202 protein-coding genes, 1 tRNA gene, 2 pseudogenes and 1 other annotated feature (2 of these 206 only partly in view) are annotated in these 230,686 nt (G+C 42.0%); of the genes and pseudogenes, 129 read left to right on the top strand and 76 right to left on the bottom strand.

The annotated features are described in order from the left end of the window. The 16 genes from galT to EDD70_RS09865 form a co-directional block, all read left to right on the top strand. Window positions 1–405 carry the 3' end of a galactose-1-phosphate uridylyltransferase gene (galT, locus tag EDD70_RS09940; protein ID WP_092750443.1) on the top strand. It extends 570 nt beyond the left edge of the window, so only the last 405 of its 975 coding nucleotides appear in the window; its start codon lies off the left edge, out of view; its stop codon occupies window positions 403–405. A gap of 196 nt (window positions 406–601) precedes the next feature. After that, entirely contained in the window at window positions 602–967 is a 366-nt protein-coding gene (locus EDD70_RS09935; protein ID WP_092750445.1) for an OadG family protein, read from the top strand. Between the two features lie 30 nt (window positions 968–997). Continuing rightward, window positions 998–2,182, top strand: coding sequence for a sodium ion-translocating decarboxylase subunit beta (locus tag EDD70_RS09930; RefSeq protein ID WP_162840745.1), 1,185 nt, complete (start codon window positions 998–1,000; stop codon window positions 2,180–2,182). Window positions 2,183–2,313: 131 nt separating this feature from the next. Further along, the gene (locus EDD70_RS09925; RefSeq protein WP_092750447.1) at window positions 2,314–4,686 is read left to right on the top strand and encodes an ATP-dependent helicase; all 2,373 of its coding nucleotides are present in this window, start codon (window positions 2,314–2,316) and stop codon (window positions 4,684–4,686) included. A gap of 34 nt (window positions 4,687–4,720) precedes the next feature. Then, window positions 4,721–6,499: a zinc ribbon domain-containing protein gene (locus EDD70_RS09920; RefSeq protein ID WP_092750449.1), complete on the top strand. Its 1,779-nt coding sequence runs from the start codon at window positions 4,721–4,723 to the stop codon at window positions 6,497–6,499. 104 nt (window positions 6,500–6,603) lie between these two features. Further along, window positions 6,604–7,395, top strand: a complete 792-nt coding sequence (locus EDD70_RS09915) for a hypothetical protein (protein WP_243116508.1) — start codon at window positions 6,604–6,606, stop codon at window positions 7,393–7,395. Between the two features lie 127 nt (window positions 7,396–7,522). Next, the gene (gene thyX / locus EDD70_RS09910) at window positions 7,523–8,299 is read left to right on the top strand and encodes an FAD-dependent thymidylate synthase (protein ID WP_092754346.1); all 777 of its coding nucleotides are present in this window, start codon (window positions 7,523–7,525) and stop codon (window positions 8,297–8,299) included. Then, complete coding sequence (locus EDD70_RS09905; RefSeq protein WP_092750553.1) at window positions 8,296–8,949, top strand: dTMP kinase; 654 nt, start codon at window positions 8,296–8,298, stop codon at window positions 8,947–8,949. The genes thyX and EDD70_RS09905 overlap by 4 nt, the downstream gene beginning before the upstream one ends. A 65-nt stretch (window positions 8,950–9,014) precedes the next feature. Next, the gene (locus tag EDD70_RS09900; protein ID WP_092750555.1) at window positions 9,015–9,914 is read left to right on the top strand and encodes a DUF2156 domain-containing protein; all 900 of its coding nucleotides are present in this window, start codon (window positions 9,015–9,017) and stop codon (window positions 9,912–9,914) included. Window positions 9,915–9,944: 30 nt separating this feature from the next. Further along, window positions 9,945–10,778, top strand: a complete 834-nt coding sequence (locus EDD70_RS09895) for a GNAT family N-acetyltransferase (protein WP_092750557.1) — start codon at window positions 9,945–9,947, stop codon at window positions 10,776–10,778. 76 nt (window positions 10,779–10,854) lie between these two features. Further along, the gene (locus tag EDD70_RS09890; protein ID WP_092750559.1) at window positions 10,855–11,394 is read left to right on the top strand and encodes a DJ-1 family glyoxalase III; all 540 of its coding nucleotides are present in this window, start codon (window positions 10,855–10,857) and stop codon (window positions 11,392–11,394) included. Further along, window positions 11,385–11,996, top strand: coding sequence for a 5-formyltetrahydrofolate cyclo-ligase (locus EDD70_RS09885; protein ID WP_092750561.1), 612 nt, complete (start codon window positions 11,385–11,387; stop codon window positions 11,994–11,996). The genes EDD70_RS09890 and EDD70_RS09885 overlap by 10 nt, the downstream gene beginning before the upstream one ends. 267 nt (window positions 11,997–12,263) lie before the next feature. Next, window positions 12,264–13,496 carry an endolytic transglycosylase MltG gene (mltG, locus tag EDD70_RS09880; protein ID WP_162840749.1) on the top strand — a complete coding sequence of 411 codons (1,233 nt, stop codon included), beginning with the start codon at window positions 12,264–12,266 and terminating at the stop codon, window positions 13,494–13,496. 50 nt (window positions 13,497–13,546) lie between these two features. After that, the gene (locus EDD70_RS09875) at window positions 13,547–14,770 is read left to right on the top strand and encodes a peptidase U32 family protein (protein WP_092750564.1); all 1,224 of its coding nucleotides are present in this window, start codon (window positions 13,547–13,549) and stop codon (window positions 14,768–14,770) included. 305 nt (window positions 14,771–15,075) lie between these two features. Continuing rightward, window positions 15,076–16,005 carry a magnesium transporter CorA family protein gene (locus tag EDD70_RS09870; RefSeq protein ID WP_092750566.1) on the top strand — a complete coding sequence of 310 codons (930 nt, stop codon included), beginning with the start codon at window positions 15,076–15,078 and terminating at the stop codon, window positions 16,003–16,005. 126 nt (window positions 16,006–16,131) lie between these two features. Beyond that, window positions 16,132–16,932: a coiled-coil domain-containing protein gene (locus EDD70_RS09865; RefSeq protein WP_092750568.1), complete on the top strand. Its 801-nt coding sequence runs from the start codon at window positions 16,132–16,134 to the stop codon at window positions 16,930–16,932. Window positions 16,933–17,103: 171 nt separating this feature from the next. Here EDD70_RS09865 and EDD70_RS09860 read toward each other — a convergent pair whose 3' ends face one another. The 3 genes from EDD70_RS09860 to EDD70_RS09850 form a co-directional block, all read right to left on the bottom strand. Next, window positions 17,104–17,721 carry a carbohydrate-binding family 9-like protein gene (locus EDD70_RS09860; protein WP_162840750.1) on the bottom strand — a complete coding sequence of 206 codons (618 nt, stop codon included), beginning with the start codon at window positions 17,719–17,721 and terminating at the stop codon, window positions 17,104–17,106. Window positions 17,722–17,855: 134 nt separating this feature from the next. After that, window positions 17,856–18,050, bottom strand: coding sequence for an alpha/beta-type small acid-soluble spore protein (locus EDD70_RS09855; protein WP_092750572.1), 195 nt, complete (start codon window positions 18,048–18,050; stop codon window positions 17,856–17,858). A 138-nt stretch (window positions 18,051–18,188) separates the two neighbouring features. After that, window positions 18,189–18,746 carry a hypothetical protein gene (locus EDD70_RS09850; RefSeq protein ID WP_092750574.1) on the bottom strand — a complete coding sequence of 186 codons (558 nt, stop codon included), beginning with the start codon at window positions 18,744–18,746 and terminating at the stop codon, window positions 18,189–18,191. Between the two features lie 188 nt (window positions 18,747–18,934). Here EDD70_RS09850 and EDD70_RS09845 point away from each other — a divergent pair, with 188 nt between their 5' ends. After that, the gene (locus EDD70_RS09845; protein WP_092750576.1) at window positions 18,935–19,144 is read left to right on the top strand and encodes an LPXTG cell wall anchor domain-containing protein; all 210 of its coding nucleotides are present in this window, start codon (window positions 18,935–18,937) and stop codon (window positions 19,142–19,144) included. A gap of 45 nt (window positions 19,145–19,189) precedes the next feature. Here the strand turns inward: EDD70_RS09845 and pduL are convergent, their stop codons facing one another. Continuing rightward, on the bottom strand, window positions 19,190–19,765 hold the full coding sequence (gene pduL / locus EDD70_RS09840; protein ID WP_092750578.1) for a phosphate propanoyltransferase: 576 nt from the start codon (window positions 19,763–19,765) through the stop codon (window positions 19,190–19,192). A 405-nt stretch (window positions 19,766–20,170) separates the two neighbouring features. On the opposite strand from pduL, the gene EDD70_RS09835 reads away from it, so the two are divergent. Continuing rightward, entirely contained in the window at window positions 20,171–20,746 is a 576-nt protein-coding gene (locus EDD70_RS09835; RefSeq protein WP_092750580.1) for a uracil-DNA glycosylase, read from the top strand. A gap of 71 nt (window positions 20,747–20,817) precedes the next feature. On the opposite strand, the gene EDD70_RS09830 is transcribed toward EDD70_RS09835, so the two are convergent. Both EDD70_RS09830 and EDD70_RS09825 read right to left on the bottom strand, forming a co-directional pair. After that, entirely contained in the window at window positions 20,818–22,155 is a 1,338-nt protein-coding gene (locus EDD70_RS09830; protein ID WP_170162798.1) for a sodium-dependent transporter, read from the bottom strand. Between the two features lie 129 nt (window positions 22,156–22,284). Next, window positions 22,285–22,728, bottom strand: coding sequence for a metal-dependent transcriptional regulator (locus EDD70_RS09825; RefSeq protein WP_092750582.1), 444 nt, complete (start codon window positions 22,726–22,728; stop codon window positions 22,285–22,287). Between the two features lie 105 nt (window positions 22,729–22,833). Between EDD70_RS09825 and EDD70_RS09820 the strand changes: the two genes are divergently transcribed. Both EDD70_RS09820 and EDD70_RS09815 read left to right on the top strand, forming a co-directional pair. Further along, on the top strand, window positions 22,834–23,073 hold the full coding sequence (locus tag EDD70_RS09820) for a FeoA family protein (protein WP_092750584.1): 240 nt from the start codon (window positions 22,834–22,836) through the stop codon (window positions 23,071–23,073). Window positions 23,074–23,183: 110 nt separating this feature from the next. Next, window positions 23,184–24,488 (top strand): annotated as a pseudogene (locus EDD70_RS09815) (FeoB small GTPase domain-containing protein); the annotation flags it as partial. A 78-nt stretch (window positions 24,489–24,566) separates the two neighbouring features. On the opposite strand, the gene dhaM reads toward EDD70_RS09815, so the two are convergent. The 8 genes from dhaM to glpK (EDD70_RS09775) form a co-directional block, all read right to left on the bottom strand. Further along, window positions 24,567–24,944, bottom strand: coding sequence for a dihydroxyacetone kinase phosphoryl donor subunit DhaM (gene dhaM / locus EDD70_RS09810; protein WP_092750588.1), 378 nt, complete (start codon window positions 24,942–24,944; stop codon window positions 24,567–24,569). A gap of 13 nt (window positions 24,945–24,957) precedes the next feature. Further along, complete coding sequence (gene dhaL, locus EDD70_RS09805) at window positions 24,958–25,581, bottom strand: dihydroxyacetone kinase subunit DhaL (RefSeq protein ID WP_092750590.1); 624 nt, start codon at window positions 25,579–25,581, stop codon at window positions 24,958–24,960. 14 nt (window positions 25,582–25,595) lie between these two features. Further along, on the bottom strand, window positions 25,596–26,582 hold the full coding sequence (gene dhaK / locus EDD70_RS09800; RefSeq protein WP_092750592.1) for a dihydroxyacetone kinase subunit DhaK: 987 nt from the start codon (window positions 26,580–26,582) through the stop codon (window positions 25,596–25,598). Window positions 26,583–26,712: 130 nt separating this feature from the next. Continuing rightward, window positions 26,713–27,066: a DUF1667 domain-containing protein gene (locus EDD70_RS09795; protein WP_092750594.1), complete on the bottom strand. Its 354-nt coding sequence runs from the start codon at window positions 27,064–27,066 to the stop codon at window positions 26,713–26,715. Continuing rightward, window positions 27,063–28,331: an NAD(P)/FAD-dependent oxidoreductase gene (locus EDD70_RS09790; RefSeq protein ID WP_092750596.1), complete on the bottom strand. Its 1,269-nt coding sequence runs from the start codon at window positions 28,329–28,331 to the stop codon at window positions 27,063–27,065. The genes EDD70_RS09795 and EDD70_RS09790 overlap by 4 nt, the downstream gene beginning before the upstream one ends. After that, window positions 28,324–29,778, bottom strand: coding sequence for an NAD(P)/FAD-dependent oxidoreductase (locus EDD70_RS09785; RefSeq protein WP_092750598.1), 1,455 nt, complete (start codon window positions 29,776–29,778; stop codon window positions 28,324–28,326). The genes EDD70_RS09790 and EDD70_RS09785 overlap by 8 nt, the downstream gene beginning before the upstream one ends. A 151-nt stretch (window positions 29,779–29,929) precedes the next feature. Continuing rightward, the gene (locus EDD70_RS09780; protein WP_092750600.1) at window positions 29,930–30,637 is read right to left on the bottom strand and encodes an MIP/aquaporin family protein; all 708 of its coding nucleotides are present in this window, start codon (window positions 30,635–30,637) and stop codon (window positions 29,930–29,932) included. Window positions 30,638–30,713: 76 nt separating this feature from the next. After that, window positions 30,714–32,204 carry a glycerol kinase GlpK gene (gene glpK, locus EDD70_RS09775; RefSeq protein WP_092750602.1) on the bottom strand — a complete coding sequence of 497 codons (1,491 nt, stop codon included), beginning with the start codon at window positions 32,202–32,204 and terminating at the stop codon, window positions 30,714–30,716. Window positions 32,205–32,843: 639 nt separating this feature from the next. On the opposite strand from glpK (EDD70_RS09775), the gene EDD70_RS09770 reads away from it, so the two are divergent. The 4 genes and pseudogenes from EDD70_RS09770 (at window position 32,844) to EDD70_RS09755 (ending at window position 37,361) form a co-directional block, all read left to right on the top strand. Continuing rightward, window positions 32,844–34,469: a recombinase family protein gene (locus EDD70_RS09770; protein WP_092750604.1), complete on the top strand. Its 1,626-nt coding sequence runs from the start codon at window positions 32,844–32,846 to the stop codon at window positions 34,467–34,469. Between the two features lie 25 nt (window positions 34,470–34,494). Then, window positions 34,495–35,349 (top strand): annotated as a pseudogene (locus EDD70_RS09765) (nucleoside recognition domain-containing protein); the annotation flags it as partial. Window positions 35,350–35,428: 79 nt separating this feature from the next. Then, window positions 35,429–35,752 (top strand): hypothetical protein, encoded by a 324-nt coding sequence (locus EDD70_RS09760; RefSeq protein WP_092750608.1) that lies wholly within the window; start codon window positions 35,429–35,431, stop codon window positions 35,750–35,752. Between the two features lie 55 nt (window positions 35,753–35,807). Further along, window positions 35,808–37,361, top strand: a complete 1,554-nt coding sequence (locus tag EDD70_RS09755) for an ABC-F family ATP-binding cassette domain-containing protein (protein WP_092750610.1) — start codon at window positions 35,808–35,810, stop codon at window positions 37,359–37,361. 47 nt (window positions 37,362–37,408) lie between these two features. Here EDD70_RS09755 and EDD70_RS09750 read toward each other — a convergent pair whose 3' ends face one another. Beyond that, window positions 37,409–38,689 carry a LysM peptidoglycan-binding domain-containing protein gene (locus EDD70_RS09750; protein WP_092750612.1) on the bottom strand — a complete coding sequence of 427 codons (1,281 nt, stop codon included), beginning with the start codon at window positions 38,687–38,689 and terminating at the stop codon, window positions 37,409–37,411. Between the two features lie 142 nt (window positions 38,690–38,831). Here EDD70_RS09750 and EDD70_RS15220 point away from each other — a divergent pair, with 142 nt between their 5' ends. Together EDD70_RS15220 and EDD70_RS09745 are read left to right on the top strand one after the other, a co-directional pair. Continuing rightward, a complete protein-coding gene (locus EDD70_RS15220) occupies window positions 38,832–38,957 on the top strand; it encodes a hypothetical protein (RefSeq protein ID WP_278320578.1) in 126 nt (41 codons plus the stop codon). A gap of 24 nt (window positions 38,958–38,981) precedes the next feature. Next, window positions 38,982–40,553, top strand: coding sequence for a recombinase family protein (locus tag EDD70_RS09745; protein ID WP_092750614.1), 1,572 nt, complete (start codon window positions 38,982–38,984; stop codon window positions 40,551–40,553). An 87-nt stretch (window positions 40,554–40,640) separates the two neighbouring features. Here EDD70_RS09745 and EDD70_RS09740 read toward each other — a convergent pair whose 3' ends face one another. From EDD70_RS09740 to EDD70_RS09730, 3 genes are read right to left on the bottom strand one after another with little or no spacing between them, the layout of a single operon-like run. Next, window positions 40,641–41,648: an ABC transporter substrate-binding protein gene (locus EDD70_RS09740; RefSeq protein WP_092750616.1), complete on the bottom strand. Its 1,008-nt coding sequence runs from the start codon at window positions 41,646–41,648 to the stop codon at window positions 40,641–40,643. Window positions 41,649–41,678: 30 nt separating this feature from the next. Further along, window positions 41,679–42,485: an ABC transporter permease gene (locus EDD70_RS09735; protein ID WP_092750618.1), complete on the bottom strand. Its 807-nt coding sequence runs from the start codon at window positions 42,483–42,485 to the stop codon at window positions 41,679–41,681. Then, window positions 42,478–43,242: an ABC transporter ATP-binding protein gene (locus tag EDD70_RS09730; protein WP_423230110.1), complete on the bottom strand. Its 765-nt coding sequence runs from the start codon at window positions 43,240–43,242 to the stop codon at window positions 42,478–42,480. The genes EDD70_RS09735 and EDD70_RS09730 overlap by 8 nt, the downstream gene beginning before the upstream one ends. A 321-nt stretch (window positions 43,243–43,563) precedes the next feature. Here EDD70_RS09730 and EDD70_RS09725 point away from each other — a divergent pair, with 321 nt between their 5' ends. The 4 genes from EDD70_RS09725 to EDD70_RS09710 all read left to right on the top strand — a co-directional run bounded on the left by EDD70_RS09725 (window position 43,564) and on the right by EDD70_RS09710 (window position 47,119). Continuing rightward, the gene (locus tag EDD70_RS09725) at window positions 43,564–45,189 is read left to right on the top strand and encodes a hypothetical protein (protein ID WP_092750620.1); all 1,626 of its coding nucleotides are present in this window, start codon (window positions 43,564–43,566) and stop codon (window positions 45,187–45,189) included. A 186-nt stretch (window positions 45,190–45,375) separates the two neighbouring features. Continuing rightward, window positions 45,376–45,933, top strand: coding sequence for an RNA polymerase sigma factor (locus EDD70_RS09720; protein WP_092750622.1), 558 nt, complete (start codon window positions 45,376–45,378; stop codon window positions 45,931–45,933). Next, window positions 45,926–46,657: a DUF4367 domain-containing protein gene (locus EDD70_RS09715; RefSeq protein WP_092750624.1), complete on the top strand. Its 732-nt coding sequence runs from the start codon at window positions 45,926–45,928 to the stop codon at window positions 46,655–46,657. The genes EDD70_RS09720 and EDD70_RS09715 overlap by 8 nt, the downstream gene beginning before the upstream one ends. A gap of 72 nt (window positions 46,658–46,729) precedes the next feature. Continuing rightward, entirely contained in the window at window positions 46,730–47,119 is a 390-nt protein-coding gene (locus tag EDD70_RS09710) for a hypothetical protein (RefSeq protein ID WP_092750626.1), read from the top strand. Between the two features lie 129 nt (window positions 47,120–47,248). On the opposite strand, the gene EDD70_RS09705 is transcribed toward EDD70_RS09710, so the two are convergent. From EDD70_RS09705 to EDD70_RS09640, 14 genes are all read right to left on the bottom strand, one after another. Further along, entirely contained in the window at window positions 47,249–49,009 is a 1,761-nt protein-coding gene (locus EDD70_RS09705; RefSeq protein WP_092750628.1) for a methyl-accepting chemotaxis protein, read from the bottom strand. 272 nt (window positions 49,010–49,281) lie between these two features. Further along, complete coding sequence (locus tag EDD70_RS09700; RefSeq protein WP_092750630.1) at window positions 49,282–49,713, bottom strand: RbsD/FucU family protein; 432 nt, start codon at window positions 49,711–49,713, stop codon at window positions 49,282–49,284. Window positions 49,714–49,725: 12 nt separating this feature from the next. Then, window positions 49,726–50,739, bottom strand: coding sequence for an aldo/keto reductase (locus EDD70_RS09695; protein WP_092750633.1), 1,014 nt, complete (start codon window positions 50,737–50,739; stop codon window positions 49,726–49,728). A gap of 18 nt (window positions 50,740–50,757) precedes the next feature. Then, window positions 50,758–51,693: a 1-phosphofructokinase gene (pfkB, locus tag EDD70_RS09690; RefSeq protein WP_092750635.1), complete on the bottom strand. Its 936-nt coding sequence runs from the start codon at window positions 51,691–51,693 to the stop codon at window positions 50,758–50,760. 11 nt (window positions 51,694–51,704) lie between these two features. Beyond that, window positions 51,705–52,751: a galactitol-1-phosphate 5-dehydrogenase gene (locus EDD70_RS09685; protein ID WP_092750637.1), complete on the bottom strand. Its 1,047-nt coding sequence runs from the start codon at window positions 52,749–52,751 to the stop codon at window positions 51,705–51,707. An 11-nt stretch (window positions 52,752–52,762) separates the two neighbouring features. Further along, a complete protein-coding gene (gene xylB, locus EDD70_RS09680; RefSeq protein WP_092750639.1) occupies window positions 52,763–54,271 on the bottom strand; it encodes a xylulokinase in 1,509 nt (502 codons plus the stop codon). Window positions 54,272–54,339: 68 nt separating this feature from the next. Further along, complete coding sequence (locus EDD70_RS09675) at window positions 54,340–55,353, bottom strand: LacI family DNA-binding transcriptional regulator (protein WP_092750641.1); 1,014 nt, start codon at window positions 55,351–55,353, stop codon at window positions 54,340–54,342. An 18-nt stretch (window positions 55,354–55,371) separates the two neighbouring features. Next, the gene (locus tag EDD70_RS09670) at window positions 55,372–56,223 is read right to left on the bottom strand and encodes a class II fructose-bisphosphate aldolase (protein WP_092750643.1); all 852 of its coding nucleotides are present in this window, start codon (window positions 56,221–56,223) and stop codon (window positions 55,372–55,374) included. A gap of 230 nt (window positions 56,224–56,453) precedes the next feature. Beyond that, window positions 56,454–58,058 carry a response regulator gene (locus EDD70_RS09665; RefSeq protein WP_092750645.1) on the bottom strand — a complete coding sequence of 535 codons (1,605 nt, stop codon included), beginning with the start codon at window positions 58,056–58,058 and terminating at the stop codon, window positions 56,454–56,456. 147 nt (window positions 58,059–58,205) lie between these two features. After that, complete coding sequence (locus tag EDD70_RS09660) at window positions 58,206–59,222, bottom strand: ABC transporter substrate-binding protein (protein WP_092750647.1); 1,017 nt, start codon at window positions 59,220–59,222, stop codon at window positions 58,206–58,208. A 63-nt stretch (window positions 59,223–59,285) separates the two neighbouring features. Continuing rightward, a complete protein-coding gene (locus tag EDD70_RS09655) occupies window positions 59,286–60,302 on the bottom strand; it encodes an ABC transporter permease (RefSeq protein WP_092750649.1) in 1,017 nt (338 codons plus the stop codon). A gap of 1 nt (window position 60,303) precedes the next feature. Then, on the bottom strand, window positions 60,304–61,806 hold the full coding sequence (locus tag EDD70_RS09650) for a sugar ABC transporter ATP-binding protein (RefSeq protein ID WP_162840751.1): 1,503 nt from the start codon (window positions 61,804–61,806) through the stop codon (window positions 60,304–60,306). 200 nt (window positions 61,807–62,006) lie between these two features. Then, window positions 62,007–62,957, bottom strand: a complete 951-nt coding sequence (locus EDD70_RS09645) for a substrate-binding domain-containing protein (protein WP_092750655.1) — start codon at window positions 62,955–62,957, stop codon at window positions 62,007–62,009. Between the two features lie 15 nt (window positions 62,958–62,972). Further along, on the bottom strand, window positions 62,973–64,724 hold the full coding sequence (locus EDD70_RS09640; RefSeq protein ID WP_162840752.1) for a cache domain-containing sensor histidine kinase: 1,752 nt from the start codon (window positions 64,722–64,724) through the stop codon (window positions 62,973–62,975). A gap of 158 nt (window positions 64,725–64,882) precedes the next feature. Between EDD70_RS09640 and EDD70_RS09635 the strand changes: the two genes are divergently transcribed. Continuing rightward, window positions 64,883–65,725 carry a hypothetical protein gene (locus EDD70_RS09635; RefSeq protein WP_092750659.1) on the top strand — a complete coding sequence of 281 codons (843 nt, stop codon included), beginning with the start codon at window positions 64,883–64,885 and terminating at the stop codon, window positions 65,723–65,725. 45 nt (window positions 65,726–65,770) lie between these two features. On the opposite strand, the gene EDD70_RS09630 is transcribed toward EDD70_RS09635, so the two are convergent. Continuing rightward, on the bottom strand, window positions 65,771–66,169 hold the full coding sequence (locus tag EDD70_RS09630) for a hypothetical protein (RefSeq protein WP_092750661.1): 399 nt from the start codon (window positions 66,167–66,169) through the stop codon (window positions 65,771–65,773). A 350-nt stretch (window positions 66,170–66,519) separates the two neighbouring features. Between EDD70_RS09630 and EDD70_RS09625 the strand changes: the two genes are divergently transcribed. Then, a complete protein-coding gene (locus EDD70_RS09625; protein ID WP_092750663.1) occupies window positions 66,520–68,319 on the top strand; it encodes an LTA synthase family protein in 1,800 nt (599 codons plus the stop codon). Window positions 68,320–68,602: 283 nt separating this feature from the next. Continuing rightward, window positions 68,603–71,224: a bifunctional acetaldehyde-CoA/alcohol dehydrogenase gene (gene adhE, locus EDD70_RS09620; RefSeq protein ID WP_092750665.1), complete on the top strand. Its 2,622-nt coding sequence runs from the start codon at window positions 68,603–68,605 to the stop codon at window positions 71,222–71,224. An 85-nt stretch (window positions 71,225–71,309) separates the two neighbouring features. On the opposite strand, the gene EDD70_RS09615 is transcribed toward adhE, so the two are convergent. Continuing rightward, window positions 71,310–71,954, bottom strand: a complete 645-nt coding sequence (locus EDD70_RS09615; RefSeq protein ID WP_123811033.1) for a TVP38/TMEM64 family protein — start codon at window positions 71,952–71,954, stop codon at window positions 71,310–71,312. Between the two features lie 201 nt (window positions 71,955–72,155). Between EDD70_RS09615 and EDD70_RS09610 the strand changes: the two genes are divergently transcribed. Further along, window positions 72,156–72,231, top strand: a tRNA-Ala gene (locus tag EDD70_RS09610). 338 nt (window positions 72,232–72,569) lie between these two features. Here EDD70_RS09610 and EDD70_RS09605 read toward each other — a convergent pair. The 3 genes from EDD70_RS09605 to EDD70_RS09595 all read right to left on the bottom strand — a co-directional run bounded on the left by EDD70_RS09605 (window position 72,570) and on the right by EDD70_RS09595 (window position 74,866). Then, on the bottom strand, window positions 72,570–73,430 hold the full coding sequence (locus EDD70_RS09605) for an SDR family oxidoreductase (protein WP_092750669.1): 861 nt from the start codon (window positions 73,428–73,430) through the stop codon (window positions 72,570–72,572). 119 nt (window positions 73,431–73,549) lie between these two features. Further along, on the bottom strand, window positions 73,550–73,744 hold the full coding sequence (locus tag EDD70_RS09600) for a hypothetical protein (protein WP_092750671.1): 195 nt from the start codon (window positions 73,742–73,744) through the stop codon (window positions 73,550–73,552). Window positions 73,745–74,083: 339 nt separating this feature from the next. Continuing rightward, window positions 74,084–74,866 (bottom strand): bactofilin family protein, encoded by a 783-nt coding sequence (locus tag EDD70_RS09595; RefSeq protein ID WP_162840753.1) that lies wholly within the window; start codon window positions 74,864–74,866, stop codon window positions 74,084–74,086. 221 nt (window positions 74,867–75,087) lie between these two features. On the opposite strand from EDD70_RS09595, the gene EDD70_RS09590 reads away from it, so the two are divergent. The 3 genes from EDD70_RS09590 (at window position 75,088) to EDD70_RS09585 (ending at window position 76,998) form a co-directional block, all read left to right on the top strand. Continuing rightward, entirely contained in the window at window positions 75,088–75,408 is a 321-nt protein-coding gene (locus EDD70_RS09590; protein WP_092750675.1) for a putative heavy metal-binding protein, read from the top strand. A gap of 70 nt (window positions 75,409–75,478) precedes the next feature. Further along, the gene (locus tag EDD70_RS14925; RefSeq protein WP_162840754.1) at window positions 75,479–75,631 is read left to right on the top strand and encodes a hypothetical protein; all 153 of its coding nucleotides are present in this window, start codon (window positions 75,479–75,481) and stop codon (window positions 75,629–75,631) included. 260 nt (window positions 75,632–75,891) lie between these two features. Beyond that, entirely contained in the window at window positions 75,892–76,998 is a 1,107-nt protein-coding gene (locus EDD70_RS09585) for an HD-GYP domain-containing protein (protein ID WP_092750679.1), read from the top strand. A 95-nt stretch (window positions 76,999–77,093) separates the two neighbouring features. On the opposite strand, the gene EDD70_RS09580 is transcribed toward EDD70_RS09585, so the two are convergent. Next, window positions 77,094–77,369, bottom strand: coding sequence for a zinc-ribbon domain containing protein (locus EDD70_RS09580; protein ID WP_092750681.1), 276 nt, complete (start codon window positions 77,367–77,369; stop codon window positions 77,094–77,096). A gap of 159 nt (window positions 77,370–77,528) precedes the next feature. On the opposite strand from EDD70_RS09580, the gene EDD70_RS09575 reads away from it, so the two are divergent. Continuing rightward, on the top strand, window positions 77,529–78,212 hold the full coding sequence (locus tag EDD70_RS09575; protein WP_092750683.1) for a DUF3298 and DUF4163 domain-containing protein: 684 nt from the start codon (window positions 77,529–77,531) through the stop codon (window positions 78,210–78,212). A 45-nt stretch (window positions 78,213–78,257) separates the two neighbouring features. Here EDD70_RS09575 and EDD70_RS09570 read toward each other — a convergent pair whose 3' ends face one another. From EDD70_RS09570 to EDD70_RS09545, 6 genes are all read right to left on the bottom strand, one after another. Further along, a complete protein-coding gene (locus EDD70_RS09570) occupies window positions 78,258–78,962 on the bottom strand; it encodes an ABC transporter ATP-binding protein (RefSeq protein ID WP_092750685.1) in 705 nt (234 codons plus the stop codon). A 21-nt stretch (window positions 78,963–78,983) separates the two neighbouring features. After that, window positions 78,984–79,757 (bottom strand): ABC transporter ATP-binding protein, encoded by a 774-nt coding sequence (locus EDD70_RS09565; protein ID WP_092750687.1) that lies wholly within the window; start codon window positions 79,755–79,757, stop codon window positions 78,984–78,986. Further along, on the bottom strand, window positions 79,754–80,839 hold the full coding sequence (locus EDD70_RS09560; RefSeq protein ID WP_092750689.1) for a branched-chain amino acid ABC transporter permease: 1,086 nt from the start codon (window positions 80,837–80,839) through the stop codon (window positions 79,754–79,756). Before EDD70_RS09560 ends, EDD70_RS09565 begins: the two co-directional genes overlap by 4 nt. A gap of 10 nt (window positions 80,840–80,849) precedes the next feature. Continuing rightward, window positions 80,850–81,746 (bottom strand): branched-chain amino acid ABC transporter permease, encoded by an 897-nt coding sequence (locus EDD70_RS09555; protein ID WP_092750691.1) that lies wholly within the window; start codon window positions 81,744–81,746, stop codon window positions 80,850–80,852. A gap of 214 nt (window positions 81,747–81,960) precedes the next feature. Then, complete coding sequence (locus tag EDD70_RS09550) at window positions 81,961–83,142, bottom strand: ABC transporter substrate-binding protein (RefSeq protein WP_092750693.1); 1,182 nt, start codon at window positions 83,140–83,142, stop codon at window positions 81,961–81,963. 309 nt (window positions 83,143–83,451) lie between these two features. Next, entirely contained in the window at window positions 83,452–84,087 is a 636-nt protein-coding gene (locus tag EDD70_RS09545; RefSeq protein ID WP_092750695.1) for a cytidylate kinase-like family protein, read from the bottom strand. Window positions 84,088–84,301: 214 nt separating this feature from the next. On the opposite strand from EDD70_RS09545, the gene glpK (EDD70_RS09540) reads away from it, so the two are divergent. From glpK (EDD70_RS09540) to EDD70_RS09530, 3 genes are all read left to right on the top strand, one after another. Beyond that, the gene (gene glpK, locus EDD70_RS09540) at window positions 84,302–85,789 is read left to right on the top strand and encodes a glycerol kinase GlpK (protein WP_092750697.1); all 1,488 of its coding nucleotides are present in this window, start codon (window positions 84,302–84,304) and stop codon (window positions 85,787–85,789) included. 124 nt (window positions 85,790–85,913) lie between these two features. Then, window positions 85,914–86,300: a desulfoferrodoxin family protein gene (locus EDD70_RS09535; protein WP_092750699.1), complete on the top strand. Its 387-nt coding sequence runs from the start codon at window positions 85,914–85,916 to the stop codon at window positions 86,298–86,300. Window positions 86,301–86,409: 109 nt separating this feature from the next. After that, on the top strand, window positions 86,410–86,634 hold the full coding sequence (locus EDD70_RS09530; RefSeq protein ID WP_092750701.1) for a DUF896 domain-containing protein: 225 nt from the start codon (window positions 86,410–86,412) through the stop codon (window positions 86,632–86,634). A gap of 45 nt (window positions 86,635–86,679) precedes the next feature. Here EDD70_RS09530 and EDD70_RS09525 read toward each other — a convergent pair whose 3' ends face one another. After that, window positions 86,680–87,222 carry a DUF1836 domain-containing protein gene (locus EDD70_RS09525; protein WP_092750703.1) on the bottom strand — a complete coding sequence of 181 codons (543 nt, stop codon included), beginning with the start codon at window positions 87,220–87,222 and terminating at the stop codon, window positions 86,680–86,682. Window positions 87,223–87,393: 171 nt separating this feature from the next. On the opposite strand from EDD70_RS09525, the gene trhA reads away from it, so the two are divergent. Next, window positions 87,394–88,047, top strand: coding sequence for a PAQR family membrane homeostasis protein TrhA (gene trhA, locus EDD70_RS09520; protein WP_092750705.1), 654 nt, complete (start codon window positions 87,394–87,396; stop codon window positions 88,045–88,047). A gap of 35 nt (window positions 88,048–88,082) precedes the next feature. On the opposite strand, the gene EDD70_RS09515 is transcribed toward trhA, so the two are convergent. Genes EDD70_RS09515 through EDD70_RS09505 form a run of 3 tightly spaced genes read right to left on the bottom strand, consistent with a single transcriptional unit; the run spans window position 88,083 to window position 90,579 of the window. Then, the gene (locus tag EDD70_RS09515; protein WP_092750707.1) at window positions 88,083–89,246 is read right to left on the bottom strand and encodes an iron-containing alcohol dehydrogenase; all 1,164 of its coding nucleotides are present in this window, start codon (window positions 89,244–89,246) and stop codon (window positions 88,083–88,085) included. Between the two features lie 26 nt (window positions 89,247–89,272). Next, window positions 89,273–89,956, bottom strand: coding sequence for a lysoplasmalogenase family protein (locus tag EDD70_RS09510; protein ID WP_092750709.1), 684 nt, complete (start codon window positions 89,954–89,956; stop codon window positions 89,273–89,275). A gap of 2 nt (window positions 89,957–89,958) precedes the next feature. Beyond that, the gene (locus tag EDD70_RS09505) at window positions 89,959–90,579 is read right to left on the bottom strand and encodes a trimeric intracellular cation channel family protein (RefSeq protein WP_092750711.1); all 621 of its coding nucleotides are present in this window, start codon (window positions 90,577–90,579) and stop codon (window positions 89,959–89,961) included. 360 nt (window positions 90,580–90,939) lie between these two features. Here EDD70_RS09505 and EDD70_RS09500 point away from each other — a divergent pair, with 360 nt between their 5' ends. The 3 genes from EDD70_RS09500 to EDD70_RS09490 all read left to right on the top strand — a co-directional run bounded on the left by EDD70_RS09500 (window position 90,940) and on the right by EDD70_RS09490 (window position 93,530). After that, window positions 90,940–91,224 (top strand): co-chaperone GroES, encoded by a 285-nt coding sequence (locus EDD70_RS09500; protein WP_092750713.1) that lies wholly within the window; start codon window positions 90,940–90,942, stop codon window positions 91,222–91,224. Window positions 91,225–91,323: 99 nt separating this feature from the next. Further along, on the top strand, window positions 91,324–92,952 hold the full coding sequence (groL, locus tag EDD70_RS09495) for a chaperonin GroEL (RefSeq protein WP_092750715.1): 1,629 nt from the start codon (window positions 91,324–91,326) through the stop codon (window positions 92,950–92,952). A gap of 137 nt (window positions 92,953–93,089) precedes the next feature. Continuing rightward, on the top strand, window positions 93,090–93,530 hold the full coding sequence (locus EDD70_RS09490; RefSeq protein WP_205408570.1) for a YaiI/YqxD family protein: 441 nt from the start codon (window positions 93,090–93,092) through the stop codon (window positions 93,528–93,530). On the opposite strand, the gene EDD70_RS09485 is transcribed toward EDD70_RS09490, so the two are convergent. Continuing rightward, window positions 93,487–94,266, bottom strand: coding sequence for an SDR family NAD(P)-dependent oxidoreductase (locus EDD70_RS09485; protein ID WP_092750719.1), 780 nt, complete (start codon window positions 94,264–94,266; stop codon window positions 93,487–93,489). The genes EDD70_RS09490 and EDD70_RS09485 overlap by 44 nt on opposite strands. 352 nt (window positions 94,267–94,618) lie before the next feature. Between EDD70_RS09485 and EDD70_RS09480 the strand changes: the two genes are divergently transcribed. From EDD70_RS09480 to EDD70_RS09460, 5 genes are all read left to right on the top strand, one after another. Beyond that, on the top strand, window positions 94,619–94,924 hold the full coding sequence (locus tag EDD70_RS09480; protein ID WP_092750721.1) for a DUF3784 domain-containing protein: 306 nt from the start codon (window positions 94,619–94,621) through the stop codon (window positions 94,922–94,924). 445 nt (window positions 94,925–95,369) lie between these two features. Continuing rightward, window positions 95,370–98,333 carry an acyl-CoA dehydratase activase gene (locus EDD70_RS09475; protein ID WP_092754352.1) on the top strand — a complete coding sequence of 988 codons (2,964 nt, stop codon included), beginning with the start codon at window positions 95,370–95,372 and terminating at the stop codon, window positions 98,331–98,333. Beyond that, window positions 98,317–99,591, top strand: coding sequence for a 2-hydroxyacyl-CoA dehydratase (locus tag EDD70_RS09470; protein WP_092750723.1), 1,275 nt, complete (start codon window positions 98,317–98,319; stop codon window positions 99,589–99,591). Before EDD70_RS09475 ends, EDD70_RS09470 begins: the two co-directional genes overlap by 17 nt. Window positions 99,592–99,630: 39 nt before the next feature. After that, window positions 99,631–100,488, top strand: coding sequence for a putative ABC transporter permease (locus tag EDD70_RS09465; RefSeq protein ID WP_092750725.1), 858 nt, complete (start codon window positions 99,631–99,633; stop codon window positions 100,486–100,488). A gap of 39 nt (window positions 100,489–100,527) precedes the next feature. Then, window positions 100,528–100,794, top strand: coding sequence for a DUF1294 domain-containing protein (locus EDD70_RS09460; RefSeq protein WP_092750727.1), 267 nt, complete (start codon window positions 100,528–100,530; stop codon window positions 100,792–100,794). A 42-nt stretch (window positions 100,795–100,836) separates the two neighbouring features. Here EDD70_RS09460 and EDD70_RS09455 read toward each other — a convergent pair whose 3' ends face one another. Beyond that, the gene (locus EDD70_RS09455) at window positions 100,837–101,235 is read right to left on the bottom strand and encodes a DUF1284 domain-containing protein (protein WP_092750729.1); all 399 of its coding nucleotides are present in this window, start codon (window positions 101,233–101,235) and stop codon (window positions 100,837–100,839) included. Window positions 101,236–101,247: 12 nt separating this feature from the next. Continuing rightward, complete coding sequence (locus EDD70_RS09450; protein ID WP_092750731.1) at window positions 101,248–101,772, bottom strand: biotin transporter BioY; 525 nt, start codon at window positions 101,770–101,772, stop codon at window positions 101,248–101,250. Between the two features lie 166 nt (window positions 101,773–101,938). On the opposite strand from EDD70_RS09450, the gene EDD70_RS09445 reads away from it, so the two are divergent. Together EDD70_RS09445 and EDD70_RS09440 are read left to right on the top strand one after the other, a co-directional pair. Next, window positions 101,939–102,385: a cell wall hydrolase gene (locus EDD70_RS09445; protein ID WP_092750733.1), complete on the top strand. Its 447-nt coding sequence runs from the start codon at window positions 101,939–101,941 to the stop codon at window positions 102,383–102,385. A 22-nt stretch (window positions 102,386–102,407) separates the two neighbouring features. Further along, window positions 102,408–103,019, top strand: coding sequence for a hypothetical protein (locus EDD70_RS09440; RefSeq protein WP_242943050.1), 612 nt, complete (start codon window positions 102,408–102,410; stop codon window positions 103,017–103,019). Between the two features lie 51 nt (window positions 103,020–103,070). Here the strand turns inward: EDD70_RS09440 and EDD70_RS09435 are convergent, their stop codons facing one another. Both EDD70_RS09435 and EDD70_RS09430 read right to left on the bottom strand, forming a co-directional pair. After that, on the bottom strand, window positions 103,071–104,741 hold the full coding sequence (locus EDD70_RS09435) for an AMP-binding protein (RefSeq protein WP_205408571.1): 1,671 nt from the start codon (window positions 104,739–104,741) through the stop codon (window positions 103,071–103,073). A 90-nt stretch (window positions 104,742–104,831) separates the two neighbouring features. Continuing rightward, window positions 104,832–105,383 carry a helix-turn-helix domain-containing protein gene (locus tag EDD70_RS09430; protein ID WP_092750737.1) on the bottom strand — a complete coding sequence of 184 codons (552 nt, stop codon included), beginning with the start codon at window positions 105,381–105,383 and terminating at the stop codon, window positions 104,832–104,834. A gap of 45 nt (window positions 105,384–105,428) precedes the next feature. Next, window positions 105,429–105,676, bottom strand: a binding site (T-box leader). A gap of 128 nt (window positions 105,677–105,804) precedes the next feature. Here EDD70_RS09430 and EDD70_RS09425 point away from each other — a divergent pair. The 6 genes from EDD70_RS09425 (at window position 105,805) to EDD70_RS09400 (ending at window position 112,082) form a co-directional block, all read left to right on the top strand. Continuing rightward, entirely contained in the window at window positions 105,805–106,332 is a 528-nt protein-coding gene (locus EDD70_RS09425; protein WP_341465095.1) for an amidase domain-containing protein, read from the top strand. A gap of 82 nt (window positions 106,333–106,414) precedes the next feature. Next, a complete protein-coding gene (locus EDD70_RS09420) occupies window positions 106,415–107,047 on the top strand; it encodes an ABC transporter ATP-binding protein (protein WP_092750739.1) in 633 nt (210 codons plus the stop codon). Then, window positions 107,044–107,826, top strand: a complete 783-nt coding sequence (locus tag EDD70_RS09415) for an ABC transporter permease (protein WP_092750741.1) — start codon at window positions 107,044–107,046, stop codon at window positions 107,824–107,826. Before EDD70_RS09420 ends, EDD70_RS09415 begins: the two co-directional genes overlap by 4 nt. 122 nt (window positions 107,827–107,948) lie before the next feature. Further along, the gene (gene malQ / locus EDD70_RS09410) at window positions 107,949–109,421 is read left to right on the top strand and encodes a 4-alpha-glucanotransferase (RefSeq protein ID WP_092750743.1); all 1,473 of its coding nucleotides are present in this window, start codon (window positions 107,949–107,951) and stop codon (window positions 109,419–109,421) included. Between the two features lie 201 nt (window positions 109,422–109,622). Beyond that, on the top strand, window positions 109,623–110,582 hold the full coding sequence (locus tag EDD70_RS09405; protein ID WP_092750745.1) for a diacylglycerol/lipid kinase family protein: 960 nt from the start codon (window positions 109,623–109,625) through the stop codon (window positions 110,580–110,582). 243 nt (window positions 110,583–110,825) lie between these two features. After that, window positions 110,826–112,082: a uracil-xanthine permease family protein gene (locus EDD70_RS09400; protein WP_092750747.1), complete on the top strand. Its 1,257-nt coding sequence runs from the start codon at window positions 110,826–110,828 to the stop codon at window positions 112,080–112,082. A gap of 324 nt (window positions 112,083–112,406) precedes the next feature. Here the strand turns inward: EDD70_RS09400 and EDD70_RS09395 are convergent, their stop codons facing one another. Beyond that, entirely contained in the window at window positions 112,407–113,780 is a 1,374-nt protein-coding gene (locus EDD70_RS09395) for an MATE family efflux transporter (RefSeq protein WP_242943051.1), read from the bottom strand. Window positions 113,781–113,901: 121 nt separating this feature from the next. Between EDD70_RS09395 and EDD70_RS09390 the strand changes: the two genes are divergently transcribed. The 5 genes from EDD70_RS09390 to EDD70_RS09370 all read left to right on the top strand — a co-directional run bounded on the left by EDD70_RS09390 (window position 113,902) and on the right by EDD70_RS09370 (window position 120,556). Then, window positions 113,902–114,783, top strand: a complete 882-nt coding sequence (locus tag EDD70_RS09390; RefSeq protein ID WP_092750750.1) for a LysR family transcriptional regulator — start codon at window positions 113,902–113,904, stop codon at window positions 114,781–114,783. A 141-nt stretch (window positions 114,784–114,924) separates the two neighbouring features. Beyond that, a complete protein-coding gene (locus EDD70_RS09385) occupies window positions 114,925–117,546 on the top strand; it encodes a calcium-translocating P-type ATPase, PMCA-type (RefSeq protein WP_092750752.1) in 2,622 nt (873 codons plus the stop codon). Window positions 117,547–117,624: 78 nt separating this feature from the next. Beyond that, window positions 117,625–117,921, top strand: coding sequence for a Dabb family protein (locus EDD70_RS09380; RefSeq protein WP_092750754.1), 297 nt, complete (start codon window positions 117,625–117,627; stop codon window positions 117,919–117,921). Window positions 117,922–118,058: 137 nt separating this feature from the next. After that, window positions 118,059–119,672, top strand: coding sequence for a citramalate synthase (gene cimA, locus EDD70_RS09375; RefSeq protein WP_092750756.1), 1,614 nt, complete (start codon window positions 118,059–118,061; stop codon window positions 119,670–119,672). Window positions 119,673–119,992: 320 nt separating this feature from the next. Next, window positions 119,993–120,556, top strand: coding sequence for a polysaccharide deacetylase family protein (locus tag EDD70_RS09370; protein ID WP_162840755.1), 564 nt, complete (start codon window positions 119,993–119,995; stop codon window positions 120,554–120,556). 79 nt (window positions 120,557–120,635) lie between these two features. Here EDD70_RS09370 and EDD70_RS09365 read toward each other — a convergent pair whose 3' ends face one another. Together EDD70_RS09365 and EDD70_RS09360 are read right to left on the bottom strand one after the other, a co-directional pair. Then, window positions 120,636–122,099, bottom strand: coding sequence for a recombinase family protein (locus tag EDD70_RS09365; protein ID WP_123811032.1), 1,464 nt, complete (start codon window positions 122,097–122,099; stop codon window positions 120,636–120,638). Between the two features lie 51 nt (window positions 122,100–122,150). After that, entirely contained in the window at window positions 122,151–122,339 is a 189-nt protein-coding gene (locus EDD70_RS09360) for a hypothetical protein (RefSeq protein WP_092750762.1), read from the bottom strand. Between the two features lie 273 nt (window positions 122,340–122,612). On the opposite strand from EDD70_RS09360, the gene EDD70_RS09355 reads away from it, so the two are divergent. Further along, window positions 122,613–123,542, top strand: a complete 930-nt coding sequence (locus tag EDD70_RS09355) for a transglutaminase domain-containing protein (protein ID WP_092750764.1) — start codon at window positions 122,613–122,615, stop codon at window positions 123,540–123,542. Window positions 123,543–123,607: 65 nt separating this feature from the next. Here the strand turns inward: EDD70_RS09355 and amrB are convergent, their stop codons facing one another. Both amrB and EDD70_RS09345 read right to left on the bottom strand, forming a co-directional pair. Continuing rightward, complete coding sequence (amrB, locus tag EDD70_RS09350; RefSeq protein ID WP_092750766.1) at window positions 123,608–124,537, bottom strand: AmmeMemoRadiSam system protein B; 930 nt, start codon at window positions 124,535–124,537, stop codon at window positions 123,608–123,610. Further along, complete coding sequence (locus tag EDD70_RS09345; RefSeq protein WP_092750768.1) at window positions 124,530–129,470, bottom strand: Ig-like domain-containing alpha-2-macroglobulin family protein; 4,941 nt, start codon at window positions 129,468–129,470, stop codon at window positions 124,530–124,532. The genes amrB and EDD70_RS09345 overlap by 8 nt, the downstream gene beginning before the upstream one ends. A gap of 319 nt (window positions 129,471–129,789) precedes the next feature. Between EDD70_RS09345 and EDD70_RS09340 the strand changes: the two genes are divergently transcribed. The 20 genes from EDD70_RS09340 (at window position 129,790) to EDD70_RS09245 (ending at window position 157,747) form a co-directional block, all read left to right on the top strand. Beyond that, window positions 129,790–130,035: a TM1266 family iron-only hydrogenase system putative regulator gene (locus EDD70_RS09340; RefSeq protein ID WP_092750770.1), complete on the top strand. Its 246-nt coding sequence runs from the start codon at window positions 129,790–129,792 to the stop codon at window positions 130,033–130,035. 13 nt (window positions 130,036–130,048) lie between these two features. Continuing rightward, a complete protein-coding gene (gene hydE, locus EDD70_RS09335; protein WP_092750772.1) occupies window positions 130,049–131,092 on the top strand; it encodes a [FeFe] hydrogenase H-cluster radical SAM maturase HydE in 1,044 nt (347 codons plus the stop codon). A 62-nt stretch (window positions 131,093–131,154) separates the two neighbouring features. Further along, window positions 131,155–132,573 (top strand): [FeFe] hydrogenase H-cluster radical SAM maturase HydG, encoded by a 1,419-nt coding sequence (gene hydG / locus EDD70_RS09330; RefSeq protein ID WP_092750774.1) that lies wholly within the window; start codon window positions 131,155–131,157, stop codon window positions 132,571–132,573. 11 nt (window positions 132,574–132,584) lie between these two features. Then, window positions 132,585–133,784: a [FeFe] hydrogenase H-cluster maturation GTPase HydF gene (hydF, locus tag EDD70_RS09325; RefSeq protein ID WP_092750776.1), complete on the top strand. Its 1,200-nt coding sequence runs from the start codon at window positions 132,585–132,587 to the stop codon at window positions 133,782–133,784. A 448-nt stretch (window positions 133,785–134,232) separates the two neighbouring features. Next, window positions 134,233–135,435 carry a threonine ammonia-lyase gene (ilvA, locus tag EDD70_RS09320; protein WP_092750778.1) on the top strand — a complete coding sequence of 401 codons (1,203 nt, stop codon included), beginning with the start codon at window positions 134,233–134,235 and terminating at the stop codon, window positions 135,433–135,435. Window positions 135,436–135,450: 15 nt separating this feature from the next. Then, window positions 135,451–137,118, top strand: coding sequence for a biosynthetic-type acetolactate synthase large subunit (gene ilvB / locus EDD70_RS09315; RefSeq protein WP_092750781.1), 1,668 nt, complete (start codon window positions 135,451–135,453; stop codon window positions 137,116–137,118). 15 nt (window positions 137,119–137,133) lie between these two features. After that, window positions 137,134–137,652: an acetolactate synthase small subunit gene (ilvN, locus tag EDD70_RS09310; RefSeq protein WP_162840756.1), complete on the top strand. Its 519-nt coding sequence runs from the start codon at window positions 137,134–137,136 to the stop codon at window positions 137,650–137,652. Window positions 137,653–137,678: 26 nt separating this feature from the next. Further along, entirely contained in the window at window positions 137,679–138,674 is a 996-nt protein-coding gene (gene ilvC / locus EDD70_RS09305; protein WP_092750785.1) for a ketol-acid reductoisomerase, read from the top strand. 11 nt (window positions 138,675–138,685) lie between these two features. Further along, complete coding sequence (ilvD, locus tag EDD70_RS09300; RefSeq protein WP_092750787.1) at window positions 138,686–140,356, top strand: dihydroxy-acid dehydratase; 1,671 nt, start codon at window positions 138,686–138,688, stop codon at window positions 140,354–140,356. Window positions 140,357–140,783: 427 nt separating this feature from the next. Beyond that, complete coding sequence (locus EDD70_RS09295; RefSeq protein WP_092750789.1) at window positions 140,784–141,335, top strand: hypothetical protein; 552 nt, start codon at window positions 140,784–140,786, stop codon at window positions 141,333–141,335. Between the two features lie 14 nt (window positions 141,336–141,349). Further along, entirely contained in the window at window positions 141,350–142,984 is a 1,635-nt protein-coding gene (locus tag EDD70_RS09290; protein WP_092750791.1) for a GH3 domain-containing protein, read from the top strand. Beyond that, window positions 142,984–145,551, top strand: a complete 2,568-nt coding sequence (locus EDD70_RS09285; protein WP_092750793.1) for a histidine kinase N-terminal 7TM domain-containing diguanylate cyclase/phosphohydrolase — start codon at window positions 142,984–142,986, stop codon at window positions 145,549–145,551. The genes EDD70_RS09290 and EDD70_RS09285 overlap by 1 nt, the downstream gene beginning before the upstream one ends. Window positions 145,552–145,590: 39 nt before the next feature. Continuing rightward, on the top strand, window positions 145,591–146,694 hold the full coding sequence (locus EDD70_RS09280) for a GGDEF domain-containing protein (RefSeq protein WP_162840757.1): 1,104 nt from the start codon (window positions 145,591–145,593) through the stop codon (window positions 146,692–146,694). 238 nt (window positions 146,695–146,932) lie between these two features. Beyond that, on the top strand, window positions 146,933–148,462 hold the full coding sequence (locus tag EDD70_RS09275) for a response regulator (RefSeq protein WP_092750797.1): 1,530 nt from the start codon (window positions 146,933–146,935) through the stop codon (window positions 148,460–148,462). A 31-nt stretch (window positions 148,463–148,493) separates the two neighbouring features. Further along, window positions 148,494–150,260 (top strand): sensor histidine kinase, encoded by a 1,767-nt coding sequence (locus EDD70_RS09270; protein WP_092750799.1) that lies wholly within the window; start codon window positions 148,494–148,496, stop codon window positions 150,258–150,260. Between the two features lie 280 nt (window positions 150,261–150,540). Beyond that, window positions 150,541–151,869 carry an ABC transporter substrate-binding protein gene (locus tag EDD70_RS09265; RefSeq protein ID WP_092750801.1) on the top strand — a complete coding sequence of 443 codons (1,329 nt, stop codon included), beginning with the start codon at window positions 150,541–150,543 and terminating at the stop codon, window positions 151,867–151,869. A gap of 90 nt (window positions 151,870–151,959) precedes the next feature. Continuing rightward, a complete protein-coding gene (locus EDD70_RS09260) occupies window positions 151,960–152,829 on the top strand; it encodes a carbohydrate ABC transporter permease (protein ID WP_092750803.1) in 870 nt (289 codons plus the stop codon). Further along, complete coding sequence (locus tag EDD70_RS09255) at window positions 152,822–153,631, top strand: carbohydrate ABC transporter permease (protein WP_092750805.1); 810 nt, start codon at window positions 152,822–152,824, stop codon at window positions 153,629–153,631. Before EDD70_RS09260 ends, EDD70_RS09255 begins: the two co-directional genes overlap by 8 nt. 17 nt (window positions 153,632–153,648) lie before the next feature. Next, complete coding sequence (gene lacZ / locus EDD70_RS09250; protein WP_092750807.1) at window positions 153,649–156,657, top strand: beta-galactosidase, LacZ type; 3,009 nt, start codon at window positions 153,649–153,651, stop codon at window positions 156,655–156,657. A gap of 160 nt (window positions 156,658–156,817) precedes the next feature. Then, window positions 156,818–157,747, top strand: coding sequence for a DUF7916 family protein (locus EDD70_RS09245; protein WP_092750809.1), 930 nt, complete (start codon window positions 156,818–156,820; stop codon window positions 157,745–157,747). Window positions 157,748–157,800: 53 nt separating this feature from the next. On the opposite strand, the gene EDD70_RS09240 is transcribed toward EDD70_RS09245, so the two are convergent. Then, on the bottom strand, window positions 157,801–158,703 hold the full coding sequence (locus EDD70_RS09240) for a LysR family transcriptional regulator (RefSeq protein WP_092750811.1): 903 nt from the start codon (window positions 158,701–158,703) through the stop codon (window positions 157,801–157,803). Between the two features lie 108 nt (window positions 158,704–158,811). Here EDD70_RS09240 and EDD70_RS09235 point away from each other — a divergent pair, with 108 nt between their 5' ends. The 17 genes from EDD70_RS09235 (at window position 158,812) to EDD70_RS09155 (ending at window position 176,393) form a co-directional block, all read left to right on the top strand. Beyond that, complete coding sequence (locus EDD70_RS09235) at window positions 158,812–159,384, top strand: chromate transporter (RefSeq protein WP_092750813.1); 573 nt, start codon at window positions 158,812–158,814, stop codon at window positions 159,382–159,384. 3 nt (window positions 159,385–159,387) lie between these two features. Then, window positions 159,388–159,951 (top strand): chromate transporter, encoded by a 564-nt coding sequence (locus tag EDD70_RS09230; protein ID WP_092750815.1) that lies wholly within the window; start codon window positions 159,388–159,390, stop codon window positions 159,949–159,951. Between the two features lie 17 nt (window positions 159,952–159,968). Then, entirely contained in the window at window positions 159,969–160,502 is a 534-nt protein-coding gene (locus tag EDD70_RS09225; RefSeq protein ID WP_092750817.1) for a hypothetical protein, read from the top strand. Between the two features lie 193 nt (window positions 160,503–160,695). After that, complete coding sequence (locus EDD70_RS09220) at window positions 160,696–161,862, top strand: diphosphate--fructose-6-phosphate 1-phosphotransferase (protein WP_092750819.1); 1,167 nt, start codon at window positions 160,696–160,698, stop codon at window positions 161,860–161,862. Between the two features lie 18 nt (window positions 161,863–161,880). After that, complete coding sequence (locus EDD70_RS09215; RefSeq protein WP_092750821.1) at window positions 161,881–162,717, top strand: triose-phosphate isomerase family protein; 837 nt, start codon at window positions 161,881–161,883, stop codon at window positions 162,715–162,717. A 57-nt stretch (window positions 162,718–162,774) separates the two neighbouring features. Then, window positions 162,775–164,253 carry a lactate racemase domain-containing protein gene (locus tag EDD70_RS09210; RefSeq protein WP_092750823.1) on the top strand — a complete coding sequence of 493 codons (1,479 nt, stop codon included), beginning with the start codon at window positions 162,775–162,777 and terminating at the stop codon, window positions 164,251–164,253. Window positions 164,254–164,473: 220 nt separating this feature from the next. Continuing rightward, window positions 164,474–165,484, top strand: coding sequence for a LacI family DNA-binding transcriptional regulator (locus EDD70_RS09205; RefSeq protein WP_092750825.1), 1,011 nt, complete (start codon window positions 164,474–164,476; stop codon window positions 165,482–165,484). A gap of 100 nt (window positions 165,485–165,584) precedes the next feature. Next, the gene (locus EDD70_RS09200) at window positions 165,585–166,907 is read left to right on the top strand and encodes an ABC transporter substrate-binding protein (protein ID WP_205408573.1); all 1,323 of its coding nucleotides are present in this window, start codon (window positions 165,585–165,587) and stop codon (window positions 166,905–166,907) included. Between the two features lie 130 nt (window positions 166,908–167,037). Beyond that, window positions 167,038–167,982, top strand: coding sequence for a carbohydrate ABC transporter permease (locus EDD70_RS09195; protein WP_092750827.1), 945 nt, complete (start codon window positions 167,038–167,040; stop codon window positions 167,980–167,982). A gap of 12 nt (window positions 167,983–167,994) precedes the next feature. Further along, window positions 167,995–168,834, top strand: a complete 840-nt coding sequence (locus tag EDD70_RS09190) for a carbohydrate ABC transporter permease (RefSeq protein WP_092750829.1) — start codon at window positions 167,995–167,997, stop codon at window positions 168,832–168,834. A 52-nt stretch (window positions 168,835–168,886) separates the two neighbouring features. Continuing rightward, window positions 168,887–170,146 carry a uroporphyrinogen decarboxylase family protein gene (locus EDD70_RS09185; RefSeq protein WP_092750831.1) on the top strand — a complete coding sequence of 420 codons (1,260 nt, stop codon included), beginning with the start codon at window positions 168,887–168,889 and terminating at the stop codon, window positions 170,144–170,146. An 84-nt stretch (window positions 170,147–170,230) separates the two neighbouring features. Beyond that, window positions 170,231–171,082, top strand: a complete 852-nt coding sequence (locus tag EDD70_RS09180; protein WP_092750834.1) for a class II fructose-bisphosphate aldolase — start codon at window positions 170,231–170,233, stop codon at window positions 171,080–171,082. 77 nt (window positions 171,083–171,159) lie between these two features. After that, complete coding sequence (locus EDD70_RS09175) at window positions 171,160–172,506, top strand: L-fucose/L-arabinose isomerase family protein (RefSeq protein ID WP_092750836.1); 1,347 nt, start codon at window positions 171,160–171,162, stop codon at window positions 172,504–172,506. A 26-nt stretch (window positions 172,507–172,532) separates the two neighbouring features. Further along, a complete protein-coding gene (locus tag EDD70_RS09170) occupies window positions 172,533–173,411 on the top strand; it encodes an aldose 1-epimerase family protein (RefSeq protein ID WP_092750839.1) in 879 nt (292 codons plus the stop codon). Next, window positions 173,408–174,568, top strand: coding sequence for an N-acetylglucosamine-6-phosphate deacetylase (nagA, locus tag EDD70_RS09165; RefSeq protein WP_092750841.1), 1,161 nt, complete (start codon window positions 173,408–173,410; stop codon window positions 174,566–174,568). The genes EDD70_RS09170 and nagA overlap by 4 nt, the downstream gene beginning before the upstream one ends. Window positions 174,569–174,585: 17 nt before the next feature. After that, window positions 174,586–175,305 (top strand): sulfite exporter TauE/SafE family protein, encoded by a 720-nt coding sequence (locus tag EDD70_RS09160; protein WP_092750843.1) that lies wholly within the window; start codon window positions 174,586–174,588, stop codon window positions 175,303–175,305. Window positions 175,306–175,331: 26 nt separating this feature from the next. Continuing rightward, on the top strand, window positions 175,332–176,393 hold the full coding sequence (locus EDD70_RS09155; protein ID WP_092750845.1) for an SIS domain-containing protein: 1,062 nt from the start codon (window positions 175,332–175,334) through the stop codon (window positions 176,391–176,393). A 95-nt stretch (window positions 176,394–176,488) separates the two neighbouring features. On the opposite strand, the gene EDD70_RS09150 is transcribed toward EDD70_RS09155, so the two are convergent. The 6 genes from EDD70_RS09150 to EDD70_RS09125 form a co-directional block, all read right to left on the bottom strand. After that, window positions 176,489–177,286 carry an ATP-binding cassette domain-containing protein gene (locus EDD70_RS09150; RefSeq protein WP_092754369.1) on the bottom strand — a complete coding sequence of 266 codons (798 nt, stop codon included), beginning with the start codon at window positions 177,284–177,286 and terminating at the stop codon, window positions 176,489–176,491. Next, complete coding sequence (locus EDD70_RS09145) at window positions 177,279–178,316, bottom strand: ABC transporter ATP-binding protein (protein ID WP_341465097.1); 1,038 nt, start codon at window positions 178,314–178,316, stop codon at window positions 177,279–177,281. Before EDD70_RS09145 ends, EDD70_RS09150 begins: the two co-directional genes overlap by 8 nt. A 29-nt stretch (window positions 178,317–178,345) precedes the next feature. After that, on the bottom strand, window positions 178,346–179,902 hold the full coding sequence (locus tag EDD70_RS09140) for an ABC transporter substrate-binding protein (protein WP_092750847.1): 1,557 nt from the start codon (window positions 179,900–179,902) through the stop codon (window positions 178,346–178,348). Between the two features lie 30 nt (window positions 179,903–179,932). Next, on the bottom strand, window positions 179,933–180,823 hold the full coding sequence (locus EDD70_RS09135; RefSeq protein ID WP_092750849.1) for an ABC transporter permease: 891 nt from the start codon (window positions 180,821–180,823) through the stop codon (window positions 179,933–179,935). Further along, window positions 180,810–181,805 carry an ABC transporter permease gene (locus tag EDD70_RS09130; protein WP_092750851.1) on the bottom strand — a complete coding sequence of 332 codons (996 nt, stop codon included), beginning with the start codon at window positions 181,803–181,805 and terminating at the stop codon, window positions 180,810–180,812. Before EDD70_RS09130 ends, EDD70_RS09135 begins: the two co-directional genes overlap by 14 nt. Before the next feature lie 240 nt (window positions 181,806–182,045). Beyond that, a complete protein-coding gene (locus EDD70_RS09125) occupies window positions 182,046–182,456 on the bottom strand; it encodes a DUF3842 family protein (protein WP_092750853.1) in 411 nt (136 codons plus the stop codon). Between the two features lie 418 nt (window positions 182,457–182,874). On the opposite strand from EDD70_RS09125, the gene larE reads away from it, so the two are divergent. Genes larE through larC (EDD70_RS09110) form a run of 3 tightly spaced genes read left to right on the top strand, consistent with a single transcriptional unit; the run spans window position 182,875 to window position 185,708 of the window. Next, window positions 182,875–183,627, top strand: a complete 753-nt coding sequence (larE, locus tag EDD70_RS09120) for an ATP-dependent sacrificial sulfur transferase LarE (RefSeq protein ID WP_092750855.1) — start codon at window positions 182,875–182,877, stop codon at window positions 183,625–183,627. 39 nt (window positions 183,628–183,666) lie between these two features. Continuing rightward, window positions 183,667–184,425 carry a nickel pincer cofactor biosynthesis protein LarB gene (gene larB, locus EDD70_RS09115; RefSeq protein WP_092750857.1) on the top strand — a complete coding sequence of 253 codons (759 nt, stop codon included), beginning with the start codon at window positions 183,667–183,669 and terminating at the stop codon, window positions 184,423–184,425. Beyond that, window positions 184,422–185,708, top strand: a complete 1,287-nt coding sequence (gene larC / locus EDD70_RS09110) for a nickel pincer cofactor biosynthesis protein LarC (protein WP_092750859.1) — start codon at window positions 184,422–184,424, stop codon at window positions 185,706–185,708. Before larB ends, larC (EDD70_RS09110) begins: the two co-directional genes overlap by 4 nt. Before the next feature lie 106 nt (window positions 185,709–185,814). Here larC (EDD70_RS09110) and EDD70_RS09105 read toward each other — a convergent pair whose 3' ends face one another. Together EDD70_RS09105 and larC (EDD70_RS09100) are read right to left on the bottom strand one after the other, a co-directional pair. Then, the gene (locus EDD70_RS09105; RefSeq protein ID WP_092754375.1) at window positions 185,815–186,258 is read right to left on the bottom strand and encodes a helix-turn-helix domain-containing protein; all 444 of its coding nucleotides are present in this window, start codon (window positions 186,256–186,258) and stop codon (window positions 185,815–185,817) included. A gap of 145 nt (window positions 186,259–186,403) precedes the next feature. Beyond that, window positions 186,404–187,159, bottom strand: coding sequence for a nickel pincer cofactor biosynthesis protein LarC (larC, locus tag EDD70_RS09100; RefSeq protein ID WP_092750861.1), 756 nt, complete (start codon window positions 187,157–187,159; stop codon window positions 186,404–186,406). A 164-nt stretch (window positions 187,160–187,323) separates the two neighbouring features. On the opposite strand from larC (EDD70_RS09100), the gene EDD70_RS09095 reads away from it, so the two are divergent. Together EDD70_RS09095 and EDD70_RS09090 are read left to right on the top strand one after the other, a co-directional pair. Then, window positions 187,324–188,346 (top strand): LacI family DNA-binding transcriptional regulator, encoded by a 1,023-nt coding sequence (locus EDD70_RS09095; protein ID WP_092750863.1) that lies wholly within the window; start codon window positions 187,324–187,326, stop codon window positions 188,344–188,346. A 135-nt stretch (window positions 188,347–188,481) separates the two neighbouring features. After that, a complete protein-coding gene (locus tag EDD70_RS09090; protein ID WP_092750865.1) occupies window positions 188,482–189,297 on the top strand; it encodes a sugar phosphate isomerase family in 816 nt (271 codons plus the stop codon). A gap of 38 nt (window positions 189,298–189,335) precedes the next feature. Here EDD70_RS09090 and EDD70_RS09085 read toward each other — a convergent pair whose 3' ends face one another. The 4 genes from EDD70_RS09085 to EDD70_RS09070 all read right to left on the bottom strand — a co-directional run bounded on the left by EDD70_RS09085 (window position 189,336) and on the right by EDD70_RS09070 (window position 192,880). Next, window positions 189,336–190,010, bottom strand: coding sequence for a response regulator transcription factor (locus EDD70_RS09085; RefSeq protein WP_092750867.1), 675 nt, complete (start codon window positions 190,008–190,010; stop codon window positions 189,336–189,338). Between the two features lie 145 nt (window positions 190,011–190,155). Beyond that, entirely contained in the window at window positions 190,156–191,226 is a 1,071-nt protein-coding gene (locus EDD70_RS09080) for an aliphatic sulfonate ABC transporter substrate-binding protein (protein WP_162840758.1), read from the bottom strand. 68 nt (window positions 191,227–191,294) lie between these two features. Further along, window positions 191,295–192,119 carry an ABC transporter ATP-binding protein gene (locus EDD70_RS09075; protein WP_092750871.1) on the bottom strand — a complete coding sequence of 275 codons (825 nt, stop codon included), beginning with the start codon at window positions 192,117–192,119 and terminating at the stop codon, window positions 191,295–191,297. Continuing rightward, window positions 192,095–192,880, bottom strand: a complete 786-nt coding sequence (locus EDD70_RS09070; protein WP_242943052.1) for an ABC transporter permease — start codon at window positions 192,878–192,880, stop codon at window positions 192,095–192,097. The genes EDD70_RS09075 and EDD70_RS09070 overlap by 25 nt, the downstream gene beginning before the upstream one ends. A gap of 270 nt (window positions 192,881–193,150) precedes the next feature. On the opposite strand from EDD70_RS09070, the gene EDD70_RS09065 reads away from it, so the two are divergent. From EDD70_RS09065 to EDD70_RS08975, 19 genes are all read left to right on the top strand, one after another. Further along, complete coding sequence (locus EDD70_RS09065; protein WP_092750873.1) at window positions 193,151–194,644, top strand: CehA/McbA family metallohydrolase domain-containing protein; 1,494 nt, start codon at window positions 193,151–193,153, stop codon at window positions 194,642–194,644. Window positions 194,645–194,694: 50 nt separating this feature from the next. Further along, on the top strand, window positions 194,695–196,203 hold the full coding sequence (locus tag EDD70_RS09060; RefSeq protein ID WP_092750875.1) for a sensor histidine kinase: 1,509 nt from the start codon (window positions 194,695–194,697) through the stop codon (window positions 196,201–196,203). A gap of 183 nt (window positions 196,204–196,386) precedes the next feature. Further along, window positions 196,387–197,820 carry a sulfatase-like hydrolase/transferase gene (locus tag EDD70_RS09055; RefSeq protein WP_092750877.1) on the top strand — a complete coding sequence of 478 codons (1,434 nt, stop codon included), beginning with the start codon at window positions 196,387–196,389 and terminating at the stop codon, window positions 197,818–197,820. 20 nt (window positions 197,821–197,840) lie between these two features. Beyond that, entirely contained in the window at window positions 197,841–198,995 is a 1,155-nt protein-coding gene (locus EDD70_RS09050) for a class II fructose-bisphosphate aldolase (protein ID WP_092750879.1), read from the top strand. 163 nt (window positions 198,996–199,158) lie between these two features. Then, window positions 199,159–199,944 carry a sulfite exporter TauE/SafE family protein gene (locus EDD70_RS09045; RefSeq protein WP_092750881.1) on the top strand — a complete coding sequence of 262 codons (786 nt, stop codon included), beginning with the start codon at window positions 199,159–199,161 and terminating at the stop codon, window positions 199,942–199,944. A gap of 161 nt (window positions 199,945–200,105) precedes the next feature. Beyond that, complete coding sequence (locus tag EDD70_RS09040; protein WP_092750883.1) at window positions 200,106–201,575, top strand: sulfatase family protein; 1,470 nt, start codon at window positions 200,106–200,108, stop codon at window positions 201,573–201,575. A gap of 51 nt (window positions 201,576–201,626) precedes the next feature. Beyond that, window positions 201,627–201,872, top strand: coding sequence for a polysaccharide deacetylase family protein (locus tag EDD70_RS09035; RefSeq protein WP_123811031.1), 246 nt, complete (start codon window positions 201,627–201,629; stop codon window positions 201,870–201,872). A 405-nt stretch (window positions 201,873–202,277) separates the two neighbouring features. Then, complete coding sequence (locus tag EDD70_RS09030) at window positions 202,278–203,012, top strand: MBL fold metallo-hydrolase (RefSeq protein WP_092750887.1); 735 nt, start codon at window positions 202,278–202,280, stop codon at window positions 203,010–203,012. Window positions 203,013–203,024: 12 nt separating this feature from the next. Next, window positions 203,025–206,534, top strand: coding sequence for an outer membrane protein assembly factor BamB family protein (locus EDD70_RS09025; RefSeq protein ID WP_092750889.1), 3,510 nt, complete (start codon window positions 203,025–203,027; stop codon window positions 206,532–206,534). Between the two features lie 28 nt (window positions 206,535–206,562). Beyond that, window positions 206,563–207,249, top strand: coding sequence for an MgtC/SapB family protein (locus EDD70_RS09020; protein ID WP_092750891.1), 687 nt, complete (start codon window positions 206,563–206,565; stop codon window positions 207,247–207,249). A 108-nt stretch (window positions 207,250–207,357) separates the two neighbouring features. Continuing rightward, entirely contained in the window at window positions 207,358–208,068 is a 711-nt protein-coding gene (locus EDD70_RS09015) for a GntR family transcriptional regulator (RefSeq protein WP_092750893.1), read from the top strand. Window positions 208,069–208,149: 81 nt separating this feature from the next. Beyond that, window positions 208,150–209,091 carry a carbohydrate ABC transporter permease gene (locus EDD70_RS09010; RefSeq protein ID WP_242943053.1) on the top strand — a complete coding sequence of 314 codons (942 nt, stop codon included), beginning with the start codon at window positions 208,150–208,152 and terminating at the stop codon, window positions 209,089–209,091. 2 nt (window positions 209,092–209,093) lie between these two features. Then, a complete protein-coding gene (locus tag EDD70_RS09005) occupies window positions 209,094–209,939 on the top strand; it encodes a carbohydrate ABC transporter permease (protein WP_242943054.1) in 846 nt (281 codons plus the stop codon). A gap of 56 nt (window positions 209,940–209,995) precedes the next feature. After that, entirely contained in the window at window positions 209,996–211,291 is a 1,296-nt protein-coding gene (locus tag EDD70_RS09000; protein ID WP_092750895.1) for an ABC transporter substrate-binding protein, read from the top strand. Between the two features lie 76 nt (window positions 211,292–211,367). Next, window positions 211,368–212,120: a sugar isomerase domain-containing protein gene (locus EDD70_RS08995; RefSeq protein ID WP_092750897.1), complete on the top strand. Its 753-nt coding sequence runs from the start codon at window positions 211,368–211,370 to the stop codon at window positions 212,118–212,120. A gap of 11 nt (window positions 212,121–212,131) precedes the next feature. Further along, the gene (locus tag EDD70_RS08990; protein WP_162840759.1) at window positions 212,132–213,091 is read left to right on the top strand and encodes an N-acetylglucosamine kinase; all 960 of its coding nucleotides are present in this window, start codon (window positions 212,132–212,134) and stop codon (window positions 213,089–213,091) included. Beyond that, window positions 213,085–213,825, top strand: a complete 741-nt coding sequence (locus EDD70_RS08985) for a sugar isomerase domain-containing protein (protein ID WP_092750902.1) — start codon at window positions 213,085–213,087, stop codon at window positions 213,823–213,825. Before EDD70_RS08990 ends, EDD70_RS08985 begins: the two co-directional genes overlap by 7 nt. A gap of 30 nt (window positions 213,826–213,855) precedes the next feature. Then, window positions 213,856–215,883, top strand: a complete 2,028-nt coding sequence (locus EDD70_RS08980; protein ID WP_092750904.1) for a DUF6259 domain-containing protein — start codon at window positions 213,856–213,858, stop codon at window positions 215,881–215,883. Window positions 215,884–216,205: 322 nt separating this feature from the next. Then, the gene (locus tag EDD70_RS08975; protein WP_092750906.1) at window positions 216,206–218,680 is read left to right on the top strand and encodes a methyl-accepting chemotaxis protein; all 2,475 of its coding nucleotides are present in this window, start codon (window positions 216,206–216,208) and stop codon (window positions 218,678–218,680) included. Between the two features lie 299 nt (window positions 218,681–218,979). Here the strand turns inward: EDD70_RS08975 and EDD70_RS08970 are convergent, their stop codons facing one another. After that, window positions 218,980–219,231: a LacI family DNA-binding transcriptional regulator gene (locus tag EDD70_RS08970; RefSeq protein WP_092750908.1), complete on the bottom strand. Its 252-nt coding sequence runs from the start codon at window positions 219,229–219,231 to the stop codon at window positions 218,980–218,982. 328 nt (window positions 219,232–219,559) lie between these two features. On the opposite strand from EDD70_RS08970, the gene EDD70_RS08965 reads away from it, so the two are divergent. Beyond that, window positions 219,560–221,650: a methyl-accepting chemotaxis protein gene (locus tag EDD70_RS08965; RefSeq protein ID WP_242943056.1), complete on the top strand. Its 2,091-nt coding sequence runs from the start codon at window positions 219,560–219,562 to the stop codon at window positions 221,648–221,650. A 138-nt stretch (window positions 221,651–221,788) separates the two neighbouring features. Here the strand turns inward: EDD70_RS08965 and EDD70_RS08960 are convergent, their stop codons facing one another. From EDD70_RS08960 to EDD70_RS08950, 3 genes are all read right to left on the bottom strand, one after another. Then, window positions 221,789–222,937: an ABC transporter substrate-binding protein gene (locus tag EDD70_RS08960; RefSeq protein ID WP_092750910.1), complete on the bottom strand. Its 1,149-nt coding sequence runs from the start codon at window positions 222,935–222,937 to the stop codon at window positions 221,789–221,791. A gap of 68 nt (window positions 222,938–223,005) precedes the next feature. Then, entirely contained in the window at window positions 223,006–224,004 is a 999-nt protein-coding gene (locus tag EDD70_RS08955; protein ID WP_242943057.1) for an ABC transporter permease, read from the bottom strand. A 14-nt stretch (window positions 224,005–224,018) separates the two neighbouring features. Next, on the bottom strand, window positions 224,019–225,485 hold the full coding sequence (locus tag EDD70_RS08950; protein WP_092754393.1) for a sugar ABC transporter ATP-binding protein: 1,467 nt from the start codon (window positions 225,483–225,485) through the stop codon (window positions 224,019–224,021). A 292-nt stretch (window positions 225,486–225,777) separates the two neighbouring features. Between EDD70_RS08950 and EDD70_RS08945 the strand changes: the two genes are divergently transcribed. Genes EDD70_RS08945 through EDD70_RS08935 form a run of 3 tightly spaced genes read left to right on the top strand, consistent with a single transcriptional unit; the run spans window position 225,778 to window position 230,193 of the window. Further along, complete coding sequence (locus EDD70_RS08945; RefSeq protein ID WP_092750912.1) at window positions 225,778–227,361, top strand: helix-turn-helix domain-containing protein; 1,584 nt, start codon at window positions 225,778–225,780, stop codon at window positions 227,359–227,361. Window positions 227,362–227,381: 20 nt separating this feature from the next. Then, the gene (locus EDD70_RS08940) at window positions 227,382–229,199 is read left to right on the top strand and encodes a sensor histidine kinase (protein ID WP_092750914.1); all 1,818 of its coding nucleotides are present in this window, start codon (window positions 227,382–227,384) and stop codon (window positions 229,197–229,199) included. Further along, window positions 229,192–230,193: a substrate-binding domain-containing protein gene (locus EDD70_RS08935; RefSeq protein ID WP_092750916.1), complete on the top strand. Its 1,002-nt coding sequence runs from the start codon at window positions 229,192–229,194 to the stop codon at window positions 230,191–230,193. The genes EDD70_RS08940 and EDD70_RS08935 overlap by 8 nt, the downstream gene beginning before the upstream one ends. A gap of 19 nt (window positions 230,194–230,212) precedes the next feature. Here EDD70_RS08935 and EDD70_RS08930 read toward each other — a convergent pair whose 3' ends face one another. Continuing rightward, a protein-coding gene (locus EDD70_RS08930; protein WP_092750918.1) for a DeoR/GlpR family DNA-binding transcription regulator crosses the window boundary here: on the bottom strand, window positions 230,213–230,686 show its 3' portion. It continues 273 nt past the right edge of the window; the window shows 474 of its 747 coding nt (coding positions 274–747); its start codon lies off the right edge, out of view; its stop codon occupies window positions 230,213–230,215.

The raw sequence follows: 230,686 nt of genomic DNA, 5'->3' as shown, positions 1-230,686 counted from the left end.
CAAACCGAGCATTTCACGGTGTTCCTGCCGTTTTTTACCGAATATCCTTACGGCGTATATATTTTCAGCAATCGCCATGTGGACGATATTACACAGCTTTCCGCTGATGAGAAAAAAGATTTAGCTGTTTGTTTGAAGCAGACCGTGGGTATGCTGGACAATTTGTTTGGTTACCGCTTCCCGTACATGATGTGTATGCACAATGCACCTGTGAATGGTGATGACACAAGCGAGTATTGGCATTTTCACATCGAGTTCTTCCCGCCGATGCGTGCAGCAGATAAGCAAAAATTCAACGCATCCAGCGAAACCGGCGTGTGGGCGCACTGCAACCCAACTTGCCCGGAAGATACCAGTGAAGAGCTGCGTCAGGCACATAAACGTTATATAGACAGTACAAAATAATTGCAAAACACATAAGGGACGGTAACATCGCCGTCCCTTTAATATTTGAACGTGATATAAACTTTGTTAAATTTTTTTCAATTATTTCATTGCAAATAGAGACCGAATATTGTATAATATATGCAGTTTCGGCTTTTCTTAAGGTAGAAAAGAAAAGCAATTGATAGTGTAAATTTTTGGTAAGGAGATAGATACTATGGACTACACATTGGCAGGCACCGTTGTACTTTCCGGCTTAAGTATTGTTTTTATTGTGCTGATTTTGCTCACCCTCATGATGATGGCGTTTGGCAAAATTATGGACAGAACCTCCGGCTCAAAAAAAAACGATGACGGGCAGGCTCCCGCAGTAAAAGAAGCTGTTCCTTCTCCCGCAGCAAAGGCAGCCCCTATGCAGATTGAAGAAGGTATTTCGGATGAAATTATTGCCGTGATATCCGCTTCGGTTTCAGCTATGATGGGCGGGACGAAAAACTTTGTCATCAAAAGCGTTAAAAGCGCGCAGAATGGACGTTCTGTATGGAGCATGGCGGGTATGCAGCAAAACACCAACCCGTTTTAGCAATAACAACCTTAGGAAAGGACAATTGATATGATTCAAGGATTTTTTGAAGCAATCCAGGGGATCTGGGCAAACTCTGCTTTTGTAAATATTACTTGGCAGCAAGGCATCATGTTGGTTATTTCGTGCGTTCTGCTTTATTTGGCAATTGCAAAGGGCTTTGAGCCGCTGCTTTTGCTGCCCATTGCATTTGGTATGTTACTTTCAAATCTGCCTATGGCAGGTTTATACCACCCAGAATTTTTTCAAATACAGGCGGACGGCTCGGTAATGAATGCCGCCGAGATTATGAACCACGGTGGTTTGTTCGATTTACTGTATTTGGGTGTTAAATTGGGTATTTATCCTCCGCTTATCTTCCTCGGTATCGGCGCGATGACCGACTTCGGCCCGCTGATTGCTAACCCCAAAAGCTTTTTGCTCGGTGCAGCGGCGCAGTTGGGTATTTTCTTAACCTTCTTTGGTGCTTTGGCACTCGGCTTTACCGGTCCCGAAGCAGGTGCTATCGGTATTATCGGCGGTGCAGACGGCCCGACCGCTATTTTTGTTACAAAAACGCTGGCACCGCATCTGCTCGGCTCTATTGCGGTTGCAGCATACTCCTATATGGCGTTGGTTCCCCTGATTCAACCGCCGATTATGAAAGCGCTCACCACCAAAAAAGAGCGTATGGTTGTTATGGAGCAGCTGCGTCCTGTTTCAAAAGTTGAAAAGATTGTATTCCCCATTTTGGTTACGATTGTTGTTTCATTTATCGTTCCCGACGCTGCGCCACTGGTTGGTATGCTGATGCTCGGTAACCTGATGAAAGAATCCGGCTGCGTGGATAGACTTTGTAAAACCGCTCAGAACGAGCTGATGAACATTGTTACAATCTTCCTCGGTGTTACGGTTGGTGCAACCGCAACCGCAGATAACTTCCTGTCCGGTAAAACCTTGGGTATTGTCTTACTCGGCTTGATTGCATTCAGCTTTGGTACTGCCGGCGGTGTGCTGTTTGGTAAAGTGATGTATTTGGTTTCGGGCGGCAAGGTCAACCCGTTGATCGGTTCTGCCGGTGTGTCCGCAGTTCCTATGGCAGCACGTGTATCTCAAAAAGTTGGTCAGCAAGAGAACCCATCCAACTTCTTACTTATGCACGCTATGGGGCCCAACGTTGCAGGTGTTATTGGTTCTGCTGTTGCGGCAGGTGTACTGTTGGCAATTCTTAAATAATTTACTGCAAATATTGCTTTTAAGACCATCTGTTTCTACAGATGGTCTTACTTTTTGCCATTTTAAAGTAATGTGCTTTGTGGTATAATAGAATACGAATTTAATTGGCGTTTTGCCATTGGAGGACTTACATGAACCAAACTATTTCAGTCAACGAATATACATCTTTAAAACAAAACGCCCTAAAACAAGCTTTTTACAAAATGAATGCGAAACAGCAAGAAGCGGTTTTGCAAACCGATGGTCCTGTACTCATCCTTGCGGGTGCCGGCAGCGGAAAAACTACAGTTTTGGTTAATCGGGTTGCCAATATCATTCGTTTTGGCAGGGCGGCGGTTTCGTCTGATGTACCGCAGTGGCTTACGGATGATGACCTGAGGTTTTTAAAAGATTTTGCAGCAGGAACTGAGAACGATCAAAATCGTCTTTCCGAAGTGATCGGGGTTGATGTCCCAAAGCCGTGGAATATTCTTGCTATCACTTTTACCAATAAAGCTGCCGGTGAGCTGAAGGAGCGCCTTACCAATATGCTTGGCGAGTGTGCCAACGACATTATGGCAGCAACCTTCCACAGCGCTTGTGTTCGTATTCTGCGCCGTGAGATAGAGGCACTGGGGTACGGCAAGAGCTTTACAATTTACGATACCGATGATAGCTTGCGAGTAATTAAAGACGCGATGAAAACGCTCAATGTCAACGATAAAAACTTCCCGCCTAAATCGGTGCTTTCAGCCATTGGCAGGGCAAAAGATGAGATGCTCACTCCCGAGCAGTTGGAGCACAATAACAGCGGTGATTTTAGAATGGGCGTCATCGCTAAAATATATAAATCGTATCAGCAAACACTTAAAAGCTCCAATGCGGTAGATTTCGATGATATCATTGTATTGACAGTTCGTTTGTTTGAAGAACACCCCGATGTACTGGAGCATTATCAAAATCGTTACAAATATATTATGGTAGATGAATATCAGGACACCAATCATGCCCAATATAAGCTTGTAAGCATGCTTGCGGGGAAACACAGAAATCTTTGTGTGGTAGGCGACGACGACCAAAGTATTTACAAATTCCGCGGTGCAACCATCGAAAATATTTTGAGCTTCGAAAACCAGTTCTCAGGCGCAAAGGTGATTCGTCTTGAACAAAACTATCGTTGTACGCAGCGTATTTTGGATGCGGCAAATGCCGTAATTGCAAATAACACCGAACGAAAAGGCAAAACCCTATGGACAGACAACGGCGAAGGGGAACAAGTAAAGCTTTACCGTGCCTGCGACGAACAGGGCGAGGCGCGCTTTATTGTTGACACGGTGTTAACCAATGTTGAAGAAGGCGGTACATACAAAGACCACGCGGTGCTTTATCGCATGAATGCGCAGTCCAACATGATTGAACGTGCATTTGTAAAAGCAGGAATTCCATATAAAATTATAGGCGGCCTGCGTTTCTTCGAGCGCAAAGAAATTCGCGATATGATTGCGTACCTGAGTGTTATCAACAACCCCAACGATGCCGTTCGCCTTAAGCGTATCATCAATGAGCCTAAGCGCGGTATTGGCGACAGTACGGTTGCTTCGGTAGATGAAATTGCGCAGAACTTGGGTATTTCTATGTTTGAGGTCATTACAAATGCAGACAGTTATGCCCCAATTCAAAAAAAAGCAAAGCCTTTGCAAGAGTTTTCGCAAATGATTCTTGAGTTGGCAAAAATTGCTCAAACCGAGCCGTTGGGTGACTTGTTGGATGCATTGCTTGAGAAAACCGGCTACTCCATCTTTTTGCTTACGCAGGGATTTGAAGGGCAAACCCGAATGGAAAACATCGAAGAATTGAAATCTACAATGATAAAATTTGTTGAAGAAAATGAAGACGGAGATCTGTCACAGTTCCTTGAAGAGGTTGCACTCTACACGGATATGGACCGCACGGATTTGGATGATGATGTGGTTGTTATGATGACCCTGCACTCCGCCAAGGGGTTGGAGTTCCCGTATGTATTCATCTCAGGATTTGAAGAGGGAATCTTTCCGGGAAGGATGTCGATGTCTTCACCTGCCGAAATCGAAGAGGAGCGCCGGCTTGCCTACGTAGGCATTACTCGCGCGAAGAAGCAGTTATACCTTACCACGGCCGCACAGAGGCTGCTTTTTGGACAAACCACGCGCAATCGTTTATCCCGTTTTGCAGGTGAGATACCCAAAGATTTGGTGGACGTTCAGGATGCAACAGTGCGTGTCAACCATACACCAGCCGTAGTGGATACCGTTAACCCTCATACTATCAGCACAGGCGGGCTTTCGTCCGTTTCAGCTTACAAAGCCCCGCAGACAAAGATTGATATTAAGCCGGGCGACCTTGTAAGCCATAAAGTGTTTGGTGAGGGGATGGTGCTGTCGGTTACACCAATGGCAAACGATTTATTGGTAGAGGCAGCATTTGATAAAGGCGGAACGAAAAAGATAATGGCTAATTTTGCTAAATTGAAAAAGATATCAATGTAATATCATTTTTAGATAAACATGACCGTAAGGAGTGATGATGATGAAATTTTGTCCCTTCTGTGGTGAGCTGCTGCCCACCCCCGAGGCGAAATTTTGCCCTGAATGCGGGGAGCGTTTGGTGTTGCCGGTAACACCTGCGCAACCTCAGCCTACCCAACCCCAACCGCTAGAACAGATACCCAAAGACGAGACAAAACGTCCGACTCCCGAGGAATTGTGGCAGCAGGCCATCAGCGAAGACGAAGAAATGATGCACCAGCCTTTGCAACCCGAGCCTGCACAGCAGCGCGCATCGGTGCAAAAAGTGCAGGTAAACGTTGCCTTAGATGAAGATTCATCTTTTACCGAAGTTGAGAAAGATGATTTGTATCCAGACGATGATTATGCCCCCGAAGTTGAGCATGAGTTCATTGACGAAAACTTTGAAGATGAGCTTGATGAGTATGCACCACAAGAGCAGCCAATACAAAATCAGGGCAATCAATTTTTTGGCAGCTCGAAACCATCTAAAATTAAAAAACACAGTAGCGGCATAACCAAAGTTTGGCTCATTATTCTTTTTGTAATTATCATTTTAGCAGGAGTTGCAGGTTTTGCAGGTTTAAAGATAAAAGCAAAAAATGCCCCCGAAAAAGCGGTGAATGCATTTGTTGATGCGGTTTCTTCCGGCGATACAAAATACGTACTGGCGAATATTGAGACAAGCGGCAGCGGTTTAACCTCGGCAGATGACGCCAAAAAAATGTTGTCCTCTATGGCAGAAAACCTGGATATGAAAAAACTCAAAGGGCATTTGCTTGCATCGCAAGGCGATTGGGTGGGCGGAAACGACGAAAAATACAATTGCTTTTCACTCAAACAAACGAAAGATAGTTTATTCAGCCAAAAGTTTATTGTAAAAATCAGCCCTGTGCAGCTAACGGTGCAAACAGATATTAAAGATTTAACACTCTATGTAGATGATAAAAAAGTAGATGCTCAACCGACAGATGGCGGTGTGGTGCTCAAGCTTGCTCCCGGTTCTCATAAAATCCGCGCAACTTATCAAAAATATGGCCCTGAGTATGAACTGGGTAAAACCGAAATTACAAGCTTTTCTTCTACCGAAAATCCGACAGTTTCTATGACCAAAAATTTAGCCACTGCAGAAATAGAACTTGCGGGTATAGAAACAGGGTTGCAGATTCTGGTGAACGGTTCAAAAACAGATATCAAACCGGATGATGGTTTCGTTGTTATAAATCCTGCATTTACCGGGATGAAAATTACTGTAAAATGCGATCAATACAGTCAGGATTTTGATCTCGCAGCGGATGACCAAACCTACTCTGTTGATTACATCAAAGAGTTGGAAACAAAATACCCCAATGCAGAAAACCCCTCTGAAATGACAAACCGCCAGCTGATTGTCAGCCTTGCCCCGCGTTTTTATGCGTTTTACCAATCTTACCTTGAGGCGATTAACCGTTGGGATAAAAAGTTAATTAAAAATGTAAGCGAAGCATATTATGCAGACCTTGTTACAAAGATGGAAGCTTACAATCAAGGCTTATTGTTTGATTTTCACGGGCTTACATTTGACCGCCGCAGCATTTCGCGCACGATAAAGGAAGGTGAACTGTACGTTACTTTTGATGTACAGGCAGATTTTAATTATGCCGAAAAAACCGACAGCGGAAAATGGTTTGCCGGAGGGAATTTTCAAACGGTAACCATGCACTACAATGCTTCTTCTCAGAATTGGGAAGTATCCGGTACTGTAATAAAAGATAAGATTTCTTTCTCTTCAGATACATTTACAATCAAGCCATGATGAAAAAGGACGCAAATGCGTCCTTTTTCTTTCACCAAAATTGCCGAACCTCATATTATGTTATTGAAGTGTATTCTTTAATAGAAAGTAATAGGAGGATTACTATGGCAGAACCAAAAGTAACTACCAGCAATATCAATTGCAGCGGCGGTAATAATTTGTTCAAAGAGGCCGTGTGCATCGATACCAAGCGGATTTACGACAGTTGCAGTGCCAAAGATTGTCTTGAGGACCTTCAAGTTTATTTTGTACCCGAAGATCAAACCATCGTTGACAATTGCAACAGCATCAAAGCAAAAAGCGCTGAAATTCTCAACGTTTTTCTGGACGTAGAGCCTGTGCCATTCAACAAAGGCTTTTATTCGGTGGATATCACCTTTTTCTTCTGTGTGAAGCTACAGGTATACACCGCCTCGTGTACAGCACCAACTGTTGTCAAAGGTCTCGCAATTTTCACTAAAAAGGTAATTCTGTTTGGCAGCGAAGGTAATGTTCGTGTCTATAGCTCAGAAAGTGTAACCCCAACCGAGTACAGCAGTAACATGCCCATTGCAACCGTATCGGTTGTTGACCCCATTGTATTGTCTGCTCGCGTTTGCCCCTGTCACGACCACTGCCCATGCCATATCGAAGTACCGCAAGACATTTGCAGCAGATTTAAAGGAGAATTTTCGGGCTGCAGACCTGAAAAATGTGTTTACGTCACGATCGGTATGTTTACCATCGTACAGTTAGAGCGTAACGTCCAGATGTTAATCCCAGCTTATGATTTCTGTGTTCCTGATAAGGAATGCGTAACCACTACGGATGATCCTTGTGAGGTATTTAAGGCGATTAAATTCCCAACAAGCGATTTCTTCCCGCCTCGAGAGCAGGATTGTCACTGTAAGGACTAATTTCTGATTTACAATTGTACTTATCGTCAAAAATCCACAAAAACCGTCTGTCTTAATTGATAGGCGGTTTTCTTTGTGGTATAATGTTATCCGTATGATTGTTTTAGAATATTCGGAGGATAAACATATGCCAAAGGTTACCTTATTAAGCTACACCCCTAACCCAGAAAAAACAGTTGCTGCGGCGGCTAAGCTTTGTTACAGCCGTGTGGGTGTCGATGATTTGCTTGCCGGTTTAACGGATGAAAAAGCAGAAAACTTTGTGCAGATGTTGTCGGATATCGGGCACGAAAGCCCGATTGAACACGCAAGTTTCACATTTGGTATCGAAGGGGTATCACGCGCATTTTTGGCGCAGATAACACGTCATCGTATTGCATCTTACAGTGTTCAAAGCCAGCGTTATGTAAACAAAGCTCTTTTTGAATATGTTATTCCGCCTGAAATTGAAGCAGATGAGCAAGCAAAATCGTTGTTTTTAAACGCGATGAGTGAGACGGCGGAATATTATGACAAGCTTTCAGCGATACTAAAAGAAAAGCATACTGCAGCATTTATTGCAGAAGGTAAACCCCAAGCGGAAGCAGAAAAACTTGCTGCAAAAAAGGCAATTGAAGATGCGCGATATGTTTTGCCAAATGCATGCGATACAAAAATGGTTGTTACGATGAACGCACGCAGCTTGCTTAACTTTTTTCGTGAACGCTGCTGCAATCGCGCTCAATGGGAGATTCGTATAGTTGCAGAGCAGATGCTTGCGTTGGTATATGAGGTTGCGCCCACGCTGTTTGCAAAGGCAGGCCCCCCTTGCTTGCGCGGTGCTTGCCCCGAAGGCAAAATGAGCTGTGCGAAGCAAACAGAGGTACGGGCACATTATGCCGGCCTGAAAGGAAAAGGCAAATGAAATTCATTGAAATAGAAGGGCTGGACGGAAGCGGTAAAGAAACGCAATCGAAGCTGTTAGCGCAGCATTTTAATGAGTTGGGTATTCCGGCTTTGCGCATCACCTTTCCCGATTACGAGCACTCATGGTCTGTTTTTGTTAAGATGTACCTCGGCGGCGAGTTTGGTAGCAATGTAAACGATGTTAATGCCTATACAGCAACATCGTTTTATGCACTGGATCGTTATGCAAGTTACAAAAAAAACTGGGAGCAGATCTATAAGAGCGGTACGGTTATTATTGCCGACCGTTACGTCGGCTCAAACTTGATTCATCAGATGAGTAAACTGCCACGCGAAGAATGGTCTGCTTTTTTTGAGTGGCAGCAAGATTTTGAGTTTGGTAAGCTTGGCTTACCCCGCCCCCATGAGGTTTTGTACCTGAAAATGGACCCCAATACCTCAAAACGCTTAATGGAAAAACGCTACCAGGGCGACGAAACCAAAAAAGATTTGCATGAACGCAATCTGAGCTATTTATTAAAATGCCGCGAAACTGCACAATATGCGGTAGACCGCAGCGAATGGAAAGTAATTCGTTGCTGTGACGGAGAAAATCCATATACGATAGAAGCAATCCACCATAAAATTTTAGAGGCACTTGGTTTATAATAAGATTTATTCGGTTGTGAGAATTGATATAGATGCGGGAATTGCCTGCAGGAAGGATGGATAGTTTGTTACCTTTTAAAGATGTAGAACTACAAGACAGAGCTTGGATTGAAGAACGCCTAAAGCAATCTGATTTTAAAAGCTGTGATTATTCTTTTGCTAATAATTTTATATGGCGTAAGCCCAATCGGATTGAATGGGCAGATGTAAACGGGTTTTATTGCCTGAAGAGCGGGGCAGAAGGGCAAATTGCCTATACTTATCCCGCAGGCAGCGGCGACATTAAACCTGTAATATTGGCATTGATGGAAGATGCTGCCGAGCGTGGTATGGGGTTTCGTTTGCGTGGCATGAACCTCGAAACAGTAAAATTGATGCAAACGCTGTTTCCGGATCAGTTCGATTACAGCAACCACCGCGATTACTGCGATTATATATACAGTGTAGAGCGCCTTACCACGCTGCGGGGGAAAAAGCTCCACAGCAAGCGCAACCATATTGCGCGTTTTAAGGATAACCCGGACTGGGCATATGAAGACATCAACGCTGAAAATATCAACGATTGCTGGGATATGAACACCGAATGGTGTAAAATATACAAGTGTTATGATGATGAAAGCCTAAACCACGAGGCGTGCGCTGTAAAACAGGCGTTTAAATATTTTTTTGAACTGGGTTTGCGCGGCGGTTTGTTGCGCCTCAACGGCAAGGTAATCGCCTATACCATGGGTGAACCGCTTTCGTCCGATACCTATGTCATGCACATAGAAAAGGCTTTTCCAGAAATTCAGGGCGCTTACCCGATGATTAACCAACAATTTTTAATCCACAATTGTCAGGATTTTATTTATGTCAACCGCGAGGAAGATTTGGGAGACGAGGGCTTGCGTAAAGCAAAATCGTCTTATTATCCTGACTTTTTGCTTGAAAAATATGAAGCTACACTAAAAAATCCCCAAGCGTAAAGTGAATGGGGTTATCGGCAGAGGTGTTTTATGATTACTTTTGCAAAACCCGAAATGCTCCTTGCGCTCAAAGCTATTTGGAAAGAGTGCTTTGGTGATACGGATGAATACATTGATTTTTACTATGCCAATCGTTTTCGCTGTGAAAATACTCTTGTATGGCTAGATAATGGCACGCCTGTGGCAATGCTTACTCTTTTGCCTGCAAAGTTAAAACAAGGCGGAGTTTTTGTAGACGTACAATATATCTATGCTGTTGCAACCCTTACAGCGTGGCAGGGCAAAGGCATCAGCAGTAAATTATTGGAGTATGCAAACCAACTAATAAAAAATCGCGGTGAAGCTTTATCCTTGCTTGTCCCTGCTGAGGCGGAACTGTTTGCGTTTTATAAAAAACGTGGCTATGCATCCGCTTTTTTTCTTAAAACATCTCGTTTTTCTGTCAACTTATCAGAAAACAACAATACTCACTTTGCTTTTGCCGATATTTCGCCAAGTGAATACAAACAGATGCGTGATAAAGTGTTTGATCGCGAAGGATATCTTTGCTGGGACGAAACGTCGATTGCTTATGCACTGGATGAAAACAAATTTAATGGCGGCTTTGCATGCAAAATTCAATCAGAATATGGGCAAGCGGCAGCGTTATGCTATAAAGCGGGGCAAATGCTGTTTGTGCGAGAAACAACCCTACAAGATAACACCTTGCACTCAGCGCTGATGCAGCTTGCACAATGTCATGGGTGCAACAGTATCACGGTGCGCTTGCCATCAGACAGTACGCTGGAAGGCGAGGTTCACCCTTTTGGGATGACAAGTATGGCACAGCCTGCAAACGGTTATTTAAACTTGGTACTCGATTAATATAAATTGAAACCAAAAAACAAACACCAAGGGGTTGTCTGTTTTTTGGGCAGCGACGGTCGAAGGAGGAAATAACATGATTTATATATTTTTAGCAGACGGCTTTGAAGAAATCGAGGCACTCACAGCGGTGGATATACTGCGGCGTGCCGAGCTTAATGTGCAAACAGTGGGGATTTCCTCCAAAACGGTACGCGGTGCCCATGGTATTTCGCTTGTTTGCGATATTATGGATACGCAAACCGACCCCAAAAATCTTGAAATGATTGTTCTACCTGGGGGGATGCCCGGTACACTGAATCTTGAAAAATCACCGGTTGTACAAACATTTATTGAATATGCAATGCAAAAGAACCTGCCGATCGGCGCCATTTGCGCTGCTCCGTCTATTTTGGGGCATCTTGGGCTGTTGGACCATAAAACCATTACCTGCTACCCCGGGTTTGAATCGCAAATGCCGCTGGCAAACTATACGGGCAATGCATGCGAGCAAGACGGTAACATCATTACGGGCAGCGGTGCAGGTACTGCCATGGAGTTTGCACTAAAACTCGTAGAACAGCTGAAAGGCAGAGAGCGGGCAGAACTGTTAAAGGCGGCAGTTTTATGCAAATAACCGATATCCGTATTTATAAAACCACTCTGCGCAACAAATATAAGCAAATGCGACGGGACATGCCCCCTTCTGTAAAAGTACAGCACGATGACAGCATCCGCAGGCGTGTGCAGAGTCTATACCAATATAAAAATGCAAAAACGCTGCTTACGTTTGTGTCTACCGATATTGAAGTGGATACCCGTATTCTGATTGCCGATGCCCTCAAAAATGGCAAACGTGTGGCGGTGCCACGCTGCATAGACGGTACCCGGGAGATGGAGTTTTACCTCATAAAATCACTCGATGACCTGGCACCTCGTACCTTTGGTGTGTTGGAACCTGACCCTGAGCGCAGCGAGTTGCTTACCGATTTCTCAGACAGCATATGCATTGTTCCGGGGCTTGCGTTTGATTTTGCAGGTTACAGGTTAGGCTACGGCAAGGGCTACTACGACCGGTTTTTATCCCGCTACCCGCAAACGAAGGTAGGCATTGTTTACTCGTCTTGTATGACACAAAGGTTGCAGCATGGCAGATATGATGTTGCAGTTGACCTTTTGGTAACTGAAAGATATCTTCGCAAGGTTAATTCACCCAGCCGCTTTTCTCAGCGAAGATAAAGCCCCCATCTTTCGACAGGGGCTATGTTTGTGGTAAAATACTAGTTGCAGCAGCACAAGATGATGATAACCAAGATAATAATCCACCAGCAATTGTTGCCACCAATAAAGGAGTTGCAGCAGTTGTTATCACAGCAATTATTATTACAGCAGCTCACACGTATTCACCTCCCTGGCAATGCCAATTTTATCTGCCTTGCAGATGTTATATACTATGAAAATCGGCAGAACGGCGTTACAAGGGAAGTTATGTTTGGAGGAACTCTTATGGATATCAACGATAAAGAAAATGACGGAATAAACGGGTTTGAGGCGAGTATACCACCGGTACCCCCGCCTCACCGCCCTGTAAAACACAGAGTGCCGCAGCAGCCTTCAGGGGCGCGAAACAATCGCCCCCAAAGAGCCAAGCAGCCCAAACCAAAAAAGAAATATCGTGTTATGCGTGCGCTCCTCATCACGGTCGGTCTGGTTGCACTGGGTGCATTTTTGGCATTTTTTGCGTTGGAGAGTGCAAGCGACATGCTGGGGCTTGCTCAAGACGATAAAACCATAACCGTCAAAATCCCGGAGGGCTCCGGTACGGGCGATATTGCAAAAATTTTAAAACAAAGCGGCGTCATAGAAACTCCCTTGACTTTCCGCCTTTATTCCAAATTTAAAAAAGCAGACGGAAAATACCAGTTTGGTGAATATATTCTTAATTCCAATATGAGCTATAGCCAGATTATTATTGCGCTAAAGAGCGGCAATGATAGGCAGGACGTTGTCAAAATTTCGTTCCCCGAAGGGCTGACCATTTGGGAAATAGGTAAAAAACTGGAAGAAAACAATGTTTGCACCGCACAAGAGTTTGCAGATACACTTCAAAAAGAACCCTTTGAATACGATTTTATGAAGGATATCCCTGCAAACAATCCTTCGCGCTTTTATAAATACGAGGGTTATATTTTCCCCAACACTTACGATTTCTTTGTGGGCGAAAACCCTGTATCGGTAGCTAAAAAATTCTTTAACAGCTTTAACGAAAATATTACTGCCGAAATGTACGACCGTATGAAAGAACTTGGTTTGACGTTGGACGAGACGATTACACTTGCATCCATCATTCAAAAAGAGGCAAGCTACCCGCAGGATATGAATGCGGTATCGGGTGTATTCCACAACCGTTTTGCACAAGAGGATACCTATCCGCAAATGCAGTCTGACGTTACGATTTTCTATGTTGAAAAGTTTATTAAACCACGGCTTACCACGGCAAATCAAGCGATGTACGATGCATACAACACCTATAAATGCACCGGGTTGCCCGCAGGCCCCATTGCAAACCCCGGAGTTGATGCAATTAAAGCAGCGCTCTATCCCGATTCCAATGAATACTATTATTTCCTTACCGACAAAGAAGGCAAGTTCTATTATGCAAAAACCATGGCGGAGCATGAAAAAAATATTTATGCGGCAAGCAAAGTTGGCGATGTAAACGGAATTGCCACTGATTAATAATCGGTTGGCTATGCATATGGGCGCGGTAATAGCAAAAAGGAGAAACAATGGCTGATTTAATTAGACCCGAGGTGCTTGCGCCAGCGGGGGACAGAGAACGACTCAATGCTGCGGTGCTGTTTGGCGCGGACGCGGTTTACGTTGGCGGTAAAGAATTTGGTATGCGTTCGTCACCTATGAACTTTTCGCTGGACGAGCTGAAACAGGCGGTGGAGTATGCCCACCAAAACGGTGTGCGCGTTTACCTTACCTGCAATACGGTGCCCACCAATGATGAAATGGACAGGCTGCCGCAATATTTGCAGGATGCCGCTGCCTGCGGCATTGATGCACTCATCGTAGCGGATATGGGCGTAATGATGACGGCAAAACGGGTGGTACCCGATTTGGAACTGCATATGTCCACACAGGTGGGCATCGTAAACTATGTAACTGCACGTGAACTGCACCAAATGGGGGCAAAACGTGTGGTGCTTGCGCGAGAATTGAGCTTTGATGATATCCGCCGCATTCGCGATAAAGTGCCCGAAAGCCTTGAAATTGAATGCTTTGTGCATGGTGCGATGTGTATGTCGTTTTCGGGGCGCTGCCTGCTGTCGCATTATATGGTGGGCAGGGACGCCAACCGAGGTGAATGTGCACAGCCATGCCGTTGGGGGTATCACCTGATGGAGGAGAAACGCCCCAATGAATTTTACCCTGTGTATGAGGATGAAAACGGCTCTTATATTTTAAATGCCAAAGACCTGTGTATGATTGAACACATCGATAAGCTTGCGGATGCAGGCATTAACAGCTTTAAGATAGAAGGCAGAGCTAAATCTGCTTATTATGTGGCAGTGGTTACAAATGCTTACCGCAACGCGGTAGACAGCTATCTGCGTGACCCGCGGCATTTTCAACTCGAAGCATGGATTGAGGAAGAAACACGCAAGGTAAGCCACCGTGAGTATTCTTCAGGATTTTATTTCGGCGCACCCGAAAACGGGCAATGTTACAAAAATGGAGGTTACGTACGAAGCTACGATGTAGTTGCAACGGTTGATGAATGCCGCGACGGCAGGATGTATATTACCCAACGTAACCGCTTTTTTGCAGGGGATGAATTAGAAGTACTCATGCCTAAGGCAGGGTTTGTCCCGTTTGTTGCACGTGAAATTTTTAATGAGTTTGACGAACCGATGCAAAGTGCCTGCCATGCCATGCAAAAGCTGTATATCCCTACTCACAAGATATTCCCGCCGGGCAGTATTCTTCGCAAATTAAAATAGAATTAAACATATTATTCAGCAGAATTCATTCATATTCAGCCGTATTAGACTGATTTGGGCGATATTCTGCTGATTTTTCTGTTTTCTGCTTAAAATCTAGCGATATCTCTTGCAAACATCACATCATGTGGTATAATAGTTAAGTTGATACTTATGCCCAATGTGGCAAATCGGCGGTAATTATTACAGGAGGTGACGTTGTGAATCCGGACCCTAGCCCTCGAAGTACAGGTTTGAATCAGAAAATCAAATATTCGGCAGAAGCAGCGTTGCTGATTTCTGCCCCATAGAAATGGGGATATACTATGATAAACTACTACAAAACCATCGATAATCGCATTACTCAAATTGAAGCTATTGAAGAAGGCTGTTGGGTAAGCGCTATTTGCCCTACTGAAAGTGAAGTTGTATTCCTCACTGAAAGCCTGGGGATTGACCAGGGCTTTATTAAATCGTCTCTTGACGAAGAAGAGACTTCGCGCATTGAGCAGGAGGAAGACCAAACTTTGTTGATTGTGGACTTACCTCTTGCAGAAAAACAGACTGAAAACACCATTTTATATACTACAATGCCGATTGGTATTGTGATGCTGCCGAAACAGTTGGTTACCATTACCCTCAAAAACAATCCGCTCATCAACGAATTCGCGGATGGTATGGTAAAAAATGTGCAGACAAAGTTAAAAAATCAGTTTTTGTTCACCATGCTTTTGCGTATTGCGGCACGTTACCTTCAGTTTTTAAAACAGATTGATAAATTGTCAATGCGTATGGAGCATCAGCTGCACAAATCGATGAAAAATAAAGAACTTATTCAGCTGTTGGGTTTGGAAAAATCACTTGTTTACTTTTCAACATCGCTTAAAGCGAACGAATTGACCATGGAGAAAATTCTGCGTGGGCGTATTATTAAGCTGTATGAAGAAGACCAAGATTTGCTAGAGGATGTACTAATTGAAACCAAGCAGGCAATTGAAATGTGTAACATTTACGCCAGCATTCTTTCCGGTACGATGGATGCGTTTGCATCGGTCATTTCCAACAACCTGAACATTGTCATGAAAGTTCTTACATCAATCACTATTTTAATGGCAATCCCAACGATGGTATCCAGTTTTTACGGTATGAATGTCACTGGGCTGCCCATGCCGTACTTCTGGTTCCCTTGTGTGCTGGCTGCAGTGTTAACTGTAATTGTCGCGGTGATTCTTGTCAAAAAGAATATGTTTTATTAACAAACCCTTAATTTTAGCCATCTGCTGTATGCAGGTGGCTAAGTTTTTTGTGTAATTACATTGTTTTACAGTAAAATCAATGTTATAATGAAAAATAAAGCTATATTGTACGGGGGGAATATAAGCGTGGAACGACAGACCACTTTTAAAACGAGTATGTTCGGCGGATTTCATAAAAAATCTGTTTTAAAATACATAGATGAACTTTGTGAACAAAATCAAACTGCAATCGATGATTTGAACAAAAAAATTGCAGAGTTGGAAGAGCAAAATCAAGGTTTAACCGAAAATATAAATCAGTTGGGTGAGCAGATTCAAGGTATGGAAGATGATGCAGCCAAACAGCTTGAACATGTAAAAAGTCTAGAGACGAATATTGCCGATTTAAACCTGGAAGTTCTTCGCCGTCAGCAAGCTTTGGATGACAAAGACCGCGAAATCAAAGCATATCAAGAGAAGTGCCGCCAGCTTACTTTACGTGCTGAGAGTTTGGAATACAAAGGCAAAAAATACGATGAAGCTATGGTGAAGATTGGCAATGCATTTATGGACGCTCGCCAGAGTGCAGATGATATTATTAAGGCTGCCGAGCAGAAGGCGAGCCGCATTACTGCCACCACAATCGAGAGTATACAAAGTTTAGCACAGCAGATCAGCACGTTTAAGGGCGATGTTACTACGCTGCGTGTAACTTTGCAGTCATCCATCGAAGAACTGGAGCAACGGTTGGATGCGATTGACAGCTCGATTGAAACGATTGATGCTGCCATGAAGTCGGTTGAGTTTTGCGACGAAATCACAAATGAGACTGAGTCTTCAGAAAAAAAAGAAATAATCGAAGAACAGCAAGAAGATAAAAAACAACCTTTTCAAGCCCAGCCTAAGGGTGCAAAACCCAAGGCGCAACCGACTGAATTTTTTTGGTGAGCCGCAGCCTTTCTGCAGCCCGCATACTGCAAAAAGCATAAGCGGCATTTCAATGCGCAGCTATAATGACTTTGCCCGCCGTAATTTTTGGGGTAGGCGCGCGGCAGAGGGCATTCTGCGATGGCTGAACAATAAAATATAAAAAAAGAACCTCGTATGAGGTTCTTTTTGTTATTTATTTGTTGGTTTAGTAAGTATAAAATTGCTGAAAAAGTTTGGTAGATGAAAATCAGGTTTTTCGGATGTAATGGGCATAAAACTTGCAAAATGCAAATTCACATCGTTTTCACCTACTTTAAAAAAGTTGCCGCGAAGCACCTGCGCCTCTTCAAAATCACATCTGCCGTAAACAGCTTTTATAAATGTAAGCGGAATCATCAGCTCCAATTCCCAAAAAGAGGCTTCCAGTTTCACTTTGGGCACAGGCGGTGTAATTCCGACATCGGTTATGTATTGACGGTTATGGCGAGATTCTCCGTATGCACACAATAATGCGCCGTTGGCGTTCATCTCAAAGTTGATATAACCGCTTTTTTCCGATCCCGGATAAAATGATAAAAACGCTTCCATGCAACTGTCGGTATAGACAGGATCGTTTGCTTTGGTATAACGGCGCAGAGGGTCTGATTCATCGCATCTCATATGCAGAAAAAAACCTTCTTCTTTTATAAAAACAAGAGATCCTATGGTTTTTGGGCGATAAGTTCCGCCCCAGTTGTAGCAAGACACTTCAAAAGTATGCCCCAGTTTCAATTGAGATTTATCATCTAAAATCGCTATTTGATACAATTTGACTCCTCCCATTAATCTATTTTCTTATATTGTAACGGTTTGCTCCAAAAAAAGATAGTATAAATTTGTAGGCAACAGAAAAGGAACCTCATAAAGAGGTCCCTTTTCCTAGTAAATGCCTTTTAGGACATTTATTTGATAGAGTTCTCGTAAGCTTCGATCATTTTCTTAACCATCTGACCGCCGACAGAACCAGCCTGTTTCGAGGTAAGGTCGCCGTTGTAACCTTGTTTCAAGTTAACGCCTACTTCGTTAGCAGACTCCATTTTGAACTTATTAAGAGCCTCTCTTGCCTGAGGAACTACAAGTTTGTTACTGTTTGCCATAATTGATACACTCCTTAATTCATTGTTCAGTTTTTTTCTATTTACTGTTGCGTTTGTGGTATTATTATAGGCTTATCCGTCAAATTAATACTTGGTAAATTCTTTAAAAAGTATTAGAATAATCTGCAAATCGACATTTTACAAAAAAAGCGTATCCAATATATCTGCTTTATCGGCAAGAAGTACGATTGAAACAATGCACATAAGCGCGTAGCTATCGATGGGACGGGACAGTTTTATAGGGATTTCGAAGGGCTCAATTATAGTTCCGTATAAGGTTGGGATACATCGTTGCAGGCAAACTACTGCATCATCGGGGCCGATGCTGGAAAGAGTAAGTGTGTCGGTTATAGACATTCCGCATGAAATTACCGGTATCTTCCACCTGCTCAAAGTTTCGGCGGCCGGCAGGTTGTCCGATTGAACAACACCAATCGTATTGTTTTCACCAATATGTTTAAAGCTGCTGTATTTGGTTTTTTTAGAAAAATTATTTTTGCATAAAAAAATTGTGTGTCCTTTGTTTTCGTAAGAAAGTTGTTTGCAATCTAGGATTAAAAAATCGAGGGTTTTGCAGTGATTGTTTGTACCTGTTGTACAATTACAGGCAACTTGAAAATCTTTTGCAAGTACATGATAAGTGGTGCCGGCAAGTGCGCTGTCACATGAATCGCCTAGAAAGATCAAGTTTATCAAATTTTTCACCTCAACTTATTTTTGAAAAAAGCCGCATGTATAAATCCTAATAACTAATCTCTGTAAAAAAACTGTAATTATGTACTTTTTTTAAATTAAAATCAGCCAACTTGACAGGTATAAAAAATCACCCTATAATTATTAGTTGGAGACCTTGTTGATGACAAATATCGGGAGGAATATTCTAAATGATTAAAAAATATGCAAAATTTTTTGCATCTGTTTCGGTTTTATTAATTACTATAATTACAACAGCTGTAACTGCTTTTGCAATAAACCCCAACACTGGTGATAATTCAAATGTGCCGCTTGTTATGGGTATTGCCGGCGGTGCACTGCTGCTTATTATAATTGCTTTGGCTGTTACCGGTAAAAAAGGGAAGAATAAAAAGAAATAAAAAAAAGCGGTAAGATTAAATAATCTTACCGCTTTTTTAAATAATTTATTTTATGATTTCACCATAGAATTCGCCAAATGCAGCTGCAGCATTTGCTTCGTCGGTATCGATGTGCATTGCAGGCGAGAACTTCGGAGAAACTCTCACGACAACATCACCAAAAGTAAGTGCTCTGTCTTTGCCTGCGCATTTAACAGAAACAATTTCCTTATCAGAAACACCAAATTCGGTAGCAGCTTCCGGAGTAAGATGGATGTGACGTTTAGCAACGATAACACCCTCAGTAAGCTCAACTTCGCCACAAGGGCCAACCAATTTGCAGCCTGCACTGCCCGCTACATCGCCCGACTCTCTGACGGGAGCAGACAGACCAAGAGTTCTTGCATCGGTGTAAGAAACTTCTATTTGGGTAGCAGGTCTTGTCGGGCCAAGGATTGAAACGTTTGGAATCGTCTTTTTAGGTCCTACAACATCCAGTCTCTCTACACAAGCGTATTGCCCCGGCTGAGATAAATCTTTTTTCGGTGTAAGTTTAGCACCTTTGCCAAACAGTGTTTCAAGGTCTGCCTCAGTCAAATGAATGTGACGTGCAGAAGTTTCGATTAATATTTTTTTTGCCATAACAGAATACCTCCATAGAATCTTTTTTGCACAGGCAATTTTTTGCCGATAGTGCTGAAACGCTACCCTTTATTATACAAAAATTACGACTGAGCCGCAAGGGAAATCGACAAGAATCTTTAAAACTCTTGCAAAATCTATCGGAATTGTTGTTAAAATATGATATAATAACGGCAGTGTATGAAAAATTAGAGTTTTAATGGGAACCAAATGTCTGCTATATTAATGTAAAGTATTATATTTATTCTAATATGCGGTGCGAAATTTGCCTTGCGGCAAAGCCGCACATCGCCAATTATATCAAAGCACTTCATGTTTATGATATAATGATGATATGTTGTTTCTTTTACACCTAAATGTAAACATATTTTTTAAAATTAATACAGTGAGAGGTTGTGGCAGTTGATGCTAAATTCTTGGGAGACATTGCGTGAAACGGTTATGCAATGCGAAAAATGTGAGCTTTGTAAAACCAGAACCAATGTAGTGTTTGGCGTTGGTGTGCCTCATGCAAAGATTATGTTGATTGGTGAGGGCCCCGGTGAAAACGAGGACTTGCAAGGTGAACCGTTTGTAGGACGGGGCGGCCAGTTGCTGGATAAAATGCTGAAAGCGGTAGACCTTTACCGTGATAAAAACATTTACATAGCCAATATGGTAAAATGCCGTCCACCCCAAAATCGAGACCCAAAACAGGAAGAAACCGAGGCATGTATTGGTTTTCTCCGTAACCAAGTCGCTTTGATTAAGCCAAAAATAATTGTGTGTTTAGGCAGAGTAAGCGCCATGAAAATTATAAGCCCCAATTTTAAAGTAACAAAAGAGCATGGGCTTTGGTTTGAACGAAACGGAGTTCTGATGATGGGAACATTTCATCCGGCTGCTTTGCTGCGCAACCCCAACAATAAACCCGATGGGCTGGAAGATTTTATTAAAGTAAAAGCAAAAGCAATGGAGCTTTGCCCCGAAATTTTTGATTGATTTATAAAAATAAAAACCGTACTCCTGGTACAAATGTATCAGGAGTACGGTTTTTTAATATGATTTTGTTATTATCCGATGCCGCCGTATACAATGCCTAAAATAAATACTGCAGCGGCAAGAATGATATAAACGTATTTGCCAAAAAAGTTGAACACTTTACCAATCGGTTTTTTACGGCCGAGATTTAATTCTTGGTTGATTTTTTGCGTACCCAACACCCAATAAATCATAATTGCGCCCAGCAGCGCGCCAAACGGCACAACATACACGGTGATTGCATCCATCCATGCCCCCATGTAAGGCTCATATTCTATGAACACACCCACCGCAAATACCAAAGCACCAACCAGCAGCACGGCAGGAGTACGGCGCAGTTTTAATTTTTTTTGCGCTGCTTCGGCACATACTTCAAACATATTTACTAAAGAAGTAATACCGGCAAATAGTACCGAAATAAAAAACAGGGTTGCAAATAATTTACCCATAGGCATTTGCGAAAATACTTTTGGCAGAGTAATAAACATCAGCGGAGGTCCGCTTTTAGGGTCCATACCAAACGCAAACACTGCGGGGATGATGGCAAAACCGGAAAGGAGTGCGGCACAGGTATCTAAAAATGCGGTCATACCTGCAGAGAAGGGGATATCCTCTTTTTTGCTTAAGTAACTGCCATAAATAATCATGCCCGAACCGGTAATTGATAGCGAGAAAAAGGCTTGTCCCATTGCCATAATCCATGTCATGGGCTTCAGTAAAAATTCCCACTTGGGTACAAGCAGATACTGATATCCTTCAATAGAGCCGGGCAGAAAAGCGACGCGTACAGCAATAATCAAAAATAAAATAAAAAAGGTAGGCATCATAATTTTATTTACTTTTTCAATGCCTTGCAAAACACCGCCGAGTAATATAATTACCGTAAGTGCAATAACTGCAAAGTGCCATGGTACGCTGCCGAACGCACCTGTCATTTGCGAAAAATACTCGGCAGAATCGGTAGTAAAAAGGCTGCCCGATAGGGAGCCCCAAATAGTACGAAGTACCCACCCAACGATGATGGCATAACCAATTGCAATGCCAAGGCTGCCGAACAAAGGGATTGCGCCGAAAAACGCCCCGCCTTTTTTACCGCGCGTTTTCATGGCGTAATCGTAAGAGCCAATGGGCCCCGTTCCGGTTAAGCGGCCAAGCCCAAACTCACCTGAAAGGCCTACAATACCAAATAAAATAACAAAAAGAAAATAGGGGATTAAAAACGCTGCGCCGCCGTAAGAACCCAAACGGTAGGGGAACATCCAAATATTACCCATACCCACTGCCGACCCAACGGATGCCAGTATAAAGCCAATTTTGCTGTTAAAGTTGCTGTTTTCAAGCTTTGGCTTTAGATTTTTGTTTTGACCCAATGCCTACACCTCAATCTTAATAATCATTTTGCTTAATATTTACTTTAAAGCGTTACGATTTAAAGCAAAAAACAAAATCAAATCCTATTGTATAACAGATTAAGGTTTTTGACAACCCATTTCAAATACTTAAGGTAATGAAGGATAGAAAGAAGAGTTTTTCAGCTGATTTACCAGCTGTTCTAAATTTTCTATGGTTTTTTCATCAAAAAAATGTTCGATTTGTTCCACTTGCTCAATTTCATCTTTGGTGTGGTTAATCAAGCACAAAAACTCGTGCAAAACATCATGGCGGTATAAAAGGTAGTTGCCCAGTTCCCAACCCTTTTGGGTAAGTTTTATAATGCCGTACGGCTCGGCATCTACATACCCTAATTCTTTTAGATTACCCACCATTTTGGATGCCGAAGAAGGCCTTACGCTTAGCATAGAGGCAATATGGTTGATGCGGGCATATCCATCCTGTTTTGCGTAACGGCAAATCATTTCAAGATAATCTTCCATCGCGTCGGTTATTTTACGGTTATTTTTAAGCTTGTATCCCTTAAGTGTCCGATATTCATTGTTTTCCATGGAATCATCTCCAAAAAAGTTGTAGCACATGTGCAGTTTACGGAATAAATTAGTACAGGGAAACAAAATTGCCCAATACTAAAATATTAACAGGAGACAACGATTATGAATGAAAATGTATCGACTTTATATACAATTCCTGAAGGAAAAACTGCAAAAGTGAATTATTTGCTTGCCACAGGCAGCATGCGCAGGCGGTTGCAGGATATTGGATTGATTGAGGGCACCGATGTTGAGTGCCTGCAAAAAAGCCCCTCGGGTGACCCGGTTGCCTACTTAATCAGAGGTGCGGTAATTGCACTGAGATCGGAAGATTCTTCTAAAATTTTAGTTACTTGTAACTGAATTAACGGCTGCAAAGCCTAAATACATAGCGGGTGGGGCGCTTTATGAGTGCATTCTCACCCGCCGTGTATATATAATTTTATAAAAACAATTATTGGAGGATATGAGCAATGGGTTTAACAGCAGACTCAACTGGAATAAAGGCTGTGGATAGCGGGCTTATCATACAAAAAGAACCCGGAGATAAGGTAATAGCCTTGGCAGGAAACCCAAATGTAGGCAAATCAACCGTATTCAATGAACTTACCGGATTAAAACAGCATACCGGAAACTGGCCGGGCAAAACAGTTACTAACGCGCAGGGCAGATATGTACATAACGGCAACGGTTTTATTTTGGTGGATATTCCCGGTACTTATTCTTTGATGGCACACTCGGCTGAGGAAGAAGTTGCACGCGATTTTATCTGTTTTGGCGAACCCGATGCCGTGGTTGTGGTTTGCGATGCAACTTGCTTGGAGCGGAATATGAACTTGGTTTTGCAAACCATTGAAATCACCCCAAATGTGGTGGTATGCGTCAACTTGATGGATGAAGCAAAGAAAAAAAACATTCGCATTGATTTTAAACAGTTGGAACAAAATTTGGGCGTTCCCGTAGTAGGGACGAGTGCACGCAGCCGCAAAGGGCTGGATGTACTGATGAACCGAGTTTCTCAGCTCACTGCGTATCATCACATAACCGATCCCATCCACATTCGATATAACACCCCCATAGAAGCAGCGATTGCCGTTGTAGAGCCCGTTATCAAACAGCAGCTGAATGGGCGCTTAAACTCACGCTGGGTGGCGCTGAAGCTGATTGACTACGACGAAACGCTGTCAAATACATTAGCAGAATATCTAGGCTTTCATTTGCTGGATGACCCGTTGGTGGTACAAAGCATTCAGCAAGCGCGCGAGCTGCTTGCCGAGCAAGGATTGGTGGAAGACAAACTGCGCGACAGCATTGTTTCTTGCATTGTGCTTACGGCAGAAAGCGTTTGCGGTGATGCGGTGTTTTTTGAAAACAGCAACTACAACGCGCGCGACCGCAGGCTCGACCGTATTTTTACAAGCAAATGGACGGGAATTCCTGTGATGCTCGCTTTGCTGGCAGGTACGTTTTGGATTACAATAACAGGTGCCAACTATCCGTCTCAGCTGCTTTCAAACGGGCTGTTCTGGCTGCAAGACCGATTAACCGAGTTTTTTTTATGGCTGGGCACACCGGAATGGGTACACGGTGCATTGGTTTTGGGGGTATACCGAGTACTGGCATGGGTGGTTGCCGTAATGCTGCCGCCAATGGCAATTTTCTTCCCGCTGTTTACGCTGTTAGAAGATTCGGGTTATCTGCCGCGTGTTGCATTTAACCTCGATAAAAGCTTTAAAAAATGCAGTGCCTGCGGTAAACAGGCGCTAACCATGTGCTTAGTTGGTAAAAGGATTTTTCAGCCTGCATAGAATTAGAAAAGACGCCGTCTAACAGCAGATAAACGGCGCCTTGTTAATTTACAGCTTATCTTCGCTTTTACTTAAAATTGCGGCGAGTTCTACCTGGGCAATCGGGCAGCCGATGGATGACTGGATTGCAGCAAGAATGGCACCTTCTACCAGCGGGCTGTCTGCAATGCGGATATTGCCGCCATGCCTTTCAATCGCCATTTCGGCGGTCATTACGGCGCTGCCCATATCTACCAATACCAGTACCCCATCTTCGCTGTAAACCGATTCAATTGCACGGTAAACACGTTCAAAACAGGTGCCAAGGCTCCCGTCGGGCATACCGCCTGCTGCGGCAATCGGCGCATCTTTTGCCATCTCATGCGCCAGTTCTACTACACCTTGTGCCAGCTTTTCGCTATGCGATACAATAACCAACCCTACCATTTGCACAACCCCTTTACAAAGAATTTAGAATGGCGCGAAGCAGCAGCATTGCCGATGTTGCGCCGGGGTCCTGATGCGTTAAACTGCGCTCGCCAAGATAACTTGCCCTGCCTTTGGTTGCGATGATATGCTTGGTATATTCCACCCCCGCGGCGGCAGAGGTTATCGCCTTTTCCATTGCAGATACAAAGTCTTTGCTTCGCTTATATTCATCCGCGAGTGTTTCATAGGCGGGAATCAGTGAATCCAGCATTGTTTTTTCGCCGCGATGAGCTTTACCGCGGTATTGTATCCCATCAATGGCTTCTTTCAGCATGTTAATAAAGTTTTGTGCATCAATATTTGTCTGCCCCTTTACTACCGTTGCAGCTTTTAAAAATGCAGTGCCATACAACGGGCCCGAGGCTCCGCCAACGGTAGAGATGAGCGTCATACCGATGGCCTTTAGAATATCATCCACATTGCTGCTTTCAAGAGACTTTAGTTTTTCGCTTACCGCCTGAAAGCCGCGGTCCAGGTTAATGCCGTGGTCACTGTCCCCAATGGCGCTGTCCAGTTCGGTTAAAAACTCTTTATTTTCATGCATCACCTGTGCAATGGTTTCTATCACTGAAATAAGCTTTTTAGAATCTGTCATGTCATTCCCTCCGGTTAGCGGAATGCGGGTGTATCAGCCGGTGCATCAAGCAACTCTTTGAGCTCATCATCCAGCCGCAGCAGAGAGATGGAAAACCCGCACATTTCAATCGACGTCATATAATTGCCGACAAGTGTTTTATAAATGCGGATTCCTTTTTTTGTAAGCACATCATGTACGTGGTTGTTAATCACAAACAGCTCCATTAAGGGGGTACCGCCCGAGCCGTTGATTAGTACAGCAACTTCTTTGCCGCTGTAATCAATATCTGCCAATATTTTTTCAAGCAGATGCTCCGCTATTTCGTTCGCCTTTTTCAGCGGTTCGCGATGAGTTCCGGGCTCACCGTGGATTCCGATGCCAATTTCCATTTCATCTTCACCCAGCTCAAAACCCGGTTTGCCTGCTGCAGGAACAATGCAAGGGGTAATTGCCATTCCCATTGTGCGCACATTGTCAATCACTTTTTGTGCGGTTTGCTTCACTTCCGCCAAAGTTGCGCCCTGTTCTGCTTTTGCACCTGCAATTTTATGTACCAAAACGGTGCCGGCTACGCCCCGTCTGCCAGTGGTGTACAAGCTGTCTTTTACGGCTACATCATCGTTTACCACTACGTAATCTACCGCAATGTCGTCCATTTGAGCCATTTCGCTTGCCATTTCAAAGTTCATCACATCGCCGGTATAGTTTTTTACAATCATCAGCACGCCTTGACCTGTTGCAACGGCTTTGATGCCTTCGTAAACTTGGTCGGGGGTAGGGGAGGTGAAGATCGCTCCTGCTACGGCGGCATCCAGCATACCGTACCCCACGTACCCGCCATGTGCGGGCTCATGTCCGCTGCCCCCTCCGCTGATGAGAGCCACTTTTCCTTTCTTTTTTTCAGTACGTACTACCACACCCGTGTCTGCCAAACGGCGGACATATTGCGGATAGGCTTTGCACAGGCCGTCGATCATTTCGGTCTCTGTGTTTGCAATATTGTTAAGAAGTTTTTTCATATTAATCCCTCCATATTAGTGCGGTTGAACTTTTTATTCGGCTGCCTAAAACTCCTTTGTCAAACGTATACAGCAAAGAAACTGCTTTGAGCGTCCGAACAATTTCTTCAATTGCTGTAAATTCAACAAACTACCAAACTTCTTTGGTTGCCACTACATCTATGCCTGTTTCACATATGTTCGGTACAATCACATCGCCAATGCGGATGGGCGGCATAACACGAACGCTTGCAATTTCTTTTAGGCTGTCAAAAACTTTGCTTTTATCAATGGGTTTTGCGGTTTTTACCGAGAGTGGCAGTTCTCTTCCGTAAACCTTTACCAGCGAAGTGACCATGCGGGTGGGCAAGGTTAGTTCTTCGCGTGCATATTTTTCGCCGATTTTGCATTGCCACCCTTTGATGGAAAGGATAGTTCCGTCTTGTATTTCTGCGCTGATACGGCACCCCTTAGGGCAGCCGATGCAGGTCAGTTCCTTTTTCATTTTGCCACCTCCACCCGAACGGTTATCTTATCGCCGTTTTTCGCGTACATCAAATATTCGGGTTTCAAATCGATGCTTACCATCTCACCCGGAGCTAAAATACGTTCCCGCTTGGAGAACACTATTTTATCGCCTATATCAATGCAGACACGGCTGTTTTGGTAAATCCCTCTCGGGCGGAACATCATCGTAATTGATTCTTTCATATCCCGCTGGATAAGCTGTGGGACAGTACCGCTAACGCCAAAGCCGTCGACAACTTCAAATAAAGCCGATTTATTGCAAACACCACTATCAGCGGCATACCGGGCGGCATTTCGCCCCGCTTTTTGTGCTTCTTCCGAAACAAAATCCACCAAATCGTGTACGTGCAGAACATTGCCGCAAGAGAAAATACCATCGACAGAGGTTTCTAACGTTTCTTTTACCACAGCGCCGTTGGTTGATGTGCAAAGCTCCACACCAGCCATGTTCGAAAGCTCATTTTCCGGTATTAAACCTACCGAGAGCAGCAGGGTGTCGCAGGCAAAATCGCGCTCTGTACCGGAAATGGGCTTTAAGGTTTGTGGGTCAACTTCTGCAACCGTCACACCTTCCAAGTGTTCTTTGCCTTTAATATCAACAACGGTGTGGCTGAGCAGCAAAGGGATATCATAATCATCCAAACACTGTACAATATTCCGTTTTAAACCGGACGAATAGGGTAAAAGTTCAACACAAGCTTCTACTTTTGCGCCCATAAAGGTCATACGGCGCGCCATAATCAAGCCAATATCGCCCGAGCCCAAAACAACAACCCTCTTGCCGGGCATAAGCCCTTTCATGTTTACAAATTTTTGTGCAGTGCCTGCGGTATAAATTCCTGCACAGCGCCACCCGGGTATGCCCAACGCACCGCGCGGGCGTTCCCTGCACCCCATAGCCAAAACAATTGCTTTTGCCTTAAATTGCTGCAATCCGCACGAACGGCTGACGGCGGTTACGCACTTTTGCGGGGTAATTTCAATTACCATAGTGTCGCACTGGTAAGGGATACCGTAGTCAATCAGTTTTTTGATGTAGCGGTCTGCGTACTCGGGGCCGGTGAGCTCTTCACCGAACATATGCAAACCAAACCCGTTGTGGATGCACTGTTTTAAAATACCGCCCAAGCTGTTTTCGCGCTCCAACAACAGTATGCTGCGGCACCCGCTCTCATAGGCTTCGATAGCAGCTGCAAGCCCCGCAGGGCCTCCTCCGATAATGAGTACATCCACATCAATCACAGCGGGCACCTTCTTTCTCAAACAGTGCATGGTCAAGCAGATAAGAGTTCCCTCCGAATTTGCTTGCTTCCATCGGAGATATTCCAAGTTCTTCGCAAAGGATATCCACTACCAGAGAGGTGCAAAAACCTGCTTGGCAGCGCCCCATACCCGCTCTTGTACGCCGTTTGATACCGTCTAACGTGCGTGCACCCACAGGGCGGCGGATGGCTTCGCGAATCTCCGCCTCGGTGATAGTTTCGCAGCGGCAGATGATTTTTGCATAATCGGGGTTGGAGCAGATGGCGGCAGCACGCTCTGCATTGGTCATCTCTCTGAATTTGGGTATGGGCTTGCGGATGGGGTTGAAAAACGGTTTTTTATCTGCATTCAGCTTTTGTGCAATATCTTGTGCTAGGTGGCAGGCGATAGCAGGAGCCGAAGTAAGCCCGGGAGATTCAATGCCCAAAGCATTAAAAAAGCACGAGACGTCTGGTGCTTCGCCAATTACAAAATCGTTGCAATCGCAATGTGCACGGATGCCGGAAAAGGTAGTGATAAAGCTGCGGTTGGGGATATTCTCCCATGTGAGAGAGCCAACGCGAAGTGCTTTGTCCAGCCCCTCACGCGTAGAGCGGGTATCATCTTTATCGTCAATATCCTCGGCGGTTGGGCCAATCAGCAAAGTGCCGTCCACAGTCGGCGCAATAAGGATTCCTTTGCCCATTTTGGTGGGGAGCTGAAAAACAGCCGAGTTGAATTTGCCGGCAAGAGCCTTATCAACAATGTAATACTCGCCTCGCCTCGGGTAAATGGTGTATTTCTTTTCAGACACCATGTTATTGATATTGTCTGCGTACAAGCCTGCCGCGTTTACCACCGCTTTTGTGCGGAACAAACCCGAATTTGTAAATACAGTAAACCCGTCGTCGTCTTTTTGCAGCCCGGTGACCTCGGTGTTGCGGCGGAACTGAACACCGTTTTGTGCGGCATTTTCTGCATAGCCTACGGTTAGTTCATAGGGGCACACGATACCGCCTGCCTCTACCACCAAAGCTTCGTAAGCGTCTTTTCCGATATTGGGCTCGCGGCGCCTCAGCTCGTCCTCTTCAATCAGATAAAGCCCGCCTGAAACCCCGTTGGTAACCCCTTGCTGCAACAACTCTTGCAGTTTTGGCCTGCCTTCTTTCGAAAAAGAAACCACCAGCGATTGGTTGTTTTGATAAGGAACGCCCAGTTCGGTACAAACTGCCTTCATCATTTGGTTGCCCAATACATTGTATTTTGCTTTTAATGTTCCCGGTGTTGCATCGTATCCGCCATGTACAATGGCGGTATTGGCTTTGCTTTGTCCGTTGCATATATCAGCGGTTTTCTCCAACAGCATAATGTCCAGTTGGTACCTTGCCAATTCTCTTGCAATAGAACAGCCGATGACGCCGCCGCCTATCACTAAAACATCAAGCATATTACTTCGTCCTTTCACCATTTACCGGCTTTTATTGAGAAATATGAAAAAGCAGGTAAAAACTTTAGTAACACTATTTAAGTGATTTTTTAGAGCTGAAGCGGAACTGCAACAGTTCCGCTTCAAATTCTATATGATTCTGTTTAAATGTTTAGAATACCAAGCCGTAAACCACAGCAGCGAGTGCACCGCCTATGATTGGCCCAATTACAGGTACCCAAGCATATTGCCAGTTTGAGTCGCCTTTGTTCTTCATTGGAATAACGGCATGGGCGATACGAGGGCCAAGGTCACGCGCGGGGTTGATTGCATAGCCTGTGGTTCCGCCCAACGACATACCAATGGCTGTGATGACGCCGAAAGTATAAAGGTTGCCAACGCCCGAAGCACCTGCGCCTTCCACATTACCAAAACCGAGTACGGAGAATACGAGTACAAATGTGCCTACTGCTTCGCAGAATACGTTAATGGGTTTATGATCCACTGCGGGAGCTGTGGCAAAACAGCCGAGTTTGGTTCTGCCGTCTTCCGTTGCATCAAATTGGTCTTTAAAGAACAGGTAGACAAGAATAGCACCGAAGAATGCACCCAGCATTTGAGCAGCTATGTAACCGGGAACCAATGCCCAATTCAGGTTGCCCTTAATTGCCATTGCTATGGTCATGGCAGGGTTCATATGAGCACCCGAAGCTGCGCCGAAAATGCAGGCAGGTAACAGCACCGCAAGGCCCCAAGCGATTGTAATTTGAATGGACCCTGCACCCTTCATACCGGATTTGTTTAAGCTGACGTTTGCTACAACGCCATCGCCCATTAGTATCAGCATGGTTGTTGCTAAAAATTCCGCTAAGTATACCATAACTACACTCCTCTACATCATTTTGACAAAGGCTGTAAAACAAGCCTTAATCATGTTCAGGTTTGAAATAAGCGTTCTATTTTGCCCAGCCAAACGAGTACTTTACAGCTTTTTGCCAGCCTGCAATTAATTCATCACGAACAGCCGCATCCAGACTGGGGGTAAAGGTGCGCGAAATCTGCCAGTTTTCCACAACATCCTCTTTGTTCTTCCAGTAGCCCACAGCCAAGCCGGCGAGGTAAGCCGCGCCCAGTGCTGTGGTTTCGATACAGATTGGCCGGTCAACAGGTGCGCCGATAATATCGGATTGGAACTGCATGAGGAAATTATTGGCACAGGCACCTCCGTCTACCTTTAACGATTTCAGTGTGATTCCCGAATCTTCTTGCATCGCTTTGAGTACATCGTTGGTTTGATAGGCGAGCGATTCGAGCGTTGCGCGAATAACATGGTACTTGTTGGCTCCTCTGGTCAGCCCTACAATGGTTCCGCGCGCATACTGGTCCCAGTGGGGGGCACCCAAACCTACAAATGCAGGTACAACGTAAACGCCGTTGGTATCCTTCACCTTGCTTGCCATGTACTCCGAATCAGGTGCTGTATCAATGAGTTTCATTTCGTCGCGCAGCCACTGGATTGCGGCACCGGCTACGAAAATCGAGCCCTCCAGTGCGTAATTTACTTTGCCGTCAATGCCCCAAGCAATGGTGGTGAGCAGCCCGTTTTTTGAATATACCGGAGTTTCACCTGTATTCATCAGCATAAAGCAGCCGGTACCATAGGTGTTTTTGGCAGTACCCTCGGTAAAGCAGGTTTGCCCAAACAAAGCAGCCTGTTGGTCGCCTGCAGCACCTGCAATGGGGATTGCACCGCCAAACAGCTCGGGGTCAGTCTCGCCGTAGATGCAGCTGGATGGTTTTGCCTCGGGGAGCATACACTTGGGAATGTTCATTTCCGCGAGAATTTCCTCGTCCCATTTCAGCTCTTTAATGTTAAACAGAAGTGTTCTGGATGCATTGGAATAATCGGTTACATGCACTCTGCCTTTTGTAAGCTTCCAAATCAGCCAGGTGTCCATAGTACCAAACAGCAGTTCGCCGTTTTCAGCCCTTTCGCGCACTCCCGGTACATTTTCCAAAATCCAGCGAACTTTGGTGCCCGAAAAATAAGCGTCAATCATTAGCCCTGTTTTTTCGCGGAAGCTATCAACCAACCCCTTTGCCTTTAGGCTGTCGCAATATTCGGCTGTACGCCTGCACTGCCATACAATGGCATGGTAAACCGGCTCGCCGGTTGTTTTGTCCCACACAACGGTGGTTTCGCGCTGGTTTGTAATACCGATTGCGGCAATATCCTTTGCCGTTGCGCCTGCTTTTTCCATGGCCTCATGTGCTACACCAATTTGCGTTGCCCAAATCTCGGTTGCATCATGTTCAACCCATCCCGTGTGCGGATAATACTGTGTAAACTCTTTTTGAGCCACACTCACCATATCCCCCTTTTCGTTGAACAAAATGCAGCGCGAACTGGTGGTTCCCTGATCCAGTGCCATGATATACTTACTCATTTTAAATACCTCCTTAATATTTGTATTTGACCCCCCGGACTTAACATCCTGCTAATGTATATGAGGACAACTCTTGAAATGATTACTTATTATTCATATAAAAAAGTATTATTGATAAAATATTTCTTATAAAATTTGTTGATTAGAGACAATTCTTTCACTATCCGTTGGTTTTCGAAAAGCTGATGTAGGAGCCAAAACAAATTAGAACCATTTATTTATGCTGTTTACCGGCTGATGAACAGGCTTTTGCATAACAAATCAAGTACAAACAATAAAAGCAGATGAAAGTATAAATCATCTGCTTTTTTATGGGATTATTTATAGGTGATGCCGAATATTTGCCCCCATGATAAATTTACATATTGTACAAGTATGATTTCATAAGATGAATCGACGGTTTCTGCCGTTTATAATACAAAGCAAGGCGGCGAAGTAGTGTTACAGTTTACAGAAGAAACAAAGGTAGATGCCAAAGGTGATAACTATACGGTAACCAGCATTTATCACGATGAAAGACCTATAAATGAGCTTTTAAAAGAGTATTTGCTTAGTACAGTAAATACTCAGTATCCCCCGAGGTTTCAACATTTTTAAGAGAATACCAATCTAATCTAACTGTACAAAGGGGAGAGTTTCTTGAAAAGCGGTACAACCCGTTATACGGCGGGGCTTTACCTGCGCCTTTCAAAAGATGATGACAGCTTAAAAGAAAGTGCAAGTATTGCAACCCAGCGCAAAATGCTGTACTCGTTTGCAAAAGAGCATGGGTACAACGTTTACGGCGAATATGTAGACGATGGATACAGCGGTACAAATTTTGACCGACCTGCCTTTCAGCGGATGATACGGGATGTGGAAGACGGCAAAATCAATATGGTTATTACCAAAGATTTATCTCGTTTGGGGCGAGACTATATTACAGCGGGGCAGTATACAGAGCTGTTTTTTCCATCGAAAAACATACGTTATATCGCTATCAACGATGGTTACGACAGTGCAAGCCCCTATAATGACATTGCGCCTTTTAAGCATGTCATCAATGAAATGTATGCAAGGGATACCTCAAAGAAGATACGTTCTGCCATTTTAACTAAAATGCAAGCGGGCAGTTTTATCGGAAACTTTGCCCCTTATGGATATCTAAAAGACCCCGAAGATAAAAACCACCTTATTATTGATGAAAACACTGCACCCGTTGTACAGCACATATTTAAAATGGCACAGTGTGGATGCCGCCCCATAGATATTGCCCGAGACCTTAACGCAAAAAACACACCAACTCCTGCTATGTATCGGTGCCAGACGCATCCTTATCTGGATGTGACCAATTACTCGAAACGCTTGGAATGGACTTCTGCTACCATCTGCAAAATGCTGCGCAATGTTGTTTATCTCGGGCATATGGCGCAGGGCAAGTCAGGTAAGATATCTTTTAAAAGCAAAGCTGTTATCGGTAAACCGCCCGAAGATTGGATTGTAATAGAAAATACCCATGAGCCGCTTGTTTCGCAAGAAACTTACAATTTGGTGCGGCAACGCACACAGTCGCGTACTTACCGCAGTACCGGCGATTTTCAGAATATGTTTTCAGGTATTGCTAAGTGTATGGATTGCGGGCGGAATATGTCTGCAACGGGAAGTATGAATCAAGGTACACCCTATCGGCTTGCTTGCGGGGGATATAAACTCTATGGAAAAAAAGAATGCACAAATCATTTTGTTGATTATCAAACACTTTACGATATTGTATTACAGCAGCTGCGTAAGCATATTTGTTTGGACGAAGGGGAACGTTTAGAATTAGTAGAACAGCTCACCGATGAAAAATCGGCACCCAAAGAAGTTCAAACAGATAAAAAAGTGATAGCTGCGTTGGAACGCCGCAAAAAAGAACTGGATGAAATCATTCGGCATCTTTACGAAGATAACCTGTCGGCAAAAATAAGTGATGAGCGATTTGAAAAAATGCTTGCTAATTATGAACAAGAACAGCAACAGGCAGATGAAAAAATAAACGAATTGCGAGCATGCCTCTTAAATAAGGATGAGCAGGAGGAACTAACGCAAAAAATATATAAGTATTTTTCACAACGGTTATATGAGTGCGAAAATATGAGCCAACTACCCCCGCAACTGCTGTACCACCTGATTGACCATATCGAAATAGGGCAGGGGTATTACGAAAAAACAGCGGCAGGGCGTATAAAGCATCAAGAAATTAAAATACACTATCGGTTCGGCATGCCATCGGCTCACGCATAGGTACAAAACAGCATTTTATTAACCAACCATGTGTATGGGGTTTGGCTGCAACGCTGCAGGCATTGTAGGGGCGCGAATCATCGATTCGCCGCGTGAGCGCCTCATTGCTATCATAACCAACAACTTTGTACCCTGTAACGGGCGGTTCCCAACACTGATTGCTATCATCACCATGTTTTTTGTTGGTACAGCGGGCACAGTGGGGCAGTCACTGCTGTCTACACTGCTGCTTACCTGTGTGATTGTATTGGGCGTAGTGATGACTTTTTTTATCTCTCATCTGCTCTCAAAAACAATTCTAAAGGGTGTACCGTCTTCGTTTACGCTCGAGCTGCCGCCTTACCGCCGCCCGCAAATCGGCAAAGTAATTGTACGCTCCATCTTCGACAGAACCTTGTTTGTACTGGGCAGAGCGGTTGCCGTAGCTGCGCCCGCCGGGCTTGTTATTTGGATTATGGCAAACGTCATGGTTGGGGATGCAAGCCTGCTTTCACACTGTGCCGGATTTTTGGACCCGTTTGCCCGCTTGCTTGGATTAGATGGAGTTATCTTAATGGCATTTATACTTGGTTTTCCCGCTAACGAAATTGTCATCCCCATTATCATTATGGCTTATATGGCAACGGGCAGCATACTGGAACTCGAAAGTTTGTCAGAGCTAAAAGCACTGCTGGTGAATAACGGATGGACTTGGCTTACAGCTGTTTGCACAATGCTGTTTTCGCTGATGCACTGGCCTTGTTCCACTACCTGCATTACAATAAAAAAAGAAACGCAAAGCCTAAAATGGACTGCGGTATCGTTTTTGGTGCCAACGATTACAGGAATGCTTATTTGTTTTGTATTTGCGGGTACAATGCGTTTATTAGGGGTTGCATAGCGTCTTTTGTGTCAAACAGCGCCGTTTTTACATAGGATAAAGCGGAAAGATATTAATATTTTGCAGGAGGAATTGTCTTATGGAAAACGGCAAAAACGCGGTGGAGTTCTTTTTAGGAGCAAACACACCGCAAGGCTTTGTTTCTAGATTCGACCAACTGGCAGATCCTGCCGACGGCTGGCGCCAATTCATTATTAAAGGCGGACCCGGTACCGGAAAAAGCGGACTGATGAAAAAGCTTGCAGCAGAGCTTTCACACTGCTGTAATCATTTGGAGCTGATACATTGTTCATCTGATGTTAATTCACTGGATGCGGTGATTGCGCGGGACATAAAAACTTCGATAGCGGATGGTACCGCGCCACATGAGAGGAGGGCGGATACACACAAAAGCATAGCGTGACAAAACCTCCTGTTTTCGATATAATAGAACCTACGATTTCATTTTGGAGGTTTCCATGAGCATATTAAATGTAGAAAATGTAACGCACGGTTTTGGTGCGAGAAGAATTTTAGAAGATGCGTCGTTCCGCCTGTTAAAAGGGGAACATGTGGGATTAGTGGGTGCAAACGGTGAGGGTAAATCCACATTTCTCAACATTATAACAGGCAAGCTGATGCCCGATGAGGGCAAAGTAAGCTGGTGCAATCATATCACCACCGGCTACCTCGACCAAAGCAGCACCCTTACCAAAGGCAAAACCATCCGCGATGTACTGCGGGAGGCTTTTGCGCATATGTACCAAATGGAGCAGGAAATGCTGGGCATGTACGAGAAAATGTCCGATTGTACCGATGAAGAAATGGCACAGTTGATGGAGGATGTAGGCGAGATACAGGATATGCTGGAACACAGCGGATTTTATGTGCTGGATTCGCGCATTGAAGAATACTCCAACGGTTTGGGATTGGGTGAAATTGGTTTGGATAGAGACGTGGGAGAACTCAGCGGCGGGCAGCGCACCAAAGTACTGCTTACAAAGTTATTGCTTGAAAACCCCATGATTTTAATATTGGACGAGCCTACCAACTTTTTGGATGAAAACCACATTACCTGGCTTAAAAACTTTTTACAAAACTACGAAAATGCTTTTATTCTGGTGTCACATGATATTCCTTTTCTCAATTCGGTTGTCAACGTGGTATATCATATAGAGGATGCAATATTAACGCGCTACAAAGGCAATTACGATGATTTTACAGCGATGTATGAACTGAAAAAACGCCAGCTGGAGCAGGCTTACGAAAAACAGCAAAAAGAAATTGCACATCTTGAAGATTTTATTGCCCGCAATAAAGCACGGGTAGCCACAACCAATATGGCAAAAAGCCGCCAAAAAAAATTAGATAAGATGGAAATTATAGAACTCGGCAGAGAAAAGCCAAAACCAATTTTTGCTTTTACGCCTGCCCGTTCAACCGGCAGAGTGGTTATAGAGACAAAAGACCTTGTACTTGGCTACGATGAGCCGCTTACCGCCCCCCTGAACCTGCTGCTTGAAAAAGGGCAGAAGGTTGCAATTAAAGGTGTTAACGGTTTGGGTAAATCTACTTTACTTAAAACGCTGCTTGGTATCCAACCACCTATATCGGGCACAGTAGAGCTTGACCCTTACGTAGAAACCGGCTATTTCGAGCAAGAACATGCAGCAGGTAGCCACACTGCACTAGATGAAATTTGGCGGGAGTACCCCGGTATGACCAATGCTCAGGTGCGCGGAGCACTCGCTAAATGCGGGCTGACCACCGAGCATATCGAGAGCCAGCTCAAGGTGCTAAGCGGTGGTGAAAACGCCAAGGTAAGGCTGTGTAAGCTGATGCTGCAAAGCATTAATCTGCTGGTACTTGATGAGCCGACCAATCACCTTGATACCGATGCCAAAGAGGCACTGAAAAGTGCTGTGGCAGATTTTAAGGGCACTGTTTTGCTCGTAAGCCATGAGCCGGAGTTTTATTCGGATATTGTATCGGATGTATGGAACTTAGATGAATGGACTACGAAAATTGTATGATTAAAAGCGGCAGAGAAATTTCTCTGCCGCTTTTGTACGGAATACCATTACAGAACCTTATTTACATTGTACATCGATTCCAGCACCTGCCAGTTTTGCGGGTAAAGAGTGTTGATATTCCAGTAGCTTACACCGCCGAGATTGTATTTATCCGCAAGGCTCAAACGTGCAGCTGTGCTGCGCACATCATCAAACCATACAACATGCTGTTTGCCGTTGCTGTCGTAGTAGGTAAAAAACGGCGCCTGCACGCGGGTATCGTACTGAATTTGGGCGCCTACACGTGAGGCAAGTTCAACAGCCTCCAAGATAGAGAGTGAGCGCGCTGCACTGCCTTGAACAAACGGCAATGTCCAGTCGTAACCATAGTTCGGCATGCCCATCAGTATCTTTTTACTCGGTATAACAGTAACCGCATATTTGAGCACGCGCTCCACCTGGTCGATGGGTGCTACCGCCATAGCAGGGCCGTATGTATAGCCCCATTCGTAGGTCATGAGAATGACGTGGTCTACAATTTTGCCGTGTGCGGCATAATCATGTGCCTCATACAGCAAACCTTGTTGTGTTTCGCTCAATTTTGGAGCAACGGCGGTGGATACCGTGTATCCAAGCTCATGCAGGCGGTTGGTTACTTTTAAAAGGAACTGATTGTAGGCTTCGCGGTCGTTGGCGTAGATGTATTCAAAATCAATATCCAGCCCATAGTACCCTTTTTCTTCAAGCACTTTTATAACATTTTCAAGCAGCACATCCTGTACTTTCTTGTCGTTGAGAATGGTATTTGCAATGTCACTGTTAAATCCCCCTGCCTCCTTAATGTTTGTAATTACCATTAGGGGGGCGACTTTTTTTTGCTTGGCAGCCGTAATAATCGGTTCATCCGGTATAGCAATCAAGCTGCCGTCGGGCTTTACCTGGTAGCTGAAAATACTGATATAAGTAAGATGAGGCAGGGTTGCTTCAAGTACGTCGCTGCCAATACCGGGTAAGGCATAGCCGTTTACATCAATACTCCCCAGCTTTTGCGATGGAAGGGGAATGATGAGAACCTGACCAAGACGAAGCTTTGAAGGGTCGGTAATAGCGGGGTTTGCCACTAAAATTCTCTGTATGGTTGTACCGTAGCTTTTGGCGATGGAATACAGCGTCTGCCCAAGTGTAACAACATGGCGAGCGCTTTCTGCGGGAATAATCAAAGACTGTCCAATCATCAGCCGCTGCACATTTTTCAACTGATTGTCATCAATAATCTGTTGAGGAGATACCCCAAACTGACGTGCAATCGAATAAACGCTGTCCCCTGGCTTTATTGAGTATAATACCAAAAAAATCACACCTTTGCACAGAATTAGTCCTTACAGTATATGAATTACAAAAAGCTTTTGTTACCTAAAATAAAGTACAACCCCCAAAACATAGAAATAGATTATATCAGCAGTTTTATTACTATTTTTGTGGGGGACTGTCATGAAACAAGCAAAATTGATTGTAAATGAAACCTTTCATTCCAAAGATGAAGAAGAAAAAAAAGCTTTGCTGCAAAAAAAGATAGAACGCTACCTTAAAAATAAGCTGAAAGCAGCTGAAAAATAATAAAGTTTTGGAGGAACTTGACGCATGCTTGCTGCAATTTATTGCCGTTTAAGCAAAGAGGATATGATACCCTTTGGACACGGAGAAAAAGTGCAGGAAAGCGAAAGTATACAAAACCAAAAATCGTTATTGACAGAATATGCAACCGAGCACGGGTGGAACATTTATGAAATTTACTGCGATGAAGATTATTCGGGTATCGACAGTGAACGCCCCGCTTTTTGCAGATTGCTTGAGGATGCCGAGCAGCGTAAGTTTGAGATTGTGCTTTGCAAAACACAATCTCGCTTCACCCGCGATATGGAACTGGTGGAGCGTTATATTCACAATCGGTTTGTGCTGTGGGGCATCCGTTTTATTGCCGTTGTCGATCATGTTGACACAGAGATAAAGGGTAATAAAAAAGCACGGCAAATCAACGGGCTGATTAACGAGTGGTACCTCGAAGATTTGTCGGAGAACATCAAAGCAGTTTTTCGCCATAAGCGCAGTACCGGGCAATACATCGGTGGTTTTCCCGTATATGGGTATCAAAAATCACAAAGTGACAAAAACAAGCTGGTTATTGATGAACAAGCAGCTGCTGTTGTGCGCAGGATTTTTGCTCTGTATCTTGCAGGAAACGGCAAGCAGCAGATTGCATCGTTGCTGAATGCAGAGGGGATCGCGAACCCTACCAAATACAAGCAGCAAAAAGGCTGGAACTATGTAAACGGTGCTCAGCGTAATCATTTAGGTTTATGGAACAAAACGTCGGTAGGGCGAATTCTCAAAAATCAAATGTATATCGGCGATTTGGTACAAGGTACACGCAAAAAAGTTAATTATAAATCGAAAGAACTGGTTGCTGTGCCCAAAGAAGATTGGGTGATTGTACCCAATACGCACGAAGCAATTATCGATCGTGAAGTGTTTGCATCGGTAGCCAAACTGCTTGGCGAACACACTAAAAGCAGTGGTAACGGAAAAACCCATTTGCTTGCAGGCAAGGTACGATGTATGGATTGCGGCAGCGCGATGCTGAAAGTTTCAAACAGTTCTGCCAATTATGCTCGGTGCTACTTGCGGTGCAAACTGTACGCTACCGACAAAAGCTGTTGCTCCAATCACTCTATACGGCTCGATCGGTTGGAGAAAGAGGTGAGCGACCGACTAAAAAAATACATACAGCTTTACTACACCCCTTGCTGGGGTAATTTGCTTTCAGATACAGATGGGGAGGAGAAACACATTGCAAGCCTGCAAAAACAGATTGCCTGCCTGCAAGCAGATGTACTGCGCCATGAAAAAGCATTGCAAGATTTATATCTTGATAAATCGGCAGGGGTAATTGAGGCAGAACAGTTTGCTCAGCTGAACCGTGCTTATCTAAAAGATTCTCAAAGGTTGAAAAGCCGGATTTTTGTGCTTGCCCAAGAATTAGACAAAACAAAAAGCAATACAGACAAAACTGCATTGCAGGGTAAGGTGCTGCAGTGGCTTGATTTTGATACTGCCCCGCGAGAACTGATTAACGTTTTTATTGAGAGCGTTGAAATCGGAAAACGAAATTTGCAGACAAACGAACAAAATATCCTCATTCATTGGCAGATTTGATAAAAGCAATTTTACCTTATAATACACCAACGGTAAAGATGCCATCTCTCTTAAAACAGAGATGGCATCTTTACCGTATTGCAAAGTTTATTTTGCGGCGGCAACAACCTTTTCTGCAAAGCTGTTGTTTACAATTTTATCGTGTGGGGCGGTTTTAGCAAGCTCACCTGCTTCGGTCATCACTTTTTGTAAAAGGTCAAACGACTCGGCAGTCAATACAGGGGTGCTGCTCCAAACCTCAATCTCTTTGTAGCGCTGTATAACGGTGGTAAGCAGTTTTATGTCGGTATCGGGGAAGGATGGCGCAACAACTTTTGCAATTTCTTCTGCACTGTGTTTTGCTACCCACTGTTGGCCTTTGTAAATTGCTCTGGTAAAGCGTTCGATTAAATCGGCATTTTTTTCGATGTAGCTTTTCTTTGCAAAATAAGCGGTGTAAGGCAGCTCTCCGCATTCTTTACCGATAGAAGATACTATGTATCCTTTTCCTTCGGCTTCCAGCATGGATGCTGTGGGTTCAAATAAAGTTACATAATCACCTGTACCGCTGGTAAATGCACCTGCCATCAGCGCAAATTGAATGCTGTTATCCAGTGTAACGTCTTTATAAGGGTCTAAGTTGTGTTTGCGTATTACATACTCCAAAGCCATATACGGCACACCGCCTTTGCGCCCTGGTATAACTACTTTTTCGCGCAGTTTATCCCATGTAAAGTTGGGGTCTGGTTCGCGGGCTACTAAAAAAGAACCATCACGCTGTGTTAATTGTGCAAACACTTGAGTGTAATCGTCTTTGCCCTCGTTGTAAACATAGATGGATGCTTCGGGCCCCGCAAAACCGATGTCGATGTTGTTGGACAAGACGGCAGACATCACCTTGTCGGCACCCTGACCGTTTGAAAGTTCAATTTCTATGCCTTCTTCTTCAAAAAAACCAAGATTAATTGCGGCATACTGCGGTGCGTAAAATATGGAATGGGTTACTTCGCATACGGTAACTTTTTCTTTTGCATTTTTTTTTGCACAGCCTGCAAACAAAGTGAGTACCATGACAACACTTAGTGCAGCAGCAATGAACTTTATGTGTTTTTTCATACTCGTTGCCCCTTTCAAAAATTGTTTTATTCAATGACCATACCATTTTAAGACGAATTTTTGCAGCAGTACGACAGCTTCGTACATCAGTGCCGCAACGATAGAAAGTATGATGACACTTGCCATCACAAGATCAAGTTTAAATACCTGCCCGCCGTAAACAATCAAATAACCCAGCCCCGCCTTTGATACCAAAAATTCACCTGCAATTACGCCGACCAAAGAAAGCCCAATGTTGATTTTAAGCGAATTAAATAAGGTTGAGATATTATAGGGGAACACTATTTTAGTGAAAATTTGGCGTTTTGTAGCACCAAACGTGGCTGCCATTTTCATGTATTCTTTATCGGTATTGTGAAAGCCGTTGAGCATTTCCAATACAGTAACAATAAGAGAAATAGCAAGAGCCATAAAAATAATTGCTTCGGTTCCCGCGCCTACAATAATTATGATTACAGGGCCGAGTGCGATTTTTGGCAGGCTGTTAAGAACCACCAAATACGGTTCGCTTACTTTGGATATAAAACTGCTCCACCATAGGATGACGGCGAGCAGCGTACCCAATAGAACACCCAGCACAAAGCCTACCAAGGTTTCGTATACCGTTACCCCAATATGCATCAGTAAATCGTTTTGTGCCATGCTGACGTATGTGTGCAATATACGCGACGGTTGGCTTAATATAAAGCTGTCGATGAAACCAAGTCTCGCTGAAATCTCCCAAACAGAGAGAAATAAAACCAATATACCAATTTGACATGTAGCAATCATTCTTTTACGCTGTTTTTTCTTTTTTAAGTATAGTAGTCGTTCTTGTGAAATTTGTAAATTACTCATTCATCCCCAGTTCTTTCCATATATGATCAAAATATTTGCCGAATTTTGGGCTGTTTCTGCAGGATAGTGGTGTTCTGTCTTTATCTTCAAAGTCAATCTCCAAAATTTCCTTTATAGTTGCCGGTCTGGCACTCAGAACCATGATTCGGTCGCCCATGCTGATACTTTCGGGAATATCGTGGGTAACCATAATGGTAGTAACTTGCTCCTGCTTTAATATGCGGTAAACATCATTGGTTACATTGAGTCTGGTCTGATAATCCAAAGCGGAAAAAGCTTCGTCTAAAAGCAAAATATCCGGGTTGATTGCCAGAGTTCGAATCAGCGCGACTCTCTGTCTCATTCCGCCGGACAACTGTGAGGGGTACTTATCTTTAAATTCGTATAAACCATATGTTTTTAAAAGATGAATTGCCCTCTGCACGTTTTCAGGGGTCATCCTATGCCTTATTTCCAATCCAAACATCACATTGTTGTAAATGGTGCGCCAATCCAAAAGATTATCCTTTTGCAGCATATAGCCGATGTGTGTAGATACGCCTGTTACCTTTTCGCCGTTTACAAAAACTTCGCCTGCTGTTGGCTTAAGCAACCCTGCAATGATAGACAGCAGAGTGGATTTTCCGCATCCGCTGGGGCCGACAATGCTCATAAATTCGCCTTTTTTCATAGAGAAGCTGATATTTTCCAGTGCTTTTATCTCTCCGTTTTGAGCCTGATATTTTTCTTCTATATCCTGTACTCTAAGTACGTCCAACAGTATCACCTCTTCGTTCGCTAATTCCTTTTTGCAATTTTTTCTATTCTTCTGCAATAGCAAAGGGGGCTAAATAACCGCGTCTTTTGATATGCAATGGCTGTTATTATAATTATAGTATGTTAGCCAGCTTTTGTTGGTGAGAGCGCCAAAAGAGCTTTCACCCATAATATATGTTACTTTACACTTGATTGCTTATAGTAAAGCAAACCTTTTGGTAACAACCATATAAAAACTGCTCGTTCATTTGATGAGCAGTTTTTTTGTTAAGGCATAAAATATAACGGATACTAGTATCCGTTACGAACAGGAGGTACGAAAATGATTGATGATTATGATGCACTAATGAAGGCTAGAGGTTACACTAAAGACCCAAGATCCGGCCCGAATGTTAGAGTTTATTATATTAAATCCACTGGTAGCCCTCAATACGAGATGGGGGCAGCAAATTCCAATTCTATGCAAATGGTGAATAACGAGAATATTGAAAATTACCCTTGCTGTTACAATACAAAAAAACAATATGATATAGACACCGAAAAAATTATATCGCCGCAATATGGGCAAGTGCCGGTACAAAATATTATTTCTTCCGGTAGCCCTTATAAAGTTGAAAAACAAACTGAAACCCAAAAGACGGTTGTGAAAGTAAACCCGTATACAGAAAAAGAAAAGAGTATCCCAGAAGAAAATGTGGATACAGAAATTACCGATGCAAAAGAATTCTTCGGCAAAATGGATATTTACCCGCGCCCTGATATTTTCAATGAGAATTTTTTCGATTCGGTTTCAACGATGGAAGATCAAAACAATATAACTGAAGAAGTTTCTGCAGCTGAAAAACAAGCTGAAAATGAGAATGCAGTTAATCAAACAAAACTTGGTACAGAAAAAGAAAAGAGTATCGCGCAAAAAAATATAGATACAGATATTACCGATGCAGAAGAATTCTTCAGCAAAAAGGATATCTATCCGCGCCCTGATATTTTCAATGAGAATTTTTTCGAACCGGTTTCAACAATGGAAGATCAAAACAATATAACTGAAGAAGTTTCTGCAGCTGAAAAACAAGCTGAAAATGAGAATGCAGTTAATCAAACAAAACTTGGTACAGAAAAAGAAAAGAGTATCGCGCAAAAAAATGTGGATACAGATATTACCGATGCGGAAGAATTCTTCAGCAAAAAGGATATCTATCCGCACCCTGAAAATTTCAATAACGATCCGCTTCCAACGATGGAAGATCAAAACAATAATAAAAGTAAAAAACTTTCAGATATTTCTGCCCGCCAAGAAACAGATTCGAACAGTACCATTAATGCTGCTGTTCCCAAGCAGGAAAAAATAGTTGCACCCACAGAAGCTATTAAAAGTGAAGAAAAACAGAATATCCCGATGATTAAGAATTTTGAAGATACTACCAAGCCGAACAATTTTAAACCCGAATATAGCAAAGAACTTACTGAGCCTTTGTGCCCTTCAACAGGTGAGCTGATTATAAACGGTACGATGGAGAACTTCTCAAAGAATGTCCCTATCGGATGGACTACAACAACGCCGTTTGCAGTATCAATACAAAAAAGCCAGGGGAGAGTGCATTCGGGTTACGCCTCTGTTAATTTAGCAAATGATGCCGCTTTGGTACAGGTAATACAGGATGTAAAAAGCGGATGCTTTTATGAATTATCGTTTTTTGTTCATGGAGAAGGATCACATGTAGGCTTTGAGGTATTTGTAATTTTTGAAACAGATATCGGAGATTTTTTGGGTGGGTATCTCGCTGTGAGAAAACAGGATATGGTAGATAACAGCCGAAACTTTGCCTATCATAAATTAATTACAAGCATTACACCCAACAATATCAAACAGGTTAGAGTACAATTTGTTGTTTCAGCAAATGAAGGTCAATCAATGGATTTGGATGATGTAACGTTTAGGGTGCTTTGATGCAATGAATAAAAGAGCTGCTCATTTTTGAGCGGCTCTTTTTGTGATATTTTGCATCAATTTTTATTGTTAAATTAAGGATAGAAAGCTAAAGTTTAAATTTGTGTTTATTTGACGAAATATGAAATTTAAGGTATATTAGATACATAATTTTCCACTGAAAAAATTGCATTCGGGGGATCAAATATGCTGCAATTGACTTCGGAATTGTTCACTGACGATGAGAAATCCACTTACGAGAAGCTTTACAACCGCTATAAAAGAATTATGCTCAATTATGCTTATTCAATATTAAAAGATAGGAGCTTGGCAGAAGACGCAGTGCATGAGGCTTTTATTAAGCTGGGAAACAATTTACAAAAAGTTCACAATTTAGAGTGTAATAAAACACTCAACTATTTGGTTACTATTGTGAAGAACACATCCCTTACCATTTTAAAAAAACAAAATAAAAACAAAACAATGGATTTTGACAGTTTGGAATATGAAATTATCGACGACAAAATAGATATCCAAGACGACATAGTCAGTTCGGAGAAATACAACCTTATCATGGAAATAATTGATGAATTGAAAGACGAACTGAAAACACCATTTTTGCTCAAAATGGGACAGGGATATTCAAACAAAGAAATTGCCGAGATGTTAAATATATCCGACAATAATGTAGCAGTAAGAATTTACAGGGCAAAGAAAAAAATTGTAAAGCTGCTAGAATGTAAGAGGGTGAAGGTGAATGAGTAAACAGAATATTAATGTAGAACTGTTTGACTTAATGCTAAAACGGGCAGCCGAAGACTATATTGAGCAGGAAGGAGAAAAAATCAAGCAGGAATACGATACTGTTGATGAATTTGAGCCGTCAGCCGAGTTTGAAAGAAAAATGCGTAAGCTTATAAAAAAACATGAAAAGAAAAAGCGCAGGTTACCCAAACCTTTGAGAACAGTGGCGGCAATATTTGCGGTTATCATTGTTGGCTCTAGTACATTGATTTTATCGGTTGATGCTATTCGTACAGAGTTCTTCAACTATGTATTGTCTTTGCGCGATAATTACGGCGTGGTTTTAAACGACAAAGTTACTTACGCCGATTTAACCTACGACATTTCAGAGATGCCGCAAAATTGGGATTATATTTATGTTCCCACCCGTCTGCCAAAGGGCTTTACCAACATTACAATGAAATGGCAACAAGGATCTTTAAGAATCTCGTATATTACGAAAGATGGAGAAAGAATATCTTTTCTTGAAGAGAAAATAACGAATAAGCAAACATTTTTTGATACAGAGAATGTAGATTATAAAAAAATAGCTGTGGGCGATAACATTGCATTTTTAAACAGCAAAGATGGAAGACATACTTTGGTACTTGAAATTGATGGTTATAAATTTGTTTTAAAAGGAAACGACCCTCTTACAAGCAATGCTTTAATTAAAATTGCAGCAAGTATCGAAAAATATAAATAAATTTTTATAGTGTAACATTTTGTGGTGTTTTGTAGTTCCATATATGACACATAATTTTAAGGAGGAAGTAAAATGAAAAAGTTTCTTTGCATCGTTCTCGCAGTCGTTCTCTCTTTAGGGATGGCTACAACCGCTTGGGCACGTTTGTCTTATCTTGATATTGGGTCATACGGGTTAATTATTGAAGACGGTGAAGCAAAGGTTGAGGGAAGTCTTTTTGTCAACAACACGAATTCCTGCGGCATCAAAGTAGTCCTCAAAGAAAGAGCAGATATGACAAAATCCTGGAAATCGGTTAAAACATTTGAAATAAAAGAACATGATTATTCAACAGGTATTAGTCGTACATATACTGCTAAACCAGGTTATTTCTACAAGGCTACCTTTACGTTTTATGCGTATGACAGTTCTTACAATGTCCTTGAAAGTATAACCGAAGACACTACGATAGAAAGGGCATAATCCCCCCCTTTTTATAAATCCCCAAAAAGGCTATGGTACCACCCCCTTAAGGTACCATAGCCTTTTCTCCTGCATTTTTTTAGTTTTATAATTGCTATTTCTAAGCCATTAGCGCAAATTCAGCATACCTTAGTATTTTGCTGTATCATATTCATTGGCAACTTTTTGCTCCTTATACTCATCAGAGGCTAAAGAATGAAATATTTTAGCATCCTTTTTGAGTTTAAAGTTGCTCACCAATTCTTTAAGCATCTGCGCCTGAGAAGACAACTCCTCTGACGATGCGGCACTTTCTTCTGCGGTTGCAGAATTCATCTGAACTACAGCGGATATTTGCTCAACACCCTGCGTTACTTGTGTAATGGAGCTTGCCTGTTGGTCTGTTGCGCGTGCAATGCTTTCCATCAATTCGGTGGACTGCTTGGAGCTTAGCATTACTTCCGACAAAGTATTGGCAGTATTTTGAGCAATGGTCGTGCCGTTTTTAATGGACAGTATTGCATTTTCAATTAGGTTTGTGGTGTTTTTTGCCGCATCTGCAGATTTACTTGCAAGATTTCTGACTTCATCGGCAACTACTGCAAAGCCTTTTCCGGCAGCACCTGCTCTTGCTGCTTCTACTGCTGCGTTTAGAGCCAAAATATTCGTTTGAAATGCAATATCGTCGATTACCTTAATTATTTTTCCGATTTCTTTTGATGAATTGCTGATTTGCTCCATAGCGACAATCATTTGCTTCATTTTCTCATTGCTATCCATCAGTTGTGCAGCCGCTTGTGTAGTTATAGTATTTGCCTGATTTGTGTTTTGTGCATTCATTTTTACTTGTTGAGAGATTTCAGTAATAGTAGCAGACAGTTCTTGTACCGAGCTAGCCTGTTCGGTTGCACCTTGGCTTAGTGCCTGTGCACCGCCGGATACTTGCTCAGAACCTCCTGCTACTTGATCGGCAGATTGGCTTATTTGGAAAAGGGTCTCGTTTAAAGATTCAATAATTTCAACCATTGACTCTCTGATAGGTTTAAAATCACCAATGTAGTCCATGTCAACTTCCGCTGTTATATCGCCATGTGCCAATAATTTGAGCTTTTCAGAAATATCACTGATGTACTTTTTGATTTCATCTTTGGTGGAGATAATAGAAGCCACCAGCATTCCAATTTCAGAAGTATCCGGCTCTAAAGCAAAATAAGATGAGAGGTTCCCGTTGGCTATTTCCATCATTTCACTCTGTACCGCAATAATGGGCTTTATTACTTTTTTACGAATGACTACAAATGATAGAATTTGAATTAGTACAACAAAAACGATAAATACGATAGATAATAATTCCAATATATTATTTGTTACAACAAGGTTATCAATTTTATCCTTAGATCTTTTATCAAGCATGCTGATAAAATTTGTTTTCAACTCAGAAATTTTTACATTACCGCTTTCATAATCCTTACCAAAAACAGATTGAATTGCATCTGCTTTTTTTCCTGCTTTCACATCTTTCATCGCTTGGTCTTCGAGCGTTACAAGATTGTTGGAGATGGTAGCCATCTCATCAATCATCGCCTGCTCTTCTTGTGTAATACCGATGCTTTTCATATTTTCAACACCGATATCACGATTTTTAAGGTTGTTTACTTCGTTCCAGTAGTTGTCGTAATGAACGTTATCTCCTGTAGCTGCATATGCACGGACTTCAGATGTTAAATAGTCTGATGCACTTAAAAATCGGTTTGCGTTGAAAGCCAAATCATAACGATCTGTGTTGGCTTTATCAATTTGCTGATTAAATCTAACATTTATAAAAAATGTTGTCATCACGCCGATAACCAATATAATCGAGACTGTGTTTAAAAGAAAGACCAGCGTAGATTGCTTAATTGCTTTTTTCATTTCGTTTCTCCTCCATAAATTTTTTCTTGTGAAGCCGCAATAGTAGAGCTAGATACCATCAAGGGGATTGTACTTGCCAGTGAGCAGAGTTGCTTATCTAACAATTTACCATTATATCGACATTAATCGACAAAATATTTAGAGATAACACAGAATATATTTATTTTTTAAAAGGATTCTACTATTGTAACAAAAAACAAGTAAGCAGTTGCAATTTTTATGTGCAGCTACTTACTTGTTTTAACGTTAACTTATTTTACTGTATAAAAAGTTTATTCGGTGATTACACCTTTTTTCAAAATAATATTGGCATACAACGCCGTTTCACTGGTAGTGACCACTGCATATGCTTTTTTTGCTCGGTCGTAAAAATCAAACTTATTGATGGTTATGTCGCGCAAGCCCTTTTTTTCGTATTTATTACCGATTTCTTGATATACAGGCCAAATTTCGGGAACGTAAGGGTCATCGGGCAATACCGCCATAAAAACTGTGGGGTGGTCGACGTAAGGGTCTAGCGGCATAAATTTCAGCACAGCATCCAGTATTTCCGGTATGTCATGACCATCCAAGCGGACTACCCGTTCGGGATGCGCAAAACGGGGGAAGTTGCCGTCTGCAATTACCAGTTCATCGCCGTGCCCCATTTCCATCAGTATTTTCAGCAATTCTGGGGTGAGAATACTCGGTATTCCTTTTAACATACAGCAAGCCTCCTATTTTGTAATCACGCCGTCCAAATCCCATAAATCTTCCCAACCTTTTGCGCCTTCCCACAAGAAAACCTGGCCTTTTATGAGGCGGCAGTTTTTATCTACCGTTTTCAGGATTTCCATTTCTTTATCAGTTAATGGGTCTTCTATGGTGCAGCGCAAATTGCTGACATATTCCTTTTCATGGATAGAGAACGGAATGGGAATTTGCCCGCGCTGTACAGCCCACTTTAGGCAAATAACGGCGGGATGAACGTTGTGTGCTTTTGCAATTTCCACAACCTCAGGCACTTCAATATCTGCAACGTCTGTTTCGGTTTTATCACGGTCGGGGCGGGTGGGGGAGCCGATGGGGCAGAACCCAATGGGCTGAATTCCGCGAGCAACACAGTAATCGTACAGCTCGGGCTGCTGGAAGCAGGGGTGAAGTTCCATTTCGATAAGGGCGGGTTTGATGCGGCAAAGGGGCAATACAGCTTCTAACTTAGGGATTGTCATGCTCGACATACCTATGGTTTTTGCAAGCCCCATATCAACCAATTTTTCCATCTGCCGCCAGGTTGCCATAAACCGGTCAACCGAGAAAGGCTTTGAGTCAGGGTTCCTTGCATCGCCGTCACAGCCTGGTGCATGGTAGTTAGGGAACGGCCAGTGAACAAAATAAGCATCAATATAATCCAGTTGCAAATCTTTGAGCGTTTTTGCGCATGAAAGAAGAACATCGCCTTTGCCATGCATGTCGTTCCAAACTTTTGAGGTTATAAACAGCTCCTCGCGTTTTACTGTACCTTCGGCAAAGGCTTGTGCGAACACCTTGCCAATTAAATCTTCGTTGCCGTAAACAGAGGCACAGTCAAACAGACGATACCCCACTTTGATGGCGCCTGCCACCGCTTGCGATACCTGGTCCGGAGTAAAGCGGTCGGAACCAAAAGTACCCATGCCAATGCAAGGAATTTGCGTACCGTTATAAAGTGCTTTTTGGGGGACTTTTTTTGGATCTACGAAATTTGTCATCGAATTGCCTTCTTTCTATCATTTATTATATTTTTTTACTTCGACCTGAGTAAGCAGCCAATCCAAATCTTCCTGACGAAAACTGCCAGTCTCCATGGTGAGTGCATTTGCAGTAGATACTGCCATGGCAAACCGAATGGTTTCTTCCATCGTGTATTTGCGCGATAACCCCACTGCAAAACCCGCTACCATGCTGTCACCGCATCCAACGGTATTTACTACGGGGATATCGGGAGTAATTCCCTGATAAACTCCCTCTTTGCAAACAATCAGCGCGCCGTCTTTGCCAAGCGAAACCACAACAATGGCAATTCCGCTGTTGTGCAGGCGTTGTGCTGCGTCTATAAGCTCCTCACGTGAGTGAATATCTACATCTAGCAGTTGGCGGATTTCATCGGTGTTTGGTTTAATCATGGTAGGTTTTGCTTTTATTGCTTCTTTCAGTGTCTGCCCGCTGGTATCGAGGATTACGTGTTTGCCATTGTCTTTTGCAAGGGCAATCAGCCTTTTATAAAAATCGGTTGGTACGCCTTTAGGCTTACTGCCTGAAATGGTAACCACATCCGCATTTTCAATGGCTTTTATATAATCTTTTGTAAATTGCTCTAGTTCTGACTCACTAACAGAACAGCCCGGCTCTAAAAATTCGGTGCTGTGATTTGTTGCGGTGTCTCGTATATTAATGCAGCAGCGAGTTTCGCCTTGAATTTTGGTAAAAGAGGTTGTAATGTTTGGCTGTGTGATGAGCGACTCGAAAAGCTGCCCGTTATAACCACCTGTAAAACCCGTAGCAATCACCTGTTCGCCTGCTAAAGCCGCCACACGCGATACATTCAGCCCTTTCCCGCCTGCTGTATTGTTTACCTCGTTTACGCGCATAACTTCATATGGCAATAGGCTATGGACTATGTATAGTTTATCAATCGCGGTATTTAAAGTAACGGTTGTAATCATTCTGCCACCGCCTATTCGTTTATCAGCAAAATTTTACCATGCACTTGCGATGGGTTTTTATACAATGCAAACGCTTCGTCAACTTTTGCCATCGGGAATTTTCTAAAGATAAATTCAGGGTCGAACTTCAGCTGCCCAGTGGCAAAATAGTGCGCGGTGAGCTCCCATTCTCTGCCAGGGAACGGTGCACTGTAGCTCATCCACGAACCGGTAAGCTTAAACTCTTTGCGGTTCATGTTTTCCCATTGTTTGGGGGTAAAGGTCATATCCACATGCGGTGTACCAATAAAGCAGACATGTGCCTTATTAGCGGCTACTTCAAATGCCATGTGCATGGTTGCGGTGTTGCCTGCCGCCTCAAATACATAGCCGTAACCCTTGCCTTCGGTAATCTCCATCGCTTCGTGCAGGTAATTTTCTTTGGTGGTGTTGATGACTGCATCTGCGCCCAAACGTTTTGCCAAAGCCAGCCGTCCTTCATCAATATCGAATACAACAATCTTTTTAGAGCCGAAGATTTTAGCCCATTGCATAGTAAAAATGCCGATGGTTCCGCCCCCTAATACTGCGACGTACTCACCGCCCTGGTAATCGTTGCACATTACCCCGTGCAATGCTACGGTAGAGGGCTCAAACATGGCAGCCTGTTCGTAAGGGATGGATGCATCGTACTTTACCGCGTTGATGGCAGGCATTACCACATACTCTGCAAAGCTGCCCTGCTCGCGTGAACCAATAAAACTGTAGTGCTTGCACAGCGAATAGTTGCCGTTTTGGCAGTCGCTGCACTTTAGGCAGGGCACAAGCGGTGCACCCGACACCGTATCGCCCACCTTCACGTTGGTAACCCCTTCGCCTATTTCCACCACATCGCCAGAAAATTCGTGCCCCAGTACAACGGGGTAGAAGTGGGCACCGTTATGTAACACACGCGGTACATCGCTGCCGCAAATTCCGGTTGCACGTACTTTTACTTTTACGGTGCCCGGTTTCACCTCGGGGGTAGGGTATTCATCGTATCGGATATCCTCATTGCCGTATAAAACTGCTGCTTTCATTGCAATACCTCCTATTGATGCATGATATCTTTTAACTTTTCGTACAAGGCAAGATAAGTTTTATAAACCTTTTGATAAATAGCATGATTTTGCGGGTTGGGCAGATGTTCACGCTTGACAGCAACTGTTTTGCTTACAGCTTCGTCGAAGTTTTTGTAAATACCCGTGCCCACGCCTGCCAAAATAGCTGCGCCTAGAGTGGTTGCGGTATCCGAAGAGGGAACAACAATTTTTTTATTGGTGACATCCGCCTTGATTTGCGTCCACAGCCTGCTGTTGGCTGCTCCACCCATTGCGCGTAAAACATCGGCGCGAACGCCTGCACTTTCTGCAATATCTAAATTATGTTTCAGCGAAAATGCAACGCCCTCCATACTGGCACGGATGAAATGTGCGCGTGTTTTTGCAAAATCAATACCGTAGTAAACACCTTTTGCCTTACTGTCCCAAATAGGGGAACGTTCCCCCGCCATATAAGGCAGAAAAACCAAACCGTCGCTGCCCGCGGGGATGGAGGAAGCTGCTTGATCCATTTCATAAAACGAGTTGGTGTGATTGATGGAAGAAACGTTTCGCTCTTCGGCGCAGAATTCCTGCTCAAACCAGCGAACCACCCCACCGCCGCCAACCGTTCCGCCCTGCAGCAACCACAGGTTAGGCACCACATGGCAGCCGAGTATTAAGCGTTTATCGGCATGGTAAGTGCCCATACAGATACTCATTCCGCCTGCCTGCCCGCCTTGTTCCTGCGTTTCTCCTGCATGGATTACCCCTGCACCCAGTGTGCCGCATGCGGCATCCAAGCCGCCTGCCACAACGGGAGTTCCCTCGGCAAGCCCCGTTGCCAGTGCTGCCTGTTGTGTAACGCTGCCAATTACCTGGTGACAAGGTACTATTTCGGGCAGCATTGCCGCGTCGATGCCGAGTTCGTTGCAGATGTCAAGGTTCCAGCAGCCGTTTCGCATATCAAAACAGTGTAAGCCGTAGCCCTGCGAAACATCCTGCGTAATTGCCCCTGTCAGCCGATAAGCAATAAAGCTGTTGGATTGAAGAATTTTATATGTATTGTTGTACACTTCAGGCTGATGCTTTTTGTACCATAAAATTTTCGGCAGGGTATAAGAGGGTTGAAGTGGGTTCCCGCAAAGTGCAAAGAGCTTTTCTTCGCCCACAGTAGCTTTTAACTCCTCGCAGATGTCTGCTGCTCGTGTGTCCATCCAAATAGGGGTATTGTAAAGCACATTCCCATTTGCATCTATGGGGATTGCAGACCAACTTTGCCCGTCAATGCCAATTCCTGCAATAGCGGAGGGGTCGATGCTGTTTTCTGCAAGCATTGTGCGGATGGCATTGCATACCGCTTGCCACCATTCCTCAGGGTTTTGCTCTGCCCAACCCTGTTGCGGGTAATACACCTTGTAGTCACCGCTGCCTTGTGCAGCTACCTCACCGTTGTGGGTAAACAATGCAACTTTGCAAGCAGAGGTACCAATGTCGATTCCCAATAATAAGTGTTTCATATTTCACCTCATAACGTAACGTTTCGCTATCGGCTTAAAAGAGATGGCGCAACGCGCCGTGCTCTTAACTATTTGTTTGGCATATTCACCGATTCGCCAAGCTGTAATTGCGTAGAAAGTGTGATAATATCGGGTTGATAATCACCGTTGCTTAAAAGTCGTGACAGCATTACTTTTGCAACTTGCTCGCCGATTTCTTCAAGCGGCTGCGTAATGATGGTAAGTTTCGGCTTAACCACCTGAGAAAGCTGCATGTTGTCAAAACCGATGACAGACAGCTCCTGAGGTAGTTTGATACCAAGCTCATTGATTGCGATAATTGCACCAAGCGTCATTTCGTAGTTGGTTACGAACACTGCAGTTAAATCGCTGTGGCGCGCAAGCATCAACTTCATACTTTCGTAGCCGCCCTGTACGGTGTAGTCGCTGTATTCTACCAGCCCATTGTCGGGGATCAGCCCATTTTTGATAAATGCCTGATTGTAGCCCAGCAGGCGCTGCTGCGAAGTGAATATCTCGCGCGGACCGATGACGATGCCGATTTTTTGATGCCCGTTTTCTATCAGATGACAAGTTGCCTTTTCAGAAGCACTTACGTTATCCACAACAACTGCATCCACACGAGCTTTCAAATTATTAATCATACGGTCGATAAGCACAACGGGGATGTTTTTTGCAAGCGCGGGCTCCAAATGTTCGCCGTCTTTGCAAACCGGCATATTAATGATTCCATCCACCATTTTATTTACTAAAAACTGTACGGATTCTCTTTCAAGAGTTTCATCGGTGCGGCAGTCGCACACAATCACACCGTAACCTTTTTTTCTCAAAATATCTTCAATGATCGTAATGATGTTGGTTACGAAAATATTGCTGAGTTCTGGGATTATCACACCAACTGTTTTGGATTTGCTGGTTTTTAGCCCGCGTGCAAATTCATTTACGGTAAAATCTAGTTTTTCAATTGCCTGTTCAATAGCAACCTTGTTTTTTTCAAGTACATTGCCCCCGTTAAAGTATTTTGAGATGGTTGCCAAGCCAAGACCAGTGTAATTGGCAATGTCTTTCATTGTGGCTGCCATAGATATCAACTCCGAAGTTTAGTATTTACCCGTACATCCGCATACCGTCATCCGGTTCTTAACCAGTTCTTTTACACGTTCTCTGCCGGCTTTTCCGTATGCTTTCGGGTCAAAGGTATCAGGTTTTTCGCTCAGTACACTTTTTACACCGTCGCTGAATGCAATACGCAGTTCGGTTGCAAAGTTCACCTTACAAATTCCTTCAGAAATACATTCTACCACATCTTTATCCAAAAGTCCTGATGCACCGTGTAAAACGAGGGGAATTTCCACAATTTTTCGAATCGCTTTCAGTCGTTCTACATCTAGTTTGGGGATACCTGAATAAATACCATGCGCGGTACCAATGGCAACCGCAAGCGATGAAATACCTGTACGCTCGGCAAACTCCTTTGCCTTTTCAGGGTCGGTATAGCCTCCGCCATCGCCACCGTCCAAATCATCTTCTTTACCCCCGATTTTGCCTAGTTCGGCTTCCACCGGTATTTCGTTGGGTGCGGCAACCGCTACAACGCGCTTGGTAAGCTCAATGTTTTCTTCAAAACTACCATGAGAACCATCGATCATAACCGAGGTGTAGCCTGCACGGATAGCACGCACAACAAGGTCGAAACTTTCTCCATGATCAAGATGCACAGCAATGGGAACCGTTGCTTTTTTTGCCAATGCGGCAATACTTGCATAATAAACTTCTAAACCTGCATAGCGCACGGTAGATGGGGTAGTTTGCAGCAATACGGGTGCTCGCATTTCTTCTGCAGCTTCAATAACAGCCTGCACCATCTCCATATTTTCAACATTAAAAGCACCTACGGCGTAACCTTCTTTTTGGGCACGCAGCATTATTTTTTCGGAAGTTACCAGTGGCATATGTATCCCTCTTTCCCCGAAACGTTTCGGATTTTGTGATATGAAAAAGCAGTTTTACTGCCGTTTACACAATATGTTGTTCGATAAAATAGTTTGAATCGATACTGTTGCTATTTTAAAAATATAACTTCAATATCGCTTAAGCGAAACGTTTCGCTTTAATAAAATAATACCACGCTAAATCTAAAGTGTCAATATAAAAAACCGATGTTAAACATGTGTTTTTTAACTTAGTTTAAGCTTTCGCGCATCTCATTTGGTGCTATTTTAAAATGTTTTTTAAAGCAATAGCTAAAGTAATGGGGGTCAGCGTATCCTACCGCCTCTGAAATCTCATAGTTTTTCAATGCGGTTGTACAAATGAGGTCTTTGGCTTTTTCCATACGTTGCTCTGTCAGGTAGTTACCAAAGGTAGCTCCAACTTCTTTTTTAAATACAGCGCGAAAATAACTGGAACTCATGTGCAGGTGTTTTGCAACCATATCTACCGAGAGTGTATCGTTTGCAAGTTGTTCGTGAATAAACTGAATTGCTTGTGTAACAGCGGCAGAACAGCTGTTTTTACGGTTTTGTGAAATGCACTTCATCATGCAATTGCAAACCTGCAGCAAAATTTTTCGCATTTCCTCAACCTGTTCGCATTCCAAAACCTTGCGGATATCACCGAGCTCGAGCAGTTGCTTTGTATCAAGGCGGATGTTATCTGCTTCGCGAATGACACAAAAAATAATTGTAATAATATAAGCACGCAGCGATTCGATACTCATATATTTACTGGCTTCAAGCAGTAGATTGTCAACTGCTTTTTCCAGTTTTTGTGGGTTGTTTATCTTCATACAATCCAACAGAAGCTGTTCCTTTTCTTTATCAAAAACAAGTGTGCTGTGGCGCTGCGGTTCAATATCTGCAATAAAAATTACTTTGTTGGTACCAATTGCCCAACGGTAACCCAACGCAGAAATAGCCTCATCGTAAGATACATGGATAGAACGGTATTCACTGCAGGTGTTTCCCACCCCGATGGTAATGGTAAACTTCAAATGTTTTTCAATTGCTTCCCGTATCTCCTGCAAAGCGAAAACTGTTTTTTCTTGCCAATGTTCTGTGTCAATGGCTGTACTTTTGCTTAAAATTGCAATGACAGCGCTGCCATTGAATATAGCTGTGCCAATATTTTCGCGTTCCAATATCTCTTTTGCAATGTTGTAAACAGCAAAGTTCATCAAATCTACCGAGTCATCTGTCCATTGTTCGCTGCGCATTCCGTCTTCTATTAATACAGCAACTTGAAACAGGTCTCCCTTAAGGTAATTTAGCCCCAAAAGCTCTGCTTTTTTCTTTGCCTCGGTATTTGAAATGCCCGTTGTAACCAAAGCATATAAAAAAACCATTTGCATAATCGATTCATTCTGCCGGTAAAAATCTTCGAGCCTGGAGCGATCGTAGTTCTGCTGGTACTCCGCATCAAGCATCTGTTTTACCTCTTGCAGGCACTCTGAAAGGCTCTGCGCACTTACCGGTTTTAAAATATACTTTAAAACGTTAAGGTCAATCGCCTGTTGCGCATAATTAAAATCGTTGTAGCCTGTTAAAAAAATTATCTTTACAGTGGGGAAATCGCGCCTCAGTTCTCGCGCTACGTCAATCCCGCTTACGAAAGGCATATTAATATCGGTAATTAACAAATCAGGCGGGTCTTTTTCCACTAAATCCAACACTTCGTGGCCATTGGCACAGCATCCAATCAATTCAAAACCAAATTTTTCCCAAGGTATCAATTTTGCTATGTTTCTGCGAACCGGTGCTTCATCATCGGCAAAAATCAGTTTGTACATCTTGTCCGCCTCCTTTTAATCTTATTTAGATTATAGCTGATTTTTGTAGAAAAATCACCGGATTTTGGTAAGATAAACAGAACAAAGTCTGCGGCAATTTGCCGCAGACTTTACGTTCTGAAAAGAAAAGAAACAAAAATGAAGATTTTACTGGTTGAGAATAACGTCCATAGCCGGTCTTGTATAGTTTTCAAAGGTTACCATAGTAACACCGGTGTCAACATCTTTTTCAGCGGGAGCTTTTCCGCCAAGAATATCTACTACAATCTGCACGCCCATCGAGCCCATCATGGTAGGCATCTGTACAGCGGTACCTTTGATGGTGCCGGACTTTAACCCTGCTTTGATGTCATCGGAGTTATCGAAACCGACTACCATAATGCTGTCGCCTTTGCCTTTTTCGGTTACAGCCTGGGCAACACCAACGGCGGATTGGTCATTTGCGCCCCAAATACCTTTAATATCAGGATTGGCGGTAATAAAGTCGGTTGCTTGGTTTGCTGCTTTTGTCGGGTCGGAATCGCAGTATTGCACGCCGACAATTTCAACATCTTTATGGTTGTTTTTAATTTCTTCGGTAAATCCTGTTTCACGGTCAATAGCAGTTTGGGTGCCTGCTGCAAAGTTTACAATTGCAACTTTACCTTTGTTGCCAATCAAATCTGACATTAGCTTAGCACATTCTGCACCAGCCTGTACGTTGTTGGTAGCAAGGAAAGCATCATATACAGGTTCCGAAATGCCCGAGTCAATCATAACAACCGGGATACCTGCGTCTTTTGCCTTTTGTACAGGGGCAATCAGAGCATCTTTGTCGCAAGCTGCGAGAATGATTCCGTCGTAATCGTCATTGATGCAGGTCTCGATAATCTGTACTTGCTTATCAATGTCGGCTTCGGTGGGTGGGCCAAGATGGGTAACTTCAACATTGCCCAACTCTTTTGCTTTTTCTTCTGCTGCTCTTTTTACGGTTTGCCAGTAGGGGGAATCCACCATTTTGGTTACAAGAGCAATTTTTATAGTCTCTTTTGCTGTAGCTTCAGAGGGTGCTGCTGAAGATGAATCTGCCGGTGCTGCTGAGCTAGGGGCGGGTTTGCTGCCGCACCCGGCGAACATAGAAACCACGAGAACCAGTGCCAAGAGGATACCAATTGACTTTTTCATAAATACAGCTCCTTTTTATTTGATTTTTACATATAATGTACCGCTATTTGCGGTTTGCCACGATTAAAAACCTTGTTTTTTTCTTCGTTTGGTGTCGTACCATACGCCAATGACTATAATTGTGCCTATAATCACCATCTGCACAAAGGCATCTACCTTTAGCAGATTGAGCCCGTTACGCAAAACACCCATTACAAATGCGCCGATAACAGTACCCAAAATGCCGCCTTCACCGCCCATTACAGAGGTGCCGCCAATCACTGCGGCCGCAATACCCTCAAGCTCGTAGCCGGTGCCTGCATTGGATTGTGCAGAGGCAAGGCGTGCAGCCAAAAGAATACCTGCCGTAGCAGCGGTTGCACCGCAGATAATATACGCTGTAAGTTTTGTACGAATCGTGTTTACACCCGAAAGTTTTGCAGCCTCTTCATTAGAACCGGTGGCATACAATCTTCGCCCAAAACCTGTTTTTGAAAGAATAATACCAAGCACGATTGCGGCAATAAGCATAATAATTGTAGGGAAGGGGATGTTGCCGAAAATGGTGCCTCCGCCGATAAATTTAAAAGATGCTACAATCTCTTTATTTTCCAGTGCCTGCACAGAAACAGGCTTGCCTTGGCCAACCAATTGTGTCAGCCCGCGAAATGCGTATTGCGTGCCCAGTGTGGCAATAAACGGAGTAACGTTTAGTTTTGTAACAAACAAGCCGTTGATTAAGCCTGCAAGTGAACCTGCCAACAAACCCGCGACAATGGCAAGAGGGATACCCATACCCATTGACAATACTTTGGCGCACACAATACCGCCGAATCCTACTACCGAACCGGCTGACAAATCCGTTCCGCCGGTAATCAGTACAAAAGTTAGCCCAAATCCCAGTACTGCATAGGGTGTTACTTGCAGCGCAATGGTAAGTAAGTTGTCAAGTTTTAAGAAGTTTCCTTTGGTGAGAACTCCAAACAGAGCAGCAAGAACGATTAAAACGCCAAATACTAAAAACTTTTGCAAAAACTCACTTTTATTTTTTTGCAGCCCTGTTTCTGTTTTGGAAGACGAATATTTTAACTGAGCAGACATATCAAGCACCCTTCCTATCTTCAATTTGCAGCCCCGCGGCATAGCGCAGTATTTTTTCTTGTGTTGCTTCTTCACGGCTGAGTTCGCCGTTTATTTTGCCGCCGTGCATAACCAAAATGCGGTCGCTCATACCGAGGATTTCCGGCAGATCGGATGAAATCATAATAACGGCAACGCCATTGTCGCTTAGCCGGTTCATCAGTTCATAAACCTCATATTTTGCGGCTACGTCAATGCCGCGCGTAGGTTCGTCAAAAATAAGCACTTTAATGTCGTTGCACAGCCATTTGGCTAAAACAATTTTCTGCTGATTTCCGCCCGAAAGGTTGGTTACTTTCTGGCGCATGCTGGGGGTTTTAATGCGCAGGCTGTCGATATACTCCAGCGCGTTTTTATCCGCCTCCGCTGCATCAACAAAGCCATTTTTACACAAGTTGGGGATATGCGCCAAGTTGATGTTGCGCTCTACTGTCATATTCAGAGCCAAACCGTCTTTTTTGCGGTCTTCCGTGATATAACCGATCCCGTTTTTGATGGCTGCGGTAATCGAATTGACTGTAACAGATTTTCCTTCAATAAAAATCTCTTTGCTCAATGTTTTATCCGCGCCAAAAATTGCCCTTGCAAGCTCAGTGCGCCCTGCACCCATCAACCCTGCAATGCCTACGATTTCGCCGGCTTTTACCTTAATATTTTCAACATTTACTTTGTTGTTTACAATGTTGCGGCCTTCAAACAGTACATCGCCTATGGTACGCTGATAAACAGGGAACTTAGCACTCAATTCGCGTCCCACCATCATTTGCACAAGGCGGTCAATTGTAACATCTGCATAGTTTTCTGTACCGATATACTGCCCGTCACGTATTACCGAGACACGGTCTGTAATCCGCGAAAGCTCCTCAAGGCGGTGAGAAATATAAATCATTCCCACACCCTTTGCTTTGAGCTTATGGATAATTGAAAACAAGCGCTCTATCTCCGATTCGGTAAGCGCTGCGGTAGGTTCATCTAAAACTAAGATTTTAGAGTTGAACGAAATGGCTTTTGCAATTTCTACCATTTGCTGCTCTGCTACGCTAAGTGTGCGGATACGAGCTTTGGGGTTGATAGAAAGCCCCAATTCGTTTAAAATCTCCTGCGTTTTTTCCATCAGTTTTTTATCGTTTATAAATGCCCCTTTTTTGGGCTGACGGTCCAACCAGATGTTATCGGCTACCGTTAAATGCGAGCAGAGGTTAAACTCCTGAAAAATGATGCTGATGCCCAGCTGCTGGGCTTTTTTTGTATTTTCGATTGTTACTTTTTCACCATTGATGTAGATTTCGCCTTCATCTGCCTGGTATACACCTGAAAGCACTTTCATCAAAGTAGATTTACCGGCGCCGTTTTCGCCGCACAGTGCGTGAACTTCGCCGGGATATAAAGTCAGGCTGACATCACTTAAAGCCTTAACACCCGGGAAAGACTTTGAGATACCGCACATCTTAAGTAGTTCTGTCATCACTCTCACCCCTTCTGTAGTTATGCGAAACGTTTCGCTTTATGTATATATCATAGCAAAGTCTTACAGCAAGTAGAATGTAAAAAATAACTGTCATGAGGTAAAATATGATTTTTAGTTCGACAATTTTTACGGTTTGCTGAATAACAGCAATAAAGGCGCACTTTTGCAGTGCGCCTAAAACGTGTCTTTGCATTTAATTAATAGAACGGAAAAATCAGTTGCTGCACCTCTTCAGAAAACATATTTTCTTTATCAACCACACAAACGTCTGTTGCAATGTTTTTCTCTACCAGTTCTTTTTTTAGCACCTTATAAGTGGTTTGTACGCTGAAATAGCCCATTAAGTAAGGGTTTTGCAAAACAGCAACCTTTAAAATGTCCTGTTCCATATAGGCAGCCTGCTCCACTGTGCAGTCAATCGCAGCCAAAAAAACATCTTTGCGCCCAAGCTCTGCAAGTGCACGGGCAGCACCAGTTGCAGCCTGCGCGTTTAGCCCGACAATAACGGTTATATCGGGGGAGTTTTTTATCATTTCCAGCGTAAGTTTGCGAGCCAAATCGATATCAGAATCACAATAAACAGTGCTTGCAATGCTCATACGTGTATTTTGCGTGATATAATTTGTAAAGCCGGAATAGCGTTCTTGGGAAGGCGAGGAGTTTTTTACAAAACTAATTACTCCGATTTTGGCATCGCTTTTATCTACCCGCTTTGCCACCTCGGCAGCAAGAACAGCACCGGCGTTGGTGTTGTCGGTGGATACAAAAGATTTCCATCGATCGCTATCAACAGCAGAATCAAGCATAATAACAGGAATTCCCGCATCAACTGCATTTTCCATCGGCTTTGTCATTATAGAATAATCTGCTGCAGCCAAAATAATTGCGTCCGGTTTGCGTGCTGCACTTTGCTCTATAATGCGTACTTGATTGCGGTAATTCTTTTCTTCGTCCGGGCCCAGGAAGCGCAGATTGATATTGTATTTTGCTCCGGCAGCTTTCGCACCGTCATACACACTGCCCCAAAAATCGGAGTCGGTTGATTTTACAATCAGATCAACCTGATACTCTTTTTTTACCGTGCTGCAAGAAACAAGTACAATCACCAGCAGCACCGTCATAAGTGTAGCTGTGATACGTCGAACCATTTTGCGAATCCCCCTTTACGTCTCAATCAACGGCAGCACAATGCGTACCTCGGTACCCTCATCAAGTTCACTTTTAAATTGCAGACCAAAGTCATTGCCGTACATAAGCTGAATGCGCTGATGAACATTTTTTACACCTACCCGCGATTTCGATGAGGAGTTACTATCCAAAATATGTTCTAGTTTTTCGGGTTTCATGCCAAAGCCGTTATCACGTACGGTATAAACTAATTTACCATTCTCAATTTCAGCAAAGATATCGATTGCACCGGGATAAGGCAGATTGCCCACTCCGTGAATAATGGCATTTTCGACGATAGGCTGAAGCATTATTTTTAGAGTTTTGCAGTTTTTTACCTTATCGTCCGCTGTAATGGTATAAGAAAACTGGTCATCGTAGCGCATTTTCTGTATTACCAGGTAATTTTCAACATGGCTCAGTTCATCTGCAACCGAGATGGTGTGGCTGCCGCCGCTAAGCGAAAGGCGAAAAAACTGTGCTAAAGCAGTAATCATCTTTACTACGCTTTGTTGGTCTCCGCTTTCCGCCATCCAAACAATAGAATCTAGGGTATTGTACAAAAAGTGTGGGTTAATTTGCGCATGCAGCGTATTCATTTCGCTTTTGCGCAGCTGTTTTTGTTCTTGAATTACCTGTTCCATCAGCTGTTTAATCTTATAAACCATTTGGTTAAATGATGTGGAAAGTTGGTTGACTTCGTAAACGCTGCGTATGGTAGAGAAAGTACTCAATTCACCAGCCTCCACACGTCCCATTAAGTACATTAAACGGCGAAGAGGGTTGCTGATTAAAAACGATACCGATACAGACAGTACAATAATTACAATAGCGGCGCAAACAACAACCAACGTAATAAAATTACGCAGTTCGCCGTCAAAGGTAAGCAACCCGTTCATCGAGCAAACGCCTACAATTTTCCAGTCGGTACTTTTCAGTTTCTTTACAGTCACAAGTAATCTGCCTCCGTCATCCTGCGGAACAATGATGCTGCCCTCGGTGAGGTTACATGCGATTGGTACAGAGCTGTCTGTAATGCCTGCGTAAATCATCTGCTGCCTGGGGTGGTAGATTAGTTTATTGTTTGCACCTACAATATAAAGGTAGCCGTTTTCGCCAATCTCTTTGGAGCAAAGCTCTTTCATATTGTTAAAATTCATATCTACAAGCATTACACCGCGATGCTTGCCATTTTCATCTTCCCATTCGATGCCTTTGCTTAAAGAAATAACCCAACGATATTCTTGCTCGTAAAGCCGCTGTACGTGGGGTTCGGTCAGTGTGTATATCCGGCTGCCGGGTGCTACGCTGCGAAACCATGCCTGCTGCTTTACATCTACGTGCTGTTTTAAAGGTCGCTGGTCTGTCTTCATAACAAGTTTACCCTGCTCGTCAAATACAGCAATTGTATCAATGTCATCGCGCAGCATAAAATGGTAATTTTGAAATACGCTGTTGACGTTATTGCCGCCAAGCAGTTTGGATATCGTATCGGATACGGAAATCATTTCTGCTAGGTAGCTGTCGATACTGGTTGCCACGTTGTCTGTAATTTGCATGTTGTTTTGCTGTAAGGTACGGTCAATCGATGCATCGAACCGATGGTTCATTACATATACAATCAACAGCATAGCAATTACTGCGATCACGGTGGTGGTTGCAGCAATTAAAATAAACAGGCTGTTCCATTTTAAGCGGGGCAGCATAAAACCGGTTGTCTGTTTCCATTTATTCCAAAATTTTTTCAAGTGCTCCGCCCCTCCTTTTACAATACCTTCAGTATAAGAGAATGAACTGTAATTGTCCATACAATATACGCTTCTCATAGGGTAAAAACGGTACATGCTGTTTTAAAAACCAGTTATCAGATGAACATCCGCCGCTTTACTGTTTGCAAAATTGCAGTTTGTTGTTAATTGAAACCCCGCCCCATGTTATCGAGCCTAAATACCCCGGAGCATTTGAATCATTGGTGTGTCTCAATGATTGCTGGGATGAGGAGGCGCTCCAAAAAGAACGTAACAAAATTATGGAGCTTTCAAAACAGAATGCACGCTGTCATGAGCGCTGCTGCCGCTTTCTTGCCGCAGCCGGCTCACTGCTGAACGATAGCTACCGCATTACAGCAGAGTATGTAGATGCAGGCAAAATTGCACGCTATGCCACTCGCTTGGCAGGCAAAGAGTTCCGCGCGCGCAAGCAGGGCAGGGGAACCGAAACCGTGCGTTTTCTCAGTGCGGTAACGGCGCAGGGCATTACTACATACAAAAACACTCCCCAGGCACTTTGTGAACGCATTTATTTGGTGGAAGATGAATATGGTGCGGTTTCGCGCTTACTGATGAATGCAATCCGTTCGCACGCGCTTGCAGCAGGGCTTGATATTATCTCTTGCTACTGCATTTCGTCTCCTTTTGAAAAGCTAGAGCATGTTCTTATCCCAGAAATCGGTGTAGGTTTCTTAACTGCCAACCGTTATCATCCGTTTGATATCGAATGTTACCGTCACATTCATGCAAAACGTTTTATGGATGCAGAAGGTTTGCGCAGCAAAAAGCAGCGCTTGTCGTTTAACCGCAAAGCTATCGGCGAGCTGCTTGGTGAAGCAAGCAGGCTGCTTGCAGAAGCAAAAGAAGTTCATGATGAGCTGGAAACCTGTTACACAACACATATGGATTTTGATAAAGTGAACGAGAAGTCGACACAACTGCTCAACGTGTTTAAGAGCATTTATCAGTCAAAAAAATAACGCAAAAAGCCCTCACAGAATTATCCGTGAGGGCTTTGTTTAGTGTTAAATCTTACAGGCTTTTTTCCCTTTGGCAGTTAGTTTGGCTTCGCCACGTTTGATGGCAGGAGTGTCAAATAAATATCCCGGTTTGTTTTTACCTTCTTGTACCAAATTGCACAGCAGTGCATAAACAGTGCTTTCGTAGTAAATTTTATAATCAGAGGCTGCGGTTACTGCCAGTGTATAGTTTACCGAAATCAGTTTTTCTTGTAAAAGACGCTGCAAAGCATCGCTGCGTAATTTTACAAGTTCCATCGAATCATTGGCATCTGTAATCCACACATAATTCAGCGCGGTAGAAATAATATCGCGCTCTTTTGAATTTCTAAGCTCAAAACGAGCAATTGGTAATTTGCCATTTGTATTCAAGGTTTTTAAGATTTCTTGTTCCAATTCGGGCATAAGTTGGTTCTCACTTTCTGTTTGATTTGTTAACTATTCCAGTTTAGCATACCCATATGAAATGCGCAATTGTCTTAAATACATAAATTAGTTGAATTTGCTAAAAAGTCAAATAATTTCTATTGATTTTCAATAGATTCATGTTAAAATCGAATTAGGTATTGTGTAACGACGGAGGTGCTTTCATCAGTTTAATGGTAATAAAATCAAATTATGTTAAAAAACATACAAAAAATATTAATTGAAATTTGATTGTAATAAATTCTTAAGAATTTTTTGAGGTAATTTTTAAGATTGGCTCGTTATAATAAGTGACAGATAAAGAACTTAGATTCGCGCAGGAGGTAAATATGAGTTTAGTACAACGTATTTACAACAGAATAAAAGCAGACCGTAACTTGGATAGAACATTAACGATACTTACCGTTGCTATTTTTCCGTTGATGTTGATTTTGGTAGTAGAAAATACCCATTTGCAAAGCTTGCCTGCTTTGCTTCGTTTTATGGTAGGTTCGGTAGGGGTGCTGATATATGATTACTTTTTTGTAGCCATTATTTTTGCGGCACTTTCGTTGATTTTAAGGCAAATTTGGCTTGCAATGTTTATAGAGGGCGGCGTGTTATATGTACTTTCACTGGTAGAGTACTTTAAGTTTGATGCCAACGGTACGCATTTTACACTTGCTGACCTTGTCATGGCAGGCAAAGTATCGGATATCGCCCGATTTACCAAAATTGATATTAATTATGTTATGGTTCTTAACTTAGCCATATTGATTATATATGTGCTGTGGGCTGCATTTTTGCGTATTCGTATTACGATACCGCCTATAAAATCGTGCGCGCTGGGGGCAAGTGCAATTGTATTTCTCGCAGCAATTATTTCTGTGCCCACGCTTTATACCAACATCTATAAGTTGTGCGGTATCGATTATCAACCATCATATAACCCTTACAGCAGCGATGAAGTATTCCAGAAAAACATGCAAATTGCTTTTTTAAGCCAAAACATGTCCGAGCGGATTACACAGAAACTTGATAAGCCGCAAAATTACTCACAAGAGGCAATTCAGGCACTTCTGCCTACGCAAAGCAAGCCCCAATCGGGTGATTTCCAGTCTCCCGATGTAGTCCTCATTATGTCCGAGGCGTATACCGATTTTCGACGTTTTGGCGGCTTACCCATATCGAAAGACACCTATGCCAACTTCGACCGCATTTCACGTGAAGGTTATAAAGGAAAAGCCTTGGTGCCTACTTTTGGGGGGTATACCTGTAAAACAGAATTTGAACTTCTGTTTGGGCTACCTGTAAAAGGCATTGGCAACGAAAACATTCCTCATCAGCTGTTTACCGATGGTAACCCCCGTCCCACTTTTGCATCGTATCTTCAAGAGCAGGGGTATGCTACCAGCTTTATTCACCCGTTTTCAGCCAGCTTTTACAACCGAGACAAGGCATATCGTAGCTATGGTTTTGATAATTTATATTTTGAAGACGATTTTACCGTAAATCAAACCCGCTTGGGCGGTTATATTGATGACAGTACACTTGTGCGCCAAATTCGGACAACATTGGAGCAGAAATCTGACAAACCCAATTTCATTTATGCGGTATCAATGCAAAATCACGGCCCTTACACCGATACAACCAAATACACAGTGAAAGACAACCGTCTTACTGCCGAAGAGCAGGCAGAAGTCGGGCGGTATCTGTACGGTATCAGCCAAACGGATAAAGCCTTGGATGAACTTACGTCTTATTTGAAGACGCGCAGTAAGCCTACTGTATTAATGTTTATTGGCGACCATTACCCTTATTTGGGCAAGCAAGGTGCGCTTTACAAAAAACTTGCTAAATCTATCAACGGTTATAGCCTCTACCAGCAGCCGTATCTGTTGTGGAGCAATTATAGCCATAACTATGCTTTACCGCAAGAGCGGGTTTCGGCATTTTACTTGCCGCACATTTTGGGCGATTATATCAATCTGCCGAAAGACCGTTTTATGACCGATATGCAGCGAATGATGAAGACAACACCCCAATACAGCTTTGATTTAGGGGAGAACAACGCCGATGCAGTGGCATTGCAAGAGTATTCGTATGACCGTACACAAGGCAAAGCCTATTCGGATGATATAAATAAATAATAACGAACGTTTAGAAAAAAAGCAGGCATTCGCCTGCTTTTTTTTATGGTTTCTGTACATAATAATGAACAAGCACAGATATAGCAAATTATACAAAATTTAAGAGATTGTTGTAGTAAACATCGTGATAAACATTGTTAAAAAAATATCAAAAATCTATTGACGAAATAAAAATTGCAAGATATAATATTGTTAAAGAATTAACAAAAAGTTGATTCATAAAAATACCGACCCAGTTCTTTAAAGATATGGAGCCCTTAATTAGTGCTAGGAGGAAAATACTATGGCAGAGAAAAAGGTTCAGGCCCCAATAGAAAAACCCGTTGAGACCAAAGAAATGATTGATACTTTGGTTGCAAAAGCCAATGTTGCACTGCACGAGTATATGCAGCTTGACCAAAAACAGGTGGATAACATTGTTCACGAAATGTCTCTTGCAGGATTAGATGCACACGAGCTGCTTGCAAAAATGGCTGTGGAAGAAACCGGAAGAGGCGTATACGAAGATAAGGTTATTAAAAATATGTTTGCGACCGAATACATTTGGCACAGCATTAAACATCAGCAGACAGTTGGCGTTGTTGATGAAAATGAGATGGAAGGCTATGTGGAAGTTGCCGAGCCTGTAGGCGTTATTTGCGGTGTTACACCTACCACAAACCCTACGTCTACCACATTGTTTAAAAGCATTATTGCAGCAAAAACCCGTAACCCAATTATCTTTGGTTTCCATCCCTCTGCACAAAAATGCTCCGCCGAAGCGGCACGCATTGTTTATGAGGTTGCTGTAAAAGCAGGTGCACCCAAAGACTGCATTCAATGGATTGAATTCCCCTCTATTGAAGCTACCAACTTGCTGATGAATCATCCCGGTGTAGCAACTATTTTGGCAACCGGCGGCCCGGGCATGGTAAAGGCTGCTTACTCTGCAGGTAAACCCGCATTGGGCGTAGGCCCCGGCAACGTGCCCTGCTACATTGAAAAAACCGCAGATATCGAAAGAGCATGTACCGACTTGATGATGTCCAAAACATTTGATAATGGTATGATCTGCGCATCCGAGCAGGCTGTAATTGTTGATAAAGAACTCAAAGATAAATTTGAAGCATACATGAAAGCGAACAACTGCTACTTTTTGAACAAAGAAGAAACCGAAAAGGTTTCAAACTACGTCATAAATAAAGACAAAATGGCTGTTAATGCTGCAGTTGTTGGTAAATCCGCTTACTGGATTGCAGAGCAGGCAGGTGTTAAGGTACCGGAAAAAACAAAAATCCTTATCGCTCCGCTGCCACAGCCTAGTCTCGATTATCCGCTGAGCCTTGAAAAATTAAGCCCCGTTCTTGCTTACTTTATTTCAAACAGTACCGAGCAAGGCTTTGCATATGCTGCTAAAATGTTGGAGTTGGGCGGCTTGGGTCACTCCGCTGTAATCCATACATCCGACAATGCTTTGGCTGAAAAATACGGTACCGAAATGAAGGTTGGTCGTGTTATTGTAAACTCACCGTCTTCTCAGGGTGCAATCGGTGATATCTACAACACCAACACCCCGTCGCTCACCCTTGGCTGCGGTTCTTATGGTAAAAACTCTGTTTCGCAAAACGTTTCTACCATAAATCTCGTAAACAAAAAGCGCATCGCCAAGAGGAGAGTTAATATGCAGTGGTTTAAAATTCCGCCGAAGATTTACTTTGAGGAAGATTCCATCCAGTACCTCGAGAAAATGCCTGACATCAGCAGAGCGTTTATCGTAACCGACCCGATGATGGTGAAACTCGGAAACGTTGATAAAATTCTGTACTACCTCAGAAAGCGCAAGGAATACTGCCACAGCGAGATCTACTCTGATGTTGAACCCGACCCATCTGTAGAGTGCATTATGCGGGGTGTTGACGCGATGGACGCGTTCCAGCCCGATGTAATTATTGCAATCGGCGGCGGTTCTGCAATCGACGCTGCAAAGGGTATGTGGCTGTTCTACGAGCACCCCGACACCTCTTTTGACGGATTGAGGCTGCGCTTCCTTGACATCAGAAAGAGAACGTTCCAGTTCCCCAAACTGGGTAAACGCACACAGCTCGTTGCCATCCCCACAACCTCCGGTACAGGCTCTGAGGTTACCAGTTTCTCGGTTATCACAGATAAGCAAAACGGCAACATTAAGTACCCTCTCGCAGACTACGAACTCACTCCGGATGTTGCAATCATTGACCCGCAGTTCTGTATGTCAATGCCTAAATCCATTACAGCCGATACCGGTTTGGACGTTTTAACTCACGCAATTGAGGCGTATGTATCCGTTATGGCATCCGACTATACGGACGGTCTTGCAATCAAAGCAATTGAACTTGTATTCGAAAACCTTCGCCGCGCATACAACAACGGCAGCGAAGACCGAGAAGCAAGAGAGAAAATGCATAATGCTTCTGCCATTGCCGGTATGGCATTTACCAACGCATTCCTTGGTTTAAACCACTCTATGGCTCATAAGCTGGGAGGCGAGTATCATATCCCTCACGGACGCGCTAATGCTATCCTGTTGCCATATGTGATTGAATACAACGCACAAAAACCCACCAAATTTGCGTCTTTCCCAAAATACAAAAAATTCGTTGCAGATGAGAGATATGCTAAAATTTCAAGATACCTTGGTTTGCCTGCAAAAACCACAGAAGAGGGAGTTGCGTCTCTCGTTAAAGCAATCCGTGAGCTGATGAAAGACCTCGACAGACCAACCTCCATCAAAGAGTGCGGTGTTGATGAGGCAGTGTTTAACAGCAAACTGGAAGAGTTATCTTATAAAGCATTTGAAGACCAATGCACCACTGCAAATCCGAGATATCCTTTGGTGAGCGAGATTCAAGAAATCTACAAAAAGGCTTATTACGGAGAAGCAAAATAATTTACGCCATACCTCTGCTAATATACCCTAACACACAACAGAAAGCGGCATCGACTAAAATCGATGCCGCTTTCTGTTGCCTATATCATTTTTTGCTGTTTTTATCCATAATAGAGTTATTTACCAAAATACCCGCAATACCTATGATGCCCATAAGAAGAAACATTCCAAGCGTTTTCCACCATTCACCATCTATAATCGTTTGTCCGGCATAAGTGGATGTGATGATTGACGGTATACGGGCACAAATGGATATGATAAAAAAATCGCGTGGCCGTATTTTAGTAAGAGGTGCCACATAAGTAAGAATGTCCTTTGGCGTACCGGGTATAAAAAAGAGGATAAAGGTGATCATCTCCAACTTTTTGTTGTCGTTTAAAAACGACAGCTTTTGCACTTTTTCTTTACTGAACATCCATTCAACAAACCCCCTGCCCAATGCACGTACCGAATAAAATATGATACAAGTACCAATGGTTAAACCCACCATACACAACAGCAACCCGCCCCACGTGCCGTAAATTATGCCTGCAAGTAATTCGACAGGTTCACCGGGAAATACGGCAATTACTACTTGCAATATTTGTATGCCCAGCATAACGAAGGCGCCTTTCCATCCCAATGATGAAATGTATGTTTTAAATTCATTACGCACTACAGGATTGGCAAGAGAAATAAACCATGGCATCAGTTTAAAAATCAAAATACCAAATATGATTATAACAACCAAAATTCCTGTTATCTTAAGTATTTTCTTCGATTTTTTGGTCAATTTTTCAACATTCCGTTTCTTGTTTTTGTTTTCATTATATCACCAAAAATAAAATTTTCATGGTTATCGTCAAAAATTAGCATTCTGTTTACAATACAGTAAAAAACATATTGAAATAGTAAAAACAATATGTTATAATATCTTCGTCGGAAAAAATTTGGGGGCGTAGCTCACCTGGGAGAGCGCTTGAATGGCATTCAAGAGGTAGAGAGTTCGATCCTCTTCGTCTCCACCAAGAAAAAGACCAAGAAACTGGCTTGTAAAGCGGGTTCTCGGTCTTTTTTGTTTTTATGAATAAACTCGTAAAAACTTAATAAAATTTGCGCTATTACGTATCGTATTACGTAGTGGTCTACAGGGTTTTATTTTTAGCGCTTTCAATTTTCTCTATGCAATTTTAGCTAAAAAACGCTTGATGATGTGGCAGTAAAAATCCTGTAATGAACAGCTTAAAATCAGCCGTCGTACTTGTTTAAAAGTAAAGCGAGAGACGAGCCAAAAAAGAAGCAGCTTTATCTATCATCAACTATAGTGCAGATAAAGCTGCTCCGTACACAACGACGTACTGTCACATTAATTAATTACAGTACCGCTGTTTATGTGGAATACCTGTCCTGTAATATCGGAAGAATCTTCGCAAGCTAAAAACACATACAGCGGTGCCATCTCAAAAGGTTGTGCTGCACGCTGCATTGGTGTGGTAGAGCCAAAGGTTTGTACCTTTTCGCGGGAAAAGCTTGAAACGATTAATGGCGTCCAAACAGGGCCGGGCGCAACTGCATTAACACGCACACCTTGGTTTACAAGAGACAATGCCATAGAGCGGGTAAAAGATACTATTGCCCCTTTGGTAGCCGAATAATCTATCAAGGTTGGGTTACCTTCAAATGCTGTAACAGATGTAGTATTGATGATAGCAGAGCCGGTGGATAAATGGGGGAGAGCTGCTTTGGTAAGATAAAAAGCAGAAAAAAAGTTGCTTTCAAATGTATGCAAAAGCTGGTCTTTTGTAATATCGCTAATGCTGTTTTGCGGGTATTGAACGCCGGCATTATTTATTAAGATATCCAGGTGACCAAGCTCATTGACAGCTTGTGTAAGAGCATCGGTTACTGTTTGCTCGCATTTTAAGTCAGCAGCTATTTTTATGCATTTTCGGTCGAGTTTTGTTACATCTGCCACCGTTTGGTCTGCATCGCTGTTTTCGTTTAGATAAATGATAGCAACATCGGCACCCTCTTTTGCAAATGCAACAGCAACAGCGCGGCCAATGCCGCTGTCTCCTCCGGTGATAACAGCGGTTTTACCTTGCAGTTTTCCGGCTGCTTTATAATTGGGGTTGTCGTATTGCGGTGCCGGATTCATTTCGGATTCTTTGCCGGGATGTTGATTTTGATGTTGTGGCGGAAACACATTTTTTTCTTGTGGCTGCATCGAATAAACTCCTTACATAATATAATTGGTTATTATTATTGCCACAAAAAAGATTATGATGTAAATAGTGTAATTACAAAAGCCAATCCTATATTTATCAAGATTGGCTTTTGGCACATTTATTTATCCTCCGTGGATGTATCTTCAGATAAGGCATGAATTGCATTGTAAGATTCTGTTATAATGTTTTTTATCATCGGACCATTCATTGGCTGAACTACATTGGTTTTTGAAAACCATGCCGAAACATAAGCAGATGCAAATTGCACTGCAAGCTCCTTATCTGACTGCAGCATCTTGTCGGACTTTAACATACAATCACCTCCTATTATAGTTTGCTACAACATTAACATCAATTAAAATCAAAGTACGGTAACCGACTTATTGTATCATAAACACGAAGTGTTTTGATATAATTGGCAATGTGCGGCTTTGCCGGTAGGCAAATTTCGCACCCCATGTGAGAATAAATATAATAACCGTACACGAATACATCTGCTTTTTGCTAAAACTCTAATTTTTTGTACTCTGCGGTTATTATATACATAATTGGTTGTATTAGGGCAATTTATTCTAAATTATGTTCGACATATTCTTTATTAAAAAATAATGCCCGCAGTTTGTAAATTTCAAACTGCGGGCTGAAAAAGAATTTATTTGGAATCTGTTCCTGTAGGAGCATTTTGAATGCCGGTGTTTGCCTCAGATGGGAACTCAAGCTTTGTAACACCTTTCTTTTTCGCCTTTTTATCGGTTGTTTCGAAAGATGATGGCTCATCGCGTTTAGGGAACTTGCATGTAGCGTTATTATGTTGGAGTTTGTCCATCATAATTTTTCCTTCCACTACAGCCCCTTTGGCAACTTCAAACACCGGTGTTGAAATATCACCAGTTATAACAGCTGTATTTGTAATCGTAATCGATTCTGCTGCGGTCAAATTACCGTCTACTTTTCCGCTTACGTTGATTAATGGAGAGGTGATGTTGCCACTTACAACCACATTATCTCCGATAATAGCAGAGGTAACGCAAGAGATGTCGCCTGTAATGGTTGCTCCGTTTGCAACCAAAGTTTTGCACTGTATATCTCCAAGAATAGTACCGTAAGCCTTAACTACACACTCACTTGAAATTGTTCCGTTTACATCACCGAATATATCAAGATTGTCTTTGGTTATAATTGAGCCGTTAATGGTGGTGTTTCTGGATATAGAGGCTACAAGATCAGAGTCATAAATAACGGGTTCGATTTTCTGTTGTTCTGTTTCTACATCATCATCTTTCTGAGCCTCAGCAGGGGTGACATCTTCCGCCGGTTCCTCTACAATCGATTCTACGGTTGAATTTTCAATACTGTCATCTGTAGTTTCTTCAACCCGGTCTGTGTTAAAGATAAATTTTTTCTCATTTAATTCATTTTTGGTCTTAAAAAACACTGCAAAACATCCTTTCTGTTCAGCGATGTAAATAGCATCTATCTATAATATCGGCACTGTTATCAAAGAGTTTAGTTTCAATGTCAGTAATCGCTTTTCAGGCAGTTAATTCTCAGTATAGATGTACTTAATTTGCAAATACTTTCGTAAAGCTTTTCGCTTTTCTTTCATGCTCGGTTGTGATACAATATTCTAAAATATTAAGATATGGGGGCTTAGCTATGATTTTAACCACTACTCCAACCATTCAGGGGAAAGAAATTATTGAATACAAGAGTATTGTTTTTGGCGAAATTATTTCGGGCGTAGATTTCGTGAGAGATTTTGCCGCAGGTTTGACTAATATTTTTGGGGGACGTTCCAACTCTTACGAAGAAGAATTGATTAATGCTCGTCAGCAGGCATTACAAGAGATGGAGCGCCGTGCTGCAAATTTAGGTGCAAATGCGGTAGTTGGTATTGATGTGGATTACGAAGTTCTGGGTTCGAACAATGGTATGCTTATGGTAACTGCTTCCGGTACGGCGGTGTTATATAAATAGTTTTGTTTAAGTCTGATACTCTACTTTTTTCTTTCTCACACCTATGCTATAATATAAGCGAGGTGACTTTATGATTTATATCTGTTCAAAATGCTTGTTTACCTTTAAACGTAAAGACGAGCCCGATCATTGCCCAAATTGTGGCAGTATAAATATACGTGAGGCAGCAGAAGAAGAAAAATCCAAGTTGAAAGACAATACAAAAGGCGGAGAAACTCAATAGCCCCGTTTTGTGCGCTTGGTTATAGCTAAGTAAGTTGTAGGCGCTTTTTATTACAAGTTTTTATTCCCTCAGTTTACCTGGGTATTCTGAGGGTTTTTGTTTGTTTTTTATACTGGTATTACGACAAGAAAAAACAATTTTTACAAATATTTGACTTCTTTTTTATTTCATAGTAATATTATAAAGTATGTTATAATTTCTTATAATGGTAAAATGTAACTAATTTGCCGTTAAATATATTTACAGTTGGGATTAAAGAAATGATATATGTTCCATTAAAACATTTAAAACCGGGTATGATCCTTGCGCGGGATGTTACCTGCGGATCATGTTTTTTTTCTCTGCTAGTTGCGGGGCAAAAACTATCGTCTTCCATTATAGCTAAACTCGCTAAAAATAATATTCAAGGTGTATATATTCAAAGCCAATTCTGCGGCGATTTAGAAGTGACTGAAGTTGTTGATTCTGAACTGAAACAGACAGTAATTACGGAATTGAAGCATTTTTACAATGATTATGCAAGCCATGCAACCATATCTCTCTCCTCAATCAAAGCTATTTCCAATACCGTTAATGATTTGGTTAATCATATTCTTTCGAAAGAAGAATGTTTAATTAATATTGTCGACATTAAAGATTACGATACCTATACCTACACCCACAGCATGTACGTGTGTATATTATGCATACTTATTGGCATCCAACAATGCTACCCGAAATCGACATTAACAGAGTTAGGTATCTGTGGCCTTTTGCACGATATTGGTAAATTGGATGTTCCGCTGGAGATTATCAATAAAAAAAGCGTACTTACAAATGAAGAATTTAAGGTTATGCAGTCTCACCCCGATAAAGCGGTTGTTCGCCTTAGCCCTTGCCATCAAATATCTTCAGCAGTGCTGAAAGGGATTTTAACCCACCACGAAAAATATAATGGAACCGGTTACCCTCAAGGTCTTATGGGGAAAAACATCCCTTTGTATGGAAGAATTACTGCTTTGGCAGATGTTTATGATGCATTAACTTCGCAAAGGTCTTATCGAAAGGCTTGGTCTTCCAGTGATGCAATCGAGTACATGATGGGCTGTGCCGATACTCATTTTGACTTTGAGCTTTTGCAGTCATTTTTAAAAACAGTTGCTATCTATCCGGTGGGAACGGTTGTAGAGTTGAGCAATGGGTTTATTGCAGTAGTAATACAAAACTCTGCGCAAAATATCTTGCGCCCCAAAATACGCTTGTTGCTTCCCCAAGAGCATACTGGTGAAGAAATAGACCTTGCTGATACCAACAACGAATACTTAAATGTTACAATTAAAGGTGTAGCCGATGATGAAATGGCTTTTCCTGAAATATTGTTTGTTTAGAGAAGAATATAATAAAAGGCGGAGCATTTCTCCGCCTTTTTTACATAAAAAATACACCCCGAAGGGTGTATTCATGTCCTTATTTTAAGCAGAAATTATCTCTGTTTGGAGAAGCAGTCGCTGCAATAAATCGGACGGTCTTCTCTCGGCTGGAAAGGAACTCTTGCCTCACAACCACAAGATGCACATGTAGCAGTGAACATTTCTCTCTGAGAAGAGTTGCCATTGGAATTCTTGCGAGAATTACGGCAAGCTTTGCATCTCTGAGGCTCATTGGTGAAGCCTTTTTCAGCATAAAAATCTTGCTCACCGGCAGTGAAGATAAATTCTGCGCCACAATCTTTACAGATAAGGGTTTTGTCTTGATTCATTAAATGGTATACCTCGTTTTTAAAATATATGCTGAATATATAACATTCAACATTATCTTTAAGTATATACGCAAATACAGCTAATGTCAAGCAAAATAAAAATATAAACGAGCAAACTTTTTATATGCGGCATATGTTGCATATAGGAGGGATTGTAAAATGTTTTACGATAGTGTTTTAATTAAAAGCATTACTATCCAAAGAAAAATGTACTATAAAGAAAATCTTTTGCTGAGTTACAAAATTGAGTACCCGCAATTTGTGTCTGCAAAGTTTCAGTCAGCCGTTATCCGGATGAATGTTCATTACAAAAGAAAAGCACTGGAGTTTCAAAAATACTGTGAAAACAAACTATTTAAAATGGCAGTGGAACAATATGAATATTCTGTAGAAAACGGCTTTCCTGTCAGGGCATTTGAGGCAATTTTAAATTATACGGTTACCTATAATCATGACTGTACGGTGAGTATGTACTTTCAGCAGTATGAGTATACCGGCGGTGCACATGGTAACACCATTCAATACTCAGATACATGGAATTTGCAAGATGCACGCCGCATGAAATTGTGGCAATTTTTCTCTCGTTCTGTAAATTATCGTCACTATATTCTTACGCAAATCAATTTGCAAATCGCAAAGCAAATTGCGAACGGAGAAAATATCTATTTTGATAATTACGAACAAAATGTCGCAAATTATTTTAATCAAGAAAGTTTTTATCTAACACCAAAAGGGGTGGTTGTTTACTTTCAGCAATACGAAATTGCCCCGTACGCAAGCGGAATACCCGAATTTACCATACCATATTTAAAGGGTGTTGTTCTGCGCCCCAGATGCCACTGACACAAGTAATACATGAAAAGAGGGCGGTAACCGCCCTCTTTGTACTTATGCACCCAAATACGCTTTGCGCACTTTGTCGTTTTGCAGCATTTCTTTTGCATCACCGCTCATAACCATATTGCCTGTCTCCAATACATAGGCACGGTTGGCAATTGAGAGCGCCATTTTAGCATTTTGTTCTACCAGCAAAATGGTCATCCCTTTTTTGTTGAGCTCCTTAATAATAGCAAAAATTTCTTTTACCAACAGGGGAGAAAGCCCCATAGATGGTTCATCCATCAAAAGGATTCTGGGTTTACTCATCAGTGCGCGGCCGATAGCCAGCATTTGTTGTTCGCCGCCCGAAAGTGTACCCGCAAGCTGCTTTGCACGCTCTTTTAAGCGGGGGAAATATCCGTAGATATCATCCATATCTTTTTCTATTCCGTCGTTATCATTTCGAATAAACGCACCCATTTCAAGGTTTTCCGCCACTGTCATCTGCGAAAAAATGCGACGACCTTCGGGCACATGCGCCATTCCGAGTTTGACAATTTTTGGGGGCTCAATGGCGAACAGGTCGTTTTCATCTAACACAGCCGAACCGGAGGTGGATTTTATCAGCCCGGTAATTGTTTGCAAAACAGTGGTTTTGCCTGCACCATTTGCCCCGATCAGCGAGACAATCTCACCTTCGTGTACCTCAAGGCTAACCCCATGGATTGCATGAATTGCGCCATAATGCACATTTAAATCTTCAACTTTCAGCATACGATATCACCGCTCCTTTCGTTATTCTTCATCAGCGCCTAGATATGCCCCGATGACCTTAGGATTATTTGCAATTTCAAACGGTGTACCCGCTGCAATAATATGGCCGTAATCAATTACCACAATGCGCTCACACACGCTCATAACAAGGCTCATATCGTGCTCAATCAGTAAAATTGAGATTTGGAATTTTTCACGGATTGTTTGGATCGCATCCATCAGCTCTACGGTTTCGGTTGGATTCATGCCTGCCGCGGGTTCGTCTAGCAGCAATATTTTTGCACCGGTTGCCAGTGCGCGGGCAATCTCTAATTTACGCTGCTGGCCATAGGGCAGGTTTGCGGCAACGTGGTCGGCATAGTCTTCCATTTTAAACACACGTAACAGCTGACGTGCTTTTTCATCAATGGCAAGTTCTTCTTTCCAATAAGCAGAAGTGCGGAAAATGCCCTGTAAAACAGAATATTTCATATTCTGATTAAATGCAACTTTTACATTATCCAACACAGTTAATTCTTTAAACAAGCGGATATTTTGAAAGGTTCTCGCAATGCCTGCAGCAACCATCTGATGAGGCTTTTTGCCTGTCATGGGTTTACCATCGAGATAAATAGCGCCTTCGGTAGGCTGATATACTCCGGTAAGCAGATTGAATACAGTGGTTTTGCCCGCGCCGTTGGGCCCGATTAAACCAACCAGTTCGCTTTTGCCGATTTCAACATGAAAGTCTTCAACTGCTTTCAAACCGCCAAAGGTGATGCCCAGATGTTCCACTTTTAAAACAGGTTCTTTCATGCCTCGGCACCGTCCTTTCCGTCTTTCTTTTGCTTGGGTTGAGTTTTTTGAGTGAGATGTTTCAGCAGTTTGGTAAGTGAAAACTCATAACTGCCAAACAAACCGGAGGGCTTAAAGATCATAACAACGATAAGTGCCAGCGAGTACACCAGCATGCGGTACTGCGAAAAGCTGCGCAATGCCTCGGGCAATACGGTAAGCCCCAATGCCGCTACAATCGAACCTGTGACCGAGCCCAAACCGCCTAAAACCACAATTACAAGAATATCGATAGACTTTAAAAAGTTAAACGTTTTTGCGCCCAAAACCGCCATCTGCTGGGCGTAGATAGCACCGGCGATGCCTGCAAAGAATGCCGACATAGTGAAAGCCATAACCTTGTAATAGGTGTTTGAAACGCCGCATGCCTCCGATGCAATGTCGTCTTCACGGATTGCTTTGATGGCTCTGCCGTGCCGTGAATGCGCAAAAGCAAATATAATTGCAATAATAGCCGCCGTTACCCAGTAAACGCTGCCAAAGCTTGCAAGGCGGGGGATGCTGCGCAGACCTTGTGCGCCGCCTGTAAACGAAACATTTTCGATGACAACGCGAATGATTTCACCAAAACCCAATGTGATAATCGCAAGGTAGTCGCCCTTTAGGCGCAGAGCGGGGATGCCGACGATTAAGCCGAAAACAGAAGCGACCAAACCGCCAATGAACAGAGACAGCAAGAAAAAACCGTACCCTGCGGCGGTGGGCACCTTGGTTGCTTTATCTATTAAAACTATTCCCGTACTCTGTACATATTTTACAAATAGTGCAGCGGAATATGCACCCACAGACATAAAGCCTGCATGCCCCAAAGCAATCTGCCCCAGCAGACCGGTGGCTATAATAAGCGATACTGCCAATATAATGTTAATCATCACAAGCATGATGACACCTGTGATATATTTATCAATAATACCTGTCGAAATCAATAAGGTTAAAACAGCAAATAACGCAGCCACTGCTGCCAGATTTACCAAATAGGATTGATAAGTTTGTTTTTGTGATAAAGACTGCCCCAAAGCAGGCTTTTCAGATTTTGTTTTCATGGTATGTCACCTACACTTTCTCTCCAACATTTTTGCCCAGAATTCCGGTTGGCTTAACCAAAAGCACAATAATCAGAATACTGAATACGACAGCATCTGCCAGTTGGGAGGATATGTATGCTTTCGTCATACTCTCTACAAGACCGATGACAAACCCGCCGAGCATAGCGCCCGGGATGATGCCGATACCACCGAGAACCGCTGCAATAAATGCCTTTAGACCAAGCATAGAGCCCATGTAAGGGTCTGCAAGGGGATAAGCAGAGCAATACATGACTGCTGCAATCGCAGCAAGACCTGAGCCGATAGCAAAGGTAACAGAAATTGTGGTATTGGAGTTGATACCCATTAATATAGAAGCACCGCTGTCTTCGGATACCGCACGCATTGCCTTGCCCATTTTTGTGTTTTTTACAAACATCTGCAAAGCAAGCATGGTAATAACCGATACAACAATCGTAAATACGGTTACACCGCTGAACTGAACCCCGCCCCAATTAAACTGGTTTTTGTCAAACACCGCGGGGAATGGCTTTGGTGACGAAGAGAATACAAGCATAAATAAGTTTTCTAACAGCAAGCTCACCGCAATTGCGGTAATCAGCGCAGTTATTCGCGGAGAGTTACGCAAGGGTTTGTAGGCCACGCGCTCGGTTAAAACGCCCAGTAACGAGCATGCTACCACGGCAAACACAACGCAAAGCCATGCAGGCAGCCCCATACTTAGCAGTAACGGGATGGAGAACAGAGAAACATAGGCACCTACCATAATAAAATCTCCATGCGCAAAGTTTATTAGCTTTACAATGCCGTATACCATCGTATAGCCCAATGCGACGAGAGCGTAGATGCTGCCAACCTGTACTCCGTTGATGATTTGGTTGATAAATAGAATTAAATCGTCCATTTGGCACCTTACCTTTCCATGCGGGGATTTAAAATTGTTGTTACGACAAACAAATGTATTAAAACTTATTTTACACTAATATAAGCAAAAATACTATAAAACGTTGAATAAATATATGTTGTTTTAATATAAATTTTTTAATTTTGTCGCTATAATAAACACAAGATGGGGCAGAGCATGTTTGCTCTGCCCCACCTGCTTTTTGTCAAAATGATTATTCGGCAGTTACTTTGGAATCAAAGTTTGCCTCGCCATCCATAAGCTTGAGAATGGTAGCATCTTTAATGGGGTTGTTGTTTTCATCAAACGTAATATTACCGGTAACGCCTTTGAACTGGATTGCTTTCATAGCATCGACAATGGCTTGAGCGTCGGTACTACCTGCAGTAGTAATTGCCTGCGTCATCATATAAGCTGCATCGTAGCCGAGTGCTGCAAAAGCATTGGGCGTTTCGCCGTATTTTTCAGTGTAAGCTTTTACAAAACCGGCAACTTTTTCGTCGGTATCCTGTGCAGAGTAGTGATTGGAAATGTAGGAGCCGTTGACCACAGATTTGTTTGCATCATCCAAAGTGCCCAATACACCATCCCAGCCATCGGCACCCAGCATCGGGCCGGTAAAACCAACTTCGCGAGCTTGTGAAGCAATTAGGGCAACCTTGGTGTAGTAATCGGGTACAAACAAAGCATCAGGTTTAGTAGACGCAATTTTTGTGAGCTGTGATTTAAAATCCTTATCATCAGCACCGTAAGCTTCCTTAATTGCAATATTAACACCTTTTGAGGCTGCCATTTCTTCAAACGCCGCTACCAAACCTGTAGAATAGTCGTCAGAAGTATTGTAGATAATAGCGATATTTTTTGCCTTCAGGTTTTCAGCCGCGAACTTTGCCATAATTCTGCCCTGAAATGGGTCTGTAAAGCAGGTTCTGAAAACGTTTGGGCCGTAGGTGGTGATAGGGAGTGCTGTACCGGTTGCGGTAATCATCGGCAGCCCGTCGGCAGCGGCAAGCTCTGCTACCGCCATAGTGGGTTTTGAGGTAACATCGCCGAGCAATGCAACCATGCCTTTGCTCATCAGTTTGTTATAACCGTTTACAGCCTCGGATACATCGCCTTTTTCGTCCTCTATCATAAGCTCAATTTGGCTGCCCAAAATGCCGCCTGCTTTATTAATTTCTTCTATAGCCAGTTCAATACCATTTTTTGCTGCAACACCGTAAACCGAAACCTCGCCGGTAAGGGGAGCAAGCACACCTAATTTGAGTGCCTCACCAGAAGCAGGGGCAGAAGATCCGGTAGCGGAACCATCACTGCTGTTGGATTTGGAAGCACAACCGGTAACCATTCCTGCTGCAATAACAGTGGCAAGAGCCATTGCAAGTAACTTTTTCATGTCTGATTTTCCTCCTTATTGGGTTTTATTGAAGTAGACCGCATTAGCACTTTCGCAAGTTAAACTTTAACAGTTGCTCACATTACAGTGGTAAAGTGTTACTTGTTTGTATTATAGAGCAATTGTAATGAGAATACAATATCTTATTTATATAATCATATACTGTTTTAATCGGAGTTTTTTAGACATATTCATAAATTGTACAAAAAAATAGGTGAATATTTTAACAATACACAATGTTCTTACTGTTTTTAAACAAAAAATCAGACAGTCTTTTAGACTGTCTGACGAAAGAACTTCTTATTTGAATTAGGAATCTTTACTTGCACGATGTTCTGCAAACGCGGCGATTACTTCGGCTGCGTTGTCTAATCCAATAAAATCGCTGTTCAAAGCAAGATGGTAATTTTCTGCACGTCCCCACTTATAGCTGGCATAATAATCGTGGTAGGTGGCGCGGCGTTTATCGGTTTTCAGCACAAGCTGCTCGGCTTTTTCAGCCGGAATATTGTAACGCTCAATGACACGTTTTAACCGGCTGCGCATATCGGAGTGAACAAATACGTGGATTGCATCGGGATTATCGGCAAGAATATAATCGGCACAGCGGCCTACAATTACGCACGAGCCTTTTGCCGCTATATCGCGGATAACCTTAGACTGGAACACATAAATACGATCATTCAGTGTCATACCGCTCAATCCGTCCGCCCGCCCTGCTGCAGAAGAATACATACCAAGCGAAAGCGAATAGAGCAAGCTGCTGGATGCCGATTCGTCTGCATTTTTAAATACATCCTCGTCAAAGCCGCTCTCTTTTGCTGCAAGCGAAATAAGTTCCTTGTCATAGAAGGGGATATTAAGACGTTCTGCAAGCATTTTGCCAATCGTTCTCCCTCCGCTGCCAAATTGTCTGCTGATGGTAATGATGGTGTTGCGCTTCATAAAAGTCCCGCCCTTCCATTAAATTAAACTTATCTATATTGTACCTTATTACGGTAAAAAAGCAAGGCTTGGGGTGCAATCAATCGTACGATAACTTAATTTGTTGACAAAATTTTCATACAAGAGTATCATTTAATTGTAAAAATTACCGGCATCGGGCAAATCCATACGAAAAGGTGCCTGTTGCCTTTTTAATTAATGCGGGGTGTTACAGATGAAAAAATATGTAATCTCACTCGACCAAGGGACAACCAGTTCGAGGGCGATTATTTTTGATAATCAGCAAAATGTAATAGGTATGGCGCAAAAAGAATTTACACAAATCTATCCCGAGGGTGGATTTGTAGAACATGACCCTATGGAAATTTATGCGTCACAGTATGGCGTTATGAATGAGGTGCTTGCCAAAAGCGGCATTGATGTGCGCGAAATTGCGGCAATCGGTATCACCAATCAACGAGAAACCACGATTGTATGGGATAAAAACACCGGAAAGCCCGTTTACAATGCCATCGTCTGGCAGTGCAGGCGCACAGCCCCAATCTGTGAGCAGTTACGCCAAGCGGGGTTGGCTGACTATGTAAAAGAGAACACAGGGTTGATTATTGATGCCTATTTTTCCGGTACAAAAATAAAATGGATTTTAGATAACGTAGAGGGAGCACGCGAGCGGGCGCAGCGCGGCGAACTGCTGTTTGGTACGGTTGACAGTTGGCTGATTTGGAAACTTACGGGCGGCGCGATCCATATTACCGACTATACCAACGCTTCTCGAACGATGATTTATAATATTAAGCAGCTTTGTTGGGATAAAACCTTGTGCGATGCATTGGATATTCCTATGTGTATGCTGCCCGAAGTACATAGCAGCAGCGAAGTTTACGGCAGTGTGAATATTCAAGGTGTTCAAGTACCTATTGCGGGTGCTGTTGGCGACCAGCAGGCGGCTTTGTTCGGTCAGGCTTGTTTTGAAAAGGGTGAGGCGAAAAACACCTATGGTACAGGCTGCTTTTTGCTGATGAACATCGGTGAAGAATTTTACCCGAGTAAAAATGGTTTGCTTACCACCATTGCCATAAGCTTAAACGGCAAGGTGCAGTATGCGTTGGAGGGCAGCGTGTTTGTAGGCGGAGCAGTGATACAGTGGCTGCGCGATGAGCTGCGGTTTATCGTAGAATCTGCCGATTCTGAATATTTTGCATCCAAAGTAAAAGATAACGGCGGGGTATATATTGTACCTGCATTTACGGGGTTAGGGGCGCCTCATTGGGATATGTACGCCCGCGGGACGATTTTTGGACTGACACGCGGGTCGAACTGCAACCATATCATCCGTGCGGCGTTGGAATCCATTGCGTATCAGACAAAAGATGTACTGGATGCTATGGTGCAAGACACAGGCATTGCACTGGAGGAGCTGCGTGTGGACGGCGGTGCATCTGCTAATAATACGTTGATGCAGTTTCAGGCAGACATCATTTCTCGTACGGTGCGCCGCCCTAAAATTCGCGAAACAACAGCATTGGGTGCAGCTTATTTAGCAGGGCTTGCTACCGGTGTATGGGGTAGTTTGGATGAAATTCGGTCACAATGGACATTAGACAAAGTGTTTGTACCTGCGATGAACGCGGACACCTGTGAAAAGCTGATGAAGAACTGGCACAAAGCGGTTGAACGTGCAAAAGGGTGGGCGGACATATAATATTTACATTTTAAGTCTTCCTTTTTGGTATATAATCTGATATACTAATATTAGGCAAAACAAACTAAATAGATTTTATTTTGCAACCCAATATAGATTATATTTTTGTAAGGAGGAAATCTTAATGAGCACAGAACAGAAATTTTTTATTTGTAAGCACTGCGGAAATTTGATTGGAATGATCAATAATGCAGGTGTCAAAATGATGTGTTGCGGTGAACCAATGGAAGAATTGACACCGAACACCACCGATGCTTCTCAGGAAAAACATGTTCCTGTTATTGAAGTGAAAGGTGATACCGTAACGGTTAAAATCGGTAGTGCACCGCATCCAATGCTAGAGGAGCACCACATTACTTGGATTTACCTGCAAACAGAGCAAGGCGGTCAGCGCAAAGAGCTTACAGTGGGCGGCGACCCATCCGCAACATTTGCTTTAACAGACGGGGACAAGCCAGTAGCTGCATTTGAATATTGCAACTTGCATGGCTTATGGAAAGCAAGTATTTAACAAAAGTACACAAAACAGCTGCTAAAAATTTTGGCAGCTGTTTTTTGTTTGCTCAAAGTGTTGCTGCGTGATATACTAAAAACAATAAATTGGGTGTAGGAGATTACAAATGATTGATCAAAAAATGATTGACCGAATCAACGAGCTGGCACGCAAATCACGTGAAGGGCAATTGACTGACGATGAAAAGAAGGAGCAGCAGGAACTGCGCCAAAAGTATATTGAGGCTTATCGTGAAAGTATGAAAGCGCAATTAAACAGCATCGTTTTGGTAGATGAGCATGGCAATAGAACAAAACTGAAACCAAAAAAGCCAAATATTCCTCACAGCTGAAACATCCCCCGCGATATTTATCGCGGGGGATGTTTCATGTATACATTAATTACAATTGTCAATAATTTCTTCACAGAGGCGTTTCATGTAATTGCCAAGCGAAGACATTGCCAACACAAGCAAGAGCTTTCGATGTGTTTCATCCAACCCGTCAAACTCATTTGCACCCAATAAAGTTTGCAGCAGTACAGGGGTTTCTTTACGCAATGAATTTTTGGTGGTGAGAAAGCGGTCATACAGTTCGGTAATCTCCCCGTCGCCGTTTGTCGCATTCAATACCGATTTAATATCCTGTATGGAGAGCGTTTGTTTTAAATTGTAAATCAGCAAAATTTGAATAATGTGCTCTTTCGAATACTTTTTGCCTTTAATTTGGTGCAGCAAACCCTCTTTACTGTAGTTGTTAATCATTGTCTTGGTAAGCAGCTTATCTTCTGGGCGGCGTTTATTACCCGAAAGCTTGCCTTCAAACAAGGTAATAATTTGGTCCATATACAAATCAATGTCGGGTATTTCTGTACTGTGAATATCACTGTCGCACAATACTTTATTTACAAAGCCGTTAAGCTCGGTATTTTGCAGCTCCATTCTAGTTTTCCTCCTCAAGCCGAATAAAACAACCTTTACTGCTATTAGTTTACAGTATAATTGTAAAATTTTCAACATGTGCTTGATGTTTCTATTTTAAGTGGTATTATTATTAATATAAAGTAGTAACAATAACTACATATTGAAGTAATGGAGAGGTGTATTGGCAACATGACAAACTATATTAAAAAAGCGAGAGAGCCTATCAGTAGTTTTACGCATTTGATTGGTGCAATTATTTCGGGACTGGGGCTGGTGCTTCTGCTTGTAAAAACAATTGCTTTGTCTGAATTATCTTTGGTAAATATAGTATCATCGGCTTTGTTTGGTTTATCGTTAATAGCCTTATATACCGCAAGTACCGTGTACCATTTCTCCAATGCCAGCGGCAAAACAGTACTGATGCTGCGAAAGCTTGACCACTCGATGATATTTGTACTGATAGCCGGTACTTACACTCCAATTATGCTTAACTTTTTGCCCAGCCCGCGCAATATAGCGTTTACTGTGTTTATTTGGGTGTTTGCAGCGGTGGGAATCACCCTTAAATTATGTTGGTTTGGTGCTCCGCGTTGGCTGCAGACGGTGATGTATTTAACAATGGGGTGGGCGATACTGCTGGATGTTTCGGTGTTTCAGCGTATGAGTGCGGGTGCGTTAACCCTGTTGATTCTCGGAGGTGCCAGCTACACAATCGGCGGCATCATCTATATGATTAAGAAACCCAATATTTCGCGGCGATTTGGTTTTCATGAGCTGTTTCACATTTTTGTTCTGATTGGCAGTTTATTTCATTTTCTGCTTGTATTTCGTTATATAGCATAAAAAAAAGAGGGCGCATATGCGCCCTCTTTTTAACCTTACAGTGCCAATTTATATATTTCGTAAACATCATCTGCGGTGAGTTTTTTAAAGTTGCCGTCCGGCCCGTTTGCACAGCATTTTTCTGCCATAATGCGAAGATTTTTGTCATCGATGGAAACATCGCTCAGGCGTGTTGGCATGCCGATTTCTTTATACCAGCGCTCCAGTCGGCGGATACCCTCCGCGACGATAAGTTCTTTTTCACCAAATGCAAAATCCACGTCAAACACGCGAACCGCAAACTGTACAAAACGGTCCATATCTTCGTGGCATACATATTTTTGCCATGCGGGGAATACAATGGCAAGCCCTGCACCATGTGCAATGTCGTAGATGGCGCTCAATTCGTGCTCAATGTGGTGTGATGCCCAGTCGCCGATACGTCCGGTATTAAGCAGATTGTTGTGTGCAACAGTACCTGCCCACATTACCTCTGCACGTGCATGATAATCGGTTGGGTTTGCCAGTACCAGCGGAGTATTGTTGATGATGGTCTTCATGGTTGCTTCGATCAAGCGGTCGGTGAAATCAACATGATCTACCTTTGTGAAGTAACGTTCCATCAGATGCGCAAGTATATCCGATGCCCCACAGGCGGTTTGATAGTCGGGAAGAGAATATGTAAACTCGGGGTTCATAATAGCGAATTTAGGGATGACGTGCTCACTGCCGAACGAGCGTTTGAGCAGCCCGTCTTCTTTTGTGATAACCGAACCGTCGCTCGACTCGCTGCCTGCCGCAGGGATGGTGAGTACAACGCCTACAGGCAAAGCTTGCTGAACATCTGCCTTACCCTCAAAGAAATCCCAAACATCCCCATTGTACAAAGCACCTGCGGCAACTGCTTTGCCTGTATCAATCGAGCTGCCTCCGCCAACAACCAAAACAGAATCCAGTTTCTGTTCTTTACACAGGCGAATTCCCTCGTTTACAAGACCGAGGCGCGGGTTGGGTTTTACGCCGCTCAGCTCGGTAAAATAAATGCCTGCATCATTCAAAGCTTTGACAACTTTATCGTATAGCCCGATGCGCTTGATAGAGCCGCCCCCATAAACAAACAGTACACGGCTGCCGAGCTTTTTCATTTCACTGCCGACCTGATCTTCTGTTCCTTTACCGAATATAATACGTGCGGGGTTGTAGTAAGTAAAGTTAATCATTGTAAATACTCCTTTATTTTTAAATATTATATGCCGCCAAACAGTACGCTCAGTGCAATCAATGTTTGCCCTGTGTAATATACCACTGCGCTTACTGCATACAAAACAGGATGTGATTTTTCACGAAACAGGATGAATGCGTAAATTATATTTGAAACAAGAAACAAGCCTGCACCTGTTGCCACCATGATATTGCGAATCGAAGTATAATGCCCGCCGTACAGCAGCGACAAAGATTTTACAAACATCAGTGTCATTGCCATAGCATAGGCAAATACGTAATTGTCCATATTAAGAAAATCCAAATGCATTGTTTTAGCTAGAATCACCAGCAGGATTAAAATTGCCGCTGTTGCAAAAAAATCCAACGAATATACCCCTGTAATACGGCAGAACAAAACCAAAAAGGCAATATGTGCGGTGAAAAATGCGCTTAATGCATAAACAAAGTAGTTGATGCCGAGAGAATCGTGTTTTGCTATTTCCAAAAAAACATCACCAAAAGTGCATAAAATCAATGCAATAATAGTAAAAACAAAATAACTTAAATTGCCGTTGCCTGCCCAATGTGCCAGTATTGCAATTGCAATAAACACCGCGCTGGTAAATGCTTTTAAAACGACTCTGGTAAGCAATCGGCAGCGATATACTGAGTAAATGTAAAAACTTAAACTGATAAGCATCAGCGGCAGAAGCAGATAGGTAACCACGATTAATGCTCCTCTCGATGGCTAATTTGTTTAATTTTAGGTAAATTAAAACTAAAATATACACTTGCAAGGCGAAATATAATCACAAATGCAATACAGATATAACCGGTGACAAGCTGCCCCGCAAAGCGATACAATGCCCAAAACAGCAATGCCCCTGTCAGCGATGCTGTTGCATAGATTTCTTTACGAAAAATAGTGGGGACGCGGCTGCACAAAACATCGCGTATTACACCGCCGCCTACCGCGGTGATAACTGCCACAAAAACAAAAGCCAGCAAATTATAGTGCGATGCAATTGCCTTCATGCACGTATCCACCGTGAATACAGCAAGACCGATTGCATCCATAATAGTGATGATAAACGTCCATTTATGATAGTTTTTAAGAAAAATTACTAGAGTTGCGGCGATCAAAATAATAAAAAACGAGCGGTAACTCGAAAAAAACACAGGTACACCCCGGCTCATCACCACATCGCGCGTAATACCTCCGCCCATAGCAGTAATGATTGCAAGTGTATATATCCCGAATAAATCCATATTCTTTTGAATAGCCACATATGCGCCCGACATGGCAAATGCAAATACCCCAATACTTTCAAGAACCGTCAATACACCCATAATTTTTTCCATCCTTCAAAAAACCTACTTCTATTTCATCACATAAACAAGAAAAATGCAATATGATTTGTTGCGCGGACAAGAATTTTTCATAGTATTGAAGCATAGCTATCGTAGTATTGCTGCAGCTACCTTGCTGTATTGAGCAGGTAAGGCGTATTTTTTTGCATACAAGCATTGATTTCTGGCAGAAACGCTAGCAATTTTTACAAATATGTTAACTTTTATAGATTTTTATTAAAAATTAAAAATATCTATTGCAATTTTAGAAAAAATGATTAGAATAGTATTTAGCACTCCAATATAAAGAGTGCTAAACAAATTGTCTAAAAAATATTTATATAATTGGAGGAGTAAAAAATGACAATCAAACCTCTTGCAGACAGAGTTGTAATCAAAATGGTTGAGGCAGAAGAAACCACAAAAAGCGGTATCATTCTTGCCGGCGCAGCAAAAGAGAAACCACAGGTGGCTGAGGTTGTAGCAGTTGGCCCGGGCGGAGTTGTTGACGGCAAAGAAGTAAAAATGTACCTAAAAGTTGGCGATAAGGTTCTCATGAGTAAATATTCCGGCACCGAGGTAAAAATTGACGGCAACGAGTATACTATTCTTCGTCAAGACGATATCCTTGCAATTGTAGAATAAGCATACAAATTAACGTAAACATTTAGGGCTAAACCCCTATTTTACCACAAACAAAATGCGAAACGCACAACACACTAACATTATTAGGAGGAATTTACTATGGCAAAAAAGATTATTTACGGTGAAGAAGCCAGAAAAGCGCTTCAGGCCGGTATTGATAAGCTTTCTGATACCGTCAAAATAACAATTGGCCCCAAAGGACGTAACGTTGTTCTTGACAAAAAATTCGGCGCACCCCTTATTACCAATGATGGTGTAACCATTGCCAAAGAGATTGAACTGGAAGATGCATACGAAAATATGGGCGCACAGCTTGTGAAAGAGGTTGCTACCAAAACCAACGATGCTGCCGGTGACGGTACCACAACCGCAACACTGCTTGCACAGGCATTGGTACGTGAGGGTATGAAAAACGTTGCTGCCGGTGCAAACCCCATGATCGTTAAAAAAGGTATGGCAAAAGCAGTGGAAGCTGCAGTTGCATCTGTAATTGAAAACTCGAAAATGGTTTCGGGCTCGGCAGATATTGCAAGAGTTGCTACCGTTTCTTGCGGAGATGAAACAATCGGAACCCTTATCAGCGAGGCTATGGACAAGGTGTCTGCCGACGGCGTTATCACCATTGAAGAATCTAAAACGGCAGAGACCTACAGCGAAGTTGTTGAGGGTATGCAGTTTGACCGCGGTTATGTTTCCCCCTACATGGTTACCGATACCGAGAAGATGGAAGCTGTTATCGATGATGCTCTCATCCTCATCACAGATAAAAAAATCTCTGCAATTCAAGAGATTCTCCCTCTGCTTGAGCAAATTGTACAGTCCGGTAAAAAACTGGTTATTATCGCCGAGGATATTGAGGGGGAAGCACTTACCACTTTGCTCGTAAACAGATTGCGCGGTACCTTTACATGCGTTGCTGTAAAAGCCCCCGGCTTTGGCGACAGACGTAAAGAGATGCTCCGTGATATTGCTACACTGACAGGCGGTCAGGTTATCAGCGAAGAGTTGGGTCTTGACCTCAAAGAAACCACTATGGATCAGCTTGGACGTGCACGTCAGGTTAAAGTTCAAAAAGAGAACACCATCATTGTGGGCGGTGCAGGCGATTCGAACGAAATCAAAGCCCGCGTTGCACAAATTCGTGCTCAAATCGAAACCACAACGTCTGAATTTGATAAAGAGAAGCTGCAAGAGCGCCTTGCAAAATTGGCAGGCGGCGTAGCAGTTATCAAAGTAGGTGCTGCTACCGAAATTGAAATGAAAGAGAAAAAACTCCGCATAGAGGATGCTTTGGCTGCAACAAAAGCTGCAGTGGAAGAGGGCATCGTTGCAGGCGGCGGCGTAGCACTGATTAACGCAATTCCTGCTGTTGAGAAAATCCTCAACAACTGCGAGGGCGACGAAAAAACAGGTGTTAGAATTGTTGCCAAAGCGTTGGAAGAGCCTATTCGCCAAATTGCTGTTAACGCAGGTGTTGACGGCTCGGTGATCATTGATAAAATTAAACGTTCCCGCAAGGTTGGTTACGGCTACGATGTTTACAAAGAATTGTACTGTGATATGATTCCTGCCGGCATCGTTGACCCAACCAAGGTAACACGTTCTGCTTTGCAAAATGCTGCATCGGTTGCTTCGATGGTTCTCACCACCGAGAGCTTGGTTGCAGATATTAAAGAGGAAAACCCCGCACCTGCAATGCCTGCAGGCGGTATGGGCGGCATGTACTAATCGCCGGTTAGTAAGCCGAAAAACTATATTTAAAAGCAAAAGACCATCTGCTCTCTGTGCAGATGGTCTTGCGTTTTTAATGGGTAGAATAAAGTTTATTATTTCTTGTTCAAATTTAAGCTTTACAGGAGTTTATCATGAAAATTCTGATTGATGCAGATGGCTGCCCTGTGGTGGATTCCGCTATCCGCCTTGCTAAGCAACATGAAAAAGAGGTGATTATCTTGTGCGACACCTCGCATGTATTCGAACGCGAAAATGCCCGTACCATCACCGTATCCAAGGGTGCGGACAGCGTTGATTTTGTTTTGGTAAATATGGTGCAAAAAGGTGATTTGGTGATTACACAAGATTACGGGCTTGCCGCCATGTGCCTAGCAAAAGGCGCGGTGCCGCTCAACCAAAACGGGCTGATTTACACAAACGATAACATTGATTCACTTTTGCTCGCTCGCCATACCGCCAAAAAAATCCGAAATGCGGGCGGCAGGCTCAAGGGCAGTGCAAAGCGTACCTGCGAGCAGGATGAGGCATTTACAAATGCTCTTTCTTCTTTGCTGTCGTCCACACCTTCATAACAGCGCGGTTTGGCAGCAGCTTTGCGGTGAGCCTGTGCAGCTTGTTAAAACAACCGCATACCGAAATATCTTTGCGCTTGTAAGTATCGTACAAGGCTTTTGCAACAACCTCTGCCGGTTCTTTGATAAATGCAAAATTGCTTACCGCTTTTGGGTTGGCAGTGGCTTTGGCTGTCTCAAAAAACTCGGTTTTCATCCACCCGGCGCACACAGCGGTACAAGTAATACCGCGTGGTTTTAATTCAAAATTCAGTGCACGTGAATAGCTTACAACAAATGCCTTGCTTGCTGCATATACCGCCATATCGGGCAAGGGCTGAAAAGATGAAGTGGATGCCATCTGCAAAATGTGTGCACCGCGCTTCATATAAGGCAATACGGAGTTTGTCATAGCAACCAAAGCTCGGCAGTTCAGGTCAATCATACCAAGTGCCTGTTCTTCGCCGATTTCGGCATAGCTACCGAATTTACCGTATCCTGCACAGTTTACAAGCAGATGTACGTCGGGTTTTAACTGTGCCAGTGTTGTTTTAAAATCAGCAATGCTTTGCGGCAAAGCAAGGTCGTAAACAAAAGTCCTCACGGGGATTCTAATATCCTTTTTCAGCTGTACCAAACGGTTTTCACGCCTTGCAATTACCCATATTTCGTCTAAATTACGGGCTTTTACAGCGATATACTTTGCAAACTCCCTGCCTATGCCGGAAGATGCCCCGGTTACAATTGCAATTTTCAATTATCCCACCGCTTTCTCTGTATATTTCTCTGTTAAGTTGCGTCATATGACTATTACTTTGCATAGCAAAATTTATTTTTAATGTTATTATACCACAAACGTAACGCGGTTGTGGTATAATAACGCATCGGGGTGGCAATAAAATCATTATGGTTATGGGATGTTTTTCTTTACATCAACTGCTCGGCTCAAAAATGGTTTTGTTTCCATTTACCGTAATATTATGGTATAATAACGGCGATGCGATTAAATAACCGCGTTTTGCGTAAAGGGCGCTGTGCCGATCATACTATTTGCCCCGATGCGCAATGGTATCATGTCTATATTATGAATAAAGACAGGAGATGTAGAAATGGATAGTACATGGGATTTGCTGCTTGCTCTTGCATTTCTGGCATTGGGTATTGCATTTCGCATGGGTAAGTGCGCAGACTGGGTTCTTGGCAAGGATGAAACCGTGCGAGCAAAGTACAATGAAGAAACCTCAATGCGCTTTTTTTCGGTTCTGATGTTTATACTTTCTGCCTGCAACTGGGTTTCTGTAATAGGCAATAACATTGGCAGTACAGCTATGGTTATGGTGGGCATAGCACTCAACCTGATTGTACTTATTATTGGTATGGTTTATTTTTTAAAAAGCAAAAAGTTTAGGAAGTAAACTTCCTTAGTTTTAAATCAAATGCCCTTTGCGTGTTTATGCAGAGGGCTTTTTTCTATACGGACATTCTCTGAAATATAGCATATCCATAAAATTTTTCGCAAAAGAAAACGAAGCTTTCCTTGCCAAGGTCGTGTTTTTTATATGCATAATGTCTAAAAATTACTGATAGCAAAATGCACCTAAATTACGACAAGACGGTGCTTAATTTGGCAAGTGTATGAATAGAACAACTGTTCTGTGAGTGTTATAATAGTATTGTGTCGTTATTTGTCAGTTTATAAAACACAACAGAATGATTAATAAATATAATAAACTGCATCAAACCAACAGGTTGCAGTAATTTTGAGTGATGGTTCGTTTTAATTTATGGGGCTGAAAATTGCCGCTACATCATATACTTATAAGAAGCTGCGTGCAGGATTATAAAAAAGAAGGTGTATATATGAGCCTGAGCATAGGAATTGATATTGGTTCCACAACGGTAAAAGTTGTGGTAATGGATAATGATGAAATACTTTTTAAGCACTATGAGCGCCATTATTCGCAGGTGCGCCAGAAAACCGCAGAGATATTTAAAAAAGCCAAAAATGCAATTGGTACGCGCCCTTTTAAAGTTGCTATCTCCGGCTCGGCAGGCTTTGGTGTTGCAAAGGCTGCAAAACTTGAGTTTATTCAAGAAGTTTTTGCAACGGGCGAAGCTGTTCGCCATTCCGGTAAGCCTATCGACATTGTAATTGAACTTGGCGGAGAAGATGCAAAAATATTATTTTTAACCGGTGGTGTTGAAGAACGTATGAATGGTACCTGCGCAGGAGGTACCGGTGCGTTTATAGACCAGATGGCAACGTTGCTGGATGTTTCTATGGATGAACTTGACCGGCTCAGCTTGCAGGCTCATCGTATTTATCCCATTGCTTCGCGGTGCGGTGTTTTTGCAAAATCAGATATTCAGCCGCTGCTCAATCAAGGTGCTGCAAAAGCCGACATAGCCGCGTCCATCTTTCAGGCAGTAGTAGACCAAACCATAACGGGGCTTGCACAAGGCAGAAGAATAGAGGGGCGCATCGGTTTTTTTGGCGGACCTCTGTTCTTTTTCAAGGGACTGCGAAAACGTTTTGTTGAAACATTAAAACTTACAGAAGAAAATGCTATCTTCCCTGAACTTGGCCAGTTTTCGGTTGCGATTGGATCTGCGGTGTTTTCTCGCAATAATACCGAAGAGATGACTTTTAAAGAACTAATTGAACGAATGGAAGATACTGCCAATGAAGTACGCAGTTCGCATTATCTTGAGCCGCTATTTTCGAACGAAGACGATTACCGCGCGTTTGTTAACCGCCACGCCAAAGCAACCACACCCCAAATTGCGATTGAAGAATATAGCGGAAATGCTTACCTCGGCATCGACTGCGGAAGTACCACCACAAAAGTGGTGCTGATTAGTGAACAAGCCGAGATTTTATACAGTTACTACAGCTCCAACCGAGGCAACCCTGTGGATATTATACGGGATCAGCTCATAAAAATATGGCAGCTATGTGCAGATCGCGTGTTTATCCGTGCAAGTGTTGTAACAGGGTACGGCGAAGAACTTATTAAAAGCGCTTTTGATATGGATGCAGGCATTGTTGAGACGATGGCGCATTTTAAAGCAGCAAAATTCTTTTGCCCTGAGGTAGATTTTATTCTTGATATCGGCGGACAGGATATGAAGTGTTTTAAGGTGAAAAATGATTCTGTCGATTCCATTTTGCTCAACGAAGCATGTTCTTCGGGCTGTGGCTCTTTTATCGAAACTTTTGCGCGCAGTATGGGCTATGAAATTGAAGATTTCTCGAAGCACGGTATTTTTTCGCAGTATCCCGTCGATTTGGGTTCGCGTTGTACTGTTTTTATGAACTCATCGGTAAAACAAGCACAAAAAGAAGGGGCAAGTGTAGAAGATATTTCTGCCGGTCTTTCCATGAGTGTAGTTAAAAACGCCATCTATAAGGTAATTCGTGCCCATAGTGCCGACGAATTGGGCGATAAAATTGTAGTGCAGGGCGGTACTTTTTATAACGATGCGGTACTGCGCAGCTTTGAAAAAGAGCTTGGCAAGCATGTAATCCGCCCAACCATTGCCGGCTTGATGGGGGCTTATGGTGCGGCACTGCACGCGCGAGATATGAACCTCAGCGCATCCACAACGATGAAACCGGACAAACTCGCCACATTTAAGCACACCTCCAAAGCGGTACAGTGTGGGTTATGTAACAATCGCTGTAATCTTACGGTCAACACCTTTGCAGACGGCAAAAAATATATTTCTGGCAACAAGTGCGAGCGCCCGTTGGGTGTTAAAAAAAGTACACCGCTGCCCAATATGTATACATATAAACTCAACCGCATTAAAGCTTTACAGCAGGTGGAAGGCAAGCGTGGCAAAATCGGTATCCCTTTAGGGCTGAATATGTACGAAAATATACCGTTTTGGCATGAGTTTTTCACGATGCTTGGTTTTGAAGTGGTGCTTTCAGATATTTCATCCACTGAACTTTACAATAAAGGGCGTTATTCCATCCCGTCCGACACAGTTTGCTATCCTGCAAAACTGATGCATGGGCACATTGAAAGCCTGCTTGAAAAAGGGGTGGACACCATTTTTTACCCCTGCCTTACCTACAACTTTGATGAAGAAAAAGGCGATAACCACTACAATTGCCCTGTAGTAGCTTATTACCCCGAGCTGATGCGTGCAAATATTGCAAAGCTGCAGGATATAACATTTATGTACCCTTACTTCGGGCTGCACAGACCAAAAGATTTTGTTAAAAAAGCGTATGCCTATTTTCATGGCTATTATGCCGATATGACGCAAAGTGAAATAAAGGTTGCTGTAAAAAAAGCATACGAGTGCTACTATAAATGGCAAAATGATTTGATACTTGAAGGTGCAAAGGTAATTGAATACGCGAAAAAGAATAAACTGCAAATGGTGGTGCTTGCCGGAAGACCGTATCATATCGACCCCGAAATCAACCACGGCATCGACCAACTCATCAGTTCGTTCGGCATCGTGGTGCTTTCAGAGGATTGTGTATCTGATTTGGTGCTGCCGCAAAGAGTGAACGTGCTCAACCAATGGACGTATCACTCGCGCCTTTATAACGCGGCGAAATATTGTACCTTGCATCAAGACACCGAATTGGTGCAGCTGGTATCGTTCGGCTGCGGTATTGATGCCATTACAACCGACGAAGTACGCGATATTTTGGAGCGCTCGGGCAAATTGTATACCCAACTGAAAATAGATGAAATCAATAATCTCGGTGCGGCTAAAATTCGCATCCGCAGTATGCTTGGTGCCATAGAAGAGCGCCGTAACACAGCAAAAGGGGGAATGCATCATGCTGCAAGGCAATAAATCATCTCATCCTGTTTTTACAGAGGAAATGAAAAAAACTCATACTATTTTACTGCCGATGATGCTCCCAATCCACTTTACTTTTATGCAGAAAATTCTGCAGCAGCACGGCTACCATGCAGAGCTGCTCATCAATGACAACCGCAGTGTGGTTAATGAGGGGCTTAAATATGTACATAACGATACCTGTTATCCTGCACTGCTGGTAATAGGGCAGATGATTGACGCGCTGAAAAGCGGAAAGTACGACCCGAACAAAGTTGCGCTGATGATTACCCAAACGGGGGGCGGCTGCCGTGCATCCAATTATATTTTTCTGTTGCGCAAGGCACTGCAAAAGAGCGGGTTTGGAAATGTACCTGTTATTTCGCTCAACTTTAAGGCGCTCGAAAACAGCCCTGGGTTTAAGCTTACTTTGCCACTGGTGATTCGTTTGTTATACGCAGTGGTGCTTGGCGATTTTCTTATGCTGCTCAAAAACCAGTGCAAGCCTTATGAACAACACCCCGGTGATACCGATACCATCGTGCAAAAATGGATGGACACTATTTTAGCAAGCTGGGGAGAAAATGCAAAGCTGGTCAACTATAAAAATTTGAAAAATTTATATCCCACTATTTTGCAAGACTTTGCATCCATTCCGAAAAACGACGAGAAAAAGATTAAAGTGGGTATTGTGGGCGAAATCTATGTAAAATATTCTCCTATGGGCAATAACCATCTTGAAGATTTTTTGCTTGCCGAAGGGGCTGAAGTGGTTGTACCCGGACTTATCGACTTTTGCCTGTATTGTATTTATAACGGAATTGAAGACAGACATCTTTACGGCGGAAAGTGGCTGCCTTATGGTGCACATAAAATCGCATACCGTTATTTTATCAGCAAACAGCGCGATATGATTACAGCAATCGAAAAACACGGAGTGTTCGACCCGCCAATGTCTTTTGAAAAAACCAATCAGCTTGCCGAGCAGTATATCAGCCGCGGGGTAAAGATGGGCGAGGGATGGCTTCTCACCGTAGAAATGGCAGAACTGATTGAAAAGGGTGTGCAAAACATTGTTTGCACCCAACCGTTTGGTTGCCTGCCCAACCATATTGTGGGCAAAGGTATGATTAACGAAATTAAGTCGAAACATCCCGATGCAAACATCGTAGCCATCGACTACGACCCCGGTGCCAGTGAGGTGAATCAGCAAAACCGTATTAAGATGATGCTTGCAAATGCCGGACGAAACGCGATTGCAGAATCAGTTTAGACTTTTCAAAAATAGTATTACCGTTGGGGGAGTACCGTTTTGTTTTATTTCTGTAAGTTGATTTTATATTTTTCTTTCTACAGCTTTTTGGGGTGGGTATGCGAATGCATATACTGCTCTGTTATTCAAAAAAAATTGGTAAACCGCGGCTTTTTAACAGGCCCTGTATGCCCTGTTTACGGCTTTGGCGCATTGCTTGTTATTTTTCTTCTGCGTCCTTTTACACAAAATGCGTTCCTTGTATTTTTTTGCGGGATGCTGGTTACCAGTGTGCTTGAATACTTTACCGCCTTACTGTTAGAGCGGCTGTTTCATATGAAGTGGTGGGATTACTCCCAGTTTCGGTTTCATATCCACGGCAGAGTTTGCCTGTTAAACTCGGTATTGTTTGGTTTGCTTTCTGCCGTTGTTGTACTGGTCATCCATCCTTCTGCTGCATATGTGGCAGAAAGACTATCTGTTACGGCAATCTACGTTTTAGGTGGTATTCTTGTAGTTTTGTTTATGGCAGATACCTTACTTTCTGTTCGCACCACTCTGGAGATTTCGGGCAAGTTAGAGCAATTATATGCCGCTGCAGAAGAACTGCGTGAACGCAGCGAAAGTTATAAACAGCAGTTCCAGCAAAATATAGAAAGTAAGTTTGAAAATAAACTGCAAAAGCTGCGTTCTGCAGCCGATTTGGAAGAATACCGTACCGAATTTGAAGAAAAACGTGCAGCAGCGGCTGAGCATATCGAAAAGTTGAAAGCACGCATTGCAATGCTCATACGCAGTAACAAATTGCATCGGCGTCTCATCAATGCATTCCCTCACTTAAAATCTTTACGTTACCAGAACACTTTTGAGAAATTTCGTGAGGCAATCAAAGAAAAGCGATGGAATACCCGTAAATAATAGGACATTTTAAATTTTACACAAAGAAAGTTTGGGTTTATGAATTATTTTTTGGAATATCTCGCGATTATTAACGTGGTTGGCTTTGTAATGTTCGGTTACGACAAATTTTTGGCTAAAGCTCGGCAGCGTCGTATCCCTGAAAGTACGCTGATGACAGTGGCAGCTATGGGCGGTTCGGTGGGCTGCTATGCTTCTATGATGCTGTTTCGTCATAAAACGCGTCATTTCAAATTTAAAATAGGCATACCGTTTATTATAATACTGCAAGCCACGCTGTACGTTCTTTATAAAATCTATCTGTAAACAAAAAAGTCCGGTAATGGAGCACCCCATTACCGGACCTTTTTATGTCTTCTTACCACAAATGGCAAGCCATTCGCAGTTTATGCACACTCCTGAGAGTTTTTGTTTCTGTAAAATATGTAGTTGAATCAATTGTCTAAACTGTTTCCAACTCAGTATATCACCTTCCCGCAAACCGCATAGGGCAAGGCAGGCAGCATCGTAACTAGCCACTTTTTGCCCTGATTTACATCTGCTGTGCAGATTGTGCGGGCAACGGCTGCAAAGAATATCGGTTGTACATTGCAACTGCACCGTTTGGCTGGGATGTTCGGAGAGATGCTTGAGCACCAATGTCATATTTTCTACAAATTCTTTGCTATAGCCACTGCCTTCAAAGTGTTGCAGGCATAACCCGTGGTGCGGGCGTAAAATGATGGGGTGCTTTAAATCTTGTATCATCGTAACGTCATCCTAAACAAAGCGCTGCAGGCGCTTAACCAAAAACGCTGCCGCTGCAATTTTTAGCGCGTCACCAATTAAAAAGGGGACAACGCACATCATCAGCGATTCTATCAATGCATTTTTTGTTACAACCATAAACCAAGCAGTACCTAATGTATAACACAGCACCAAACCTGTAATCATGGCAAGCACTAAGTTGAAAAATGTTCTGCTCGTTTTTGTAACAATCAAGCCAATCAGCCATGCAGCCGCAATGTACCCGATAATATACCCGCCGGTAGGGCCTAAGACAATTCCTATTCCTCCGGTTAACATAGCAAAAACAGGTAAACCTACTGCACCCATCAGCACATATACTGTTTGGCTGAGTGCAGCTGCACTGCTGCCCAATAATCCCCCTGCAACAAAAACAGAAAGCATGGCGAGGTTAATAGGTATAGGGCCGATTGGTATTAAAAGCTGAGACATTACAGCTGTGAGTGCCGCAAACAATGCGCAAAGAGTTAGTTTTTTTATAGAGATTTTTGTTGTCATTCCTTACTCTCCTAATGTAAACCATAAAATTAAAACTAGTTTACAATGAGTATAGCGAATCAGCACGAAAATGTCAAGGACATATTGCCGTTTTGTAGCATAACGTGTGCTGCGCCCATATAATAAAACGGAGATGTAAAACCGACCCATAAAAGAGGTGAAGATAATGCCTTTCGATAGCAGGGAGATGTTGGCAAGGCTGATTAAATGTGAAGCAGGCGGAGAAGGCGACGCAGGAATGCGTGCTGTGGCTACCGTAATTATGAACCGAGCCACCGTGCCCTACGGTGAATTTTTTCGTGTCAGCAACGGGGGAGATGTGCGCCGAATTATGGAGCAAATTGGGCAGTTTAACTGTATGACCGATACGTTGGGTGGCAAATACAATGCACAGAACATATGGAATATGTCGGTAGACCAAATACATTATGACATTGCAGATTGGGCTTTAGGTGGAGGCAGGCTGTCTGCCATTGATAATTCGCTGTTTTTCTATAACCCTTACAGTGTGGTGTGTATCGATTATTTTCCAAAAGGCGGTGTAGGGGTAATCCATAACCGCGTTAATCAGCATTGTTTCTATATTCCTACATCAAAATATGCACAAACATAAATTTAGTTAAAGGAGAGTACCTATGAACGATATTATAAATCAAAACCCGTGGCTTTCGCCGGCACAGCAAGGCACGTGCCCAAACTGCCCCCCGCCATTCATGCCTCCCCCGTCTGCTGCCCAAAGCGATATGTTTCCATTCAGTGCAGCGCCGTCTCAAACAGTGCCCCAAAGCAACATGACAAGGCAGATACCTCGAACCCCAGAACAACCAAACCCGCCAAGATCAATCGTAAATACATTTCCGGGCTCGGCTCAAAGCGGATTTTTGTCCCCATCCGCTTTGATGCCTCCGTCAACGTCTAATGTTGGCGATATGGGGCCGTTACCTCAGCTGCCTACAACGGTAGACGGAAACTCACCTAACGTTTTGCCCGGGCTTACCGCTATTAATCTGTTTAACCAGCCGGCAGCAGTTAATGTTGAAAGCCTGCAATATCTCAACGGTTTTATGCTGACGCAAATAGGACGAATGGTGTCGGTTGAATTTTTAATTGGCACCAGCACGATGTTGACCAAAAACGGCAGGTTGGTTGGAGTAGGTGCAAACTACATTTTAATTAATGAATTTGAAAGCGACGATGTTATTGCGTGTGATTTTTACAGTATCAAATTCATTCGATTTTACTACTAATGAAAAAGCTTCGGAAGTGTTCCGAAGCTTTTTTATTTATCTATAAAACTGTTATTTTATATGGTTGCCTTCATCTTGATGGCGAATTTGCGCCCGTTTGATTTTACCGCCAATCGTCTTGGGCAGTTCGTCTACAAACTCGATGATGCGCGGATATTTGTAGGGCGCGGTTGTGTGTTTTACATGGTTTTGCAGTTCTTTTTTCAGCTCATCGCTGGGGGTATAACCCTTGGCAAGCACGACGGTTGCCTTTACAACCTGCCCGCGGATAGGGTCGGGTGCACCGGTAATGGCACATTCTACAACCGCAGGGTGCTCTACCAACGCACTTTCTACCTCAAAAGGCCCAATGCGGTAACCCGAGCATTTAATTACATCATCGTTTCTGCCCACAAACCAGTAGTACCCCTCACTGTCACGCCAAGCTACATCGCCGGTATCGTAATATTTACCGCCAAGGGCCGCCTTTGTTTGTTCTTCGTTGTGGAAATAGCCATGGAACAAACCAACGGGAATTTCTTTGTCAATGCCAAACACGCAAATGGTTCCTTCCTCACCGTCTTCACATTCTTCGCCATCTGCGTTCATGAGCCGAATATCATAAAGCGGGGAGGGCTTTCCGGTAGAGCCGGGTTTTGGTTCGAACCACTCAAAATTTGCAAGCAGTACGGTCGATTCGCTCTGGCCGAAGCCCTCGGTCATGCGGACACCGGTGAGTTCATACCATTTACGAAAAATTTCGGGGTTAAGCGGTTCGCCGGCATTGCAGCAGCGTTTTATAGAGGAAAGGTCGAACTTGGTAACATCCTCTTGCAGCATAAACCGGAACATGGTGGGAGGGGCACAAAAAGTGGTTACCTTATAGCGCTCCAGCTTTTCTAAAAGGTTGAGCGGGACGAATTTTTCCATATCGTATGCAAAAATAACCGCACCGCAGCACCATTGCCCGTAAATTTTACCCCAACCGAATTTTGCCCAGCCAGAATCTGAAACGCTCATGTGCAATTTGTTTTCTTGCACGCGCTGCCAGTACTTTGCGGTTACAATGTGCCCAAGCGGGTGAGTAAAGGTATGCTGTACCATTTTGGGGTGGCTGGTAGTGCCGGAGGTAAAGTATACAAGCATAATATCATCGTTGTTGTTGGCTTCGTCACCGGTAGGGCGGACGAAGTCCTCACTGTACTTTGAAATTTCCTCGTCAAAATTCATCCAGCCATCGCGTTTGCCGCCTGCCAGTGCAAGGTGTTTGATGCTCGGAGCCTCTTCGCGGGCACCCTCCACTTGTTCGATTACAAAATCATCATTTACGCATACCATCATAGAGATTTTTGCGGCATTTGCACGGTAAATAAGGTCGTTTTTTGTAAGCTGCAAAGTGCCGGGGATGAGAGTTGCCCCAATTTTATGCAGAGCTACGGCTGCTACCCAATATTCCCAGCGACGGCGCAGGATGAGCATGACAACCGTCCCTTTTTTCACTCCGCAAGCTTTAAAAAAGTTTGCAGCCTGGTTGGATTTTTTGCGGATATCTTCAAAGGTAAAGATTCGTTCTTCGCCGTGGTCATCGCACCAAACCAAAGCTTTTTTGTTGCTATCCTCTTTTGCCCAGGCATCCACTATATCAAAGCCGAAGTTAAAGTGCTCGGGTACATTTACCTTATAGTTTTTTTTAAAATCTTCATAGGAGTCAAACTCCTGTCTTGGTAAAAAACGTTCCAACATCGTTCGGATTCTCCCTGTTTATTAGATTTCATGCATTGCCTGCTAAATTGCACTTCGATAGAACATCAAATTTTACAGCAGTAAACCTGTTTATTCTGCAATTACGGTGAGAAAGGTAGCCGGCTCACTCCCCACGCAAGATTGACCGTGCGGATGGCGCGGATTAAAGTAGATGGTATCGCCTGCATGCAAGATAATCTCTTTTTTGTCGAACGTTACCTTAACCGTACCGGTAAGCACCATATTAAACTCTTGCCCACTGTGCGTAACCAAATCAGCAATATCGTCTGACGGGTCAAGCGTTACCAAAAGAGGCTGCATAATTTTGCGGCTGTACCGGTATGCCAAATCTTTAAAGTGATAACCGGGGTAACGGTCGGCATTTTTACCTTCACCTGCTCTTACCACGTGGTAGGTATCAAGTTTGCCTGCTTCACCGGTAAGCAGCTCGTTAAAGTCAACGCCGAATTTGTTTGCTATTTGAAAAATAATGTTAATGGGGATATTAATTCCATCATTTTCGTAGCTGAGATATGTGGCTACGTCAATGTTTAGCTCGTGTGCTAACTGCTCAACACTGTAACCGCAAACCTCACGCAGTTCTCTAATGCGGTCGGTTAGCTCTTTAATCTTTTGTTCCATGCATACCATCCTTTCAAATTAAAAAAAGCCCGCCTTAAGCATATTGCTTAGGGCGAACTATCCGTTCGTGGTACCACCTAAATTCAGAGATTACTCTCTGCACTTTGCCAATACGGGAAATTAAATCCGATATTGCTTTCCTGATAACGGCGGAAATTCCGTTGAAGCCTACTAATCATTGTTCGGTTCAAAGCTCAAAGGCTACTTCCATACTTCCCTTACGAAGATTTTCACCAACCATCTTCTCTCTGTGCTGCGGGTGAGTATGTACTCCTCCTTGTCAACGCTTTTGCTCATATCATTAATTTTTATTCATCATAGCAGATGAAATACGAAAAGTCAACACAAAAAATCGAGAACGCCGAGTGTTAAGGCGGCATATTCTATGAGTGAGCAATTCTTTTGAAAGGAACACGATCTTATGAGATACGAAATGCGTGAATTTTCTTATGATCGAGAAAAAGCTGTGGCTTACGCACATCAGTGGGCATATTTTCGCAACCCAAATTATTATGATTTTCAGGATATTGGTGGAGACTGCACAAATTATGCGTCCCAATGTATTTTTGCAGGCAGCGGCATTATGAATTATACGCCAACATTCGGATGGTATTATATCAGTGTAAATGACCGTGCGCCCGCATGGACGGGGGTACAGTACCTTTATAATTTTCTTACCACCAACGAAGGGGTAGGCCCCTACGGGCGAGAAGTTACGATCGATGAGATTCAGCCCGGAGATGTAATCCAGCTTGCTTTAGACCGAGACGAATTCCATCATTCCCCTGTGGTGGTTTCCATCGTCGATAACACCCCAACGCTTGACAACATTCAAATTGCTGCCCATACCAATGATTGTGATTGCCGTCCTCTTTCCAGCTACAATTTTAGAAAAATCCGATTTATTCATATTCAAGGTGTACGGTACTTACAAGCCGTAGAGGATTAGTAAAAACCGAGCCGAAAGGCTCGGCTTTTTTCTTGAAAAATGGTATAATAGGCTGTAACGATTTTGAGGATGAGGTGACACAATGTTTGAAATCAGCAACCTAAAATTTATGAATATTCTCAATATTCCCAATTTGATCATCGACCGCCAGGTAACCTGCATTATGGGTGCATCGGGCAGCGGAAAAACAACATTTCTTCGTATGCTTAACCGTTTAAATGCTCCCGATGAAGGTACCATCTTATATAACGGCGAGGATATTTCTTCTTTGGATGCGGTAAAACTTCGCCGCCGTGTGGTAATGCTTGGGCAGACACCGGTTATTTACAGTGGAGATATCCGCGATAATTTACAAATCGGGCTGGAATTATCTCAAAAGCTGGCTGCAACGGAACAGATGCTCAAGCAAAGCTTGGAACGCGTGGGCTTGAACAAACCCCTTGATGAGCCCTGCGGCAAACTCTCGGGCGGTGAAAAGCAGCGGCTGTGCCTTGCTCGTGTACTGCTCATGGATGCAGAAACTTATCTGCTGGATGAGCCATCTGCGGCGTTGGATAGAGAAACAGAGCATTTTGTGATTCACAACCTTGCCAATTATGTACAAGAGAAGGACAAGCAATTGGTGATGGTAACACATTCTCAAGCGATTGCCGAGCATTATCGTGATTGCACCATACTGTTTGAAGCAGGCAGAACAGGGGGGTATCAGCAATGAATGATACGGTGATAAATTTATCGGTTATTCAGCTTTCGTTTGCCTATATATTTGTGTTGGTTCTTTTGGTGATTTTTAAAGCACGCGGTATCAAGCGAGAAAAGCAAATTTTAATTGCCACCACACGCATGACGGTACAGCTTACCGTTATGGGTTATGTGCTCATGTATGTATTTCAAAAACCCAGTTGGTGGCTTACGCTGGTAATGATTGCGGTTATGGTGGCATTTGCAATTTATAATGCGCTAAAACGTGTAAAAACAACGATGTCGCAGCCTCTTAAGCAAATAACGGCTGCTTCTATGGTCTTTGGTTTTACCATCACTGCTTTAACTTTTATTGTTGGCGTATTGCAAGTGCGTCCATGGTATCATCCGCAATATTTTATTCCCATATCGGGTATGATTGTCGGCAACTCCATGACAGGCATCTCGCTTGGCGCAAACAGGCTTTGCAGCGATATGGTTGACAAACGCCCGATTATTGAAAACTCGCTGATGTTGGGGGCAACCCCTTCACGTGCAACGCGCGATATTATCAACGGCGCATTTGACAGTGCTATTTTACCCACGATGAACAATATGCTTACTATGGGCATTGTGTCGCTCCCAGGCATGATGACGGGGCAAATTTTATCGGGTACTTTTCCGCTTACGGCAATAAAATATCAAATCGGCATTATGCTTGCAATTTTGGGCAGTACGGCACTTACCGTGGTAATGTTTGTAACGCTTGGGTACAAAACGTTTTTTACAAAAGACGGACGCTTAAATTATTAAGCCTTTAAAATAACAATTTGTATAAATGTGCTTTAACCAACTTTATATTTTAAATTTGAAAAAAGAATGAAAGTACACATAAGTCAAACAATATATTCGAATCACTTTGTAAGGAGATTTTTATGCGTAGCTGCGGAGTTTTATTGCATATCACCAGCCTGCCGTCGCAGTATGGTATTGGCACAATGGGCAAATGTGCATATGAGTTCATTGATTTTTTAATAAAGGCGGGGCAGCAATATTGGCAGATTTTGCCCACCACTCCCACAGGTGAGGGCAACTCGCCCTATTCGTCTTATTCTGTATTTGCGGGCAACCCGTTGTTTATTGACCTTGAGCTGCTGATAGAAGAAGGACTTCTCACAAAAGAAGAATGTGATGCTGTTGATTTTGGAGAGAACCCGCTTCGCGTTGATTACGACAAAGTAATTGCAGGCAAATACAACCTGCTCAAAAAAGCTTATACCCGCTTTTTAGGCGACAAAACGGATTTTGAACTTTTTTGCAGCCGACACGCGGTTTGGCTTACCGATTATGCATTGTATATGGCGTTAAAAGAACAGTTTGGCAACTCGCCATGGTATTCTTGGCAAGAATCCATCCGCCTATATGAGCCTGAGGCTGTACAGCTGTGGAAAAGCAAACTTGCCGAGGAAATAAAATTCTGGTGTTTTGTACAGTATGTTTTTCATCGGCAATGGTGTGCGCTCAAAGCCTATGCCAATCAAAAGGGTATCGGTATCATTGGTGATATACCCATTTATGTTGCAATGGACAGTGCGGATGTTTGGGCGGGAAAACAACTGTTTCAGCTTGATTCCAAAGGGCTGCCTACCGATGTAGCGGGTGTGCCGCCCGACGGATTTTCGGCTACAGGGCAGCTTTGGGGCAACCCGCTTTACAACTGGGCAGGGATGAAACAGGATGGTTATGCTTGGTGGGTACGGCGTGTACGGCATACAGCCGAGCTGTGCGATGTCATTCGGTTCGACCATTTTCGCGGATTTGATGAGTACTATGCAATCCCTTACGGCGATAAAACCGCAGAAAATGGGCAGTGGAAAAAAGGCCCTGGTATTGATTTGTTTCGCCTAATCGACAAAGAACTGGATAATCCCAAAATCATTGCGGAAGACTTGGGGCTGCTCACCGACGGTGTACGTAAATTGCTTGCAGATTCCGGCTATCCCGGCATGAAGGTGCTGCAATTTGCATTTGATTCCGATTGGAAAAACCCCTATTTGCCGTACAATTATATCACCGACAACGCGGTTGTTTATACCGGTACCCACGATAACGATACTGTTTGCGGATGGTATGCGGCATGTGCGAGTTCTACCCGCCGCTTTGCACGCAAATATTTGGATATAAGCAGGACGGATAAACCGAATTGGAAGATGATTGGCTGCGCCTACCAATCTCGTGCAAAGCTTGCCATGGTACAAATGCAAGATTTTTTGGCTCTTGGCAGCGAGGCTAGGATGAATATCCCATCGGTACCGAAAGGAAACTGGGAATGGAGAATGCTGGAGCAGGCACTGAGCGAAAAACTCGCACTTAAAATACGAAAACTCGTCTATAAGTATAGAAATTGAATCTACTGGGTTTTGGAGGATTTAACAAAGATACACTCTTGAAAATTGTCGGTAAAAAGGATATACTGTAGAAAAAGCAGACATGGCGGTATCGGTTCAATGAGATGCCGATTTAAATAAAAGAATTCTAATATTTTTATAGAGGATATAAGAAGAGCAGTCTGCCATAGGCAGATTGCCCTTTTCTTCGTAGGGGGCAAGATGAAGCATTATTTCATCATTAATCCGGCAGCGGGCAGAAAAAATGCCGCAGAAGGTCTGCGAGTACGTATACAACAGGCATTTGCTGCTTTAAATGACAGATATGAAATTTATATTACAAAAAATGTAGGCGATGCGGTTCGTTATGTTCGCAAAATCTGCGGCAGTACAAAAGAAGAACTTCGCTTTTATGCTTGCGGCGGCGACGGTACTTTAAACGAAGTAGTAAACGGGGCAGCAGGTTTTGTACATGCCAGTGTTACTTCGGTGCCTTGTGGCTCGGGCAATGATTTTGTGCGTAATTTTGAGCCAACCTCGTGCTTTCAGCAGCTGGAATTTTTAGCAAATGTTTCAGCACAGCCAATTGATTTGCTGTGCTTTTCCGGCGGTGCATACGGGGTGAACATGTGCAATATTGGGTTTGATGCAAATGTTGCTTTGCATATGTCAAAATTTAAAATGCTGCCATTTGTAAAGGGGCAGATGGCATATAATTTAGCGTTGCTTTATAGCTTGCTGAACAAGATGTCTACCCACTTGCGCATTACGGTGGATGGAAATGAGACATTTGAAGGAGAGTTTTTGCTCACAGCCATCGGTAACGGGCGCTTTTGCGGGGGAGGCTACAAAGGCACCCCCTTGGCAAAGGTGAACGATGGTTTGCTTGACCTATGTATTGTCAAAAAGGTATCGCGTTTTAACTTAGTTAAGCTGGTAAATGTATACAAGGCAGGCATGCATTTGCAAGATGCACAGCTACAACCTTACATTATATACCGCCGATGCAGGCAGATAGATATTGCCGCACCGCAGCCGTTTGCCATGAGTGTAGACGGTGAGAACACGCGTGTGCAAAGTGTTTCTGTAAAAATTGCTGAGCGCGCACTCAGTTTTGCTGCTCCTATGCAAGATTGTGCCTGCTCTCCTGCCTTAGTTTGTGCTGGATGTGGGGGAAATTAGCATAAAATCCATATTTAGAGAGTCTTTTTGCAAGAGACTCTCTTTTTTTGAGCATTTTCGCTTGCAATATGGCTGAAAAAATGGGATCACCCAAAACCATATTTGTAAGGTGTTACAATCTTTTTGAAATATGTATAAAAATGTCGAAATTATGAATTTTTTTCTTAAAATAGTTCAGTTTTATGCTATAATAGTTCGAAGTGAGTCAAAAAAGGAATACAAAACTATGGAGGTTTCTTTGGTATGGAGAAAAAATTAACCGCAACCAACCTATTGTTAGGTTTCCAGCATCTGTTTGCCATGTTTGGTGCAACTGTATTGGTACCCATCATCACAGGGCTAAACCCATCTATGGCACTGATTGGCGCCGGTTTGGGCACATTATTATTTCATTTTATTACAGGACATAAAGTGCCTGTTTTTTTAGGCTCAAGTTTCGCTTTTCTTGGTGTTGTCGGGGCAACCATCGCAGGTGATCCTGCCAACATTCCCCTTGCACAAGGCGGCATTATGGCAGCCGGTGTGGTTTATATTCTTCTTGCGGCACTTGTTCGTCTCATCGGCAGCGAAAGAATTGTTAAGCTGTTCCCGCCTGTTGTAACAGGCCCCATCATTGTAGTTATTGGCTTAACGCTTGCCCCTGTCGCTTTAACCAACGCCGGCTTAATTGTTCCGCAGGGTACAAGTATAGACTGGGTTACCGTTGGTGTTGCATTATTTTCTTTAACCGTGGTTATTGTGTGCACCATCTTTTTAAAGGGCTTTTTTAAGCTGGTGCCAATTTTATTGGGCTTTGCATCGGGTTATTTTCTATGCCTGATTTTAGACTTTACAATCGGAACACATTTTGTTGATTTTACCGCAATTACAAACGCAGCATGGATTAACATCCCTTATGTTACACCAAATTTTTTTACATTGCCGAAATTTGATTTGGGTGTCATTTTTTCCATTGCTCCTGTAGCCATTGTTACTTTTATGGAGCATATTGGTGATATCACCATCAATGGCTCGGTTGTAGGCAAAAACTTTTTTAAAGATCCCGGTTTGCATCGCACCGTTCTCGGCGATGGCTTGGCAACTCTTCTTGCTGGCTTTATCGGTGCACCGCCAAACACTACATACGGCGAAAATACTGCTGTATTGGCAACCACAAAAAATTACAGCACTTTTGTTTTAAAGCTTGCCGCAGTGTTTGCAATCATTCTTGGTTTGTTCGGCAAATTTGGTGCTATTATTATGACAATTCCTACACCTGTTTTAGGTGGTGTATCGATTCTTCTTTACGGTATGATTTCTTCGATTGGTATGAGAACTTTGGCAGAATCGAACCTCGACTTTTCGCACAGCCGCAATTTGATTATTGTCGCTCTGATTTTGGTGATTGGTCTTGGACTTTCGGGCGGTGTCGCCATTACTCCCAATATAACTCTTACCGGTCTGTTCCTAGCAGTTGTTGTAGGTGCTGCGGTTAATAAAATTCTACCGGAACATATCTAAAAAACTTCCCTATGAAATGAATTGTAACCCAAAACAGTTGGATAAATAGTTATAATGGATAAGGGCTTGTTGTCTGCGAAATGCAGGTGGCAAGCCCTTTTTATTTGCCGGCCCTAAGGAGCTACTTGGTTAATATATACAGTCCATCTGTGGATAAGATGCGTTCCAATCTTTAAATAACGTGGTGGTTGCCTACTTGGTATCGGTGCAATGCTTTTTTGTCACGAAACCTTCCCTTTCGGCATAAAAAACACCCCAATTGCTATTCAGTATATCGTACTGTCTAACAATTGGGGTGTAATTCAACTATACATCGGGGGGCGCCTATGCATTAATTTGTTTAAAGTACTGTTTGGCACAAGTACCTTCAAACAAGAACATAAATATCCAGCCAACCAGTGTTGCGTAACACACACCGCTTACACCAAACTTGGGTACCAAAATGTAAGATAAAATCACTCGTATCAAAATCTGCGAGCCGGTGGTAATCATAGTAATTTTCAGTTTACCTACCCCGCGGAAAAAGCCCTGCATAATGTAAGTCATACCTGCAAGGATATAGAAGAAAGCCATCAGCTGCAAATACTCGCATCCTACAGTGATAACCGAGGCGGATTCGTTGGCGTTTACAAACAATGCCATAATTTGCGGTGAGAAAAAGAAGAGCACCGCGCAAGCAACCAAAGAGTAAATTACATTGATAACAGTACAGATTTTGTAACCGCTTTTCATACGGTGATTCAGCCCTGCCCCCATATTTTGAGCACAATAGGTTGAAGTTGAGGCAGACATGCTGTCAAACGGGGCAAGCACAAACCCCTCTACGCGGGTTGCAGCGTTGTAAGCTGCAATTACACTGGTGCCGAACGGATTTACTGCACCTTGCACCAACAGCCTGCCTACATACAAAAATGTTTGCTGTACCGCTGATACCCAGCTGTAGTTGATAGTTTTAACAAGGATGCTTTTTTCAAAAATAAACTCGTTTCGTTTTAGTGCCAAAAGGGGTATTTTTCGGTATACATAAATGACACAAAGTATAGATGAAACTGCCTGCGATATTACCGTTGCGATTGCAGCCCCTTCTACACCGGTGTGCAATACTTTGATGAAAAAGATATCCAACACCACGTTTAGTACCGAAGACAGCAGTAAAAACAAAAAGGGAGTTTTCGAATCCCCAATGGCACGAAGTGCTGCCGAGTAATAGTTGTATAAAAACGAGAATATCAGCCCGATAAATATAATTTTAAGGTAGAGGTCAGCATCATTTAGTATTTCGGCGGGGGTTTTGGTAAGAACAAGTATTGGTTTGGAAAGTATGCAGCACAACACCGAAAGTACAACCGTAAACACAAGCCCTGCTATCAGCGAAGTGGAAGCTTCTTTTTTAAAGCCGCTGTAATCTTTTGCGCCGTAAAGCTGAGCCATCAGCACCGACATGCCCACGCAAATGCCAAAAATAAAAAAGATAACAATAGACATAATCGGGTTTGCCACGCCTACCGATGCCAATGCATTTTCACCGATAAACTGCCCGACAATTACGGCATCGGCTGTATTGTAAAGCTGTTGAAAGATGTTGCCCAATATCATTGGGATGGCAAAGGTTATAATTGCCCGGGTGGGGTTGCCCGAGATCATCGTATGTTTTTTTTCATGTTTTTCCTCTAATTCAGGTTTGCTTGTCGTTTCCATATCACGTTCTCTTTTCCTCAAGTATTTTAACACAACTCTTGTATGATAGCACAGTTTTTACTATAATAAAAATACAAATAATTGATATATACTATAACGAAATGTTATAGAAGGAGAAAATATGGATTTACAGCATTACCGCAATTTTGTATCCATTGTAGAAGAGGGGAGTCTCACAGCAGCATCAAAAAAAATACATGTTGCCCAGCCTGCACTCAGCAACCAACTTAAGGCATTTGAAAAAGAATTTGGCACACAACTAATGAAGCGCGGTTCGCGTAAACTTGAACTTACCGATGCAGGACAAATTTTATACAAAAAGGCAAAACATCTTTGTGAGCTTGAAAGTTCGGCATATAAAGAAGTTGCCGATTGTGTGAGTGGGGCGGCAGGCACTTTGCGTTTGGGGCTTACGCCGTCCAATGCGGCAACTTTTTTCGAGGGCTTGCTGCTCAATTTTCATAGAGACAACCCCGATATTCGGTACGAACTGCATGAGACAGTTTCCAACGAAATCATAGATTTACTGCAAAATGGGGTGATAGAAATTGGTATTGTGCGCACCCCATTTCAGATATCCAACCAATTTGAAGTGTTGCAAACAAAAGAAGACCCAATGGTTGCCGTATACAATAAAGACTGTGGTTGGTTTAAGGGCAAGTCAAAAAGTGTTTCTGTTGCACAACTGGAGGATGTGCCGCTGTGCATCATACGCCGTTTTGAACCGATGGTTTCGGAAGCTTGCTTTAAAGCAGGGTTTGCTCCGCACTTGATGTGCATCAACACACAGCTTATTACAAACATGATGTGGGCAAAAAAGAGCATCGGTGCGGCGATTATGCCCCTTTCATCGCTAAAAGACTTTGAAAATGACCGCTTAAACTACAAATTGATTGAGGATACTTCGCTTTGCACAAGAAGGGCAATTGTAACGGTGAAAGACCGTTATCTTTCGGTGGTTGCACAAAATTTTTTAAATCTTTGCAAAAAACAAATGATTTAAAAAAATAAAAATGTGTTCATATCCTTACATTTTTGTTCACAAATTTTGCCGTCTATTCTGCTAATATAGTGTGTGTATTAATGATTCTGCATTTTTTGGAAATACTGTAAAATACAAACGTAAAGCGAAAGGGTGCATAAATTGGCTTGGCACAATGAAAACAAAGATGACATTCTTAAAAAATTAGGTACCGACCCATCGCAAGGTCTCTCTCAACAAAGGGCAGCGCAGTTGCTGGCAGAGCATGGTGAGAACCGCCTGAAGGGCAAAGCGAAAAAAACAAATCTTCAAAGGTTTGCAGAACAGTTTAAAGATTTTATGGTGATCATCCTTATTATAGCTGCGATTGTTTCTTTTGTTGTGGCGCTTAACGGCCATGATAAAACCGAGTTTTTAGAGCCCATCATTATACTTGGCATTGTAATTCTTAACGCTGTTATCGGCGTAGTGCAAGAAAGCAAAGCAGAAAAAGCGCTTGAAGCTTTGCAAAATATGTCTGCACCCACAGCAAAAGCTTACCGTGCAGGTAAAATTCAAGTAATACCTGCTACCGAATTGGTTAGTGGGGATGTTATTATCCTAGAAGCAGGCGATTTCGTGCCCGCCGACGCACGTTTGCTTGAATCGGCAAGCCTTAGGTGCGAGGAGTCTGCACTCACAGGTGAGTCGGTCCCTACAGAGAAAGACGCAAATGCGCGGGTAGAAGAAAACGCCCCCTTGGGCGACCGTGTTAATATGGTATATTCGGGCACCTCGGTTGTATACGGCAGGGCAAAAGCGGTGATTACTTCTACCGGTATGGGCACCGAAATGGGCGTAATAGCTAAATTGCTTGATAACGAAGAAGATGAGCAAACACCGCTGCAGCATAAGCTCTCTAAACTCGGCAAGGTGCTTGGTTTGGTTGCGCTCGGCGTGTGCGCTGTTATATTTGTCATCGGTATTTTTTCGGGCATGCCGCTGATGGAAATTTTCATGACTTCCGTATCACTCGCGGTTGCAGCAATTCCCGAGGGGCTCCCTGCAATTGTTGCCATCGTGCTTGCCATGGGTGTACAGCGTATGGTCAAAAAAAATGCGATTATACGCCGCCTTCCCGCAGTAGAAACGTTGGGAAGCGCATCGGTTATCTGCTCGGATAAAACGGGTACACTCACCCAAAATCGTATGACTTTGGTGAAGGCGTGGGCAGGCGAAAGCGTTGAAGATATAACGGGCAGCGAAAGTGAGCGCATTAAAAGCCTGCTCATGCTCGGTACACTTTGCTGCGATGCAAGCATCGAAAACGACGGCGGAAAAGAAACATATATCGGCGACCCAACAGAGGTTGCTATAGTGGCAGCGGCACTGAAAAACGGAATAGACAAAGCGAGAATTAATGCCGACTGCCCCCGTGTGGCAGAGCTGCCGTTCGATTCGGACCGTAAATTGATGACCACCGTAAATATGATTAACGGCAAACCCGTTGCCATTGTAAAAGGCGCTTTTGATGTGTTATCCAAGCGCCTGATTGATTTTGACGAAACCGAAGCCCTTGCGATTAACGCAAAGATGGGTGAGGATGCTTTGCGCGTACTTGCGGTTGCGGTAAAACCTTTGGACGATGTACCGCAAAAACCTACCTCTGAAGAATTGGAGCAAGGGCTTACTTTTTCAGGCTTGCTTGGTATGATCGACCCACCGCGTGAAGAGGCAAAAGAGGCTGTTGCCACATGCATCAAGGCGGGTATCCGCCCCATTATGATTACCGGAGACCATGTGGTAACAGCAAGCGCGATTGCACGTCAGCTTGGTATACTTACCGAGGGCACTGAGGCAATTTCCGGCACAGAGCTTTCTGCTATGAATGAGCAGGAACTGGGCATTAACATCCGCAAATACTCGGTATATGCACGTGTTTCGCCCGAAGATAAAATTCGCATCGTTAAAGCTTGGCAAAATACCGGAGCAGTGGTATCCATGACAGGGGACGGTGTAAACGATGCCCCTGCACTGAAAGCGGCTGATATCGGCTGTGCCATGGGCATTACAGGTACCGAGGTTGCAAAAGGCGCATCGGATATGATCTTAACAGACGATAACTTTGCAACAATTGTAAGTGCCGTCAAAGAGGGCAGAGGAATCTACGATAACATCAAAAAAGCCGTGCAATTTCTGCTTGGTTCCAATATCGGTGAACTTTTTGCAGTATTTTTTGCAATGATTTTTTGGCAGAAATCGCCGCTTCTTGCAATTCAGCTGCTTTGGATTAACCTTGTAACCGATGGTCTGCCTGCTTTGGCGCTGGGTATGGAGCCTGTGGAATCCGACGTGATGCTCCGCCGCCCCAAACCGAAAAACGAAAGTATTTTTGCACAGGGCTTGGGTGTGCGGGTAGTGCTGCAAGGCTTGATGTTCGCTGCACTTACGCTTACGGGCTTTTATATCGGCTTTCAGGCAGGCGGTACGGTGCAAGCCGCACAAACAATGGCGTTTTTGGTACTTGCGGTTTCCCAACTGTTCCATGCTTTTAATGTACGTTCTACCCATTCGCTGTTTGTAGTGGGGCTGGGCAGTAACCCGTATATGCTGGGTGCTTTTGCCGTTTCGCTTCTTCTCATTGCATTGATCACGTTTATACCCCCAGTAGCAATGGTGTTTGGTTTAGTTGTACTAACCAAACAGCTGTACCTTACGGCTTTGGGTTTGGCATTTGTACCTGTTGTTATTATTGAAATTGAAAAGTTGGGCAAATTTGTTTTACGCAAAATGAGAGATAAATAATAACCCTTTCTTGTGTTGACGAACCAAATGCCCGGTATTACAATTGATGTATAAATATTTTCAGCAAGGAGCATGAGTATGATTCGTCACATTGTTTTTTGGAACCTCAAAGAAGAAGCTGATGGACGCAGCAAACTGGAAAACGCAACACTGATGAAAGAAAAATTAGAAGCTTTGGTGGGTAAAGTAGAAGGGTTGCGCAAGGCAGAGGTTGGCTTTAATTTTACCGATGGGGGATACGACCTCTGCTTGTACAGCGAGTGTGACAGCAAAGAGGCTTTGGCAGTTTACCAAAACCACCCGGAACATGTTAAGGTAAAAGAATTTGTGCACAAAGTTATTTTAAACCGTGCAGTGTGCGACAGCGAGTTTTAGCAAACACATCATTTATAAAAAGGGCTGCGGACGATGCGGCCCTTTTTGCATGCAGACAGCAAAATACGCTGGAAATAGAAGGAATCTTGTGGTAAGATTGACAGGTAAAAACCACATGTTGGCAAGGGGGCTGTTTGATGAAACAACAAATTGAAATATTCGATTCTACTCTTCGCGACGGTGCGCAAGCAGAGGGCATTTATTTTTCGGTAGATGATAAGCTGAATATTGTAAAAAAGCTTGACCAGCTCGGTGTAGCTTATATCGAGGCAGGGAACCCCGGTTCCAACCCGAAAGATTTGGAGTTTTTCGAGCGGGTTCGCAGCATCGAACTCCGCCATGCAAGGCTTGTGGCATTTGGCTCCACCCGCCGTAAGAATACCCCTGTACAGGAGGATAAAAACTGCACCGCCCTCATCAATGCGGATACAGATGTTATCTCCATCTTCGGTAAATGCTGCGACCTGCAGGTTACAGAAGTGCTTCAAACCACGCTTGAAGAAAACCTGAGCATGATTTACGATACGGTGTACTATTTTGTTTCTCATGGCAAAACCGTTTTTTTTGATGCCGAACACTTTTATGACGGATATAAGCGTAACCCGGAATACGCAATGAAAGCTTTGCAGGCGGCGGCGGATGCCGGTGCAGCCTGTTTGGTGTTATGCGATACCAACGGAGGGTGCTTCCCAAACGCAATTGCAGAAATGACCACCGTGGTGTGCAAAAAGTTTACGATTGCTGTAGGCATCCACTGCCATAATGATATGGGCTGTGCGGTGGCAAACTCGATACAGGCGGTGCAGTGCGGGGCGGTGCAGGTGCAGGGCACATACATCGGTTTTGGCGAGCGCTGCGGCAACACCAACCTATCTACCGTGATTCCTGCACTGCAGCTTAAACTCGGTTATGCCTGTATCCCTGAAAATAAGGTAAAACTCATCACCCATACAGCACGCTATATAGCAGAGATTGCAAACTATATTCTTCCTGCATCCACTCCCATTGTGGGCAAAAGTGCTTTTGCGCATAAGGGCGGTATGCATGTGGATGGTGTGCAGAAACTCCGCCGAAGTTTTGAAAATATTCCGCCTGAATCGGTTGGGAATGTGCGCAACATTTTGCTTTCTGAGGTTGCGGGCAGAACAGCCGTAGCAAATAAACTCGCACAGCTCGACCCTACCATCACACGCAACTCGCCTGTTACGCAAGAGGTTCTAGAGTCGCTGAAAGAACTGGAACATAAGGGCTATCAATTTGAATCTGCACAGGCAAGTCTTGAAATATTTTTACTTAAAAAACTTGGGATGTTTACCCCGTTTTTTGAGTTGGAAAATTTCCGTATTATTGGTGAGCAATCACGGCAATACAAACAAAGCTCATCTGCCATGATAAAAGTACGGGTTGGGGATATGAGTGAAATTACCGCTGCAGAGGGAGAAGGCCCTGTCCATGCGCTAGACCGCGCTTTGCGCAAGGCTTTGGAGATATTTTACCCTACGTTGGCGCAAACAAGGCTGATTGATTTTAAAGTGCGTGTCATCGAGCAGCGTGCTGCTACGGCATCGATTGTACGTGTATTGATCGAAACAACCGACGGTACATCGGTATGGACCACCGTGGGGGCATCTGCCGACATTATAGAAGCCAGCTGGTATGCACTTGCAGATTCGGTGGAATATAAGTTGCTTCAAGATTCGCGAAACGGTAATCTAAAATTACAGAGTATCGGCATGAATGAGATAGAATAGCAGTTTGTTCACACAATGTTTTCCATTGTCCAAGAACTGTTCAAAGTCTTGTCAAGCGTACATCATATTTCTCCGTTATACTGATCTTATCAACAACGGAGGAGATGATACGATAAAACTTACCCCACTTATTACAGCACCCCAATACGTATAAATATGCTTCCGCGAGGATAAATACAAAAACTGTTAGTCTGCCGAGTGGTCGGAACACCGACTCGGCAGACGGAACAGACTAACCATTCGTCTCATGCTTGATTGCATGGGCTTTTTTTATGCCCAAACGCATATGATTTTAACAGAATATGCAGGGAGGAATGACCTTGAACTATTGGGTAGTGGGCAAACGTGGATTAATTGGCGTTACAGCGGCATTAAGTATTTGTATAGTAGCGTCTTTTTTGGCTGCAAATCAATTGGGTAAAGCGGTTTTTGCAAATGCCGACAAGCGTGTGCTACCGATTTATTCGGTAGAAACAACTGAAAAAACATTAGCGCTTGGTTTTAACTGCGCGTGGGAGGATGATGACGTACCACAAATACTGCAGATTTTGAAAGAAAATGATGTTAAGGCAACCTTTTTTATGGTGGGCCAGTGGGTGGAAGAATACCCCCAAAGTGTAAAAGCAATCTACGATGCCGGCCATGAAATGGGTAATCATTCGTATTCGCATCCGGATATGACGAGTTTATCACGTGAACAAATACGCCAGCAGATACAAAAGTGTGATGACGCTGTAGAAAAAGTTACAGGTATCAGGCCAAAACTGTTCCGTGCGCCATCAGGGGCTTATAACAACTCTGTGGTAGAAACCGCTATGGCGATGGGGCACAGTGCTATCCAATGGGATTGTGAGCAATCCCATACTAAGTCCAACCCGCAATAATAAGCATTTCAGCTTAATAATAAAAAAGGGATGGTACCGAGGTACCATCCCTTTTTGTGTTGTTTTATAAAACTATCTTTTACACATTCCATACAATCTCAATATTTTCGCCGTGTAAAATTACTTTTTTTATCAGCCGTGCAGCAACTACTTTTTTTTCTTCAAACTCCAGAGCGGAAAATTCGATGTCTTGGAGTTCTTCACCTTTTTTTTGCAGGTGCTGTTCAGCAATTTTTTTTAGCAAATCATTTTTCTTTGCATCAAGCTTCCCAAGCTCTTTGTTAATATATTTCATAGAAACATTGTTAGCTTCTGTTATCGTCAAAAGCAGCCTTTCTATTTTGGTATCTATCAATGCAAGGGCAGCGTTGCTATCTAAATCTGCTGTAGTTATAGCTGAGTTTTGCTGAATGCAGCAGCCTGCCAACAGTGTTTCGATTGAGTCACCTACCGCAGACTCAATTTCGTCAACAGAGAGCAACAACTTTTCACTGCAAACAGAGTAGTTCGTTCGCCCCGAACAGCGAAGATAAAGTTTTTGCTTTGTTTTTGAGACTTTTATTCCATAACCGCAGCCCCCGCATTTTAATAATCCCGAGAGCCATGTATACTTGCCTTTTCCGGTGTTTTTTATTTGGCGGTTGCGGTCTAGTTTGTGCTGGCATTGCAGCCAAATAGCAGCTGGAATAAAACCCTTATGATTGGCAGGCGAAAAATGACAGTCTGCCAACTCGGTGTATTTTCCCGCAGAACGGTCTCGTTTACCGATCAGCAATCCGGCGTAATCTTGGCTAAAATCTTCTATACCTCCACAGATTTGAACCCCTTTGTTCTTATAAAACAGGTAAACTTCGGGCGTTAAGCAAACGTAACAGGGGTTATGTAAAATACGCGAGAGCGCTACGCTGTCCCAATGCTCACGCTTAATACAAGGGATATCCTCAGCGGTAAGCATTCGAGCGAGCATACCCAGTGAAATTTTGGGTTGCGCATATTCTGTAAAAATGTGCTTTACAATCTCTGCATCCTTATTGGCAACAAGAACAGGAACATTTTTACCGTTTTCGCAAGTACGTTGTATATCAAAACCAAACGGCGCCGGTCCGCCAAGCCAAGAGCCATATTTGGCCCGCTGATAATAGTTATCTTTAATGCGCTGTGCAATTGTTTCGCGTTCAAGCTGAGCAAACACCATAATAATATGCAGCATGGCTCTGCCCATGGGGGTAGAGGTATCAAATTTTTCAGTAATCGAAACAAATTCTACGTTGTGCTTTTGCAGTACATTCCAAATTTGACCGAAATCAGAAATCGAACGGCTGAATCGGTCAAGCCGATACACCACCACCTTACTGATTTTGCCTGCAACAATGTCTTCGAGCATTCGTTCAAAGTCGGGGCGGTTGGTGTTTTTTCCGCTGTAACCTCGGTCGGCATACACGGTGTAATCTGTACAGCACTCACGCGCACAAAGTTCTATCTGCCCTTCAATCGATAAACTATCTTTTTTTTCCACAGATTGACGGGCATAGATAGCCTCCAAAAAGATGCCTCCTTCCACAAAGAGTAATGGTAAGTTGCAATGCGTGATTAATTAAGATGTCACTCCTTGGTTTGCAGTGTTAGTTAATTTTTTATAGTCTCTTACACTATCCTTATTAAATTTGTTCTGATTTGCCTGCGGTTTGCAAAGCTGTATACATAGCTGTGTATAAATGCGATTCAACTCATCCATTCTACCGGTCGGGCTGCTGTATTCCGGGATAGTATGAATTACTTTCACAACCTCATCTCCTCATTGGTAACATGTATGTCACAGGTGTTTGAAAAATGTCTGTTGCTGTTTTTATAGCAACAACAAAGCACAATCTTGTCCGCTACGCTCGACATTCGTTGTCCGCAATAAAAACGCAACCATCTGTAATAGTTTTGTCTGTTGCGAGAATTCTTCAAATCCCTGCAAAATTATTATTAATTGTATGTGATTGCGATGAGCCTTAAGTTGTATCGTGTGTAAAAATATGGTATTATACAAGCTGTGCGATGGGGGTGCAGCATGAAACGTTTTTTACATTATACCGCGGCAATGTTGGTGGTATTGTTGCTGTTTGGAGGATGTGCAGGCACAAAGGGGAAACCTGTATTATCATCTGCATGTGAACCGTCGGCGATAGCAAACGAGCAACCGGACAGCGACGAAAAATCACTCTGGCAAACAGATGATTTTGAAGAACCGAAAGAAGCACAAAACAACTATATTGTAACGCTGGCAGACGGCATTGCAGCAAATATTTTAGAACCGGGCATGCAAGATGCCGATAAAGTAAAGGCTGCATATGAGTATGTGATTGCAAACACATTTTTTGCTCCGCCTGTAGGGTTGGATAGTTGGCGGATATACGATGACAAAGCAGTGCCGAGTTATATTGAAAACAGAGCTTTAAGCCCGTTGGCGTATGGAATCGGTTCGTGCGAAGATTACGCTGCTGCACTCACGTTGCTGCTGCAACGAATGGGGTTTGAGGCACGATATGTACCGGGGCTTACCATTTCTGTAAAAGGCGATTTTGTAGATCATGCATGGACTGCTGTAAAAATCGGATATACTTGGTACCATTTGGATTCACAGCTGGAAGACAATGTAATACGCAGTGATACAATTGCCTATCGTTACTTTTTAAAATCAGATGAATATATGCTTGCAGACCATCGTTGGGGTGAAAATCTAATCCGTTACGGCGGACTGACCGCCGAGCAGATAGCAGAAATACAAGAGAACTACCTTCTTCCTGCATGTACGGCTAATTTCCGAACACCGGCACCCACACATTTACAGCAGACGCCACGTAAAAACCGCAAAGAGGTTATTGCAAAGATAAATGAAAAAATGAAGCTATACGAGCAAAAACAAGGCAGGTTGGATGAAGCAGAACTTAACATTACACCACCTGTTTTTGGAGATACAGGGTATGGTCCAAAAGATTAAAAGACCGTCGCTTTTTTAGCGACGGTCTTTTGACATTTTTATAAATTAACAGAGCCTTTATTGCTTTACTTAACAGCGGCATAGACATAATAAGTTGTAATGCCCTCATCGTAAATGGGGTTGGATATTGCATGCGGCAGTTTTTGTGCAGAGCTGGAGTGATCCAGCTGTTTTAATACTGCGCCGCTTGCCTGTGCGGCAGATAAAAAAGTAGTTACTGCCTGAGGAGAGTCCAAGTTGCTGTCTGAAAATTGCATGATTTGTGCAAAATCAAACGATTGAATTGCCTGCGCCGTTGCTTTGTCATGTTTTTCGGCATCATGGGGCATCAGGTAATGAGAGCAATCAGCAGACGCAATTAGCAAAATATTTTTATCTTTTCTTTGTTCGTTGATGACACGCTGTATTTCATCCAAACGCTGCTGAGAAAGTTTGTTTGAAAGCAGGCAAACCGCAACTTTTGCCTTGGGCAGATAATAGCGCACAAACGGTATCAGCCCCGCAGCACCATGGTCGTATTCTACAGCATCACTGCTGTTTTCTGCGCCGATTGTCTCATTGCTCAGTAATGCTTCAACCAATTCAATGTCTGTTTTTAATATACCGTAAGGGGTATTCCAATCGGCAGTTGCGGTGACTGCATCGCTGCTGCACTTTTCGGGGAAATGGGATGGAGATATCAACAAAACCGTATCGTAAGAATCTTTTTGCTGCGCTGCAAGCGAGAAAAACCCTGCTATCATATCGGCAGCGAGCAGGTGATGCGGAACCATGCCCGCCGTTAAAGTTTTTGCACTGTCGAGCTCATATTTGCACGGGGAAGATAGCCCCTGTGCAAACAGCTCACGGTCAAAGTAGATGCAGTTTAGCAAAGAGTTATTGGTTTTGCTTTCGGCTACAGTTAAAATTATCGGCGATGGTTCGGGTACATTAGCGGGTGAAGTACATGCACTTAACAACACCAAAGCAAGCACACAGTACAATCGTTTATTCATTTATAGCCACCGTACTGCGGTCTGACGCGCCCCAAGTGTCGGCATACTCACTGTTGATGTAAGCGCTTTCCACCACATAATTGCCGGAAGCAGCACAACGTGCATAATATATGATGGGGTATAAGCCGCTTGATGAACCGGCACCGTATGCAGTAAATTGCAGGCGCTGCCCTTGACGGCTGTTCAGATACCATCCCCTCATGTTCTGATAATCCTTGCTTTCATAACGTTCAAACCGCATGCCGGATGGAATATAATCGTCGATAACCAGTTGCGTTTCGCCGATATTAGCATCCAAAGCCGAGAGGTTGGGCGTTAGGGTGATACGCACAACACTTCCGAATTTGATTTCTCCGCCATCCACTGCTTCGATGCGTTTGGTTAAACCAATTTTCTTTCTCGAGCTGTCTGCTGTCTGTTCCGGTGTACCTGCATAATAAACGTCTGCGAAGACATCGCCCGAAAGCACCTTAAAGTCGGCATTGTTCAATTGGTCTTTGGTAAGTGTGATGTATTTTGTTCCTCTGTCCAGCGTTTCGGTAATGGTTTTGCCGTCCAGCACATAACTGAATTTTGCTTTGCCGGGGTCTTTCGACTCAAATTTGGTGAGGTAAAGCAGCTGCTCAAAGAGATACGGTTTATAATAAGATTTTTTATCAGCAAGAAAACGAGCCAAATAGTCGGCATGGTCTGTAGAAAGCACAGTAGCAAGCATAGATGCTGCCGCAGTACAATCTTCTTTTGACCGTTTATCTTGTTGAGGGATATAATAGGCCTTCTCACCTGAAATACCTTCCAGCTCTTTAAGGTTTGGCTTTACCAGTTTGTCGTACCATTCGCCGGCGGTTTTCTCATCGCCCGAAACGGCAAGTGCGGTGGCAAGGTACATTTTATCAACATAATCAAGAGATGTATCGTTTTCCAGTCGTTTCGGCAAATCGGCTGCTATGGTATTTCCGCTGAGTGCCTGTAACAGGTGAAAAGCCGATTTTGTACCTTCGAACTCCCCAACATCATCAAAATTAAGCTCCTTCAAGCCTTTTGCATTCATAAACTGGGGCAGTGCAAGATATGCTTGCGAGGTAAGCTCGATGTCGGGTTTAGAGTAAGGCAGTAGTGAGATTACCCCGGTGCTGATATCGGAAATGCTGTCTTCCAACGCGGCGGTATCATACCAAGATGCCCCCTCTTGCTGGAATTTTATTGCAGCATACTTACGTGCAAGGCGCATATCTGCTCTGCCGCCGTGGCTTGCTCTTAATATACTGCTTAAAACGGCATTGTAATTACGGTAGGCTTTATCATAAACTGCTATGCTTACTGGGTAACGCAGTGGTTCTAAGTGGATATCATTTTTCAGTTCAAATGTTTTAACAAGCGAAACTTCAACCCCCGACTTGATAACCGAGAAGGGGAACTGTACCGTATCACTATAACGGCCGCATTCGCCTTTGATGGTAACGGTGTAATCGCCGATTCCCAGTTTGTCAAACGAAACGCCTGCGTATTTGCGCACGGTCGAGCCAATCTGTTTGGTTTCGTTGCTATTTTTACTGCTGATGGTAACGGTGTAATTGGTTTCATCTGTGTCAGCCACCAATACCCCCGCGCTTCTAAGCCCCACAGTAAAGTCTTCGCCCTGCAAAATTTGCTTGCTCACTATGGGTAATACAAAATAATCTTTGGTAGCGGAGACATTGGTTTTCGTACTGCCGGCGTGCAAGTTATCGGTAAGTGCAAGCGAAGTAAGCCGCCAGCTGGTAATGTTATCGGGCAATTTGCAGCTGAAAATTGCTTTGCCGTCCGAGTTTGTTTTGGCAGTACTGAAATACGCGGTATCTTTAAAATCTGTACGCATCGCATCCCCGCCGCCACCGCCTTTTTCGCCGGGTCCGTTGTAGCTGCCTTGCATATAAGAGGTGTATTTTTGAATATTGGGGTAGTAAATTGATGTATACAAAGAATCTAAAATGTTGATAGATTGTTCTTCTAAAGCAAAAATTGCTTCATCAACCACACTGATGACCACCGATGCGTCGGAAACAGGCTTACCGGATTGTTTGTTTTTCACCGTTGCGGTAACATTCATATTGTCGGCGGGGCGGTAGCTTTTTTTATCCGTTTCCAATTTGATATCAAGCTCGCGCTGCTCCGGTGAGAAGTGCATGTATTTATCTTCTAGTGCAAAAATATGTTTGCCGTCAAAATAAGCACCGGTAACCACATAGTTGGGCAGCAGTTGTTCGGTGAAAGGCAGCGTAATTTCCGGCTGCTCAGTTAATGTGATATTAGAATAATTGTCCTGCACCACAGCATAGAGTATGCGCCCTTTCATCTCTTTTACAGGGGTGTCATTGTCCTCCAAAACAAAAGTTACATTTTCATTGTCCTTAAAACGGGAGCGAACATGATTGATGCTCGAAAAATAAAACTTTCCGTCTTCTTCTATCGCATCATCGGCAGTAACAGCAGCCTTTTTATTGAGGATATAGCGGTGAGTTCCATCGTCTTGGTACTCATCATAAAAATAGGGCGAGCCGAGATACACTTCGGTAACAACCGGTCTGTTTTTAGAGTCTTGGGTGATTAACTCAAGATAGTAGCAGTTTTCATTATCCGACAAAGGTAAATCTTTAAGCATAAATTTACCTGCTTCTGTCGTAAAGCTGCGAATATCTACAATATCATTGTGCTCTACATAAGTATAAGAATTGACCGAGACACGGTTAATAAAATCGTAATGAGTGCCAACTTGTTTTTTTGTATAATAGATTTTATGCAGTTTTGCTGTAACTTCTTGATCAAGCGCCTTACCCTTGAGAGCATCCTGCTCCCACAGGTCATCTGAAGTTTTAATATTGGATATATCAATTTGATTGGTATTAATGTTTACTTGTATGTTTTTATCCTTGAATACCGCTTTCCCTTGCAACATCACATCACGGTGGATTGCATAAACTTCGCCATACTGTTCAAAATTTTCATCCTGGGCATCGTTATTCGAAAAACTGTATCCGTAGCTTTTGGGGTACCAGGTATTCAAATTTTCAGTAATTTCAACAGATGTACGCAAATGCCCCTGTGCATCTGTTTTAAACCCTTTTTCATTGGAGGCTTTAATTTCTTCGCTCCAACTATTGAAGTTAGCAGCAAATTCAGATGTAGGTGTTCCGTCAAAAGTAGAAACATCCAGGGTGACATAGGCTGTTTTACTCTCGTCTAACATATATATCGGTTTTTCCGGTGCTGTTTCAGCGGTGTAAACGGGTTTTACAAAGTCTTCAATGCGAAGGTATTTTCGGTCCAGTTCGATTTCGTTATCTATTTGCAAAAGGAGCCCGGTCCAAATTTGAGATGATATATTTTCAAATTTTATTTCGGCAGAGAAAACACCGTTTTTTTGCGGAGTAATTTTTTGTTCTGCCGCGCCGTTGCTTAATTTGAGAGTTAAAGTTTTTGGCAGGGGAGTAGAGGAACTTCTCGGGCGCACAACACCCCATACCTGAATGGTATCGGTGGTGTGGTAGATGGGCCGGTCTGTAAACACATAAGACATATATTTTCGCGCTTCGCGTTCTTTTTGTTCTTCGTAACTGTAATAGTACCCTAAATCTGCAAAAGTTTTACCGTTTGCCGTTACCGTAAATGTGGTACCGTCGCTGGCTTCCTGTTCGTTTTCGGTGTTTACAAATACACCATCCGCAATGTGGGCAGTACCGTCTTCACCTGTGGTAGCTTCTGCGCGATAAGCGCCCGTAACTTCAAGCTTTGCATTGGGTACAGGCTTGCCGGTTGTGGCATCGTTTACCCACACCAGCAAATTATTTTCGGTTATCATATGAAATACCGACAAATCGCTCACTTGCATAAACAGCTGCCGTACAATTTGTTTATGGCTGTACGGAAGCGAAAATTCTGCTGCATACCAGCCCTCGGGCAGCGTTTCGGGCAATTGCAGCAGCCACTGGGCACCGTATCGCCTGCTGTCATCATCAATTGCGCGAATGGGTGTAATGTCAAAACTAGCATATTCTGTTAGCTCTTTTGTATCAATTGTTGTGGTATCGTATTTGTAACGCGGCTCTTCGGCATTTCGGCGCAGCTGCTTAACGTAGTTTTGTACGTTGTCAAAACGGTATAGCTTAACCCCCACCTTTGTGTTTGCTGCCGCGATGCCTTCATCGATATAAGCTTGAACAAGCGGTGTTTCGGATGTTAGGGTGTTCATCGTACCGTTGCCCGAAAGGCTGAATAGGTGCTCGGTCTGCTGGTCCTCCTCACTGATGGTGACGAACGAAAAAGAAGTTTCTTTTTCTAACTCTGCACCGCTTTTAGAGATAAGGGGAGGAGATAACTTCACGGTATACATCGTGTTGAATTTAAACTCTTCTGTGGGGTAAAAAACAAAACGTCCGTCACCCAGGGTGACTTCCCCCTCAACGGCAGGTTCTATTTTCAGTGCATCTCTAAAATTTTTTAGCGTGACATCGTCGCTGTTAAAATAAAACTCTATGCCTGTTGACACGGGCACTTTTCTACCGTTATCGGCAGGGAAAAACGAAGACAACAGCAGTGCGTTGCGAACATGGTATGTAAAATTCTTGGATAATACCCTAATTTTAATGGTACTGTTTGCTGCCAATGGTTTAAACGGTTTTATGGTAAAAGCATTTGGCGCCGTTTGGGTCAGGTCGTAGCCAACATCCGGTTCAAATATAATTTTTTTTCTCAGTTCTTCTACGGTGAGGTTGCCGCTTAAATTCAGATGAAATTCTGTGTCGGGTGCAATGCCGGATGGATTTATATCGGCGGGTTTAAAATCAATTTTCGTTACTGCCAGTGCAGTTACAAGTATTGCAATAAACACTACAGCTGCGCCTGCTGCCCATACTCGTCTATCCTTTAAGAGCTTAAGCCAATCAATTTTATTCATGGTTGCCTCCTGTCTTAATAGTCGGTTTATGTTTAAAAAAAGTATACACCTTAATGTAATTTTTTGCAATTAAGGTAACATATAGCAATGCGTTGCTTTTGCCTTTGTGGCACAAAAATACATACTTTGTAACTTGTATTAGAATATAAATTATGCTACCATAAAAGCAGTAAGCTGTGAGATTCGTTCTTGCAGCAAACTAAAAACAACAGTTCAAGTTCTGCCGCCGAAAGTTTACCTTAAGGTGAAAGGCTGTTACGGTATTATTATGCCATTTTACGCCTTTCGGGGCGTATTTTTTATTTTTGGAGGTTGTAAGATGGAAACAAGAGTAGCAGTAATTGGTATCGTGGTAGAAAACAAAGATGCCGTTGAAAAGCTGAATGAAATCCTTCATATAAACAGTCAATATATCATCGGGCGCATGGGTATTCCGTACGAAAAGCGCGGGGTTTCTATCATCAGCGTGGCTGTTGATGCACCTTCCGATGTCATCAGTGCTTTGTCGGGTAAGCTTGGTATGCTGCCGGGGGTAAGCGCCAAAACCGTGTATTCTAAGATATAGACAGGGGGAAGTTATGAAAGCTTACATCGATAAACTCGAATGCAGCGGCTGCCTTTCGCAAGAAGAGTTTGCTCTTTTAATTGAAAACCACACACCCGAATTGGATGAATACCTGTTTGAGAAATCAAGAGCATTGAGGCAAAAATACTACGGCAATGATATCTATATTCGCGGGCTGATTGAATTTACAAATTACTGTAAGAACGATTGCTTTTACTGCGGAATCAGAAAGAGCAACCACAATGCCTCGCGGTATCGCCTTACAAAACAGCAGATTTTAGACTGCTGTGAAGTCGGCTATTCGTTGGGGTTTCGAACTTTTGTATTGCAAGGCGGCGAGGATGAATCTTATACCGACGAAATCTTGGCGGATATCATCTACAGCATCAAGTTTTTATACCCCGACTGCGCGTTGACTCTTTCCATTGGTGAAAAGAGTTATGACAGTTACAAAGCCTTTTTTGATGCAGGGGCAGACCGTTATTTATTACGGCATGAAACTGCCGACTGCAACCATTACCAAAAACTGCATCCCCATACAATGTCTCTTGAAAACAGAAAACAGTGCCTGTATAACCTCAAAAAAATCGGTTATCAGGTCGGGTGCGGGTTTATGGTGGGGTCGCCATTTCAAACAGCCGAAAGTCTTGCGAAAGACCTGCTGTTTATCCACGAGCTTCAGCCGCAGATGGTGGGTATCGGCCCGTTTATTCCGCACCACGATACGCCTTTTGCGTCTCAAGCTGGCGGCACGCTGCAGCAAACTCTTTTTCTGCTTGGCTTGATCAGGCTGATGATACCGAATGTTCTGCTGCCGTCAACAACCGCACTTGGTACGATACACCCCCAAGGAAGAGAAATGGGCATTCTTGCCGGAGCAAATGTGGTAATGCCGAATTTATCACCGGTTGATGTTAGAAAGAAATATTTGCTCTATGATAATAAAATCTGCACGGGAGATGAGGCGGCAGAATGCCGTGCTTGTTTGCAAAAACGCATGCAAAGCATTGGCTGCAGCATCGTTGTCGACCGCGGAGACTATAAATCTGCCGAGTAATTCGGCAAAATATTTTACTGAGGGAAAAGGCTGACACCCTGCCCCCGAAGAAAGGATAAAATATGTATAACGTAAAGTCACCAAAAGCAGAAGAATTTATTTGCCACGATGAGGTTTTGGAAACCCTCGCTTATGCAGAGAAGAACAAACACAACGCCGAGCTGATCGACAGCATCCTTGAAAAGGCGAAACTGAGAAAAGGCCTTACCCACAGAGAAGCAGCTGTTTTGCTCGACTGCGACATCAAAGAAAAAAACGAAGAGCTCTACCGCCTTGCCGAGCAAATTAAAAAAGATTTTTACGGCAACCGCATTGTTATGTTTGCACCGCTTTATCTTTCTAACTACTGCGTAAACGGGTGTGTATACTGCCCGTATCACCAAAAAAACAAGCACATTGCCCGCAAAAAGCTAACGCAAGAAGAAGTAAAACGTGAGGTTATTGCACTGCAAGATATGGGGCACAAGCGCTTGGCAATTGAGGCGGGAGAAGACCCTGCCATGAACCCGATCGAGTATATTTTAGAGTGTATCGATACCATTTACAGTATCAAGCATAAAAACGGTGAGATTCGCCGTGTCAACATTAATATTGCAGCGACAACGGTTGAAAACTACAAAAAACTCAAAGATGCGGGCATCGGCACCTACATTCTTTTTCAAGAGACCTACCACAAAGAAAGCTACGAAAGGCTGCACCCAACAGGCCCGAAACATAACTATACTTATCATACCGAGGCAATGGACAGAGCCATGCAGGGTGGAATTGATGATGTTGGGCTGGGAGTGCTGTTTGGTTTGGAACTGTACCGTTATGAATTTGCTGCCCTGTTAATGCATGCCGAGCATTTGGAGGCTGCATTTGGTGTAGGCCCGCATACCATCAGTGTACCCAGAATTCGCCACGCCGACGATATTGACCCCAGTGCGTTTGATAACGGGATTGATGATGAAATCTTTGCAAAAATCGTCGCCTGTATCCGCGTAGCCGTGCCGTATACCGGTATGATTATATCCACACGCGAAAGCCAAAAATGCCGCGAACGTGTGCTGCATCTTGGCATATCGCAAATCAGCGGAGGCTCTAAAACAAGCGTGGGCGGCTATGCACAGCCTGAACCTGACACTGAAAAATCGGAGCAGTTTGATGTTAGCGACACGAGAACTCTCGATGAAATAGTAAAATGGCTCATGGAGCTTGGCTACATCCCCAGTTTTTGCACAGCATGCTACCGCGAAGGCAGAACAGGCGACCGCTTTATGAGCCTGTGCAAGAGCGGGCAGATTCAGAATTGCTGCCACCCCAATGCGCTTATGACGCTGAAAGAGTATTTGGAGGATTATGCCTCCCAAGAAACTCGCGAAATCGGAGAAAAGCTGATTTTGAAAGAGCTTGCCAACATCCCCAAAGAAAAGGTAAGAGAAATTGTCGTGCAGAATCTTGAAAAAATCAGCTGCGGTACCCGCGATTTCCGCTTTTAAGGAGGATTTTGATGAGCCTAAACCATACCCCTTCCGCCAACCGCATTCATATCGGTTTTTTTGGCAGACGAAATGCAGGAAAATCAAGTGTAGTAAATGCTGTAACGGGGCAAAACCTTGCAATTGTTTCGGACATGAAAGGCACTACAACCGACCCGGTTTTTAAAGCAATGGAGCTTCTTCCTCTCGGCCCTGTTATGATCATTGACACCCCAGGGCTGGACGATGAAGGTGAACTTGGCAAACTGCGTGTGCAGAAAAGTTATCAGGTGCTGAACAAAACAGATATCGCCGTGCTTGTTGTAGACGCAACCATCGGCAGAACCGCCTATGATGAGGCAATCATTGAGAGCTTTCAGCAAAAAAACATTCCTTATCTGGTTGTGTACAATAAGCTTGACCTGTGCAGTAATCAGCACAGCGCCTTACCAAACGAAATTTGGGTAAGCGCCGAGACACGAGACAATATTGCAGAACTGAAAGAATTAATTGCAAAACAGGTGCCGCAAGACATTGCAAAATACCCGATTGTATCCGACCTGATTTTACCGATGGATTTTGTGGTTCTGGTTGTTCCCATCGATTCTGCCGCACCCAAAGGCAGGTTGATTTTACCACAGCAGCAAACAATCCGCGAAGTATTGGAGGCGGGTGCTGCCGCCATTGCGGTAAAAGAAACCGAACTGCAGCACACGCTGAACTCTCTCGGCAAAAAGCCGAAACTTGTTATTACAGACAGCCAGGCGTTTAAACAAGTGTCTGAAGTTACCCCCAAAGATATTTTGCTTACATCCTTTTCCATTTTATTTGCCCGGCACAAGGGCAGCTTGGAGCAGGCTGTGATGGGTGCAAAAGCAGTTGATAGCCTGTGTGACGGCGATGCGGTTCTGATATCAGAGGGGTGTACACACCACCGTCAGTGCGAAGATATCGGCACTGTAAAACTACCGAAATGGATAACGGATTATACGCGTAAAGCTTTGAAATTTGAGTTCACATCCGGAACAGAGTTCCCAAAAGATTTGCAAAAGTACAAATTGGTTATACATTGCGGCGGGTGCATGCTCAACGAGCGTGAAATGAAATATCGTTTACAATGTGCCGAATACCAAAATGTACCCATAACAAACTATGGCATCCTAATTGCCTATATTCACGGTATACTCCAACGCAGTATCGAGGTGTTTCCCAATATATCGGCTCTTTTGTAATACATTTGGGTTATTTGCGGTATAGAGTTTTTCTGTTTACGCCGCTTCATAGTAATTTTTACTAAAAATAAAAAAGTTTTTTGATTTGCTTGACAAATATCTATGATTTTGGTAGTATTCTTTTAATTTATTTTTATTATTTATGAAAGGGAGCATACATTATGATGACATCTTTATTTGCCTCTGCAGTTATTATAATTAACGTCGTAAGCGAAGTCGTACTATCGATTATTTCGCTTATTTTTGTCGTCGTCATTATAATTAGCCAGAGGCGAAATTATATGTCTTTTACAGATGTTATGCACCCTATCACACAGGGGCAATAGTATCATAGAGATATAACCTTCGCCTGTATAGAATATAGGCGGGGGTTTTTTATTTTTACAAAACCAAACCTTCGTCCGGTATTTTACGGATGAAGGTTTTATTTTTTTAAGGAGAGTTGAGCATGACTGTAAAAGAAGTTGAATCGGCAGCAGAACGGCTGAAGTACATTGTACATCATACCCCCGTAAACTCATCGCGAACATTTTCTGAAATGAGCGGCACAGAGTTATTTATTAAATGCGAAAATCTTCAAAAAACAGGTTCGTTCAAAGTCCGCGGTGCTTACAACAAGCTTGCAAAAATGGCTGAAAAAGGCGAGACAGATTCCGTAGTGTCCTCCAGTGCCGGCAACCATGCGCAGGGGGTAGCCTATGCGGCATCTGCACGCAGGATGAATGCTACGATTGTTATGCCTCGCAGTACGCCCATTGCCAAGGTTGCTGCCACAAGCGGATATGGCGCAAATGTGGTTTTGCATGGCGATTGCTATGATGATGCTTACCAAAAAGCACTGGAGATTCAGCAAGAAACAGGTGCGGTGTTTGTTCATCCGTTTGATGATGAGGATGTGATTGCGGGGCAAGGTACCGTTGCCCTGGAAATATTCAAAGACATTCCTACAGTCGATGCGGTGCTCATCCCTGCGGGCGGCGGCGGATTGCTTGCGGGAATGGCATGTTACATCAAACAAATCAATCCGCGTGTCAAGGTAATCGGGGTGCAGGCTCAGGGCGCAAATGCAATTGTACAATCATTTCAGGCAAAGTCGCACCTGTCTACCGAAACATCGTTTACCATAGCGGACGGTATCTCGGTAAAAGTACCCGGTAAAACCACAACAGAGCTTATCAACAGTTATGTAGATGAAATGGTTACTGTCACAGATGAAGAAATTGCAGATGCTATTCTTTTGCTTTTAGAGCGTACCAAAATGCTGGTTGAACCTGCAGGCGCAGCATCCCTTGCGGCGGCTCTTCATAAAAAAATCAACCTAAACGGCCAGCGTGTGGTATGTGTGCTTTCGGGCGGAAATATCGATGTAAGCTTTATTCACAAAATTGTTGAGAAAGGGTTGATTACACGCGGGCGGCAGCTTAAATTCGGTACAGTCATGCTGGATATCCCGGGAAGCCTACAGCATTTTTCGGCGATTGTTGCAAGCTGCGGTGCAAACATCATTATGGTTCAGTACGACCGATTGCACGCAGACCTTCGCCTTAACGAAGCAATTTTGCACATTGTGTGCGAAGTAAGCGGTACAAAACATGGGCAAGACGTGATAGAAAAACTGGCACAAAACGGATATAAGGTGTTTTTAGAATAGAAAGGAGAAATTATGATGCAGATGACAGGTGCGCAGATATTAATACAGGCATTGCTAGATCAAGGAGTCGAGGTCATCTTTGGATACCCGGGCGGTGCCGTACTTAACATTTATGATGCCCTCTATGAAAGACGAAATGAACTATGCCACATCGTCACCTCGCACGAACAGGGTGCCGCGCATGCAGCCGATGGGTACGCGCGTTCAACCGCAAAAACAGGTGTGGTACTGGCAACCTCAGGCCCGGGGGCAACCAATCTTGTAACCGGTATTGCAACAGCATTTCACGATTCTGTTCCTCTGGTAGCCATTACAGGCAATGTACCCACCGATTTAATTGGGAGGGACAGCTTTCAAGAAGTAGACATTGCGGGAATCACCAACCCCATCACCAAACACAATTACATTGTAAAAGACGTAAATAATTTAGCTGACACAGTGAGAGAAGCTTTTGTAATCGCCAATTCGGGGCGCAAAGGGCCGGTGCTTATCGATATCCCCAAAGATGTTACCGCTGCGAAAACAGAATATACGCCGAAACCGATGTTTGTACCGCGCAAAAATCTCTTTCCCCCAGAGAACGATTTATCCCGTGCCCTATCGGCTATCGAACAGGCAGAACGTCCCCTTATTTACGCAGGCGGCGGTGTGGTTTTTTCCGATGCATCCAAGTTACTCTCAGTTTTTTCAAAAAAAATATGCGCACCTGTTTGCGTGAGTATGATGGGTATCAGCTCTGTGCCATACAACGATATGTTTTATTTGGGGATGATTGGAATGCATGGTACCTCTACCGCAAACATTGCAGCACGTGATTGCGACCTGCTAATTGCTGTAGGCAGCCGCTTTTCTGACAGAGTTGCCGGCAACCGCCATAAATTTGCATCCAATGCAAAAGTTCTGCACATCGACATCGATCCTTCGGAGATTTCAAAAAATGTAAACGCGCGCCTTTCTTTAATAGGCGATGCGCCGCAGATTTTAAAGGAACTGACAGAGCGCTGCGAGCAAAAAACAAACAGCGAATGGATTCATAAACTCTTACAGCACAAAGCGCTCAATACACTCCCTTGTGTATACGATGAGCAAGGCTTAAACCCACGGGAAGTTATCACGAAGCTGCAAACGGTGGTTGGCGAAGATGCCCTTATTGTTACGGATGTAGGGCAACATCAAATGCTTACGGCACAGTATTACCCATTTACAAAACCACGTTCTTTTATCAGTTCATGTGGGTTGGGTACCATGGGGTATGGTTTGGGGGCTGCCATCGGTGCAAAAGTGGGCAACCCAAACCGCCCTGTGGTGCTTATTACGGGGGACGGGAGTTTTCATATGAATATGAACGAGCTTGCCGTTGCTGTGTCCAATCAAATTCCGGTTGTGATTTTGGTAATGAACAACGGGGTGCTTGGTATGGTTCATCAGTGGCAAAGGCTATTCTATCAAGAGCGATACGCTTATACCGAAATTCACCGTGCTACCGACTTTGTAAAGCTGGCAGAAGCCTTTGGAGCAGTTGGAATGCGTTTAAAAGAGCGTTCGGACATCGAGCAAACACTAAAAGCGGCACTTGAGTGCAAAAAGCCTTGTGTAGTGGATTGCAGTATTGATATCAAAGAGCGTGTCTATCCTATTATCCCGCCGGGTGGTACGGAGCAAGATATGATTTTTAGTGATTAGAGAGGAGTGACTGCATTGGAGCAAGGGATATTATCATTGTTGGTGTCGAACCATTTTGGTGTGCTCACCAAAGTAACGGGTTTGTTCAGCCGCAGAGGGTTTAACATTAAAGCATTGTCGGTAGGCGAAACAGAAAACAAAGAATTTTCACGTATCACCATATTAACAGAAGGCAACTCTGCGCAACTTGAGCAGATATACAAGCAGGTAAGTAAGTTGGAGGAAGTAAAAGCAGTTAAAATACTCCCCAATAATAGGCTGATGGAGCGGGAGTTAATGTTGGTAAAGGTAGCAACACAAAGCAAAAATGCCGATTTGCAGCGGCTGTGTGCAGAGTATTCAGCCAAAATTACCTCGGTTTCTCAAGATTGTACCATTATAGAAGCGAGCGGCTCTATGTTTAAAATTGACAGGCTCATTGAGCAAATCAAGCCTTTGGGTATTTTAGAGCTCAGCCGAACAGGCATTACCGCATTGGAGCTTTGCCGAAACACACTCTCTGAAGAATACACAGATGCAGCAGCGTTTAATTAAAATAATATATAATGGAGGAAACAGAAATGGCAAAAATGTTTTACGACAAGGACTGCGACCAAAACTTATTAAAAGGCAAAACGGTATCCATTATCGGCTATGGCAGCCAAGGGCATGCACATGCACTCAACCTGAAAGACAGCGGTGTGAATGTGGTAGTGGGTTTGCGCGGCAGCTCTGAAAATTGTGAAAAGGCAAAAAAAGCAGGGCTTACCGTGATGGAGGTATCTGACGCGGTTGCCGCAGGAGATTTGGTAATGCTCTTGGTACCGGATGAACTGGCTGCTGATGTTTATAAAGCTTCTGTTGCGCCCAACCTCAAAAGCGATGCAATGCTGCTGTTTGCCCACGGATTTAACATCCACTACAACCAAATTGTGCCTGCACCTAATTGCGATGTTGCTATGGTAGCGCCCAAAGGCCCGGGGCACACTGTTCGCTCGCAGTACCTCGAGGGCAGAGGGGTTCCGTCTTTGTTTGCGGTTTATCAGAATCATTCGGGTATGGCGCGTGAACTCGCTATGGCATACGCCGCAGGGATTGGTGCGGGACGTGCGGGTATTATGGAAACAACATTTAAAGAGGAAACCGAAACAGATTTGTTCGGTGAGCAGGCGGTGTTGTGCGGCGGTGTTACCGAGCTGATGAAAGCAGGTTTTGATACCCTCGTTGAAGCGGGATATTCCCCTGAAATGGCATATTTCGAATGTGTACATGAAATGAAACTGATTGTAGACCTTATTAATAGCGGTGGCTTTGCTATGATGCGCTATTCCATCAGCGATACTGCCGAGTTTGGTGATTACTGCACCGGTAAACGCATTGTTACACAAGAAACCCGTAAGGAAATGAAAAAAGTGCTGCACGAGATTCAGGACGGTACCTTTGCAAGCAAATGGATTTCTGAAAACCGTGCGGCGGGGCGTGCTCACTTCCTTGCCACAAGGCGCATGGAGGCAGAACATCCGGTTGAAAAAGTTGGTGCACAGCTAAGAAAAATGATGAGCTGGCTGAAAAAGTAAGGGTGACGAAAATGAAAGAAAAAAGCTGTCAGGTAACGCAGGGTGCAGAGCGGGCACCGCATCGCTCGCTGTTTTATGCTTGTGGATTTACAGAGGAAGAAATTTCTCGTCCGCTCATCGGTGTGGTGTCTGCATTCAGCGAGATTGTGCCGGGCCACATCCATCTTGATAAAATTGCGCAGGCAGCAAAAGACGGCGTGCGTATGGCAGGCGGTACACCGATTTTGTTCCCGTCCATTGGTGTTTGCGACGGAATTTCGATGGGCCATGCCGGCATGTGCTATTCCCTCCCATCAAGAGAACTAATTGCAGATTCGATTGAGACAATGGCAATGGCACACTGCTTTGACGGCTTAGTGCTGATACCAAACTGTGACAAGGTAGTGCCGGGGATGGTTATGGCTGCTGCAAGGCTGAATATCTCGTCTATTGTGGTGAGCGGAGGCCCTATGCTTGCGGGTAAAAACAATGCTCAAGATATCAGCCTTTCTAAAATGTTCGAAGCGGTAGGCGCTTACAAAGCGGGGTTCATTACCGAATCCGATTTATCACAGCTGGAGCATGACGCGTGCCCCGGATGCGGCTCTTGTGCAGGGATGTACACCGCCAACAGCATGAACTGCCTTTGCGAGGCAATTGGAATGGCTCTGCCCGGCAACGGTACAATACCTGCTGTGTACGCATTGAGAGTTCAGCTTGCAAAGCAGGCAGGGATGCAGATTATGCATCTTTTAAATAAGTCAATCAAACCCAGAGATATTTTGACGAAACAGGCATTTGAAAATGCGCTTGCTGTAGATATGGCGTTGGGTTGCAGTACAAACAGCGTGCTGCATCTGCTGGCGATTGCCCACGAAGCAGGTGTTGATATTGATTTGTCCCTTATCAATCACATCAGTGCCAAAACCCCAAACCTTTGCAGACTTGCCCCTGCGGGAGACTTTCATATTGAAGATTTGTATGCCGCAGGCGGTGTGAAGGCGGTTATGGCTGAACTGGCAAAAAAAGATTATCTGCACTCGCAGGCAATTACCGTTACAGGATATACGGTGAAAGAAAACCTTGAAAATGCGCATTTAAGCGGAGCGGATGGTACGGTGATTCGTTCGATTGATAAACCGTATTCATCTTCCGGCGGTATTGCTGTGTTGTGGGGCAATATTGCACGCGATGGATGCGTTGTAAAGCAATCGGCAGTTGCACCCGAAATGCTTGTGCACAGCGGGCCTGCTCGTGTTTTTGACAGCGAAGAAGATGCGATTGCAGCAATTTTTTCGGGCAGCATTCTGGCAGGCGATGTCGTTGTAATCCGATACGAAGGGCCGCGCGGAGGCCCCGGTATGCGAGAAATGCTTGGCCCAACGTCAGCCTTAGCGGGTATGGGGCTTGATAAACAGGTTGCACTTATTACAGACGGACGTTTTTCGGGTGCATCCAGAGGTGCCTCCATCGGTCATATTTCACCCGAGGCGGCGTCAGACGGAGAAATCGGGCTACTGCGAGATGGTGACATCATTCATATTGATATCCCCTGCAACAAGATAAATGCTGAGATTACTCAAGAAGAATTTATAAAAAGAAAAGGAACAAAAGTACCACCCCAGCGCCATCTGCATGGGTGGCTTGCACGCTATGCCAAGTTTGTAAGCTCGGCAAATACAGGCGCTGCTTTCACTGAATAATTTACTAATTATAAAACTGCTGTGTCTAATATAGTATCAGTTTTTTGATGCTATTTCATAAGATGCAGCAGTTTTTATATGTTTGTATCAGGATTTATTTGACTATATTAACAAAACTAAGAAGAAAATTTCTGCAAGAAATAAGCAAAATAATCATTTTTCGCATTTTATCTCCAAAATATTACTTTGCCGTTACCATAGTATGGAATAATAGAAACAATCATGTAAATTGCACTAAATATTCTGATGGAATTTTATGGCATTTTACCTGTTTAATTGTGTTACATAGTAAAGTGTGATAAAATAAATTGATGTAAATCTTGTAAATTCTATAATAAACAACGATTATTTAACGATAAAGAAGTTAATAACTAAAATTTTGGTTATACAGTTATTTTCGAACCCTTTAACTAAAGGAGAAAAGTATTTGATTTACATAATTGTAGGAATTATCAGTTTCTTTCTATTTTTAATCTATGATATCAACAGCGTAAAATGGACAAACAAAGTTCTTAATGCTTTGTTCTTATTTGGCTGCATGCTTCATCTGTTTTCAACTGTTGCTATTTTAATACAATATCAGATAGGGCTGCCCAACTGGCAGTATTTTGTTTTTTCGGTTTTATTTTTTGTTTTGCTTATTTATACCCTGTTTTTTGCATTACCATTTTCTAAAACCTATGTAACAAACCCAAAGAACAGGTATGTTTGCAAAACTGGTGTTTATGCTCTGTGCCGCCACCCCGGTGTACTATGGTTTATGGGGTTATATCTTTTTTTGTATTTAACATTTCCATCTGCCATTTTAGCGGTTTATGCCGCTGCTATGTGCATTTGCAATATCGGCTACATCTGTTTTCAGGACAAATGGACCTTTCCAAAAACTTTTATTGATTATGGGCTCTATAAAAAAGATACTCCGTTTTTGATACCTTCCTTTGACAGTTTAAGCCGTTGCATTCAATCTATCAGAGGGTGAGGTGAAAGAATGTCATGAAGCTCAGCGAAAAACTGAAAAAAAGAAAATATGATGAAATTTGGCAGGAATACTGCGGTTTTTTAGACCTGGATATGGACAGCTACATGTTGATCCAAAACAGGTTGATGCTGGAACAAGTGCGTTTATGGAGTAACAGCGAACTCGGTAAAAGCATTTTAGGCTCCAAAAATCCTCAGACAATCGAAGAATTTCGCTCTCAGATACCTCTGACAACTTACAACGATTATGCGGATTTGCTGCTTCAAAAAAAGAATGATATTCTGCCCGAGCCGCCGATTGTTTGGATAGAAACCACCTGGGAGGGCGGGCAGCATCCGGTGAAAGTAGCCCCTTATACGAAGGGAATGCTCGATACATATCGTAACAATCTCATTTCAGCATTGATTATTTGCACGGCAACGGAGAGAGGAGTATTTGATGTAAAACCTACCGACAAGGTGCTCTATGGGTTTGCTCCGCTTCCTTATCTTACCGGGCTTATTCCGCCATCGCTTAACGATGCCATTGGTTTTGAGTTTTTGCCTCCCGTTAAAGAGGCAGTCAAATTGTCTTTCAGCGAGCGCAACAAAAAAGGTTTCAAATTAGGGCTCAGCAAGGGCATTGATTTTTTCTTTGGTATGGGCAGTGTCGCGTATTATATCAGTCAGTCAGTAACCAGTCTTGGTAACGGGAGTTCAACCGGAAGCCAAAAATCAATTCTCAACTACTCGCCTTTGACGATTTTACGGATTATCAGGGCGAGAATTCGCTGTAAAAAAGAAGGCAGATCATTAAAACCAAAGGACTTATTTCGATTAAAAGGCTTTGTATGCGCAGGTACCGATAACGATTGCTACAAAGATGACCTTGAAGACTTATGGGGAATTCGTCCAACGGAGTTGTTTGCAGGCACCGAACCTACCTGTGTTGGAACGGAGACCTGGAACAAAAACGGGCTTTATTTTTTCCCCGACGCATGCTTTTATGAATTTATACCCGAACAAGAAATGAACAAAAGCTTGGACGATGAAGAGTATCAGCCATATACCGTACTGATGAACGAAGTGGTTCCGGGCGAAAAGTACGAGCTTGTAATCTCTGTATTCAAAGGCGGAGCATTTGTCCGTTATAGGGTGGGTGATGTTTACCGCTGTCTTGGTCTATCGAGCAGAGAGGATCATACAAATATCCCAAGATTCCGATATATTGATCGTATTCCAACCGTAATTGATATTGCTGGTTTTACCCGAATTACAGAAAACTCGATTTCAAAAGTGATAGAACTGTCCGGTTTGCCTGTAGAAGATTGGGTTGCAGCGAAAGAATTCTCCGATAAAAAGCGACCGTTTTTGCACCTCTATGTTGAAATAGTACCTGAAACGCTTATGACCCAAGCAATCGGTAAAGAGATTCTTCGTGAACATTTAGAGGTCTATTTTAAATATGTGGATAACGATTACCGAGATTTAAAGCGTATTTTAGGTATAGAACCGCTTGAAATAACGATTGTCCGCTGTGGTACATTTAAAGAATATCAGCGTAAAACAGGCAGAAAAATGCGCCGTGTCAATCCTGCTCGTTATGATATTTCTGAACTTTTAGCAGTTCAGAATGAATGCCATGTAACCTATAGGGGAGGTATCATTTAATGGGCAGTTTTGTACAAATCCCCGTAATTGCTCTTTTTTGCTATTTATTTATGGGACTGCCTTTTCTTGCATCAAAAAGGAATAAATTGATCAATGCTTTTTTATGGATGCTATTTTTACTTATTGTTTGGACAGGGGCATCCTTTTGTATGCGCATGCAGATTTGGCCCTCTGTAAAAGTGTGGTACGATTTGTCATTATTTGGGCTGATTATGTTCCCTTGCGGTTTGCTCAATTTTGTGTATAAATACATAGGGGTAAAGCGCTCGGCATTCAACATGGTAGGCGTAGTGAGCTTATTGCTTATCAACATTATTAATATGCGAACCGGCTTTTTTTTGGCGCCGCCTAAACTGAAACTTGCTGAAAACGGAGAAACCGTGTTCGTTTATTATCCCACCTGGGCGGTTTCGGTTTTATTTATTTTCTGTTTGCTTGTTGTTGTTCAAATAATCATAGTGCTTATCAAAACAAATGGAAAAAATGTAATTACAAAGCAACAATTTTTACCTATTATAGCAGGTATTTCAATCATATTTATTGGCAATTTTGTTATTATGCTGCCAATGTTTAAAGGCGTACCATATGACATAGCCTCGGGCGTCGGCTACGCAGTTTGTTTGTATTATGCATTATATCAAAAAAGGCTATTTCGATTAAAATTGCTTATTATGCGCAGCAATTGTTACGCATTGGCTGCGGTTATTTCATTTTGCTTATTTGTCAATTTTATACGACCGATGGAAACATTTATTCGTATGCATTTTCCCATTTTGATGGAGTATCAGATATTAATTATCGCGGTACTTTTTTCGGCAGCTACACATTTGATTTATTATGCAATGAAAGGCTTTATTGATAGGGTTTTTGTAAAAGATGAGATTGTTCAAGCGGAGAACCTCAGGCAATTCAGCATAGCTGTGAGCAAAAGCTTAAAAGTTGATGAAATTTTAGAGGAACTTGTTCAAGTCATTCAAAATACAATTTCCGTCAGAAGAGTATATGTTTGCATTGCCGATAACAACGAGCAAAACTATATTTTTGCCCGCAGTACCAGTTCTCTTGACAAAAATACGTTCACCTTTCAGCAAGACAACCCTATTGTGCAGTGGCTGAAAACCAATAACGAGTGTATGATGCTGAAGGATTTTAAACGAACAGCAATCTACAAATCTATGTGGGAAATTGAAAAACAACAACTATCCGAATTTGAAATCGAATGCTGTGTACCGCTTATTGACGAGAACAGTATGGTAGGGATTATCCTGCTTACGGGTAAAGATAAAAACGATTTTATCTGTGATGATATCAATTTTTTATCTTCAGTAAAAACGATTGCATCAATTGCCGTAAGAAATTCCAGACTGTATGAAAAAGCAGTTACGGAGGCACGCACCGACGAATTAACGGGCGTATTCAATCGAAAATATTTTTATGAGATTCTCAATGAAGAATACGAAAAGAATAAAAATGAGTCTCTTGCACTGATGATTCTCAGCATTGATGATTTTAAGCTGTATAATCAGCTTTATGGCAACAAAGAGGGAGATCTGGCGTTGCAGATAGCAGCGGGTATTATTAAAAACAGTACAGGGGCTGCAGGATATGTAGCGCGATACAGCGGCAAGGAATTTGCGGTACTTCTGCCTAAATACGATTTGCTTTCGGCAAAGTGCCTTGCTGAAAATATTCGCAAACAAATTATGGATATGAACAAAAAGTCTTCTGATTATACGTTAAAGGCGCTTACAATCAGTGTAGGTATCAGTGCGATACCGTACGGTGCAACCACTCTGAAGCAGTTGCTGCAAAATGTAGATATGGCGGTATATCAAGTAAAACGCAGCGGTAAAAATTCAATTATGGTTTATACTGCAGGTAAAAGTTTTGAGGGGCAAAAAGAACAGGGAAGTTTTATAATGCAGGATAAGGAAGAAATTTATTCTGAATACGCTCCTACCATTTTTGCTCTTACGGCTGCGATAGATACAAAAGACCATTATACATTTAACCACTCAAAAAATGTTGCTTATTATTCAACTGAGTTGACAAAAGCTTTAGGGTTAAATAAGGATACAATTGAAATTATCCGTGAGGCTGCACTTTTGCACGATATAGGGAAAATCGGTATTGACGAACAAATTTTAAATAAACACGGCAAGCTTACACCTGAGCAATATGAGATTATGAAGAGGCATGTAGAAGACTCCATTGGTATTATTCGCCATCTTCCAAGTTTAGACTATGTAATTCCCGCAGTGATTGGTCATCATGAACGCTATGATGGGCAAGGTTACCCCAGGCGAATTGCAGGGGAGGATATTCCGCTTTCAGCAAGAATACTATGTATTGCTGATTCTTTCGATGCGATTATATCAAAGCGAAGTTATAAGGATGCCTGTTCGATTGAATATGCTCTAGATGAACTGGACAAAGAAGCCGGAAAACAATTTGACCCTTATCTTGCATCTTTGTTTAGCAGTCTTGTTCGGTCGGGTAATATTGTTCCGCAAGAATCCTCTACAGTAATAGACCGTTTAACAACAGAAGACGCCATCGTAATTTAAAATATGTTTAAAAAACCATTAAAAATGGCGGGTGAAGATGTGGAAATTAAAAGACCGAATTATTCAATGAATGAATGGAGAAATAAGATTGAAAAAACACTCTGGATTATTGTATTGCTAATATTCTTTGTTGAAATTGTGGTTTTTTTCATTTCGAAGCCCTTCAATGAATTAGATGGTAAAAAAATAATAAACTATTTACTAGAATTCGTATTAGTTCCATCATTTTTAAATATTCTCTGTTTAGTCACAAACAAAAAAATACAAAAATCATTAAAACACAGTACAAAAACAAAAAACTATTCCATAGTAATCGCTGCGTTGGTTATTTCATTTGTTGTAGCATTTACACATTATGTTACAAGTATAACGTTAAGTTCTTTTGTAGTTCCTGTGTTTATGACTACTCTGTACGCAGATAAAAGAATAACAAGAAACATTTCTTTAGTAGCCATAGTGTTGGTTTTAGCTGTAATTATACATTCTACTCGCAAATTAGGTTGGTATTATTTTTTTATCAACATTTTTGCTGCTTATATATTTTTAATTGCTTCTTGTTATTTAACAAATGTTTTTATTGATTATATAAGGGTAAATAAAGAGTACATCTGCGAAAGTTATGCAAAACAATTGGAATTATTCGAAAAAACGCGAACCGATTCTTTAACAAATTTATACAATCAACAAACGTTTATGCAAAAAATACAATCGAGCATTGAAGATATGAACATGAACAAAAAATTACTTTGTGTGGTAATTTTGGATGTTGATAACTTTAAAGCAGTAAATGATACCTATGGGCACTTATCGGGCAATCAAGTATTGGTAAAATTATCGGAATTATTGCTTAATTTAAAAGGAAACGAAAACAATGACGATATTTTTTTATCAAGATACGGCGGTGAAGAGTTTTGCTTAATTATAAAAGATAAGACCATTGAAGAAGTCTACGAAATTATCGAATCGGTTAGAATCGGTTTTTCAAATATCCGCTATAGCTTTCAACAAAATTCTTCTATTACTTTCAGTGCAGGTATCACTGAGTATCGCGAAGGGCAAAGTGCAGAAGATATTTTTAATAATGCAGATAAAGCACTGTACCAAGCAAAAAACAGCGGAAAAAATAAAACGCTCGTATTGTAATAAATATTTATGTTATAAGATAAAGCTGTGTTTGTATTATCAGTTCGATATTAACGCAGCTTTATTTTTTGCTAATTCTAAAGTGTCCAAACTTTTATCTTTTATATCAAATAAAACCGTTGTATGTGAATATTTTAAATCCATCGACATTGAAATTGGAGTAAAATAACAGTATAATATAGGTGTATGTGGAAAATTTTAATCAGTATTAACGAAAAACAGATTGGAGGGCACACCAATGAGGACTGTTTGCAAAATACTTATTGTTGAGGATGAACTCATAACAAGACAAGCGTTGCGTTACATTATCGGGATGCAGGGCAATAGCTTTACTATCGTCGGAGAAGCCTCCAATGGTCGGGATGCATTGAAACTGATTGAAACAGAACGTCCGGACATATTAATCAGTGATGTTGTAATGCCAATTATGGATGGTGTGGAACTGGCGAAAATCGTAAACTTGAAACATCCTCAAATTTATACAATTATGCTAAGCGGTCACAGTGAATTTTCTTATGTAAAATCGGCTTTTCAATATGGTGTGGCAGATTATATATTAAAACCAGAGTTAGAACCGGCAGTTCTTCTCGAAAAATTGCATCAACTTGCACAAAAACAAAATATCTATTTAGAACAGCCGACGGCAGATTATGCAAAAGATGTATTAAAAACGTTAATCAGTAAAAAAGATGCTTTGAACGCCAAAAACGTAGTTTTACCGGGTAACAGATATTGCCTTTGGTGCTGCAGTTTAAAAAAACTTTTTGCAACCGGGCTGCATAACGAAAATAACGCAAAAGAAATTATTGTAGATGTAGTTAAAAAATTACTGCAAGGTATCGATTTTTATTTTACATATACCGATGACTTTTATTTGGTGTTTTTATTTTGCTATAACCAAGGTGAATACAAACATACTGTTGAGAGAATTTGCGCGGCAGCAAAAGAAATTTCTGAAAACATTCCTACTTTGTTTTGGATAATCGGCGATGAATATCAAAATTATTTGGAGACGAGAACTAAATTTCTTTATATTTCTTGCTTAGCAGATTTAAAATTTTATTTCAATCATTATACTATTATTTTTCAGCATGATTTGGAAGAAATTAATATCCATGCTGTGTTTCATAATAAAAAATATTTCGAAAGTATTCGATGTATGGATTTTACAGCTGCTTATTCTGAATTGGCTTCATTTCTATTTTCTTTAAAGGATGGGCACTATCTTCGCGAACAAGAACTTAAAAAAATGCTTGAGAATATTGTATACAATACCATAAATACACTGGAAGAAATGGGTATAGATATGGAGGGGCTCAGTGCCCGTAAAATGGAGTTTTTTGCTTATATTACAAATGCCACTTGTCCGCAGGAGTTGGCTGATAAATTACAGATTATTTTGGAAACGATAGAAGAGTATGCAATTGTCCATCGCAATACGGAAGATGTACTGTTTGGCAGAATTTTAAAACATATAGAAGATAATTACAGCGAGCAAATTACTCTTAACCATATTGCAGAATTTTTTCATATTAGTTATTCATATTTGTCAACCTGTTTTTCAAATTTTACTGGTTATGGGTTTAATGAGTATTTAAACAATATCCGCGTGGAAAGTGCCAAAAAAATGCTTACTGATACGGATATTCCGTTAGCAGATATTAGCGAGAAAGTAGGATATTCTGACCAAAGTTATTTTGGAAAGGTATTTAAAAAGAGGACAGGCATGAATCCTTCGGCATACAGAAAGTGTTCGGCAAAACTCTGATTGCGATCACAAATGATATAAGAGGTCCTTCATGAAAAAAAGATTAAAAATCAGCTTGTTTCTAAAAATATCTATCATTATTATCATCAGTTTGATTGTAACCAATTTATTTACCATTATTATGGCAACTCAGGTTACAGAAAAATTGTTTGTGGATAGCTTTACTATTTTAAACGGTAAAATGATGGATCAGATTGCCAAGAATTTTAACGATTACACAAGCCAAGTAATTTCCGTTATCAATACCTACCGTCAAAACCCTGCATTAAAAGAATGCTTTACGCAAAATATTCAAGACCAAAAAAGGCTTTTTAAACTTTTTTATAATATAAAAAGCAATTTAAAAACCATAGATCAGACCAGCAAATTTCCGACATTTCATATTGTAAGTGTTGGTATAAACGGTACTGCATTTGTATCTACTCAAGAAAGACTAAACTATACACCCGTTGAACTGATGAACCATCCTATTGCACAAAAATCAGTAGCTAACCCTAATAAACTTTTTTTTGCTTTCAGCAACAGCGGGTTAACCGCGAGCTTATACAATAAAAATATTATTATGGCAGTAAAACAACTGAAAGACCCTTACTCGTCTACTAACTTTGGTACGATTTATGTATCCATCGATGAAAATGACTTTTTCAGTATGTATGAAGGAACAGTATCTGAAGGAAACCGCATTTTAGTGATGTCCTCTGATGGAACTATTATTTCAAGCAATGTAAAAGAAATTGTGGGTAAACAGAACAGTAAAATTTTGAATTACGCAATTCAAAACGTAAGAACACAAAATCGTTATATCAGTGCCGATTATGACGGGAAACCAAGCGTTTTAATAGCAAGATATTTACCTATTTATGATGTTTACATAGTTAATGTTGTAGATAAAAGCTTTTTGCTTAAAGATTTTTTGAAGTTGCAGCCGCTTATGTTCATGGGCTGTTTTGTAGTAATATGTACCATAGTGCCTTTAGTATTTTTTATTACCAGAAGGATTACGCATCCGTTGACGGCGCTTGTAAAACATATGAAAAAATCGAAAGCGGGCAATTTTCGGCCGTTATTAGATATTCAGGGCAGCTATGAAGTAAGAGAACTTCAGCAGGTGTATAACTTAATGGTAGACAAAATCGAAATCTATGTTAACAATCTTGTTGAAGAGCAGAAAAAAAGACGAAAATCAGAAATTCATGCTTTACAAATGCAAATTAATCCTCATTTTTTATATAATACATTGGCATCTATCAAATATTTATCGTGGCAGGGCAATAAAGAGGCGGTGACCGAAACCATCAACGCGCTTATTCGTCTTTTGCAAAATACCATTAGTAAAACAGATGAGGAAATTACGGTGCGTGAAGAACTTCTAAATTTGCAAAGCTATGTAACCATCAATCATGCAAGATACGGCAACAGTATCGATGTAGCTTATCATTTTGATGAAGATTGCATGGATTGCAAAATACCCAAACTCATTATCCAACCGTTTATAGAAAATGCTTTTTTTCACGCTTATCAGCAAAAGCATAGTGGGTGTATCCGTATATTTATGCGGATAAAAGACGAAAAACTCATCTGCGAAGTCATTGATGATGGTGATGGAATCAGCTCCGAAAAATACGATGCACTGACAAATGAAGGTGTTTCTAAATATCATTTTTCGGGCATTGGTATACGCAATGTGGATGAACGCTTAAAGATGATTTATGGCGATGGATACGGTATAAAATTAACCAGCAAAGTAGATGTCGGTACATCTGTAACCATTACGATGAAACAAAAAACGATTAATTGACATTAAATATTATATAAATTATAAAAGTAATTTTTATTTAAATAGTCAGTAAATCAAATTTTAAATGTAATTATTGGATAGTACCAACAATGAAGATTGAAAAAAATTACCAAAATCGATAAAAAGTTCAAATAGTGCAGTTGAGAATTAAGGGCGAAATCAAAAATTACTACTAAATTATCCAAAAAATAGACTAACACATTTTGTGCAGATTGTCTATAATTAAGGAGAACAAGCCAATTGATTTGGTTTGAATTTAATAGTAAAGGGAGATTTGACAGTGAAAAAGATATTAGCAATATTATTGGCGGCATTGTTTTGTGTAAGTGTTACATCTTGCGCAGCTAAGCCTAATTCTCCGACATCTAATACAGATTCCGTTTCTACAGAAGCAGGAAATGAGCCTACAGGAGAAAAGCAAAAAATTACTGCTTGGGCGTGGGATCAGAAATTCAATATTGCTGCCTTGAAAGAAGCAGAAAAGATTTACGAAGCAGAGAACCCAAATGTTGATATCGAAATTGTTGAATTCGCACAAAATGACACTATTCAAAAGATGAATACCAGCTTGAGTTCTGGTACAACCAGTGGTTTACCCAATATTATCTTGATTGAAGACTACAGAATACAAACATTTTTAAAAGCTTATCCCAACAGCTTTAAGGATTTGACCGGCATAATCAAACACAACGACTATTCATCATATAAGCTGGATTTTATGACAATAGACGGCAAAACTTACGGTGTACCATTTGATACGGGTTCTGCTGTATTATACTACAGAAAAGATATTATTGAGCAGGCTGGCTACACCGAAGCAGATATGGCTGATTTGACATGGGAAAAATACGTTGAAATAGGCAAAGCGGTAAAAGAGAAAACAGGCAAATATATGCTGACTCTTGACCCGAACGATGTTGGGCAGTTAAGAATTATGATGCAGTCGGCAGGTACTTGGTATGTAAAAGAAGACGGTACCACCCCCAACTTGCAAAATAACGCTGCACTCAACGAAGGCATGAAAATTTACAAACAAATGGTTGATGCAGGCATTGCAAAATCAATTTCAGAGTGGGCACAGTTTGTTGCAGGCCCTAACTCCGGCGAGGTTGCTACAGTACCCACAGGTTGTTGGTTTACACCATCCATTATGGCCGAGGCAAGCCAAAGTGGCCAATGGAAAATTGCCCCCATTCCAAAACTTGGTGCAATTAAAGAATCGGTTAACGCATCGAACCTTGGCGGCTCTAGCTGGTATGTACTCAACGATGTAAAAGGCGCCGATGTTGCAGCAGACTTTTTGGCAAAAACATTTGGCTCAAACAACAGTTTCTATGAGGCAATTCTGAAAAACAACGGTATCATCTCTACATATTTACCAGCAGCAAAAACGGATGCCTATAATATTGCTGTTGACTACTTTGGCGGCCAAAAAATTTACTCCGATATTTCTAACTGGGCTGCAAAAATTCCATCTGTAAACTATGGTTTACATACTTATGCATTTGAGGATATTATAAAAGCTGAAATGCAAAACGTAATGGCTGGTACAAAAATTGAAGATGCTCTGGCAAATGCGCAAAAGCAAGCTGAAGCACAGATTCAATAAGAAACGTTTAAAAGGCCGGATTTCGTTGGACTTTTCCAGCGCAACCCGGCTTTTTTTATAAACGAGTACTGAGGAGGCCTACATAGATTTATGAATAAAAAAGAGAACAGAAGCGGCTGGGGCTTTGTTTCCATTGCTGCGATATGTATATTAATATTTTCCTTCTATCCGATGCTGCAATCTCTCATAACTTCATTTCAAAGCGGAATGGGTGTGAATCTTCAATTTGCCGGCACAACAAACTATAAACGCCTTTTTACCGATCCTCAATTTTTAGCTGCCTTAAAAAATACAGTTACTTATTTAATTGTTCAAGTGCCCATTATGACAATACTGGCATTGTTTATTGCTGTGCTTTTAAACGACAATCAATTAAAGTTTAAAGGGTTATTCCGCACCGCCATTTTTTTACCTTGTGTTACATCTTTGGTGGCGTATTCGGTTCTGTTTAAAAGCCTTTTTGCACAGGATGGTATTTTCAATCAGTTTTTGATGACGCTCCGAATAATACAGCAGCCAATTCAATGGATCACCGACCCGTTTTGGGCAAAGGTCGCCATCATTATTGCAGTTACCTGGCGCTGGACAGGGTATAACATGATATTTTATTTGTCTGCTCTGCAAAATATTGACCCTTCTATTTATGAAGCTGCCGAACTTGATGGCGCTACAGGGTTTACAAAGTTCTTTCGGATTACAGCACCTCTTCTAAAACCTATCATTCTGTTCACAACCATTATGTCTACAAACGGCACATTGCAAATCTTCGATGAAATTGTTAACCTAACAAATGGCGGCCCCGCCAATGCAACGTTAAGTATCTCACAATACATTTACAATCTATGCTTTAAATATACACCTAATTTTGGTTATGCAGCTGCAGTATCTTATTCCATTGTAGTTATGGTAGGTTTGCTGTCATTCATCCAATTTAAAGTAGGAGGAGATAAAAATGACTAGAACAATCAAAAGGCTTTTTTCGTATTTGTTTTTAATTATAGCCTCGTTTATTTCTGTTTTTCCTTTTTACTGGATGATTGTAGGCGCAACAAATCAATCGGTTGATATTACAAAAGGCAAACTTACTTTTGGTCTTGCTTTTTACGATAATTTGAAAAATGTCTTTACAACCACAAATATTGCACAAAGCATTGTTAACTCCCTGTTTATTTCGATTGTAACAACGCTTTTAGCAATTTTAATTTCGTCAGCAGCGGGATATGGCTTTGAAATCTTCAGCAGCAAAGCCAGAAAGAAATTGTTCCATTTTCTGCTGCTCTCGATGATGATTCCTTTTGCAGCTTTAATGGTTCCGCTGTACCGTTTGTTTTCTAGGTTAAATCTGATCAACAACTATCTTGCCATTATCATTCCAGCTGCTGCAACCGCTTTTTTAATATTTTTCTTTCGGCAAAATACAAAGTCTTTTCCTAAAGAAATTGCGCAAGCTGCCCGTGTTGACGGTTTGAGCGAATGGAAGATTTTTTTCCGTATTTACATGCCAATGATGAAATCAACCTATGCGGCAGCGGGAATCATTACTTTTATGAATGTGTGGAACAGCTACCTATGGCCCCTCATTGTTCTGCAAACATCCGATAAAATGACGTTGCCTTTGATCATCGGTAATTTAAACTCATCTTATACACCCGATTACGGCATGATTATGATTGCTATCGTTATTGCAACAATACCTACGGCATTAGTGTTCTTTATAATGCAAAAAAGTTTTGTTGATGGTATGCTTGGTTCAGTAAAATAAAATTTTGGAGGTATATCATGGCTAAAAAGATTCATCATTTCGACTACAGTTTCATCAGCGACCCTAAAGTGTTTGCGGTTAACCGTATTCCGGCACACTCCGACCATGTGTTTTACGGTGTTGATGTGTTGGGAGAAAAGTGCGATGCCAGACAATATTTGAATGGTAAATGGAAGATAGAAGTTTCGCATACTTTGGCATCTGCAAACAGAAACTTTTTTGAAAAAGGCTATGATGTATCTGGCTGGAAGGACATCATGGTCCCTTCCAATATCGAAATGACAGGGTTAATCCCCCCGCATTATGTAAACACCATGTACCCGTGGGACGGTCTTGAGTATCTTCGTCCGCCGCAAGTCCCGCAGGAGTGGAACCCTACCGCATCTTATGTAAAAACTTTTTCATTAACCTCAAACTTAAAAAACAAACCATTATTTATATCGTTCCAAGGGGTACAGTCTGCATTTGCGCTGTGGCTCAACGGTAAATTTGTGGGTTACAGCGAAGATAGTTTTACATCTGCCGATTTTGAGTTAACAGAATACTTGTGCGACGGCGAAAATACCCTTGCGGTACAGGTTTATAAATACAGCTCGGGCAGCTGGCTTGAAGACCAAGACTATTGGCGATTTTCAGGTATTTTTCGTGATGTTTTTCTTTATACTACACCATCCACCCACATTTTTGATATTGACTTGCGTACCAACTTAAATGATAGCTTTTGCTGTGCAGAAATGTCAGTAACACTGAAGATGCAAGGTGAATTAAAGGGGAACATAGCTTGTGCTTTAAAAGATGCGCAAGGGGAAATTGTACTCGATATTCAAAATACAGTTCAAGAACAAATCGTGATGAGCGCAGCGGTAGAAAAACCAAACCTATGGAGTGCAGAAGTACCGTACTTGTACACGGCAGAATTTATCGTTTACAATGAGCAAGGCCAACCGGTAGAGTTTGTCAGCCAGCAGGTTGGCTTCCGCCGGCTTGAAATGATTGACAAGATATACCACATCAACGGCAAGCGAATTGTGTTTAACGGTGTAAATCGCCATGAATTTTCTCACACAAAAGGCAGGGCAATTACAAAAGAAGATATGTTATGGGACATCTGCTTCTTAAAACAAAACAACCTCAATGCGGTGCGTACATCGCATTACCCCAATAACAGCTTGTGGTATTCTCTTTGCGATGAATACGGAATTTATGTTATAGATGAAGCCAATCTCGAGAGCCATGGTTCATGGCAGAAGATGGGGGCAGTGGAACCAAGCTGGGCCATCCCCGATTGCAACCCGGATTGGCGAGACGCAACACTTGACCGAGGTTTATCAATGCTGCAAAGAGATAAAAACCATCCTTCGGTTGTCATTTGGTCGTGCGGAAATGAATCATACGGAGGCGAGATCATTTACGAAATGGCAGAGATGTTCCGTAAAATGGATAGCACCCGTGCTGTACATTATGAAGGAGTATTTCATGACAGACGCTATAACGACAGTTCCGATTTTGAAAGCCGTATGTATGCAAAAGCTACAGAGATTGAAACGTATTTGAACAATGACCCGCAAAAACCGTTTATTCATTGTGAATATTCGCATGCTATGGGCAACTCATGCGGGGCTATGCATAAATATACCGATTTGGCTCACAAATATCCGTTGTACCAAGGTGGATTTCTATGGGATTATATCGACCAAGGAATTTTGGCAAAAGATTGTTACGGAGAAGAATATATCGCATTCGGCGGCGATTTTAATGATCGCCCAACCGATTATAATTTCTGCACAAATGGTATTGTTTTTGCAGACCGAAAGCCTTCCCCCAAAATAGCAGAAGTAAAATATTTATATCAAAACTTTAGAATCACACCCGATCAAACAGGTGCAACGATAGAAAACGACAGCCTGTTTACCAATGCAAACCATTATACTTTGGTATGGAGTTTGGAAAAAGACGGCTGCAAACAGGTAAGCGGAGAAATGACTGTGGATGTTGAACCGGGTATAAAAAAATATATTCCGATAGCGTATCCTGTTGTTGAAGACGGAGGAGTATATACATATAACGTTTCACTGCAGTTAAAACAGGATACCAAATGGGCGCAAAAAGGGCACGAGACGGCGTATGGGCAAACAATTATAACAATACCAACTCCAAAAACCGTTCAAGACAATCCAATTACGGTAATTGAAGGCGACGTAAATATCGGTATCAAAGGCAAAGATTTTCATGCCTTATTTGCAAAAAATCTCGGAGCGTTGATATCTTACCGTTACAAAGGCAAAGAAATGGTCGATTCCATGCCAATGCCGACATTTTGGCGGGCTCCAACAGACAACGACAGAGGTAATGGGTTTCATTTGCAATCGGCACAATGGAAGTTGGCATCGCTGTACAGAACCTGCATTGAAATGCAGTTGAGCAAAACAGACCATTCTGCTACGGTTACTTGTGTCTATCAGCTGCATACTAATCCCGAGGCTCAATGCAAGGTGGTATATACTTTATTCGGTGACGGAGAAGTTAAAGTGCAAATAATCTACAAGGGTATAGAAGGCATGTCCTCCATGCCGCTGTTCGGTATAGAGTTCATCATTCCTCAGCGTTATTCCCACATCGAATGGTTTGCAAACGGCCCATTGGAGAATTACAGCGACCGTAAACATGGCACAAAACTGCAACGTTTTCAGTCTGAGGTTGGTGACGAGGTAACTGCCTATGTTGTACCGCAAGAATGCGGTAACCGTACCGGAGTACGCAGCGCTGCAGTGACGGACGATGAGGGCAGAGGATTGCTGTTTACATCGGAAGAAATGGAACTATCGGTTTTGCCCTATACGGCGCATGAACTTGAAAATGCACGGCATCACTTTGATTTACCGAAAAGCCGCCACACAGTGGTACGTGCAGCATCTGCGCAGTGCGGTGTGGGCGGTGACGATAGCTGGGGCGCACCGATACATCCGGAATATTTAATTGATTCTCAAAAAGATCAGTATCTCGAATTTTCGTTTAAAGGCTTGTGAGTACTTTTGCTGAGAATTAAAATAAAAATATAGTATTTGTAAAAATTTGATAAGCTTGTGAGAATTTTCAATATGAGGTATAATGAAATATAGAATCATTCGGCTAAAAGCATCTTGTTAACAACAAAGTTTTAACGAAAATATTGACGGAGGGATGTTTATGTCAAAAAGATTTTTGGATTGTTATGCTTCTGATTTTGAAAAGATGAACAAGCAGGAACTCCTGGATGCAATTGCAGGCAGCGAGGGCAGGGTTTTAGCCTGCGAAACCATTGGTATGGCAATGCCCATGTTGGGTGATATTACAAATGCAGAATTTGTTTGTGCAATGGGTGCAGATATTCTTTTGCTGAACCTTTTTGATGTAGAAAAACCTGTGATCAACGGGTTACCCAATGTTCCACCTATGAAAACCATTGCGGAACTAAAACGGCTGACAGGGCGTCCCGTAGGCATTAATTTAGAACCGGTACAGCAAAGTTTATCATCCGATAGTTCTGACCAAAATCTATGGCAGCTTACGCAAGGCAGAAAAGCAACTTTGGCGAATGCGCAAAAAGCCTGCCAAATGGGTGTGGATATGATTTTGCTAACAGGTAACCCCGGAATAGGTGTGGACAATGCTGCAATAACCGAAACATTAAAAGTATTCCGCAAAGAGATTGGTGAACAGGTCATTTTAGCAGCGGGTAAAATGCATGCATCGGGCATTATTAGTGAAGCAGGAGAGCATATCATCACCGAAAATGACATTAAAGAGTTTGTAAAAGCGGGTGCGGACATTATTTTACTGCCTGCTCCCGGCACCGTTGGCGGTATTACCATGGAATATGCAAAATCGCTTATCTCTTATGCTCACCGCTTGGGTGCGCTGACAATTACCGCTGTCGGAACTTCTCAAGAGGGGGCGGATGTCCATACAATCCGCCAAATAGCGCTTATGTGTAAAATGGCGGGTACAGATATTCATCATTTGGGCGATGCAGGCTATTTAGGGATGGCATTGCCTGAAAATATTCAAGCATATTCAACAGCAATCCGCGGTGTTCGCCATACATATCACCGTATGGCTGCATCTACCGCCCGCTAATTGCAATTGTAAAAACGAAAGCAAAAATAAAGAACGATTAGCGCTTTTATGCGTTAATCGTTCTTTTGCGTAAATAAGTTAAAGTGATTGTTTTTACACATTTCAATAAAATCTTTTGCAGAGTTGGTTAAAAACTTGTTTTTGTGGTGTATTATCGAGAACCGCCGTTTTAAAGAGATATCATTCATCTTAACGCTTACTATCTCTCCGCGATCGATATTTTCTTTTACCAATAAATAAGGCAGCACAGATATACCAAGGTTCTTGCTGACAGCACGCACAATCGCTTGTGTGCTGGTGCTTTGCCAAATTGGTGTAATTTCTATCCCGTGTACCCCTAAAATGCCTTCAAATATTTCACGTCCACCGCTGCCTTGTTCTCTCATTATAAAGTTTTCATTCTTTAGTTGCTCAATATCAAGCTTTTTTAACTTTGTTAAATGGCAATCAGGTGAGCAAATTAAAACCAAAGAGTCATCCATAAAGTAAGAGCTCTGCAAATAAGGGCTGCTAGAGATTCCCTCAATCAATCCAAAATCAATATCGTTTTTTAAAACGGCATCTTCGATATTTTTTGAATTATCTATAATTACTTTAATATTTATTTGGGGATGGCTCAATTGAAAATTCTGCACGATTTCGGGCAAAACATAGTTTCCAATTGTAATGCTTGCACCAACGCGCAGTACACCTATCCTATCCCAGTTCTTCATTTCATTTTCCATTTCGTTAAAGAGCGAGACAATATGTGTTGCATATTGCAAAAATTGTTTTCCGCTTTCTGTAATGTGCAGTCTTTTTGAAATACGATCGAACAATTTGATACCGTAGAACTCTTCTAACTCTGTTATGGCGAGGCTGGCTGCAGGCTGAGTAATATAAAGCTTTTCTGCGGCACCTGTTACACTACCACACTCACAAACTGCAACAAAAATTTTTATATGCCGAAGTGTCATCTCTAGTGCCTCCTTAAACATAATAAATAAGTATAAACTTTATAATATTATACTATTTTACATATGTTATTGCAACGTATACAATAGATAGAGAAGGAGGATTAAATTATGAAAAAAAATATCAAGGTACACCAAAAGTTATTTACTTCAACATTTTATTTAAGTGCATTTACTTTTGGCGGTGGGTTTGTCATCATCCCTCTGATGAAGAAAAAGTTTGTGGATGACTTAAAATGGATTGAAGAAAAAGAAATGCTCGATTTGGCGGCGATTGCGCAGTCTTCTCCGGGTGCGGTTGCAGTAAATGCATCTATTTTGTTGGGGTATCGTATTGCCGGTATATCGGGAGCACTCATAACGATACTTGGAACTGTATTACCACCGCTGATTATACTATCTGTAATTTCTATGTTCTATGCAGCATTTCGCGAAAACATAGTTGTAAACGCAGTTTTAAAAGGGATGCAGGCCGGTATTGCTGCAGTGATTGCAGACGTTGTTATCAATATGGGGGGCAATGTTGTAAAAGAAAAAAAACTGCTGCCTATTCTTGTTATGGGGGGGGCATTTATTGCTGCTTACTTTTTGAAAATAAATGTGATGTACATTATTTTAGTCTGCGGCGGTATTGGGGCAATTACAACCTACCAAAGTGAAAAAAGCAGAAAGGAACGGTCGTAACCCATGATTTATTTGCAGCTCTTTTGGAGCTTCTTTCAAATTGGTTTGTTTAGCATTGGCGGCGGCTATGCTGCAATGCCACTTATCCAAAATCAAGTAGTCGATCTTCACCATTGGCTAACGCTTACCGAGTTTTTAGATTTAATTACGATTGCTGAAATGACACCGGGGCCAATTGCGATTAATTCTGCAACGTTTGTAGGCATACAAATTTCAGGAATACCGGGTGCGATTATTGCAACGATTGGTTGTGTGCTGCCATCATGCATTATCGTATCTTTGATTGCATTCTTCTATTTCAAGTATAAAGAGTTAACAATTATACAAGGTGTATTGGGAGGATTGAGACCGGCGGTTATCGCGCTTATTACTTCAGCCGGATTATCTATATTAACGCTCTCGATTTGGGGGCAAAATGGTTTTTCTTGGAACATAAGCGATATTAATTTTATTTCGGTTATCTTGTTTTCAACAGCGCTTTGGGTATTGTATAATTTTAAGCCAAATCCAATTTTTGTAATGCTTGGTACCGGTGTGGTTGGCGGAGTAATTTATCTTATTACATAATAAAGGAGATTTTTGATATGATGTTCAGAATTAAGAGGAGATTTTTATCTTGGAATATTGTAGATGAAGGTAACCGCTTAGTTGCTAAAATCAAAAACAAAAGATGCTTAGGTGCGGGAAAGAATATACTGGATAATAACGGAAATATTGTATATACAACCGATATTATTAATTTGCCCAAACCAAAAGAATTGTGGAATACTCCACAAGCTAGAAGTTATAAAATTTTGCGCGGAAAAGATATAATTGCAACTGCCTCATTTTACTGCAAGAAAGAGGCAAAAGATAACGTCCATCAACAAAGTTTAATACTAGCAAAACTAAATGATATGCATGTGCAAACCCCCTACGGTATTTGGAACATAGTAAGACAAAAGGATAACAGCATTATTATACAAAATGGTAATGAAATAGTTGGAACGATTACATCTTTCTTTGCGTTGAAGGCACAAAAGCTAAATGTCCTTAGCAAAATTGACCCTGTGTTTATTGCAGGTATCTACGTGCTTGCAGTTTATATGATGCACGAAACTGATAGTATCGCAGTATAACTTTACATTATTCGGCAGTACTCTTTTAAAGCTTCTTTTGGCAGTTTGCACGTTGTAAATTGCTGGGTTTGCGTAAAAAATACGCAAACGTTTGAGCAAATTAATAAAGCAAACAAAACCACAGTATGATACTATAAAGTTAAGAAAGTAACTTGCCTGCAAACCGGCAACAGCTTAAAAAGGAGTGCTTAAGATGACGAAAGGAAATGTCTTGATTGTACATGGCGGTGCACCCACAGCAGTTATCAATGCATCGTTATACGGAGCGGTAACCGAGGCGAAATGTCATCCCGAGGTAGATAAGATTTACGGAGCAATCGGAGGCTCCGGCGGAGTACTGCGTGAAGAGTTTATTGACTTAAAACATGTGGAAGAAGATAAATTAAAGCTGCTGCTTCATACACCGGCATCTGCTATCGGTACCTCTCGCGACCATCTTGAACCCGAAGATTATAAGGCAATGGCCCAAATTTTGAAGCGCTATAACATTAAATATGTTTTGTTTAACGGCGGCAATGGCTCTATGGATGCATGTGGCAAGCTTTACAAGGCTTGCGACGACTACGGAGTGCAAGTTAACGTAGTAGGAATACCTAAAACAATTGATAACGATATTTCGGTAACCGACCATGCCCCCGGTTTTGGCAGTGCAGCCCGTTACATTGCTGCTACGGTTAGCGAGGTTTCGCAGGATGTTAAATCTCTGCCGATTCATGTTTGTATTATCGAAGCAATGGGTAGAAATGCAGGCTGGCTGACAGCGGCATCTGCGTTGGCAAGAACCAAAGCTGGGGACGGCCCCGATTTGATTTATCTGCCGGAGCACCCGTTTGATGAAGAGCAATTTCTCGAAGATGTTAAGGCTCTTTATGAGAAAAAGGGCGGCGTAGTTGTGGTAGCAAGCGAAGGCCTTAAAAATAAGCAGGGTGAACCGATTGTTGCCCCAGTCTTCAAAGTAGGCAGATCTGTTTATTACGGCGACGTCAGCGCACATCTTGCAAATCTTGTTATTCAGCGTTTAGGCATCAAAGCCAGAAGTGAAAAACCAGGTATCTGCGGCAGAGCATCCAGCGCTTTCCAGTCAGAAATTGACCGTGATGAAGCGATTATTGCGGGGGCAGAAGCAGCAAAAGCTGCATTCGAGGGCAAAACCGGTGTTATGGTAGGCTTTGAACGTTTACCGGGCAAAGAATATAAATGCAAAACAAAGCTAATACCTATTGAAGAGGTTATGCTGCATGAGCGTATTCTGCCAGATAAATATATTAATGAGCGAGGCAATGATGTGACGGATGAGTTTGTAGAGTGGTGCAGACCGTTGATAGGTTCTCCGCTCAAAGAGTTTATCAGTTTTAAATAATATAGGAGGACACAATCGGTGAAATTTATCTTTCTAAATCTAAAAAGATTTGACATTCCAAAAGAATTTGGTGGAGTGAACAGCATTGCCCCTATGAAAAATTGGGCAGCACATATTGTAAATAATACGCAGAATAAACTTCAGAAATATAACGCAGATGATGTTGAAATCGTTATGTTTTTCCCAGAAGCGCATCTTATAGGTGCAGTGGATGCACTGTGCGAAAATAGCCCTGTAAAAGTAGGATGTCAAGGTGTATTCCGCGATGACACCGCTGTGGGCGGCAATTTTGGTGCTTTTACTACGAACCGCACTGCAAATGCAGCGAAAGCTATTGGCTGCGGGGGTACAATTATCGGGCACTGCGAAGAACGCCGTGACAAACTTGGCATTATGCAAGAAGCAGGCATCGCCGATACAGATGCGATAAACCGCCTGTTGAATAAAGAAATCAAATGTGCAATCAATGCAGGTTTAAAAGTACTGTATTGTATCGGAGAAACCTCCGAAGAACAGCCCAAATGGCAGGATACCCTAAGAAGACAGCTTGAAATTGGCCTTGACGGCGTAGATATGACCAAAGTAGCAATTGCGTATGAGCCGGTTTGGGCTATCGGCCCCGGTAAAACCCCGCCACAGGCAGATTATATTCAAATGATTGCAAAGTTTGTAAAAGAGGTCACCAATGGTTTGCCTGTTGTGTATGGCGGAGGCCTCAAAGTTGATAACGCCGAAATGTTGGCGTCTATTCCTGAAATTGATGGTGGACTTATTGCGCTTACCCGTTTTTCGGGTGAAATAGGGTTTTATCCCGACGAATATCTCGAAATCATCAAAACTTATTTGGGAAAATAATCGGATGCAAACAACTGCATTCTAGAAATAAACAAGTTAGAAAGGAACGTGTATTGCATGAAACTATCTTTTGAGTACGGGCAGGGCACTATGGATGCGAACCTCCCCGATTATACCGACGTATTTATTCCGGGCGAAACAGTACCCGACCCACCCTATATCCCCGAAGACCAATTGGTTGAAAAAACCCGTGAATCCATTCTTAATCCTGTTGGTATGGAGCCGCTATCCAAACTGGCTCACAAAGGTTCTAAATGCGTCATTATTTTTCCCGACCGCGTAAAAGGCGGAGAACAGCCCACCGCACACCGTAAAATCTCTATCCCCATCGTTTTGGACGAGCTGTATAAAGCAGGAGTAGAGAAAAAAGATATCCTCCTTATTTGTTCTAATGGTTTGCACCGCAAAAATACCAAAGAAGAAATCTTTAATATATTGGGCGAGGAAGTTTTCAACGAGTTTTGGTATACCCACCAAATCATGAACCACGACAGTGAAGATTATGACCATCTGGTTGATTTGGGTACTACCGAGCGCGGTGACCCGGTTTTAATGAACAAATATGTATACGATGCAGATGTTGCAGTTCTTATCGGCCACACACAGGGTAACCCATACGGCGGTTATTCGGGCGGTTATAAGCATTGCTCTACCGGAATTACCCACTGGCGCTCAATCGCCTCACACCATGTGCCCGAAGTAATGCACCGCAAAGATTTTACCCCGGTAAACGGTCATTCTCTAATGCGCACCAAATTCGATGAAATAGGCGAATACATGGAAGAAAAAATGGGCAAAAAATTCTTCTGCTGTGATGCTGTTTTGGATACCAAATCGAGACAAATTGAAATAAACAGCGGTTATGCTAAGGTAATGCAGCCTCTTTCTTGGAAAACTGCTGACAAACGCACCTATGTACATTGGGCAGAGAAAAAGTACGATGTACTGGTATTTGGAATGCCACAGTTCTTCCATTATGGTGACGGAATGGGTACCAACCCCATTATGATGATGCAGGCTTTGTCTGCCCAGGTTATTCGCCATAAAAGAATTATGAGCGACAAATGTGTTATTATTTGTTCATCTATTTGCAACGGATATTTTCATGATGAATTGTTTACAGGCTACCGCAAAGTATTTGAGATGTTCCAGCATGACCATATGAACACTCTGGCAGATATGAACCGTTACGGTGAGTATTTTGCAACAAATGAAGAATATATTCGTATGTACCGCTACTGCAATGCTTTCCATCCGTTCCATTCATTCTCAATGATAAGCTGCGGTCATATTGCCGAAATGAATACATCTGCTATCTACATCGTAGGTGCAGAAGAACCGGGTTATGCAAGATCTATGGGGCTGAAGACCAGAGCTACGTTTGAAGAAGCATTGGCTGATGCAATGAAAAAATATGTCGGCCCGAACCCAAATATACTGGCATTGCCATTAACCTTTAAAACTGCTGCTGTTCACCTGTGCATGAAAGATGGCAAACAAGGGGACTACGGTGTAGATTTCTGCCACAGAGGTTAATTGCCTTTTATAAATAGTATACAAAACAAGACGCTTCCTTTTGTTTAAGGAAGTGTCTTGTTTTTTGCGTTTAATGTACATCTTGTACAACTCGATTACAAATAATTCGTGTTTATTCTGAATTTTTAAAACTCTATACGCAAACGATTGACTTGCAATACTTGAGTGCTATAATTATAAATAACAAATGTACACACGTGTTTAGTATCGGAGTGAAACAATGGATAATCAATTTAAGCGTGTGACCCGCGCGGATGTTGCAAAGCACGCAGGCGTAAGCGAGACGATTGTATCTTATGTGGTAAACAACAATCGCTATGTAGACAAAACAAAAAGGCAGCGGGTAGAAAAGGCAATCAGAGAGCTAAACTATAGGCCAAACAACATTGCCCGCGCACTCAAAGGTAAAAACAGCAATCATATCATTTTTATAGCAGACCAAATTACAAACGAGCATTTCAGCCAAATTATTAGTGAAATGGATAAATACGCCTATGATATGGGCTATTTGATATCTCTTTGTGCCAATCGTAACACCGAAGAATTTGTCTCGCAAATTATCAGCCGTCAATATGACGGTATTATAATCAGTTCCATCAGTTTTCCTGAGGATTATATCCGCCAGTTTATAAGTGCAAGAATACCAACAGTATTGTTACTCAATCGCCAGTATAATGACCTTGACGGTGTAGGAAAAATAGGAACAGGACTTTATACTGGTGCCCGCGAATGTGTAAAACATTTAGTGGAAAAGGGCAGAAAAAACATCCTGTATCTCGACCGTATCAGCGCGCATGGGCATTTTAGCAGTATGGAGGATTTGAGATTTCGAGGGTTTGCAGAACAAATGCAGGAAAGTGGGTTACCGATTTCAGAGCAAAACATCATTACAGGCTGCAAAACTCCTGACGAAGTTGTGCAAAAAATACACAAGCGGATGCAAAGCGGCTTTGCTGTGGATGCAATTTTTGGAAGAAATGATAAGCTTGCCTGTATTGGTATGCGAGCGGTTATGGAGATGGGGTATAAAGTTCCGCAGGATATTTCGGTTATTGGGTTCGATAACTCCAGCCTAAGCCAATACACCAGCCCTACACTTACTACGGTGGAAATGCAAAGAAAAGAAATTGGAAAAGCAGCAATTGAAATGCTCCATCAAATGATTGATGAAGGAAAAATCCCTCAATTAGTTGAATTATCAACAAGGCTGATAGAGCGGCAAAGCACATAATTAAGTGCTTTTGCTCTATGTACACACGAGTGTATAATGTGTTCCCAAGCATCTGCAGAGATGTAAGCATAGAAACTATATTATAGGAGGAAAAGTTCACATGAAAAAACTGATAGCATTATTACTTGCAACCCTTATGGTATTCAGTATGGCAGCTTGTAACGGTAAAGCTAAGGATTCTTCCACCCCAACAGCAGATAGTTCCGCTCCTTCATCAGATGCAGGGCCTGCCGAGCCTGTAACTATTAAATTTGCAAACTATGCCATTCTCGAAGCTGGCTATACCGAGTTTTGGGAAGGCGTAAAATCCGGTTTCGAAGCGAAATACCCTAATATTAAAATTGAATGGGTTTCTGCACCCTATGGTGAGATTGTAAACCAGGTCATCAATATGGCTGGCGGCGGCGATAAGGTTGACTTGATGTTCTCAGAACTCAGCTGGACACCAACTCTTGAAGAAGCTGGCCTTGCAGCCCCTATAGGCACCATTCTTTCCAAAGAGTTTATTGATGATTTCTACCCGTCTGTTATCGAGGCAGCTACAATCAAAGGTAAGGCGTATTCTATTCCAATGTATATTTCACCTTATGTTCTGTACTATAACAAAGAACTGTTTAAGCAGGCCGGCCTTGACCCTGAGCAGCCACCCAAAACCTACGATGAAATGCTTAAAATGGCCGAAAAACTTTCTACCCTCAAAACAAAAGACGGTAACAAGGTTTACGCGTTTGGTCAAACAACTGCATCCGTTCCTGTTTCTGGTTCTTCATTAACTGCAATGGTTTATAACTTTGGTGGAAATGTTTTGAATGCTGATGGTCAGCTTGATATCGATAATCAGGGCTTTAAAGATGCGTTTAGTATGATCAAAACTTTGGATGAAAAAGGCTATAATCCCCAAAACTCTAAACTCAAAGATTTAAGAAACCTGTTTGCGTTAGGTCAGCTTGCAATGTATTATGATCAGTCTTGGGGCTTTAACGGTGTTAAAAGTATTAATCCGGAGGCTGAAAACTTTATTGCTTCTGCGGCTCCTCTGTCCGGTGGTTCAGGTACAGGCGAAAGCCTTTTGCAGGATCATTCCCTTATTTTAATGGATAATGGTGATGCCAAGAAAGAGGCAGTTCGTCTTTTGGTTGAATATCTAATTACACCGGAAATGCTTGCAGACTATATGTCTACCATTACTCCGGCATTTCCGGCTAAAAAATCAATGGAAAACATGGATACCATTGTAAACAATAAAATTCTTAAAGGTGCAGTGGGCTCCGTTAGTAAAGTAAAATCCATCACATCCATCCCCACCTTGTCCGACCTTAACCTCGAGCTTTGTACTCTGGCACAAAGCGTTACCGTAGGCGGTAAGTCTGTTGAGCAGGGAATAGCGGACTTTCAGGCGGCGGCTGAAGGTATTGTTGGCTGATGTAGAATTTTTATAACTTAAGAAGCGGGATAGACTGGATTATCCCGCTTTTTTACCAAATATATACACTCGAATTTATATCGGCTGTTATGCCGATATAAGCCGCACAAAAAGAAGGCGAGGGTTATTGATGAAAACTTCCGGTACGGCATCCGGTGCGGTAAAACGCACAGTCCTGTTAAAAAAATCTACAGGTGACAAGCTTTTCTCTATTGCGCTTATGCTTCCTACAATTGTTATGACGTTTGCGTTTATTCTCATTCCGGTTATAGATTCTATTCTGAAGAGCTTCTTGAACTACAAAGTAAAAAATATCATCTCAGGGCAGCCAGGTGAATGGAACAACTTTGCAAACTATATTAAGCTGTTCCAAAACAATAAGCTGCTGCCTTCTATCGTAATCACCTTTACATTTGTTGTCTTTGTGGTGGCGCTGCAATTTATTTTTGGTATGACGATGGCGCTGATTCTAAATTCTAATATAAAATGTGCAAGATTTTTACGAAGCATTATGATGACACCTTGGGTAGTACCTACTATTATATCCGCTTTGATTTGGATGTGGATATTCCAGCCGCAGTATGGCTTGATGAAATATATCATCAGCTTTTTTACAGCAGGGCAAATATCCGATTTAGCAATGCTCAACAACCCCAATCTTGCACTGCTTGGTATTTCTGTTGCAGCACTGTGGAAGCAAATTCCGCTCACCACATTATTGTTGCTGGCGGGCTTACAGAATGTACCAGATGATATGTTGGAAGCAGCTACTGTAGATGGTGCAAACAATGCAACTAAATTTTTTCGTATTATCATTCCTTATATGAAAAGCGTAATCAAAGTTGCTATGTCTATGGCGATTATTGAAAACTTCAAGCAGTTCCCATTAGTTTGGACAATGACAGGTGGGGGACCGAACAATTCCACCACAACACTGGCAATTCTCAGCTACCGTGAAGCATTTGTTTCGAACAACTTGGGCTCCGGTGCGGCTGTTACAACCGTTTGGATGCTGCTGATGATTGTGGTTATTTTAATTTACAATCGTATTATGCGTTCTGAAGATATGGATTAAGGAGATGAACCAATGAAAAGAAATAAAATAGCAGGCAGTATTATTAAATATGCGGTGCTGGCAATCATTTTGGTTTTTCTTCTATTCCCAATCTACTGGGTTTTGATGACCTCGTTTAAAACCAACATGGAAGCTTACCGTTTTCCGCCTACTTTTGTTCCCAAACTGCCTACTATGGAGGCTTATATTAATCTGTTTACAAAGCACAATGAATTCTTTATATATTATAAAAACAATTTTATTGTTTCGGGCTTTACCGCGCTTATTACAACAATACTGGCTATATTTACAGGCTATGCACTTTCGCGTTTCCGCTTTAAATGGAATAAATGGATTTTAGCGGGGCTATTGTCTTCGCAGATGTTCCCGGTGGTGAGCCGTATGATTTCTTTGTATGATTTAATGGGAAAAATGAAACTTATCAACACCCATGCCGGGTTGATTTTGGCTTTAGTTGCAGCAATGCTGCCCTTTACCGTAATGCTGATGGCAAGCTTTTTTGATAGTGTACCTAAAGCCATTGAAGAAGCGGCTTACATCGATGGTGCAGGCAGAATGCAGATTTTATATAAAATGGTTGTTCCATTGGTAAAGCCGGGTATGGTTGCAGTTGGTATCTATTCTTTCCTAATGACGTGGGATGATTATCTCCATGCATCTACTCTCATTCAAAACGATGCCTTGCGCACACTGTCTGCAGGGGTTGCGATGAGGTACCTTGGAGAACTGTCGTATGACTGGTCACTGATTAATACTATTTCTATTGTCGGTATGCTGCCCATGATTATCCTGTTCTTCTTTTTTCAAAAGTATATGATTAAAGGTTTAGTTGCCGGTGCAGTCAAAGGTTAATTTAGTGAAGTTTTATCATCAATAAAACAACTAAGAAACAGAGGTAGTTATAATGAATTCTAGAGAACGTGTACTAGCAACTATTAATCATAAACAGCCTGACAGAGTCCCAATTGATATAGGCGGAACGAATCAATCGGGTATTAGTGCAAGTACTTTATACAAATTAAGAGAAGCATTGGGGCTTGAAAAAAAGGAGATAGAAATTTGCAGCTTGTTTCAAATGCTAGGAAATGTAGATGAAGATTTAAGAGATAAGCTAGGTATTGATACAATAGGATTATTTAATCCATCTGATTCGATAAGCGGAAGAAACAGCATAACGCAGCCACTTATTATGTGTGATGGCACACCTACTAAAATATTTGATACTACAGCATATGACAAACTTGCTGATGGCTCGTTCGTGATTTATCCCCAGGGGGATAAATCAGTTAAACCGAGCATGAAAATGCCTTCAAATGGTTTCTTTTTTGATACAATAGACCGCTCAAAGGATTTTGATGAAGAGAACCTTACGCCTCTTGAAGACTATAAAGATTCATTTTACAGAATGACAGAAGGTGCGGCCCAGTATTTTGCTCGAAAATCAAAGGAATTGTTTGAAAATACCAGCTATGCTGTAATTGGAAATCTTGGCGGTGGGGGGCTAGGCGATGTGGCAACAATTCCTGCTCCCAATGAAAAGCATCCAAAGGGTATTCGAAAGATTGAAGACTGGTTGATGGCTCATATACTTTATCCGGAGTACATTACAGAAGTATTTAAACTTCAGACAGAAGTAATGCTTTATAATCTTAAAATGTATCATCAGGCAGTAGGCGATAATATACAAATCGTTTGTATCAGCGGTACTGATTTCGGCACACAAAATGGTGAGTTTATTGATCCTAATTTGTTTAGAAAACTATATAAGCCTTTTTATACTCAAATAAATGATTGGGTACATAAAAACACCAATTGGAAAACTTTTTACCATAGCTGTGGAAGCGTAGTAGGTTTTCTGGATGATTTTGTAGATATGGGTGTAGATATTCTTAATCCAGTACAATTATCGGCAAAGGGTATGGATGCTCATATGCTAAAGGAGAAATATGGAAATAAACTGGTGTTTTGGGGCGGGGGTGTGGATACACAGGAAACCCTTCCGTTTGGTACGCCTGAACAGGTTAAGAAACAAGTCTTGGAACGCTTGGAGATTTTATCTTCTGAAGGTGGATATGTGTTTAATACGATTCACAATATTGTAGCCAAAACACCTGTTGAAAATTTGCTTGCAATGTTCGAGGCAATAGAACAGTTTAATAAATAATATCCATACGTGTGGCTATTTAGGCTGCTAATGCATACTACAAATAATTTGGTACTTACTAATAGGCGAAATGGAGATAGATATATGTTAACAACAAATATAGAAGTGCTGAGGAATGCAAGAAAAAAAGGCTATGCTATTCCGGCAATCAATACTCAAGGGGGAAACTTCGATATTATTTGGGCCGTGTGCAAAGCTGCTGACGAAATGAAATCTCCCGTTATTTTAGCACACTATGTTTCAACGGGTGCTTATTCTGGCAATGACTGGTTTGTACAGGTGGCAAAATGGTGTGCCAACAAGGTATCGGTGCCTGTTTCAATACATTTAGACCACGGCGAAAGTTTCGAAATTTGTATGGAGGCATTAAAGCTTGGCTTTACCTCACTTATGATTGACGGTTCAACCAAACCGATTAAAGAAAACGCTGCCCTTACCGGAAAGGTAATTGAAGTTGCTAAATGCTTTAATGTGCCGGTAGAAGCAGAAATAGGTGAGCTGCTTCGCCTTGATAACGGTGTTCAGCAAGAGAATAAAAATGTGGCAGATCCCGACCAGGTTCGCGAATTTCTCAGCCTTTGCCAACCGGATACGCTTGCAATTGGAATTGGTAATGCACATGGGTATTATAAAGGTGAACCGGATATTCATTTGGATGTTTTGCGCGATGTAAGTAAATTTACGGATATTCCTTTGGTTTTGCATGGATGTACGGGGATGTCCGAAGACATTATTAAAGATGCGATTCAACTCGGTGTTGCAAAAATTAACTTCGGTACCGAAATCCGCTATAAATATGTGGAGCATTACCAAGAGGGCTTGCAAACGATGAACCACCAAGGCCATTCTTGGAAGCTTTCTCAATTTGCATGTGAAAAGCTTGTTGATGATGTAAAAAAGATTATAAATCTCTCTGGCTCGGCGGGAAAAGCATAACTGTTCAATGGTAGTACGATTTTTCATACTTTTACTTTTTTTTAGATTTGATAAAATAAAAAGGAGTGGGTGATATTTTGAATAAAAAACTAAAAGTTGGTTTTATTACTACTTTATCCGGCCGTTGGCCAAGAGAACTGCCTCAGCAGAGATTAGAGGAATACGGCAGCTGGATAGATGAAAATATTCAAACGGCAGACATTATAAAATACAATGAGATAGCCGATACCCCTGCGCATGTTTCACAGGCAATCGAACAATTTAAAACAGCGTCGGTAGATGCAGTGATTATGCTTTACGGTGCTTTTACAGGGGATGATGTTTCGTGTGCGCTTGCAGATGAGCTTGGAGTACCCATTATTTTATGGGCGCCTTATGAGCCCCCGTTTGAAAGAGATACAAGGCTGTATGCAAATGCACTGGTTGCCGCAACCATGAACTCTGCGGCAATGCACAGAATTAACCGCACCTGCTATGTTATTTACGGTGACAAAGAAGATGAGCGTGCAGTAACCAAGCTCAAAAACCTCATTAAAGCATATGCAACCGTGAAAAAGCTGAAAGGTACAATGTTTGGGCTTTTTGGCTACCGCCCTACAGCTTTTTATAATTGTGCATTCGACGAGTCACTTATCCGCAGGGTATTTGGCATTCGTATGGAGGAGACCGAACTCAAGGTGATTTTTGACCGTATGGAGCAGATTTCCTTCCATAAGATCGAAGAAGATATGCGCAAGCTGACATCAGCCTTTGATGTGGATACATTGCCTGAAAAACATCTCGAAAATCATTCCAGACTGTATTTTGCTATGAAAGAAGTTTTAGCGGAACAAGGATATGATTTTGCCACCATAAAATGTTGGCCTGAAATGGGCAACTTAAAAACCACGCCCTGCGCGGTACTTGGCAGACTGGCAGACGAGGGGATGAGCGTTATCTGTGAAGGAGATGTGGACGCTGGGCTTGCAACAATTGTGCAGCGTTATATAACCGGTTTGCCCACCTTTATTACCGATATGATTAACATAGATGAGCATAAGAATACGCTCACTTATTGGCATTGCGGCAATGCGGCGCTTTCGCTGATGAACTCCAACGATGGGGTTTCGCTGTGCAATCATCCGCTTGCAGGGCAGGGCACCGCATTTTACGGCTCGCTCAAGCCGGGTAAAGTTACAGTGGCACGTTTTTGCAACATTGGCGGCGTGTACAAGCTGTTTCTTCTGCGGGGAGAAGCGGTAGAAACCCATCGCAATACCAAAGGGGTTATGACCAACGTAAAAATCAAGGCTCCTGTGCGTGAGGTAGTTGAGCGAATAATAGAAGAGGGAATTGCCCATCACTACAGTATTGTTTGGCAGGATATTGCAGATGAAATGATTGCCGTAGCAAAACTTCTTCATATAGAAGTAATTGAGATGTAGTAAAGACAGAAAGAAGTGGATAAGAAGTGATTTACGAATTAGAGAATGACCGGCTTAAGGTTCAAATTAACAGCATGGGGGCAGAGTTGTGGTCCATTTTAGATAAACATACTTTGACTGAGCATCTTTGGCAAGGTGACCCTGCCGTGTGGGGGAGACGTGCGCCAAATCTGTTCCCTATTTGCGGAAAACTGGTAAATGACAGCTGCGTCATCAACGGCAAAACATACCATATTCCCATGCATGGTTTTGCCCGCGATTATGAACATCAGGTCTTATCTCAAAGTAAAGATTGCATCCGCTTCCGCTTTACTCAAAGCAAAGAAACGCTCGAAAAATATCCGTTTTCATTTTATTTGGATACCTGTTATGAATTGCATGGCAATCAACTTAGCTGTACCTTTGAGGTGAAAAATACAGGTAGCGGTGTATTACCTTTTTCTATCGGTTTTCACTCCGGTTATATGTGCCCGTTTGATACAGAGCACACCATTGAGGATTACAGCTTGGTATTTGAGAAAAAAGAAGCTGCATCACAGGTACTTTGCAACGACTTTTTAGCGGGAGGCGAAAAGCTTTATCTAAACGGAGAAAATACAATTCCACTGCATAACCAATTGTTTCCGCAAAGCTTTATACTAAAAGGCTTACAGTCAGATTATGTCAGCATTGTAGAAAACAGCACAGGCAGGGAAGTACGTGTTAGCATCAGTGGTTTCCCATATGTGGTGTTTTGGTCTACTCCACAAAAGGTGCCTTTTGTTTGCATAGAGCCTTGGTACGGTGTGCCTGACAGAGCAGACACTGACGGCGACTTCTTAAACAAAACAGGTCTGCAAACAATTGCTCAGGGGGAGAGCTTTTGCTGTAATCAGACCATTGAGATAAAGGGGCGAGCAAAATGAAACGCGATATGCTTATCCAAAACGGAAATGTTCTAATCGACAATAAGCTGATTTTAGCAGATGTTTTAGTACTGGATGGAGTTATTGCCAAAATAAAAAAGGGTATCAAGGCTGAGGCGGGAATACCTACTTATAACGCACAACGTAATTTGGTGCTCCCCGGTTTTATTGATGTTCACACCCATGGGGGGGTGGGTGTAGATATGAATAATGCAAGTGGTGAGGATGTAAAAAAGGTCAGTGAATTTTTCGCATCGCAGGGTGTTACCGGTTTTTTACCCACCCTGCTTACCGATTCCCAAGAACGCCTAACCCAATGCATCCACACAATTACCGAGGCAAAAAAGACGTTGTCAACGGGTGCAAAGATTTTGGGCATTCATATGGAAGGCCCTTACCTTTGCAAAGATTATAAGGGCGCAATGCCCGAAAGTCTCCTTCAGCTCCCATCTGTGGAGGAATTTGAGGAGTACCAACGTGTTGCCGAAGGTAATATCCTGCGTATTACCGTTTCGCCTGAAGTAGAAGGTGTTCCCGAATTTATAGAAAAAGTTAGCAAAACAGGTGTTGCGGTATCTATCGGGCACAGCGGGGCAGATTACGACAGGGCGTGGCGCTGCATCCACGGGGGGGCTGTAAGTGCCACGCATACGTTTAATGCAATGAAGCTGATGCATCAGCATTATCCGGCTATCAGCGGTGCGATTTTGGAAAGCGACATTTACTGTGAGGCAATTTGCGATGGAATCCATCTTCATCCCGGCACCGTACGCATTTTGCTAAAGACAAAGGGATATAACCGTGTGGTTGCGGTTACCGATTCTATTATGGCGGCGGGATTGGGTGATGGAAAGTATAAACTTGGCGTAAACGATATTGTTGTTACCAACGGGGATGCTATGCTGGCTGACGGTACATCACGTGCAGGCAGTACCCTCACTATGAGCCGAGCATTGCGTAATCTTGTACAGTTTACAGGAAAAGAGCCTCAAGAATTATCTTGCCTCCTTTCACAGAACCCCGCGGATATGATTGGGTTGGGGCATCGCAAAGGGTGCATAAAAGAAGGTATGGATGCGGATATGGTTATTTTAAATAAAAGCTATCACGTTTTGGCAACCTTTGTAGAGGGTGTTAAAATGTTTGATGCACAATAAATTTAAGGAGAAACCGCATGAATTATTTGCTGATTGCACTGGTAGCTTTGATGGGAAGTTTTACGCAAGCGGTAACCGGGTTTGGATATGCAATTATCTGTATGGCGCTTTGGCCGTTGATTTTGCCTTTGCGTGTTGCCTCTGTTTTAGAGGTTATGACCGCTTTTGTAATGGTGATATACATTTCTCTGAAGTTGCGTCAGCATATCAATTTTCGGTTGATGATATGGCCGCTGTTATCCTATTCTGTGGCTAGCGCTGTTGGGGTATTTACATTATTATCGGGCACCGAAACCGTTATAAGACGGATACTCGGCGTGATTTTGGTATTGCTTTCTATTTACTTCAGATGTTTCAGCAATAAGGTACGTATCAAGCCAACCCGCAGAAATGGATTGCTCGCTGGTTTGGTTAGCGGTTTTCTCAGTGGTTTGTTTAATATCGGCGGTCCGCCGATGGTGGTGTATTTTCTGTCGGTTACCGAAGATAAAATGGAGTACAACGCTACCTTGCAGTGCTATTTTACTTTCACTACCATTTATGTTTTTTTACTGCACCTTTTTATGGGCAATGTAAATGTTGAAGTGCTTCAGTACAGTGTTGCCGGCTTGGCTGGTTTGGCAGTGGGTACCGGCACAGGGCTTTGCCTTCTGCGGCGATTGTCTATGGAGGCAACAAAAAAATTTGTTTATGGTTTTATGATTTTAGCGGGCATATATCTCGTTATTGCGGGATGATTTATAAAATTAGAGGTGACTGCAAAATGTTAAAAAAAAATAGTTCTCTTACATACAAAGAAATTTACGGTCAGCCTGAATCTTTTCAGGCAATCAACGATACATTAAGCGATATTTACTCGGTTTTAGACAAAGTATTTGCAAAAGAAAATCACTATGATGAGCTGCTCTTTACCGGCTGCGGAACATCTTTTTATTTGGCACAAAGTGCGGCATATGCGTTTTCTTCTTATACAGGCATACCCGCCAAGGCGGTGCCTTGCTCGGAACTGTATTTCTTCCCCGAAACCTTTGTAAAAGGCAGAAAGGTGCTGGTTCTACCCATCACCAGAAAGAGCTATACCACCGAGGTTCGCATGGCAATTGATAAAATTCGCAGCTTCCCCGATGTAACCACGCTCGCTATCACTTGCGATAGTGATAGTAAGCTGTACAATGACAACTACATTTATTCACCCGTTACCCCCGAAGACAGCGTAATTATGACACGTTCATTTACCAGCATGATTTATCTGACTGTGATTATGGCAATGTATGTGGGCGGTAAAAAGAACGAAATTGAGGCGATGGCAAACTATGCCGAGGCTGCTCGCGAATTGCTTGTAAAAATGGACGCGATGGCAAAACAAATTATTGCAGAAAACCCCAACCTCAACCTCTTTATTACGCTGGGGCAGGGTGTGTATTACGGCATTGCCAACGAGTGTATGAATAAGATGAAAGAAATGGGCATTGCCAACTCTGAGGCATATTACAGCTTGGAATATCGCCATGGCCCTATGAGCCTTGTAGATAACAATACGCTTGTATTAACCCTTGCAAACTCTGCTACAGTAGAATACGATGCAAAATTGCTTACACAGATGAAGGGTTACGGTGCGGTTACCGCGGTTATCGGAGAAAATGTAAGCAGTACTATGGCAGATGCAAGCTATAAACTGGATTTGACTTTTGGCTACAATGATATGCAGTATGCAGCTTTAATTGGTTTTATCGGACAGTTCATCGGCTATTATATTGCAGAGAAAAAGAACATTGATGCAGACAGCCCGAGAAATCTGTCTCAGGCAATCGTTTTACCCGCTTAACGAAACAAACAACCCGTCTCAGATAATATGGAGGCGGGTTGTTTTTAAAACTCAGAGAGGCAGCCCGCCATAAGGTGGACTGCCTCTTTTTTAGTTCATTCTGGGTTATTAAGCGGTGAAAGCGGTACAGCCGAAAGTAAAGCTTTTGTATAAGGGTGCTGCGGGTTAGTAAAAAGTTTTTCTGTTTGTGCAATCTCTACCAATTTGCCGTCTTTCATTACACCAATACGGTCGCAAATGTGGCGCACCACAGAAAGGTCGTGCGCAATAAAAAGGCATGTAAGCCCCTGTTCACGCTGTAACTGCAGTAACAGGTTTATAATTTGAGCCTGCATAGATACATCCAGCGAGGCAACCGGTTCATCTGCAATCAGCAACTGCGGCTTTAATGCCAGTGCGCGGGCAATGCATATACGCTGGTGCTGCCCGCCTGAAAATTCATGGGGGTAGCGATCATAGCATGTACTGTCCATCCCAGCTGTTTTTAAAAGATGATGTACACGCTGTTTGCGCTCATTCGAGGGCATTTGGGGGTAGTAAATACGCAGCGGCTCTGCAACAATTTCTCCGATGGTCATGCGTGGGTTCATCGAAGCAAATGCATCTTGAAAAATCATTTGGATAGAACGGCAAACAGAGGCACGGATTTTGCGGTAAACACCACGTTTACTGATGGTATGGCTTTGAAATACAATTTCGCCGCCGGTAGGACGATGAATGCCCATAATGCATTTGCTTATTGTGGATTTGCCCGAACCGGATTCGCCGACTAGACCTAATATTTCTCCTCTCTTTACTGTAAAAGAAACGTCATCTACTGCTTTTATTACAATGTTCGGATTAGGTGTAAAGTACTGTTTTAGATGTCGTATCTCTAAAAGAGTATCATTCATTCGGTTCACCTCTGCGGTTGTTGTTTTGCCCAATACTGATGGGTGGTGTTATTTCAGGGGCTCGCGGGTCGAGCAGCCAGGTAGCAGCGAAATGTGTGTTACTAACCTGAAACAATGGCGGCTCTTGCTTATAATCAATTGCAAGTGCATAGGCATTGCGTGCTGCAAAAGCATCCCCGCAAGGTGGGTGCAGCAAATTGGGGGGCAAACCGGGTATACTGCGTAATGGCTGCTTGTTGGGGCTGTTAGCCGGCAGCGACGACATCAGTGCCCACGTATAAGGGTGACGGGGGTTGCCAAAAATCTCTTGCGTTGTACCGATTTCTACGATTTTACCTGCATACATCACCGCTATGCGCTGTGCAATTTGTGCGGCAACGCTTAAATCATGGGTGATAAAGAGGGTAGCTGCTTTCGTTGTTTTTTGCAAATTTTTTATAAGCTTTAAAATTTGCGCTTGAATGGTACCGTCCAATGCGGTGGTGGGTTCGTCTGCAATCAGCAGTTTAGGGCCGCACGCCAATGCAATGGCGAGTACAACTCGTTGGCACATCCCGCCCGAAAATTGATGCGGATACTGCGTTAACCGCTGCTGAGGGGAGTCAATCTCTACCTGTCCAAGCAGCTGTATAGCACGCCTTTTTGCTTCATTGCGGCTGATTTTTTCATGGATGCGGATTGCCTCGATAATCTGAGAGCCGATGGTACAAGTTGGATCGAGTGCCGAGAATGCATCTTGAAACACCATGGCTATTTCTTTACCTCGAATGCGATTCATTTCTTTGGGGGAGAGAAGCGTCAAATCTATGCCGTTAAAGTAGACATTCCCCTCTCTGATTAAGCCTGAGTGGGGCAATATACGTGCAATGCTTTTGCACAGTACGCTTTTGCCGCAACCCGATTCACCCACAATGGCTAGGGTTTCGCCCGCGTTTAGTTCAAATGAAACACCGCGTACTGCTTGTATAACACCGTAATCGGTATTAAAATCAATGTGCACATCATTTACTTTCAGCAATGTACCCAACATCAACCCTCCTTTATCATTTGGTAATCAATTTATGCAATTGCCCAATCGGCAACATTCCAAAATATCCCCACTCCATGGTGCCCAAGAACGGTGCTCTCTGTAATTCCGCTGATATTTTTGTCCGTAACATAAATTGCATCCACATAGGCAATAAAAGTGTAGGCAGGGTCTTTGGCAAGCTCTGTTTGAAAATCACGATAGTATTTGAGGCGATCTGCGGTGATATCTGTTTCACGTGCTTTTTTCAGCAGTTCGTCTACTTTTGCGTTGGAGTAGGCGCTGAAGTTGGAGCCTTTGTTGGTACCAAACACCTTGTAGGTATGGTCGTCCGGGTCGAAGGGGCTGCCCCAGCCGATGAGATAGCTGTCTTGGTTTTCCCAGTCTGTCTGTGCATTCACTGCAACCTTAACATCTGCACCGATTTCGCGCAGTTGCTGTGCGCATATATTCGCCATATCTACACGTACCTGATCGCCTTCACTGCAATTGATGGTAAAGGCAAGGCGCGTACCATCTTTTTCGTAAATTCCGTCTGCGCCCTGTTTCCAGCCGCCTGCTTGCAGCAGTGATTTTGCCTTTTCAGGGTTGTAGTCGTATTTTTCTATATCGGGGTTATTGTATTCACTCATTTGCAAGGGGGAATATGCAACTTTGCCTTTGCCCAGCAGCACGCTGTCAATAATCGGCTGACGGTCGATTGCATAGCTCAGTGCGGCGGGCAGCTCGCGATGGTCGCGGAACAAAGGATTGTTAAAGTTGTAAAGAATACCGCGGTAATCGGACGTATTCATATTGTAAACTTGGTAATGGTCACCTTTTTTAAATTCTTCTGCATCTTGCGGGGTAATTTGTGCCATATCCAATTCGCCCGACTTCAGCTGCAGGGCACGAGCTTTGGTATCAGGGACAATCTTAAAGATAATGCGCTCGATTTTGGGCTCACCAAGATAATAGTTGGTATTTTTTTCAAGAATAATGCTCTGCCCAAAGTCCCATTCGGTTAATTTATACGGCCCTGTTCCAACGGGGCTTTGATTAAACGAGTCGCTGGCAAGGTCTTTACCGTCGAGCAGATGAGCAGGCAGTATGCCGATGGTAAGGTAATCAAGCATAGCGACATTCGGTGCTTTTAAATTGATTTTTACGATGTTTTCATCGGGTGTTTCAATGGCAGTGATGTCCTCGTAATTGGATGCAATTTCTGATGCATTATCGGGGTTCATAATTGCCCCCAGCGTAAACTTAACATCCTTCGAGGTAAACGGTTTGCCATCGTGCCATAACACACCTTTGCGCAGATGAAAGGTATACACAAAAGTATCTTTGTCATACTCCCAGCTTTCTGCCAACCCCGCCGTAATTTTATTGTCTTTATCACGAGCGGTAAGCCCCGAAAAAATAAGCGAATTTATTTCGCCGTGCTCATATAAAGCAGGGTTGATACTGCTGTAATCATTGCTGCCATATACTAAAGTGGTTTTGGGGGTCGCATCTGAGGTGGTGGAAGATGCAGGCTTTTGCCCGCATGAGGATGTAAAAGTCATCACCAACATAAGAAAAAGAATTGCCAGATGTTTCAGCTTCATAGTAAATAGTCCTTTCTATTAGGGTGTGTGCTACAGGTAACTGCAGCCACGGTTGTTCTCTTTTCGCAGATAATTGCCGATATCTGTGATGCATACCAATGTTACTACTAAAAAAAGCCCCGGGATAAGAATGACCCACCAATCACCTGAAAGCAATGCGCGGTCGGCAAGTGAAAGCATGCTGCCCCACGACACTACTTCAAGCGGCAGGCCGATGCCCAAAAAGCTTAAGGTGGATTCTGCAGCAATGGCACTGCCTACACTGGTAACTGCCATAAACAGCAAAGGAGAAATCAGGTTTGGAAGAATATGATTTCTTAATATATGCCAAAAACTGCCGTTCATGCATTTGGAGGCTATAATATAACTGTTTGAACGGATTTGAAGAACTTCTCCCCGAACCATTTTGGCAATATTCATCCAACCCGTCAGGCCAATTACCAATGCAACAGAGAGCGGATTATTTTGCCCGATTGCCGCTTGAATCAGAATGATGATAAGGATAGAGGGGATGCTGATTAATATTTCGGTAATACGCATCATTGCATCGTCCACTGCTTCGCATGCAAACCCGCTGACGCTGCCGTAAAGAACGGCGATAAAAAGTGATATTGCGGTAGCGGCAAGCCCTATGAAAAGCGAAATTCTTCCCCCGTACCAAAGCATTGAGAAAATATCGCGCCCCATAGCATCGGTACCAAACCAAAATTTTGCACACGGCGGTGTTCCTGCATCAGCAAGGTTCATATAAGTGGGGCTGTGGTTCATTACTACTTCTGCAAACAGGCACCCAAGCAAAATGGCAGCGAGCAGCACCATAGAAATAATCGGCTTATTTTTTTTACGCTTTTTGCAGCCCGCAACGGGTAGTAATTTTTGGGGCAGTTCGGCACTCACCAGATTAAAATCATCGTTCGACATTTAGATACCCCCTGTCATGCTTCATACGAGGGTTGATGCTATCGTTGATGATTTGTGCAAGAATATTACCGATAATCACCAGTGTACCGGTGATTAGGCAAAGTAGCATGAGCATATTGTAATCGTGGTACTTGGCACTTTCAAAGCACAGTGTGCCTAATCCGGGATAAGAAAACACTTTTTCAACAACATAAGTGCCCCCTACAATGTGTGGGATAGAAATTGCCATTATGCTGATATACGAGGGCAGCATGTTGCGCAGGCAGTGCCGCCAAACAATTTGGTTGCGAGAAAGCCCCTTCATTTTACAAAGCGGCACATAGCCTTTGCGAATTTCTTCCAAAAGCAGGTTGCGAGCCAAATAGCCATAGTACCACAGGTGGCTTAAAATCATAACGGTAAGCGGTAAAATTAAATGTTTGATACGGCTGATTAGATTATTTGCTTCGCCGATTGCGTATGCACCACCCGATGGGAGTAACCCCAGCTGTACACTGAAAACCAATAACAATACAAGCGAAATCCAAAAAGAGGGGATACTGTTTGTAATTGTGCCTGTTTTGCAAATAAATCGGTCTATAAGCGTATCTTCGTGCAAGCAACAAAATATACCAAGTAAAAGAGACAATGTAAAAGTAAGCACGTAAGAGAGCCCGCCAAGCAGTAATGTGTTTTGGTATACGCCTGCTATAACCCGCGTAACGCTTTGCTTATATTTTAGTGATATGCCAAAATTACCCCGAAAAGAGCTTTTTAACCATAGAATATATTGTGTAGAGAGAGGTTTGTTCAGTCCCAGTTTTTCCATTGCTGCATTCTTCTGTACTGTGCTCATACGCTCTACACTCTCACCGTAATACGATTTAAGTGGATCCCCGGGAGCGCACCGGGAAATACAGAACACAATCAGCGAAAGCGCAAACAAGCTAACAATGAGCTGTGCTGCTTTCTTAAAAAAATAGCATAGGGTGTTACTGTGCACTTTACCGCCTCCTTTCCGGTATTGAGCCGGTTTTGGGCATAAAAAAACATGAAGACCTTGTTCCCGTCTAGAACGGGTAAAAAATCTTCATGATTTCTATAGCAGATTTAATTTTGTTTATTCTGCCTTCATATCAGCGGTAAATCATAATTCTTATGCTTCTTAAGCTACCTTCAGGTAACAAAGAAATCCGCAATTCTAAGGCATTGTATTAATTATACATCAAAAAAACATGGGTTGTCAAGCCTTGTAAAAGCCGAGCACGATACCAATTGCTTCTTCAATATAACGAGACATGGGCTTTTCTTCTATTCCAACGATATGTGCATGGCATTTTGCAACAGGAATTAAAACAACCTTTGCATTACTGGTTGCAACAGCACAAGCCATGGCTGGGGTAATTTCGCCAAGCATGGCATTAGCAAGAATAATACCGATGGGGCCTATAATAATGTCGGAATGCGCACAGTTATATACAACTGCATTTTCACCGGTTGCACCTACACTGGCGCCCGCTTTCAGCATACTGGAGGTAGCTGTTGCGTTGGTACCCGCTGCAATAATTTCGGCGTTAGGCAGTTCTGTTCGCAGTCGCTCTACAATCGATCTTCCCATGCCTCCGCCTTGTCCGTCTATTACAACAATTTTCATAAAAGTCTCCTGCTTTTCTCGTTAATAGTATTGTTTATTATAGCCTGCTTGGGCATTACAAATACAAAGCTTATGAGTTTTGCTTTTATTCATACCTGTATTATATCATAAACATGAGGTGTTCATCATATCCGCAAAGCGGATACGATATAATCGTGCATCGCGCGGCACTGGCAACGCGAACAAATCGCCTTGTGGTTATTATACCATATTAGTAAAAAAAATAAAGTAATAATTGACAAGCAGGGTGCGGTATTGTAAACTATATTAAGACAAATAGAAATTTGTTTGATAGGCAGAAGCCAAACAGTAATAACTTATATTGAATATAGTCTGACGGCAGAAGCCGAAAGACATTTGCCAGAAGGCTCACATACCATGTGAGCCTTTTATTTTTGGGATTTAAGGGAGATTGGTTATGACTTTACAAACCTTTTTTAAACAAAACCCCCGTGCAGCAATTGCATTTTCGGGCGGAGTTGATTCAACCTATTTGCTGTATGCTGCAAAGCAATATGGCTGTGATGTTCATGCATTTTTTATCAAAACCGCATTTCAGCCCGAGTTTGAATTGGAAGATGCCATTCAGCTTGCCAAACAGATCGATGTTCCGCTTACGGTACTTCGCCACGATGTGTTTGAGCACCCTGTGGTGGTGGCAAACCCTGCAGACCGTTGTTACCACTGCAAAACCGCACTGTTTACATTGATGAAGCAAGCAGCAAAGGGTGAAGGGTATACATTGCTGATTGATGGAACCAATGCCTCGGATGACTGCAGCGACCGCCCCGGTATGAAAGCACTTGCCGAACTTTCGGTGCGCTCACCACTGCGTGAATGTGGCATAACCAAAGCGGAAATACGCACGCTCTCTCAAAAAGCGGGGCTTGTTACGCACGATAAACCGGCGTATGCCTGCCTTGCAACACGCATACCCACAGGTACTGCAATTAGCGAAGCTGTGCTGAAAAAGGTTGAACTGGCAGAAGGCGCACTTTTTTCTATGGGCTTTTCAAATTTACGTGTCCGTGTTATGGGCGATGGGGAATGTGCAAAGCTCCAACTGCCGGCTGAACAGTTTGAAAAAGCAGTGCGCCTGCATGCCGAAATACAGAAAGAACTCTCACCAAACTTTAAAGACATCTTACTGGATTTGAATCCGCGTGGGTAAGTAATATAGAATAGAATTGCAGTTGTACAGGAGGATATTATGGATAAGCATCAAATTCTTGAATTGCTTCATCAAGTAAAAGACGGCACTGCCGCGCCCGAAGAGGCGCTTTTAAAACTAAAATTAAGCCCGTTTGAAGATTTGGGCTATGCAAAAATAGACCATCACCGCGGTATTCGCCAGGGCGTTCCTGAAGTGATATACGGGCAGGGTAAAACCCCTGAACAGATTTTGGGGATTGTAAAAGCAATGTCAGATCGCGGCGCCGAAAATATACTTATTACGCGGATGAGCGGGGATGCCGCTGAATTTGTTCAAGAGAGTATTGCATTGGATTATCACCCTATACCCAAAATAGGTATTGTAGGCAGGTGCAAAGAGGTTACCGCGCAAGGTAAGATTGTGGTTGCAACAGGCGGAACAAGCGACCTTGCCGTGGCTGAGGAGGCAGCTCTCACTGCCGAAGTGCTTGGCAATGAGGTGGAACGCTTGTACGATGTGGGAGTTGCAGGTTTGCACCGTCTATTGGCAAATTTGGATGTATTGATGCAGGCAAAAGTGGTAATTGCCGTTGCGGGTATGGAGGGCGCCCTTGCTAGCGTGGTAGGTGGTTTGGTAGATTGCCCTGTCATTGCTGTGCCAACCAGTATCGGTTATGGTGCAAGTTTTGGGGGCGTTTCTGCACTGCTTTCTATGCTGAATTCTTGTGCAAGCGGTGTAAGTGTGGTCAATATCGACAATGGCTTTGGCGCAGGGTATCTTGCAAGTATGATTAACCATATAGGAGGGGCAGTATGAAAACGTTATTTTTAGAATGCAATATGGGTGCAGCAGGTGATATGCTCATGGCGGCGTTGTTGGAATTGTACGACCGTCCCCAATGTTTTATTGATACGATGAATTCTCTAGGTATACAAGGGGTGAAACTCACCCATAAATCCGCTGAAAAATGCGGAATTAAAGGAAGTTCGATAGAGGTTTTGGTCAACGGTGAAGAAGAACACAGCTATGATGTAAGTTTAGGCTGCGCTGAGCACGCCCATAGCCATACGCATGGTCACATGCACGAACATGAGCACCATCATCACGAGCATGAACACAATCACGGCCATGCCCATGAGCATCATCACGCGGGCATGGATGAAATTACAGACATGATATCCAATCTCCCGCTTTCCGACAAAGTGAAAGCTGACGCTTTGGCAGTTTACAACCTGATTGCACAGGCAGAAGCCAAAGCGCATGGCAAGCCAGTCGAGCAAGTGCATTTCCACGAAGTTGGCTCAAAAGATGCTGTTGCGGATGTGGTGGGCTGCTGCTTGTTGATGGAATTACTTTCGCCCGATGAAGTTGTTGTGTCTCCCATCCACGTGGGCAGCGGGCAGGTAAAATGTGCGCATGGTATCTTACCCGTACCTGCACCTGCAACCGCCGAAATTTTAACAGGAGTCCCCATTTACGGCGGAGAAATCAATGCAGAACTATGTACCCCTACGGGCGCAGCATTGCTGAAGCATTTTGCTACACGTTTTGGTACAATGCCTGTCATCTGCGTAGAAAAAACAGGTTACGGGATGGGTAAAAAAGATTTTGCCGTTGCCAACTGTGTGCGAGCTCATTTAGGCGAAACCGGTACAGGTGCCGACGAAATTGCAGAGCTAAGCTGCAATTTAGATGATATGACAGGGGAAGCAATTAGCTGTGCGGTTGAGATTTTGATGGAAGAGGGGGCACTGGATGCATTTACTGCGCCGATATATATGAAAAAGGGCAGACCGGCAGTCATGCTCACCTGCCTGTGCCGTCCTCTGGATGCACAGAAACTATCTGAACTGATTTTGAAACATACAACAACACTGGGTGTACGCAAAAAAATGTGTTCGCGTACCATTTTAAAGTACGATTTTGATACGGTTGAAACACCATATGGTGCTGTTCGCATCAAAAAAGCAAGTGGGTATGGTGTTCAAAAGCAGAAACCAGAGTTTTCTGATGTGAAAAACGCTGCACGGGTAAATAATGTATCTTTCGATATTGTGCAAGAGGCAGCACAAACAGCTTATAAAAATAACAACGGTTAAATGCAATCATTTTTGTACTATTTATGGCTATAAAAATAAAAGCAGGATGTTTTTGAAAAACCATCCTGCTTTTTTGATAATGATTTATAAATTCGCTATAACACGATTATTTTTTCTTTTTTGACATTCTGTATTTTTGATAAAGAATATCTTTTAATACCAAAGCAGTATCTGCATCGCTAAATTGATACTCTTTCTTGAAGGTATCGTACATCTTTGAAATTTGCTCACGGTAGATTTCTATCCCTTTTATACCCTGGTAGGTTGATAAAATGGGATATTTTTTGCTCCAGGCACTTGTCCAGTCAATTTCGTCAACAATCATTTCAATACTGGTCAAATCTCCGCTGATAGGGCTTTCGCATATTAAATAATTGTAACTGACATGGTAGAGTTCGCTTAAAAGTTTTGCCTTTACTAAATCAGGGGTGGTTTGGTCTGTTTCCCACTTACTCACGGTTTGCCGCGAAACATTTAGTTTTTCTGCAACTTCTTCTTGAGAAAATCCTGATTTTTTACGTAAATCCAGCAATTTTTCACCCAATGACAATATCATCACCAACCTCTTATCAATTTTGAATTGCTTATGCTACTATTATAGAGGTAAATTCTAATGATATCCACCAAGTAAAACGGGAATTTTGTCAACTGAACTTAACATGTCCAAAGAGCAGCCGTACTAACTGTTTGTACAGTCAGCTTTCAATCATTGAGCATTTAAGGTATCCACCGGTACCATAATCATAATCACCCGAGCCTGCACCGATTTTAAGTACGTTATGGTTGTGGGGCGGTGTAGGCAGATACTGCGAAAAGAAGACCGCTGCAATTGCTGCGCCCGTTGGGGTAACCAATTCGCTTTCAATTTTTAGGCTGCTTACGGGGATGGCATAGTTCATAGTAATTTCTTTAACCGCAGGTACAGGAACAGGTATAATTCCGCAACGGCACTTTATAAAGCCGATTCCATCATTTAAAGGAGTTGAAAGAATACGTGTGGGTGCTAAGTACTCCACGCAAATTGCAGTTCCTACAAAATCAATAATGGTATCTACAGCACCTTTTTCATGAAAACATACCTCATATAACGGGATTTGATGAGCGGCAGCTTCGGCTTGAGCAAGCACCAGCAATAATTGAGAAGACCATTGCTTAACTAAAGAAGAAAGTTGGCTGTTTTCAATCATTATTAAAATTTCTTTTAGCGTACGGTCACATTGATTATCACAATGACTCCAATCCAGAATTACATCCAGTTTGCAGGTGTATACCCCGTATCGTTCAACTTCCCGCGTAAGCAGCTTGTAACCGCCTATCGGCAGTTTACTAAGTTCATGGCGCAGCAAGTCGAGTGGGACACCCAAATTGAGCAATGCGCCCAGTGTCATATCACCGCTTATACCGTATGCACAGTCAAAAAATAAACTAGTGGATTTGCGTTGATGTACCATGGCCGATTCCTCCGTAATAATTGCAGTTTACATGCTTTAAGAATACCATATATATAGCAAATAAATGATAAAAAATTACACAAACGTTTGCGTTGAAATAGGCCGAAATTTGCGTGACTTGTGTTATAATAAAATTAATAAAATAATAGTTGGAGGAGACAGCAATGACACTGAAAGAGCTGGCAAAGCGGTGCGGAGTTTCTGTTTCCACTGTTTCCAGAGTGGTAAACGGTAATAACAATCATGCGGCAAGTGCTGCTGTAGCAAATAAAATTTGGCAAATGGTACATGAAACAGGCTATATACCAAACAGCTATGCACAAGGCTTAAAAATGGGAGGTACGCAAAAATCGCCCCCAAAAGCAATTTCTCTTGCTTGCATTTTTGCTCGGACATGCGATAGAGAATCCGGCCAATTTTTTTCAGAATTATTCCGGATTATAGAGCAGGAATGTGCGCAAAACAAATGTAAGGTAACAGGAATTTTTCCTGCATTTGAGCAGAAAAAGACATCGTCTGCATTAAAAATTCAAGATGTAGACGGTGTTATTGTAATGGGGCGATGCTCTAAAAATTTATTGCAAAACTTAAAAAAGCAATGTAAAAATATCATTTTTGTTGGGCTGAACAGTTTAAAAGATAACAGTTGTGACCAGGTGATTTGCGATGGATATGAGGCTGCAAAAACTGCTATAAAACACCTTTATCAGCTTGGCCATACACGCATCGGCTATATCGGAGAACAATCGGAAGAAGCACGTTATCGTGGCTACTATGATGCAATGAAAGAACTTAAATTGCCCATTGAGTATCATCATATTTTCAATACACATCAATCTATTAAAGGGGGGTACCAAAGCGGTATAAAACTGCTGCAGGCCGCCCAGCACCCCACCGCCCTGTTCTGCGCGAATGACATCACTGCAATTGGGGTAATCAAATCGCTTCAAGAAAACGGTGTTGAAATCCCGAAGGATATGTCTGTGATAAGTATTGACAACATTGAAATGAGCCAATATTGCTCTCCAATGCTTACCAGCATTAATATTCCTCGTGAGGATTTAGGGCGATTTACAGTAAAAATATTGCTCGACCGCATTGAAGGAGGGCACACCACCCCTATTAAAATTGACATTCCGTTCACGCTAATCAAACGCGAAAGCAGTGCACAATTTAAAAATATATAAGCCGTACGATGAAGAATTTTACCAAAACCGCAATATATGTGGGTTGGTATGAGGTTTTTTCATACTTTGTTTGTTATCGTTTGACTGTTATAATGTAAATAGGAATATTGATTATAATAATCGGGAGGCAAAGGAATGTATCAGTATTTTAACATACCTGCTGCTGACTTGGAGCGGAATGCTAAAATTCCAATTCTAAAGTTGGGTGATTCTGGAGAAGTTTTTTATGAACTGGCGTTGGAGATGGTTCACACTATCCAGCAAAACAATCGTGATGGCAAAAATACGGTTTTTATTTGTCCCGTAGGCCCGGTAGGGCAGTATCCAATTTTTGTTCGTTTGGTAAATCGCGAAAATATTAGCCTTAAAAACGTTTGGTTTATCAATATGGATGAGTATTTAGATGAGCATAAGCAATGGATAGAGCAAGAGCATAAATTGAGTTTTCGAGGATTTATGAACCGTGCCGTTTATTCTCAAATTAATCCTGAGCTGATTATGCCGAAAGAGCAGCGTATTTTCCCCGATCCCAATTGTCTTAGCCATATTCCGCAGATGATTGAAAAACTGGGAGGTGTAGATATCTGTTTTGGAGGTATTGGTATTAACGGTCATGTTGCTTTTAATGAGCCGCAGGATATTTCTGCCGATGAGTTTGCCCAACTGCCTACGCGTACGCTTCAAATTTCGCGTGAAACCCGTACCATTAACGCAGTGGGAGACTTAAACGGTGCAATTGCTGCTATGCCCACACACTGTGTTACCATTGGTATGAAAGAGATATTGTCAGCCAAAAAAATTCGCCTCGGTGTATTCCGCGATTGGCATAGGGCGGTTATTCGCCAAGCTGCATTTGGTGAAGTAACAGCTCAGTTTCCTGTTTCACTTTTGCAAAGGCATTCTAATGCATTAATTATTACAAATCAAAACGCGGCTCAGCAGCCGTATTAATAAAAAAAGCTTAGACTTATAAGTCTAAGCTTTTTTTATTAGAACAGTTTTTCTAGCCCCAGTTCGCGAAGCATTTGTACAATATCTTTCGTTCTTTTGCATTGGAATTTACGCAGCAAACCCTGGATTTGCGTTTTTACTGTAACAACCTCGACCGAGCGAATTTGTGCAATTTCAGAGACTTTTTTATTTTCCAACAGCAGATGTATCAGGTCTTTTTCTGCCGGAGTAAGAGAGGTAATATTGTTTACAAAATAAAGCAGACTTTGCTCCGAACGCTTTAGGCGGCTGAATTCTGTTCGTACCCGATTTTGAATTTGCGGGGCAAGAGACGGTGCTCCGTTATATGCATTGCGAATATGCTCCAAAATAATATCATTCGGTTCCGTTTTTACAATATAATCCACCGCACCACAAGAAAGTGCAGAAAAAATAAAATCATCGGTTTCATGAATGGTAAGAAAAATTACATCAATATCAATATCTTCTTTAGCAATTAATTCCGCAGCTTCGACGCCGGAGTTTATTTTCTCCATTTCCATATCCATTAATATGATGTCGGCAGGAACCGTGCGTGCCAATTCTACAATTTCTTTTCCGGTTGCTGCGGCACCCACAACCTCCATATCGTCACATTGATTAACCATTTGAATGAAATTAGAACGAATAATCGGAAAATCTTCAGCAATTAAAATGCGGATTTTTGGTTTCACCCATACACCCCCTTTTATACTATATAATTATAGCACTTTATTATAAGCTCTTTTGCATAGATGCATAAACTTATATGTAATATACATACACAAAAAGGTACCTTTGTCAATACCAAAGGCACCTTTTGCTTTATTTTGCTTTTAATTATTCTGCAAAAGCTTTTTCCATCAAATCGGTTCTCACATAAGTATCTACATTACCCTCTTTTACTTTTCCTTCTTTAATGAAGTAATCAAGTTGAAGCTGATAGATGGCTTTGAGTCCGCCGTTGTTCAGCAATTCTTTAAGTTGTGTAGATGAAAAGTTTTTTGCATCATTTTTTGTTTTATTAAATGTTTCGTATTCTGTACCGGCAAATTTAGCAGCACCTTTGATGCTTTCATCAAGATTAGCGCCTCTGTAGTCGTAGCATTTATTAAGTGCACGGATGAAACGAACTACAACATCAGGGTTTTTCTCTGCATATTCTGGGGTAACTGTCCAGCTGGCAGGAAAAGCAGATTCATCAGAGAAGTCATCGGTAGTTGCAAGGATAGAGACATTGTCAGCACCTACGTTATCCATAACATTGGTTGTGTGAACATCCCAGCAAGCAATTGCATCAACCTGTTTTGCAATAAATGCGGTAACAGCGCCTGCCATATCCATGTTCATAATCTTAATATCATCTTTGGTCATTCCTGCTCTGCTCAAAGCAAGGTTCAAAATTACTTCGCCCGATGTACCGAGCTGAGTAGCAACAACTTTGCCTTTCAAATCCTCGATTTTGCTGATTCCGGAATCTTTTCGAACAAGAATTTTTTCAGAATTACCTAAGTGGTTCAGTGAAATGATATTGATTTTGTTTTCTGCTGCCAAGGTATGTGCGCCATGGCCGATATAACCAAACTGAATGTCACCGGAAACCATTGCTGCAACCTCGGGAGGACCGGACGTAAACTTCACCCACTCTACATCCAACCCCTCTGATTTAAAGAAGTTATTGCCTTCAATGCTGTCAATACCGGGTATGATTGAGCCTGACAAACCTGCATGGTGGGCAACGCGGATTTTTACCGTTTCAACAGGCTTTTCTTCAGCGGCAGAGGATGATGTTTCTGCAGGAGCGGTAGAACTTTCGGTTGCAGGTGCAGAAGAACTCTTGTCGGCTCCGCAGCCGATTAGAAGTGTGCTAACCATAGCAGCTGTCAATAATACGGACAAAACTTTGCGCATTGATTTTTCCTCCATAATATTTTATTTTTGCACCGATTAAAACTATCTTTAACCGGAAGGGTACAAATTTATTTGCGTTGTTCGAGATATTCGTTGTAAACCTGAGACCAAATCAAATTTTTTAACTCAATATAGCGTGGGTCTAACTTAGTTTCTTGTGTTCTGGGATAGGGAATATCAATGTCAATAATATTTTTGATACGTCCTGGTCTTGCACTCATAATAATGACGCGTTGCGCAAGTATTACTGCTTCGTCTACGTCATGTGTAATAAAAAAGCAAGTTTTGCGTTCATCTTCCCATGTTTTCAGCAGTTCAGACTGCAGTTGGGTGCGGGTTTGCGCATCCAATGCACCAAACGGCTCGTCCATTAGCAAAAGCTTTGGTTTCATTGCATAAGCACGGGCAATTGCCACACGCTGTTTCATACCGCCGGAGAGCTCTTTGGGGTACGAGTTTTTGAAATCTTCCAACCCAACCATTTTGATGTAATGGTCTGCTGTTTCTGAAATCTCTTGTTTCGATAATCCCTTAAGCTTTAAACCAAATTCCACATTCTTTTTTACTGTTAACCAAGGAAAGAGCGCATATTGCTGAAAAACAACTCCGCGTTCGGGGCTTGGCCCTTGAATGGGCTCACCGTCTACATAAATTGTACCGGAGCTTGCTGTATCCAATCCTGCCAGAATATTGAGGATTGTGGATTTGCCGCAGCCGGAAGGACCTACGACACAAATAAATTCGTTTTCGGTGATATCAAGGTTAAATCCATTCAAAGCCACAACATCACCGCGTGATGACTGGTATATTTTTTTTACATCGCGAATTTCTACTTTGGGTTTTAAAGTTGTCGTTGATGAAGCTTGATTTACATACTGCGTGTTTCTTGCCATGAGGTGAGTCTCCTTTCAAGGAAAGATACAATCTGATCTAAAATAGTGCCTATAATACCAATAATTATAATTCCCGCCAAAACAATGTCCATTCTAAAGTACATACTGGCTTCCTGAATCATTTGTCCAAGTCCAACCTGAGCACCGGTAAGTTCCGCTGCAATCAGCGTGGTAAGCGAAGATGCAAGGCCCAAACGCATACCAACCAAAATAAATGGGAGCGATGCAGGCAATACAATCTTGGTAAAAATCGTAAAATCTTTTGCACCCAAAACCTGCGCTGCTTTTATCATGGTGACATCTACGTTTTTAACACCCTGATAAATGTTGATGACCATAACCAAAAATGAACCCACAAAAATAACCGTTACTTTTGCACTCTCGCCAACACCCTGTGCAACAATTACAAGTGAGATGTAGGCAATTGGCGGGATGCTTTTAACAAACTTAATCCATGGTTCAAAAATCAGCTGGCAAGATTTGTACCAGCCCATTAAAAATGCAACCGGTAGAGAACAAATAAATGCAAGCCCAAAACCAGAAAGAGAACGCGAAAGGCTGGCACCTATGTGAACAAACAGACGTCCGCTATCAAAAAGCTCTTTTAATGCTAAAAAAACCTCTTTTGGGGTAGCAAACACCACATGAGCTTTGGTACTGGATATGAACACCCATAGTGAGATTGCAGCAACCAGAGAAATTAGACTATACATTTTGTTGGGAATCGCCTTTTTTACAGATGCTTTTGAAGTGATACTCAAGACATTTACCTCCTACTTACCTGAATCGAGTTTGCGGGGCTGCTCATTTTGGTTATTGAGCAGCAGGGTCACCCTTTGATGTGTCTTATTATACCGAAAACACAGGGTTTGGTAAGTAGGATTTTTTTTCATACCTTTTTAACAATTTAGTATGCTTTTGATGCCTGAAACCTGCTAAGTATGATAAAAAATCATACTTGAATTCCTTAGTTTATTGATGTGTAATATAAAGTATAAAAGTTTATAAACAAGTTGGAAGGGAGAACGAGGATGAGATTATTATGGGGTGATATTCATAATCATTGCGGGATTACATATGGTTTTGGCAGTTTGGAGAATGCATTAAGCGCAGCAAGAGAGCATTTAGATTTTTGTGCGGTGACAGGGCATGCAATGTGGCCCGATATTCCCGAAAAAAACAATGAAACCGAGTTTTTGATTGAGTTTCATAAGAATGGATTTCAAAAACTGGCTGCACATTGGCCTGAAATTAAAGAAACCATAAAAAGTTACAACAAAGAAGGGGAGTTTGCAACTTTTTACAGCTACGAAATGCATACAAGCGGTATTGGTGATTATCATTTAGTTTCGCCCGATGATGATATAGAACTTCTTTACGCGAAAAACCCAAAAGAACTGCTAAAAAAGCTTTCGGCTTATCGCGCCATTATGATACCCCACCATATTGCTTACACTCCTGGGTATCGCGGTATTGATTGGAATAGCTTCGACAGTAGTATCAGCCCTGTTGTAGAGGTATGCTCCAAGCATGGCTGCAGCATGAACGATAAATCACTTTACCCCTATTACCACAATATGGGTGTACGCGATACTCACAATACCGTATATGAAGGGCTTAAGCAAGGGCATCAATTTGGATTTGTAGGTTCTACCGACCACCATGCAGGCTACCCCGGATCGTACGGAGACTGCAAAATGGCAGTTCTTTGCGAAGAAAAAACAAGAGACAGCATCTATAACGCCATTTGTGCACGCCGCACTTATGCTGTTACCGGTGATAAAATCAAATGCAACTTTACAGTAAACGGAGAGCCTTTTGGCAGCATAATAGCTGCAGGCAACCAGCCGCGCGTTATAAATTTAAACGTAGAGGCATGCCATTTTATTGATAAAATCGTGCTTTTTAAAAACCTTAAACCAATCAAAATTATCAATGGCGAAATGCTGGACGAAGTAAACCCTATGGGCAGATACAAGGTTCGTATCGAAATGGGGTGGGGCAACAACACCGACCTTTATACTTGGAACGGAAGTGCCGAGGTTGAAAATGGCGATATTGTTGATGTAGAAAAATGCTTCCGCGGAAGAAGTGTTTTGGCACCTTCCAAAGATATGAAAGCAGATGACAGCGTAAATCAAATCACCAATAAGGTGTTGCAGAAATCCCTGCAAAAAGTGGAATGGATTTGCCAAACAGTTAAAAATGTTTCAACACTGCACCCCTCTACTTCTGCCATTGTTTTGGAAATTGACGGAAGCGTTAATACCAAACTGAAGGGATGCATAAACGGAAAATGCTTTGAATTCACTATAGAACAGCTGCTGCAGCAAGGCTATACTTGCCCGATGAAACCATACAATTCTCAAACCTTTAAAGTATATCATGCTGTGCCCGAAACTCAATACAAATTAAATATTAACCTAACAGATAAAGCGAAAAGCTCAGAATGTGATATTTATCATGCAGAAATTCGCCAAACAAATTCAAGTTGTGCTTATATTACGCCGATTTATGTAAAATAAAGGGCAAAATAAACGGTAAGACATTTTTATTTTACGAAAGTGGTGTAAGTATGATTATTTTGGCGTTGATTTTAATGGCAGTTTCGCTGATTGTTTTTGTATTGCTCAACCGGCAAAAAGAAGCAATATGGCTAACCGGGCTCTTTTTAGGGTTTGCCTTAGTCAACGTCGGTCTAATGTTCTTTTATTCTAAAATGGGCGGGCTTGCTTATAACGAACAAATTTTGTTTTTTCTAACTACCTCCATTCAAGAAACTATTCAGTATTCCACGCTTACATTGGATGCCGTTGCGAGACTGTTTACCATTGGTAAATACATGTTTGTTTTTTTTGTTTTAATGTTTTCGCTTGATCTGCGAGGGATATTAAAGAAAAAATGGTGGCTTAGTGCGGTGCTTTTTTTATGGCCTTTGTGCAGTATTGTATTGCTTGACCCTTTCCTCTTTCGCATGCAAAGCTACAACGGACGTATGACGGTTAACTTTTTAGGGCGGGCATGCACTGCAATTTATATTACTGTGTCGATGATTTTTTTGGCAAAAGAATACTTAAGCCATAACATTCGGTGGGTAAAAAAGCAGCTTCGCTACATCATCTTGTTTGTACTAAATTTAATTGTTTACTTCGTGTTTTTTGGCAGACTAAACCCGGTAAACATATTTTCGTCTGAAAGTTATGATTTACTTAATTTCGGAACTCAAATTTATCGGCTGCGTTTTTCTTTGAATGCCTGGGTTTTTGTAATTGGTTTATTTTTGTTTTTCATTATTGTGGGGCTTATTGCGCTTTTTCAATATGCCAAAGTAAATTTAGCAGAAAACCGCAGTGAGATATCTTTGGAGCGTCAGCTGGACACCGCGAATATGGGTACTCGCGTGTTTATTCACGGTATGAAAAATCAGCTTTTTGCAGAAAAAATTCTGCTGCGTCAAATGACACAGCAGCTGCAAGAGAAACAAGCCGACCTTGAAGTTATAAGCAATAATATAGAAGATTTAAACCGCATTAACGAGAATATGCTCTCTAGAATAGAGGCCTTGTACAAAGTTTTCAAATACAATTCTATGGTGCTTGTGCCGTGCAATCTCTCACAAGTTGTAGAACTGTCGTTAAAAAAAGCACAGAAAAAAATCGGAGATATTGAGTGCAAGGTAAACATAGCTCTTGATAGTGTGATTCTCGCAGACTTGGACTATTTAAGCGAAGCACTTTATAACATTCTTATCAATGCGGTAGATGCAATCCTTGCCAGTGAAAGAGCAGCTCAAGGTAAAATTGAAATAAGCTTAAAAAACGATTCCTATTGGTGTGCCATTCGTGTGGATGATAACGGTATTGGTATTGAAAAGTCAAAAATTAATCGTATCTTTGAACCTTTTTACACAGATAAAAATACCAACTACAGTTGGGGAATCGGGCTATCTTATGTAAAGCAGATTGTAAAATACCATTTTGGCAAGCTTCATGTTGATAGTAAAGTGGGGGAAAATACTACGCTTGTTATGGCATTCCCTAAATATTCTGAAATAAAGGAGTACAGCAAGCCTGCGGACTTATAAAACACAAATTTTTGTATGAGTATAACTCCACTCAAACGTTTGTGTTGTTTGTTATCCAAACTGATTCGAATTTGTGATATGCTGAAAATAATAAGACTACTGTATAATTTATAAAATTTAATATTGAGTTTTACAAGGCGTTTTTAAATAATATCAATTGGGTAAGAAGGAGCGATGTAAGCAATGGGCAGGCCGAATATACTATTAATTACAACCGACCAGCAACGGTTTGATACAATTGCAGCATTAGGAAACCGCGAAATCTTTACACCGCATTTAAATTGGTTAGTTGATGAGGGAATTGCATTTACCCGCTGTTATTCCGATTGCCCAGTATGCATGCCTGCAAGAGCAACCATAATGACGGGGTTATCTGCCTATCATCACGGTTTAGTTGGTAACCACAACGATTGCCTTCCTATGAAAGATAGGGCAACACTTGCCTCTTTACTTACTCAGTCCGGGTACCAAACAAGGGCAGAAGGTAAGTTGCATTTCAACCCAATGCGTACAACCTATGGTATTGAGCACGCAGACCTTCCCATGGATTATTTTAATGAAATGCGAAAGCACGGTAAAGTTTCATGCAGGGCTCATGGTGTAGGCGAAAATGAGATGGAGCCTGTCGTCAATTCGGTTGATGAAAGTGATTCTCTTACCCACTGGACAGTTGAAAAATCGGTGGACTTTTTAGAAAACCGTGACCCTACGCGTCCATTTTTTCTTTGGACAAGCTTTACGAAACCTCATCCTCCGTTTGACCCTTGCCGTTCGTATTGGGAGCTTTATAAAGATGCCCCCATATCGCCCCCGGTTGTGGGTGATTGGTCACAAGACGGCAATAACATCCCGCTTGGTTTTTACGAGCCGACGTTTCAGCTCAATAACATTTGGCGGATGTCAGACTATCAAAAGCAGCAAATAAAGCGTGCATACTACGCTTGTATTACTCAGATCGATTACAACTTGGGCATTCTTTTTGCAAGAATGCGAGAGCTTGATTTGTTGGAAAACACTTGGATTCTCTTCACATCAGACCATGGGGAGATGTTGGGAGACCATAATATGGGGGCAAAAAGCGTTTTTCTTGAAGGGTCGGCGCATATCCCCTTTATCATCAAGCCTCCTGCAAAATTCGGTGAATCACATCCTCATTATGCGGGTGTACGCTGTGATAAGCTGATTACTCTTGCAGATTTAATGCCAACAATCCTTTCCATTTGTTCGGTACAAGGTACAGAATGTTTAGACGGAACCAACCTGCTGGAATATATGCACACGGAAGAAGAAAAAACTTTTTACGGTAACTGCGACCATAAATTTTTTGCCGTAATTAAAAACAACTATAAATACACTTGGGCAACAGCGGGTGGAGGTGAGCTGCTTTTTGATTTGGAAAAAGACCCTTATGAGCAGTGCAACCTTGCCGAACAGAAAGATTATAATTTTGTACTAAAAGAATTAAAAGAAATCATGATAAAGGAAATGGAAAAGACATCTCAGCAATGTTTAAAAGATGGCGAACTTGCGCAAAAAACTTGCTTTGATTCACACAAACAGATACCGAGATTCCCCGGTTTCAATACAACTCTCTTTCCGAGAGACTCATTTCATTAAAAATTTAAGGAGAAAATTATATGCCAATTATTCCACTTAGACCTCTGCTCGAAACAGTCAGCAAATATGGTTTTGCACAAGGCGCATTTAACGTGAATGCAGTTGCACAAGCAAAAGCGGTTATCGACGTACACAAAATGTTCCGTTCTGCCGCAATTTTACAAGGTGCAGACCTTGCAAACGGATTTATGGGCGGAAGAACCGATTTTGCCAATGCAACATTAAAGGATAAACAGATTGGTGCAAAACGTATTGCCGATGCTGTTCGTAAATTTGCAGAAGAGGCAGATATTCCGGTAGTTCTTCACCTCGACCATGGCAAGGATTTTGACTCCGTCAAAGCAGCAATTGATAATGGATATTCGTCCGTTATGATTGACGGTTCTTCACTGAGCTTTAACGATAATATTGAGCTAACACGTGAGGTTGTAAAATATGCACATGCAAGAGGCGTTTCGGTTGAAGGCGAACTGGGCGTTCTCGCCGGTGTAGAAGATCGTGTCTTTGCAGCAAATTCTACCTATACCAACCCGATGAGTGTGGTTGAATTCTTTAGAAAAACAGAGGTAGACTGCCTTGCAATTTCTTACGGAACTATGCATGGGGCAAGCAAAGGCAAAGATGTAAAACTGCGTAAAGAAATTGCAATTGCTTGTACCGAAAACCTGCGCCACGAAGGTATTTTCGGCGTATTGGTTTCACATGGTTCATCTACAGTACCTCAATATATTGTCGATGAGATCAATAAATTAGGCGGTAATATTCAAAATGCATACGGTATTCCTATCAGTGAGTTGAAATCGGTTATCCCTTACGGTATTGGTAAAATCAACGTTGATACCGATATCCGCTTAGCTGTTACCCGTAATATGTGGGAATTGTTCAAGAATCGCCCCGAGCTGCAAAAAAGTGAATCAATCGGTGCAATTTACAGCTCACTGTGTGAGAAAAATAATCAGTTTGACCCAAGAGCATTTCTGCCGCCGATTATGGATACTGTTACTACAGGTATTATCCCCAACGATGACGTAGCAGCCATTGTTGATTGTGTAGAGCGCGGTGTTAAAGAAGTTGTTGGTACTCTGATTGTAGAGTTCGGCTCAGTTGGCTACGCTAGCAAAGTAGAGCGCGTTTCTTTAGAAGAAATGGCTGATCGCTATAAAACAAATAAATGAGCAATATAAGTCAAAAGGAGTTCTCTTATTCATGTCTGTGTTATGTTTGCTGAAAGCGTAATTTTAGTTTTAATTTATAATAGATTTTTCGACAGTTTGTGATGTAATCAGATGATTGTAATTTAAAATTGAGGATAACACAAGATTTGATGGGAGGATAAGAATGGAATATATAATTTATTTTATTATTGCAATAGGTGCAACTACAGCAGGAGCAATGACCGGTATGGGCGGCGGCGTAATTATTAAACCGGTGCTGGATGTTTTAAATCAATATGATGTTGCTACAATCGGCATGCTATCGTGTATAACAGTTTTTGCAATGGCAATTGTTTCGGTTATGAAACAAATTCAGCAAAAAGTGAAAATCAGCGTTAAAACTGCCTTGCCGCTTTCGATAGGTTCTGTTATGGGGGGGAATATAGGGCAGGTCATTCTTACTGCAATTATTGCCCGCTTAGGCAATAATCAAATTGTTTTGGTAGTGCAAAATATTCTGCTTGCTTTACTTATTATTGCTGTGTTTTTTTACATGCTGTACAAGAATAAAATTAAAACTTTGGGTTTAAGCGGTATAATTCCATCCCTGGTGGCGGGTACATTTTTGGGGTTTATTTCATCCTTTTTAGGTATAGGCGGCGGCCCTATTAATGTTGCATTGCTTATATTTTTATTTTCTTTCGGGACAAAAACAGCAACCGTTTATTCCATCGTTACGATTTTATTTGCACAAATATCAAAATTGTTTTCAGTGGCATTTTCTACAGGTTTCGCCGTGTATAATTTATCGATGCTGCTGCCGATGGTAGTTGGCGCAATTTTGGGCGGTTTTATAGGCTCTTGGCTTAATAAAAAGCTGTCCGAAAAAACGGTAGAAATATGTTTTAATGGGGTACAGGTTTTGGTATTTACAATATGCATTTTTAATATTGTAAAAAACATTATATAAACACCAAATAATTAAGAAGTTTTGCAGTACAGGCAGCATGTTTACCCTCAAATTGGTAGAACTCCCCTTGTTGGGTGTAAATTTCTTTGTGAAGAGGTATCGAGGAATATAAAAGGATCTTTATTCAAAAATTTAAAATTTGTAATAGATAGGGGTATCTTATGAATTTTGTATTCTTTTTCCCCGATGAAATGAGTGCATCATCTGTTTCATGTTATGGAAATAGTCACGTTCAAACACCTAATATGGATAAAATAGCGTCTGAAGGGGTTCGCTTTGAACATTGCATTGTACAGAACCCTGTTTGCTCTCCCTCCAGATGCAGCATGATGACAGGTACCTATGTGCACAACCACGGGCACCGCACTTTGTGGCACTTGCTTCAACCCGAAGAACCAAGCCTTTTTCGTTACCTGAAAAATTCCGGTTACGATATTGCATGGTTTGGAAAAAACGATTTATACAGCGATGCATATTTGGATGAAGTATGCAACAATATTAAGGAAAAACGGGCAAAAAAAGAGTTTATTCCCTCACGCCCGCATGAAGGTGTACTTTCTAACGAGAATGCATTTTCTACGGCAGATGATGAATATTACTCTTTTCTGTTCAAACCGTCTTCTCCTCAAGGGGAAGATATGCCATTGGATATTGATGTAGGCAGAGGAATTGATTTTCTGAAATCACGAAAAAAGGGTGATAAACCTTTTATGCTCTTTTTGCCTATTGAATTGCCACACCCGCCTTATACAGTTATGGATCGGTTTTATAATAAATACGACCCTGCTGTGGTAGGTGAAGATTTGATGGAGCCACTGGAAAAAAAGCCATCTTACGAAGAATTAATACGTAAATATCGCAATTTAGACAAGCTGCCGCGTGAATTTTTCGCAAAAATTTATGCAGTGTATCTTGGAATGGTAAGCTATGTAGATTATTTGCTGGGAGAACTCAATAAAACGTTAGAAGAATGCGGTTTGGCCGATGACACAACAGTTATCATATCGTCTGACCACGGCGATTGGCATGGAACCAGACATTTGGTGGAAAAATGGCCAAATGCAATGGATGACGAGATTGTGCGCGTTCCGCTCATTATCAAAACTCCAAATGGTACAAAAGGGCATGTTGTAAAAGAACAAACAGCACTTTTTGATATTATGCCAACTATATTGGAACTTGCAGGTATAAAAGCAGAGCATACGCATTTTGCTCAATCACTGGTGCCACAGCTTCAAGGTGCAAATGGAGATAAAAACAGGGCAGTATTCTGCGAGGGCGGGTACGATATGCACGAACCAAATTGCTTTGAGGGCTGGAGAGGAAGAACGACTTGTGGAGCAAACCCCTTAAATGTATATTATCCTAAACAAAGAATGCAGCAAGAGCACCCCGAATCTGTTTGCCGTACTACCATGATCCGCACACTGGAATACAAATTGGTGCGCAGAACATCAGGGGAAAATGAACTGTACAATCTTTGTGAAGATCCTAAAGAAACGCAAAATTGCTATCATGATGAATCGTATCGCGAGATAAGACTCGAATTAGAAGAAAAAATGCTGGATTGGTATCAGCGTACTTCAGACACTGTTCCATATAGAGAAGACTTTCGATTCTTTGGGCATTGAATGAATCTGCATCACACGTGTTTTTTCAAGTACTGCTGCGTGTTGGACTTTGTGTGGGATAGTGACTCGCGTGACTGGAAAAACCCCTCTGCTGAAGAAATGACAAAAAGAGTAGTAGACAATGTGCAAAACGGCAGTATTACTTTATTTCATGTAGGTAAAAAGAATACTGTGGAAGCATTGCCTGAAATTATTCGCAGACTTAAGGAAAAAGGATACAGTTTCAAATTGGTTGGTGAAATGATTTACTACGATAATTTCGATATAGACGTACAGGGGAGGCAGCACAAACAATAATCTGCAAATTGTGTAAGCCAATTTTGTCCCTCATACAATTTAAAAAGTGAAAAGCAAAAGATTCGTCTATAACAAGAGCAGCTTTTACTGTAGGTTGAAAAACCAGCAGCAAAGGCTGTTTTTTGTTGCCTTAATTAAGCAGTTAATTTATAAATTAAAGTTAAAATGTTTTATTCGACTGAAATTTTGTTGTTAAAAGATAAAGGCATGTAATGATTCAAACTAACAAACATGTTATAAATATGGATAACAAGCATTATGGAACTAGCTTATAAAATGGAAGCTAATATTGTTCAATAAGTAAAAAATATATAAAACAGTTAATCTTATATTGAAATAAACTAGATACAATGTTATTATAACAACATAATCAGTATGACAACATAATGAGTTGGAGGACGAGAAATGGAGCTTGTAGTATTAGGAAATAACGGAACCTGTCCCATCAAAGACGGTGCTTGTTCTTCTTTTTTGTTACTTACCGGCACACAAAAAATTTTATTAGATGCGGGTAACGGAAGCGCTGCCAAACTCCAACATGTATGCAACCTTAAAGATTTGGACGTTATTATTATTTCTCACCTGCACTTCGACCATATGGCAGATTTATTTTGTATTAAATATGCTTTAGAAACCAGAAAGTCTTTGGGGGAAGAAATTCAACCTATCGAACTTATCATGCCTGCGGCACCGCAGTGGATGTTAGATGAAATAGCAACAAACCATGTATTTCATATTACATCAATCTATGATGGCATGGTACTTGATAAAGCAGGTGTTCAATATAAATTTTCGGAGGTAAAACACTTTGGCAATTCGTTTGCTGTAAAAGTTGAAAATGCCGGAAAATCGCTTGTGTATTCAGGCGATAGCGCACAGTGTACCGCACTTGAAATGTTATCTTGCAATGCAGATGTTTTACTTTGTGAATCAACCATCTTTGAAGATATTGACGATACCAGAACCGACCATCATATGACGGTAACACAGGCTGCAAATATTGCAAAAAATGCACAAGTAAAACGGTTGCTGCTTACACATTTTTTTACTCCGCAAAAGGCGGATCAATACGAGAAAAAAGCAAAACAGATTTTTCAAAACGCTGAGTCTACAGAAATTCTTAAAAAATTTATAATATAAGGATGGTTAAAGATGAATACGTTGCTAAAAAAACTAGTCTGTTTTTGTTTGATAGTTGTTATTAGTGGAACGTGTATTCCATCTGCTTATGCAGCACAGGTAAGCAACTATAGCGCAGAAGAATATTTAACTTCGTATCAACTCTCGCATTGGAGTATTGAAAAAGGTAAAATCAATTCAGGAAAAAACTCTTTTTTAGATTTAGAAGATCGCCAAGCTTTAGAAGTAGCATCTGTAGCAGGTGCAATAGAAAGCTTGGGTACTTTTGCAGTTACTTCAAACGCCTCACCGCAAACAATAACATTATCCGTAACCGCGAAAGCATCCAGTCCTGTTACAGGCGATGTTTTAATCTTTAATCCCAGTACAAATCAGTATCAATCGGTAGGAAGTATAAATTTTACCACGCAATATACTGTAAAAACATTTACGCTCCCTCAGGCAGATATGTTTGTACAAGCAGACCAGGTTCAGGTGAAAATAAGCATTCAATCATCTATGGATATTCAACTTTCACTTGATAATATCTCATTAACTGGTGCTGCAAAAGCAAGTTCCAATCATACAGTTTATAGTTACGACGTTACTTCTGTAACCCTTGAAACGGGTACAGAAACAACATCAAATTCTGTAAACTTAAAAGACAGGGATAATAAATATTATTCCGTCAGCTCTGTTTCAAATAAAGTGGCGTGGTATACTTCTCTGTTTCTTGACTGTGCCAAGTCATCTGTGCAGAGCCTGGAAATAGAATACGACGGAAAAACAAGCATAGATGCAAATGACCTTTGGATTTCGATATTTCGCTTTGATACAAACAATTGGGAAACGGTAGCAGTGTCAGATTGTAAAACAACGGCATCAAACAAAACAGTTGTTTTATCTGCTCCAACTAGGTTGTCCAGCTGGATTTCAGATGATGGAGAAGTGAGAATTCGTCTATATAATTCGGCAACCAAAAGTTTTACCAGAGATACCGATTATCTTCATTTAAATGTCTATCATCAAACGGCGGAAAATGTAAAAAAATTTGCTGCCGATACAATTATTACAGAATATGGCAGTATTATAGGTGGCAACGAAACAAGTATTACCGCAAAAGATGCAGATTTTTTAAAGCTTAGTTCTGATGCCGCAAATAAAATAGCTTTTCAAAGCAAATTTAATGTTGGAATTGCTGCCGACCAAGTTTACGCTGTTACTGTTAGTATAAACACCAGTGTAGATAATTCAGCAAATAACCAGTACATTTCACTGTATAATTATGATACCGATAAATTTAACGTATTTAGAACATCTATGGTATCGGATAAGGATGAAACGCTTCGTTTTACTGTTACCGACCCTATGGAATTGAGCCGATATATTTCTGCGGAAGGGGAGGTAACTGCAAGAATTTACAATTCAGCTGTACGCTCTTTTACCAGAAAAGTGGATTATGTAGAGCTCCTTGTAGAGTATGGAACATTTGAGGGCTTTGAAATTGCGCAAATTTCAGATGTTCACGAGCTGATTGGCAGCAGCAATTTTAAAAGTATTATTAACGAAATCAATACAAAGGTACAGCCTGATTTCACCATTGTAACAGGTGATATTACGGACCACGGAACCCCCGAGCAATACGAACTATACAAAAAAGATAAGACTTTATTTACAAACCCTGTTTACACTACACCGGGCAACCACGATGTGCGCTGGTGGAACTCTAATGGCAAAAACGATTTTAAAAATCGCATAGGGCCTTTATACCAATCGTTTGACCATAAGGGTGTACATTTTGTTTTGTTAGATTCTACAGTAAACTTGGAATTAGACGGCAAAATAAATAAAGCCCAGTTAGAGTGGCTGAAAGCTGACTTAAACACCATCCCGAAAGAGATGCCGGTCATACTGTTCGCCCACCATCCGTTTAAAATTAACAATAATGTTACTGCAAGGCATGAACTTTTAAATGCAGTAAAAGAAAATAATGTAATTGCCTATATGTCAGGGCATCTTCATTATTATGGAAATGTTATAGAAGATGGAGTTCCTGTAAATTATATTACATATGTAAAAGATAACCCCGAACAAAATTATGTTACTATACGCTTTACAGGCAAAAATTATTATATTTACAAATGCAAAGCGTCCGATGGCAGCAAAAAGCTTTGGTTATCAGGTACTATGAATAACACGCGCAAAACAAAGTTTACAATCGAATCTGCTATACCGGACGCAAACGGTAATGTTACTGTAAATGTAGCTGTTACGCAAGCACCGGACGGTATTTCTTCTGTAAAAGCACGAATTGACAATTATGGCAACTACACTTTGTTAACAAAAGATAAAGAAAACCACTGGGTAGGTACTATTTCTATATCCGATTATGCACCTAAAATACCGTATGGTAAGCATTTTGTTGGTGTAGAAGTATTTGATGGTAAGCAAAACAAATGGACAAATTATATGGATTACGAGTGGGAAGGAGGCTCTGTAACTACAAACTGGATTTTTGAAACAAGTGATATGATACAATCCTCTGCAACAGCATGGCAAGACAAGGTTTATGTTGGCTCCAACGATGGAAACTTATATTGTATTAGTGATACCACAGGCAGCCTAAACTGGAAGTTCTCCTGCCAAGACGGTGTTACCTCCAAACCGGCTGTTTTTACATCGAACGGAAGAACCATGATACTTTTTGGGTCAAACGATAAAAAACTATATTCTGTCGATGCACAAAGCGGTCAGCTCAACTGGAGTTTTACAACAGGGGGCAGCGTAATATCCGACCCTGTTGTTGAAGGGACTAAGGTGGTATTCGGTGCAGGAGACGGTAAAATTTATGCACTGGATGCAAGCACCGGAACTATGATTTGGAGCTATCAAACAAATGGTCTTATCCGTCAGCAGCCAGCCATAAAAGACGGTGTGGTGTATGCATTTGTACGAGATACTTATATCTGGTATGCAATTAACTTGGAGGACGGCAGCCTTAAATGGAGAGGCAATGCGAACACAGATGAATCTTTGTTTGTTTGCGGAGATGTAAGGCCAACAATCGCACAAAACAAGCTTTGGTGTATAGATGCACAAAACACCAGACCGGGCTATTTAAATATGACAAACGGTGTGTTGGAGTGGACATCCGATACAATTCAAAAGGTATCATCCAGAGGTATGGCTACCGATGGAAGTTTAGTGTTCTACACAGGGAATAATGGAAGAAACCTCTATGCAATCAATGCGGCAGATAATTCAACCGTTTGGACTGCGGACCTAAGACATGACGGAAAAGACGGAGATTTGCAAGAAATGCAGATTGATAGCGGGCTAATCTACCATGAGGGGATTCTCTTGCGCGTGGCAGAACGGGGGCGTATTTCCGGCATAGATCCTTTAAACGGGAAGGTGCTTTTTCATTACGATGCCGCAGGATACCCTGAAAGGGTATTTTGGTCGACACCGGAGGTAGCGGGTAATCGTATTTATATCTCAGGCATAGACGGGAAACTTTACAGTATCACTTATCCAAAATAAACCGGTTTGAGCAGAGTATTAATTAGCTATGTTTAATGATTTAAGAGAGTTAACGTTGCTTTCAGCGCTGGTTCGAGTGTTTCTTGCACTGTTTATTGGTGGAATTCTTGGATTAGAGCGCGGAAGAAAAAACCGCCCTGCAGGGCTGAGAACCTATATGCTGGTTTGCCTAGGGGCAACGTTGGTAATGATGACCAACCAATATGTATACCAAATTTTTGGAACGGGAGATTTGGTACGTATGGGTGCCCAAGTTGTTAGCGGAATTGGCTTTTTGGGGGCAGGTACGATTATTATTACAAGGCACAACCAAATCAAAGGGCTGACTACGGCGGCAGGCCTATGGACTGCTGCCTGCATAGGCCTGGCATTAGGGATTGGATATTATGAAGGAGCCATCATTGGAGGGCTTGCTGTTATTCTTGTAATTTCTTTTCTCCATGGAATCGACAATGCTTTAAAAATGCATTCAAGCTACGTTGATTTGTACTTGGAATTTGACTCCCAAATGCGCATCAGCAATTTTTTTGAGTTTGCAAGAGAAAATAACTTTTATGTTTCAAGAGTAGAAATGAATGAGTTTCGGCAATCTGACGGTCACTGTATCAGCGTAATTATAACTGTAAAAAGCTTGGAAAAACGCTCTCATCAAGAGGTGGTAAGTTTGCTTAGTTCTGCGCCTCACCTGAGATATATTGAAGAAATTACCCTTTAAGGTGTTTATTATCTCTTGTTTTAGCTGGTAATTAGTGTATATTTATAGGAGAAATAAGAATCTGTTTTGTATGGATTCAAAAATATCATACAGAAAAGGTGAGGGAGTATGAAAGCATTGCCGCGATATCAGCAGGTGATGAACTATTATCAATCGTTGATTGAATCCGGGCAGCTGATAGAGGGAGATAAGATGCCTACTGAAGAGGAAATGTGTAAACTTTTTAATGTCAGCCGAATTACAGTGCGCCGTGCATTGGATGGTTTAACGCAAGAAGGATATATTTATAAGCTTCAGGGAAAAGGCAGTTATGTTACGGTTAAAAAAACAGATATGCAGTTAAACCGCTTGCAGGGATTCAGCGAAGAAATGAAAAGCCTGGGGCTAGAGCCTTCGACAATCTTGCTTTCTTTAGAAATTAAAGAGCCTACAGAGTCTGTGGCTGCTGAATTAATGATAGAAAGCAACCAAAAAGTATATTGCATAGAACGTTTGAGATGTGCCGATGGCATACCAATTGCAATAGAGCATGTGCATATAGCATTCTTTCGCTTTCCGGGGTTAGACCGTTACGATTTAACGAAGTCTTTATATGAAATTTTAAAATATAACTATGGTTGCGAAAAAAAGAAGGCGGTACAGTGCATTAAAGCTTGCTCTGCACCCAATGATGTTGCAAATCTTTTAAAAATTAAGCCGGGCAAAGCAGTTTTGCAAATTACACGTACAACCTTCGAACAGGATGGAATACCATTTGAATATGTTAAATCAATCTATCGGGGTGATAAATACCAGTTTAATGTAACAATCAATCAATAAAAAATTAATCTTAAAAAAGCGGTTCAACTTTTTTTCATCTAACTTGTTATAATATCATAACGAATAAAAGGGAGTGTTGTTTTGAATTCACTGATACAAAAAACTACCAAGAGTACCTCAAAAAAGATTTGTAAACGTAATAAACTGAGTTTAAAACAAAAAGAAGCTGCCGCAGGTTGGCTTTTTGTTTCACCTGCATTGATCGGGTTTACGATTTTCACATTCAGCTCGATACTAAGGTCTTTGTATTATTCTTTTACAGAATGGGATTTATTGACACCGCCAAAGTGGGTGGGGCTTGAAAACTTTAAAAGGGTTTTTCAGGACAAGTACTTTTATCAATATATGGGCAATACGCTCTATTTTGTAGTTTTATTAGTGCCCATTGTTTTAGTTGTCTCATTAATGCTGGCAATTTTTATTAATAAAAAGACAAAAGGAATGGTAAAAGCATACCGTGCTGCACTGTTTTTACCGTCTATTACTTCTACGGTAGCAATCAGCATGGTTTGGTTGTGGATTTTTAACCCCGATATGGGATTGCTGAACAACTTTTTATTTGTATTGGGCTTTGATACCGTACCCCAATGGCTGGCAAGTACCGTATGGAGCAAGCCTGCGCTGGTAATTATGCGAGTTTGGCAGATGGGCGGCTACTATATGCTTATGTTTTTATCTGGTTTGCAAACCATTCCAGAAACTCTTTACGAAGCTGCCGATGTAGATGGCGCAAACAAGGTACAGCAATTTTTTAAAATAACGATTCCTATGCTGTCCAACACATTCTTTGTAGTAGCTATTTTGTTGGTAATTGAAGCTTTCAATATGTTTGAAAGTATTTTTATTATGACAGAAGGCGGGCCTCTCGGCTCGACCAGCACCATTATGTATTACATATACGAAAAAGCCTTTAGCTTTTACGAAATGGGCTATGCATCAGCATTGGCTTGGGTGTTCTTTATTATTATTCTCATTGTAACCTTGGTACAATATCGATTCAGAAACGAACAGGGGGGCGAATAAATTTGCAGGTACAACCTTATAAAAAAAGTAAAAATTTCATTTACCACACAATCATGATAATTCTATCTCTTATTATGATTTATCCTTTTGTTTGGTCTACATTATCTTCATTTAAGACAATCGATCAACTCTACACAGGTAATCCCTTAAATATTCTTCCGCGCCCTTTTACGCTTGAAAATTACAAGCGGCTTTTTGAAGTACTTCCATTTGGCAAGTTTATACTTAACTCGATTGTTTTATCAATTGCAATTCCATTTTCTATGATTGTCATTGCATCCATAACAGCGTATGCATTAACTCGTTTGAATTTTAAGGGAAGAAATATTATCTTTCTGGCATTTATTGCAACAATGATGATACCAAGCCACGTTACCTTAATACCAAACTATAAAACAATAGTAGATTTAAACCTTTATAATACCTATACCGCATTGTTTTTAACCAGTATGTTTACTGCAACCAATGCCTTTAACATCTTTTTCTTTCGGCAGTTTTTCTTAAGCATTCCAAAAGATTTAGAGAACGCTGCCATTATTGACGGATGCTCTCGAATAAGAATCTTTTTCAAAATTATATTACCAAATTCTAAGCCCGCCATTGCTACAACAGCAATTCTAAGCTTTAGAACCGTTTGGAACCAGTTTCTTTGGCCTATGATTGTCATCAACGATTTTGACAAAATGACGCTGACTGTGGGACTGAAATATTTAAAAGAGTGGGATTCTAACTGGGCGGTTCTTCTTGCAGGTGCAACTATTAGTATTGTACCGATTATTTTAGTGTTTTTTGCTTTCCAAAAGTATTTTATATCTTCATCTATGAACGCAGGTTTTGGCGGTAGATAGCTTGTTGGTTCCCCATTACGGGTAATTATAAAAATAAATTATACGGAGGAAGAAACATGAAAAAATCATTTTTCTCTAAGCTAACTGTATTGATTTTAGCGCTGGTTATGGTGTTCAGTTTGGCAGCTTGCGGCGGAAAACCTGCTTCTGCACCCGAAGGCACGTCAAAACAAGATGCAGCTTCACCTGGAGTACAGACGCTAAAAGTTTATACTTGGTGGGACATTACAAAAGTTGAGCATCTTAAGAAGATGAAAGAGGATTTTGAAGCAGAAAACCCGGATATTAAACTTGAGTTTATTACCATCCCGAGCAAATATGCAGACACTATGGTAACCAAACTGGCAGGCGGTGAAATCCCTGACGTGATGATGCTTGCTATGGACCAAATCCCCAGATACGCATTGTCCGGTATGCTGCTTCCGTTAGACGATATGGCTTCTCAAGATTACAAAGATTCTTTGTATCCTGTTGTTAAAGACGCTTTAACGGTACAGGGCACTATGTATGCAGCAGCAAGAGACGTTACGCCCAAAGTAATGTATCTCAACACAAAAATGTTTGCAGAGGCAGGCATTGAAATCCCGGCAGACAACTGGACTCTTGAAGAGTTTACAGATATTGCAAAAAAACTTACAAAAGGCACTGGAGCAGAAAGCCAATGGGGTTACTACTGGAAAAACTACACCGACCAAACATATGCACTCATGGCAAGCTTTGGCGGTAAATTGTATTCAGATGACGGCAAAAGCAGTGTACTTTCAACCGATGAAAAAACTATGGAAGCATTAAAATATATGTATGATTTGTACAATACCTATAAAGTTTGCCCATCGGCAGCACAGGCATCACAGTTTGGCGACAGCGAGTTTTCGCCCTTTATGGCAAATAAAGTTGCAATGCAGATAGGCGCACTATCTACAGCTTCTACCTTTGATGCAAACGGCACAGAATACACAGTATTGCCTATGCCTTCTGTTGATGGTGTAAGCAGAACATCTTCTTTTGTTAACTCATGGGTTATTCCAAAAGCTGCAAAAAATCCGGATTTATCTTGGAGAGTAGTCGAATTTCTCTCTGGTAAACAAGGGCAGCAAATTGCTTTGGATATGAATTACGGTCTTCCTGCATCCAAAGAAGTTGATACCACAGCATTTGAAGCAAAAACACCCTATAACAAATATTTTGTTCAGGCATTAGAAGCTGCTGTACCGTTCCCTGTAAACTTGAACGGTGCCGGTTTCCAAACAATGTTCCAAAAAGAATGTGAAGCTCTTTGGGCAGGCGCAGTTGCTCCGGAAGATTTTGCGAAAAATGTTGATGCTCAGGCAAAACAAATTTTAAGCAAATAATTTTCTGTAACCAAAAGGTGGGGGGCTGAGCAGACTCCTCACCTTTCATAATATAACCAATCTATAGGAGATTTGTATGGATACACAACTTATAAACGATGAAGTTTATGTTGAACGTATTTGCCGTATGTTGCAGGATGTCGAAAAAAATGAGTTGCAGGGCATCGGGCAAGCTGCAGCTTGTGCATACCGTTCAATACAAAACGGCGGGCTTCTCCATGTTTTTTCAACAGGTCATTCCCATATGATTGTAGAAGAGATGTTCTACCGTGCCGGCGGGCTAATTCCCATCAACCCGATTCTGGATAACTCGCTCATGCTCCATGAGGGGGCAATATCCAGTACATTTAACGAAAGAATGCCCGGTAAGGCAGAAGAAGTTTTAAGTAAAGCCGGCTTAGCACATGGGGATACGATTATCATTTCATCAAACACCGGTATAAATATAGTGCCGATAGAAGCAGCGCTTTATGCCAAAAAGAAAGGGCTTACCGTTGTAGCGGTTACCTCGCTAGAAACTTCTAAAACTTTAAAACCGCGCCATCCTGATGGTAAAAAACTATATGAAGTGTGCGATATTGTTATTGATAACCACGCACCATTTGGTGATGGCTTGGTAAAGGTACCAAAAAACGGGCAGCCAACAGGCGGCGCATCTACCTTTAGCAGCTTGTTTATTGCCCAAAGAATTGTTTTAAAAATTGAAAACTACTATTTAGAAAATGGAATGCTTCCTCCTATTTATATGAGTGCAAATATACCGGGGGGAGACGAATTTAATGCCGCTGCTGTTGCCGAATATCAAGGAAGAATTAAAGCACTATGCTAAGGAGCAAAAATATGAACTACTATATCGTATGCGATGCAGGAGGAACGAAGGGCGAATTTCTTCTTTTTAACTCTCATGGGATGATTTTGGCAAAATCAAAAAGTTCTGCAGCCAATGCAATATTTACAGGCGAGCAGCAAGCCGTTTATGTTGTAAAAGAAGGGATTCTCACCTGTTTAAAACAGGCAGATTTAGCATTGAAAGATATTACTGAAATAGCGCTTTTTATACCCGGCTTTAAACCATGTTTACATATTTTAAAACAAGAACTGCAGTTTAATAAAATTGAACTGCAGGGTGATGAAGAAAATGCGTTTTATGGGGCGTTAGGCAAGGGGCAGGGCATTGTTGTGCTCAGCGGAACGGGTTCTTTTGCATTGGGTAAAGATTATAAGGGAAACAGAGCAGTCATAGGGGGGTGGGGGCCCTTAATAGGTGATTTTGGCAGTGGATATCATATAGGTATCCTTTGCTTAACCCGCTTGACGCAGCTTTATGATATGCAATTAAAAGGGGGGCTGCTGGAGGAGTTGGTACTGCAAAAGCTGGATATTAAAACCACAGCAGAACTCCGCCATATAGTTTATAAGCAAGATTTTACACGCAGTGCAATTGCAGCCCTTTGCACAATTGTAGCAAAAGCAGCAGAAGAAAATGACCCAACAGCGCAAAAAATTCTACAAGAGGCAGCACAAGAGCTTGTAAACCTTGCTGCTATGGCAGCAGGCAGAATCGACAGCTGCGGGCTTGAAGTTTCGCTTATAGGCGGTGTCTCTAAAATGGGAGAGCTGATTATAAGACCTTTTCAAGATTGCTTGCGTAACATGCTGCCGCAATGCAGCTTTTCACCAAGTAAATATTCCCCTTGTATTGGAGGAGTACTTTATGTTTTAGAAAACAAAGAGGGCTGTGACATACAGAGCCCCCAAATTATAAATAATATACTTAAAGGAGTAAACCTACCATGTTAATGGATCAATATTTTACAGCCATGAAAAGTGTATTGAATAAATTTGAAGAGACTCAACGAGATACCATCATTAAGGTGTCGGATGAGATTGCAAAGCGTCTTGCAAAAGGTGCAGCATGGCATATTATGGACACTGGCCACATGCTTATGTTTGAGGGCGTTGGGCGTACCGGTGGTATGATGGCACTAAAAGCAATCAAAATTACATGCGAAATTCAAAACCCTGTCCGTCACAGACCTTCTCCGGCAAGGGGAATTGTAGGATACGACAGTGTACCTGGTTTTGCAGATTATGTATTAGGACGTGCCAACATTCTTGACGGAGATATTATTATGATTGGTTCAGTTTCGGGATACAACTACTTTCCGGTAGATTTAGCGCTGAAAGCAAACGAAAAAGATTGCCTGACTGTTGCTATTACATCGGTAGATTATTCAAAACACCTTACCTCAAAACATCCTTCCGGCAAACGATTGTTTGAAGCATGCACCTACTGCATCGACAACTGCACTAACTATGGAGACACCCTGGTTGAGGTAAAAGAAATGGGTCAGTCTATCTGTCCGGCAAGCGGTATCAGTGCAAGCTACGCTATGTGGGCAATCCAAAGTACCGTTGTAGAAAAATTATTGGAAATGGGTCTCAAACCAAGTGTATACATATCAAACCATATGCCCAATGCCTCTAAAATTAATGGCGATGCATTAGATAATTACGAGAAATACGGATATTAATAGCAGTTGCTAGTAAAGGATGAATATATCATGCAAATAATAGGAAGTACTTTTAAAGCCGAATTTTCTCTGCAAATTAATAATTTTATTCATTTGGTTCATACCCATACAGGGGATGACTTTATAAAGAGTGTGCCCAATGTACCGTTGATTGCTTTATATGCGCTAGACAAAAGCACAAAAGAAAAGATGGAATTGCTGCCCGCAAAAGGAGAGCCGGCTACAAAAGATGGATATCAGATTGTTACATATAAAACCTTTGGCGGTAGAAAAGTTGAAGTAATTCTTCATCTAAAAGCAAAAGAAGACCGCATGCTTATTTGGGCAGAAATTACCAACGAAGAAACAGAAATAGATATTGTAGAAGTTCTTTGTCCGCACATCAGCGGTATTTATTTGGGCGAGAGCTATGAAGATGATGCTATTATTTACCCCCATCATGCGGGCGAGCGTACACTGAACCCAATTAAAGAATACGGTACCGAAAAAAACCTTGGTTTTTGGCGAGCGGGCAGCGAGCCGTATGGTGATATATTCCGCAGAGAAATAAACTACTGCGGCTTGGCATCTATGAGCTGGATGTATTACTATGACGCACAAAACGGACTTTATATTGGCTCTCATGATGCACGTTATCCAGTAACAGGTATCATCGCAGAGAGTGGAACAGAAAAAACACCTTATATGGGTTTGGGGTTTCGAAAACACCATCGCATCCGCCAAGGCGAAACTTATCATACAGGTGAATACTGCATTGCAGTATCTGAAAAAGACTGGCATTATGGTGCGCAATTGTACCGAGAATACATCGTTCCTCAACTGGATTTAGACCATACGCCTGCTTTTTTGGAAGAGGAATATGCCCTAAACCAATGCTACAACTTTAAGCGTACCGGTGTTGTTGAAAATAAATTCAAGGATATTCCTAAACTATTTGACGAAGGTAAGTCTTGGGGTGTACGGCACATGTTTTTAGCCAGCTGGAACAGAACAGGGTTTGACTCTTACTATCCCGAATACTACCCTGATATGGAGCTTGGCTCTGCTATGGAATTCCGCAGAGGTTTAGAATATGTTCGCAACAACGGCGGCTTTTCTACCTTATACATCAACGCACGTATTTTTGATTTAAAATCGGACTTTCATAAGCTGGTAGGAGAGAATATGGCGCTGCGCGATGCAAAAGGCAACATGCTCTATGAAACTTACGGTCCTGAAAGCTTTACGGTAAGCTGTCCGTCTGACAAGTTGTGGAGAGACTACCTGATTGATACCGCAGAGTTTGCTATGAAAGCCTATGGCTGTGATGGTATTTACCTAGACCAATTGGCATCGGCTGAGCCATTTGCCTGTTATTGTGAAGAGCATAGCCACGAGAATATAGGTGAATTTAACAATGGCTATGTATATGTGCTTAAAGAGCTACTGAGAAGATTAAAAGAATATAACCCCAATGCGTATTTGATGACCGAAAATTGCGGCGATATTTACGGTAGCTATACATGGGGCAATTTAACATGGAACGGCGCAGATTATGATGAGCACTACAATGTGTTTAAATATACTTTCCCTGAATTTGTTCAGGTTAATATGGTAAACCCCAGAGGATGGGAAGAAGATGAGCAAAAGAAATACACTTGGTTCTTTAGAGATATGCAAAGGACCATTTTACTGGGGAATGTCCTCTGGATGGGCATTACCACAAGGCTGACTCCAAACGCAGGCGAGTACCATATCTATGCAAAAGAGGCGCTGTCTTTCAGAAAAAATATCCAGCCTTATCTTCATCACGCACAATTTAAAGATGATTTATGGATTGATTCCATTGCTGAGGGTTGCGATGCAACTTGTTGGGAGCTTGAAGATGGTAAGCTTATGATATTATGCGGTAATGCAGATTTAACAGAAAAAGGCAGTGCAACTGTAAAACTGCCTAAAGCATGCACAAAGCAAACTATTTATGATCTTAGTTGGGCTGCACAAGAGAACAACTTGGCAACAGGGCAGGTTACAATAAACTTAGAAAATCAACGTCTGCTCTGTGTTATTTTTGAATAATGCGACAAGAAAAAAAGGACTGTTTTAAGCAGCTCCGCAATCTATCAAAGAACCACAGTTTTCGCGCGCGAAAACTGTGGTTCTTTGATAGATTGATTTATATTTCAAAAATCAATAAAGAATCTGCAAATTATGTCGAAATATAATAATGGAGAAACTTTTAATAGTTTTATGTTAAGCTCGGTTTAACGCACATCGATTTATTCATTGCTTAATTAGCCATTAGTAGGAGGTGGTAGTTAAGGATAAATCATTACCCATCCCAAAATACAACATATTAAGCAATGATTTTGACTACAGAGTAAGGAAGGACAACATAATCATGAGATTTACCAAAAAGATGAAATTGGCGACAAAAATCGCATACACGGTTACTGCTTTGCTCATTGTGATTTTTGTTATTTTAATCGGATTTGCAGTTATTTCCTCACAGAATGTGATTGAGGATACCATATCTGCAGAATTTAATGCCTTGTCAAAATCCAACGGTTTGCAGGTACAGCAAATTTTGGATACAGCTGAAAACGCTACAAATGACATGCGTTCCTATCTGCTAAAAGCATACAAGCAAGAAGAGCAAGAATTAGGCAAGCAGGCAAATGAGGGCGAAACACCTTCCGGCAAAACCGCAGCAACAAAAGACGATAAAGCATCTACAGGTAAAACAGCAACTGCAGCAAAAGATACGAAAGCAACTGCAGCGAAAGATACGAAAGCAACCGCTAGCAAAACTGAAACAACAAAAGATGCCAAAAACTCAACCGGTAAAACGACATCGGCAGCATCAAAAACTGTAAAATCCTCAACTTCTGCTAAAAAAAATGAATCGGAGCAGGAGAAAGAGAAATATATAAGCAGTATTTACAATATGGAAATCAACAAGGTGAAATTGGACGCTGAAAAATATCTTACCGAAACAGCTAGAAACGCAGCGGTTAATAATGAAGACATTATAGCAGTTGGTGCCATGTTTGAGCCTTATAAATTTGATAAAAACATAAAAAGCTATTCTTTTTATGTCTCAGAAACAGACGCAGACTCTGTTATCCGCCCGTTTGGGGTGCATTCGGAGTATTCAAAAGAAGAATATTATGTCAAAGCTGTAAAGCAAAAACAAACAGTATTTACCGAGCCGTATAAGTTTAACGGCGTTACTATGGTTTCTGTGTCTTCGCCTATTATCTATAACAATGAGTTAAAAGGCGTTATCTTGTCTGACATCAATGTTACCAACTTTTCAAAAGTTCAGTCAGAAAATAAACGCTATCCAAGTATGTACGCTACCATTTACAATGGGCAAGGCGTGATTATTTACGACAGCCGAGATATTCAAAATGTAGGCAAAAACATGTCGGAGTTTTTTGCGGACAAAGATGAGTTAGCTATAGTACAAAACGACTTTGCCAAAGGCGAAGCGTTTTCTAATGAAGCAACGCGCGCAGACGGCAAAAAAATAACACGCTATTTTACCCCTATTAAAGCAGGCAACACCAATTGGTGGGCTATGACAGCACTCGAAACATCCGATATGAATCAAGCTGTTACAAAAAATACAATCGGTATGTCGGTAATGGCATTGATTGCGCTGGTTCTTATTGTTGGTACAGTTGCATTTGTACTGAAAAGAATGCTTAGCCCGATAGACAACGTTGTAAAAGCTGCCGAAGAAATATCAAACGGTAATTTCGATATTCATCTCGAAGCAAAATCAGAAGATGAAATTGGCATTCTGATAAAAACATTTGACAATACCGCTCAAACTTTAAAAGGCGTAATTGAGGATATTTCAAATGTGCTGAACAGCATCGCAGATAAAAACCTTGATGTAGATACTTCTGTTAATTATGTTGGTGATTTAGAAAAGATTGATATATCCATAAAAAATATTATAAAGAACTTAAATGAAATCATGGGTAACATCAACCAGTCAGCCGACCAAGTTGCAAGTGGCTCTGGCCAAGTATCCAACGGGGCTCAGGCATTGTCTCAAGGTGCAACCGAGCAGGCAAGCTCTATAGAGGAACTTTCTGCTACAATAACCGAAATTTCTTCGCAGATTAAAAAGAATGCAGAAAATGCAAGAAAAGCAAGAGAAGAATCTACTTTAGCCGTAAAAGAAGTTGAAGACAGCAACCAAAAGATGCAGGAAATGATACAAGCAATCGGAGAAATCAGCGATAAGTCCGGTAAAATCGGAAAAATTATCAAGACCATTGAAGATATTGCGTTCCAAACCAACATTTTAGCACTGAATGCTGCAGTAGAAGCAGCCAGAGCGGGGGTAGCAGGAAGAGGATTTGCGGTTGTTGCAGATGAAGTGCGCAATCTTGCCAGCAAATCTGCCGAGGCGGCTAAAAACACAACTACGCTGATTGAAGAAACCGTGTTGGCTGTAGAGAACGGTACGAAGATAGCCGATATTACAGCAAATTCAATGTATACTGTGGTGAAAGGCGTAACCAAGGTAACCGGTTTAGTTGATGATATCGCCATTGCTTCGGGTGAGCAGGCAGACTCTATTGCACAGGTGACACAGGGTGTTGAGCAGATTTCAAACGTAGTACAAACCAACTCTGCTACCGCTGAAGAAAGCGCCGCAGCTTCTGAAGAGCTCACCGGTCAGGCTCAAATACTCAAAGAAATGGTTGGCGGGTTTAGGTTCAAAGGTGAAACACAAACCGAGACTTTGCCTGAAACTGAACTGACTTGGTACGAAGATGATGACGAGCAAAACGAAGAAGTTAAAACAGAATATGAAGAAGAAATGGAAGAAGAATCTTTAGAAAGCAAATATTAACCGATAGATGTAAGACATTTCTTTTCAAATTATCCTATGTTAAACAGAGACATCCGATATCCCATTTGAGGATACCGGATGTTTCTGTTTTTCTCGTCTATATCAATAAAATTTACTTAATCATATTATTTTGGTAGAACAGCGGATGATCAGTTTATTAGGCAGTTCCAAAAATTTTGGTTTTCTCTTTTTTTATGTAATAATTCCGTCAGCCTGACTGTTTAGTAAAGACTGAATGCCATTAAGTTTTTTTGCGGGTCATTGTCTATATTAAAAAACAGCACCTAATATCCGCTTTTTTAGCAAACGTCACTAATCCCTTTCACTAATATCGAAGAAAAGTGGCTGGTAATATCGGCAATGATACAACCAATGACTCTGCTTTTTTGCGATTTTAGGCGTCGCGCAATATTGCTTGGGCGATAGTTCAGTTCAAGCATCACTTCTTTAATACGGTTTTTCATTTCGGCACACATAAATTCGTATTTTCCGTTAAGATAGCGCGATACCGTTGTTTTCGATACCCTCGCTGCGCCAGCAACATCATTTATACAGTTGCAAGTTTAATGATTCACCAAATCGATTAACTACATCAATGAGACAATTATATGGTTTTACACAAAACAGCCAATAACCGTTGTATGATTTTGCAATGATAATGTAAAGACAGAAAATACAAATACCTACTTATATCTAAATTTATTGGAAAAATAATACTAATTTTTTTCAATTATATTGAAAAACTTGTTTATTTTTGATAAAATATAAATAAAGGTGCATTCTCCATTTTTAGACAAAAGTAAAAATCACAGCTCTATTTTATTTTCGAAGAATACTCAAGATATTTAGAAAGAGACATAAGGAAAGGAAGTAGGCACCATGCCAAGAATTCATTCCCTCAAAACGACAGCATTAGTTATCATCCTACCAACAGTTGTAATTGCGATGGCGAGTTTATCTCTTATGGGTTATTTTAGTGCCAAGCAGATTATTGGTGAGGCAATCAACAGCGAGATGGAATTGAGCTTGTCTGCCGCAGTAGAAAACATTGAAAAATCATTGTCTAACAATCGAAAAGTAGTAGAAACTCTTGCAAAATCGGTAGAATCGGCAGGTGATGTTATGCAAGAGAAAGATTATGAAGAAATACTGACTTCTTTTATCGCAACCAATGCCGAAACTTTTGGCGGCGGCATTTGGTTTGAACCTTTTGTATATAGTAAAGAGAAAGAATACTATTCGCCTTACTGTATGAGAGAAAATGGAAAAGTAAAATATGTAAATAATTATTCTTTGGGTGAAGGGGTTCAGTATACCGACCAAGATTGGTATAAAAACGTAAAAAATACGAGTAAAAGTGCTGTATGGTCGGCACCGTATTTTGATGATTATGTAAAAATCTCGATGGTAACTTCGTCGGCGCCTTTTTACGATAAAACAGGCAAATTAATGGGTGTTGCCACTACTGATATTGATTTAACGCAAATGCAGAAGATGATTACATCTTTGAAGGTACACGGAAGCGGAAGGGCATTTTTAATAGATTCAAACGGTACTTATATCGGTGATGAAGACAGTGAAAAACTGTTAAAAGCAAATATTACACAAGATAGCAACACCACTTTTTCTGCATTGGGGCAAAAGATGCTCAGCGAAAAAAACGGGATCGGTACTTATCAAGCAGGAGAAGAAGCTTACCGTGTTTGGTTTTCTGAAGTACCTGAAAGCGGTTGGCTGATTGCTACTGTCATTTCAGAGCAAGAACTTTTCGGAAGTATAACACAACTCGGCAGAAATCTTTTGGTTATCTGCGGTGTATCTATTTTATTGGTTAGCTTTATTCTCATAATCTATATTTCAAAGGGGATTGTAAAGCCTCTTGAAGGGCTTGTGGGAATCACCCAAAAAATAGCGGATGGCGACCTTAACGTGCAAATGAATATCAAATCGAAAAACGAGATTGGTGTCGCTCTTTATTCTTTGGAGAAAACAGTGAATCGGCTCAAGACTTATATCGGTTACATCGACGAGGTGTCTGTTGTTTTAGAACAAATTTCTGACGGCAATCTGGATTTTGAATTGCACCAGGATTATGTTGGAGAGTTTTCTAAACTTAAAAAGGCTTTGCAGCACATCCAAACAACCCTTGTATATACGTTGCAGGAGATTACCAATACGTCCAAGCAGGTTTCTGCAGGCTCGGGTGAAATTTCTAATGTAGCCCAGTCACTTTCTGAGGGAGCTACGGAGCAGGCGAAATCGATTGAAGAGATATCTGAGCTGATGCAGCAAATATCAAGCCATATTACAAATGATGCAGAGCAGCTGACCGATGCCAGTGCAAAAAGTACCTATATTACCCACGAAGTTCAAGCAGGCAACCAGAAAATGCAAGAGATGATAAAGGCAATTTCTGAAATCAGCGATAGTTCCGGACAAATCGGCAAAATAATTAAAACGATACAGGACATTGCTTTTCAAACCAATATCCTCGCACTGAATGCAGCAGTGGAGGCAGCACGCGCGGGAGTAGCGGGAAAGGGCTTTGCAGTTGTTGCCGATGAGGTGCGAAACCTTGCATCAAAGAGCGCCGAAGCAGCTAAAAATACAACAGTATTGATTGAAAGCTCTATCACAGCAGTGCAAAATGGTGCAAAAGTAGCGGAAGAAACTGCTCAATCCATGACATCGGTAGTAGACGGTGTTAAAAAAACAGCAGAAATTATTAATTTAATTGTAAATAATACAAACGAACAATCCAACTTAATCTCTCAGATGAATTACGAAATAGGGCAAGTCTCGGGTGTGGTGCAAAGAAACTCTGCAATAGCAGAAGAAAGCGCTGCAAAAAGTGCCGATCTTTACCATCAAGCGCAAACGCTGAAGTCTGCTGTAGATCAATTCCAACTAAATGAGAGTTTAGGGGAAGAAGACATCGCTTCTGCTAATATTTATCCTATCAAAGTCTAAAACTCATATCAAGTAATGTATACAATAAAATAGAAATGAGATAAGGCAAAACGAGCGGTGCTATTGAAACCGCTCGTTTTACTTTTCCAAAAAGAATAAGAAGACCGAACATTCCTGTACGGTCTTCTTATTCGGGGTTTATTCGTATACCAATTCGGAGATTGCAGGATCTTTCAGGGCTTCTGCATTATACCATTTTGCACCTGTGTCTATAATTTTATTTTCAACGGATTTTCCGTTGATTGCATCCACTGCCAGTGCTACCGCTTTATAGCCGATTTGATACGGGTCTTGCGTTACAGAGCCAAGGAACCAACCGTTTTCAACGGCAACTCTCTGCGTTTTTCCGGCATCAAATCCCAATGCAATCATGTCTTTGTACTTGCCGTTTTCTTTATTAAAATCGTTGCCGTCGTTCGAAGCGGCCAAAATGCCTCCTGCACCATTTTCGTTCGAACCATAAACGGCAACAAGATTCTCAATGCTCAACAAAGCTTCAGCGCCTGTTTTCATATCGGCGGCAGCTGTGGTTGCAGGCACGTTTACGGTAATAACCACTTTGGCTTTTGCGGCATCTTTTTTGTAACTGTCATGGCCTACAACTTTTACGTTCTCTTCACCGGCAAGCACAATCATTTTGTCGATAAAGCCGGATGTTCTTTTGATGAGAGATTCGGATGTTGCGTCTTGAGAAAGCACCCCGATTGCAATGGGCTTTTCAGGGGTAGCTGCATCAAATTTCGCTTTAAAATCTGCATTTGCAAAAAGCTGTTCAGCTGCGAGAGAGGCTGCAGCATAGTTATCGGTAGAAGCAGTTGCATAAATTGATCCTTCGGGCGCATTGGGAACGCCAGAGTCGAAACCGACTACAGGTATGCCCTTGTTTTTGCAATCATTCAGCTGCTCTTTTACCGATTCGGTATCAAGGGCTGCCAAGCAGATAGCCGCAGGGCCTTTGTCCATGGCTGCTTTCAACATATCTACTTGAATTGCAATATCAGATTCTGTAGGAGGCCCGTCAAATGTAATTGTAACATTTAAGTCTTTTGCTGCTTGTTCGGCACCTTTTTTTACTACCTGCCAGAATTGATGCTGAAAGCCTTTGGATATGACAGCGATGTAAGCACCGTCTGCTGCGTTGCCGTTTTCTGCAGGGGCAGACTCACTTTTGGGTTCTGCGGGGGGTGCGGCTCCGTCAGAGGGTGTCGGGGCTGTTGCGGAACAACCCACAACAGAAACAGCCAATACAACTGCAAGCAATACACATAACAATTTTCTGATTTTCATGTCATTTCCTCCTTTTATTTGGGTTTTCTTATAAAATGCAGCACAGCTGCAAACACACAATAGTTTTGTTATTTTACCTCTGCGGCTTTTTTATTTCTGTAAATGTCGAGCAGTACAGCAAGGATAACAACAAGCCCTGTAAAGAATGTTTGATAATGCCCCTGAAGCCCCATAGACATCAGCCCGTTTTTTAGTACGCTCATAAGAAAGGCACCAATCAAGGTACCGCTCATAGTACCAACGCCGCCCGACATAGAGGTGCCGCCGATAATAACAGCTGCAATTGCGTTCATTTCAAGGCCATTGCCTGTACCGGGAATAATAGTAGTGTAGGTTGATGCGTAAACAATTGCAGAAAGCCCGCAGAAAAAGCCGCATACGGTGTAAACAAGTGTTTTCCATTTTATTACGTTTACACCCGAAAGACGCACGGATTCTTCATTTGAGCCGATTGCGTAGGTATAACGCCCAAAACGGGTATTGTTTAAAAGAAACAGTGCAACTACAAAAAAGATGCCCATATAAACAATTCCTGATGGAAACCCAGTTTTAAAAAGTGGGGTAGATGGAGTCTTATAGAAAATCGCCTTGTAGCCGCCGTCGGCATCAAATGCTGATGGAAAACGCTGAGTCTGTACTTTTGTAATGATTGAGCCGAAGCCTTGCGTCATCATCATCATACCAAGTGTTGCAATGAACGGCGGAAGTTTTAAACGCGAGATAAGCGAACCGTTGATACAGCCAACAACGGTGGAGATTGCAATAATCAATACAAGGCAAACCCAGATGTTTACACCAGAATTATAAACATAACCGCCAATCAGTGCAGACATCATCATATTTGTACCAATGGAAAGGTCAATTCCTCCTGTGATAATTACAAATGTAATGCCAAATGCCATAAATCCTACATAATAGGTACTATCCATAATACTTACCAGTGTGGAGCCTGAAAAGAAGTTCTTGCCAAATATGCTAAAGAATATGTATAGAATTACCAACGCTGCGGGTGCTAACATTTTTTGAAAATCAACGTGAACTTTTTCTTTTTGCTTTATAGTTTGCATTTCAATCCCTCCTGCTATGTTCTTGAAGTAGCATACTTCATAATCAGTTCTTGGCTGGCAGTTTGTATGTCCAGTATCTTGGTAAGCCTGCCTTCGCACATGCATGCAATTCGGTCGCTCATCCTCAAAACTTCTTGCAGTTCCGATGAAATCATGATGATGGATTTACCTTCGGCTGCAAGCTCGTTCATGAGTTTGTAAATCTCACTTTTTGCGCCAACATCAATACCGCGTGTAGGCTCGTCAAAAATCAGGACATCGCAATTCTTTATCAGCCATTTTGCTATAATCACTTTTTGCTGGTTGCCGCCGGAAAGCTTGCGAACAAGCTGAGAGATAGAAGGAGTTTTGATATTAATTTTTTCGACATATTTTTCTGCCTCTTTTTTAACTTTTTCTTTATTGATGATGCCGAAATGTGAAAAATCTTCAAGGCAGGTGAGTACGATGTTGTCTGCAATCGAAAGCCCTGCTGATAAACCAAAACGTTTTCGGTCTTCTGAGAGGTATCCGATTCCTGCTTTTACAGCATCTTGCGGGGTTTTTATGTCTACCGGTACGCCATTTTTAAGAATCTCTCCGCCCTTTCTGGGGTCTGCCCCAAAAATAAGACGAGCTGTTTCGGTACGTCCGGCGCCCATAAGGCCTGCAAGCCCAAGTATTTCGCCTTTGTGCAGTTTAAACGAAACTTCTTTTACTTCTTTCGATTCAAGATTCCGTACCTCCAAAACGACTGGTGCATCCGGTGCAACAGAACTAACCATTTTTGGCTCAAGATAGATGGTGCGTCCGACCATTGCATTGATAATTTCATCCAACGTAGTGCTTTTGGCATCCAAAGTGGTGATGTACTCACCGTCGCGCATGACAGTGATACGGTCGGCAATTTCCATAATCTCATCCATTCTGTGTGAGATATATACCATAGTAACGCCTTTTTCGCGCAGGTCGTTCATTGTTTTAAAAAGCTCTGTAATCTCTGCATCGGTCAGTGCGGCGGTGGGTTCATCCAATACCAAAACAGAAGAGCGAAAAGAGATTGCCTTGCTGATTTCTACCATCTGCTGTTTGCCTACGGTTAAACCTCCGACTTTGTCAGTAGGCTGAATGCTCAACTTCAATTGATCAAAAAGCTGCTGCGTTTTTTGGTTTATTACACTATCCTTCAGTAAAAATCCCTTGGATTCGCGCCCAATAAAGATATTTTGTGCAGCGGTAAGATGGTTCATAAGGTTCAACTCTTGGTGAACGATAGAGATACCGGCTTCCTGTGCTTCTTTAGGGTTTTTAAAACAAACCTCTTCGCCATTGTATAAAATTTTACCTTCATCAGCCTGATAAATCCCGGTGAGAACTTTCATCAGCGTAGATTTACCCGCGCCGTTTTCTCCTACAAGAGCATGAACTTCCCCCTTTTTTAGTTCAAAACAGCATTTTTTCAGAGCATGTACACCCTGAAAACGCTTGTCGATGTCTATCATTTTAAGTACGACACAATCATCAGAATTGGTGTTGGCACTCACTGCTAAATCACCCCTTATTTTTCTTTTCCCGAATAATCGGGCAGCCGGCTGGAACTGCAATTTGCTAAAGGTACACCATAACCTTGCTTCTCGCCTTCATTATATTGGTTTTACATCCATATTAATATAGAATTTTTTCCACAAACTGTGTATTTTTTTACTATTTAGTATACTTTTCATTGAATCAGCTGTTTTTTTAGGGTATGATTAGATTGAAATATAACATAATTTTAACAATGAGGTAGTTTGAATGTATAAAGTAATGCTTGCGGAAGATGAGGCTGAGGTGCTTGGTGCAATGCTCAAAACCATCCACTGGGAGAATTATGGCTTTGAAGTACCAATCGGCTGCCGAGATGGGGCAGAGGCGATTCGCTGCGTAGAAGAGGGTGAACAGCCAGATGTGCTGATAACGGATATTTGCATGCCTTTTGTAGATGGCTTGGAATTAACGGAATATGTTACAAAGCATCTGCCTGATGCAATTGTAGTAATTTTAACCGGATACGACGACTTTCATTATGCACAGAAAGCAATAAAGTATCAGGTTTTTGACTATGTGCTAAAACCCATAACCCCTTCATGTTTATGCGAGCTGCTTGAACGATTGAAAATAGAACTGGACCAGCGTTCGCGCAGCGACGGAAATTCCAAAGAAATTGTAACAAATTATTTTTTAAACCAATTGGTACATAAAAAAATGGATTTATCGGTCATCAGTGAATATTGCCGTATTTATGATATTAAATTTGAGGGGTGCTATCACGTTTCGGCCTTGCTCGACATTGATTTGCCTGCACAAAAAACAGGTGCACAAAACAAAAGCGATGACTTGCTTCGCTATGGTTTGTTTAATATTGCTCAGGAGCTTTCGCAGGAATACGGTGTTGCAGTATTTCAAGGGCGTGAAGGGCTTTGCAATTGTATCGTCAGTGCAGCGGATCTCGAAAGTTGTTTTCGATTAACAGGTACGCTCATTTCACATATTGCACAAACTGTACATCGGGCATTAAAGGTAACAGTTTCTGCCGGTATAGGCGAACCCGTAAAAAGCCTTGATGCTCTCTATTTCTCACACCAAAAGGCAGAAAAGGCGTTGGAAAGCCGATTTTATTACGGAGAGAACAGTATTCTCTTTTCATCCGAAGTTGATATTAAAAAGTCGGAAAATATTGATTATCAAAATTGCGAGCGCCGTTTAACCGAGGCTGTTTACACTCTCAACCGTACTGCTGCAGGCGATGCGGTAAAAGAACTGGCAAACCAGCTTAAAAATACACAAGCACCTCTTGAAAAATGTGTTTTTTACACCCAAAAACTGCTGATGAAAATGATTATGCTTGCGGATGATATCGCAGGCGAGCAGCAAGCAGATGCCATGACAAAAGCCTTTGAGGGTGCAAGCTTGTACTCTGTTTCTACTCTAGCGCAGCTTGTTGACCGTTTGGATGAAATGTTTGATAAAGCATTTGAGATTCTGCTTGCACTCAAAACCAGTTCATCTGCGTCACAGGTTGCAAAGGCAGAGCTTTACATCAAAGAACATTTTAACAATCCCGAGCTTTCGCTCAATTCGGTAACAGAACACCTGTCTGTAAGTACAAGCTACTTCAGCAGTATTTTTAAAGAAAGAACCGGTATGACGTTTGTGGAGTACCTCACGCAGCTTAGAATGGAAAAAGCCAAGCAGCTACTTACTTTTACCGATTACAGAACCTACGAAATTGCCGAAAATATCGGATTTTCCGACCCCCACTATTTTTGTGTTATTTTTAAGCGCACAACAGGCCTGCCCCCCACAGAATACCGCGAGATGCATAAAAATCAGCCTTAGCAGATAATGGGGGGAGTAGATTGAAAATCATTCAAAAGCTAAAAGAATGTATTAATATCAACAGCATTCGAACCAGCATGGTGTTATCTTTTATGCTTTTAATCTCTTTTTTGGTGATGTTTTTTTCTTTGATATCCTATTACTACACGATAAAAGACTTAGAAAATACGTCTATCAGCTATACGGTCAGCCTTCTCAATGAGATCAGTTCCAGTATTGATACATACATAGCCAATACCAAAAGCATCAGCCGTGTGGTGGTAGAAAATCGTGACGTCATCCGTTTGATGAACTTCTACAACCAAAATTACGGCAAAACGTTGACCCCTGTGCAAAAAATTAGGCTGGAGGAACTGCGCTCTAATGTTGTGGCACATATGGGGATTGTGCAAAATACGCGTGACGAAATCACCAACATTGCCATTATTTCACGAAAAGGCGATGTTGTATTAAGTGACCCTAAAAAAAGGGTGAATGAGTTTTCGGAATACAACCTGACAGATTGGTATCTTCGCCCTCTCTCGTATTTTGATGATATTATCGTATCCCCATCGCATGTTCAGAATTTAATTGCAGACGAGTATAAATGGGTTATCTCCATTTCGAAATCCATTATCGACCCTGAAACTGACGCAATATTAGGTGTTATGGTAATTGACCTCAACTACAAATCCATCGAGAAAATTTGTGAAAACGCACAGCTGGGTAAAAGCGGGTATATCTATATGATTGATAAATTTAAAAACATCATATACCACCCCCAACAACAGCCCATTTATTCGGGTATAAAAAATGAGCTGGTCAAGGAGATTTTAAAGCTTGATGAAAGCAACCCCCTGTTTCGGGATGAGGCAAGCAATAAAATCTACATTAGAACCAACTCTGTTATGACAGACTGGAGTATTGTCGGCGTAGTAAATGCCGATGAACTCATTAGAAATAAATTGAGCACTATCGATTTTTATCTGATTCTTTCCTACATTGCAATTTTAGTAGCGGCAATCATCGCAACCATTATCTCTACCGCGATTACAAAGCCTATCAAAACCTTAGAAAACACCATGCACCGTGCAGAAGAGGGAGATTTTAGTGTAAGATCGCAAATTACACTGAACAACGAAATTGGGCATTTGGGCAACACGTTTAACGAAATGATTTTTAAAATCAAGGCTCTTATGGATAATACCGTTGCAGCGGAGGAGGAAAAACGTAAAAGCGAAATTAAAGCATTGCAGGCACAAATTAACCCGCATTTTCTTTACAATACTTTGGATGCGATTATTTGGATGTCGGCAGGAGGCAAAAACGAAGAAGTTGTTGAGATGACCTCTGCACTTGCAAAATTGTTTCGTACAAGCATCAGCGAGGGCGACAAATTCATCCCGCTTGCGGTAGAAATTGAAAATATTCAAAGTTATCTGGTGATACAAAAAATACGCTACAAAGATAAATTAACTTACCGTATTGAAATACCTCCGCAACTGCTCAGTTTGAAAACACCAAAACTGATATTACAGCCGATTGTTGAAAATGCGGTGTATCATGGTATTAAGATGAGCCCAAACGGGGGAGAAATACGCATAGGTGCGTATTTGCAAGAGCAAGACATGGTTGTTACCGTTGAAGACGATGGGGTGGGGATGAGCAAAGAACAAATTGCTCATTTGTTTGTCCAAAAACAGAACAACGACAGGGGTATTGGAATAATCAATGTGAATAACCGTATTAAACTTTGTTTTGGCGAGCACTATGGGCTGCACTATGAAAGCCGCTTGGGAGTAGGAACGCGTGTGCAAATCCGTTTGCCTAAAATTGAGGACGGTGAAAAGAATGAATAAGCGGCACTACATTGCCATATTATTAACACTGGCGGTTTGCTTTGCTGCGCTTCTTTTATTTTATCGCATTGAAAAAAGCTCAATCAACAACAAAGAGCAAGAGCCCCCTCTCTACCGCATACAAGTAATTTTAAAGGCAAAAGCAAATCCGCCTGATTTCTGGCGGATTGTAGAGCAAGGGGTTATGGTAGCAGCTCAGGAGTACGGAGCGGTTTGTGAAGTGACAGGTCCTACGTCTGAAGATGACATTGATCGCCAGATTGAGCAGATGAAAGAAGCAATAGCAAAGCAGCCCGATGCAATTGTGTTGGCTGCAACCGATTACGAACGTTTGGTTCCAATCTGTGAGCGGGCGGTAAAAGAGGGCATTTTACTCGTCACTGTAGACAGTGATGTTAACTACACAGGGAGAAAATGCTTTGTGGGCACGGATAATTATCAGCTTGGCAAAAGCCTTGCCGAACAGGTTGACCTGCTGACAGAGAAAAAGGGGAAGGTAGGCGTTGTGGGGCATGTTGCAACCGTCACCACCGCTATCGACCGCGAGCGTGGGCTAACCGAGAATTTGACCGATGCAGACAGCCGCATCACAGACGTTGTTTATTGCAATGGTTTGGTGGAAACAGCACGAAAACAGGCAATATCTATGCTGCAAAACAACCCCTACATCGTGTGCATGGTGGGGTTGAACGAAACCTCCGCTATGGGCATTGCATATGCTTTAGAACAATTAAAATTAGAAAAAGACGTGAAGCTGGTAGCCTGTGATTGTTCAGAAAAACAGATTCAAATGATGGAACGAGGAACCATTCAGGCTTTTGTCATCCAAAACCCGTTCAATATGGGTTACGTCAGTATCAAAAGCACCATCGAACTTTTACAGGGCAAAAATGTGCCTGCAAACTACAATACCCAAAGCGTTGTGGTTACAAAAGACACTTTGTATAAGAACGAAAACCAAAAACTGCTGTTCCCGTTTGTAGATGACCAGTAGAGAGCAGTGCTTGCACATCTTAAAACAAGATAGGAATACCGGCATTATGCAAAAATTCATCGTTGGGTTTTTCATCCGTGATGATTGCATCCAGCTGCGAAACCGCACAAACTTTACAAAAAAACTCCAGCCCCAGCTTGGTACTGTCACAAAGCATAATTTTCTTTTTTGCGTTATAAAACATTGCTTTTTTTACTGCCGCGCTGTCTTCGCTTGCCTCGGTAGACCCGCAGTTAAGCGAAAGTCCGCAGCACGATAAAAACAAAACATCTGCGTAAAAGCTGTTCACCATTTGTACGGCAAACGGCCCTACAATAGATGATTTGTTCTGAATCACTCCTCCGCACGAAAATATTTTTGCGGAGGTTGTTTCGTTTAAAAGCTGTGCTGTGGCGGTGCCGTTGGTAACAATACTGAGGTTTTTAAAACGGTCAAGCTTTTCAGCTAAGACGGTAACCGTAGAGCTCGAATCTAAAAATACAGTACATGAATC

The organism is Hydrogenoanaerobacterium saccharovorans (assembly GCF_003814745.1).
Classification (GTDB): domain Bacteria; phylum Bacillota; class Clostridia; order Oscillospirales; family Ruminococcaceae; genus Hydrogenoanaerobacterium; species Hydrogenoanaerobacterium saccharovorans.
The sequence above is the reverse complement of the archived record's forward strand: the minus strand, read 5'-3'. Positions and strand labels throughout refer to the sequence as shown.

Coding starts and splice junctions, on each gene's coding strand:
- EDD70_RS09935 (WP_092750445.1), top strand. CDS start 602: ATGGACTACACATTGGCAGGCACCGTTGTACTTTCCGGCTTAAGTATT.
- EDD70_RS09930 (WP_162840745.1), top strand. CDS start 998: ATGATTCAAGGATTTTTTGAAGCAATCCAGGGGATCTGGGCAAACTCT.
- EDD70_RS09925 (WP_092750447.1), top strand. CDS start 2,314: ATGAACCAAACTATTTCAGTCAACGAATATACATCTTTAAAACAAAAC.
- EDD70_RS09920 (WP_092750449.1), top strand. CDS start 4,721: ATGATGATGAAATTTTGTCCCTTCTGTGGTGAGCTGCTGCCCACCCCC.
- EDD70_RS09915 (WP_243116508.1), top strand. CDS start 6,604: ATGGCAGAACCAAAAGTAACTACCAGCAATATCAATTGCAGCGGCGGT.
- thyX (WP_092754346.1), top strand. CDS start 7,523: ATGCCAAAGGTTACCTTATTAAGCTACACCCCTAACCCAGAAAAAACA.
- EDD70_RS09905 (WP_092750553.1), top strand. CDS start 8,296: ATGAAATTCATTGAAATAGAAGGGCTGGACGGAAGCGGTAAAGAAACG.
- EDD70_RS09895 (WP_092750557.1), top strand. CDS start 9,945: ATGATTACTTTTGCAAAACCCGAAATGCTCCTTGCGCTCAAAGCTATT.
- EDD70_RS09890 (WP_092750559.1), top strand. CDS start 10,855: ATGATTTATATATTTTTAGCAGACGGCTTTGAAGAAATCGAGGCACTC.
- EDD70_RS09885 (WP_092750561.1), top strand. CDS start 11,385: ATGCAAATAACCGATATCCGTATTTATAAAACCACTCTGCGCAACAAA.
- mltG (WP_162840749.1), top strand. CDS start 12,264: ATGGATATCAACGATAAAGAAAATGACGGAATAAACGGGTTTGAGGCG.
- EDD70_RS09875 (WP_092750564.1), top strand. CDS start 13,547: ATGGCTGATTTAATTAGACCCGAGGTGCTTGCGCCAGCGGGGGACAGA.
- EDD70_RS09870 (WP_092750566.1), top strand. CDS start 15,076: ATGATAAACTACTACAAAACCATCGATAATCGCATTACTCAAATTGAA.
- EDD70_RS09855 (WP_092750572.1), bottom strand. CDS start 18,050: ATGGCAAACAGTAACAAACTTGTAGTTCCTCAGGCAAGAGAGGCTCTT.
- EDD70_RS09845 (WP_092750576.1), top strand. CDS start 18,935: ATGATTAAAAAATATGCAAAATTTTTTGCATCTGTTTCGGTTTTATTA.
- pduL (WP_092750578.1), bottom strand. CDS start 19,765: ATGGCAAAAAAAATATTAATCGAAACTTCTGCACGTCACATTCATTTG.
- EDD70_RS09835 (WP_092750580.1), top strand. CDS start 20,171: ATGCTAAATTCTTGGGAGACATTGCGTGAAACGGTTATGCAATGCGAA.
- EDD70_RS09825 (WP_092750582.1), bottom strand. CDS start 22,728: ATGGAAAACAATGAATATCGGACACTTAAGGGATACAAGCTTAAAAAT.
- EDD70_RS09820 (WP_092750584.1), top strand. CDS start 22,834: ATGAATGAAAATGTATCGACTTTATATACAATTCCTGAAGGAAAAACT.
- dhaM (WP_092750588.1), bottom strand. CDS start 24,944: ATGGTAGGGTTGGTTATTGTATCGCATAGCGAAAAGCTGGCACAAGGT.
- dhaL (WP_092750590.1), bottom strand. CDS start 25,581: ATGACAGATTCTAAAAAGCTTATTTCAGTGATAGAAACCATTGCACAG.
- dhaK (WP_092750592.1), bottom strand. CDS start 26,582: ATGAAAAAACTTCTTAACAATATTGCAAACACAGAGACCGAAATGATC.
- EDD70_RS09795 (WP_092750594.1), bottom strand. CDS start 27,066: ATGAAAAAGGAACTGACCTGCATCGGCTGCCCTAAGGGGTGCCGTATC.
- EDD70_RS09785 (WP_092750598.1), bottom strand. CDS start 29,778: ATGCTTGATGTTTTAGTGATAGGCGGCGGCGTCATCGGCTGTTCTATT.
- EDD70_RS09780 (WP_092750600.1), bottom strand. CDS start 30,637: ATGGTATACTTAGCGGAATTTTTAGCAACAACCATGCTGATACTAATG.
- glpK (WP_092750602.1), bottom strand. CDS start 32,204: ATGAGTAAGTATATCATGGCACTGGATCAGGGAACCACCAGTTCGCGC.
- EDD70_RS09760 (WP_092750608.1), top strand. CDS start 35,429: ATGGAAAACGGCAAAAACGCGGTGGAGTTCTTTTTAGGAGCAAACACA.
- EDD70_RS09755 (WP_092750610.1), top strand. CDS start 35,808: ATGAGCATATTAAATGTAGAAAATGTAACGCACGGTTTTGGTGCGAGA.
- EDD70_RS15220 (WP_278320578.1), top strand. CDS start 38,832: ATGAAACAAGCAAAATTGATTGTAAATGAAACCTTTCATTCCAAAGAT.
- EDD70_RS09745 (WP_092750614.1), top strand. CDS start 38,982: ATGCTTGCTGCAATTTATTGCCGTTTAAGCAAAGAGGATATGATACCC.
- EDD70_RS09740 (WP_092750616.1), bottom strand. CDS start 41,648: ATGAAAAAACACATAAAGTTCATTGCTGCTGCACTAAGTGTTGTCATG.
- EDD70_RS09735 (WP_092750618.1), bottom strand. CDS start 42,485: ATGAGTAATTTACAAATTTCACAAGAACGACTACTATACTTAAAAAAG.
- EDD70_RS09725 (WP_092750620.1), top strand. CDS start 43,564: ATGATTGATGATTATGATGCACTAATGAAGGCTAGAGGTTACACTAAA.
- EDD70_RS09720 (WP_092750622.1), top strand. CDS start 45,376: ATGCTGCAATTGACTTCGGAATTGTTCACTGACGATGAGAAATCCACT.
- EDD70_RS09715 (WP_092750624.1), top strand. CDS start 45,926: ATGAGTAAACAGAATATTAATGTAGAACTGTTTGACTTAATGCTAAAA.
- EDD70_RS09710 (WP_092750626.1), top strand. CDS start 46,730: ATGAAAAAGTTTCTTTGCATCGTTCTCGCAGTCGTTCTCTCTTTAGGG.
- EDD70_RS09705 (WP_092750628.1), bottom strand. CDS start 49,009: ATGAAAAAAGCAATTAAGCAATCTACGCTGGTCTTTCTTTTAAACACA.
- EDD70_RS09700 (WP_092750630.1), bottom strand. CDS start 49,713: ATGTTAAAAGGAATACCGAGTATTCTCACCCCAGAATTGCTGAAAATA.
- EDD70_RS09695 (WP_092750633.1), bottom strand. CDS start 50,739: ATGACAAATTTCGTAGATCCAAAAAAAGTCCCCCAAAAAGCACTTTAT.
- pfkB (WP_092750635.1), bottom strand. CDS start 51,693: ATGATTACAACCGTTACTTTAAATACCGCGATTGATAAACTATACATA.
- EDD70_RS09685 (WP_092750637.1), bottom strand. CDS start 52,751: ATGAAAGCAGCAGTTTTATACGGCAATGAGGATATCCGATACGATGAA.
- xylB (WP_092750639.1), bottom strand. CDS start 54,271: ATGAAACACTTATTATTGGGAATCGACATTGGTACCTCTGCTTGCAAA.
- EDD70_RS09675 (WP_092750641.1), bottom strand. CDS start 55,353: ATGGCAGCCACAATGAAAGACATTGCCAATTACACTGGTCTTGGCTTG.
- EDD70_RS09670 (WP_092750643.1), bottom strand. CDS start 56,223: ATGCCACTGGTAACTTCCGAAAAAATAATGCTGCGTGCCCAAAAAGAA.
- EDD70_RS09665 (WP_092750645.1), bottom strand. CDS start 58,058: ATGTACAAACTGATTTTTGCCGATGATGAAGCACCGGTTCGCAGAAAC.
- EDD70_RS09660 (WP_092750647.1), bottom strand. CDS start 59,222: ATGAAAAAGTCAATTGGTATCCTCTTGGCACTGGTTCTCGTGGTTTCT.
- EDD70_RS09655 (WP_092750649.1), bottom strand. CDS start 60,302: ATGTCTGCTCAGTTAAAATATTCGTCTTCCAAAACAGAAACAGGGCTG.
- EDD70_RS09650 (WP_162840751.1), bottom strand. CDS start 61,806: ATGACAGAACTACTTAAGATGTGCGGTATCTCAAAGTCTTTCCCGGGT.
- EDD70_RS09645 (WP_092750655.1), bottom strand. CDS start 62,957: ATGGTTCGACGTATCACAGCTACACTTATGACGGTGCTGCTGGTGATT.
- EDD70_RS09630 (WP_092750661.1), bottom strand. CDS start 66,169: ATGCCCGAATTGGAACAAGAAATCTTAAAAACCTTGAATACAAATGGC.
- EDD70_RS09625 (WP_092750663.1), top strand. CDS start 66,520: ATGAGTTTAGTACAACGTATTTACAACAGAATAAAAGCAGACCGTAAC.
- adhE (WP_092750665.1), top strand. CDS start 68,603: ATGGCAGAGAAAAAGGTTCAGGCCCCAATAGAAAAACCCGTTGAGACC.
- EDD70_RS09605 (WP_092750669.1), bottom strand. CDS start 73,430: ATGCAGCCACAAGAAAAAAATGTGTTTCCGCCACAACATCAAAATCAA.
- EDD70_RS09600 (WP_092750671.1), bottom strand. CDS start 73,744: ATGTTAAAGTCCGACAAGATGCTGCAGTCAGATAAGGAGCTTGCAGTG.
- EDD70_RS09590 (WP_092750675.1), top strand. CDS start 75,088: ATGATTTTAACCACTACTCCAACCATTCAGGGGAAAGAAATTATTGAA.
- EDD70_RS14925 (WP_162840754.1), top strand. CDS start 75,479: ATGATTTATATCTGTTCAAAATGCTTGTTTACCTTTAAACGTAAAGAC.
- EDD70_RS09585 (WP_092750679.1), top strand. CDS start 75,892: ATGATATATGTTCCATTAAAACATTTAAAACCGGGTATGATCCTTGCG.
- EDD70_RS09580 (WP_092750681.1), bottom strand. CDS start 77,369: ATGAATCAAGACAAAACCCTTATCTGTAAAGATTGTGGCGCAGAATTT.
- EDD70_RS09575 (WP_092750683.1), top strand. CDS start 77,529: ATGTTTTACGATAGTGTTTTAATTAAAAGCATTACTATCCAAAGAAAA.
- EDD70_RS09570 (WP_092750685.1), bottom strand. CDS start 78,962: ATGCTGAAAGTTGAAGATTTAAATGTGCATTATGGCGCAATTCATGCA.
- EDD70_RS09565 (WP_092750687.1), bottom strand. CDS start 79,757: ATGAAAGAACCTGTTTTAAAAGTGGAACATCTGGGCATCACCTTTGGC.
- EDD70_RS09560 (WP_092750689.1), bottom strand. CDS start 80,839: ATGAAAACAAAATCTGAAAAGCCTGCTTTGGGGCAGTCTTTATCACAA.
- EDD70_RS09555 (WP_092750691.1), bottom strand. CDS start 81,746: ATGGACGATTTAATTCTATTTATCAACCAAATCATCAACGGAGTACAG.
- EDD70_RS09550 (WP_092750693.1), bottom strand. CDS start 83,142: ATGAAAAAGTTACTTGCAATGGCTCTTGCCACTGTTATTGCAGCAGGA.
- EDD70_RS09545 (WP_092750695.1), bottom strand. CDS start 84,087: ATGAAGCGCAACACCATCATTACCATCAGCAGACAATTTGGCAGCGGA.
- glpK (WP_092750697.1), top strand. CDS start 84,302: ATGAAAAAATATGTAATCTCACTCGACCAAGGGACAACCAGTTCGAGG.
- EDD70_RS09535 (WP_092750699.1), top strand. CDS start 85,914: ATGAGCACAGAACAGAAATTTTTTATTTGTAAGCACTGCGGAAATTTG.
- EDD70_RS09530 (WP_092750701.1), top strand. CDS start 86,410: ATGATTGATCAAAAAATGATTGACCGAATCAACGAGCTGGCACGCAAA.
- EDD70_RS09525 (WP_092750703.1), bottom strand. CDS start 87,222: ATGGAGCTGCAAAATACCGAGCTTAACGGCTTTGTAAATAAAGTATTG.
- trhA (WP_092750705.1), top strand. CDS start 87,394: ATGACAAACTATATTAAAAAAGCGAGAGAGCCTATCAGTAGTTTTACG.
- EDD70_RS09515 (WP_092750707.1), bottom strand. CDS start 89,246: ATGATTAACTTTACTTACTACAACCCCGCACGTATTATATTCGGTAAA.
- EDD70_RS09505 (WP_092750711.1), bottom strand. CDS start 90,579: ATGGGTGTATTGACGGTTCTTGAAAGTATTGGGGTATTTGCATTTGCC.
- EDD70_RS09500 (WP_092750713.1), top strand. CDS start 90,940: ATGACAATCAAACCTCTTGCAGACAGAGTTGTAATCAAAATGGTTGAG.
- groL (WP_092750715.1), top strand. CDS start 91,324: ATGGCAAAAAAGATTATTTACGGTGAAGAAGCCAGAAAAGCGCTTCAG.
- EDD70_RS09490 (WP_205408570.1), top strand. CDS start 93,090: ATGAAAATTCTGATTGATGCAGATGGCTGCCCTGTGGTGGATTCCGCT.
- EDD70_RS09480 (WP_092750721.1), top strand. CDS start 94,619: ATGGATAGTACATGGGATTTGCTGCTTGCTCTTGCATTTCTGGCATTG.
- EDD70_RS09475 (WP_092754352.1), top strand. CDS start 95,370: ATGAGCCTGAGCATAGGAATTGATATTGGTTCCACAACGGTAAAAGTT.
- EDD70_RS09470 (WP_092750723.1), top strand. CDS start 98,317: ATGCTGCAAGGCAATAAATCATCTCATCCTGTTTTTACAGAGGAAATG.
- EDD70_RS09460 (WP_092750727.1), top strand. CDS start 100,528: ATGAATTATTTTTTGGAATATCTCGCGATTATTAACGTGGTTGGCTTT.
- EDD70_RS09455 (WP_092750729.1), bottom strand. CDS start 101,235: ATGATACAAGATTTAAAGCACCCCATCATTTTACGCCCGCACCACGGG.
- EDD70_RS09450 (WP_092750731.1), bottom strand. CDS start 101,772: ATGACAACAAAAATCTCTATAAAAAAACTAACTCTTTGCGCATTGTTT.
- EDD70_RS09445 (WP_092750733.1), top strand. CDS start 101,939: ATGCCTTTCGATAGCAGGGAGATGTTGGCAAGGCTGATTAAATGTGAA.
- EDD70_RS09440 (WP_242943050.1), top strand. CDS start 102,408: ATGAACGATATTATAAATCAAAACCCGTGGCTTTCGCCGGCACAGCAA.
- EDD70_RS09435 (WP_205408571.1), bottom strand. CDS start 104,741: ATGTTGGAACGTTTTTTACCAAGACAGGAGTTTGACTCCTATGAAGAT.
- EDD70_RS09430 (WP_092750737.1), bottom strand. CDS start 105,383: ATGGAACAAAAGATTAAAGAGCTAACCGACCGCATTAGAGAACTGCGT.
- EDD70_RS09425 (WP_341465095.1), top strand. CDS start 105,805: ATGAGATACGAAATGCGTGAATTTTCTTATGATCGAGAAAAAGCTGTG.
- EDD70_RS09420 (WP_092750739.1), top strand. CDS start 106,415: ATGTTTGAAATCAGCAACCTAAAATTTATGAATATTCTCAATATTCCC.
- EDD70_RS09415 (WP_092750741.1), top strand. CDS start 107,044: ATGAATGATACGGTGATAAATTTATCGGTTATTCAGCTTTCGTTTGCC.
- malQ (WP_092750743.1), top strand. CDS start 107,949: ATGCGTAGCTGCGGAGTTTTATTGCATATCACCAGCCTGCCGTCGCAG.
- EDD70_RS09405 (WP_092750745.1), top strand. CDS start 109,623: ATGAAGCATTATTTCATCATTAATCCGGCAGCGGGCAGAAAAAATGCC.
- EDD70_RS09400 (WP_092750747.1), top strand. CDS start 110,826: ATGGAGAAAAAATTAACCGCAACCAACCTATTGTTAGGTTTCCAGCAT.
- EDD70_RS09395 (WP_242943051.1), bottom strand. CDS start 113,780: ATGGAAACGACAAGCAAACCTGAATTAGAGGAAAAACATGAAAAAAAA.
- EDD70_RS09390 (WP_092750750.1), top strand. CDS start 113,902: ATGGATTTACAGCATTACCGCAATTTTGTATCCATTGTAGAAGAGGGG.
- EDD70_RS09380 (WP_092750754.1), top strand. CDS start 117,625: ATGATTCGTCACATTGTTTTTTGGAACCTCAAAGAAGAAGCTGATGGA.
- cimA (WP_092750756.1), top strand. CDS start 118,059: ATGAAACAACAAATTGAAATATTCGATTCTACTCTTCGCGACGGTGCG.
- EDD70_RS09355 (WP_092750764.1), top strand. CDS start 122,613: ATGAAACGTTTTTTACATTATACCGCGGCAATGTTGGTGGTATTGTTG.
- amrB (WP_092750766.1), bottom strand. CDS start 124,537: ATGAATAAACGATTGTACTGTGTGCTTGCTTTGGTGTTGTTAAGTGCA.
- EDD70_RS09345 (WP_092750768.1), bottom strand. CDS start 129,470: ATGAATAAAATTGATTGGCTTAAGCTCTTAAAGGATAGACGAGTATGG.
- EDD70_RS09340 (WP_092750770.1), top strand. CDS start 129,790: ATGGAAACAAGAGTAGCAGTAATTGGTATCGTGGTAGAAAACAAAGAT.
- hydE (WP_092750772.1), top strand. CDS start 130,049: ATGAAAGCTTACATCGATAAACTCGAATGCAGCGGCTGCCTTTCGCAA.
- hydG (WP_092750774.1), top strand. CDS start 131,155: ATGTATAACGTAAAGTCACCAAAAGCAGAAGAATTTATTTGCCACGAT.
- hydF (WP_092750776.1), top strand. CDS start 132,585: ATGAGCCTAAACCATACCCCTTCCGCCAACCGCATTCATATCGGTTTT.
- ilvA (WP_092750778.1), top strand. CDS start 134,233: ATGACTGTAAAAGAAGTTGAATCGGCAGCAGAACGGCTGAAGTACATT.
- ilvB (WP_092750781.1), top strand. CDS start 135,451: ATGCAGATGACAGGTGCGCAGATATTAATACAGGCATTGCTAGATCAA.
- ilvC (WP_092750785.1), top strand. CDS start 137,679: ATGGCAAAAATGTTTTACGACAAGGACTGCGACCAAAACTTATTAAAA.
- ilvD (WP_092750787.1), top strand. CDS start 138,686: ATGAAAGAAAAAAGCTGTCAGGTAACGCAGGGTGCAGAGCGGGCACCG.
- EDD70_RS09290 (WP_092750791.1), top strand. CDS start 141,350: ATGAAGCTCAGCGAAAAACTGAAAAAAAGAAAATATGATGAAATTTGG.
- EDD70_RS09285 (WP_092750793.1), top strand. CDS start 142,984: ATGGGCAGTTTTGTACAAATCCCCGTAATTGCTCTTTTTTGCTATTTA.
- EDD70_RS09275 (WP_092750797.1), top strand. CDS start 146,933: ATGAGGACTGTTTGCAAAATACTTATTGTTGAGGATGAACTCATAACA.
- EDD70_RS09270 (WP_092750799.1), top strand. CDS start 148,494: ATGAAAAAAAGATTAAAAATCAGCTTGTTTCTAAAAATATCTATCATT.
- EDD70_RS09260 (WP_092750803.1), top strand. CDS start 151,960: ATGAATAAAAAAGAGAACAGAAGCGGCTGGGGCTTTGTTTCCATTGCT.
- EDD70_RS09255 (WP_092750805.1), top strand. CDS start 152,822: ATGACTAGAACAATCAAAAGGCTTTTTTCGTATTTGTTTTTAATTATA.
- lacZ (WP_092750807.1), top strand. CDS start 153,649: ATGGCTAAAAAGATTCATCATTTCGACTACAGTTTCATCAGCGACCCT.
- EDD70_RS09245 (WP_092750809.1), top strand. CDS start 156,818: ATGTCAAAAAGATTTTTGGATTGTTATGCTTCTGATTTTGAAAAGATG.
- EDD70_RS09240 (WP_092750811.1), bottom strand. CDS start 158,703: ATGACACTTCGGCATATAAAAATTTTTGTTGCAGTTTGTGAGTGTGGT.
- EDD70_RS09235 (WP_092750813.1), top strand. CDS start 158,812: ATGAAAAAAAATATCAAGGTACACCAAAAGTTATTTACTTCAACATTT.
- EDD70_RS09230 (WP_092750815.1), top strand. CDS start 159,388: ATGATTTATTTGCAGCTCTTTTGGAGCTTCTTTCAAATTGGTTTGTTT.
- EDD70_RS09225 (WP_092750817.1), top strand. CDS start 159,969: ATGATGTTCAGAATTAAGAGGAGATTTTTATCTTGGAATATTGTAGAT.
- EDD70_RS09220 (WP_092750819.1), top strand. CDS start 160,696: ATGACGAAAGGAAATGTCTTGATTGTACATGGCGGTGCACCCACAGCA.
- EDD70_RS09210 (WP_092750823.1), top strand. CDS start 162,775: ATGAAACTATCTTTTGAGTACGGGCAGGGCACTATGGATGCGAACCTC.
- EDD70_RS09205 (WP_092750825.1), top strand. CDS start 164,474: ATGGATAATCAATTTAAGCGTGTGACCCGCGCGGATGTTGCAAAGCAC.
- EDD70_RS09200 (WP_205408573.1), top strand. CDS start 165,585: ATGAAAAAACTGATAGCATTATTACTTGCAACCCTTATGGTATTCAGT.
- EDD70_RS09195 (WP_092750827.1), top strand. CDS start 167,038: ATGAAAACTTCCGGTACGGCATCCGGTGCGGTAAAACGCACAGTCCTG.
- EDD70_RS09190 (WP_092750829.1), top strand. CDS start 167,995: ATGAAAAGAAATAAAATAGCAGGCAGTATTATTAAATATGCGGTGCTG.
- EDD70_RS09185 (WP_092750831.1), top strand. CDS start 168,887: ATGAATTCTAGAGAACGTGTACTAGCAACTATTAATCATAAACAGCCT.
- EDD70_RS09180 (WP_092750834.1), top strand. CDS start 170,231: ATGTTAACAACAAATATAGAAGTGCTGAGGAATGCAAGAAAAAAAGGC.
- nagA (WP_092750841.1), top strand. CDS start 173,408: ATGAAACGCGATATGCTTATCCAAAACGGAAATGTTCTAATCGACAAT.
- EDD70_RS09160 (WP_092750843.1), top strand. CDS start 174,586: ATGAATTATTTGCTGATTGCACTGGTAGCTTTGATGGGAAGTTTTACG.
- EDD70_RS09155 (WP_092750845.1), top strand. CDS start 175,332: ATGTTAAAAAAAAATAGTTCTCTTACATACAAAGAAATTTACGGTCAG.
- EDD70_RS09150 (WP_092754369.1), bottom strand. CDS start 177,286: ATGAATGATACTCTTTTAGAGATACGACATCTAAAACAGTACTTTACA.
- EDD70_RS09145 (WP_341465097.1), bottom strand. CDS start 178,316: ATGTTGGGTACATTGCTGAAAGTAAATGATGTGCACATTGATTTTAAT.
- EDD70_RS09140 (WP_092750847.1), bottom strand. CDS start 179,902: ATGAAGCTGAAACATCTGGCAATTCTTTTTCTTATGTTGGTGATGACT.
- EDD70_RS09135 (WP_092750849.1), bottom strand. CDS start 180,823: ATGTCGAACGATGATTTTAATCTGGTGAGTGCCGAACTGCCCCAAAAA.
- EDD70_RS09125 (WP_092750853.1), bottom strand. CDS start 182,456: ATGAAAATTGTTGTAATAGACGGACAAGGCGGAGGCATGGGAAGATCG.
- larE (WP_092750855.1), top strand. CDS start 182,875: ATGACTTTACAAACCTTTTTTAAACAAAACCCCCGTGCAGCAATTGCA.
- larB (WP_092750857.1), top strand. CDS start 183,667: ATGGATAAGCATCAAATTCTTGAATTGCTTCATCAAGTAAAAGACGGC.
- larC (WP_092750859.1), top strand. CDS start 184,422: ATGAAAACGTTATTTTTAGAATGCAATATGGGTGCAGCAGGTGATATG.
- larC (WP_092750861.1), bottom strand. CDS start 187,159: ATGGTACATCAACGCAAATCCACTAGTTTATTTTTTGACTGTGCATAC.
- EDD70_RS09095 (WP_092750863.1), top strand. CDS start 187,324: ATGACACTGAAAGAGCTGGCAAAGCGGTGCGGAGTTTCTGTTTCCACT.
- EDD70_RS09090 (WP_092750865.1), top strand. CDS start 188,482: ATGTATCAGTATTTTAACATACCTGCTGCTGACTTGGAGCGGAATGCT.
- EDD70_RS09080 (WP_162840758.1), bottom strand. CDS start 191,226: ATGCGCAAAGTTTTGTCCGTATTATTGACAGCTGCTATGGTTAGCACA.
- EDD70_RS09075 (WP_092750871.1), bottom strand. CDS start 192,119: ATGGCAAGAAACACGCAGTATGTAAATCAAGCTTCATCAACGACAACT.
- EDD70_RS09065 (WP_092750873.1), top strand. CDS start 193,151: ATGAGATTATTATGGGGTGATATTCATAATCATTGCGGGATTACATAT.
- EDD70_RS09060 (WP_092750875.1), top strand. CDS start 194,695: ATGATTATTTTGGCGTTGATTTTAATGGCAGTTTCGCTGATTGTTTTT.
- EDD70_RS09055 (WP_092750877.1), top strand. CDS start 196,387: ATGGGCAGGCCGAATATACTATTAATTACAACCGACCAGCAACGGTTT.
- EDD70_RS09050 (WP_092750879.1), top strand. CDS start 197,841: ATGCCAATTATTCCACTTAGACCTCTGCTCGAAACAGTCAGCAAATAT.
- EDD70_RS09045 (WP_092750881.1), top strand. CDS start 199,159: ATGGAATATATAATTTATTTTATTATTGCAATAGGTGCAACTACAGCA.
- EDD70_RS09040 (WP_092750883.1), top strand. CDS start 200,106: ATGAATTTTGTATTCTTTTTCCCCGATGAAATGAGTGCATCATCTGTT.
- EDD70_RS09030 (WP_092750887.1), top strand. CDS start 202,278: ATGGAGCTTGTAGTATTAGGAAATAACGGAACCTGTCCCATCAAAGAC.
- EDD70_RS09025 (WP_092750889.1), top strand. CDS start 203,025: ATGAATACGTTGCTAAAAAAACTAGTCTGTTTTTGTTTGATAGTTGTT.
- EDD70_RS09020 (WP_092750891.1), top strand. CDS start 206,563: ATGTTTAATGATTTAAGAGAGTTAACGTTGCTTTCAGCGCTGGTTCGA.
- EDD70_RS09015 (WP_092750893.1), top strand. CDS start 207,358: ATGAAAGCATTGCCGCGATATCAGCAGGTGATGAACTATTATCAATCG.
- EDD70_RS09000 (WP_092750895.1), top strand. CDS start 209,996: ATGAAAAAATCATTTTTCTCTAAGCTAACTGTATTGATTTTAGCGCTG.
- EDD70_RS08995 (WP_092750897.1), top strand. CDS start 211,368: ATGGATACACAACTTATAAACGATGAAGTTTATGTTGAACGTATTTGC.
- EDD70_RS08990 (WP_162840759.1), top strand. CDS start 212,132: ATGAACTACTATATCGTATGCGATGCAGGAGGAACGAAGGGCGAATTT.
- EDD70_RS08985 (WP_092750902.1), top strand. CDS start 213,085: ATGTTAATGGATCAATATTTTACAGCCATGAAAAGTGTATTGAATAAA.
- EDD70_RS08980 (WP_092750904.1), top strand. CDS start 213,856: ATGCAAATAATAGGAAGTACTTTTAAAGCCGAATTTTCTCTGCAAATT.
- EDD70_RS08975 (WP_092750906.1), top strand. CDS start 216,206: ATGAGATTTACCAAAAAGATGAAATTGGCGACAAAAATCGCATACACG.
- EDD70_RS08965 (WP_242943056.1), top strand. CDS start 219,560: ATGCCAAGAATTCATTCCCTCAAAACGACAGCATTAGTTATCATCCTA.
- EDD70_RS08960 (WP_092750910.1), bottom strand. CDS start 222,937: ATGAAAATCAGAAAATTGTTATGTGTATTGCTTGCAGTTGTATTGGCT.
- EDD70_RS08955 (WP_242943057.1), bottom strand. CDS start 224,004: ATGCAAACTATAAAGCAAAAAGAAAAAGTTCACGTTGATTTTCAAAAA.
- EDD70_RS08950 (WP_092754393.1), bottom strand. CDS start 225,485: ATGATAGACATCGACAAGCGTTTTCAGGGTGTACATGCTCTGAAAAAA.
- EDD70_RS08945 (WP_092750912.1), top strand. CDS start 225,778: ATGTATAAAGTAATGCTTGCGGAAGATGAGGCTGAGGTGCTTGGTGCA.
- EDD70_RS08935 (WP_092750916.1), top strand. CDS start 229,192: ATGAATAAGCGGCACTACATTGCCATATTATTAACACTGGCGGTTTGC.